The following is a 230686-nucleotide window of genomic DNA, read 5'->3' as shown; positions in this document are numbered from 1 at the left end:
GTAAAACTCTTTCATTATATCATCACATGTCTATTTAGTACAAAAGGAAATTGGCATATGTGTGAAATATCATGGCTTATAGGAACTCATCTATCAGTTCTGCGAGATCCCCGGTTTTCACGCCAGCAGCATTTCCCTCATCCGTGTCAATGTGCATATCTAATGCGTATTGAACTGAAACTCGAGCAACAACCTCCTCAAAAATCAACGGTCGCTCTCCATGTACTTTGACCTTTAGCAACTGCTTATCTTGAATACCCCACTTATCTGCGTCTGAAGTATGAAAGTGAATATGTCTAGCCGCGACAATAACACCTTTTTCTAGATCTACTTCACCCTCTGGACCTATAACAAGCAGGCCTGGCGTCTCGTCTATGTATCCGGATTCACGTACAGGCGGATTTATTCCCAAGGAAAAAGCATCCGTACGCGATATTTCAATTTGTGTGTTTGAGCGTGATGGCCCAAGAATTCGTACTTTCTCGAACTTTCCTTTGGGTCCTACAATCGTGACAGTTTCTTGGGCAGCAAATTGCCCTGGTTGTGAAAGATCTTTAAAATGCGTCAATTCAAATCCCTGACCGAATAAAATCTCAATATGAGCTGGTGATAAATGTATATGTCTAGCTGAAACCCCTACTGGGACTGTTTTCATAGGTATCCATCCTTTAACTTTGTTTAATGTCAGTATTGCCGCTCAGCAAAAAGGGCATACGGAGTTTCTCCATATGCCCTCTGCGAGGTGTCCCTATTATATGAATTCAGTCAGCATTTTGTTGAAATCTGCTTCTGAAATCTGAAGATCTTGTTTCGAAAGCCCATCTTTTGCAAAGCTTGGAATGGAGTCTTCGTAACTCTTTTTATCTTTGTTTTGATAGATAATACCAGTCAGCATGGAGTTCGTTTCCATGATTTTTGTCATAGCCATCACGCGGTTCGTATAATCATAATCAGGAATTTCATCCAGATCCACGATGTTCTCTTTAAACCAATCATACGTATTCACTTTATTAAAAGTTACACAAGGGCTAAATACGTTAATCAGGGAGAAACCTTTATGGTTCAAACCAGCTTCAATAACAGCTGTTAACTGTTTCAGGTTACTCGAGAATGATTGTGCTACGAAAGTCGCACCTGCAGCCATTGCTACTTCTAAAGGAGAGATAGCAGACTCAATTGTACCTTGTGGGGTACTTTTCGTTTTGAAGCCTTCCGCACTACGTGGAGAAGCTTGACCTTTCGTCAAACCGTAGATTTGGTTATCCATAACGATGTACGTTACGTCAATGTTACGACGAATCGCATGTACAGTATGTCCCATACCGATTGCGAATCCATCACCGTCACCACCGGATGCGATAACCGTCAAGTCGCGGTTAGCCATTTTCACACCTTGTGCGATTGGCAATGATCTGCCGTGAATACCATGGAAACCATAGGCATTGATGTAACCAGAAATACGACCGGAACATCCGATACCGGATACGATTGCTAGACCTTCAGGCTCTAAACCAACATTAGCTGCTGCACGCTGAATTGCCGCTTGTACGGAGAAATCTCCGCAACCTGGACACCAGTTTGGCTTTACATTGTTACGAAAGTCTTTTAATGTTGCCATGCTAAAGTCAACTCCTTACATTTTTGTTCGATTTCTGCTGGCAAGAATGGATTGCCGTTGTATTTAAGCATATTTTTAATTTTATCTGCATGACCAACATGCAATTTAATTTGATCTGCTAATTGTCCAGTTGCATTGTTTTCAACTACGATAACGGTTTTCGCTTTTTCAACGAGTGGTTTCAGCTGCTCAGTCGGGAACGGATGAATAAGACGCACTGTAGCGTGATTTGTCGTAATTCCTTCCTTCTCAACACGAGATCTCGCTTCATCGATTGTTCCGCCTGTGGAGCCCATACCGATAATCAAAATGTCTGGATTCTCATGTGGAGCATCGAATTTAACTGCATTCGTTACTTGAATGTGTTTGAGCTTCTCAAGACGCTTATCCATCATCCGTTGACGATTTTCAGTACTCTCCGAAGGACGACCGGACTGGTCATGCTCAACACCAGTAACATGATGAATTCCATTCTTCACACCTGGGAGGACACGCGGTGAAACACCGTTTTCTGTGAACTCGTAACGTTTGAACAATTGGTTATCTGTTTGCTCAGGAGCTTCTGTAACCAGAGCTCCGCGGTCAATGACGATACGGTTGTAATCCAGCACCTCAGCGGATTGTTTACCAAGGGAGAGCTGCAAATCCGTCATCAAAATGACTGGAACTTGATATTTCTCAGCAAGGTTGAACGCTTCGATCGTGTCATAGAAGCACTCTTCAATCGTGCTAGGGGACAGAACGATTTTAGGGATTTCACCATGTGTTCCGTATACCATTGCGTTCAAGTCAGATTGCTCTTGTTTCGTTGGAAGACCCGTACTTGGACCACCACGTTGAGTATCTACGATAACAACTGGTGTTTCTGTCATACCAGCCAGACCAATGGCTTCCATCATCAAGGAAAGACCAGGACCTGCGGAAGCCGTCAGTGCACGAGCACCAGCGTAGTTAGCGCCGATTGCCATAGTACAAGCAGCGATTTCATCTTCTGTTTGGATAACTGTTCCACCGAATTTAGGAAGTGCTTTGATCAGGTATTCCATAATTTCGGAAGCTGGTGTAATTGGATATGCCGGCATGAAGCGGCAACCTGCTGCTACAGCTCCAAGAGCGATCGCATCATTACCGATCATGAACAATTTTTGTTTACCATCAGCTGGCTCTAATTGGAAGTCAGAGATAGGTCCGCCGGCCAATTCCAGAACGGATTCTGCGCCTTTACGAACTGCCTCAATATTCTTCTCAACAACTGCTGCGCCTTTACGGCCAAATTCTTCTTCTACAGCTTTATTAAACACGTCAAGCGGCAAACCGAGCAGTGCCCAAGAAGCGCCTGATGCGGCCATGTTCTTAAATAGGGATGTTCCTAGTTCTTCTGCAATAGCAGTAATTGGAACTGGAAACAGACGTGCTTTAATTCCTTCTGGTAAAACAGGGTTAAATTTGGCATCTGCAACGATAACACCGTTGTCACGAAGCTCGTGAGCGTTGAAATCAATACTTTCTTGGTCAAAAGCAACCAGAATGTCCAAATCGTCTGAGATTGCGCGAATCGGTTTGGTGCTGATGCGAATCTTGTTATTTGTATGCCCCCCCTTAATCCGTGAAGAGAAATGACGGTACCCATACAAATAGTAACCGAGACGGTTCAATGCAGTAGAGAAAATGCGGTCTGTACTTTCGACCCCTTCACCCTGCTGACCTCCGATTTTCCAAGATAACTGACTAATCACCGTACGTCCACTCCTTTTGATTGTAGCTGCATGAAGACATTGAGAAGCTAATGTGTAGTAATTTAAAATAAGGCTATAAAAAAAATCTTTCACTTGTCAACCAAATTCTATGCCTTTATGGATCAAATTGCAAGGGGTTCAAACAAATCTAAAACATAGAGTTTTTAGATTGAATTCATATCAATATTAGATTGATTATCAGTTTTCATTTCGGCAGATTAGCGAGCATGAAATTGCGCCAATTTCCAAACAAATATGCTTCTACTTGCGATTCCTTATAGTTTTTACATAAAGCCTCAATTATATTTTCGTATTGTCCGACATGTCTTAACCCTTTGATCCATTGTTCAATCCCGTCAAAATCCGATCCAAAGCCAATTTGTTGCTCCCCCCCCAATGCACAAACATGATCAATATGCTTCAGCAGCGCAGAAATCGGAACAGCCAAATTAGTGCTATCTACAAAGTAAGGAACAAACGTAATCCCCATCATTCCTTGACATTTAATGATAGCTTTAATTTGATCATCTGATAAATTTCTTGGATGAGGACATACTTTTTGTGCGTTCGAATGGGATGCAATGAAGGATTTATTATACACTTCAACCATTTCCCAAAATGCCGTTACTGATAAGTGTGATACATCAACTATTATACCCATAGTTTCTAATTCTTTTAACATCAACTTGCCTTTTCGTGTAAATCCACTTTTCCGTGGCTCCATGACTCCATCTGCAGCCCAATTTGCATAGTTCCAGGTTAAACCTATACTCCTCACACCAAGGTGGTAAAGAATTCTTAAATGTGTCATATTCCCTGCTAAAGCATCTACGCCTTCAAGAGTCAGAATAGCTCCAATCTGTTCACCAGCTTCTACCGCTCGCCAATCTTCTGCGCTTTGAATAAATCGCATTCCGGGATGGCGAACTATTTTTCTATGAAACAAATCGACCATTTGTAAGATGTGATCAAAAGTAGGCTGGTGAATGGTATCAGATAAGTAGATAGCGAAACACTGAACCTTAACTCCTGCTTTCTTAAGTCTTGGATAACTAACGTCCAGTTCCTGTTCTTCTTTGCCGAAATCAAGCTTGGGGTTCACATACAGTTTCGTAAGCGCGTCACAATGGCCATCCATTATCTTCATAAGCCAGCCTCCTCTACCATTGTCCAAAAAAACAAAAACCTCTAATCAGAGGTTTCTCAAGAAAATTGTAAAAAACCTGTCTACAAAGTAAACAGGCATCGCATTATGTATGGTACCGTTTATTACCGTGGCTCTACAATCAGTTTAATGGCCGTCCGATCTTCCCCGTCAATCACGATATCTGTGAAGGCTGGTACACAGATTAGGTCAACTCCACTGGGCGCCACAAATCCTCTTGCGATAGCTACTGCTTTGATGGCTTGGTTTAAGGCGCCTGCACCTATTGCTTGGAGCTCAGCCGCTCCACGCTCACGCAAAACACCTGCCAATGCACCTGCTACGGAGTTTGGATTGGATTTTGCTGAAACTTTTAATACATCCATGAATAGTACCTCCTCGGGAATGATGGATAGATTCCATTAACCATCATATTCTCGAGGTTTAACAATCATGCCATTTAGCTAAAGTTGAATATTCGAAATTTTCAGAATTAAATGCTAATCCATGAAAACCTGATCTTCGTCGTAACGAATAAGGTTAATTCCTTTAGCCAAACCAGTTTGATCGTTTAATTCAATGACAACCGCATGGAAATGCCATTTTCCTTCATCTGTCACGAATCGAACGGGGAGCTGCGTTTTGAACTTCTGAAGCACGGCATTTCGTTCCACACCAAGAATACCATCGCGCGGTCCTACCATCCCGACATCGGTTACATAAGCCGTTCCTTGCGGCAAAACACGGTTATCATTTGTTTGTACATGGGTATGTGTGCCAACAACGGCAGATACCTTTCCGTCTAAATGCCAGCCCATTGCAATTTTCTCCGAGGTTGCTTCAGCATGGAAATCAACGAATACAAATTTATGTTTTCTCTTATCTGCTTCAAGAATTTCGTCTACTTTACGAAATGGACAATCAATTGGCGGTAAAAATGTGCGTCCTTGTAAATTAATAATTAGTAGCTCTTGATCCTTGACCTTTATAACCGTATGTCCTCTACCCGGTGTCCCAGGTGGAAAGTTAGCCGGTCGAACCATCTTTTCGTCACGATCAATAAAATCAAAAATTTCTTTCTGATCCCACGTATGATTCCCCATTGTTAGGGCCTGAATGCCCATCTCATAGATTTCTTTAGCAATGGCTGCAGTAATTCCTTTCCCTGCTGCAGCATTCTCTCCGTTAGCAATAAAGACAGCGTGAGGATGTGCTTGTTTTAATCTAGGCATAATATTCTTTAATGCTTTTCTTCCAACTGATCCAACAATATCTCCAATAAATACAATTTTCATAACAATATTATAGCTCCTTTATTAACCTTTGGATGCTTAGGCGATCAGTGGCGGAATCAACGACCACCTGAAAATAAGGAAAAGTGGCTTTATCAGCCACTTTTCACATTCTCTTATTTAGCGTATTCAACAGCTCTTGTTTCACGAATGACCGTAACCTTAATATGTCCTGGATAATCGAGTTCACCCTCGATTTTTTTGGTAATATCACGGGCTAGACGGAACGCTTCGGTATCATCCACTTTCTCAGGTTGAACCATAACGCGTACTTCGCGACCTGCTTGAATGGCGTATGATTTCTCAACACCCTCAAATGATTCCGAAATTTCTTCAAGCTTCTCCAGACGTTTTATATACGTTTCGAGCGTCTCTCTGCGTGCTCCAGGTCTAGCCGCGGATAATGCATCTGCAGCTCCTACCAACATCGCAATAACAGAGGTTGCTTCCACATCGCCATGATGTGAAGCTATACTATTAATAACGACTGGATGCTCCTTGTACTTCTTACCAATCTCAACACCGATTTCCACGTGAGATCCTTCAACCTCGTGGTCAAGCGCCTTACCGATGTCATGAAGCAGCCCGGCACGTTTCGCCAAAGTTACGTCTACCCCGAGCTCCCCGGCCATCAGACCAGCCAGATAAGCTACTTCCATGGAATGTTTCAACACGTTTTGGCCGTAACTTGTTCTGAATTTCAGGCGCCCCAAAATCTTGATCAAGTCAGGATGCAATCCGTGAACTCCAACCTCAAACGTTGCTTGCTCCCCATATTCGCGGATACGTTCATCCACTTCTTTACGGGATTTCTCGACCATCTCTTCGATGCGTGCTGGGTGAATACGTCCATCCGCAACAAGCTTCTCTAGAGCTGTACGAGCAATTTCGCGTCGTATTGGATCAAATCCTGATAAAATAACTGCTTCTGGCGTATCATCAATTATGAGGTCAATCCCCGTCAGTGTTTCCAATGCGCGAATATTACGTCCTTCACGACCGATGATGCGGCCTTTCATTTCTTCATTTGGCAATGAGACAACAGAAACGGTTGTTTCAGCAACATGATCTGCTGCACAACGTTGAATGGCAAGTGTGATGATCTCACGTGCTTTCTTATCGCCTTCTTCTTTAGCTTGGTGCTCGATTTCTTTAATAAGTTGTGCGGTTTCGTGACGAACTTCCTGCTCAACATTTGTAAGAATGATGCTCTTCGCTTCTTCCATAGTAAGACCAGAAATTCGCTCTAACTCCGAAACTTGGCTTTTATAAAGCTGATCAATTTGTGTTTGTGTATCCTCGATCCGCTTCTCTTTGTTGGCAACTTGCTCTTCTTTACGCTCGAGAGATTCTAATTTTTTATCCAGCGATTCCTCTTTTTGTAACAATCGTCTTTCTTGTCGTTGAATTTCATTTCGACGTTCACGAATGTCTTTTTCAGCTTCGGACCTCAGTTTATGCACTTCGTCCTTTGCTTCCAGAACCGTTTCTTTTTTCAGTGCTTCTGCTTCCTTTTTGGCAGATTCTCTAATCTGCTCAGCGGCTGTTTCAGCACTGGAAATTTTCGCTTCTGCAAGAGATTTACGGATAAAATAACCAATCCCTAAGCATGCAGCTCCAACAATGAGAATGATCGCGATCCAGATGAAAGTCATCATCTTGTTCACCTCCTCGTTGGTTTCTCCAAGGTGTTAGCCTGGGATTCCGTTCGGTTTTTTAATCCGATTTTTAATTGTTTGACTAGTCATACATACCCTAAGTAGAAAAAGAGTATGGCTTTTAAATGAATGCGCACAGTGCGTTAGAGGCACTATAGTGCTAATAATCCATAATCAACAGAGTAAAAATTGGCGGTTTCTACATCTGTCCTCTCAAAATCAAAGAAATAAGTATGATTTTGAATACATTATGAAAATATACACTGTTATTTTATCTTTTGTCAAAGAAGCTTGTCAAGCGATAGTCCAAGAGAAGATCGTTATTGTATTTTAAAAGCTCGCCAAATACTTAATGTCATTAATCAATTAAACAATATAGTTAATGACATTAATAATCGAATGAATCATCAGAGATTTCAAATTCCTCTTCACTTGATTCACTGCTTAATTGCCCCAGAACCTTGCTAACGACCACCCCTGTATACCCTCTCCGCATTAGAAAAGCTGCCGTCTTTCTTTTACGTTCAAACGTTTTGCCTGATGTTTGCTTCCATTTCGTTTGAGCTAACTTCATTGCCCCAGTATACTCATCTTCGGGATTGATTGTCTCCATCGCATTTTTTACCAATTCTTTATCGATACCTTTTTGTTGGAGTTCTTGGCGTACAAGATTACGACCTTTGCGCTGAGAAATGATACGATTGTCCGTCCACATCTTGGCAAATTCTTCATCATTGAGATACTTTTGCTGGGCTAACCTTTCGCAAACCCATTCAATAATAGGAAGTTCATAGCCTTGTTCTTTGAGCTTACGTTTTAGTTCACTAGTAGAATGAGTTCGGCGGCCAATGATTCGTACAGCCTTTATATAAGCACTATTCTGTTCTTCATCTAGCGTAATACTTTCTATTTCTTGAGGATTCACGTACTCCCCTTTGATTAAGCGATGCTTAATTAAAATGTCTTCATGAACAGAGAATGCGTACTCTTCATTGAGAAATATATTATAACGATGCTTCCCGCGTTTCTGTTTCTCTACCAGAGTGATGATAGACATCTCTTGCTTTTCATTATTCAAATCTCACCAGCTCCTCAATAACAAAAGCACCTTAACTCAAGGTTTAAGGTGCTCTCATATATGAATTATTTAAACCTTATTCGAAAGCTGTTTCTAATTCATCGTCATCTTCGTCAACGTTAAGTCCGACTGCTTTAATTAAATTGCTGTTCTCACGAATTCTTAATTCAATCGTTTCTGAAATCGCTTTGTTATCTTTCAAAAACTGCTTCGCATTCTCACGACCTTGACCTAGTCGCTCACCTTCATACGAATACCAAGCCCCGCTTTTATTAACGATATCCATCTCTGTACCGATATCAATAATACTGCCTTCGCGTGAAATTCCTTCGCCGTACATGATATCCACTTCCGCTTGTTTGAACGGAGGAGCTACTTTATTCTTAACGACTTTAATTCTCGTACGGTTACCAACCATATCATTACCTTGTTTGATTGTCTCCACACGACGAACATCTAGTCGAACGGATGAGTAGAACTTAAGCGCACGGCCACCAGGAGTTGTCTCTGGGTTTCCGAACATTACGCCGACTTTCTCACGTAATTGGTTAATGAAAATCGCAATAACTTTGGACTTGTTGATTGCACCAGACAGCTTACGAAGTGCTTGCGACATTAAACGAGCTTGCAGACCTACGTGGGAATCCCCCATCTCGCCTTCAATCTCTGCTTTAGGCACTAATGCAGCTACAGAGTCGATAACAATTATATCTACAGCACCGCTTCGCACGAGCGCTTCTGCGATCTCTAATGCTTGCTCACCTGTATCAGGCTGGGAAAGTAACAGCTCATCGATATTAATGCCGAGCTTGCTTGCATAAGAAGGATCCAATGCGTGCTCCGCATCGATAAAAGCAGCTTGCCCACCAATCTTTTGTACTTCTGCGATAGCATGTAAAGCTACCGTTGTTTTACCGGAAGACTCAGGTCCGTATACTTCAATTATTCTTCCACGGGGAAACCCGCCTATGCCTAGCGCAATATCAAGTGCAAGCGCTCCCGTTGAAATGGTTTCAACTTGCATATGTGTAGATTCTCCAAGCTTCATGATGGAGCCTTTTCCGAACTGTTTCTCAATTTGACGCAATGCATTATCTAGTGCGGCGCGACGATCTGACAAAACAACCACTTCCTTCTATCATTATAGGTATATGATAACTTGTTTTAGGGTGTTTGCCAAGTATTTTTTCGAACATACATTCGACTTTTTAGCGAGCAAACAAAAAACCGCAACAAAGTTATCGCTTTGCTACGGTTCTTCCGTTAACACTTACTCTATTATAAGCGAACTCTAGCTATCTTTCAACCGTTTCCATAAATGATAGAGAGCACTTTTGGCTGCTCTGTGTTTGATCGACTCCCGATTTCCGGAAAGCTGTAAAGTAATAACTTTTGTTGCCATATTCTTTTGAGCAAAACCTATATAAACAAGTCCTACCGGCTTGCCCTCAGACGAGCTTGGACCGGCTACGCCCGTGACCGAAATGCCAAAGTCACTTCCGGTCGTAGTTATCAAGTTTTCGGCTAAAAGAGTCGCTGTCTCGCTGCTAACAGCACCTGGGGAGCCCTCACCTTCCAGCACTTCCATAGGAACACCAAGAAGCTTATGCTTCAGTGCATTAGAATAACAGATGATACCCCCTAGAAATGACTTAGAACTCCCCGGTATGGCGGTAATCATGTCACTTAACAAGCCGCCCGTACAACTTTCAGCCACAGTAAGTGTCAGCTGTTTCTCTCCGAGCAACTGAAGCATAATCGTTTCGATTGGAACGTCTTGATCCGCATAGATATGCTCTCCTAATCGATTTCTAATCTCTTGTTCAGTCGTAAGTAGTTTCCGTTCTCCTTCTGCGATTGTGTGTGCACGAGTCGTTAAGCGAATCGTCACTTCACCTTCTTTGGCATAAGGAGCTATTGTTGGGTCTGTTTGAGCTTGAATAAGATCAAGTAATTGATGCTCTAAATTAGATTCACCTATACCAGCAAATTTAAGCATTTTGGAATAAAGCGGGATTTCATCAGCCATCACAGCACACAGCCAAGGAACCGCATATTGGGAGAACATTGGCTTCATTTCTTTAGGAGGACCTGGCAGAAGAATGAAATGAGTCCCTTCAAATGTAAATGCAACACCAACAGCAAGACCTGTTTCGTTATGTAGAGGATCACTTCCTTCAATCATCAGTGCCTGGCGTCTGTTGCTTTCCACCATATGGATCCCGCGTGTTTGGAACATTTCCGTAATAGCATTCATGGAAGTCTCATGTAAAATCAACTCACGGCCTACAAACGCAGCAAGCACGTCCTTCGTCAAATCATCTTGTGTAGGTCCAAGTCCCCCAGTACAAATGACAACGTCAGCCCTTGAAGCAGCTAATTTGAAGGTGTCTAGCAATCTTTGTTCATTATCACCAACAACAGTTTGGAAATAGATGTCTATACCAAGCGCAGCGCATTCCCTCGAAAGAAATTGAGCATTCGTATTTACAATTTGGCCAAGTAAGAGTTCAGTTCCAATAGCGACAATTTCAGCTTTCATTCCGAGTCTCCTCCTTAAATAGAAAAAACCAATAGGTTGCCCTATTGTGTCTTTTCTGAAAAATCTATGACATGCTTATTCTTTACAAAATACTCTACACCCGAGTACACAGTAATAATTGCTGCTATCCAACTAGCTATTACATCAAAGGGGAAATGCAGAAACGTAAAAGGAAAATTATTGATAAGTAACGCAATGATGGCTGTAATCTGAGCTGCCGTCTTCGCCTTTCCCCATTTGCTAGCCGCCATCACTGTACCTTCTAATAGAGCAATTTGGCGAAGTCCTGTGACTGCCCACTCCCTACTGATGATAACTATGACAATCCAAGCATCTACTTTATTCATTTCAACTAAAGAAACGAGCACAGCAGTAACAAGCAGCTTATCCGCTAATGGATCAAGCAGCTTGCCCAAGTTGGTTACAAGATTTCGTTTTCTGGCAATATAACCATCTAAACTGTCTGTACTCGCAGCAATAATGAAAATTAAAGCAGCAATAATTTGATTGTACGTAATGCTAAATTCCTCGATCCGTATATGAGGAAATTTCACCTTAATCAATAGAAAAAACATGATGATAGGTACTAATAAAATCCTCGCCACGGTGATGCGGTTGGCTAGGTTCATGCAATTACCTCCCCAGATAAGTCAAACTCATAAGAGTGGGTAATGCGAACTTTCGCAAGTTCACCAATATTCAACTTCGCATTCGAAACGAATACTTCTCCATCAATTTCGGGAGCATCAAATTGTGAACGACCAATATATACATCACTTCTGCCATCATATCTCTCGATAAGTACGTCAATTTCCTGCCCAATCCGACGACCGCCACGTAAGTTCGAAATTTCACGTTGAATTTCCATAATCGCATTTGCGCGGTATTCTTTTACATCATCAGGAACTTGATCCGGCAGACGCGCTGCTGGTGTATCATCTTCCTTGGAGTAAGCAAAAACACCAAGACGATCAAATTGGATGTCGCGAACAAATTGCTTCAAGTTTTCGAAGTCTTGTTCGGTTTCACCTGGAAAACCAACAATGAGTGATGTGCGCAGGGCAACATCCGGAATTGATTCGCGAATTTTACGAACCAGTTCACGTGTATCCTTCTGACGACCAGGTCTACGCATCCGCTTAAGGATGGAATCTTCGCTGTGCTGAAGAGGCATATCGATGTACTTACATACCTTAGGATTCGATGCCATGACAGCTATCAATTCATCACTAAAGAAACCAGGGTATGCATAGTGAAGTCGTACCCACTCAATGCCTTCCACTTCGCTTACTTTATTCAGCAATGTAGGCAGCATAAAGCTATCGTAAAGATCCGTTCCATAATTCGTAGAATCTTGAGCGATTAGACTAATTTCTTTTACACCTTGTGAAGCAAGGTTAGCGACTTCTGCAACTATGGATTCCATACTTCTACTCTTGAAGCTGCCTCGCATAATAGGAATACTGCAGAAAGTACAGGCATTATCACAACCTTCTGCAATTTTCACGTAAGCTGTATACCGAGGTGTAGTCATAAGTCTAGGCAGATCCGCATCATAATTAAATACCGGATTCCCTACTAGGACCGGTCTCTTTCCTCGAAGCGCCTCATCAACAATATGATTGATTTTATCGAAATCTCCGGTACCCACGATTCCATCAATCTCAGGCATTTCGTCCATCAACTGCTTCTTATAGCGTTGTGTTAGACAACCTGAGACGATGAGCGCCTTGAGATTCGCTGTTTGTTTCAATTCAGCCATATCCAAGATTGTATTCACGGATTCTTCTTTTGCTGCATCAATGAACCCGCAAGTGTTCACGATAATGACTGTGGCATCTTCCTTGTTCTCAACAAGTTGAAAGCCACGACCATGTATTAATCCTGCCATAATCTCGGAATCGACCAAATTCTTTTCGCAACCGAGAGTAACTACTTTAACCTTTTCTGTCATGAAAGAAACAACCTCCAATAGTCCTAAAAAACACTCCTTACCAGTATAATACAAGCCCTATAGGGTGTCAAAATGTAAAAACCCCCTATATATAGGGGGCTTCTCTCAAAAGAACATCGTATGTATGCCTATTTTAAGTTTACAAATTGTAAATCAAGAGGGATATCCGCCTTACGCAGCAAAGCAATAACTGCTTGTAAATCATCTCGGCTCTTTCCGGTTACCCGAATTTGATCCCCTTGAATTTGTGTCTTAACCTTGAGTTTGGAATCACGAATTAAAATGTTGATTTTTTTCGAATTCTCTTGATCTACGCCTTGTTTCATGCTAATTTTCTGTCTTACAGTTGAACCTGAAGCCGGTTCTACCTTACTGTAGTCGAGATTCTTGATCGAAATACCGCGCTTCGTCATTTTGGCGTGCATAATATCAAGGACATTCTGTAGCTTAAACTCATCATCCGAAGTCACAACCAGCTGGTCCTTATCCAATTTGATGCTGCTTTTGCTACCTTTAAAATCAAAGCGGGTAAGTATCTCTTTTTCCGCCTGCTGAATGGCGTTGTTTAGTTCCTGCATATCCACCTTGGATACAATATCAAACGAGCATTCTGAACTCATCTTAGACAAAACATCCTTTCCATCAAATTACAATAGCATTATAGCAAGAAGCCGTGAAAAAAGAAACATCCCACAGCCCCTCGGCCTAAGGATGTCTTATCAATTCATTCATTGCCCGGGAAAGCGCAGAAACCGTCAAAATGCTAGTTTTTTTGCAAATTGAGCTGTACCCGCTTAGGGTTTGGTGTATCACCAACAGGAACTACCGTACCATTCACGGTAAGCTCTAATGCGCTGGCTGCTCCTACATTTAAATAGGCAGAACTGGTTAAATCGAAGGCATCGGTATCACCTGTTTTGTAAAGTTTTTGTCTGAGCATATCTTTGCCGCCGTCTTCTGTAAGAGCATCGACACGAATCCAACAAGGACCTGTTATTTTCATCTGAATATTCAGATTGGAAGTACCGGTTATCGTGTAGTTATCTACACCTTTCTCGTTACTGCTAAACTTAACTTGAACCGCAGCTGGCGTTGGCGTAGGTGCTGGCGTCGGAGTCGGGGTCGAAAGAGGCGACACATTACCTTCACTGGATGCATTCGTTGTTGTACTCGGATTAGTGCCAGTAGCTGGACTCGTAGAATCTGTTATTCTCGGAGATTGGGTTTGAGCTGGCTTTTTATCCGCTGGCGTTCCCTTATAGTTCTTATATGTGTAATAATACACAATTCCGAAAATGAGCAGGATGAAACAGACAAACATCACACTAGAAGCCCAACGGCTCAATTTTTCCGTATTGCGGACGCTTGTTCTGTTTTTGCGAATCGTTTCTACAACCGGCTTCTCTGCAGCTGGGGAGGGATTTGTCGTTTGGTACATATTCAGAACTTCAGATGGATCAAGTCCAACCGCTTCTGCGTAGCTTTTAATGAAAGCTCGTACGTAGAAGCTTCCAGGCAGTACCTTGTAGTTCCCTTCCTCAATCGCTTCTAGGTAGCGTTTACGAATTTTCGTAACCTCTTGAAGATCATCAAGCGATATCTTTTTTTCCAGACGTGTTTTACGTAATATATTTCCTAGATCAGACATATGGTCACCTCCCCGCGGGATTCTTCATTATATAATGACGGTTCATATATTAAAAAGGTTCGGACGTATAAGTAAATGAATCGTAATTGATTTCTTCATCTGGGCTGTTACGAAGCTCAATAATATAATCAAAGTGATTATATGTGTATTCAGACTCTCGAATAAATATATCCGGATGCTCTATAACCTTGGTAGAAGGCATTCCCATAATATCCTGCAGAAGGCTGTAATGCTTCTCATTTGAACGTATGGTGGAGACGATTCCATCAATAATATATACATTATTGGGTGTCATTTCATCTTCAGACAGCTGACTGCGCACGGTTTGTCTGAGTAATGTCGAGGAGACGAATGTCCAACGCTTATTCGCGCATACACTACCTGCAATAATTGACTCGGTTTTACCAACACGGGGCATGCCACGAAGACCAACAACCTGGTTTCCTTCTCGTTTGAAAATTTCCCCAAGGAAATCAACTAGTAAACCCAACTCATCACGAGTAAAACGGAATGTTTTACGATCATCGGAGTCGCGCTCAATATAACGACCATGACGAACAGCCAAAATATCAACCAGTTTGGGTGGTCGTAGTGCGGTAATAGTAATATTATCTACTTTTCTTAACATTTTACCCATTAAGTCAATTTTTTCTTCATCATTTGTTTGAAGCAGCATACCTCGTGTACGATCTTCTACCCCGTTAATAGTCACGATATTAATATCCAGCATCCCCATTAAGGAAGCAATATCTCCTAATAAACCAGGACGGTTTTTGTGAATCTTGTACTCCATGTACCACTCTTTAACGTCCAATCTTTCCACCTCATCGCAATATCTGTGACGAACAAATGTCACCTATAAATCAATTTCTACAAATTTCGCCAATATCCTTCTTCAATCTCACAAAAACAAACAATATTATTTGACTTTTAGTTCTGTCAACTCTTTTTCATTGTAATTGAAACCGCCTTTTTTCCATGAATGATTCGTCATTGCTTCAAGACGATTGTCAAGAATTTGCGCCCAGTTAAGCTCAGCAGATAAAGCGCTTGAAATATCTATAACAGATACGCCAATCGACTTCGCTTTCTTCAATTGTGCCTCATTGACCGGCGAATAAAAAATGATCCAGCTAGCCAGATGCTGCTTCGTCTGGAACGATAACTGCTGAAACCACTGGTCATTATTATCGAGTAAAATAATATGATCCGCTTCCTCGGAAGGTGCCCATGCAGAAGGAATCGGACGATCACTTCGAGTCACCCATTCCACGGTAACATTTTGGGCTAAAAGATCTTGGATCCACTTATTTTTCAAGCTCTCAACCTGATTAGAATCGATATGGAGGAATGAAGCTTGATCAATCACAGTGCTTGCGCTCCCATTCATGTCTAGCTGACTTTGTAATAAGGTCCATTTCCCCATTGTGAGTCCTTGCCCAATCAATCCATTAGCAGAAGAAAACAGCTCATTCCCGATGACATATATGTAATCATACGTGTTTGCTTTCAATTTAGTGATGACACTATCATCCAATGTATTCAAATCTTTGATCCAGTCATAGGCGATAAAATTTGCACCTCTCCACTTCTGAAGTGCATTCCCTATCGACTGCTTGGCTGGCTCAGATAAGCTAGCGCTTGATAACATTAGTACAGACAATTTCTTATCCATCAAGTCCTGCTTAATCGAAGGAATCCCTCGGTTTCCACAACCTGTTACAATAAAAGATAAGAGCAATAAAATAAATACAAAACGTTTAATAGCCATGAAGTTTAGATTCCTTTCTTCCTTTTAAAGCGTGCAAAAGCCTCCGAAAGAGGAGGCTTTCACATAGTACCTTATTGAATTGTAAAACGGTTATTAACCTTTGTCTACTAATTTTACCATGAGGCGGGCAAGTGTACGTTTATCTTGTTCATCCCCTGCATCCCACAGCTCTTTAAGCACTCGCTCTTGCTCATTTTCCGGATCGACTTTATTTGCTAGAAATTCACCGATTTGAAAAGCGAGTTTAGAGATCGTTTCTTCACTCATCCCTGCATGTCCAGCCTGACTCACACGTTCAGCCAGAAACTCTTTCCACTTATCAAATACTTTAAGTACAGTAGCCATTGTAAGAAGCCTCCTTTGAGTTATGAGAAATGGTCATTACATACGTAATATTCGCTTCTCAGCCAAGAATTATGCGCAAGGTTTCTTACTCTGTACTTAGGTTAACCATCCACCGTTCGGACTTATGATTTGACCCGTAATATAACTGGATTCCGGCAGCGCAAGAAAATACACAAGCGAAGCAACTTCGTCAGGCAAAGCAAACCGACCAACCGGAATTTCATTGGCAATCGCTTCCTGATCATCTGATTGGAAACCAGCCATCATTTCTGTATGTACTGCACCAGGCGCTACTGCATTCACTGTCACACCAGAAGGGGCAAGCTCCTTCGCTAATGCCTTGGTGAAGGCATTCAACCCACCTTTGGCTGTTGAATAAACAACCTCACAGGAGGCACCTGAGATACCCCATATGGAGGATACATTAATGATACGGCCATACTTTTTCTTAATCATCGCGGTCATGAAGGTTTGTGTACAAAGGAAAGCTCCTTTGAGATTGATATCCATAACCAAATCCCACTCGTCTTCGCTTAAGTCAGAAAGCAACCCATAGTGAGAAATTCCAGCATTGTTCACAATAATATCGGGAATCATTTCTTTTTGTTCAATCTTTTCTTTCATTTTATTGATTTGCTCACGAGATTTTACATCCGCGGATACGGTCAGCACCTTGGCGCCATGCTTTATACAAGATCTAGCGACTTCATTGGCAGCTTCGTGGGACTCGCGGTAGTGAATGACAACATTCATCCCTACCGCGGCAAAACGCTCAGCAATTGCTGCGCCAATCCCCCTGCTAGCTCCCGTGATGAGAACCGTTTGTTCACTGAATGGCTTAGGCAAGGTCACGACAGCTCACGACTTTGCACAATCGATACGGCAAGTTTGCTCCAATCAAAATGCTCGCGGAACCGACGGTTAACATCCTCAAGTGAAATCTGTTCGTAAACAGGCAGTATATCGAACAAATCGATATCTTTGAAGCGGTATTTAGTAAATTCATTTGCGATGGATTCCGGTGAGTTCATCATCCTTAGGAAATTGCCAATTTTCTTCTTGCGACTTCGTTCAAAGGTTACCTCATCGAGACCGGAAGCCTTAAGCTTCTCAACCTCCTCGCGAATGCGAGCTACAAGTTGATCAGGATCTTTGGTATCTCCGCCAAGAATAGAGAAAGCATATCCCTCACTACAGTTATATTCATGACCAAAATTATCTGAAATCAACTGCTCGTCATATAGTGTTTGATAAATATCAGAGCTTGAACTGAATAAAATATCCAGCATTAATTTTGTCGTCAATTCTCTAACTAACAATGCTTTACCGCTTACGGCAGGTGCAGATTCCTTAAATCCCATTAAGCATTTAGGCATGGACACTGGAAGCAGTGTCACTCTGCGGGCTTCCTTCACATCTAGTGGCTCTTCTGGAAAAAATCTTTTGATATTTCCTTGTGGAGGAAAGGTTTTGGCGGCTTGATTTGTTTTGACTAACGAAATGACCTCTTGCGGATCGACTCCGCCTACCACAAACAAGCTCATATTACTCGGGTGATAGAACGTGTGATAGCACTCGTATAATGTTTCCTTTGAGATTTCAGCAATTGATGCCACAGTACCAGCAATATCAATATGGATTGGATGCTTAGCATATAAGGATTCAATTAACCCATAATAACTTCTCCAGTCCGCATTATCTTCGTACATCTTGATCTCTTGACCAATAATCCCCTTTTCCTTTTCTACATTTTCATTTGTAAAATAAGGATTTTGCACAAAATTAATTAATGTCGTTAAATTTGTCAAATAGTGATCTGTGGATGAGAATAAGTACGCCGTCCGATCAAAGCTTGTAAAAGCGTTGGCCGATGCGCCGTTTGAAGCGAAAGTAGCAAAAATATCACCTTCTGGCTCCTCGAACATTTTGTGCTCTAGGAAATGAGCAATTCCATCCGGAACTTTAATCGGCTCTTTCCCTTCAACTTGGAAAAAGTTATCAATCGAACCGAATTGGGTTGTGAACGTGGCATATGTCTTCTGGAAACCTTCTTTGGGTAGAACAAACACATGTAGCCCATTATCAAGCTGCTCGTGATATATGGTTTCACCCAGATGTGGATAAGGAATAACCTGCATTGTCTACTCTCCCTTCTGATCCCGTAAAAAGTAAATCGTGTCCAGTTGAACTCGCTTAGCTGCTTCTGCAATGGCCGGAATATCTACCTGTTCCACAGATTCAATTAAACTCGAAACCGTACGTTCTTTTCCAGATAAAATAGTATTAAAGTCAAATGAGATTAATTCAAATGCGGAATCTTGAATTTCGCGCAGCTGATTTGCAATCATGGCTCGTGTTTGACTTAGTTCAATATCATTGATCTCACCTTGCTCCATAGCTGTGAGCTGTTTACGAATAATAGCAACCGCTTTCTCATAGTTTGCCATTTCAATGCCTGATTGAATCGTCAAGATGCCCTTGTGTCCATCAAACCGAGAAGAAGCATAATAGGCAAGACTGGCTTTCTCACGAACATTAATAAACAATTTGGAGTGCGGATAACCGCCCAGAACTCCGTTATACATAAGGGCTACAGGATACTTCTCATCTCGATATGAAATATTTGTGCGCAGTCCCATATTCAGCTTACCTTGATTAACATCCAATCGTTCAACGATCGTATTCACATCTCCTGAAGTCCCCCGCGGAGCAGATGTTACGTATCCGACATTCTCATTACGTTCGATGGAGAACGCCTGCTTAACAATGGCTTCTACTTCAGAAAGCGTCGTATTCCCAACTACATAAATGTCAATGGGAGCAGTTTGAAGCCACAGTTTATATTGTTCGTAAAGTTGCCCGGGTTTGATATGGTCGAGGTCATCAATTTTACCCAATGGGTGAAGCCGATATGGATCATCGCTACACATTTCTTCGATGCAACGTTCAGCTGCGTAACGAATTTTATCGTTTATCACAGATTCTATCCGCTTCTGGAGAGTCTCCTTCTCAGCATCGACATATTTATCGCGGAAATGCCCATCCTCAAGCGCTGGCCGTGTCAATGTTTCCCCTACAAATTCGAGCCCTTGCTTTAATAAAGATTGTGCAGACTTCACGAAACGGTCATTAATGATATCCATGCGAAACTGCACAATCTGATAATCGCCCCGTTTGTAAATGTCAAAACCGAAGCCAGCACCATATAAATCATCTAAATACTCCCGAAATTGCTGTGTTTCTGGCCGTAATTCTGTTCCTCTGCGCAGGACAAAAGGTGTTAACGCAGTATTCGTGACCGTCTCTTCCTCTAAGGGACGGCCTATGTATACGGAAATGGCAAACGTTTTAAACCGATCTGTCGGCAGAACATGTAAACGAATGTGATTCCATGTGCTGCGCTCAAATTGTATATGCTTCAAAGGTCGGTCTCCCTTCTATGTGCGTGATATAAAACCATTATATTCCTATACGAAGAGGAGAAGCAACCAAAGTTGGTTCCTTCTCCTTGTCTATTTCTAAATTATTTACAAAAAATATGCTTCCCAATATTTTTGACCTGCGGTCTGCTCCAAATCCATTTGGAGGTTGCCGTTGCGGGGTTGAAATAATAAATACATCCCCCTGTAGGATCCAATCCGCCCAGAGCTTCCTTAACTGCCTTTTTTGTCGATTCGCTTGGTGTTAGCCAAATTTGGCCATCGGCTACGGCTGTGAAAGCGCCAGGCTGAAAGATAACACCAGAAACCGTGTTAGGAAAACTAGGGGACTTCACACGATTCAAAATAACGGCTGCTACGGCTACTTGCCCTATATAAGGCTCTCCGCGCGCCTCCCCATTCACGGCATTGGCCATCAAATTAATATCCTGCTCTGACAAGCCAAGGTTGTTAGAAGGCAACATATTAGCTGGCTTTTGGTTTGAAGCTGCATTTTCTGAGTCACCTTCAGTTTTCCCTTCTGAAGCTGTCGGTGGTGCGGTAGGTTTCCAATCCTTTGTTGCTTCCCAAAGCTTAAGCTTGGTTTTGGCCCCTACAATGCCATCTACTTTCATCCCAAACTCACCTTGGAATCGTTTCACTGCAGTTAATGTTTTATACCCATAATCACCGTCTATACTGCCGTTATAAAAACCTATGAACTTCAGTCGGCCTTGCAGCTCTCTTACATCTGCTCCTGTAGCTCCATAACGCACTTCATTTTTACTGAACGTTTCCTCTGTAGGTGGATTGAACTTTCCTTTCAACTGAAAAGCGACAACCAGAACGAAAACAATACAAAATGTCAGTACAATTAATCGTTTATTCATTCCCCTTCTCAACCTCACTTTTCAAATTACAGCCTTTTCTTGCTTATTATGAGAAAGGGAGTCTATGTTTATGCAAACAAAAACACTCTCCACGGCGGAGAGTGTTTCTCAATCTTCTAATTAAGCTAAGAACTGATACGATTATGATGATATTGTTCAATCGACATCAGCACTTCTCGAGGCTTGCTACCTTCGTAGGGGCCGACGACCCCTTTCGCTTCCATTGCGTCAACAAGCCTTGCAGCACGTGTATAACCGACTCTCATGCGTCTTTGCAGGAGCGAAACGGAGGCTTGCTTGGCTTCCAGCACAATTTGAACAGCCTGGTCATACAGCTCGTCCTCAAATTCGTTCTGCTGCTCCGGCATTTCTTCCACATGCGGGACCATTTCTTCTTGGTAATTGGCCTGCTCTTGGGTTCGAACAAAGCCTACCACATGTTCTACCTCTTGGTCAGATAAAAAGGCCCCTTGCACACGAACCGGCTTGGATGCACCTACTGGCAAATAAAGCATATCGCCTCGGCCTAATAGCTTCTCGGCACCAACCATATCCAAAATAGTCCGTGAGTCCACTTGAGACGAAACACCGAACGCGATACGCGATGGGATATTCGCTTTAATAACCCCCGTAATAACGTCAACGGATGGCCGTTGTGTAGCGATAATCAAGTGAATTCCTGCTGCACGGGCCATTTGAGCAAGGCGGGTTATAGAATCTTCTACATCGTTTGCTGCGACCATCATTAAATCGGCTAACTCGTCTACGATAACAACGTAGTAAGGAAGAGGAGCAGCTGCGCCACTTTCCGTGAGCATCGCATTGTAGCCTTCGATATTTCTCGTTCCGCTCTTCGAGAACAATTCATAACGTTTTTCCATCTCAACGACGACCTTCTTTAGTGCGAGCGATGCTCTTCGAGGATCAGTCACAACAGGCGCCAGAAGATGCGGAATCCCGTTGTATACATTCAATTCGACCATCTTCGGATCGATCATCAGGAACTTCACTTCGTTAGGCTTTGCTTTATACAAAATACTCGTAATAATCCCATTAATACAAACAGATTTACCTGACCCCGTTGCGCCGGCTACAAGTAAATGCGGCATTTTAGCCAAATTCCCAACAATCGGTTGTCCGGAGATATCACGCCCTAGCACAACAGATAGTCGTGAGCTGGATTCCTGAAATGCTGAAGTTTCCATGACTTCACGCATGGTAACAATCGAAACTTCCAGATTCGGCACCTCAATGCCGATCGCAGATTTACCGGGAATCGGTGCTTCCATCCGAATATCCTTGGCGGCGAGCGCCAACGCGATATCATCCGTTAAGGAAACGATTCTGCTGACCTTCACGCCAACGTCGGGCTGAATCTCGTAACGTGTAACCGCTGGGCCTCTGACGACCTCCAGCACTTTAGCACGTACACCAAAGCTCTCCAAGGTAGCTTCAAGCTTCCTAGCATTCGCTTTATAGTCGGCCATCTCACTACCTTTGCCGACAGCGGGCTTCGCCAGTAAATCAAGCGAAGGCATCTCATATGGCCGAGTTTGAACGATCGGCACATTTTCCTGAAACTCTAGTGAAACGGGCTCATCCTCAGTATCAATTGCCCCTGCCCCAGGCTTAGAGACCGGAGTTGTCGAGGCACCAGAAGGATGAATGACAGCCTGTTGCGCTTCTTGAAACACCTGTTCTTGAAAGTCACGTATAATCGGCGTGACCGGTTGATCCTCAGATGGTAATCCGGTTTCATCACGCTTGTCACTTGGTTTATAGACGACTTGCTCGGGAGCATCTGAATTTTCAAAGAATTCATCATCAATTGAATCACTCTCACCAGCTGCAGACTTTTTCCGATTTTCCTTTATAGGACGAAGCAGCTCCATAAAAAGGGGTGTTTTCTTCACCCGCTTCACAGGCTGGAAAACCTCTTCATCAAATTCATCATCTACAGGAACATAGGAGGTTTTCTTTACTTTTCTTGCACTAGCGCCTGCAGCAGCCGTTTGTGGTTGACGTGTTTCGCGATCCTGCAACCACTCTTTCATTCTATCTTTAAAATTTTGGCCAACGTTGCTGAATCTGCCTCGAATGATATTCCCTATATCTACATAAGAAATGCCTGTTGCCAGTATAAAGCCCATAACAAAAAAGGCATATTGAATTAATCTTGCTCCCAAATAATCGAACAAAAAATACAAGACGCTATACAACATAGCGCCAATCATGCCACCACCAATACCATGTTCGAGTGCCGCTCTACCTGCATCCGTTGGATATAGACCTTCCAACATCGCACTCCATGTCGAGGAGACAATTTTACCTGACGTGAAACCGCCATCTGGATATAATTGAGCGAACAAATCAATATGATTCTTAATCAGAAGTCCAAGAACGAACAGCAAAATGCCTGCTTTCTTGGCTGTTACCAACTGAGGCCATGCTCTCTTGATCATTGCATACAAGGCCACATATATGAAAATCAGCGGTATTAGCGAATACCACGTTCCCACAAAAAATCGAAAAAGGTAAATCAGCGAATTCCCGACATGCCCTTGATGAGCAAGTGCAATGACGGAGAAAATCAAGATGAGAATACCATATAACTCGAATAACAAGCTTGTTTTTAAAGCCTTGCCTTTTTTCTTGCGTTTCGCCACGCTTGTCACCCCCAAGTCCACATTATACCATATTTGGCTTGAGTGATGATACAGGAACAACGCTTTATATAGGTAAAGTAGCCTCAACTACAGGACTATAAGAAATTATAGTTCCAGGGGCATATCGATCGTTCAAATAATCCTGAGGATTGCAGCTATACAGCCTAACTATTCGTGCCTGAAAGCCACCAATCGGTTCGATTTGCATCTTAACCCCACCCTGATCTATCTCTAAAAATTTCGGTTCATAAGTCTCCATTCCTTGAAAAATCACATCCATGGGTAAAACGGAGTAATGTATCATTGTACAATGCCTCCGTTAGCAGTTGCTTTCTTAGCATCTATTCGTAGATTGAGCTCTCGGATCGCATCACCGATGCCCCCCACTTGATTAATCAAGCCATATTTAACGGCATCTCCACCAATAACCGTGGTCCCAATATCCCTTGTCAACTCCCCGGTCTTAAACATTAACTCCCTAAACTTCTCTTCCGTTACGTTCGAATGCTTCGTTACAAACCGCACAACACGTTCCTGCATTTTATCCAAATATTCAAATGTTTGCGGCACTCCGATAATTAAGCCATTTAATCGGATTGGATGAATTGTCATGGTAGCCGATTCGGCAATAATCGAATAGTCCGCTGATACTGCGATAGGAACACCTATGCTGTGCCCGCCACCTAGTACTAAAGCAATCGTTGGTTTCGATAGTGTTGCGACCATCTCCGCGATGGCTAGTCCTGCTTCAACATCTCCTCCTACCGTATTTAAAATAATCATAACGCCTTCGATCTTAGGATTCTGCTCAGCAGCTACTAATTGTGGAATTAGGTGCTCATATTTGGTCGTTTTATTTTGCGGAGGGAGAACGATATGTCCTTCCACTTGTCCAATAATCGTGAGGCAGAAAATATTAGATTCACCTGAAAGCGTATTGGTTTGACCTAACTGTTGAATGTTTTCGAGGGCTTCGTTTTTCTTACCTTCCTCTGTCCCCGGTTCTTGCTGTTTCGGTTCTGTTGGTGCTGCCACTGACAATCCCCCTTAGAGTTTTGCTTCAGCAAAACTGGCTTATTAAGCATGACCTGATTTTGCTATTAGTAAAACAGGTTTATGCTTTTCATAATCTCCCATAGTATGAATAATCTTGCGCACTTTCATGCATCATTCTAATACCTTTGAACAACATAAAAAAAGCTCCCTCCAGTGATGGAGGAAGCTTTGCTATTTGCATAGGTTCAAGTGACTGTTCGAGCCTAGACTTCCATGATAATCGGAAGGATCATCGGTCTTCTTCTGGTTTGTTCATATAAAAAGCGTCCGAGAACATCTTTCACATTTGTTTTTAAAGATGCCCACTCATTTACATTTTCATTCATTAGTTTCGTTAATGTATTTGTTACGATACGATTGGCTTCTTCCAAGAGACCCTCAGATTCACGTACATACACGAATCCGCGAGAAATAATATCCGGTCCGGATAAGATTTTGCCATCTTGTTTGCTGAGTGTAACTACGACCACGAGGATTCCGTCCTGAGACAGTAACTTACGGTCACGCAACACAATGTTGCCTACATCTCCTACGCCCAGTCCATCAATTAGAATGTTGCCGCTTTGAACTTTAGATCCTTTGCGAGCAACGCCATTTTGAATTTCTACCGTGTCACCGATATCGCACATAAATATATCTTCTTTAGGAATGCCGACAGACTCGGCAAGAATGCCATGTTGACGCAGCATGCGGTATTCACCATGAATCGGAATAAAGTATTTAGGTTTCATAAGATTGAGCATTAACTTCAATTCTTCTTGACTCCCGTGACCTGATACGTGTACACCAGTAACAGAACCTGGACCATAAATCACATTAGCGCCAATACGGAACAGCTCATCTACGGTACGGCCTACATCGCGCTCATTCCCTGGAATTGGCGTAGCGGCAATAATGACCGTATCACCAGGTAAAATATCAACTTTACGGTGGGTAGAACGTGCCATTCTTGTAAGAGCTGACATCGGCTCGCCTTGGCTTCCTGTGGAAAGAATGACAACACGATCAGCGGCAAGCTTGTTAACTTCCTCCGGCTCAATCAACATACCATCCGGAATGTGCAGGTATCCTAACTCACTGGCAATCGAAACCACATTAACCATGCTTCTTCCGATCACTGTGACTTTACGATTTGTTGCCGCAGCTGCATCAAACACCTGTTGAACACGGTGAATATTAGATGCAAATGTCGCAATAACAACTCTCTGCTTAGCTTTACGGAATACTTCTTCAATTTCAACCCCAACACTGCGCTCCGAGCCTGTGTAACCAGGACGTTCTGCGTTCGTACTGTCAGAAAGCAAGGCAAGAACGCCTTTCTTCCCAATCTCTGCCATACGATGTAAGTCCGCATATTGATCATTAACAGGGGTTTGATCGAATTTAAAATCACCTGTATGAACAACAACGCCTTCAGGTGTATCCAAAGCGACACCCACTGAATCTGGAATACTATGATTGGTTTTGAAGAATGATGCTGTAAGAACTCCTAAGGAAAGCACAGATTCCGAATTAATAAGGATCCGGTTCGTAGTACCGAGCAAATTCGCTTCCTTCAGCTTCGCTTCGATTAGTCCCATTGTAAGCTTAGTCGCATAAAGCGGAACATTTAGATGCTTAAGCACATAAGGTAAGCCTCCGATGTGATCTTCGTGGCCGTGAGTAATGATAATGCCGCGTACTTTATCCCGATTCTCCGTTAAGTACCCGATATCTGGAATGACAATATCGATTCCCAGCATGTCCTGCTCTGGAAATTTCAAACCACTATCAATGACAATGATATCGTTCGCATACTGAACACAATACATATTTTTTCCGATTTCGCCCACGCCGCCAAGAGCGAAGATCAAAAGTTTATCAATATTTTTTTTGGACAAGAATATACCTCCTTCTAAGATTGGACGACGAATTTTAAATGAAAAACCGAACTAGTCACTTGCAACCATTATACATGAAAAAAAACAGCAAATACAAGTTAATACCGATTACATTAGTTTCCCCCAAAAAAGAAAACCGATGCCGGAAGCACCGATTCATTAGGCGTTATCATACAAAAAGTGATTGGATGAATTGTCCTTCTTGCTCGGATACGCGAACCAACGGAAGTCTTACGCCTCCTGTTTGAATGCCTTTCAGTGCGAGAGCATGCTTTATTGGAGCAGGACTCGGTACACGGAAAATGCCAGTAAAAACAGGATGAAGCTTACGATGAAGTTCTGCCGCTTGCTGAATGTTACCTTCTAAATAATACTTTATCATAGATTGCATTTCTTTTCCAATCACATGACTTGCAACACTAATAATTCCCTGACATCCTATCGCAAGAGCAGGCAACGCACTGCTGTCATCCCCGCTGTATACAAGGAAATCAGAAGCTGCACCATTTAGTATACGTGTCAATTGATCCGTGTTTGCGCAATCTTTGGTAGCTACGATATTAGAAATTTGGGATAGACGAATCGTTGTCTCCGCATCCACATTCACACCCGTGCGTCCAGGTACATTATATAGCATAATCGCCACCTGAACAGACTCAGCGATTGCTTTAAAATGCTGGTACAATCCTTCTTGTGAGGGACGGTTATAATAAGGAGCTACGATCAGTAAAGCATCGACCCCAAGTTTCTCAACCTTTTGGGAAAAATGAATGGTGTGCGCGGTATCATTACTTCCTGTACCTGCAATGATCTTACAGCGCCCTCGGGCATAACGGACGGATAATTCGATAAGCTTCAGTTTCTCATCATCTGTTAACGTTGGCGCCTCTCCGGTCGTCCCACAAATAACGAGGCTATCCGACTGCTGCTCTTCGATCAAATAGTTAATTAGTGGTTCTACTTGGTCCCAATTGACTTGCAATTGCTCGTCAAACGGGGTGACCATAGCTGTAATTACTCTTCCAAAATCCACCATTTACACCTCCTGAGTCACATATTTTCACTTATTTAAATTGAATTTATGATGTAATGCTTTAACGGATTTTATCATATCCTCACCTTGAACAAGCACCCAAATCGTTGTATTCGAGTCGGCTGATTGAAGAATTCGTATGTCTTCAACAGTTAATGCTTCAACAATATGTGCCATAATACCTGGTACGCCGTTCATACCGCCGCCGATAACAGAAACTTTTGCACATCCACTCAAAGCCTTTGGCTCATAGCCTTGACTTCTAAGCAGTTTAACTGCACGCTCTGCTTCATGATCAAACACCGTATAAACAACAGCCGAGGGATTGACATTAATAAAATCAACGCTAATCTGATGCTGCGCCATCGTTTTGAAAACACGAAGCTGAAGATCGAATTGCCCTTCAACTGCAGCGACCTGAATTTGAGTAATATTCGTAAAATGTGCAATTCCCGTAACGAATCGATCCTTCACTTGGCTCATTTCATTAGGAATGCTGTCTGTAGCTGTGACTAATGTTCCTTCTTCCTTCGAAAACGTCGATCGCACACGTATAGGAATATTAGCATGCATGGCTACTTCTACAGCACGAGGATGAATCACCTTAGCACCATTATGTGCCATATTGCAGATTTCAGCGAAGCTTACACGAACAAGTGGTTTCGCATCCTCAACGATCCTTGGATCTGCTGTCATAATGCCATTTACATCGGTAAAAATATCCACAATTTCAGCCTTAAGTGCTGCACCAAGAGCAGTAGCAGATGTATCACTACCTCCGCGTCCCAGTGTTGTCAGCTCATCTTGACTCGTTTTACCTTGAAATCCAGTAACAATGACAACTATATCCTGTTCCAACAATTCAAGGATACGGTTAGGCTGCATAGCTACAATCTTGGCGTTGCCATGCTCGTTATTCGTAAGAATACCAGCTTGCCCACCCGTCAAAACCGTAGAACGAATACCTGATGCTTGTAAAATACTACACAAATGTACCGCAGAAATTAACTCTCCGCAACCCATCAGCATATCGAGTTCCCGTGTTTGCAGCCCCTCCCCGTTCCTTCGAACGAGGTCAAGGAGCGTGTCAGTGGCATAGGGTTCTCCTTTTCTTCCCATCGCGGATACAACAACAACTAATTTATAATGATTAATTAGTGCATCTTGAATATGACCAATAACGTGTTCTCTGGCTTGTGCAGTGGAAAGCGAAGTACCTCCAAATTTTTGTACAAGGATTCGCATGAGTTTCCCCCATATTCACTGCTTGATGATATCGCAGTAAAGCGATTATTGTTCTATAGCAATATATTCAGCAATTTGCACAGCATTCCAAGCAGCGCCCTTCAGAAGGTTGTCAGAAACAATCCACATATTTAGTGCTTTTGGATTGCTCAGATCGCGACGCACACGGCCAACGAAAGTTTCCAGTTTACCAGCTGCATCTGTGGCAAGTGGATACTGCTGCTCTGCAGGATTGTCGACAAGAACAATACCAGGGGCATTAGCAAGCAACGTCTTCACTTCTTCTACGTCGAAATCTTCTTTTAATTCAACATAGACCGATTCGGAATGACCATAAACAACCGGGATACGAACGCAAGTAGCTGTAACTTCAATGGACTCATCGCCCATAATTTTTTTCGTTTCAAGAATCATTTTCATTTCTTCATTGGTAAAACCGTTATCGAGGAACTTATCGATTTGCGGAATCGCATTGAAGGCAATTTGGTGCTTCACTGGTAAAGAACCTACTGGCAAAATGTCCGGATTCGCGTCATTTCCTTCAAGTACTTCTTTCGATTGTCTTAGCATTTCATTAATCGCTTTGGCACCAGCCCCAGAAACAGCTTGATACGTAGAAACGATGATACGGGAAATCCCATAACGATCATATAAAGGCTTCAATGTAGCAACCATTTGGATCGTGGAACAATTTGGATTTGCAATAATCCCCTTATGCTCATTAATTTTCTCGACGTTAACCTCTGGAACCACAAGCGGTGTTTCAGGATCCATACGGTACGCACTCGTATTATCGATACAGATCGTACCCGCCTTAACCGCGTGAGGAGCTAATGCCTTCGTCACATCGCCACCGGCACTAAATAAAGCAATATCAACATCTTGAAAGCTTTCCGCTGTCGCTTCTTGCACGGTTACGTCTTGACCCTTGAAAGGAAGCTTTACGCCGGCTGAACGAGCGGAAGAAAGCAATTTCAATTCCTTGATGGGGAAATTCCGTTCTTCTAATAGACGGATTATTTGTTCTCCTACTGCGCCTGTAGCGCCTACAACTGCAACGTTAAAAAGTTTCTGGTTGGACATGTGCTGGACTCTCCCCTTCAAGATTTGTATATGAATTAGTATTGAAATCTCTCGATAATCATGGGCTGCAGTTGCTTTCCTTCAAGAGCAGCTTCACAAGCTTCCATAATCAAGTCCATCCGGGCTACCAACGAATTTGGCTTCGCTCCAGGTGCATCTTGACCATAAGGCACAAAATAAATATTTTTGGTAATAAGAAGCTTAGCGATATTCATCGCGTTTAAACCCAGTCCATCATTCGTTGAGATCGCTAAAACTAGCGGCCGTAAGTTTCTCATTTGCGCTTTAGCAGCCATAAGTACGGGACTTTCTGTCATTGCATTTGCTAGCTTACTAGTCGTGTTACCTGTACACGGTGCAATAACCATCACATCAAGCAGTTTGGATGGACCTAGTGGTTCTGCAGCTACGATTGTAGAAATAATATCGTTCCCTGTTATATCCTTTAACTGTTGCTGCCAATCAGCAGATTTGCCAAAACGTGTATCAGTTGTCATGATTGTATTTGACACAATCGGAATAACGCGTGCACCTGCATCTACAAATCTCTTAATCTGAGGCATGACTTCTTCCAATGTACAGTGAGAACCGGTTAATGCATAACCGACTGTTTTCCCTTGCCAATTCATTCCACATCGCTCCTGTCTTTGAAGTCTTCCTCGATCAGCTGACTCAGTGTGTTAGCCATGATGCGGCCAGCTGTTTTGGGGGCGACGATGCCAGGTAAACCGGGCGCTAGCATCGCTTTAATGCCTCTCTTCTCGGCAAATCGGAAGTCCGTTCCGCCGGGTTTAGAAGCCAAATCGATGATGAGCGCGCGATGTGGGATATTGGTAATAACTTGCGCTGTGACTATCATAGTCGGAATTGTGTTAAAAAGCAAGTCAATATTCCCCACTTCCGGGTACAGATCTTTCGTATAAAAAGACTGAAAACCCATCTCCCACGCCCTTGCAAAATGCTCCGGTTTCCTCACGCCAACCTTCACTGTAGCTCCTAATCCCTGCAGTGTTTTGGCCATTGTAAAACCCGTACGGCCAAAACCTAAAACCATACAAACGGAACCATGGATCGTAATATCCGTATTCTGGATCGCCATCATCAGCGCTCCCTCGGCTGTTGGAATGGAATTATAAATCGCAACATCGTCACGATCGAATAACTCCACGACTTCTATCCCATGTGCAGTACAAAGCTTCTTGAGATAACTCTTGGCCATTCCTGTGTACACCTTGGCATGCTTCGGCAGCGAAGCGATATGTTCGTCCGTCAGCCTTATTTCTTCGCTTGAGAATATTGATTCCACTTGTCCCGAATCATCCGAACCAACAGCTGGTAAAATAAGTACATCAATGGTTTGAAGCAGCACGGGATCAAGTTTAGCATTTGTAACACCGCTAAATTGCCTCCCTAGATTGTCAAAGCCAATTAATGTCACCGTTGCATCAAGCTCGGTAAATTTTTGAATTACTTCAAGCTGCCGGGCGTCCCCGCCCATGAAAGCAACCGAAATCCCAGTAAGCATTCTTGCTTACACCCCTTTCTCGGTCCGTTTCGATACGTTATAGTATGCGTTCGCCTAAGGATGGGTGCTATTCATTGAATAGTTCCTAAGAAACAAAAAAGAACCCCTTCCAATAGAAGGGATTCTGTCATCAACGCATACGTATATAGTAGTTCTACTTACCGTCCTGTATGGCCGAAACCGCCGGATCCTCGCTCTGTCTCCGTTAATTCCATAACTTCGGTTAACTTGATCTGTGGCACAAGTTGGAATACCATCTGCGCAATCCGCTCATTCCGCTGAATCGTGAATGGCTCTTGCCCATGGTTAATCAGCATCACTTTCACCTCACCGCGGTAATCAGCATCGATCGTTCCCGGTGAGTTAAGCGTTGTGATGCCATGCTTGTAGGCAAGCCCGCTCCTCGGTCGGATCTGCGCTTCAAGCTCAGGTGGCATGCATAGCGCGAAGCCAGTCGGGATGAGCTGTCGCTCACCCGGCCCCAGCACAACCGGCTCGCTAACTGCGGCATGAAGATCGAATCCACTGGCAGCAACGGACATTTTTTGAGGCAGAAGAATATCTTCCTGTCCAGATACACGTTTAATTTGGACATCAAAATTAGAGAGAGACAAGCTGATCCCTCCTGAAGCCGTTAATCACATCATCCGAATTGCCCACCATACTCAATGCAAAAGGCGTCGAGAATAACGTCTTGGTCAACTCTCGGATGTGTTCCATCTGAACGCTATCAATACGTTCAATCATTTCGTCTAAACTGTAATGCTTACCGGTCATCAGCTCATTTTTCCCAAATCGGTTCATACGGCTGCTGGTACTCTCTAGGCTAAGGATTAAGCTGCCTTTCAGTTGTTCCTTCCCCTTCTTGAGTTCGGAATCCAACATTCCATTCACAGCTATATCATGCAGCAGCTCCATCGTTACTTTGAGCACTTCTTCCGTCTGTTTTGGGGCAGTCCCCGTATAAATAGTAAATATACCGCTATCGATATGCGAAGAGTGATACGAATAAACGGAATAAGCAAGCCCTCGTTTCTCGCGGATCTCCTGGAACAATCTGGAACTCATGCCTCCGCCAATCGCATTATTAAGCAGTACCATGGGGTACAGATTCTCTTCTTGAAGAGAAAGACCTGGTAACGATAAACAGATGTGATTTTGTTCTGTTTTCTTCGCATGGAAAATAAGCTCTCCAACGAAGTCTGGTGCATCATAACTGGTTTCCACGCCTGTTTGAGCGAATTCGCCGAAATGCTTCTCAATGAGTTCGCGCACACTGTCGTCAATATTGCCAGCAATGCTAAGTACCGTATTTTCAGTATTATAGTGCTGCTTCATGTAGTTACGAAGATCATTGGATTTCATTTTCGATAAATTATCTTCTGTTCCGAGTATCGTATAACCTAACGGATGTGAGCCATAAGAGGCTTTCGCCAACAAATCATGAACCAAGTCGTCCGGTGTATCTTCATACATAGAAATTTCTTCATAAATGACTTTCTTTTCTTTCTCCAACTCTCCCTCATCAAAAGTAGAATGGAAAAACATGTCCGAAAGCACGTCCATGGCAAGTGGCAGATGGTCATCGAGCACTTTTGCGTAATAGCATGTGTACTCTTTGGAGGTAAATGCATTGACATTCCCACCAATACCATCAAATATTTCTGCGATATCTTTGGCCGAATGGCGCTCCGTTCCCTTAAACAACATGTGTTCAATAAAGTGCGAAATGCCGTTATTTTCTTGTGACTCATTACGTGAGCCAGTCTTCACCCAAATCCCGAACGTTACTGATCGAAACGTAGGAATTTGTTCCATGACGACTCTCAAGCCATTATGTAAGCGATATTTGATCACCAAGGTTCCTCCTCGAAATGTAGCACCTAAAGTCCTATTTCCAAATTATACTTACTCAGTCTAACAAAAATGTGCCAATGACTCAACTTTGCTGCTTGTTATCGATTAATTCGCAATTTGACTCGCTTCTGCAACGCGTTTAGATGATAAAAGCTCGGATACTCTGCCAAGTGACAATCCTTTATTTTTAATGATCCGGATCATTCCTTGAAGCGCTTCACTGGACGAGGTAGTTGGGTGCATCAGAATAAGTGATCCTGGCTCCACATTAGTAGAAAGACGTTGTAGGATGCGCTCAGATCCCGGGTTTTTCCAATCAATTGTATCAAAGGTCCAAAGCACGGTTTTCAGATTGAACTCGGAGGCTACTTGAATGGTTTCTTGGTTAAAATAACCCGATGGCGGCGCAAACAAAGTGTTTTTCACACCTAATTGCTGCTTCAATAGATCTTCAGTTTTGGAAATTTCCTCTACGGCTTTACTGCGGCTAATATTTCTCATATCCCTATGTGAATAAGCATGATTAGCTACTTCATGACCTTCGCTCTGGATCTTTTTAGCGATCTCCACGTTTTTCTTCAGCCACGAGCCATCAAGAAAAAAAGTAGCGTGTACGTTTTCTTTGCGTAGTGTCTCTAACATACTGGGTAAATACTCATTCCCCCAAGCAACGTTTATCATTAAAGACACCATCGGCTTCTTTGGATTACCTTTATATATAGGATTCGGACCGAGATCATCCAACTGTATACTTGGCTGTACTTCTTTCATAATATAATTAATTTTCCCAGGCGTTATGTGATGCTCTGCAAGCTTGAGTGTCTCTTCAATATCCACTTCCAACCCGTTGTAGCCAGGAATCGCCTTCCATACAGGGTCTATTTTCGCATTGATCGGAGCAATTTTACGTTTTTCAGCCTCTTTGGTGATCGTATCCAATAAATTATTTTGTGATGACTTATTTTGAAGGGTTGAGTTTTGAGTCGTAGACGCAAAAACAGGAAGTGCTTCTTCGTCCTGCCAATTTTTCCCTAATACTTTAAGATTCTGATTACTTTTTACCGCATTGATATATGTTCCAATATTAGGGATTGCATCCAATGCAAGCAGAACCATAGCAAAAAAACTTCCAAGAAGAAGCCATTTTTTGTAGCGCATATACTGGTCCCCCTTATCCTTATTTCCTGATTTTATGCAGGAAAGGACAAGAGTAGAACGAGGCATGTCCTTATTTGACTGAAAAGCAAAAAAGAGACAGATTGATCTGACTCTTTATCCAAAACTATGAAAAAAGGACTTCACAAGTCACGCGGCTTAGGATTGAGCCGGGACTTGCGAAGTTAACGTTGCTTTGCGAGAAAGATTAACTCTTCCTTGTTGGTCGATCTCAGTTACTTTGACAGTGATTTGATCGCCGATATTCACTACATCTTCGACTTTTGCTACGCGCTCTGTGGAGATTTGAGAAATATGAACCAAACCTTCTTTACCTGGTAAAATTTCTACGAACGCTCCAAATTTCTCAACGCGTTTTACTGTGCCCAGGTAAGTTTCACCTACAATAACTTCGCGAACGATACCTTCGATAATGGAACGCGCTTTTTCGTTCATCTCTTGATTAGAAGAAGCGATGAATACACGGCCATCTTGTTCGATATCAATTTTCACGCCGGTTTCTTCAATAATTTTATTGATGATTTTGCCGCCTGCACCAATAACATCGCGGATTTTGTCTGGGTTGATGTTCATTGTCAGAATCTTAGGAGCATATTTGGAAAGAGACTTTTTAGGCTCAGAAATACGAGAAACCATTTTACCTAAAATGTGCAAACGTCCTTCTTTCGCTTGCTGCAGAGATTGCTGCAGAATACTGCGATCGATACCATCGATTTTGATGTCCATCTGAAGTGCAGTAATACCTTCGGCTGTGCCCGCAACTTTAAAGTCCATGTCGCCGAGATGATCTTCCATACCTTGAATATCGGAAAGAATGGAGAAGTGATCTCCGTCTTTGATCAGTCCCATGGCAATACCCGCAACCGGAGCTTTGATCGGAACACCAGCATCCATCAGTGCTAACGTGCTTGCACAAATACTCGCTTGGGATGTCGAACCGTTCGATTCCAAAACTTCAGATACGAGACGAATCGTGTAAGGGAATTCTACTTCATTAGGAATGATTGGCTCTAGAGCTCTCTCTCCTAATGCACCATGCCCGATTTCACGACGACCCGGAGGACGCAGCGGTCTTGCTTCCCCAACAGAAAACGGCGGGAAATTGTAATGATGCATAAAGCGCTTAGTTTCAGTAAGATCCAAGCCATCCAATATTTGAACATCGCCTAAAGCGCCTAAAGTACAAATACTCAATGCTTGTGTTTGTCCACGTGTAAACAAACCTGAACCATGGGTACGTGGCAGTAGATCAATATCGCAATCAATTGGGCGAATTTCTTCTGGTTTACGTCCATCTGGTCTCACCTTATCATGAGTGATCAAGCGACGTACTTCCTCTTTGACGATATCATAAAGCGTTTCTTTCACATCACCTAGAAGGCCCGGTGTTTCTGCATACAAGGCTGTAAAATGTTCTACAGCTTCGGCATTCACGACATCAATCGCTTCTTGTCTAGCATGCTTCTCAGGAATTTTAATCGCATCAACTAATCTTGATTGCGCGAATTCACGAACAGCACTGTTAACCTCAGCATCAACTGTATGAAGTTTAACTTCCATTTTCGGTTTACCCGCTTGTGCAACTAGCTCCTCGATCACCGCAACAATCCTACGAATTTCATCGTGTCCGAACATGATTGCTTCCAGCACAACATCCTCTGAAACTTCATTGGCGCCTGCTTCTACCATCATAATCGCGTCTTTGGTTCCAGCGACAGTCAAATGAATATCACTTTTCTCTGCTGTCTCACCGGTCGGATTAATGACGAATTGACCATCAACTCGTCCAACAATTACACCACCAACAGGTCCGTTGAAAGGAACATCTGAAATAGCCAGTGCTGCAGAAGTACCAATCATTGCAGCGATTTCTGGCGGACATTCTTGGTCCACACTCATAACGATAGAAACGATTTGCACGTCATTACGGAAGCCTTCTGGGAAAAGTGGGCGAATCGGACGATCCGTTAGACGGCTCGCAAGAATCGCTTTCTCACTAGGACGTCCTTCACGTTTAATAAAACCACCTGGGATTTTACCTACGGAATACAGTCTCTCTTCATAATTAACAGTTAACGGAAAGAAATCCAAATCTTTCGGTCCGCTGGATGCCGTTACTGTACTAAGCACAACCGTATCGCCGTAACGCACGGTCACAGCTGCATTGGCTTGTTTGGCTAGTCTGCCCGTTTCAAGAATGAACGGTTTACCGCCAAGTTCCATTTGTACCCTTTTCTCCATAAAATCCTCCTAAGGAATTTTTTTGCAATCAAATATGTGTTTGACAAACTTGCACAGAAAGGAAGGTTCAAGAACATTTATATTATGCTCCGTATGTATTTAAAATTTGCCTGACGTTGGAGTCATCCTCTAATTCTGCGTAATGTCTAGTATTTCCTTCTTTTTCCGTTTTAAAAATACAAGAAAAAGCAACCTTTTTGCTACTCTTTGCGCAAGCTTTATCAAGCCCAGCAAAGGAGCAACAGGTTGCTTCTCATTGTCGGTTTTATCGACGCAAACCAAGCTTTTCAATCAAAGCACTGTAACGGCTCACATCTTTGTTCTTCACGTATGCTAGCAGCTTACGGCGTTGTCCAACCATTTTAAGCAAACCACGACGGGAATGATGATCTTTCTTGTGAGTCCGCAGATGATTTGTCAGGTTAACAATGTTTTCTGTAAGAATTGCTACTTGTACCTCTGGAGAACCAGTGTCGGTATCATGTACTTTGTGAGTTTGAATCAGTTGCGTTTTACGCTCTTGAGTTAATGCCATACTCGTTCACCTCCTAAATTCGTTAGTATCCCCGATAGCCTAGAAAACGCCGGTGATAGCGTGTGTCCAAGCTATGGTTCATGCCAGAAGGAATTGTTCCTGTTGGCAACGTTATTCAGTATATCATAATCACACAGTAGAAGTAAATGCTTGTTTCAACTGTGACGTTACAATTTCTGTTTAGCCGTTTCGGCATCAAGCCTTATTTGAGCAATAAGTTCATCTATGGATGCAAATTTACGCTCTGGTCGAAGGAACGCTATGAGTTCAACATTCATATGCTCGCCATAAATTTGATCTGAGAAATCAAATAAATGAGCTTCGAATGAGGGTTTCAGCTCTCCATTAGAGAAGGTTGGCTTTACGCCAATATTCATAACCCCTCTATAGGTTTCTCCTTTAACTAAAGCTTTAATCGCATAAACACCATTTGTAGGGATAACGTAACTCTCATCCAATTGAAGATTAGCAGTTGGAAAACCAATTGTTCTTCCACGCTTCTCTCCATCTACAACGATGCCGCTTATGCTGTAGGGACGCCCAAGTAGTCTGGTAACTGTGTCTATATCCCCTTGCTGCAATGATTCACGAATGAGTGTACTGCTTACTTTTTCGCCATCCATATGAAAGGGTCTCACCACTTCTACAGAAAATTTCCCATGACTCAAATTACAAAGAGAATCCGGGGTACCTTTACCTTGATAGCCAAATGTAAAATCAAAACCGCATATGACACTGTGCACGCCAAGACGATCTAATACTCGATCCACGAAATGTTCCGGGGATAAACGCATCAAGGAGGCATCGAAAGTAACAATGTAGGTATGATTCACACCAAGAGATGCGAACATCTCCATTTTCTTTCTCATCGGTGTTAAAAGCTCAATGTATTTATCCTGACCCATTACCGCTCTAGGATGCGGGTGAAAGGTCATGATAGCCGTTGGCAACCCCATCTTCTTAGCCGTACGTATGGCTCGTCCTATGACTTCCTGGTGTCCCAAATGTACACCATCAAAATCACCAATCGCCACCACTTGCTCTCCTACAAAGAGGGTCGAAGCATCCAAATCGATGGGATATGATATTGGTATTATGCGCATATAAGTTCATTTCACCTACCCATTTCAACCTGTCCCATTTTGTTATGATTAAAGGAAAACTTTGGCCGGAACCAGGATTTGGCTAGTGCTTCTCCATTCAAATAGACCAAGAAATCGTTTATCCGGCGAATAAGCACGGAATATGGTTTGTGAAGCATTGGCGTAAGCCGTTCGATTCGCAGCCAGAGCTATTTTCTTCCCTTGCAGTGCATCTACGGCTTCTTGAGTTGTAAGTTCAACAGAAGGAATATGCGAAATGGCTTGATCCATAGGAATCATATGCGATTGCAATAATCCATGAGCCTTCATATGTTCAATCTGCTCAAATGTCAAACACTGCTCCTGCCGAATACTTCCTGTCGAGGTCCGAACCAGACTCTTCATTACCGCGGGATAACCGAGTGCCTTACCGATATCCACACATAGAGTTCTTATATAGGTTCCTTTTGAGCAAGAAACACGAAATTTAATTTCCGGATGCTTTTGTTGTAAGTCCATATGAAGGATGTTCAGTTGATGAATTGTCACTTTTCGTGATTTTCGCTCTACTTCCTTCCCTTCTCGGGCTAATTCATAGAGGCGTTTTCCATCAATCTTTACCGCCGAGTACATTGGTGGAATCTGTTCAATCTCTCCGATAAAAGTATGAAGAATCTCACGAACCTTCACTTCTTCCAGAATGACATGTGATACTTCCTCCAACACGTTACCGGTCATATCCTCTGTATCGGTTAAAAGACCGATTCGAAGTTCAGCTTCATATTCCTTTGGCAGCTCTTGAATGTATTCAACCATCCGGGTTGCTCTACCTATACATAAAGGCAGAACACCTGTTACTTGGGGGTCTAGCGTCCCAGTGTGACCAATACGTTTGATCCCAAGTATACCTCTTACTTTGGCTACAACATCGTGAGAAGTGAAGCCTTTTGGCTTCCAAACAGGCAAAATGCCTTCTAGCGTCATATCAGCTCGTTCCCTACTTCCTGAACCATTCTGGCTACTGCTTCTTCAAGCGTACCCTGGATCGTGCAGCCTGATGCACGAACATGACCGCCGCCGCCAAGTGATTGCGCTATCGCTGCAACGTCAACAACTCCTGAGGAGCGGAGACTTACTTTAATCACACCGATTGCTTTCTCTTTAAATAGCATACCCACTTCGACACCTTCCACATTACGCGGATAGTTTACTAGCCCATCAAGATCGTCGCTAGAGGCACCTGTTAACTCTAAATCTGCCAGAGAAACAGCAAGCCAGGCAAGTTTACGTTCATGAGCAAATGATAGTGTCGATAGTGCTTTCTGAAGAAGGACAATTTGTGAATAGGTGACTCGTTCTAGCACTTGCTCTGCAATCTCAGAGCCCTTAACACCAATTGCTAATAGGGTAGCTCCAATCTGCATAACTTCCGGTGAAGTATTCGAATACCGAAAACCACCTGTGTCTGTAAGCAATCCAGTATAAATGCAATCACCGAACTCCAAATTTGGAAGCAACTTCATATGTATGGCTAAATCATATAAAATTTGAACCGTTGCAGCAGCATCATGTTTGATTAGATGACAGGAACCGAATCTATCGTTCGTCGGATGATGGTCAACATTGAGCATCTGTACTTGGTCATCAAAAAGAGTGCTGATCCTACCCATTCTGGAGAAATCAGCACAATCTACACTTATTATGGTTTGGTAAAGCCGCTTCGGTACTTCTTTACTAAAATCATGAACTTGATCACTTCCCCATAAATAGGAAAATTTAGAGGGCATAGCGCCCTCATTGATCATTGTAAAGCATTTCCCAAGCTGGTTTAGTATCCAACCAGTTGCATACGTAGAACTGGCGGCATCCCCATCCGGTTGGATGTGAGAGACCACCAAGAAATCATCATGCTGCTCGATAAACTTAGCTGCTGCTTCCAGCTGCTGGCTATATTCGGTGGCATGGTTCATTCCGCTGCTCATACGCTTGGATTTCCTTCCTGATTAAGCTTGTGCAACAAGTTATCGATATGACTTCCATAGTCGATAGAAGCATCGAACTTGAATTGCAGTTCCGGGATTTTACGTAAACGAATTCGTTTGCCTAATTCAGAACGAATATATCCCGTTCCTACAGAAAGAGCCTTCAGAGTCGCCTCTTTCTGTTCTTCGGTTCCCATGACGCTAAGATATACGCGAGCCAAGGATAAATCATTCGTTACTTCTACACCCGTAACGGTTAAGAAACCAATACGTGGATCTTTCAATTCGGACTGTACGATCTGGCTTAATTCTTTCTTGATTTGCTCGCCAACTCGACCTACACGAACCCTAGCCATTTGTCATCACCTCTCAACGGACTCCATGATGAAGGCTTCAATAATGTCGCCCTCTTTAATATCATGATAACGCTCCAGAGATATACCACATTCATAACCTTGTGCCACTTCTTTTTGATCATCCTTGAATCGTTTCAAGGAATCAATTTTACCTTCGTGCACGACAATACCGCTACGAATCAACCGAGTTTGTGCATTACGAGCAATCTTGCCTGATGTAACCATACATCCAGCAATTGTACCTGAACCCGTCACTTTGAATACATTACGCACTTCTGCTTGACCAAGTACCACTTCTTTAAAGATAGGATCCAGCATGCCTTTCATCGCTTGCTCGATTTCTTCAATTACATTGTAGATAATGTTATGCAGACGGATATCAACTTTTTCTTGGTCAGCAGTTGCTTTCGCCGCAGATTCAGGACGTACATTGAAACCGATAATAATCGCATTGGATGCGGATGCCAGAATAATATCGGATTCCGTAACTGCTCCAACACCATTATGAAGAATTTTAACACGTACGCCTTCTACTTCGATCTTCTCAAGGGAGCTTTTCAGTGCTTCAACAGAGCCTTGAACGTCACCTTTAATGATCACATTCAGATCTTTGATTTCGCCGTCTTTAATGTGCTTAAAGAGGTCATCAAGCGTCACGCGTGAATTAGCCGTCATCTCGGATTGGCGAAGCGCAACGGCGCGACGTTCTGCAATGTCTCTTGCCTTACGCTCATCTTCATAAGCTAGGAATGGATCCCCCGCTTGTGGAACTTCTGTAAGACCCGTGATTTCAACTGGTGTTGAAGGACCCGCTTCTTTCAGGCGCTTACCTTTATCATTCACCATCGCTCTTACGCGACCGAAGCACACGCCAGCTACAAAGCTATCTCCGACTTTCAATGTACCATGTTGAATTAGAATTCTGGCAACTGGACCTCTACCTTTATCCAACTCAGCCTCAATAACAGTCGCTCTCGCACGTTTATTTGGGTTAGCTTTGTATTCTTGAACTTCCGCAACAAGCAGGATCATCTCTAGGAGATTTTCAAGTCCGATACGTTGTTTTGCGGAAATTTCGCAGAAAATAGTATCGCCGCCCCACTCCTCCGGAACCAACTCATAAGCTGTAAGTGCTTGTTTGATTTGATCTGGATTTGCGCCTTCTTTATCAATCTTATTCACAGCTACAATGATAGGAACGCCGGCCGCCTTAGCATGATTAATAGCTTCAACGGTTTGTGGCATTACGCCGTCATCTGCAGCAACAACGATAATCGTAATATCCGTTACTTGAGCACCGCGGGCACGCATGGTTGTAAATGCTTCGTGACCAGGAGTATCCAAGAACGTGATTTTTTTATGGTTAACTTCAACCTGATAAGCACCGATGTGCTGCGTGATACCGCCAGCTTCACCTTCGGTTACACTTGTTTTACGAATGGCATCGAGCAAAGTGGTTTTACCATGATCGACGTGGCCCATAATCGTAACAACAGGCGGACGCTCTAACAGATCTGCCTCATCATCGATTTCTTCAAAAGTCTCGAAATTATCTTCTTCGACTTTAATTTTAATTTCAACTTCAACGCCAAATTCGGATGCAATCAATTGAATGGCTTCCAAATCAAGCTCTTGGTTGATGGTTGCCATTGTACCAAGGAACAATAACTTCTTGATAACCTCAGAAGCATCTTTGTGAAGTAATTTCGCAGTCTCACCAACGGTCATACTGCCACGAACGATGATTTTCTTAGGCGTGTTATCAATTTTTTCTTTTTTCACGGTATCTTGTTGGTATCTACCTCTATTGTTACCGCGTTGGTTACCTCTGTTTTGTCCACCAGGTCCGCGGTTTCCGCCAGAACGGTTATCATCAAAACGTTTAGGTGTTGGCTTGGATTTCTTAGTTGTAATTACACCTGCTTTAGCTGCTGCATCATCCAACTCAGCTGCTGTTGCTCCAACGTGGAACTGCGGCTTTGCTTCTTGAATAACAGGTCTTCCGCTTTGATTATTGTTGCGGTTATCAAACGGTTTGGACTGACGGTTTGGACCTGTGCTCCGGTTCGGACCTGCACTTTGCGGACGGCCGCTATTTGCACTTTGCCCACCGCCGGCTCCTGATCCTCCAGAACCCTGACTAGGACGGGACCCCGCATAATTACTATTGCTGCGTGGAGCTCCTCCTTGGCCTTGACTGGAACCTTGACCGACAGGACGTTGGCTGTTGTAGCCACCCGTAGAGCCGCTAGGCCGCCCTTCATTAGAACGGAATGGAGGTCTGTCGCCAGTACGTTGGCCTTGACCTTGACTGGAACCCTGACCACTCGGACGTTGACCACCTGGATTGGAACCTTGATAGCCAGTACGTTGTCCGCCTGTACTTGCCCCTTGGCCACTAGGGCGTTGCCCGCCTTGACCTTGATAACCCGTACGTTGTCCACCCTGGCCCTGACTGTTTGGACGTTGTCCGCCTTGCGTTGATCCTTGGCCACTTGGGCGTTGAGCACGCCCAGGCTGGGCAGGACGACTAGCCATAGTAGGCGTAGACTGTCCTTGTTGTGGTGTTACTGCACCGTTTGTAGTACTGCTGGTTGTCTGTTCTGAAGCAACTGGCTTAGGAGCCGTAGTTGCTGCACCTTTATTCTCTTGTGCTGGAGCCTGCGTTGCAGGATTCTGATTCGTCGTAGATGAACTCACATTTCCTCCGTCCGTAGCTGCTCGTTTGGCAGCCGCATTGGCTTTAATATCACGAAAAAACTTTTCGACACTACTCACCGCGTCATTTTCCATTACACTCATATGATTGTTAACGGGGATGTTTAAACGTTTGAGAATAGTAATAATTTCTTTACTGCTCATATTGAGCGCCTTCGCGTATTCGTACACGCGAGTCTTATCTTTATTATCTTGTTTATTGGTCAATATGTTTCACCTCCGCAGGATTTACTTGACTCTTCTGCAGCATCTGCGCGAAGCCTCCGTCCAATACACCTATGGTGACACGCATTTCTTTCCCAATGCTGCGGCCCAATTCATACTTCGTACCTATTTCCATAAGTTTAACCCCGTAAAATAGGCATTTATCTTGAAACTTCTTACGCGTATTAGCCGAAGCATCCTCCGCCATAATGACAAGTTTAGCCTCTCCTGAGCGAATCGCTTTAAATACACCTTCATCGCCGGTAACAAGCTTCCCCGCCCGCATCGCTAATCCCAATTGAGATAAAAATTTAGGATTCATCTTCAGATTCCTCCTCTTTTGAAGAGAGGAACTCGTCTTCAACGCGAATGAAATCTTGCTCCAATTGGTCATATATATCGGCGCCTACGGCATGCTTCAGCGCTCTATCCAAGGCTTTGCTTTTTTTGGCCAATTTAAAACAAGAAACTTTACCGCATAGGTAGGCACCGCGCCCAGACTTTTTCCCTTTAAGATCAATAAGAATGTCATCTTCAGGCGTTTTGACGACGCGGATCAAGTCCCTCTTCGGCATCATTTCCTGGCAGGCCACGCATTTTCTCAGAGGGATTTTTCTCTGCTTCATTCCGATCACCCCTTGCTCCTAACAAAAAACTTAATCGATACTGATTGAATCTTGGTGCATTTCTTCGGAATAAGTTTTCACTCTGCCAAATTCTTGTTCTGCTTGCGATTCACTCTTGATGTCTATTTTCCAACCAGTCAACTTGGCAGCCAAACGAGCATTTTGCCCTTTGATTCCAATTGCCAATGAAAGTTGATAATCGGGTACAATGACTCGAGCCATCTTTTCATTTTCATGAATTTGCACTTCAAGAACTTTGGAAGGACTTAACGCATTAGCAACGTATTCTTCTACGCTTTCCATCCAACGTACGATGTCTATTTTCTCGCCGCGCAGCTCGCTGACAATCGTTTGAACGCGTAATCCTTTCGGACCCACACAGGAGCCAACTGGATCAACTTCAACGTTACGGGAGTGAACAGCGATCTTGGAACGGAAACCAGCTTCACGAGCAACAGAACGAATCTCGACAACACCATCAAATATTTCAGGCACTTCCAGTTCAAAAAGACGCTTTAACAGCCCTGGGTGTGTTCTTGATAAAATGATTTGCGGTCCTTTCGTCGTATTTTCCACTTTCGTGATATACGCTTTAATCCGATCGCCCTGTTTGAACTTATCTGTCGGCATGAGTTCTGTCAATGGCAGCACAGCCTCAACTTTTCCCAGGTCCACATAAATATTACGTTGATCTTGACGTTGAAGGATACCAGTAACGATATCTTCTTCTTTGTCGATAAAAGCGTTGTAAATTAACCCGCGTTCAGCCTCACGAATACGCTGAGTTACCACCTGTTTAGCAGTTTGAGCAGCAATACGCCCAAAATCACGAGGAGTCACTTCAATTTCAACAATATCATCCAGTTGATAATTCGGATTAATTTCACGAGAAGCATGCAGAGAAATTTCCAATCTTGGATCTAGTACTTCCTCAGTTACGGTTTTACGGGCATATACCTTAATGAGACCAGTATGGCGATTGATATCGACTCGCACGTTTTGTGCGGTGTTGAAATTACGTTTATAACTTGAAATCATCGCTGCTTCAATTGCATCGATAAGTAACTCCTTAGAGATACCCTTCTCACGTTCAATTTCCGACAGCGCTTCGATAAAATCCGTGTTCATTTGAACTGAGTCCCCCCTTTCAATAAGTAGCGGTCACTAAAATACGATAGCTAAACGAGCACTTGCCACTTTAGCGAACGGAATAATAATTTTCTTTTTACCTATTTCAATAACGAGTTCTTCCTCGTCAAAAGAAAGCAGTAAACCTTCGAATTCCTTGGAACCCTCAATCTGTTCATAGGTGGTAACAAATACATGACTATTCACAGCCTTGTGATAATCTTGTGTCTTCTTAAGAGGACGTTCCGCGCCTGGTGAAGAAACTTCCAAGAAATAGGCATCAGCGATAGGATCTTTTTCATCCAATTGAACACTTAAGTATTCGCTGATACGGCCGCAATCATCTATATCAATTCCGCCTTCTTTGTCTGCATAGACACGAAGGAACCAATTGCTGCCCTCTTTGACATATTCAATATCCACGAGTTCAAATCCATTTTGTTCAATGAAATCCTTCAGCATGTCCTCAATGACGGATTTGATTTGCGCTTGTGTAACCACAGATAAATGTACCTCCTAAATTGACTTTCCCTTGTCGTATAACGAAAAGTCCTATATCAAAATGTAAAGAGTGGGTTTCCCCACTCTTTAATCACAAGATGATATCCTCATTATTGCCAATAAAAATTATACCATAACCATTCTTTGCATTACAATAGCAAACTTGTTAATCATTTTCACTTGACAGCCTAAAGTTGTTCGGAGAAAAACTGGCTTCGGTAGCTTAGAATAAGGACAATTGATTCGATTCTGGAAGTCCGCGGAAACATCCCATGCTGCTTAACAGCTCAATGACTGTCTTCGAGGCTTTGGATCGATTCTGGAAATCTTCAATGGATAGGAAGTCACCTTCCTCTTTGGCAGCAGCAATATTTTTGGCTGCGCTCTCTCCGATACCTGACATTGCCGCAAAAGGTGGAATTAGTGATGTACCATCGATAATAAACCGCGTCGCATCCGAACGATAGATATCAATCGGCTTGAAACTAAAGCCTCTAGACGTCATTTCCAATGACATCTCTAGAATGGAAACCATCGCCTTCTCTTTTGGCAGCGCTTGAAAACCCTTCTCTTCAATTTCAATCAATCGTTTCAGAATGGCATCATACCCTTGGCACAACAGCTCGAGATCAAAGTCAGCCGCACGAACACTAAAGTAAGTTGCATAGTAAGCTATCGGATGATAAACCTTAAAGTAAGCTGTACGTACGGCTGAGATAACGTAAGCAGCAGCATGCGCTTTTGGAAACATATACTCAATCCGTTCGCAAGATTCAATATACCAAGCTGGCACATTACAGCGTTTCATCTCTTCTTTCCACTCATCAGTAAGCCCCTTACCTTTACGCACACTCTCAGTAATTTTGAAGGCTAGCCCTGCATCCATACCTGCCTTATAGATTAAGAAGAGCATGATATCATCCCGACAACCAATAACTGTCTTAATGTTACATATCCCTTTCTTAATTAGCTCCTGTGCGTTACCCAACCAAACGCCCGTTCCATGAGACAAACCCGAAATTTGCAATAAGTCGGCAAATGAGCTTGGTTGTGTTTCCTGCAGCATTTGACGAACGAATTTAGTTCCCATCTCAGGAACCCCATACGTAGCAACTGGAGAACGGATTTGATCTGGTCTTACCCCAATCGCTTCGGTCGAGTTGAAAATACTCATTGCTTTGGCATCATTCATTGGTATGGTCGTCGGATCAATCCCGGTCAAATCTTGCAGCATCCGCATCATCGTCGGGTCGTCGTGTCCCAGAATATCTAGTTTAAGCAGATTGGCGTCAAAAGCATGATAATCAAAATGAGTTGTTTTCCATTCCGAGTTCTTATCATCAGCTGGATATTGTACAGGTGTGATATCATCAACCTCTATATAATCAGGTACGACGACGATACCCCCAGGATGCTGCCCGGTGCTTCGCTTAACCCCAGTGCAGCCTGAAGCCAATCGGCTCAGTTCTGCGCCTCGCCATTTCTGGCCTTGTTCTTCCTCATACTTTTTAACAAAACCGAAGGCTGTTTTCTCAGCGACTGTACCAATAGTCCCCGCACGGAAAACATTTTTTTCACCAAAGATTTCTTTGGTGTAATTATGCGCAACCGGTTGATAATCTCCAGAGAAGTTTAAATCGATATCGGGAACCTTGTCCCCTTTAAAGCCTAAGAAAGTCTCAAAAGGAATGTCATGCCCATCACCTTTTAAATTACCGCCGCAATTTGGGCATTCTTTATTTGGAAGATCGAAACCACTCGGTACGCTTCCGTCGAGAAACCATTGGCTATGCTGGCAAGAATAGCAAATATAATGAGGCGGCAAAGGATTAACCTCGGAAATACCCAGCATCATCGCGACGACCGAGGAACCAACAGATCCCCTTGATCCTACGAGATAACCATCTGCATTAGACTTTTTCACAAGACGCTCGGAAATCAAATAGTTGGCAGAGAAACCAAATTTTATAATAGGAACGAGTTCTTTCTCTAATCGAGCCACGATAACTTCGGGCAGTTCATCACCATAAATGCTCTTCGCTGTATTGTAACAGGTGGTACGAATTTCTTCGTCCGCACCTTCAATGATCGGTGTAAATAGTTTGTCAGGGAAAAGCTCAATGACTTCAAAACGATCGGCTAGCTCATTCGTACTGCGAATAACAACCTCAATCGCTTTTTCTTCTCCAAGAAACTTAAATTCTTCTAACATCTCTTTTGTCGTGCGGAAATGAGCATCCGGCTTCTTCATCGCTTTGAGAGGACTGAACCCCGTAATACCGTTAATTGTAATGTCCCTGCATACTTTTTCTCTTGGATGGAGGTAATGCACGTTCCCCGTCGCAATTACCGGTTTGCCTGTTTTATACCCAATTTCACAAACTCGACGTACTGCATTCTCAAGATCTTCTACACTGCCAACAAGCCCCTTTTCTACCAGATGCATGTTATAGCTCACAGGTTGAATTTCGAGAATGTCATAAAACTCAGCGACTTGTTCCGCTTCTTCAATCGATTTATTAAGAACGGCTTCAAAGAATTCCCCTTTTTCACAGCCAGAGGTAATGAGAAGCCCCTCTCTTAACTCAACGAGAACACTTTTCGGAATAGTAGCAGTACGTTGTAAATAGGTTGTATGGGATAAGGAAATAAGCTTAAATAAATTTTTCTTACCTATAGCATTAAGCGCGTATACACAACAATGGAAAGGACGTTGATTCGACAAATCTTTACCTACGTAATCATTCAATTTAGCGAGACTCGTAATTTGTCGATCATTAGCCTCATTAATTAAATGAAATAAAACAAATCCTAGCGCAATAGAGTCGTCAATCGCTCGGTGATGGTTGTCTAAGCCAACTTTAAATTTATCGGACAAAGTGTTCAAACGATGATTTTTCATTGAGGGGAATAGAAATCTCGCAAGCTCTAATGTATCTAATACGGGGTTCGCAACTTCAGTTAGCCCCATACGCTTCAAATTCGTTTGAAGGAAACCCATGTCGAATCGCGCATTATGGGCTACAAGCACCGCGTCACCAATAAACTCGACAAACTTGGGAAGCTCATCCTCGATATCAGGTGCATCTTTTACCATATCATCGTTAATGTTCGTTAATTGTTGAATATTATAGGGGATCTTCTCATGCGGATTAATGAACGTGGCAAAACGATCGATTTCTTTGCCATCCTGCATTTTCACACCTGCAAGTTCAATAATTCGGTTATTGGTAACAGAAAGGCCGGTGGTTTCCACGTCGAATATCACATAAGTCGCTTGCTTTAGATCAATATCACTGCCATTCATCACGATTGGAACGGAGTCATTGACAACGTTAGCCTCTAATCCATAAATCACTTTGATCCCATGCTTCTTAGCTGCTTTTCCAGCATCCGGATAACATTGAATGTTACTGTGATCAGTAATCGCGATGGCTTTGTGTCCCCACTTGGCGGCCATTTTCACATATTGATCTACAGGTGTTAGTGCGTCCATGGTACTCATCGTTGTATGCAAATGAAACTCAACACGCTTCTCTAGGGCGTCGTCCATTCGATCCTTAGGAGCCATGACTTCATTCAAGTCGTTTGGGATCATCACAAGTTCCGGAATTTGCATGAAGCGATCATACTCTACCTTCCCTCGTGCTCTAATCCAGGTGCCATTCGCAAGAAGGCTCATAATCTTTACATCATCTTTTGTTTTTGCAAATACTTTCATCGCCAAAGAATCACTAAAATCCGTCAAGTTAAATGTAAATAACGTATTACCGTTACGCAATTCTTTGACATCGAGTCCAAACACAGTACCCTGAACGGTCACTTTCTTTTCTTCTTCTTGAATATCCTTAAGCGGTGTTGGTACCTCTTTAATATCATAACCCATAACTAGCTTCAGATCAGTGTCGGGCAATGAAGAGGCTTCTTCTTCCATGTCAATCGACATCATAATCTCTTGGGTGATGGTCTTCTCACCTTGTTCCCGCTGCTTCGCAAATTTCTCGTACTCGGCTTCGATTTCATTAGAATCACTCATGGCATACTTAACGGATAGCTCTGTTTGAAAAAAATTATGGAAAAAGTTCCGAATAAACATATCAATATTTTTCTTCTTGGCAAGCTCAAGTCCAATCTGGTCTAGCATGATGAGGGTTAACGAATGGCCTTGTACATCATATTTTGCTTTTGTCATCCAACCATTAATTGATGCAACCTCACGCTGTAACCACTCTAAGAACAAGCTCCAGTATTCATCCACTAAATCAGCTGGTTCCGCTTGCTCAAATTTCCAAATAAACCGAATCTTCGCAATTTGAGCGAACTTTTCTTGAATCATTTTACAAAAAGAGCGGTAAGTGTTCTGAGGCACCATTTCATTTTTCACCAAATAAAAGGTCCAGTCGCGATTCTTACGACTAATTTCAACTTGATCGATATAGCCTTCCGCAAAAAATGATCGCACAATATCGGCTGGAATCTCGGCTTGCTGCATCAAAAGCTCAAAGCGATTCCGTTTATCAGCCAAATTACTCATGAACAGCCTCCCCATAAAAATACGAAGGGCAATGGAATTGTTGCTTCCATTTGCCCTTTTGATTGTAATTAATAGCTTCGGCCAAAAACGACCGTATGTTTAGCAGCATCGCCGCAAACCAGACATGTTGATTTCGTTTCTGAAGGAGTGAAAGGTATGTTCCGGCTTGTTGCACCCGTTTCTTGCTTCACTTGCTCTTCACAAGCGTTAGAGCCACACCAACCGGCCAAAGCAAATCCACGTTTCGTCTCCAGGAATGTTTTGAATTCATCAATGGAATCCACCGCAATGTAATGTTCATCACGGAACTGCTTCGCTTTATCATACATCTGCTGATGAATCTCAGCAAGTAAATTTTGAACTTCTTTGACAAAGTCTGCTTGCTGGACAGTTTTCTTCTCACCGTTTACACGAGAAACAAGGACGACTTGTCCATTCTCCATGTCACGAGGTCCTAATTCTACACGAATAGGTACGCCGCGCATTTCATATTCATTAAATTTCCAACCAGGGCTTTGGTCTGCACGGTCATCCACTTTAACGCGAACGCCTGCTTTCTTAAGTTCTGCGTACAGTTCATCAACTCGTCCAATAACCTGTTCTCTCGTTTTTGGAGGACCAATTGGAATCATGATGACCTGCGTAGGAGCAACTTTAGGTGGCAAAACCAACCCACGGTCATCGCCATGAACCATGATGAGTGCACCGATGAGCCGAGTACTTACTCCCCATGAAGTTGTGTGGGCAAATTGATGTTGATTTTCACGGTCCAAGAACTTAATATCGAAAGCTACTGCAAAATTCGTGCCTAGGTAGTGAGAAGTACCAGCTTGTACAGCTTTACCATCTTTCATCATGGCCTCGATGGAAAAAGTATCGATAGCACCCGCAAATTTCTCGGAAGGTGTCTTCTGTCCAATGATTACAGGAATCGCAAGGAAATCTTCAGCAAATTGACGGTAAACTTCTAGCATTTGCATGGTTTCACGACGTGCATCCTGCTCATCCTCATGAGCCGTATGTCCTTCCTGCCACAGGAACTCCGTTGTACGAAGGAATGGTAATGTACGCTTTTCCCAGCGAACCACGTTCGCCCATTGGTTAATCAATAGAGGCAAATCTCGATACGAGTTGATCCACTCGGAGTACATGTGACCAATCATCGTTTCCGAAGTTGGACGAATAGCTAGACGTTCTTCAAGCTTCTCGCCGCCTGCTTCTGTGACCCATGGCAGCTCCGGGTTAAAGCCTTCTACGTGTTCTTTTTCCTTCTGGAAAAAGCTCTCTGGAATAAACAAAGGGAAATAAGCATTTCGGTGACCGGTTTCTTTAAATTTACTATCCAGCTCGCGTTGAATGTTCTCCCATATTTCGTACCCATCCGGTTTGAACACAATACAACCGCGTACTGGCGAATAACTCATCAAATCGGCTTTCTTAATCACATCTATATACCAACGGGAGAAGTCCTCACCCTGTGGTGTAATCTCTTTAACAAACTGTTTATCGTTTGACATAAACCCTCCTACATAATAAGGACTATCCTTTAATCAATCGTAAAATATCGTTGTAAGTAACTGCTACCATTAGCAGCATTAACAGTGCAAACCCAACAAAATGAACCATACTCTCTCGATTGGGATCAATTGGCTTCCCGCGGAGTGCCTCCAGTCCCATGAATAGAAGACGACTTCCATCTAATGCTGGAATAGGCAGGAGATTGAATATCCCTAGATACAAGCTTAATGTCGCAGCCCAAGAGATTAAGTAAGTCAACCCCATTTTGGCAAATTCCGCAGATACTTGAGCTGTCCGTACAGGTCCGCCTAGATCATCAAGCTTAAACTGAAGCATGACAAGTTTCTTTAAGCCAGTCACAATGCCAATCGTTGTACCAACGACTTGTTCATAGGTGCCAGTCAACACTTCGCTAAAGGTTGCACTTCTTCGATCACCAGAAATGACAACGCCCAGCTTTCCGGAACCTGCTTCCATCTCCGGCGTTACCTGAAAGGTTATTGGATTCCCAGAGCGATCCACGACCCATGTCATAGTCTTTCCTGCGGATGATTGAATAGACGTGACTAGCTTCTCGCGGTCGGCGCCAATCGGTTGATTATCAATCGATATGATGATATCACCTTTTTGTAAACCAGCCTTTTCACCAGCTTTACCTGCAAGGACAGAATCTAACTTTACGTTCGTAAAGACGCCCGACATGATAACAACGATTAGAAACAAGACAATCGCCAGTAAAAAGTTCATCACAGGCCCCATCACAATTGCAATAGCTCGCTGCCCAACGGTTTTCGAGCCAAACTGACGATCATAGGGCGCGATTTGTGTTTCTGTCCCTTTGGTTACCATCATAGCTTGTGGATCAATGGGATAGGTAACCTTTTCTCCATCAACATCCAGTGATACTTGAAGAGCTCTTTCCAAATCAATTTGTTCCACAATACCAATGATAACATTCGAGCGTCGATCTAATTGATCGAGAAAAAGGGATGTCACTTGATTTTGTTTATTTAATTTAATCGCAACGGTTTGTCCGGGGTTCACTTGAACGATTTCCGGATCTTCGCCAGCCATTCGAACGAATCCACCAATTGGCAGAATACGGAGTGTATAGCGAGTCTCCCCTTTTTTATATGAGAAAATCTTGGGTCCAAAGCCGATTGCAAATTCTCTAACTAAGATGCCTGCGCGTTTCGCAAAGTAAAAATGACCCCATTCATGAATCGTGACAAGAACGAAAAACAACAAAATAACCTTCAATCCAACTTCTATGGCTGACAAGTCATATTTCCTCCTTCGAGTTTTCTTCAGAAAACTTACCTATGTATGCAAAACCATAACGTTTTCGTTAGAAAATCTGCCTTCTAAGCATCCACTTATGGACAGCATGTTCTTAGATTACCATTATTGAACCGCTGAATACAAGCTATGCCCTTTTAGCACAGTATACGAGCTGGAAGTTTAAATTAGACTTTTCCTAATGAAGCCCTAAATCGTTGATTAAAAAAAGAGCTGAGCCAACCTCGCTGACCTAAGCTCTACCAGTAACATTAAAATTTAATAGATGCTGCAAAGGCTCTCGCCCAAATATCCTGATCATGAATGACATCGATATTAGGGTTTGCAAGAGATTCGTGTTTCTGCAAAACAGCCTCTATGACTTGTTCAATTTGTAAGAACGTAATTTCACCTTTAAGGAAGCGTGCTACAGCGATTTCGTTGGCTGCATTATAAACAGTCGGTGAAGTCCCCCCCTGTTCGCCGCTCTCAAAAGCCATCCGCAAACAAGGATACCGCTTGTAATCCATCTCACGGAAATGAAGCTTACCGATTGAAGCCAAATCTAGCCGCTTGGTCGGCGTTGGATATCGGTCTGGGTACGTTAACGCATACTGGATAGGGACACGCATATCCGGATTACCAAGCTGAGCAATGATGCTATTGTCGACAAATTCAACATAAGAATGAATAACACTTTCTGGATGAAGGAGCACATCTATTTGATCATAAGAAAGATTGAATAACCAGTGGGCCTCCATGACCTCAAGGCCTTTATTGACCATCGTCGCTGAATCGATTGTGATCTTAGCTCCCATCGACCAATTCGGATGCTTTAGGGCTTGTTCAACCGTTACTCCCTCTAATTCTGCGCGTGACTTATCACGAAAGGAACCTCCAGAAGCAGTAAGCGTAATTTTCGCAATTTGTGAACGGTTCTCACCATTCAAACATTGAAAAATAGCCGAATGCTCACTATCTATAGGCAGCAAAGCTACACCTTTTCGGCGTACTGCATCGGTTACGATGTGTCCCGCACTGACTAACGTTTCCTTATTTGCAAGACCGATGTGTTTGCCAGCTTCAATCGCAGCCATTGTAGGCTTCAACCCCTGAGATCCTACCAAAGCTGTTACAACTAAATCAGCATCCGTTGAAGCAGCTACTTCCATGAGTCCTTCCTCACCATATAAGACCTTGGTATCTGAGGAAATATTCTTCGAAACTTCTTCCGCCAGCTCCTTGGTAGCGACAGATACGATTTTCGGGGAAAACATTTTAACTTGCTCGATCATTAGTTGACTATTATATCCGCCAGATAAAGCTTCTACCTGAAATTTCTCTGGGGCATGCGCAACAATGTCTAGGGTTTGGGTACCGATAGAACCAGTAGACCCCAAAATAGCAATTCGTTTCATCATTTTCCACCTCGCCTACGACAATTAGTGGGAAAGAATTCCGAGCAGATGAATAAAAGGAAACACGATTAACCAGCTATCCATCCGATCGAGTACACCACCGTGACCGGGTAGTAAAGTTCCCGTATCTTTAATCCCTTTTACTCGCTTATACGCGGACTGTATCAAATCTCCGACTTGTCCAACAACAGCGATGACAAGACCAAGCAGCAATGCTTTGCCAAGTCCAAGCAATTCCGGAGCATACCATGCGAATCCAAGTGCGACAATCATCGCAATAACAACGCCGCCAATAGCTCCTTCAATCGATTTCTTAGGACTAATTTGAGGCCAAAGAGGATGTTCCCCCAGCTTCGAACCGACGAAATAAGCCCCTGAGTCGGAGGCCCAAATACATACAAACACGAGAATAGTCCAAAACAAACCATGATCTGCTAAACGTGCAGCAATCATGTAATAGAATCCAAAACCAATGTAAACGACACCAAGTAAAATAACAGAAACTTGATCAATCGTAATCTTATTTTTGGAAGCAACTGTAATGAATAACAGTACAAACATAGCAAGCCAGATCACGGCAGTTGAAGAAATAGGTATAGATAATCCAAAAATTTCCCATGGTATGGTTATGTACAATAAGGCAATTAGACCGACAGCGCCAGTTAATTTATACTTCGTGTAGCCATTCATTCTCATATATTCACGATATCCAATAATCGAGAGTAATACGATTAATCCAGCATACGCATAAGAGCCCAAAACTAATAACGTAATGAAAACAAGCCCAGCAATGACTCCCGTGACGATCCTTTGTTTCAAGTTGAATCCTCCTAGATGAACAACTTCAAATCGGTTAGCAATCCGTTCAATTACCGAAAGAGAAGATACAGCAGTTTTTCTTAGATACCTCCGTATCTTCTCCCGCGGCGCTGATATTCGGCAATTGCTTGCAAAAATAATGATTCTGTGAATTCTGGCCAGTAAGCCTCCGTAAACCAAAGCTCCGAATACGCCAATTGCCAAAGAAGAAAGTTACTGAGTCTTAGCTCGCCACTTGTGCGAATTAACAAATCGGGATCAGGTAAATCAGAAGTCAGCATATAGGAAGAGAATCGAGTTTCATCCAAATCCTCTATTAGCAGCCTGCCGCTTTGAACATCACGGATCATATCTTGCACACCAGCAATCATTTCTTTACGCCCACCGTAGTTTAAAGCAAAGTTCAGAATGAGTCCTGTGTTATCCTTTGTCCTTTCGATAGCTCCTTCAATCGCTTTGAGCGTATAGTCAGGCAGGCCTTCTTTCCAACCAGTCATCCGGATACGGACATTATTCTCGATCAGTTCTTCAATTTCTAAAGGAAAAAACTCTTGGGGAAGTTTCATCAAAAATTCCACTTCTTCCTTCGGTCTTTTCCAATTTTCAGTTGAAAAAGCATACATCGTCAAAACTTTGACACCAATGTCATTAGCAGCCATTGTAATTTTTTTGACGTTTTTCATACCAGAATGATGTCCAGCTACACGAGGTAAACCTCTTTGCTTTGCCCAACGGCCATTTCCGTCCATAATAATTGCGACATGTGCAGGCACCTTATCTAATTCGATTTCTGGTACAGCTGTAGAAGCAGGTTTATCGTTCATTCCTAACCATTTCTTAAATAGCTTGAGCACAATTGTTCCTCCCAACTAGGGAAAGATGAAAAACCCCCAGCGAATACCCGGGGGCATATCTATCTTATACTTCCATGATTTCTTTTTCTTTAGCAGCCAAAACTTTCTCAACTTCAGCCACAAATTTATCTGTAAACTTCTGGATATCTTCTTGATGTTTACGGGATTCGTCTTCTGAAATACCCGCTTTTTCTAACTTTTTGATCTCATCGTTAGCATCACGACGGATATTACGAATAGCAATTTTTGCTTCTTCGCCAAATTTCTTCGTCATTTTAACGAGATCACCACGGCGTTCTTCTGTTAATGCCGGAATGACAATTCTTATAACCAAGCCATCGTTTGATGGTGTCAGCCCTAAGTCAGACTTCATAATCGCTTTCTCAATCGCAGTCATGGAGCTTTTGTCCCATGGCTGAATGAGTAATGTACGTGAGTCAGGTGTTGTTAAATTCGCAAGTTGATTCACAGGTGTCATCGCTCCGTAGTATTCCACTTGGATGCGATCTAATAGAGATGGCGTAGCACGGCCTGCACGAAGAGAAGTTAAGTCTCTTCTAAGGGCTCCAATTGCTTTGTCCATCCGATCTTCTGCATTTTTTTTCACTGATTGTGGCATGGTTTAGACACTCCCTTTAACTGTAGTCCCAATTTTCTCGCCAAGGACAACTCGTTTGATATTCCCTTTTTCTGTAATTGAAAACACCACCAATGGGATGTTGTTATCCATACAAAGGGAAGAAGCGGTGGAGTCCATGACACCTAGATTATTACTGATGACTTCCATATAGGTTAACGTCTCGAATTTCTTAGCTGTTGAATCTTTGAATGGATCTGCTGAATAGACGCCATCCACTTTATTTTTGGCCATTAAAATAACTTCAGCTTCAATTTCAGCTGCTCTTAAAGCTGCCGTCGTATCCGTTGAGAAGTAAGGATTCCCAGTGCCTGCCGCGAAAATAACAACTCTACCTTTTTCAAGGTGGCGCATTGCTCTTCTACGGATATAAGGTTCAGCCACTTGCTGCATCGTGATAGAAGATTGAACTCTCGTTGGCACATCGATGTTCTCCAGTGCATCCTGTAAAGCAAGAGAATTCATGACAGTCGCGAGCATTCCCATGTAATCTGCTGTCGCACGATCCATGCCTTTCTCGCTACCTGCAATCCCGCGCCAAATGTTTCCGCCACCCACTACGATGGCTACTTCCACGTTTAATTCCACAACGTCTTTTACCTGTTGGGCTATGGAGGTAATGACTTCCGAATCAATGCCGTAGCCTTGTTGTCCTGCCAAAGCTTCGCCGCTCAATTTTAGCACTACTCTTTTATAAAAAGGTTGACCCAACTTGTAAAACCTCCGTTTCAATGCGTAAACAAAAATCTCTTATTGGCTAAAAAAGAAGGAACACCAAGTGTTCCATCTTTTTTAAATGCCTATTATTGTTTAACTTGGGACATAACTTCTTCCGCAAAGTTTTCTTGTTTTTTCTCAAGACCTTCACCCAAGCCAAAACGTACGAAACGACGAATCGAGATGTTCTCGCCGATTGCTGCAATTTTTTCATTCAACAATTGGTCGATTGTTTTGTCTGGGTCTTTAACGAATTGTTGTTCCATCAAGCAGAACTCTTCGTAGTATTTACCAATGCGGCCTTCAACCATTTTATCAATGATTTTCTCTGGCTTGCCTTCATTCAGAGCTTGGTTACGAAGAATTTCTTTTTCTTTCTCCAAAGCTTCTGTTGGCACTTCTTCACGACGTACATAAGTCGGGTTAGCCGCTGCGATGTGCATTGCGATGTCTCTGCAGAAAGTTCTGAATTGCTCTGTTTTACCAACGAAGTCAGTTTCACAGTTGATCTCAACAAGTACGCCTACTTTACCGCCAGCGTGAATATAAGATTCAACTGCACCTTCTGTTGCAATACGGCCTGCTTTGTTAGCTGCAGCAGAAAGACCTTTTTCACGAAGCAATTCGCCTGCTTTGGTGATATCACCATTTGCTTCTTCAAGTGCTTTCTTGCAATCTAACATCCCTGCGCCTGTTTTTTCACGTAATTCTTTCACTTGTGCTGCTGTAACTGCCATAGAAAGAAACCTCCCGTTTGTTGTTTTTATATGTAACACCCATTGATTCTTTAAAAAAAGGGTGGTGACAGGCTGTTACACCTTCCAACCACCCTTTTCACATTCCTATAGATTAAGCTGTTGTTTGTTCGCCTTGGTGTGCTTCGATAACTGCATCAGCAATTTTAGCTGTTAACAATTTAACTGCACGGATCGCATCATCGTTTCCTGGAATCACGTAATCAATTTCATCCGGATCACAGTTTGTATCAACGATACCAACGATTGGGATACCCAATTTGCGAGCTTCTGCAACAGCAATACGCTCTTTGCGTGGGTCGATAATGAAAAGTGCGCTAGGCAAACCTTTCATGTTCTTGATTCCGCCCAAGAATTTCTCAAGACGATCTTTCTCTTTACGGAGAATGATAACTTCTTTCTTAGGAAGAACTTCGAATGTACCGTCCTCTTCCCATCTTTCAAGTGTTTTCAAACGGTCAATACGCTTTTGAATGGTTTGGAAGTTAGTTAATGTACCACCCAACCAACGTTGGTTGATGAAGTACATGCCGCAACGTTCTGCTTCTTCAGCTACGGAATCTTGCGCTTGTTTTTTCGTTCCTACGAAAAGAATCGTACCATTATCTTCAGAAACGGATTTAACAAAGTTGTAAGCTTCCTCAACTTTTTTAACCGTTTTTTGTAGATCGATAATGTAAATACCGTTTCTTTCTGTAAAGATGTATTTGTCCATTTTCGGGTTCCAACGACGTGTTTGGTGACCGAAATGTACGCCAGCTTCTAAAAGCTGTTTCATGGAGATAACTGCCATCCCCAATCCCTCCTCTAAAATGGTTTATTTGGTATCCGCCGCCTGTCGCATCTTTGCATAAAACCTACCGAAGTAAGCACCATTATGCAAATTGACGGGCGTGAGTTTTTAACACCGTGAATAAATATACCATAACTCAAATCCCTATGCAACCTTTTGTCATGATAGTCATTTTACCCTACAAATGGGATGTATATGTAAAGAAAAAAACAAAAACAGACCTAAAAATAAAGATCTATTTAGAGGTCTATCTATTGAACTGTCATTAAATTGGTAACGACTTTCTGTACATCCATAGCGCCATCGAATACATGGAAGCCAATTTGAATTCTGGTGTTACCGCCTTGTTTTTCTAGTTCAGTAACGAAAGCTTTACGATCTGTAATAATACCTGACTTTACAAGAAGTTCGCTAACAGCCGTTGCGTCAAGATTAGGCTGCACATAAATAATTATTTTATGACTGCCTTCAGGTGTGTTAGCTTTAAACTGATCCTGTGGTTTAGCCGCTGCTAACTTGTCCGTTTCTTCTTTAAGTCTTTTTTGTACAGCTGCATCCAACTCGGTTTGCGTATATACTTTCATATTCTTATCGAATACTTGATAATATTTCGATGTTTCATCCTTCAACTTCTGAGGATCCATTTCATCCATCGCAATGCTGGATTGACTCGGTGCACTACCACGAACAGACATGATTTGCAGCAGCAAAGCCCCTACAATAATACCTGTCCCTATTCCATATATGTATGACCGATTTTTAAACACGGGCCCGCTCCTCCTGTCTCGAAAGCTGCAGGATCAGACTGACCTCGCCTTTATTCATACCGAGTTTCTTAGCTATGGCTTCAACGCCTTTTCCTTGGTCATGCAAAGAAAATAGCTCTGTATATCTGCTCTTCATGCTCAATCCCGCAAAAATTGGCTCTTGTACTACCGATTCATTAACAGACGATACCGCATCGTTAGAAGAGACGAATTGTGCCGAATTTTCGAGATTAGATGCAGAAGTCATTTCGAGGATTTCAGCTTGCTGATTATCAGATCTTTGATTCATTTGTTGATTTACATGCACTTTCGTTAATTCTTGCGACAGGTCTTGCTTTTGCTTCTCTAATGTTTCCAGCCTGCCTGCCAGCTTCGCTAGCTCTACTTCGTAATCTTGTTTTGTTTTCGAAAATAGATTGAGCAGCGACTGATTTTGTTCATCCATCTCAGCTGCGAAGTGCTCGATCGTTTCCTCGATCTCTTGAACTACATTTATTTTAGTGGATGACGCTGCTTGATCCTTAGGGAGGAATCGCGCATATACAATTAAGACTAGACCGAGAAGTACGACATACAACCACGGCTGCATAGTCATTGGGTTCACCTTTTTCTTTAATTGAGATACTAGTTATAAGGATAAATCGATATGATGCCCTTTATAAGGATGATCAGGTTGATGATTAGGTTCAGAGGAAGCAGAGACTGACTTGTGTTTATTCTTGCTATTATCCTTGGTCGTCTGTTGCTTCTGCCCGTCATGATCTTTAAGATCCGCACGTACGCTCTCTTCAAGTTTGCTGCTACGGTGACGATCCTTCTCCGTAGATTGAGCCGCTTGATTCTCTAGGATCGTTTCGTCCTGACGCGGTTTTTGCATAAGCTGATTTTGCCGAATGCCCGCTTCATCGTTTTTGTGTACGGCGAATTGTAAATCGATGGCTTTAAAACTCATCGCTTACCCTCTCCTTTACTCACACATAAGCGCTCATAGAAATATCACCATCACTTAAATGGAACGTCATACGGTTTGTTGGATCTTTTATATATTTGGTATACCGGCCAATAACAATCTTCGTGCCCCCATAAATGGTGGATAAGATTTCTACTTTCGCTTTATCGGAGTCTTCTAACGATTTCTCTATTTCGAGAATACGTTCCTTGATCGTATTTTGCTCTTCTATCGCTTGTTTTTTCGTATGATTTAACTTGACTCGCATTGCTACTTTATCCGGTCCTAGTTGACCCGCTGCGGCTAATTGGTCTAACAGAGTAAGCGCTTTCTCCGTTTTATCCATATTTTCTATGTATACCTTCAGTTGGTTACGGAGATTGAGCATCTCATTACGGAGCTCTGGCAGAACGCCAACTTCTACAACTGTAGTCGTCGACATTGAATTCCCAATTGTCCTCGCAGTTACTCGCTCGCCTGCTTGTATTGTGCCCCCAACAATGAGTCCTTTGGAGCCAATACAGTTTACTGCCTTGCCTGCTCTGATTGTTGAATGCATGATACTTTGAGAGACCTTTAATTCTCCCGCAACTTCAACAGTTGCATCCTGAATGAAGGAACTTTTCACATTCTTACCAGCTTTAACATAGGCTTTATTTTGGCCCACAATACCTGCACTAATATCAATAGAACCTTCCGCTTCAAGCTCTGCGGCTTCAACACCGCCAGTGACACGAATATCTCCCGCAGCACGAATTTTAAAGCCAGGTAGTACATTCCCACGAACAACAACCGTACCGACAAAATCAATATTCCCAATATTATAATCAACATTTCCATTCACTTCATATACGGGAAACACATTAATCTTATCTCGATCCGTCCTTACAACCATACCGTCAATTAATGAATAAAGTCCCATTTGCTCGGCGTCCGTAATCACATTCTTACCTAATTTAAATCTAGCCTCTTTGCCCGCCTTGGTAAAAAGGGTTTCGCCTGTTACCGCTCGTCCTGGTGAGCCTTCTGTGGCCAGAAATCGCTGTCCAATTGGCTGCCCTTTTCTAACATTATGGAGAGAAACAACTTCTTTATAGTTTACCCTGCCGTCATCCAGTTCAAGTGGTTTTTTATCTTCTTCATCAAAATCAAAAATAAATTTAATATAGCCGTTCTGACCTTCTTCTGGCTTTGTACCCGAAGCAATCATAACTTTTTGATGATAAAAGGGCTGCGGATTTGCTGCAATTTGAGCAAGTAAAGGTCGGTTTAAACCGTGAACAATACGATTCGTTTGAATGATGTCTTCCAGTTGACCTGCGGTTACTTTAAAGTTGTCGTCAACATTGTTAATTAACAAGTAAGCTGATAATTTGTCATCTGATATGGAAATACTGATATAATAATCCAAAGGCATGTTCCTCTCAATCATGGACATACCACCTTTCATTTCTAACTAATTTAGGTTATGTATCTTGAAAAAGTTGATTTTTAAAACGTCCAAGTACCCCTTTTAATCGAAGAATGGCTTTGGAATGTAATTGTGAAATACGTGAGGGAGATAAGCACATCACCTCAGCAATTTCGCTTAAAGAGAGCTCTTCGAAATAAAATAACGATACAACTGTTCTCTCTTTCTCCGTTAACCGTTCGATTGCCTTTGCCAATGACTCCTTTAGAAAAAACTCATTAACTTGATACTCCGGGTTTCTGGCCTTCTCGTCAACAAGTAAAGAAAGACGCGTTTCAGATTCTTCCTCTCGAATAGGATCATCGATTGAACAAACGGTTGTAATCGAAATATCCTGAAGTATCTGCTGAAAATCTTGCTCACTAACTTGTAAATAGCTACTAATCTCGGCATCCGTAACGGAGCGTAGATACTGTTGTTCGAGCTTCTGGTAGGCGTCCTCAACCTTTTTGGCCTTTTCTCTCACAGAGCGAGGCACCCAATCTCCTTGCCTAAGTCCATCAATGATAGACCCACGGATTCTCCATGAAGCATACGTTTCGAATTGTAGGCCGCGTGCATAATCAAATTTTTCGACAGCATCAATAAGGCCCATCACACCGAAGCTTGATAGATCCTCTTTCGAAACACTTTTTGGAAGACCAATGGCAAGTCGTCCGGAAACATAATCTACTAAAGGCAAATAGCACTCAATAAGCTCTTGCTTAGCGGGTACCCAGCCATGCTCCTTCCACTGTTTCCATAACTCGATATTGGCTAGTTGTGATTGCTTCTGTTCGATCATGTATTATGTTTCACCATCCTTAGTCTTCAGACATTCGCCTTAAGGCACCCGCCAGTTGTTCAGGGTCCAAATTATTCTTGGTGACTAGCTTAGGTGGATTCAGTGGTGAAAATTGCATTTCAATAGATGGTGAAGAGTTTTTACTGCCCATATTAGCCTTCATTAACTCACGCGTTTCCTCATCTTCATCTGGTGTCGTAAAATCCAGAGATTGACCAACAGTCGATTCCGAAGTGAGATTCACGTGAGATGAACTACCCGCTGCATGTTCAGCTCCAATCATTATACCCAACACCCATCTAAAGCCAAATGTCAGAACGAATAAAATAAGAAAGCTGTATACACTCTTAAGACAGGTGGACAGAACTACATTATTGCCAATCGATAAGGCAAATGTTAATAAGCCAGCCACTGATGCTACGAAGACATTAATTCGAATGGTTCCAATCATCATTAAATTTCCTTCACTCCTAATTGGACACTTCGAATAACCAGAACCCCGGTCTCCGTATGAAATTCTATTGTTCGACCGTAATTAGCTCCGGTATCCTCAGCTCGAATCGGAATTCCATATTTATTCAACATTTCTTTACAAGATTCTACATTTCTTGGACCAATTCTCATCGTATCATTATTTCCAGCAAATGCAAACATTTGAGCACCGCCAGACAGTTTAGCTTCTAACTTGTTTACAGTAGCTCCGAGTTTTTCCATTCTTGAGATTAACTCAGGAATAGCCGTATCCGCATATTTAGCAATGTTCAGCGATCCCTCACGAGCAATCTCTGATGATGGCAGCATAACATGAGCCATCCCCGCCACTTTAACGCGGCTATCATACAAGGTGACACCCACGCACGAACCCAGTCCTGTCGTCTTCAATACACCCGTTAGGTGAGCAACATTCAGGTCAGCCATTCCTACTTTAATCAAATTATCCTGCGTCATGAAGACTCTACTCCTAATGCCGAAAATATTTTGCCAAACGATTCCGGATCAGGAATTAGGAAGAAATGTCCTTGTACTTCATTATCCCCCTCTAAAAACTTGGTATCAATGAGAAGTGCTTGATCACCCATTTGACCAAATTGCAATAATCCATAGCTTAAAATGGCACCAGCCATATCAATCGCTAACGCTGGGACAGTAGGCTGCATGTTTAAATTCGTGAAATCAGCCAGAGAGGATAAATAAGAACCGGCAAGAATATTGCCTATTTCATTCAAAGCAGATAATTCTAGCTCTGAATACTCTTCTTGATATTCAATATTCAATCCAATCAGATCTCTCAGCATATTTTTGGCGGCATCTAAGTTTAGGATAAAAAACATATTTCCAGGAGCGTCTCCATCCACTCGTAAGAAGATCGCTAGAACAACTGTCTCCACGCCGCCAACACTTTCGCAAATTTCTTCGAAAGGAAGCATTCGTACCTTGGGAACGAGCATATCAATCGGCTTATCTAGCAAAGTAGAAAGGGCAGTTGCTGCATGACCCGCACCTATGTTACCCACTTCTTTGAGAACATCCATTTGAAATTCTGCTAATTGACTAAATACTTCCACAAGCTATTCCTCTAAACTTTCTAACTGTTGAATTTCATTGCGATCCAAGACTTGCTCCAAATTAAGCAGGACAAGCAATCTTTGTTCGCCAACGCGTGCAATCCCATCGAGATACTTCGCTTTGATACCGCCCACAATTTCCGGTGGGTTATCAATATTGTCTGTATCCAAGTCGATAACATCATTCGCTGAATCTACAATTAATCCAACTTCAAAGTCCCCAGCAGACACGATGATAATACGCGTAGTATCTGTAGTGGCTTGCTCTTCAAGTCCGAATCTAGAACGAAGATCAATAATAGGAATAACTACACCGCGAAGATTGATAACACCCTTAATAAATTTTGGTGCTTTCGGTACACGCGTCATTGGCTGCATTCTTTCGATCGTTCTAACTTTTTCAACTTCCACGCCGTACTCTTCCGTTCCAAGTGCGAAGACGATTACCTTTTTTTCTTCTCCCATTGTGAAATCCTCCTTAGAATTATGTGGTTATTTAATTAATGCATTTGGATCTATGATCAAAGCGACTTGTCCATCCCCTAAAATCGTTGCGCCTGAAACTGCAAATAAACCGGATAAATACTTCCCTAATGTTTTGAGAACAATTTCTTGCTGACCGATAAATTCGTCTACCATCAAGGCAACTTGTTTATCCCCTTTACGCACAACAACAATTTCGGTTTCTTCTTCAAGGTCCTCATTGAAATCAGGAACATTGAACAACGTGCTGAGTGATACAAGAGGGATAATGGAATTGCGGTAATCCACCATTTTGTTACCATGAATGCTGCGAATCTGATTCCTCTGGATAGCTGATGTTTCAACAATCGATGATAACGGTATCGCATATTTCTCACTACCAAGACGCACAAGCATAGCAGATATAATAGACAGGGTCAGTGGAAGTTGAACTGAGAATTTACTTCCCAGACCAGGCTTAGAATCAACTTGAACATGTCCACCCAGCATTTGAATCTTCGTCTTCACAACGTCAAGTCCAACACCGCGTCCTGAAATATCTGAAATTTTCTCTGCAGTACTAAACCCAGATGCGAAAAGTAAGTTGTATACTTCCAAATCCGTTAACTTCGCTGCTTGCTCTGCTGTTACAAGACCATTCTTAAGTGCGGTCTTCAATACCTTTTCTCTATAAATCCCTCTACCGTCTTCTTCAATTTCTATGAAGACATGATTTCCGCTATGGAAAGCGCGAAGCTGAATGGTACCTTGCTCACTTTTACCTGCAGCCAACCGATCGCTGATCGACTCAATTCCGTGATCCACAGCATTACGAAGTAAATGTACTAGCGGGTCGCCGATTTCATCAATAACGGTACGATCTAATTCTGTCTCTGCACCTGTGATGACCAAATCTACTTTTTTATCAAGAGATTTAGCCAAATCTCTAATCATCCGCGGGAAGCGATTGAAAACAGAATCCACGGGCACCATGCGAAGCTTCAAGACAATATTTTGTAAATCACTGCTGACCCTAGACATATGTTCAACGGTTTCTGTTAGATCATTGCGTTTAACCTCACTAGCTAGTTGTTCTAAGCGAACACGATCTATTAAAAGTTCACTGAACAGATTCATAAGCGCGTCTAAGCGTTCAATATCGACACGAATCGTACGACTTGCCACTGGAGCCCCACCTGCAGCTGGTTTAACTGAAGCAGCAACAGGCTCCGCTTTCGCTACTTCAACTGCAACCGGTACCGTTACTGCAGCAAAAGCAGCGACTATTTCTTGTCTAGCAATTTCAACTTCATTTCTAGGACGGGATAATTCGGCAAGTGATTCTGTATCAACTGTAATAATCACTGCAGAATGAATTTCGGAAACATTTAGGATCTCTTTTTCAAGCGTGGCTTGATCAACCTTAGAAATAAAATATAGGGAGAAGGAACGATCAAATTTTTCTTGCTCGATTTCTTGAACAGTTGGCGTCGCTTTCACGATTTCACCCATTCTCTCCAATGCATCGAATACCATGTAGGCGCGAGCGGCTTTCAATACACAGTTCTCATTCACGCTTACTTCAACATAGAAAACAAGGAAGCCCGAATCAATCGATTGTTGAAGAATGGAAAATTGAAACTCATCAACTTCAATACCTTTTGCTGGTTCTTTCACATCCGTCACTACCGGAGCATGTGCAGTTTTATAGTCACCTGTCACAATGGAACGTAGAGCAATAACAATCGGTGTTACATCTGCTTTCCCAGTACCGCCTTGAATAATATCTTCGACCATGGATTCCAACGAATCGAGACTTTTGAAAATACAGTCAAATATGAATGGATTCATTTCAACTTTACTGTTACGTACTAAGTCAAGCACATTTTCCATCTCATGTGTTAGGGCAGCGATATCCTCAAAGCCCATTGTTGCGGACATCCCTTTCAAAGTATGAGCAGAACGGAAAATGTTATGAACAATACTAATATCCTGAGGGCTGCTTTCTAAACTTAGTAAGTTCTCATTCAAAGATTGTAAATGCTCTTTCGATTCATCGATAAACATGGATAAATATTGACTAAGTTCCAAAACCACACACCTCCATTAGAATCATTATGCAACCTGCTTGCTATGGTTCATTAATTTAGTACACATTGAGCTAGCCGAACAGCGATATCCTGCTGAGGCAGCACGTGCATCGCAGCTTGAATCTCTACAGCAGCCCTAGGCATACCATATACGACACAAGTTTCTTCAGACTCGGCAATGGTTGTCGCTACGCCGGATTGCTTCAAGGAAAGCATACCTTTGGCTCCATCGCTACCCATACCTGTCATCAGGACGATGTGCCGCTTCAACTCACTCATACCAAGCAAGGACTCAAACATGACATCCACCGAGGGGCGGTGGCCAGAACGAGGATCTTCTTTGGTCAATCGAATTTTGTACGTTTTGTGATCTTTGTAGACAATCATATGCCATCCTCCCGGCGCTACATAAGCAGTTGCCGTTTGGAGCACATCTCCCTCCGCTGCTTCAACGACTTGGATCTGAGAGATATCATTCAGACGCTGAGCTAATGATTTAGTGAAATTAGGCGGCATATGTTGAACAATTAAGATAGGAGCAGGAAAACCTGCGGGGATATTAGAGATCACCTGATGTAAGGCACGAGGTCCTCCAGTTGAGGTCCCTATGGCTACTAGATGATCGAAATGCGTAGAACCAGGAATTGCAGCTAGCTTAGTATCCGGTGGTTTCATCATACCCACTTTACTTTTGGTTAGTGTTGTCTGATTAACCCACGTAGACAAAGGCTGCTGCTGAAAAGGCAGAAAAGGCCTCAGCTTCGTTCGAACTGCCATATGCAGCTTTTCGTGAAGCAGCTGTTTTACTTTATATAAGTCCAAGGATATCGAGCCTGATGGCTTTCGAATAAAGTCGACAGCGCCCCATTCGAGCGCTTTAATCGTTTCAGACGCCCCTTCCTGGGTTAAGGAACTTAGCATAATGACAGGCGTAGGTTGCTCTGCCATAATGCGCTGAAGAGCATCCAAACCATTCATCACTGGCATTTCTATATCCATCGTGACGGCATCGGGACTTAAGAGCTTTACTTGTTCAATGGCTTCTTGACCATTTTTTGCAGTTCCTATGACTTTGTACTGAGGATTTTCAGAAATCAGATCGCTTATTATTTTTCGCATAAAGACGGAGTCGTCTACGACAAGAATGTTAAAAGGTGCCATGCTGTTTCCCTCCCTTCATGTGCTTATTCGACATGATTTGCAAAATTCCTATTTCAAAAGACTCATCATTTTATTTAGAAATCCCTTAACACCGGAAGTTGGTATATCGATGACGCGATAACCTTTGATATAATTGTCTACTAATATTTGAAGACTTCTTGCAGCGGCCGAATTAGGAAAAGCAACTGTAAAAGGGATTTGCTTTTTTACTGCTTTAGAAACAGAAACATCATCGTCAACAAAACCGAGAGTAGGTATTTGGATATCTAGAAATTGTTTAGCTACTAAAGAGATTTTATCTGCTGTATGCTTACCTTCCTTCAAATCCGTTACTCGATTAATAACTAATTTAAAAGAAACGTCATGTCCCATGGAGTTAACCATTTTGATTATGGCATAAGCGTCAGTTATGGAAGTAGGTTCAGGTGTTGTAACAACAAACGTCTCTTCAGCGGCAAGTATGAATTTCAAGGTTTCTTTGGACAATCCCGCACCTGTGTCAAAAATGATGAAATCAACGTACCCATTGAGCTGCATGACTTGTTCGGCAAAGTAATCAAGTTCTTCATCTGTTAAGCGAAGTAAGTCGTTAAATCCCGATCCGCCCGCAATAAAATCCAAATTATTATAACCTTTCTGGATAATTTCCCAGATCGTTTTTTCCTTTTTCAACAAGTGATACAAATTGTATTTGGAGGAAACACCCATAAGAACATCAATGTTGGCAAGCCCAATATCAGCATCAAAGACAAGAACCTTATAACCTTGGGACTGAAGCGTTAAAGCAAAGTTCAGTGTAAAATTAGATTTTCCTACGCCGCCCTTTCCGCTAGTCACGGTAATAATCCTGGTTGCTTTTGTACCTTTGTCATTCTGAATCTGTACCAGGTTCCGCAACCCTTCTGCTTGATCCTTCATGCTCTAGGTTCCTCCAATAACAAATCGATGATTTGCCACTCATTCATTTCCGTAATATCATCTGGTACACTTTGACCATTCGTAACATACGAAAGCTGCAGAGAGAACTCGTAAACAACATTAACAATCGCACCGTAGGAATCCGTTTCATCCATTTTGGTGAATATTACTTTGTCCAGCTTGAACTTATTAAAATTGTTCGTTATGGCTCTCATGTCTCGATATTTCGTTGTTAAGCTAAGAACCAAAATGGTCTCGCTATTACCTTGAGTCTTAAGCAAAGAGTTAAGTTCCGAGACATACATTTCATTTCGGAAATTACGACCAGCCGTATCCATGAAAATAACGTCACATTCTGCCAAATTATGAAACGCTTTTGCTAAATCTTGCGGGGAGAACACAACTTCAAGCGGAACATTTAAAATAGTTGCATATGTTTTTAATTGCTCAATTGCTGCGATCCGGTAGGTGTCAGAGGTAATAAAACCAACTTTTCGTTGATATTTCAACACTTGCTCAGCAGCCAGCTTCGCAATAGTTGTCGTTTTTCCAACTCCAGTTGGTCCTACGAAATGAACGACACGAGTACTCGGTGAAATTTGTTTACTCTTATCAGACTGAAATATCTGTCCAAGCTTGGATCTCACAACTTGAAGTGCTGTCTCATCCGTCACAGGTTCATCTGCCAGCTGAAAATCGGTTATAACTTCCTCAATAATTTGACGAACTAGCTTAGGATCAACTTCTTGGTCATATAATCGTTGTTCAATTTTCTGTAAGGGTTCAGGCAGCTTTGACTCATCAGATGCTTGAGTAAGCTTTCTCATCATTTCCTTCATTTGTTTGAGCTCCTCCATGAGGTGCTCATCTTTTTGAATGGATCTATTTGGTGCATTCACGGATACAGGTGTATAGGACTGTTGTGGTTTATAACTCGGTTGTGCCTCTACGCTTGCGGTAACGGTAATTGGTTCCTTCGCAGCTGAAACTGCGGCAAACACATCCGGGACTTCTGGAAAATCCGACAAATGTGTTTGAGGTCTTGCAGGTGGCTGACTTATCACAGACTGTACTCTCTGTTGTTGAGGCTGAGGTGCCAACCGTTGGACTGCTGAGCTTGAATTCGAGTTAGCTGTATCAATTGCAGCAATAACTTCAATCTTTTTCCTACCGAATAAGCCAAGAAACCCGCCTGTACGAATTTCTTTGGTATTCAGGATTACCGCGTCCTTGCCTAAATCCGTACGAATTTTTTGCAATGCGTCAGGCATGGAATCGACAACATATCTTTTCACTCTCATAAATTGACTACCCCCATGCTCTGAATTTCTACGCTAGGCTCTAATTCGCTATAAGATAATACATGTATATCTTGCAGAGTTCTTTCAAGCAGTTGTCTTAAATACATCCGAATCGTAGGTGATGTTAAAATAACAGGTTGTTGTCCAGATTGAATCAATTTGGAAACTTGTTCACTTACGCGATGATAAATAATTTGTGAAGATGATGGGTCAAGTGCCAAGTAACTTCCTTGATCGGATTGCTGCACAGAATCGGCAATTTTCTTCTCCACAGAAGGACCTACCGTAATGACTTTCAATGAATCACCTAAGGAAGTAAACTGCTGAGTAATTTGTCTGGACAATGATTGTCTCACATACTCAGTCAAGATTTCAGGATCCTTTGTATAAGAGCCATAATCGGCAAGAGTTTCTAAAATCGTTACCAAGTCACGTACGGAAATTTTCTCGCGCAGTAACTTAGACAATACCTTCTGAATGTCCCCAATCGACAACACGGAAGGTATAAGATCATCCACAAGCGCCGGATAAGATTCGCGGACATTTTCAATGAGTGCTTTCGTTTCTTGGCGACCAAGAAGTTCGTGGGTATGTTTCTTAATAATCTCAGTTAAATGTGTTGCCACGACAGATGGAGGATCAACGACTGTATAGCCAGATAGCTCTGCTCTTTCTTTGGTCACTTCATCAATCCAGATAGCAGGCAATCCAAACGCAGGTTCAGTTGTTTCAATGCCTGCAATCGAATCATCATCAATACCAGGGCTCATGGCTAAATAGTGATTAAGAAGTAGTTCTCCTCGTGCAACCGTATTGCCTTTAATTTTGATGATATACTCATTTGGACGTAGTTGAATATTATCGCGGATACGAATGACAGGCACGACAACCCCAAGTTCAAGAGCACATTGTCGACGAATCAAAATAATACGATCGAGTAAATCTCCGCCTTGTTGGGTATCGGCTAAAGGTATTAAACCATAACCAAACTCGAATTCAATAGGATCCACTTGTAACAACGAAATAACACTTTCTGGACTGCGTACTTCTTCGATTTGCTGCTCCTCCACCAGTTGTTCTTCTTTAATAGCTTCCCGCTCCAAATTCTTTTGCATTTTGTACGCTGCGAAAACTAACAATCCGGCAATCGGAAAAGTAGTGAACCAATGAATTGGAGTGAAAATGCCAAGCATCACAAGGGTACCAGCAACAATATATAGAAGCTTTGGCTGTGCTGTTAACTGTTTGGTGATATCGTGGCCTAAATTACCTTCCGATGATGCGCGTGTTACGATAATGCCGGCAGCTGTTGAAATTAAAAGAGCTGGGATTTGACTGACGAGTCCATCACCGACTGTTAATATTGAGTATTTTGCTAATGCCTCACTGAAGGAATCCCCCTTCAACGTCATCCCAATAATGAAGCCACCAATTAAATTGATAATGAGAATGACGATACCTGCAATGGCATCCCCTTTTACGAATTTACTCGCACCATCCATGGCACCATAGAAATCAGCTTCACGTTCAATCTTCTGTCTGCGTTCTCGAGCTTGCACTTCGTTAATTAATCCTGCATTTAAATCAGCATCAATACTCATTTGTTTACCCGGCATCGCATCGAGTGTAAATCTCGCTGCGACCTCGGCAACACGCTCAGAACCTTTGGTAATTACAATGAATTGTACTAAGACCAAGATGAGAAAGACAACGAACCCTACAATAATAGCCTCTTTAGAGGTACCACCTGCCACAAAAGACCCAAAAGTTCTAACGACGTTTCCTGCTTCTCCATGCGACAAAATGTTCCGAGTTGTAGAAACGTTTAACGCTAACCGGAACAAAGTCGTAATTAGCAGCAAAGAAGGAAAGATCGAAAACTGAAGAGCTTCTTTTGTATTCATCGCTACCAAAATAATCATTAAAGCAATGGATATATTAATAATTAATAAAAAATCTAGTAAAGGGATTGGAACCGGTACAATCATCATTAATACAATACCGATAATGCCAACCAGAACTAATAAATCCTTGATTTTCATCAGATTGTACCTCCCTTCTCATTAATTCGTCTTGCCCTTAACTTTATATACATACGCCAATACTTCTGCGACAGCCTGGAACAGCTCAGCGGGAATCGATTCACCAATCTCCACCTGTGCAAAGATCGCTCGAGCAAGCGGTTTGTTTTCCATCGTCATGACACCGTTTTTCTTGGCCACTTCTTTTATTTTCAAAGCAACATAATCGGCACCTTTAGCAATGACCGTCGGGGCCTGCATATTGTTTGAATCATATTTCAAAGCAACAGCAAAGTGGGTTGGATTTGTAATAATAACGTCTGCTTTTGGAACTTCTTGCATCATGCGCTGCATCGCCATCTGACGCTGCTTCGCGCGGATCTTCCCTTTGATAAGAGGGTCTCCTTCACTCTTCTTGTACTCGTCTTTAATGTCCTGTTTGGACATTTTAAGACTTTTTTCGTACTCATACTTTTGATAAATGTAGTCAATAATGGCAAGCACAATTAAAATGGCACCGATTTTGATTCCTAGTGAGAGCGTAACCGAAGCAATGAATGAAAATGTACTCTCCAGCGGAGCATGGCCTAGACCAAGCAGTTTAGCCTTTTCCCCCATCAATGTCGTGTAAACAACATAACCGATAATTAACATCTTCATTGTTGACTTCAGAAAATCCATAACCGTCCGTAATGAAAAAATTCGTTTAAACCCAGCGATCGGATTAATCTTTTCAAACTTCATCATCAAGGGGTCGCCAATGAACATAAAGCCAATTTGTGCATAGTTGCCAATGAAAGCTATTAACACAACTAAGATGAAAATAGGAGCTAATATGATCAAACCTTGAGTAATTAAATTTAAGAACAAGACTTGAACGTTCCCAGCCGTAATATCCATGGTGAGCTGATTCTCATATACGTTGCGGAAGATGTTTACCAACTTCTCTTTCATATAACCGCCAAACATGAGGAACGACAAGAATGAAAAGAGTAAGATGAGCGCCGCAGGTAAGTCCATACTTTTAGCAACTTGACCCTTTTTACGAGCATCTTGCCTTTTCTTCGCCGTAGCAGGTTCCGTCTTTTCACCAGCAAACCATTGTAAATCGAGCTGTAAGCGAAATGAGTGGGACACGGCTTTCCTCCTACTTAGGGAGCTGGTTGCTGTGTACCGCTAATGAGTTGGAGCAACTTCTCCATGTAATCAAAAATTGTTGCAAATAAATTTTGAAATTGTGAAATCAATTCCGGGAATAGTAAAACTAACAAGAAAAAGCCCAGAATCATTTTTAAAGGTGCGCCAACAACAAAAATATTGAATTGCGGAGCTACCCTCGTTAAGAGCCCTAACCCTAAATCTGTCAAAAAAAGGGCTGCTATAATAGGAGCAGCGAGTTGGAATGAGAGATAAAACATTTTGGACAGTGAGTGAAACAAGAAATCCGAAATTTGACCGTTGTAGATGCGTGTAAACAGTTGATTGTCTAGCGGTACCCACCGGTAACTATCCATAATGGCTCTGATCAAATAATGATGACCATCAAAAGATAAGAAGAGCAGCACAGCGATCATATACTTGAGGTTTCCTAACATTGGGGTAGATACCCCGGTCAAAGGATCAATCACACTCGCCATACTGAAACCGATTTGCATGTCCATGAAAGAACCGGCTGTCTGGATAACCGTAAAAAAGATATAGGCGAGAAAACCAAGCAAAACACCAACTAGCATTTCACGAATGATCAACAGGACGTATTCACCATCCATGGGAATGGGTTTCCCCTGCCCCATGCTCGCGAAGATAAGAAATGAGATAAATAGAGAAAGACCGATTTTGAACATCATTGGAACATTTCTTGAAGATAAAATCGGTACCACGACAAAGAACGATGTAATTCGACAAAAGATAAGCAAAAAAATAGGGATAACTTGAAAAAACATGGTCATATCGCTCACAACCTATCCAACGAATTTGTAAAGGTTGTTGAGTAAGTTAAAAGTAAAGTCAACCAAAGTATTCATAATCCAAGGTCCAAAGATTAAGATGGACAGCAGAACTGCAACAATTTTGGGAACAAAAGCTAAGGTTTGTTCTTGAATTTGTGTTGTTGCTTGAAAAATACTTATGATAAGACCAACTAAAAGCCCAATAATAAGCATGGGTGCGCTTGCTTTAAGCACGGTATAGACCGCTTCACCAGCAATTCGTATTACAAATTCCGAGCCCATTTAGGAAACCTCCGATATCTTGATCCTCAACCGTAGCTTAACCGTAGCTTAGGAGTAATGATCTCACCACAAGATACCAACCATCTACTAGAATGAAAAGTAGAATCTTAAAGGGTAATGAGATCATAACAGGCGGTAACATCATCATCCCCATTGCCATCAAGGTACTAGAAACAACCATATCAATGACTAGGAATGGAATGAATATCATGAACCCCATCTGAAAAGCTGATTTCAGTTCACTAATCGCATATGCCGGAACTAATGTAGTAATCGGAATATCTTCTACGCCCGTAGGTGCTTTAGCTTTGGTATAGTCCAAGAACAACTTTAAATCCTTTTGTCGCGTATGCTTGAACATAAACTTCTTCATGGGTAGGGATGCTTTCTGAAAAGCCTGGGTCTGATTAATTTCACCCTTCAAATAAGGCTGCAGTGCTGTCTGATTAACCTCGCTCAAAGTTGGAGACATAATAAAAAAGGTTAAAAACAGAGCTAGTCCGATTAGAACCTGATTAGGTGGCATCTGCTGAGTTCCAAGTGATGTACGAACGAAACCAAGTACAATGACAATACGCGTGAAACTAGTCATTAGAATGAGAAAAGATGGTGCAAGACTTAATACAGTTAATAATAGCAATAAAGTTACTGTGTTGGATGATCCGCCGGCAGTGCCTCCGGTCCCAATGTTCACATTTAATCCTGGAATCGGATTGTTGGGATCTGTCTCCGCAGCTGATGCTGTCAAAGAGATCAGGAACACTGAAATCAACACAAGCAAAAGCGTAAGAACTAATTTATTTCTTTTCATTCATCATTCAACCGATCTGTTTGTTTTTGATCAGAAAGCCATTCGTGGGCATTTCTATTACGGTTTGTCACTTTTTGCAGCTTATCGTGAAACACTTGTTGAAATGAAGAAGTAATTTCTACTTCCTCCTCGATGTCTTTCTTTCTAACCGACAGCTTACTGATCCAATTACTTAGTGTTCCGAAACCCACTCGGTCATCCTGAGAAGAACTAAGTAATTCCGAAATGAATGCTACTTCATCGGCGTCATTGATTTTATCCAGCAACTGGATGTTTTCACCGACGCCAACCACGAAGAGCGAATGACCAATTTCAACAATTTGAATCGATTTGTTTTGACCAAGGGGAACCCCACCTAAAGACCGAATCGAGTTCCCGAACATAGTTCCCTTATTTTTCTTAGCGATATACTTTATAAGTACAAAAAATAGGAGAATAATTAATACAAGAAAGAAAATGACCTTCACAATCATTCCAAAAGAGTCAAATGAATCGGTAGTCGGAAATTCAGATGTTGGAATACCTTGTCCTGGCTCTGTTTCGGCAAAACTTACGGACTTAGAGTACATCATAGCGACTACACAAAGTAAAACAGTAAAAAGTCTTTTCGATTGGAGTCTTCTCATAGTGACATCCCTTTCGGTTTATGTAAGACTCAACCGAGCATGGACGGCTTAACCTAGAGTCTTTTTAATCGCTTCAATAACACGGTCTGCTTGGAATGGCTTCACGATAAAGTCCTTAGCGCCCGCTTGAATAGCATCGATAACCATAGCTTGCTGCCCCATCGCTGAACACATAATAACTTTAGCATTTGGTTCAATTTTCTTGATTTCTTTCAATGCTTGAATGCCATCCATTTCAGGCATCGTAATATCCATTGTAATGAGGTCAGGTTTCAATTCTTTGTATTTTTCGATGGCTTGAGCTCCATCATTCGCTTCTCCACAAACCTCGTAACCATTTTTAGATAAAATATCACGAATCATCATTCTCATAAATGCAGCATCATCAACAATAAGAATACGGTTAGCCATGAATAAAGTCCCCCTAAAATTAAATTATTGTAACTTTTGAATTCGTTCCCATTGGTTCACAATGTCTGTAACACGAACCCCAAAGTTTTCATCGATGACAACGACTTCGCCTTTGGCAATTAGCTTATTATTTACCAAAATGTCTACAGGCTCACCTGCGAGCTTATCCAACTCGATAATCGATCCCTGGGACAGTTCCAAGATGTCTTTAATCACCTTTTGTGTTCTGCCTAATTCTACAGTCACCTTAAGAGGTATATCCAGTAGCAAATTAAGATTCGTTTCATCCGTATGTACCATTGAATCTGATTGTAAATGTCCAAATTGAACGGGTTGAACATTTACATTGCGATTCGGCATTCCACCATAAGCTGCCGGAGGCTGCTGATACATGGGTTGCTGTGGTGTATACATCGGTTGCTGTGGTGGATACATGGGCTGTCCCATTGGAGGCTGCTGATACATGGGTTGTTCATAAACGGGCTGCTGCTGTTGGTACACCGGCTGCTCATACATTGGCTGCGCAGCTGCAGGTGGCGGTGTATGGACTTCCTGCTTAGGTACTGATGACGGTGCAGGTGCTTGTACAGCAGGTGCAGCCTCCATCGAAGAATCAGAATCACCACCCATGAGGATCGATACCATTTCTTTGGCGAAAGGAACAGGTAATAATTGCATGATGTTAGAATCAATAAGATCGCCAATGATCAGTCGGAACGATATCTTTATAAATACGTCCTCGTCGGGTAGTTTTCCTTCTCCTTTCGACAAATTTAATATGTCGATTCCTGGAGGAGAGATATTGACAAATCGATTAAAGATGGTAGACATCGACGTTGCCGAAGAACCCATCATCTGATTCATTGCTTCTTGCACGGCGCTTATGTGAATTTCACTGAGATTTTCATCTCCGCCAGTACCGTCTCCACCCATCATTAAGTCAGCAATGACTTGGGCATCACGTGTTTTAATGACAAGTAAATTAATGCCATCAAAGCCGTCAACATAATTCACATGAACAGCTACATGAGGTTTTGGAAACTCCTCTTCCAATTCATCTCTACCGATAATAGAAACCTTTGGCGTCGTAATTTCTACTTTCTTTCCAAGCAATGTCGAAAGAGCTGTGGCTGCACTACCGAAAGTGATGTTACCAATTTCACCAAGTGCATCCTGCTCTAACGAAGATAAATAATCTTCAACTTGAGGAGGCCCATGAAAAGAAGAGGCTGAACTATCGTCCGATGACTGTCTCAACAAAGCATCGATCTCTTCCTGGGACAAATAATCTCTGTTATTCGTCATAATCTTCTTCTCCTTCATTTACGATTTCTGTAATTTGTACAGCCATCTTCCCTTTTAAGGTACCAGGGCTTCCGAGATATTTCAGCTTCTCGCCCACTTTGACTTGAAGCGAATCTTCGACGGATTTATGCAGCGGGATTACATCGCCAGCGCTTAAGCCAAGGAAATCACGTATTGAAATTTCGGACGAACCCAATTCTGCAATGAGAGGCAACTTGGTTTTTTCCAAGCGCGATTGAAGTGCTTCCACTTCTTCAGGTGCTCTCGTCTTTTTCTGTGAAACAAACCAATGATGTACAGAAAGTCGAGGCATAATCGGCTCGATAACCACGTGCGGGATACATAAGTTGATCATCCCTGTTGTATCACCGATTTTGGTGCTCAAGGATATCAGGGCAATGGTTTCATTGGGTGAAACGATCTGCATAAACTGCGGATTCGTTTCAAGAGCCTCTAATCGAGGTTGAATATCTATGACAGTCTTCCATGCCTCTTGTAAACTATCGAATGCTCTGCTAAAAATTCGTTCCATCACAATCGTTTCTATCTCAGTTAAAGCATTAATTTTAGTTGGAGTAGTACCTGCACCGCCTAACAAACGGTCCAACATAGCAAACGCGACATTGGGATGAACCTCAAGCACCATTCGACCCTCTAAAGGCTCCGCTTCAAAGATGTTCAAAATGGTCATTTTCGGGATCGAACGAATAAATTCGTCGTAGGGTAATTGTTCAACCTGGACAACACTGATTTGTACAAACGTACGAAGCTGAGCAGAAAAATACGTTGTTAAAAATCGCGCAAAGTTTTCATGAATCCGGGTTAAGCTTCGAATATGGTCCTTAGAGAAACGTACTGCTCTCTTAAAGTCATAAGCCCTTACCTTTTTCTGCGTTTCCTCTTTTTTAAGTTCATCCGCATCCATTTCGCCAGAGGACAAAGCAGCTAGCAAGGCATCGATCTCATTTTGCGATAGAACATCAACCATTCGAGTCACCTCCTTTAAGCAAAATCAAAAGCGAGTTATTGAAGTACTTTATCGGTTATCCAAATTTGTTTAATTTTACCTTCATGTAGCAATGGGTTTAGTTTGTTCATTAATGTTGATGTCAAACTATCCGAGCCTTTGCTGCCTTCAATTTGTTCCTTAGATAAATCTCCGAGAGCTTGTACAATTGTGCCTTTAACCGCAGAATCCAGCAAACTATCAAACTCCGTCTTAGCCTTCGAGTTTTCTAATTCAAAAGCGAAGCTAATTTTAATAAAATTTTGACCACCAGATAAATTCGTCAAAATATCTTTAATAATTGCTGTGTTTGCCTTTACAGCTTCAGCAGATGGCGCTTTAGTTGGTTTCACACTTGCAACGGCCTCTTGGGCTTGTACCGCAGGATCTTTGGATTGATTATTTTTCTCCATAAAGTTCCACAAAACAAATGCAGCCGTCAAAATCAGTGTAATCGCAATTAAAATGGAGACACTGAGTATAAAAATTTTGTTCTTAAACACTTACGAACCCTCCGCATCCCTGGACTTTATTGTCGCTCGAACTGAGCCAATCTCCTGCATGTAGGTCCGCACTAAGCTTACCACAACCTCTGCCTTTTCGAGAACGGTGATTTTCTTTCCCGTTGTCAATGTAATCATTGTGTCTGGAGTTTCTTCAATAAGTTCGATCAAAATAGCATTCAGGATAATGCCTTTACCGTTTAACCGAGTGAGAGAAATCATGCTTCTCCTCCTGTATCAGGATAAGGGGAGACTAGCTCCCCTCTTTCACATTAAGTAAAGATTAATGTTTAAGATTAACTACTTCTTGAAGTACTTCATCGGAAGTTGTGATAATCCGAGAATTCGCTTGGAAACCACGTTGTGCGATAATCATTTCCGTGAATTCGCCAGTTAAGTCAACATTGGACATCTCCAGTTGACCCGAAATAAGTGTACCAGTACCTGTTGTAGGGTCACCAGCTGCGCCAACTGCAATCGTACCATCAGGATTGGCATTAGCTGTCATACGATACAAATTGCCGCCAATTTTCTCAAGACCAGAAGGATTGACCACTTTAACAACACCCACTTTTTGACCTGTTGTTACAGTTGCTCCTGTGCTGTTAACACCGATGATATCACCATTTTGTGCGATAGAGAATGAAACGATGTCATCTGGAATGACGATTGGACCTGCACCATCAGCCCCCATAACATGTAGCCCTTCTGCATTTACAAGGTTTCTGGATGGATCTACGGTGAAGTTACCTGCCCTTGTCAAGTAAGGCGCGTCAACTTGCTCCGTAGTCCCAACGGCAAAGAATCCATCGCCATTAACGCGCAAATCAGTCGGGACGTTTGTAGTCATCGCACTACCTTGCGTATGAACAGTGTCGATCGCCGCTATACTTACACCTAAGCCAACTTGTTGAGCATTTACACCACCGCGGTTCGCGTCAGGAGCACTAACTCCTGCAACGGTTTGACTGAGAATGTCTTTAAACATAACACGGCCGCCTTTGAATCCGATGGTATTTACGTTTGCGATATTATTACCGATAACATCTAATTTCGTTTGAAAACCACGCATACCTGAAACACCTGAGTATAAGGATCTTAGCATTTAATAGGCCTCCTAATCGGATTTAAAATATAATGAGCTGCTTCATTCGTTCCACAGCCCTAGGCTTCCTGCACGGTCGAGCCTGATAGTTAAGAGATAATAATAGCACTATCTATTTGTGTGAAAACATGTTCACTCATGGAGTTTCCATCAAGCGCCGTCACAACAATTCGGTTAGGAACATTTACAATTAATGCATTGCCACCAAGAATCATAAGAGCATCCTTAGCTCCTTTAGCGGCTACCTTATCAATAGCATTGCTAAGTTTATTCAATTGCTCAGGCTTTAATTGAATGCCTCTCTCCTTGAGTCTAACCTCTGCATGATGACTGAAACGAACAAACTGCTCCTGAAATAGTTTTTGAAATGTAGGGTTATCGGATGTGGATACCGGTTGCTGAACAGGAGTTCGTCTCGTAGACGCCGGAGAAACCGCATTAGGATAAAGCTGCCCTATGGATATTCTCTCCGTCATTTTTTTTCTCCAACATTCTCAATTTTCTTGAGCTTGTCTAGAGAAACTTCCACTCCCTTCACATTAGCAAACTGATTCCCATCTTTAAACGAGATGGAATCAACAACACCAGATTTCTCAACAGATGCGCCAGTTGAGTCAATTTCCGTCCATGTGATGGATTTACCAATCAAACCAGATACAAAACCAAGAGATTGACGCATCAGCTTCATTTCTCCAGCCATATTGGTCAACTGCTCCACCGATGTGAACTGGGCCATTTGCGCGATAAACTCTTTATCCTGTAGAGGTTGTGTTGGATCTTGATTTTGAAGTTGTGTAATCAAGATTTTAAGGAAATCATCCTTACCTAATGTATTGTTGTCTTTATCTTTGCTTTTCGTATTTTTCCCCGTATTGATCAAATCCGTGACATTACCTACGATTGGGCTTGTAGCCACACTTTCACCTCCACCTGCTTCACATAAGTTGCCTATTAGGCTATAACATCGAAGGAGTTACCATTAACTGCTGTTCGGATTTGTGCAACATTTTCAATCTCTTGATTGAAATCAATTGAATCAACTCCGTAGTTGCCTGAACGATTTTTATTTTGACGCTGTGATTGACTAAATGTTTGCTGTTGACGTTGTTCTTGGAACATACTGGATTGCATGTTTTGATTTTGAGTAACCTCAAGCTTCTCCACTTGTAAACCTTGTGTTTGAAGAGCTTGTCTCAACTGCGGAAGCTGATTTTCCAGCATTTGCTTTCCTGCTAAGGAATCAGCTGCAAATTGAGCAATCAGTTGCCCATCCTGCATCGATATTCTTACATCAATATGTCCGAGATTTTTGGGGAACAATGAAAGTTTGGCTTCAGAAAAACCACCGGCCATGGTAATTTTCATGTTCTTCAACACATGCTCTGTCATCTCTTCTGAAAAATTCGCAGCATTGATTGTTGTAGTAGCTGCTTTATCAACAGCAGTAGTAGCCAGTTGTGCTTTCTGAAGGTCACCGATTGTAACGACAGTATTAGCTGAAGTACCAGTTTCTGTTGGTAAATCTTGAAGTGCTACCAAAGCTTCCTCAGAGGTTTTCTCTGAATCAACAACAGGAGCCTGAAGTACATTCTTGATAGCTAGAAGCTCAAGTTTGGACTTTGTTGGTTGTACGATTGTAAATTGTTCTCCATCCATCTTCTGTTCAGCAGTAAGCTTATTCGTACGCTTGTGATGATTAGATCTGTCGACAGGAGTAATTTCGGTCTTACTTCCCTCAACCAAAGTTTCGGAAGGACTCGATACTGATGCAGGTCCCTTCAGAGTCGCCATAATATCCGGAAGCAATGGTTGGATCGTATTTTGTAAATCCTGGTTTAAAAACTTCACAATCGGATTATCAGGCTGTTGCTTGGATAAAGAAGCTAGCGTTAACAACGTATTCTGAGTTTGTAAGTTTAAAGTATCTGCTGATTGAAGATTCAAAGCATTCGGCACTGTGAATGCCACGTTGGATTGAGCATCACCAAGAGTATGTATTAATTGCTGAGCATCATCAAACCATTTCTTTACTTTTGGGTCTTGCAATAATTGATCGGCTAGTGCAGGATTACTGTTCATTGCCTCCAAAAGCATTTCTGGGAGAGGTTGATCTTCAGTTCCTTGTTTGACTTCCTGCATAGCAGTTCCTTGTAGGGGCAATACCAAACTTTGAAGCATTTGTAGCAGCATGTTCAGCGAGAGCGTTGGATCTGAAGCATTCTCATCTCCGGAAGTAGTCTCTTGTACAATTTGACCGTCCAATACTTGATTAAAAGTATCTTTGGAAGCCATTTCAGTCGCAGCCATTTTACCTGTTGCTGTTGAAGCAGCATTGTTTGCTTTTGGAACTGTTGGCATTTGTACATCCATTTTTTTCACCTCCCTTCGTGAAATCAATGTCATCTACTGAACAAGTTTGGCTGTAATTGAAGCTGCGATTTCCTTATTCGCGTCCGATAAAGAAGACATCACCTTGGATCGAGAAGCATTATCCATCCCACTGAGTATGGCTAACACTTTTTCAGGGTTAGATTTATTCATTTCCAGCAGAACATTGGATGCACTTTTAGGAGTCATGTTGGCAAATGTTTGCCCTAGATCTGTTTTACTAACTGATGTGATGGCCTTTGGTGAGTTAGCGCCATTCGTTGCTAATCTTTCTTGCAATGCGGCAATTTCTTTGTCGCGAATAGGAACAATATCTTTAATCCCTATTGAAGCTTCTGCTGCTTTAGTGGCATCCATCTTTTCAAGAATCGCGCCACGACTATCTGTTTTCATCATAGAAAATACGAGCACCATTTCTTTAGGTGTTAACGCTTCAATGATAGGAGCAGCTTTACTTGGGTTCATTTTTGCATACATATTCGCAAGTTGTGAAATTTGATTATTATATTCTTCCTCGGTTTGCGTCTTATTCTTCAGCTTCTCTTCGAGTTCAGTCAGCTTCGTATGAGCATCTTTCAAGGAAAGATCCTTTTGCTCGGATGTCGAATCCGCTTTTTGCAAAGCCGATTGAAGCTCTGTAACTCTCGCGTTCAACCTCGTAATCTCATCATCCTTGTATTTGATACTTTGTTCAGAAGTCTGTGTCTTACCAGAACTGATCGCAACGCTTTTTTCCTTGGGAGCAGGAACAATCGTCCCGATGACCGGTGTATTATGCAGCGCTTTCTGAATGCTGCTCTTGACATCATAGTCAAAGATGGACAGCAGCACGAAGAGCAGAACTGCCGTAAACACAAAGGGGATGACAAACCATATCAAAAACCGCTCCAGTGCACTATAAGATGCACCCTCTATGCTTGTATCGGCCATCTCCTTTTCCCTCCTTTACCTTCCTCAATACGTTAGCCGTTTGAAACGGTTTGTCGCCATTTCATCAAGAGCTTCTTGCTCTTTTTTCGCGACAAAAGATTGAAATTGGTTGTAAGCCTTCTCTCTTGCTTTCGTCCAAGCCTTCTCTTCAATCATTCTTTCCGAGAGATGTTCCTGCTTTTTGAGCACGACACGTTGTGCTTGCTGCACATCCCGATGCTTACGAGCAATCTGCTGGTCAACATGATTCATATAGCTCTGCATCATCAACATCCTGGAAATGGGTACCGAGCCGCTAGATACATCGGCCATTTCGTTATGAAGGTTTTCTTTTTGCTCAAACAATCCATGCAAACTCGTTTCTTCGTTCCGTAGTTGCCCCATTGCCTCAGACAGTATCCACTCCGCCTGTGTTTTTTCATTGTTTTTCAAATTGACAATTTGCTGGAAAGAATAGCGAAAATTCATTCAGGACCCTCATCCCTTATAAAATTCATGAATCAAACGTTCTTGAGCTTCTTCATAGGTTAACTTTTCAATCGTTTTTTGCTTCGTGAAATCCCATATGGCCTCAATATTATCCAAGGCAATATCAATATTTGGATTAGAACCCTTTTGGTACGCCCCAATATTGATCAGATCTTCCGAATCCTTATATATGGAAAGAAGTCGCTTTAATTGATCAGCAGCTTCCATATGTTCAGTAGGAACAATTTCTTTCATGACTCGACTTATACTGGATAATACGTCGATAGCTGGGTAATGACCTTTGTTCGCAATGTTGCGGTTCAGGACAATATGTCCGTCCAAAATACCTCGCACCGCATCAGCGATTGGCTCATTCATGTCATCACCATCTACGAGCACTGTATAGAATGCGGTAATGGACCCTTTGGGACCAGTACCTGAGCGCTCTAATAGCCGCGGAAGCATTGCAAAAACTGAAGGTGTATACCCCCTTGTAGCGGGCGGTTCTCCAACAGCAAGTCCAACTTCACGCTGTGCCATAGCAAACCGAGTGACTGAATCCATCATCATCATGACATTTAGACCGCGATCTCGAAAATACTCAGCAATACTTGTAGCAATCATTGCACCTTTGATTCGAATCAATGCAGGCTGATCTGACGTTGCAACGATCACAACAGATCTAGCTAGTCCCTCAGGACCTAAATCTCTTTCGATGAAGTCTAGAACCTCTCTACCCCGCTCACCAATAAGAGCAATTACGTTGACATCAGCTGAAGTATTACGGGCAATCATCCCCAAAAGGGTACTTTTACCTACACCTGAACCAGCGAAAATACCGACACGCTGACCTTTACCGATTGTCAATAATCCGTCGATGCAACGAACACCAACCGAGATTGGGTTCAGAACTCGAGGACGAGATAGTGGGTTTCCTGGCGCATTATTCGTTGAATATTGTGCCATTCTAGAAGGCAGAAATGACCCATCCAAGGGTTGCCCCAAGCCGTCTAATACCTTACCCAGAAGTTCATGTCCTACCTGGACTGTAAGCGGCTTTCCGGTACCAACGACATCGCATCCAGGACCTATTGAATCCAAATCACCTAGTGGCATCAGAACGACTTTATTACTGCGAAATCCAACGACTTCTGCTTTTAACGGCTTGTTCGACTTGTGTGGATATATGTAGCATAGATCGCCAATACTTACATCAGGACCTTCCGATTCAACGGTCAACCCAATCACTTGGGTCACTTTTCCATTTACACGAATCGGATCGATCGTATGCAGATGCTCTTTGTATTTATCAGCTTTTGGATGCGTGCTGCTCATGATCCGATTCCCTCGCTTTGAGTGGCCAATTGCTGTAATGCTGACTTAATTTCCTTAAGCTGAGTATCAATTCTGGCATCAATGCTTCCAAATGAGGAGCGAATCACACATCCGCGATCTTGTACTGTTGAATCTGGGATAATTTGCAGTTCTGCTTGTGAATCAATTGAAGTTAGCAATTCTTCACGTGCATCTTGTATGTATGCGAACTGTGACGGTGATACACAAAGTGCGATAATTCCTTTTTCTCTTCTGCGTGAAAGTACCGTACGAATCAAATCAATGACCCACTCCGGATGTAAAGTTAACTGTCGCCCAATCACTTTTTCAGCAATAGACGTACTTAGCTCTATTAAAAATGGTTCGGATTCTTGAATGATTTGTTGCTTCAGTTTGTAGGATTGCTCTAAAATCACTTGAGCCTCGGACAACATCTCTCCGTACTCTTGTCTAAGCACTTCTTCTGCTTGAGCAATCCCCTGCTTGTATCCTTCCTCATAACCGGACTGTCTCGATAAGGCGATGTGCTCTTCATCTTCAGTACGTCGAGTTTCCCACCAGCTGTTGATTTCTGCTTGCGTTTGTTCTCGGAGCTCAGCACAATCTTGCAAAGCTTGATGAATTTGTTCATTCGCAAAAGCCTCAGCGTCTTGAAGGATCTGCTCCTTCATACTAGTTGCTTCTGATAGTTCCTGTTGCTGCTCAGGGGTCAATTGAACACTGTCATTTGCCAACATACCTGCACGCAATAATTGTAGCGGTGAGATCGTTTCAACTAATTTCTTATCATCTAACGGAAAATAAGCAAATGATTTAATGACATTAGACAATAATATCATCTCCTCCACCACGTGCGATGATGATTTCACCAGATTCTTCTAAGCGGCGAATCGTAGCAACAATTCTTGTTTGGGCTTCTTCAACATCTCGCAAACGTACAGGACCCATGAATTCCATTTCTTCTTTGAAGGTTTCTGCCATACGCTTGGACATGTTTTTGAACAATACATCACGAACTTCTTCGCTTGCAACTTTAAGCGCAAGCTGCAAATCAGCATTTTCAATATCACGAATAATCCGCTGTATTGAACGATTGTCGATATTGACAATGTCCTCGAAGACGAACATCCGTTTCTTGATTTCTTCTGCAAGTTCCGGATCCTGAATTTCAAGTGAATCAAGTATGGTACGTTCTGTACCCCGATCGACACCATTCAGAATTTGTACGATTGAAGCAATACCGCCAGCATTTGTGTAATCCTGAGTTACCGTAGAAGAAAGCTTTTGTTCAAGCACACGTTCTACCTGGCTAATAACTTCAGGTGATGTGCTATCCATGAGTGCGATACGCTTGGCAACATCAGCTTGTTTCTCTTGCGGCAATGAAGACAGAATTATGGAAGCTTGATCCGCTTGCAAGTAAGATAATACCAGCGCGATCGTCTGCGAATTCTCATTTTGTATAAAGTTGAGAATTTGGGCAGGATCTGCTTTTCTAGCAAAATCGAAAGGTCTCACTTGTAGAGTTGCCGTCAAACGATTGATGATATCGAGTGCTTTCTGTGAACCCAACGCCTTTTCCAAAATATCTTTAGCGTAAGCAATACCACCTTGAGAGATGAACTCTTGTGCTAAGCAGATTTGATGAAATTCAGATAGAATGGATTCTTTTTCAAAGGAATCTACTTTTCTAACATTTGCAATTTCAAGCGTTAACTGCTCAATTTCTTCTTCTCGCAAGTGTTTAAATATTTGAGCGGACACCTCAGGGCCTAAACTGATCAAAAGTATGGCTGCCTTTTGTCGTCCGGTTAACCCTTGCAGAGCAGCTTTGGCCATACAAGTGCACCTCTATTCGTCTACTAACCAAGTACGAAGCAAATTGACAAAGTCTTCTGGCCGCTTTTTCGCAAGTGTTTCCAGCTGCTTACGCACTTGATTGTCATTAGTTACATTTTCAATATCAATTGTTGGAAGCTGTGCTTTTTTCGCCGCAATATTCATTTCTTGTTCTACTTGCTGCGCAGCTTTTTTGCGTCTTCTGATTGCAAATCCAGCAATGGCTCCAATAGCAAGCGCCGCCAATGCCAAACCTGCATAGGTCAAGTATGTAGTTGTTTTGGATGCTAGTGTATCAGTAGGTCTTGCAAAAGAGTGTGCAAACACGGTAACTTTTTTCTGCAATTCTTCGTCTGTATAAGTGACTTTGTTATCTGCCAGTGCTGTCCTTACAATATTGACTAAGGCACTTTGCACTGCAGCTTTGGTCTCAGGCGTTAAAGAATTGGGATCATCTTTAACCGGAGGTTCAATCCCTACATTAATACTTAAATCTTTCACAACATATGGCGTAGCGATAATATCGTTCGTAATTCGGTTCACTTCATAGTTAACTGTCTTATTATTTTTTTCTGAGTTTGACTTCCCTGAATTGGATGATCCCGGATAGCCTGGAACATCCGTCGTTCCAGTACCTGGCACACCACCTGCAGCAGCTCCGTTGTTCTGATACGACTCACTTGCTTCCTGCAAGGAAATTTCCAAACCTTTTTGATCCACTTGATTAGGTGCACTGACAAGCTGTTCTTTGCTTTTCTTCTGATCAAAGTTCATTGTTGAGAAAACACTAACATTCACCTTGTCGCGGCCAAACATGGTGCCGAGCATATTATTGATGTTTTTTTGCAAATCACTCCGGAATTGATTATTAATTTCGGATTGACTCGTAACTAGACTCGCAGATGACGGTCCACCGGCTTTAGAAGATACTAGACTTTGTCCATATTGATCTGAGATGGTGATATTCTCCAAAGGGAGATTCTTAACACTATGAGAAACTAAGTTATAAATCGTATCAATTTTTGCTTGATCCATCGTGTAACCTTGCTTCATTTGAAGAACAACAGATGCCGTTGCCTTCTCTTGCTGCTGTTGTAAAAACGGACCTTCTTCAGGAAGTGAAATCAATACTTTGGAACTTCCAATCGCTTGATTAGAATTAATCAACTGTTGTAGTTCACCTTGAATTGCGTTCAAGTATTTCACTTTAAATTCGTTATCTGTGATACCAAATGAACTGCTGTTGCTAAAAGCGCCGAAGCCTAAGGAACCGTTCTTATTTAAACCTTGTGATTCAACCCCAAGCTTTACATTCGCGACTTCACTTGTAGGCACTTCGATACTTTTACCATCAGCGCTAAGCTTATAAGGAATCTTAGCTGTATCCAGATAACCTTTAATTGCAGAAGCGTCGCTTGGCTGTAGTTCTGTAAATGCCAAGGAATACTCCGTCTTTGATAGATTAACACTTATAATTGCCGCAGTAAGAATCAGTAGCAAAACCGTTGCTATAAAAGTGATTTTCGTTGTTCTACTATATTGATTCCAATATTGCTTCACCTTTTCCCAGTACTGGAGCAGGTTCTCGTTCACTCTGTCACCTCATCGAACCAAAGTTTAGCAGCATTTAACTGAATCACAGCTGCATTCTCATCATCTCTTGGTAAGTCTCAAGGACTTTGTTTCTGACTTGTACAGTCAGTTCAAGACCTAACGATGCTTTCTCGGAGGCAATCGTCAGTTGATGTACATCGGAAAGCTCACCTTTGATGAAACTCTGATTTAACTGGTCAACTTGATGTTGTTGCGTATTTAAGTTTGTCATTGCCTCATTAAGGAAAGAACCAAAACGTTTACCAAGATCAGCAGCCCCTTCACCGGAGTTATCCTTTGGTTGAACTGAACTCATAATATTTAGTGGACTGTAACTTATTTTGTCAATCATGATGCAACCTCCTGTAGTGGTTATCTACCGATCTCTAAAGCCTTTGTTATCATAGATTTACTAGCATTAAGAGCGGTAACATTAGCTTCATAAGATCTTGTGGCTGAGATCATATCGACCATTTCTTTGAGCACATCGACATTCGGCATAGAAACAAATCCGTTTACATCCGCATCGGGATGCGTCGGGTTATATACTTGCTTCAGTGGGGATGTGTCCTCAAAAATTTTATTCACCCTCACACCCTCACCAGTACCATCAGCCATTGCCGATTTAAGCGACTGTGCGAAGTTTGGTTGAGATTTTGTTTCGAAAGCAACTAGCTTTCTTGTATAGGGAACCCATTTCCCGTCCACAAACTTAGCCCGTGTTGTATCCGCATTCGCTATGTTAGAAGAGACGACATCCATTCTTAATCGCTGAGCAGTCAATGCTGATGAACTGATGTCAAATCCATTTGTAAGTCTCATTGGTTATTATTTCCCTCCTATTACTGTGCGCATTTTTTTGAACTCACTGTTCATTTGCTGAATCATTGCATTGTATTTAAGTTGGTTTTTGGCCATTAAAGACATTTCATAGTCCATATCGACGTTGTTCATGTTCGTGTTAATCGCTGTCGATTCGTCGGTTTTTATTTCCGTATTTGGTAGATTTGTAGATTTCCCTATTAAGAAATGCCTAGGGTCTGTCCGATAACCTTCTATAGAGGGCGTTGATGGATTCATCTGACCTTGCAAAAGTTCTTCAAACAGTACATCTGAACGTTTAAAGAAGGGTGTATCTATATTGGCGACATTGTTCGCTACTACCTTTTGTCTAAGAGTCGTTGCGTCGAGCGAACGCTCCATTAAGTTCCAACTTGGTTTGTCCAACAAAGACATACACGGTACCCCCTTTCTATAGAGTATTCGACAGTACTTCAACAAAGTAATGAATGATTCCTTCTTATTTCGACATTATTTTCAGAAAATAATTTAAAATAGTCCTTATTGTAGAAATATGTAAAAAAACCTTTTTTCACAATTCTTATCATCTAAGAAATTACCTTAACTTACAATAAGAAAAAAGCCCTATCTTTTTACAAGATAGGGCTTTTCTATATATTTCTACAACTTCGTTTTTAATTGCTCGATGCTTTGCATTAATTGCTCATTTAGAATACGGATATAAGTGCCTTTCATACCAAGCGAACGCGTCTCAATAACTCCGGCACTTTCCAGTTTGCGAAGTGCGTTAACGATTACAGATCGAGTAATTCCAACTCGATCAGCAATTTTGCTCGCTACTAAAAGCCCTTCTTTCCCATCTAATTCCTCAAAAATGTGTTCCACAGCTTCCATTTCACTGAAAGATAAGGAACCAATTGCAACTTGAACGACTGCTTTACTTCTTGCTTCTTCTTCGATTTCTTCCGCACGTTCTCTTAATATCTCCATCGCGATAACCGTTGACCCGTACTCCGCCAGAATCAAGTCATCATCAATAAATATACCTTCATTGCGACTTAATATTAAGGTCCCAAGACGATCTCCCCCTCCAATAATTGGGACTAAAGTCGTATGTGTATATGGGAACATATCTTTCATTTGCTCCGTGTAATAGAAATAAGGACTGTCCGGTTCTGCCGTCGACGAAGTTTCCTCGATTTTCAATAGTAGGTTATTGGATTCAATCGGAAATCTGCGTTCAAGTAAAATCGCCTGATTCATTTCAGGTGAGATTGGATCATTCGTTGTGGCATAGCCTAGGATTTTGCCTTTGCGGCTTACAACGTAGATATTGGCAATAACAATATCCCGCAGCACTTCAGCCATATCCATGAAGCTAACCGCATTGCCTGCTTCTTTTTGCAGCAATCGATTCAGCCTTCTTGTTTTGTTTAGTAAACTCATATAACTTCCTCCTACTTACGTTACCATGCCATCGTTCATTATAAGATATATTGACTTAAATCTCGATTTTGCACAATATCACTAAGCTTCTCGCGAACATATTCCGGATTAATAACAATTGACTCTAATGTAATTTCAGGTGCTTCGAAGGATAAATCCTCCAGCAATTTTTCTAAAATTGTATGTAAACGTCGAGCTCCGATATTCTCCGTATTCTGATTCACTTCAACCGCGATTCGCGCAATTTCATGAATAGCTTCGTCCGCAAACTCAACCGTTATACCTTCCGTTTGCAACAAAGCTGTATATTGCTTCGTTAATGCATTTTTGGGTTCTTTCAATATTGAAACAAAGTCTTCTAAAGTTAAATCACTGAGCTCAACACGTATCGGAAAGCGTCCTTGAAGCTCTGGTATTAAATCAGAAGGCTTAGCGATGTGGAAAGCTCCTGCACCGATAAACAAAACATAGTCAGTCTTCACAGATCCATACTTCGTTACGATCGTTGAACCCTCAACAATCGGTAGTATGTCGCGTTGAACGCCTTCTCGAGAGATATCTGGACCACTTCCGCCGCGGCTGTTACTCGCAATTTTATCGATTTCATCAATAAAAATAATCCCTGATTGTTCAGCGCGATTAATGGATTCCTGAATGACTTCATCCATATCAATCAATCTTTGCGCTTCCTCCTGAGCCAGTACTTTCCTAGCTTCCTTAACAGGCAATTTACGTTTCTTCATTTTTTTCGGTAAAAGATTGCCGAACATTTCTTGCATGTTCATGCCTGCTTGTTCATTGCCTTGACCCGCCAGCATATCCATCATGGAAGGTGAAGAATCTTCAACCTCAATTTCCACAACCTCGTTCTCTAATTTACCACTAGTCAATTGTTCAGCGATTTGAGCCCTTTTAGCCGAAAGAGTTGGGTCTGGAGGACTCTCCTCTTGTTCCGATTGGCTTTGACCCCCAAAAAGCATTTCAAGAGGATTACGCTGCGTTTTGGAACGTATCGGACTCGGTGCAAGCAATGTGACTAGGCGCTCATTCGCCAACTTCTCAGCACGGTCCTTTACCTTCTCCATTCGCTCGGCCTTAACCATGCGTACGGAAGTTTCAATCAAATCTCGTACCATCGACTCTACGTCGCGACCGACGTAACCAACTTCAGTGAATTTGGTTGCCTCAACCTTAATAAATGGTGCACCAACCAACTTAGCTAGTCTGCGTGCAATTTCCGTTTTACCAACACCGGTAGGCCCGATCATGAGAATGTTTTTCGGAACAATTTCATCCCGCATTGCTTCATCCACGAGATTTCTCCGATAACGATTGCGCAAAGCAATAGCAACTGATTTCTTCGCTTTCTTCTGACCTACTATGTATCTATCCAATTCCTGGACAATTTGTTTAGGTGTAAGGGAGCTGTTTGCCATTTATGGAACCCTCCTAAAAGTTTTCCGAAGGAAAACTTGCATCGTAAGTGTAAGATGCAACTATTCAATCTCTTCGACGATAATGTTATGATTCGTGAACACACATATTTCGGCTGCAGTTGTTAGGGCCGCATGGGCGATTTCCTTAGCGCTAAGTGATGAAGCATGACGATGCAATGCTCTTCCTGCAGCTAATGCAAAGCTGCCGCCAGATCCTATAGCCAAAATGCCATCATCAGGCTCAATCACTTCACCATTACCTGAAAGCAGCAATAAACCGGTAGTATCCATAACAATCATCATGGCCTCTAGCCGCCGCAGAACTCGATCTTGACGCCAATCCTTGGTTAGCTCTACCGCAGCACGTTGCAAGTTACCGTGATGCTCCTCCAGCTTGCCTTCGAATTTCTCAAACAGTGTAATCGCATCGGCAACAGAACCGGCAAATCCAGCGATGACTTTCCCTCTATGTAAGCGCCGTACTTTTTTGGCACTGCTTTTCATAATCATGCTGTTGCCAAATGTCACTTGCCCATCTCCGGCAATAGCTCCTTTACCTTGATGACGAATGGCAAAAATGGTTGTGGCATGAAACGTAGCTTGATTGGGATCCATCTCTTTTCACCTCTCAAATGGAATCATACACCATGAAAATAAGTCTTCTCGTTGGTTTCAGTCTCATAAAAGAGATAAACCCCTAGCGAGGTCAAATCGAGAAAAGACCGCATCTAGAGGTACATGTATGAGAAAACGAATGAAAAATGCTTCAAAACATAATTATAGTAACACAGTGAATAGTCTAATTACAACCTATTCAGCATATGTTTTCGAAAAATTCTGAATACTTTCCAAAGCCCGATTTGCCAGCTGCTCATATTTTTCTTTTTTATTACGAATTCGTTCAGGCAGCTGTGGGAGCAATCCAAAATTAGCATTCATCGGCTGAAAATGTTTGAAGTCAGCTGTCGTGATGTAATGCGCCATGCTGCCTAATGTTGTTTCCTCCGGTAGAACCAGACAAGACTGTCCTTTAGCTAAACGCCCTGCATTAATACCAGCTATCAAACCGGAAGCAGCAGATTCCACATATCCTTCAACGCCCGTCATTTGACCTGCAAAAAACAAGTTCTCACGACGTTTATATTGATAAGTTGGTTCGAGCAGCTTAGGAGAATTAATAAATGTGTTACGATGCATAACACCATAGCGCACGAATTCCGCTTGCTCTAATCCTGGGATCAGTGACAATACCCTTTTCTGTTCGCCCCATTTCAAATGGGTTTGGAAACCAACCAAGTTATATAATGTTCCCGCTGCATTATCTTGTCGAAGCTGAACAACGGCATGCGGCATCTTGCCTGTATGCGGATTGATTAAACCAACTGGTTTCATAGGTCCGAACAGTACAGTTTGCTTACCGCGCTTTGCCATGACTTCTAAAGGCATACAACCTTCGAAATAAATTTCTTTTTCGAATTCCTTTAGTTCAGCAACCTCAGCAGTGATCAAGGCTTCATAGAAAACATTAAACTCCTCTTCCGTCATGGGACAGTTAAGGTAGGCCGCTTCTCCTTTATCGTAACGGGAAGCCAAATAAACCTTATTCATATCAATGGAATCTTTTTCCACAATTGGTGCTGCAGCATCATAGAAGTACAAGTATTCTTCACCCATTAGCTCTTTGAGATCTGCAGAAAGGGCTGGTGAAGTCAAAGGACCTGAAGATACAACTGTTATACCTTCAGGCAAGGTTTGTACTTCCTCATTGCGAACTTCTATTAACGGATGGTTACGAAGTTTCGATGTAACGGCTTGAGAGAAACCATCACGATCAACAGCTAGAGCCCCCCCAGCCGGAACAGCATGCTGGTCGGCACAAGAGATAATCAGAGAATCCATTCGTCTCATCTCTTCCTTCAATACACCTACCGCGTTAGTAAGGCCATTCGAACGAAGTGAATTACTACAGACAAGCTCAGCGAATTGATCTGTAATATGTGCAGGGGTTTTACGGACATTACGCATCTCATATAAAGTAACAGGCACGCCTTGACGAGCAATCTGCCAGGCTGCTTCACTTCCAGCCAATCCTGCACCGATGACTGTTACCCTTGGATATTCTGGCAAAATCGGACACCTCTAATCTTTCATCTCATCTGGATTATCGTCACTAACTTCTTCTTTATGATCACATTGTGTACATTGAATTTTCACGCCGCTCTTACTTCTCTTCTCGATCATCATAGAACCACATACCGGACACGGCTTGTTGACTGGTTTATCCCAGGAGACAAAGTCACAGGTTGGATATTGATCACAACCGAAGAATACTCGCCCCTTCTTGCTTCTGCGCTCTACAATTTTTCCCGTATGACACGTCGGGCATGTCACACCAATATCTTTGATGATCGGTTTGGTATTGCGGCAATCCGGGAATCCAGAACACGCCAGAAACTTACCAAAACGCCCCATTTTATACACAAGATGTTTACCGCACTTCTCACAAATCTCATCGGACACTTCATCCTGGATTTCAATTTCCTTCATTTCCTCTTCAGCGAATTCCAGCCGCTTTTCAAAAGAAGTGTAAAACGTATCCAGAACTCTGACCCAATCCTCTTTCCCCTCTTCAACGAAATCCAGCTCTTCTTCCATATGGGCAGTGAACTCGATATCGAGAATTTCAGGAAAAAACTCATGCATCAATTGAATTACAAGCTCCCCGAGCTCAGTCGGCACGAACTTCTTCTCTTCAATCGCAACGTAGCCACGTTTCTGAATCGTCTCCAGTGTCGGTGCATACGTACTTGGACGACCAATGCCCATTTCCTCTAGCGCTCGCACCAAACGCGCTTCTGTGTACCTTGGAGGAGGTTGAGTAAAGTGTTGCTTTGGATCGACACTTTGCTTCTGTAAAGCATCACCCTTGGTCAGAGGAGGAAGCAATTTGTCCTCTTCTGTCGTTCCATCATCATTACTTTCGACATATACTTTCATAAATCCGGCAAACTTCATCTTGGAGCCATTCGCTCTAAATACCGTATCCCCAGCCGTCAAATCAATGGTCATCGTATCCAATATGGCTGAAGACATCTGACTAGCAACGAAACGATCCCAAACCAGCTTGTACAGTCGATATTGATCTTTACTAAGAAACTCCTTCATCTGATCAGGCTCTCGAAGTACAGAGGTAGGTCGAATACCTTCATGCGCGTCCTGTGCGTTAACATTTTTCTTCGTATACACGCGTGGCGTCTCCGGATAGAAGGCAGGTCCGTATTTACTTACGATAAAATCTTTGGCTTCTTCTTGGGCAACAGGTGAAATACGGGTTGAATCGGTACGCATATAGGTAATTAAACCAACTGTACCTTCTTTTCCTAAGTCTATTCCTTCATATAATTGCTGTGCCACTGACATAGTCTTTGACGCACGAAAATTAAGCTTTCTCGCAGCTTCCTGCTGCATGGAGCTTGTTATGAAAGGAGGAGAAGGATTACGCCCACGCTCTTTCTCTTTCACTTCTTTCACTGTAAACGCTCCACTGCCCATTGCGGTCAAAATTTGATCAACATCCTCCTGCGAATGCAGTTCCTTTTTCTCGCCGTTAATGCTGTGATATTTCGCTTCGAACACCGTCTTTCCGGCATCCAAAACAACCGTAATGGACCAATATTCTTCGGGCTCGAATGCTTTTATCTCATTTTCACGATCTTGTATCAGCCTAACAGCAACCGATTGTACGCGACCTGCAGATAACCCTTTTTTTACTTTTTTCCAAAGTAAAGGACTGATTTTATAACCAACAAGTCGGTCCAATATCCGCCTAGCTTGCTGTGCGTTTACGAGATCTTGATTAATGCGACGAGGAGTTTTGAATGCATCCTTAACCGCTTCTTTCGTAATTTCGTTAAATACTACACGGCAAAGTTCCTCAGAACCAACGTCCAAATAATGTGCTAAATGCCAGGCAATCGCTTCACCTTCACGATCCGGATCCGCTGCCAGATATATTTTTTTAACTTTTTTACTCGCATCTTTTAACTCTTTAAGAATAGAACCTTTACCACGGATTGTTATGTATTTAGGCTCAAAGTTACGATCCACTTCTACGCCAATTTGGCTTTTCGGAAGGTCGCGAATATGACCCATTGAGGCTTTTACGATAAATTTACTGCCCAAATATTTGCCGATGGTTTTGGCTTTTGCTGGTGACTCAACAATGACTAAAGAATCCGCCATGGATCGTCCTTCCTCCCCTCTTGGTTTCAAGGTAAAGTCTATTGGCGAGAAGAAAAACTTCGTGTATAGCCTAAGCTAGGATGTAAGTAGAACCTGGAAGCTGTTTAATCGCCTTTTTCAATAGTAAAGATAACAGAACTGCATGCAAATGTCCAAACGTAAATTGACCGTCCTCTAACAAGGTATCAATCGAGACTGGATCATTCGACAACTTCCGAACGATTTCGCCTTCTTCATCTGTAAACAAAAATGTCGGTAAAGGCTTCTTTATTGCACTCTGATCTTCTGAACTTATCATATGGTTATAGTCGTCTAAGATCTCCTCAACACGGGTAACTAATTTAGCGCCATCCTTAAGAAGCTTGTGAACACCACTACTTTGACGAGAATCAATAGGACCGGGAACGGCGAAGACATCTCGAGATTCATCAAGAGCAAATTCAACTGTAATTAGCGAACCACTATCCTCAGCTGCTTCAACAACCGTAACTCCCAACGACAATCCAGCTATGATTCGATTCCGCTGCGGAAACATACCAGGCCTCATTCCTGTGCCAATGGGATATTCAGAAATTATGACACCCTCTTGCTCAATGTTACGGTATAATAAAGCATTTTCACGCGGATATATCTGATTAATCGCACATCCAAGAACAGCAACTGTCTTAGATTTACCCTGCAATGCACCAATATGGGCCTTGTTGTCAATCCCTCTGGCCAGTCCACTCACAATACCGAATCCTGCTCTTGAAAGAGCAGCCGCCCATTCCTCTGCAATCTTCTTTCCATAAAGCGTCGGAGTTCGTGTGCCTACCATGCCAAGGAGTCGCTGATTCAGAAAAGACATGTTTCCTTTCACATACAACACCCAAGGAGGCTGCGCGATTTCTTTAAGTATCGGAGGGTATTCAGCGTCCAAAAGCGTAAGAATTTGAATGGATTGCTTCATATATACTTGAAGCTTTTGCTCGATGAAAGCCGGAGTAAACCGCATGGCAATTTGTTCAGCTATGGAAGTTCGGATACCTTTAGAGGCAATTTCTGCTGCAGACAGCTCAAATAGCACGTCAGGCTCAGGGAAGCGTCCTAGTAGCTGAAGAATCGTTTTCCAACCAACACCTTCGAGCTCGTGGAGACCAAATAAAATCAAGCGATTATCCATAAGTATATACACTCCCTACTCGATTGACAAATGTATGCACAACTAGAAAAACAAAAAACCTCCCAAATCCCTGATTCAGGGATATGGAAGGTTGCTTACCTTCGTTAGAAGAGAACTATTTTTTTGTGATAACTTTATCCAGCATACCTTTTTCTTCAAGCACGCTTACAAGTGTAGAACCCATCTCTGATGGCGTAGCTGCCACTCGGATTCCGCATCTTTCCATCGTTGCAACTTTCTCAGCAGCTGTTCCTTTACCACCAGAAATAATTGCGCCAGCATGGCCCATACGTTTTCCTGGAGGCGCTGTTTTACCACCGATAAAGCCTACAACCGGCTTCGTCATATTAGCAGCAACCCATTCTGCCGCTTCTTCTTCTGCTGTACCGCCAATCTCACCGATCATGATAACAGCATAAGTATCCGGATCATCATTAAAGCGTTTGAGGATATCGATGAACTCGGAGCCTTTAACAGGGTCTCCACCGATACCAACTGCGGAGGATTGTCCAATACCGCGAGTTGTCAATTGGTGAACCGCTTCGTAAGTTAATGTCCCGGAACGGGATACAACACCTACGTGACCTGGCGTATGAATATAACCCGGCATAATACCGATTTTGCACTCGCCTGGTGTGATAACGCCCGGACAGTTAGGTCCGATAAGAACAGTTTTTTTGCCTTCCAGGTAACGTTTCACGTTAACCATGTCAAGAACAGGAATGCCTTCAGTAATACAGATAACCAGATCAAGTTCAGCTTCAATAGCTTCAATGATCGACTCTGCTGCGAAAGCAGGTGGAACATAGATAACGGATGCCGTAGCACCAGTTGCATTCTTAGCTTCGATAACTGTGTTAAAAACAGGAAGCTGAACAAGTTCACCGTTTTCCAGTGTGATATCTACTTTTGTTCCGCCTTTACCTGGGGTTACGCCACCAACCATTTGTGTGCCGTATTCCAGACCGCCTTTGGTATGAAACAAACCCGTAGCGCCGGTAATCCCTTGAGTAATGACTTTTGTATGTTTATTGACCAAAATACTCATGATCTTTTGTTCACATCCCCTATATTATTTAAAACCGCTCGGGTTTAATTATTTCACTAATGCAACGATTTTTTGTGCGCCATCTGCCATGGAATCAGCAGCAACAATGTTCAAGCCGGATTCGTTTAGAATCTTTTTACCAAGTTCCACGTTTGTTCCTTCAAGACGAACAACTAGCGGACGGGAAAGTCCAAGCTCTCTAGCCGCTGCTACAACACCATCAGCAATAACATCACAACGCATGATGCCGCCGAAAATGTTAACGAAGATCCCTTTAACTTGCTCATCTGACAAGATGATTTTGAAAGCTTCGGTAACTTTCTCTTTTGTAGCACCGCCCCCTACGTCTAGGAAGTTAGCCGGGTCTCCGCCGTAGTGCTTGATAATGTCCATAGTGGCCATCGCAAGTCCTGCGCCGTTAACCATACAGCCGATGTTACCATCAAGAGCAATGTAGCTCAGGTCAAACTTAGAAGCTTGAATTTCTTTTGCATCTTCCTCTTCAAGGTCACGAAGCTCAACAATGTCTTTGTGACGGAAAAGCGCGTTAGAATCAAAGTTCAATTTTGCATCAAGAGCCATAACGTCGCCAGAGCCAGTAACAACCAGTGGGTTGATTTCTGCAATGGATGCGTCTTTCTCTACGAATGCTTTATAAAGAGCAAGCATGAATTTAACTGCTTTGTTAACGAGCTCGTTAGGAATGTTGATGGAGTAAGCAAGTCTACGTGCTTGGAAAGCTTGAAGACCGATCGCAGGATCCACAACTTCCTTGAAAATTTTCTCTGGAGAATGCTCAGCAACCTCTTCAATCTCCGTACCGCCTTCTTCAGATGCCATCAAAACGACGCTACCTGTAGCACGGTCAACAACAACACCAACATAATATTCTTTTTTAATGTCACAACCTTCTTCGATCAAAAGGCGTTTAACTTCTTTACCTTCTGGACCCGTTTGGTGAGTGACAAGAACTTTACCAAGAATTTCGCTAGCATATGTACGAACTTCATCAAGGCTTTTGGCTACCTTAACGCCGCCAGCTTTACCGCGACCTCCGGCATGAATTTGCGCCTTTACAACGACGACGGACGTTCCGAGTTCTTTCGCTGCTTCAACAGCTTCATCAACGGTAAAAGCAACTTTCCCGTTAGGAACGTTGACTCCGTACTGTCTCAGGACTTCTTTGCCTTGGTACTCATGGATATTCATTTCCTAAAATCCTCCTATCAGTGTGGACTTTCTATGCGTGCTATACAGGGGAAAAGTGTAATTTCCTATTTGCGTTGTGCACGAAATAAATCTTTCTGCCGGAATTAGTATCACACTTCTTCACAAGCCCTAACCATTGTATCACTAATTTTCGACATTTTCCTTATTTTTTTCATTAATTCATTCAAATTTTCCTTTCACACTGAAAAAATTTAGCTATCACCTTTTATATAATAAAAAAAGACGTATTTTCCAAGAACGGAAAAATACGTCTTGCTTCAAGTATGTTAGTAAAGTGGCGTTGTCGGTGTATTCATTCGCGGTTCACGCTCCGCTTGTTTAATGAATCGCAGCTCATTACCCGTGAAGTTACACACAAGACATTGAATGGTTGGCTCTGGTTCTGGTATCGCGTTAGGATCCTTGAATTCAGTTATACTTCCGGAAAGAGCATCCTTCAGAAACGACTGTGCATAACTTGTGATCACACTGAATTTAATACGATTAGATCGACAATTGGGACAAAAATACGGTTTCTCCTGCATATCATCACCTCTAGTTCCAGTATGTGCATGTTGGCTATATTTAAAACGTTCTTGGATTATTTATGGATTGCGTAATTTTACCATTTTCTGATACAATAAGGGAAAATAAGCGGATCAATAAGGAAGCACCTTTTATCCTAAATTACGACAGTTTGAGACAGCTGCGTAAACATGGAGAGGAAGGTGTTTTTGCATGTATGGCAAAGTATTGAGCGCATGCTTGCAGGGTATAGAAGGACAAACAATCGAAGTAGAAGTCGATATTGCTAGTGGTTTACCTCAAATTAATTTGGTCGGGCTCCCCGACTCTGCTGTTCGGGAATCTGTCGAAAGAGTGCGTTCCTCGATCAAAAATTGTGGATTTACATTCCCAATGGACCGAATAACCGTTAATCTCGCACCTGCAGATTTGCGCAAAGAAGGTTCTTCTTTCGATTTAGCCATTGCTATCGGAATTCTCATTACAACTGGACAAGTGCTGATGGACAGCTTTCAGCACACCTTGTTTCTGGGCGAATTAGCTTTGGATGGTTCTCTTCGACCCATACCTGGCGTCCTTTCCATGGCACATGCTGCCAAAAAAATAGGAGTAAAGCGTGTATGCTTGCCTCTCACGAATGCCGCTGAAGCTGCACTGATTGAAGGCATTGAGGTATGTGCGATAACAAATCTCTCTGATTTTAAACGCTGGAATAAGCAATCTTATCACGAATTTATATTTAATGAGATTAATAATAAAGGTAGCAAACTTTCGACAATTTCCAAGAAAGAACGCAGCTTTGTCGATGATTATTCCGATGTCAATGGACAACATCAAGTGAAGCGTGCCATGATGATTGCTGCGGCCGGGATGCATAATATTATCTTGATTGGTCCCCCGGGAACTGGGAAAACAATGCTTGTAAAGCGCATGCCCTCGATTCTACCTCCTATGTCGGACAAAGAAGCTTTGGAAGTCACAAAGATTTACAGCGCCTCAGGCAAGCTTATTGATCGCTCATCCCTTATGCGTACACGATCATTTAGAGCTCCGCATCATACGATTTCCCCTGCAGGACTTGTCGGAGGCGGTACAATTCCAAAGCCAGGTGAGGTTAGTTTATCTCATAGAGGCATTCTTTTTCTGGATGAGTTACCAGAATTTACAAGAAACGCCCTCGAAGTTCTTAGACAACCGCTTGAGGATCGCTATGTTACGATTGCAAGAGCAAGAGCCGTTTACACATTCCCATCTCAATTTATATTGGCTGCCGCGATGAATCCTTGTCCCTGTGGTTTTTATGGAGCTGAAACAGAAGCAAATGCTTGCATCTGCAGTCCCGCCAAAATCGTTCAATACCGTTCTAAAATATCAGGCCCCTTGCTCGATCGCATCGATCTTCATGTCGAAGTACCTAAACCAAGCTATTCACAATTAAAAGAGCGAGCCAATCACTTATCATCCAAAGAAATGTTAGAGCATGTTATGCGCGCACATCATAGGCAGCAACAGCGTTATGCAGGGACCGGCATCCAGCATAATAATGAATTGAGCGGAACACGCATGCGACAAATTTGCCGTTTAACAGCAGAAGGTGATCAGCTGCTTAGTGCTTCTTTTGAAGCTTTGGGACTCAGCGCAAGGGCTCACGACCGCATCCTGCGGTTAGCTCTAACGATTGCTGATCTGGAGGATTGTGACAGCATCTTGCCTCAGCATTTGGCAGAGGCAATCCAATACCGTAATTTGGATAAAAAGCAGAGGATTGAAGAGATTGAATGCTGAAGCTGTAAATAAAAAGAGCCTTTTGATCCGTAGTCTGATCGACTCTCGCGCTCAAAAGGCTCCTTTTATGTGTTCAATGTGTGGTACTGCTCCATCCATTGATACTTCTACCGTAATCACATCGAAGCGAATGGATTGCTCATATTTTTGATACCGATGTAAATAAAATTGTGCCGTTTCTCTGACTTTCACCTGTTTACGAATGTCGACGGATTCTTTGGCTGTACCAAAACGACCAGAAGGTCGTCTTGTTCTGACCTCAACAAAAATTAACGTATTTGCTTGCTCTGCAATGATATCAAGTTCTCCCGTTCGGCAGCGCCAATTCCTTGCCACAATTCGGTGCTCATTCTCGCTAAGAAAAGTCTCAGCCAAATCCTCGCCTAGTTTCCCCAACTGCTTCCGATCATCTTTGCGAAATCCAGTCATCATCCATTCCTCGACAATCTCATTCGGTTATCTGAACGGTAGATAAAACTAAGCACCTCAGCTACCAATTGATATAATTCCGGAGGAATTTCTTGATCTAAATCCAGCTTAGACAATACCTCGACCAAGGAAGAATCCTCTTGAATGGGGATTCCGTTATCCTTAGCTTTTTGCAAAATGGCTTCTGCCATGTGCCCTTTGCCTTTGGCAATTAAGGTTGGAGCTTTCTGCACTTCAGGTGAGTAACGAAGCGCCACCGCCTTCTTGATTGGCGTCGGTTTTGACTCCTTGGATGAATTTTGCTTGGTCATGCGCGGAAATCCACCCCCTTGTAGGCTTTCGGCTGATAAAGTACTCTAAGATCTACTCTTCCGTCAGAAGCCCCTTGCTTGAATGTCTCATTCTCCTTCATCACAGGTGGCTCTGGATAAGGTGAGCATTTCAAAGAAATAAATTGATACCCAGCTTTATGCATAGCTGCCGTTATCTCTTCTTTGGACTCCTCCATTAACGGAGCTAAGGCTGGATGATCATTGTGGATATTTAAAGAAACAATTTTATTGACGACATGCACGTCGAGCAAGGTATTGCCCATCACTTTCATTTGCAGGTCGAACAGTAAACGACAATTGCTCGCATCCACCTCCCCGCGCTTACCTTTGCGGGATTGAATATGTATAGCGGCAGATTGCTGTCCTGTACCATCCATGAAGGGGACAAACAATGTCATGTGTGCAAACATGGAATTCTTGTCGCCAGTCAACATGAGCTGTTGCCCCGTAATTTGCGCAATCGCTTGCTGCGCCGCCTCTTTGAGCGGCGCTGGAGTGTCATCCGAGGCTGTCAGCTGAAGCAGCAGACTCTTCAGTGTATCAGCAGCAGGCTTGACGGAGTCGTCTTGCTGGGCGGTTGAAACGATCAGATTCGGCATCTGATCGTCGGTTTTGGTACGTTGGCGTAATAGCGGATCCATGCGCTCATCTAGCTTTCCAGCTAGATGAGCTTCATGCTCCACGCCAACGGCTTTGAGCATCCGGCTGATCCAGTTTGGCTCTGGATCAGCCTCGGGCTCACTGAGCGCAGCGCTTTGCGCCTGCGCATCCGCTGCACCAGCCGCCTTCTGCTTCGCAGGCGGCTGTGCAGGTGCGGGCGAACCCGCCACGGGCGGTTCGCCTTCACTAGAAGGCGCAGCCGCGGAAAGCCCCGTGCCCACAGCAGCTGTAGCAGGCGGAGCCACATCGGCAGCTGGCGCAGGCACGCTGCTATTAATCGAAGACGGCGGCCCTGCGGGAGCCGCCTTACCAGCACCACCGCCAGCCTGCGGAGCAGCTGGCGTAACAACAACATCCGCGGCCGTCGCCTCCGGCGGCCGCGCGGGCCACGCAGCTGCGGCGGAAGCCCGCAGCTCCTTAAGCAGCGATACCACCTGCTTAGCGGTATCCGCGGCCGGGTGTGCTGGCTCTTGCTCAAGATAAGCAGTAGCTTGCTGCTCCAGCTGCTCCAGCACCCGCCCAACTGAAGGTCCCGAAGTGACCTGCCTCAAAGCCCCCACAATCTCCTGTGTGAGCGGCAGTCCTTTCTTATAAGCAAGTATAGCTGCTTGTGTCCATTCTTCCTTATTCACACCCTCAGGCATATTACGCATCAAAGCCTCGAATAACTTCACATTCTCTTTTGATACCGGAACGCCTTCTTGCTGCATCTGCTGCACCATATGACGATTCCCGGCTGTATCTTTCACTGCAAAAGCTTTGAACAGTTCACTCAGCGAGTCATCCGCAATTTGAGTATCCGAAGAAGTAAGTGGCTTCAACATGATTTGACCGCCGCTTGATTCAGGCTGAACTTGCAGCATCGTCACGTCCCCTTGTTTGAGAGGAGTTTCCAGCTTGGCCCGAACTTGCACACCGCCAATATTCAACAGAGCTTCTTGATCATTGAGCAATTGAAGAACGACACCTTTAACAATTTGTCCTACTTTTAATTCAAGCACCTTACTTTCAGATGCCGATAAATCCCCGACCAAACTACGAATTAATCCGCTAATATTCATGCCGTTCACCTCAAATCTTCCTAACGCTTATGTATATTATCGGCGTCTTATTGCCTTTTCTTTATAAGAATAAGTTAGATGAAGTCCAGTTCCAGCTGTTCAGACTGCCGCTCGGTCTCTTTCTCTTCCAATTGCGCCATCACTTTACGTATAAATAATTTGCGATGAAGCGGTGTAGGACCATAACGTAATAGCATCTCTCTATGGTGTTTCGTTGCGTACCCTTTATGTATAGCAAGTCCATATTCGGGAAATTGCTCATCCCATTCCACACACATACGATCTCTTGTAACCTTAGCAATAATCGATGCGGCTGCAATAGATTGACTAAGAGCATCTCCATGTATTAACGACGTTTGTTTAACGTCCACGTTAACGTTCTCCGCATCAACAAGCAGATAATCAGGTACTATACTCAACTGCTCTACTGCCTGCTTCATTGCAAGTCTGGCCGCTTGTTTAATATTGATCTCTTCAATCATGTCTACATCCACAATTCCTATTCCAACAGCTATCGCTTCGTTCATAATCTGGTCATAGAAAACATCTCGCTTCTTTTCAGAAAGCTTTTTAGAATCGTCCACCCCATCCAGCACATACCCAATCGGTAGTATAACGGCAGCTGCGACTACATCACCGAATAAACAGCCTCTACCTACCTCATCAATACCAGCTACAAGGGTAAAACCTTGCTCCCATATCAATTTTTCATGCTCTAGCATTGGCTTTCGCCCCTTCCCATCTCTTGATTATAATGGATTGCCGCTTCGTCAAGCCACACCCATTTTTTTCAACGTTCATTATTAAAAGAAATAAGCCACCTTCGAACCTGCTTCACAGCAGAGTCCAAAAGTGACTTCATCTTATTCAGATAACTTTTACGCCGTAGGCTTTTTAGTTCAAAAGGGCTTTTCCAGGGAAATACGCCCCATCTTACCTGCCCTAAGCTCACGTATAATAATCAAAGACGCTTTGTCCAAATCCACTTTACCACCACTCACAATGGCTCCGCGTTTACGACCAATAGCCTCCATGACCTTAACCATTTCATTTACGTCATCTAAGTCTTCAGGAAGCTCTTGAATCGCAAAACGCTCCTGAATACCGGCCCCATAATTCTGAACCATGTATTTAACGACAAATAGTGCAATCTCATCTAAATGCAGCAGTTCTTCTTTAATTGCACCCGTTGCTGCCAATCTCATACCAACCAGTTGGTCTTCAAACTTCGGCCACAAAATACCAGGCGTGTCCAGTAAGTCCATCTCGGTTCCAACTTTAATCCATTGCTGCCCCTTAGTGACACCAGGCTTATCTCCGGTAGCTGCTATTTTCTTACCAGCTAACTGATTAATAAGAGTCGATTTCCCAACGTTTGGTATACCCACAATAAGCGCTCTTACTGCGCGGGGATTGATCCCTTTGCGAAGCTGGCTTTCAATTTTGTGTGCCCATAGCTGCTTAACTCTTGGCAAAATTTCTTTTACATGAGTTCCGTTCGCTGCGTCTATCGGCAAGGCCGGAAGACCTTTGTCAGCAAAATATCGTACCCATTCCGCCGTTACTTGCGGATCTGCCAAATCGTTCTTGTTCAACAGAACCAAGCGCGGTTTATCTTTCAAAATCTCATCAACCATCGGGTTCCGGCTGGAGAGCGGTATGCGGGCATCCAAGAGCTCAATAACGACATCAATCAGCTTCAGCTTTTCTTCAATCTGTCTTCGAGCCTTGGTCATGTGACCGGGAAACCATTGAATGGTCATTCTTCTTCACCTCAAAAATGTATAAACCTAATTTTGCTCATCGGCCAAAAAATAACTTCTGCACGACCAACGATTTTGTTGTAAGGAACGAAACCAACACTCTTAGTTCGGCTATCCTTTGAATTCGGACGGTTATCTCCCATTGCGAAAATCTCACCATCAGGCACTCTCGTTTCCGGAAAGTCCGACAACGTATTATAAGCATGTCCTTCTTTATTCGCTTGTTCAATCGCTTCCTGGATGAAAGGCTGATCAATTTGTTGACCATTTATGAAAACCTTATCACCAGCTACCTTTACTGTCTCCCCTGGAAGACCAATTACGCGCTTAATGTAATCCTTACCTTCCGGCGCATGGAAAACGATGACTTCTCCTCGTTTCGGCGAGCGAATGTCATAAACAATTTTATTGACAATAAGTCGTTCACCTGTCATAAAATTCGGACGCATGGAATCTCCATCCACAATGAACGGAGAGAACAGGAACCAACGAATGATAATCACGAGCACTCCCGCGATAACTAATGCTTTGATCCATTCCCATGTTTCGTTTTTTGCCTTTTTAACGGAAGTCGTTTCAGCTGTTGTAACCGGCTCTACGTAAGGCTTTTCTTGATTTTTCTGTTCCATCACTGATTGCCTCTTTTCCAGTTTTGGTTTATGTATATTATGCACCATAAAAACGAAAAGGAGACTTGCCTGAACAAGCCCCCCGTTTTCTTATCGAATTTCTTTAATTCTTGCTGCTTTACCACGAAGACCACGCAGATAATAAAGTTTCGCACGACGAACTTTACCACGGCGAGCCACTTCAATCTTGTCAATCTTCGGAGAATGGAATGGGAAAGTTCTTTCCACACCCACACCGTAAGAAATTTTACGAACTGTAAACGTTTCGCTAATTCCACCGCCGTGGCGTTTAATAACAACACCTTCAAACAGCTGAATACGCTCACGTGTACCCTCGATAACTTTTACGTGTACTTTAAGTGTGTCTCCTGGACGGAAATTAGGAATATCCGTACGGAGTTGCTCTTTCGTAATCTCTTGAATAAGATTCATAGTTGACTCCCTCCTTCCACACAGGTGTTCATTCCGCTTATCTACGATGTATAGCTTAGCTGTTATGCGTAGAGGACCACCAGACTCGAACAGTTAAAAAATTCACAACAGAATATATATTATCATAGACAGGAACGAAATTCAATAGAGAAGTTTTTGGGGACTTACTCCTCCTGCTTCCGCCCTTTCCATTCAACCACCCATGCTTTTTCCTCTTTGGATAGTTCTCTTCCTTCAAGCAAATCAGGACGGCGTTCCAGCGTCCGGAACAGAGACTCCTTGCGGCGCCATCGCTTCACATTTTCATGATGCCCTGATAATAACATCTCAGGCACGTCCCAGTCCCTAAACTTAGCAGGCCTCGTGTAGTGAGGATACTCCAGCAAGCCTGTGGAGAACGAATCTGTCACTGCTGACATCTCATTGCCAAGCACACCTGGCAGCAGCCTCACTACGCTGTCTATAACGACCATGGCAGGTAACTCGCCGCCTGTTAATACATAATCACCTATGGACAGCTCATCCGTCACTAGATACTGCCTAATGCGCTCATCATATCCTTCATAATGACCACAAATAAACACGAGATGCTGTTCGTTAGACAGCTCCTCCGCTTTCTTCTGAGTGAACGGCGTCCCTTGTGGACACATGAGTATCACTCGCGGTTTCACAGGATCTTGTCCAGCTTCTTGATGTATTGGCAGATCCTCAACAGCAGCAAATATCGGCTCTGGCTTTAGAACCATACCTCCACCGCCTCCGTAAGGATAATCATCTACTGTATTATGCTTATTATTAGAATAATCTCGAAAATTAACTGTGTTGAGAGCAACAATCCCCTTGTCACGTGCTTTTCCTAAAATGCTGGACGAAAACACGCCCTCGAACATTTCCGGGAACAGGGTCAATACATCGATTCTCATTCCAGTAATCCTTCCATTAGATGAATATGAATCGTTTTGAGGGTAATGTCCACATCGAGTATCACATCATCAATGACGGGAAGAAGCAACTGTTTTCCTTTCGGCAAGGAAACGACCCATACGTCATTAGCTCCGGGTGTCAACACCTCAGAAACAAGCCCTAACTCCTGGCCTTCTTCCGTAACCACCTTACAGCCAATGATCTCGTGATAATAGTATTCTCCCTCTTCAAGAGGCTGTTGATCCTTAGCTTCAATCTTGAGAAGTGAGCCTTTGAATTTCTCAACATCATTAATGTTAGAGAACTGGTCAAACTGCAAGATAAACATATTTTTATGTAAGCGGGAGGTTTGCACCGTCACCGGCGTTTGCTTATTTTGAGAATCTACAATAATCAATGCGTTCCCTTTATCAAAACGCTCAGGAAAATCAGTTTCCGGAACCACTTTTAGCTCTCCACGAATACCGTGGCTATTCACTATTCGACCAACTGTCACAAGTTTTTCGCTCATATGCGCTTGCCCAACCTCCACATTAATTTAACTTCAAACCATACAAGAAAAAGGTTAGGAACTAAATCCTAACCTAATTTCTTATGAAACGATTTCAACGGCTACCCGCTTCGTTTCTTTCACTGCTGCCGACGTGACAACTGTGCGGAGCGACTTCGCAATCTTGCCCTGCTTGCCAATCACTTTACCGACATCGTCGGGATGGACAGAAAGCCTGTACTCGATCTTGTCATCTTTCTCCACCACAGCGACACGCACTTCTTCCGGATGATCGACAAGAGCCTTAGCAATAACGGTGATAAGATCCTTCATGAACCCACCCTCCGAAAGATAACAGATTACTTCTGTAATTTCAGCTCGTGAAACTTAGTCATCAGACCTGCTTTTGAGAACAGGCTGCGAACTGTATCGGACGGTTGAGCGCCAGTTTGAAGCCATTTCAGCGCTTTCTCCTCATCAAGAGTTACAGCTGCTGGTTCAGCAATTGGGTTATAAGTACCGATTTCTTCGATAAAACGACCATCACGCGGGGAACGGGAATCCGAAACAACCACACGGTAAAAAGGAGCTTTATGAGCGCCTACACGTTTAAGACGAATACGTACTGCCATGAAAAATCACCTCCTACTTAGAATAAAATGCTTATTTAAAAGGGGAATTTAAATCCCTTGCCTAGCTTCTTCATCCCTTTGGCACCTTTAGGTCCCATCATACCGGAAAACTGCTTCATCATTTTGCGCATATCGTCGAACTGTTTGATGAAACGGTTTACCTCTTGCACCGAGTTGCCGCTGCCTAGCGCAATCCGTTTACGACGGTTCGCATTAAGAAGTTCAGGCTTGCGTTTTTCTTCGGTTGTCATAGACTTCACAATAGCTTCAACACGTGCCATTTGTTTGTCGTCAACCTTCATATCTTTCATACCTTTGATCTTATTGGCTCCCGGCAGCATCTCAAGAATTTGATCCAATGGACCCATCTTCTTTACTTGCTCCATCTGATCAAGGAAATCCTCGAAAGTGAATTCAGCGTTGCGCATTTTGCGCTCCATCTCTTTCGCCTTGTCCATGTCGATACCGGCTTGCGCCTTCTCGATCAAAGTGAGCATATCGCCCATTCCGAGAATTCTTGAGGCCATACGATCAGGAAAGAATGGTTCTAAGGCATCCATCTTCTCGCCGCTAGCTACGAACTTTATCGGGCATCCTGTAACGGCTTTAACAGATAACGCTGCGCCACCGCGGGTATCGCCATCAAGCTTAGTCAGCACAACACCCGTTAGTTCAAGCTGTTGATGAAAGCTTTCTGCGACATTGACCGCATCCTGCCCGGTCATCGCATCGACAACGAGTAAAATCTCATCGGGTTCTACGGCAGATCGGACATTTTTCAGCTCGTCCATCAGGTTTTCGTCAATGTGTAAACGACCTGCGGTATCAATAATGACATAATCATTACCGTTATCTTTGGCATGCTGAAGTCCTGCTTTAGCAATGTCAACAGGATTCACTTGATCCCCAAGTGCGAATACCGGAACATTTAGCTGTTCTCCAAGAACCTGTAGCTGCTTGATCGCAGCAGGACGATAAATGTCACAAGCCACAAGAAGCGGTCTATGGTTTTGTTTAAGCAGCATCTTCGCCAGCTTGCCTGAAGTCGTTGTCTTACCTGCCCCTTGCAAACCTGCCATCATAATGACGGTTGGCGGTCGGTTCGAACGAGCTAACTTACTTTGCGTACCGCCCATAAGTGATGTTAGCTCTTTGTTAACGATATCGATAACAATCATACCTGGTGTGAAGGATTTCAGTACTTCTTGTCCGATTGCTTGTTCCTTCACCTTAGCAATAAAGTCTTTGACAACTTTAAAGTTAACGTCCGCTTCGAGCAGAGCCAATCGTACCTCGCGAAGCGCTTCGCCTACATCTTCTTCCGTCAGCTTACCTTTGCTTCTCAGCTTTCCGAAAACGTTCTGTAATCGGTTTGCCAATCCTTCAAATGCCATGCGCTTCACCTCCTGCTTCTGGACTTCTATTTCAATCGATCCCTATTATTGTATCAAAAAGCTCCGTCGTTTTCCTCTTTAGCTCAGGTTCGCAAACATCAAACATCTGAACCAGCTCTGCACGAAGCTTCATACGTTGTTCGTGCTTATGTAACAGATGCAGCTTACCTTCATAATCCTGTAGCGTCAGCTCTGCACGTTTGATATGTTCATATACCGCCTGGCGGCTAATTTCAAAATTCTCAGCGATTTCTCCGAGCGAGTAATCATCATGAAAATACAATTGAAGGAACGTTCTCTGTTTATCGGTCAACAGCGGTTCATAGAAATCAAATAGCAGATTAATGCGATTCGTTTTCTCAAGCATTTGATCGATAGACATTTCATCCACCTCCGTAAAGGTTGCGCACTTGACAGCAGCACAACAGAACCTATCATACTGAATTCCAAGATGATTGTCAAGCATTATACCTTGTCAGCTAAACATATAAAAAATCCCCTCAAACCGTCAAACGGTTAAGGAGAATTTCTCACGCACTAGAGAAGTAAAAAATTATTTTTCAAGATCCTCTTTTTGCTCGCTGATCCATTTACCAAATAGGGCATGTACAAATTGCTCAGAATCAAAAGGCTGTAAATCATCCATTTTTTCTCCAAGGCCAACAAACTTCACAGGTATCGACAACTCCTGACGGATTGCCACAACGATTCCGCCTTTTGCAGTACCATCGAGTTTAGAAAGCACCAATCCCGTCAGACCCGTTTTGTCACCGAAAAGCTTTGCTTGGCTGAGTGCATTTTGTCCTGTAGTCGCATCTAATACAAGAATAACCTCATGAGGAGCGTCTGGAATTTCACGTTGGATTACGCGATAAATCTTGTTCAGTTCCTCCATCAGATTCACTTTGTTTTGCAAGCGTCCCGCCGTATCGCATAACAAAATGTCAACACCGCGCGTCTTTGCAGCTTGTACGGCATCAAACATAACCGCGGCAGGATCAGCCCCCGACTGCTGTTTAATCACATCTACACCAACACGTTCGCCCCAAGTTTCCAATTGTTCAATTGCTCCTGCACGGAATGTATCACCAGCAGCCATCAGCACCTTTTTACCTTGGGATTTGAACATATGAGCCATTTTACCGATGGTTGTGGTTTTCCCTACACCATTCACACCGACAAATAAGAGAACAGATAATCCATTTGGATTTAGATTTAGTCCTGCATCGGCGTCACCCTTCAAAAGCTCAATCAGCTTTTCCGATAGGATGGGTTGAAGCTCTGCAGGATCTTCAATTTTACGTTTCTTCACTTCGGCACGAAGCTGATCAATAAGCTTGAGTACTGTATTCACGCCCACATCAGCGCCAATCAGAATTTCTTCAAGCTCCTCGTAAAAGTCTTCGTCAATTTTCTTTCGGCGGCTAAACAAATCATCGACACGATCCACGAAAGCATCTCTTGTTTTGGTTAGTCCTTCTTTAAACTTATTTGTTACCGCTTCGGCCTTACTGGAAATACTCTCTTTTAATCGTTTGAAAAAGCTCATGGTTCCTCCTAAGAACTTAACTTGTACCCCAATTATGGTGCGGACATGGCGGCTTCCTCATCCTCCAAGCGAACGGAAACTAGCTTGGAAACACCGCCCTCTTGCATCGTTACTCCGTAGAGCACATCTGCTTCTTCCATAGTCCCTTTGCGGTGTGTAACAACGATGAATTGCGTCATTTCAGAGAACTCACGCAAATATTCGGCAAACCGAGATACGTTCGCTTCGTCCAAAGCAGCTTCTACTTCATCCAGTACGCAAAATGGTACCGGTTTAACACGAATAATCGAGAATAGCAGCGCAATTGCAGTAAGCGCGCGCTCTCCACCAGACAGAAGCTGAAGGTTTTGCAGCTTTTTGCCTGGAGGTTGTGCAACGATCTCGATACCTGTATCCAGCATATTATCTGGCTCAGATAGAATCAAATCCGCTCGGCCACCGCCAAACAATTTGGAAAATACGACGCCGAAGTGCGAACGTATCGCATCAAAGGTGGTCTTAAAACGTTTGGACATTTCTTGATCCATTTCACGAATGACCTGATACAGCGTCGTCTTGGCTTCGATCAAGTCATTTTTCTGTGAGCTCAAGAATTCATAGCGCTCAGAGACCCGCGCATATTCTTCAATAGCCCCAAGATTGACATCACCGAGCGAAGCGATCTCGCGCTTAAGCTCACGCACTTTACTCTGTGTACCCTGAATATCTTCTGGAACCGGGTAGCGCTCTTTAGCTAGCTCATAGCTAAGTTCGTATTCTTCACCTAACTTCTTAAGCAGGTTTTCCAGTTCTACATCCAAACGAGTCACACGAACCTCAGTTTGATGTAAACTCTCCTCTACCTGTTTTAATTGTGAGCGCTGTGCCCGTGTTTCATTCTCTTCTTGCTCTAGCTTATGTAACCACTCGGTTCGCTCAGCACGTTTGAAATCAATGCTTTCAGTACATTGCTGCTTTTTGAGCTTGAGATCATTAAGTAACTCGACTTGCAGTACAGTCTCCTGCTCAAGTGCAATCATATCTTGTTCCAACTGCTGGAGCAGCCCGCGATTCATGTCCATCTCTCGTTCAGCTTCACCAAGATCCTGCTGCAATCGGCGCTGCTGATCTTGGAGTGACTGCTTCTCTTGAGAAATAGAGGCAACCTTGACCTTCAAATCAGTCAGTTGACTTTGCAGCTCCTCCTTCTCCGACTCACTCGCTTTACGTGAGCTCTCGGCATCACGAATCGCTTTTTGTAGAGAAGCTTCTTCTTGCCCCAGCTCGGCCAGCGCGGCTTCGGACTCGACTTTTTTCCGTCCAAGATCAGCCTGCTCCTCGAGCAAAGAACCTCGATCTTGACTATCCAAGGAAAGCTGTTCTTCGACCGTACGGCTCTCAGACTCAAGCGGATTCAATTCCGCGCGAATTTGCTGCTCGGTGATACGCTGTTGCTCACCTAACTGACGAAGCTGTTCGATGGTCATCATATCATCTGTAATCTCACGCTTCATTACACTCGACTGGTTGCGCAAACCGCTAAGCTGTTGCTCAGAATTTTTTATCTCCTGATCCAGCTCTTCGATTTGGCGTTGACGGCCTAATAGATTCGTGGATTTCTTCTGTAAACTACCGCCCGTCATAGAACCGCCGGGATTAACGACGTCGCCTTCCAGCGTCACAACTCGGTAGCGATATTGCGCTTTGGCAGCAATATGATTCGCATCTTCTAAACTTTGTGCCACAACCACATTCCCAAGCAGGCTTGAGAAAATGTTCTGATAAGTCGTATCGAACGAAACGAGATCAACTGCGATACCGATGAAGCCTTTAGCTGACTTCAAAGAACTGATCTCACTGTCAGAAATCGATCGTCCGCGAATAACGTTCATCGGGAGGAATGTAGCTCGTCCCATTTGGCGGCGCTTCAAGAAGGCGATGGCTTCACGACCGTCTGCTTCCGTCTCGACAACGATATTTTGCAAGGCACCGCCGAGTGCAGTCTCTATCGCAAATTCAACATCAGCAGGCACCTTTACAAGCTCGGCAATAGCGCCGCGAATACCTCGTAAATCCTTACGGGTCTTCGCTTTAAGCACTTCTTTAACACCCTGCATGAAGCCATCGTAATCGTTGGCCATTTCTTTCATTGTATCGCGGCGGGACGTCAAAGCATCAAGTTTCTGCTCCCATTTGCGAACCATCCCTTGTGCTTCATCCAGTAATCCTTGCTTGCTCTTCAAGCTTTGAGTTAACTGAACATACCTTTGACGTACATCTTCAATCTCACTTACGGTTTCTTCCAGTTTAGTTGTCAATTCTTGCTTACGCAGCGAAATCTTCTCACGCTGCTCCGCCCATTTTTGACGCTCTTCATCAAGTCTTTCCAATCGACGTCCGATGCTTTCCGTCTGCTGCTCAGCATAACGAATTTCGTTACGCGCCTGAGCCATTCGGTTTAGCGTCTCTAACAGCTCGCCCTTTAATTGATCCTCAGGCAAAGAACTGATACCCCCATTAACCCCAAGCAACCGCTGCTCTTCAGCAGTCAGCTTCGCTTGAAACTCAAATAACTGGGCGCCAATTAGGATAATTTTCTCCCGCTGCTGGCTCAACTCAACTTCTTTATCTATTTTACGCTGCTCTTGCATTGCGATTGTACTGCTTAGCTGCTGATGATTAGCTGAGTAATTCTTTTTCCGCTCTTTGAGCACTTCGCCATGCCCTTCACACTTCTCGAATTCTTCGCTCAGCCCCAGTAAACTTTCCTGTAGCTTTTCCAGCTCCTCCTCTAACCTGCGCGTTTCCCAACGATGCTTCTCCAAGTGAGCGTCATGCTGATTTACGATCGTAGAAAGCTCTGTTTGCTCCTTCACTAGCTTCTCTAGCTTTTGCGTCGCTTCATTCCATGAAATATAAATTTGATCTATCTGATGAACATACATAGCGATCTCACTGCTTTTGAGCGTCTCACGAAGCTCTTTATAGCGGATCGCCTTTGCAGACTGTTCGCGAAGCGGTTCGATTTGATCCTCTAGCTCAGTAACCAAATCGTGGATCCGAAGCAAATTTTGCTCGGTATCACTCAATTTTTTCTCAGCTTCACGTTTACGCGATTTATATTTAACAATCCCCGAAGCCTCTTCAAAGATCCCTCGACGATCTTCCGATTTCGTACTTAAAATTTCTTCAATACGTCCTTGTCCAATAATGGAATACGCTTCTTTCCCTATCCCCGTATCCATGAACAATTCGGTTATATCTTTCAAGCGGCAGGGCTGTTTATTAATTAAATACTCACTTTCCCCACTACGATGCACTCTGCGTGTCACCGTCACTTCATTAAAGTCAAGAGGAAGGGATTGCGAAGTATTATCCAGCGTAAGCGATACTTCCCCATAATTGACCGCTCGACGCGCATCACTGCCTGCAAAAATAACATCTTCCATTTTACCGCCGCGCAAGGACTTCGCACTTTGCTCACCTAGCACCCAGCGGATACCGTCCGAAATGTTACTTTTTCCGCTGCCGTTAGGACCTACAACCGCCGTAATACCGCGCACAAATTCCAGCTCCGTTCGGTCTGCGAAAGACTTAAACCCGGATAATTCAATCCGTTTCAAAAACATGGTCTCACCTCAGAAATTATTGTAACATATCCCATATGAAAATAAGAGAAAAAAACAAAAAAGGCAGCCGCAGCCGCCTCTTTTTGCTGTATGAATTACCGCTGAACGGCCACATTCAATTTCAACAACGCCTGAGCAGCAGCCTGCTGCTCAGCTTCTTTCTTAGAACGTCCTGCTCCGGTTCCTAGAAGGTCGGCATCCATGTGCACTTCAGCAACAAACTCACGCTCATGAGCAGGTCCCCTCTCATTCACAATGCGGTATTCCAAAGACCCCATATTGTGATGTTGAGTATACTCTTGCAGTTGAGTCTTGTAATCAATAACGAGCAACTTACCTTCATTAGAGATATTAGCGAATACATGCTTTTTGAGAAAGGCTTTAACGACATCTATTCCTTGGTCTAAGTATAAAGCTCCAACGAAGGATTCGAACACGTCGGCAAGGAGAGCCGGGCGCGAACGCCCGCCAGTCAACTCTTCCCCTTTACCGAGTAATACAAAAGCCCCGAAATCCAAATCTTCAGCAAACGTTACGAGTGACGGCTCACAAACGATGGACGCTCTGAGCTTCGTCAATTCACCTTCCGTACGCCCCGGATAAGAGTCATATAAAAATTCCGAAACCGTTAACTCAAGAACGGCATCTCCTAGAAACTCAAGACGCTCGTTATCTTTATGTCCAGCAATACGGTGTTCATTAACATAAGAAGAATGGGTAAAAGCTTGCTTAAGCAGCTCTGTTTTCCGAAAAGAAATTCCGATGCGCTGCTGCAGTTCTTTAATATCACGGTTCATTGCCTTGACTCACCACCCAGAGAGAATGATATTCCGTTATCTTTCTTCGTAGGAAGGCAAATTATGCTTCAAACCTTTTCAAGATAATCGTTGCATTGTGTCCACCAAAGCCAAACGAGTTCGACATCGCAATGTCCACCTTTGCTTCACGAGCCGTGTTCGGCACATAGTCCAAATCACACTCAGGGTCTTGATTTACCAAATTGATCGTCGGTGCAATCAGGCTATTTGCAATGGTTAACCCACAGATAACTGCTTCCACACCGCCAGCAGCGCCAAGTAAGTGGCCTGTCATCGATTTCGTGGAGCTAACAGCAACCTTATAGGCGTGTTCGCCTAGCGCTTTTTTGATGGCTGTCGTCTCAGATCTGTCTCCGATTGACGTAGAAGTTCCGTGAGCATTAATGTAAGAAATCGACTCTGGAGAAATGCCCGCATCTTTAATGGCTTTGACCATACAACGCGCTGCTCCATCAGGATCTGGATCTGTCATGTGATAGGCGTCACCGCTCATCCCATAACCAATCACTTCTGCATAAATGCGCGCTCCACGCTTCTGCGCATGCTCGAGTGACTCCAGAATCATAACGCCTGCTCCTTCGCCCATTACAAAACCATCACGGTCGGAGTCAAACGGACGGCTAGCCAAGTGTGGCTCTTCATTACGAGTAGACATCGCCCGCATTGAACAGAAGCCAGCTACACCAATAGGTGTAATCGTTGCTTCAGCACCGCCGCAAATCATCACGTCGGCATCGCCTCGTTGAATCATTTTGAACGAATCTCCGATGGAGTGTGTGCCTGTCGCACAGGCAGTAACTGCGGTGGAGTTCGGACCTTTAGCTCCTGTAACCATAGAAACATGACCAGACGCCATATTCGCGATCATCATCGGGATAAAGAAAGGAGAAACGCGTTTCGGACCTTTTTCCAAAAGAATTCGGTGTTGTTCTTCCCAAGTGCTCAGACCACCGATTCCAGAACCCACCGAAACGCCTACGCGCTCAGGATCTGTATCTTCTTGGACGTTTAAATCCGCATCTTTCAACGCATTAAGCGCAGCAGCAACAGCGAATTGAACGAAACGGTCCATCCGACGAGATTCTTTACGATCGACATAATCCTCGATTTTAAAATCCTTGATCTCAGCAGCAATACGTGTTGGGTATTCGCTTACATCAAAATTCTCGATTAAACTGATTCCGGATTGACCGGAAGTCAAGTTGCCCCAAAACGTTTCTAAATCTTGACCAAGGGCAGTAACTACGCCCATACCTGTAATTACAACTCTGTTCATTTGTACCACCTTCTATGTAGTAAAGCATCATTTTTTTTATTGTTTGAGAATGGAGAGAAGTCCCGTCTTGATTAGAAACGGGACTCGATAGACTATTACGTATGAGATTTTATGTAATTCGTAACTTCTCCTACAGTCGTAATCTTCTCAGCATCTTCATCGGAAATTTCTAAATCGAACTCATCTTCTAATTCCATTACTAATTCAACTACATCGAGAGAATCAGCACCTAGATCTTCTTTGAAAGATGCTTCGAGGGTGACTTCAGCTTCATCAACCCCTAGACGATCGACTACAATTCGTTTAACACGATCCAATACGTCGGACATCCGGTTCACCTCCTCTTTGGTATTATACGAGAATCTTTGACAGATTGCCAGTAGGCAATTTTGAGATTCTCATTCTGGAAAAACTTACATGTACATGCCGCCATCCACATGGAGTGTTTGGCCTGTCATGTAGGAAGCATCTTCGGACGCCAGAAAGCGAACAACCTTCGCAATTTCCTCAGGTTGACCCAGGCGTTCCAGTGGAATTTGCTTCAACATATGCTCTCGCATCTCGGCCGACAACTTGTCGGTCATATCGGTTTCGATAAAACCTGGCGCCACCGCATTCACGGTAATGCCTCGAGAAGAAAGTTCCTTAGCCGTCGCTTTGGTCAACCCAATAACGCCTGCTTTTGCTGCTACATAGTTGGCCTGACCCGGATTACCAAGCACGCCCACCACAGAAGATATATTAATAATTCGACCGAAACGCTGTTTCATCATTGGGCGAGTGACTGCTTTGACACAATTAAACACACCTTTAAGATTCGTAGCGATGACTTGATCGAACTCTTCTTCCTTCATTCGCATGATTAAATTGTCTCTTGTTATGCCAGCATTATTCACAAGAATATCAATTTTACCAAAAATTTCGATCGTCTGCTTAACTAAATCATCGGCTGCTTGATAACTGCTTACGTCAGCACGCAGTTTAACGGCCTTGCGTCCCATTGCTTCAATCGCCTTAACAACTTCGCTGGCAGCGGCTTCACTTCCTGCATAGTTCACTGCAACATCAGCGCCATGCTCAGCCAAATGCAGAGCAATCGCTCGTCCAATACCTCGAGATGCACCAGTTACCAGCGCCACTTTACCCGTTAGCATGTTCGTGTACCTCCTGCATATACTTCTCCAAAGCTTCCAAGCTGCCGATAGACACGGTTTTCACTGTTTTGTCTACCTTCTTGATTAGACCAGCGAGAACTGTACCCGAGCCAAGCTCAATGAACGTATCGACGCCTTGTCCGATCAGGTAAGTAATTGTATCCTCCCATAGTACAGGGGAGTACACCTGCTCGGCAAGCAGTCTGCGAATATCGCTCGGCTGCGTGACAGGACGAGCCGTTACGTTAGCTACAACGGGCACGGCTGCATCACTCATCTCGATCGACGCGAGCACCTCTGCGAGGCGCTGCGAGGCCGGCTTCATGAGTGAAGAGTGAAAGGGCCCGCTCACTTCGAGCGGTATGGCACGCTTCGCTCCGGCTTCTTTGCAGCGTTCGACAACCGCTGCAACGCCTTCTTTACTGCCCGAGACGACGATCTGTCCCGGGCAGTTCACATTGGCGAGCTCCACAACGGAGCCGCCGCTTGTGATGGCCGTGCATAGCTCCGCAAGCGCTCCGCGCTCGGCTCCCAGCACGGCCGCCATAGCACCCAGGCCGCCAGGGACAGCCTGTTCCATGAACTCGCCGCGGGCCCGCACAGTGCGGACCGCGTCCTCGAACGCAAGCACGCCTGCTGCGACGAGCGCGCTGTATTCGCCCAGACTATGTCCGGCGACATAGTCTGGTGTAATGCCTGCTGCCTTGAATGCCTCCAGACAAGCGATGCTTGTTGTCAGCAGCGCAGGCTGCGTGTGATACGTGATCTTCAATTGGTCCTCTGGACCTTGGAAGATCAGATCAGATAATGAAAAGCCCAGCGCTTCATTTGAACGGTCAAAATACGCTTTAGCAGCAGGATGATTCGTGTATAAATCATGGCCCATACCCACAGACTGCGAGCCTTGACCAGGAAAAACAAAAGCTATTTTACCCATACGAGAAAAGGATCCCCTTCCGCGATATCATTTGAGATTTTTTGCGTAAATTTAGTTTTAATTGCACAGCCTACCAAACCATAGCAGTTGCGCCCCAAGTTAAGCCGCCACCAAAGCCAACTAATACTAGACGGTCGCCTTCTTTTACTCGGCCTTGTTCGGCAGCTTCTGCGAGAGCTACCGGAATGGAAGCGGCTGACATGTTACCGTATTTGTCTAGATTGATCATGCATTTGTCAACCGATAATTCCAGGCGATTTAAGGATGATTGAATGATTCTCATATTTGCTTGGTGCGGTACTAGCAAGTCGATATCTGTTTTTTCCCAGCCCGCTTTGCGCAGCGCTTCATCAGCGGCATTACCCATGATCCGAACGGCGAATTTGAAAACTTCTGCTCCGGCCATGTAAATATAGTGCAAACGCTGGTCGATGGTTGCTTGCGATGCAGGATTACGTGATCCGCCACCTTCAATTTTGAGAAGGGGCCCACCTGTCCCGTCGGCACCCAGCTCAAATGATTTGAAACCTCTATGTTCAGGTACTTCACCAATAACAACAGCTCCGGCACCATCACCAAAAAGGATACATGTGTTACGGTCTGTATAATCCGTTATTTTGGATAAACTATCCGCGCCGATGACGAGGGCATATTTATAAGTTCCTGTAGCAATGAAATTAGATGCATTAGCTAGTCCATAAACGAAACCCGAGCAAGCTGCCGATAAATCAAATGCAGCTGCTTTCATAGCTCCTAGCTTTTCTTGAAGCACACATGCCGTTGATGGGAATGTCATATCCGGTGTGACCGTTGCGACAATGATCAAATCGAGTTGGTCCGCCGTAATTCCGGCGTTGGACAGAGCAATCATGGAAGCCTCGTAACATAAATCGGAGGTAACTTGTCCTTCAGCCACAATTCTTCTTTCACGAATGCCCGTTCTGGACACGATCCATTCATCATTTGTTTCAACCATCGTTTCCAATTCTTGATTCGTTAAAATACGTTCTGGTACATACTTACCTGTTCCGAGTACCCCAACTGGTATTAGGTTCATGTTGTTATATCTCTCTTCCCATGGCTAATTTCGGCAGATATCGTGCCAACCAAATCATTTTGCAAGGCAATTCTGGCTTGACGAACTGCATTCTTAATGGCTATTGCATCAGAGGAGCCATGGCTTTTCAGGACTAAACCATTAATACCCAAAAATGGCGCAGCCCCATGCTCATTATAATCCAACTTTTTGCGGAATTGGGTAAGCCCTGGTTTCAAGACGGCAGCTGCAAGTTTGGTAAATATAGTTTTGGTAAACTCTTGTTTAAGTGCTGAGAAAATGGTTGACGCCGCGCCCTCCAATGATTTCAGCATAATGTTTCCAGCGAAACCATCACACACGATAACATCACATTTGGCACGAAGCACTTGGGAGGATTCGACATTCCCTACAAAATGTATTGGGGCTTGTTCCATTAAAGGATATGCTGTTTTCGTTAATTCATTCCCTTTGGTCGCTTCCGTTCCAACGTTCAGCAGACCTACACGAGGCTTGGATAGACCATGCACTTTGGAGCGGTAAATACTGCCCATAATGGCATATTGAATCAGCTGCTCAGCCGTGGCATCCATATTAGCTCCCAAATCCAGTGCAAGCACACCGTTACCATCCATAGTTGGAATCATCGGTGCAAGGGCAGGACGTTCAATCCCGGGAATTCTTCCTACGACAAGCAATCCTGTCGTCATCAAAGCACCTGTATTTCCTGCGGAAATCATGGCTTCCGCTTCTTTCTCACGCACTAGTCTTCCGGCCACGACCATGGAAGCGTCTTTTTTGCGTCTTACAGCTTTTACAGGTTCGTCATCCGCTTCAATGACTTCTTCCGTGTGTCGGATACTAAGATTTGCCGGCCTCTCTGTGAGGTGGGCTTCAATCGCAGCGCTGTTGCCGACCAGAATGATATGTACGTCTTTCCACTCTTTGGCCGCTGAGAGTGCACCTTCTACTACGATCTTAGGGGCATTATCGCCGCCCATTGCATCAATCGCGATCCGCATGCAGCTTGCCCTCCCTATCTTGATGTTGCTCTTTCTTCGAATGAAAGATCACGAAATTGCCTCGGAAAACAGCCTCATCGCCAACATATGAAGACACCTCAACTCTTGCTTTCCCTTTGGAAACGGAACGCACATAGGCTTTGGCGATACATTTCTCTCCTAGCTTTACAGAACGTATAAAGCGGATATCTGCTGATGCAGTCAAGGCTATTGGATCGTCGATGACGGCAACCGCCAGGGAGTTCGCTTGTGAGAATATATGATGTCCTCTTGCAATCTTGGTTCTTGAGAAAACATGATCTTCTTTAATTTCAAAAATCGAGATACCGCTTTGATCCAGCTGTAAATCGATCACTTCTCCAATAACTTCATCAATGGACAGCGATCGTACTTGATCGTACGTTTTGACCGCCATATGCTTCATCCGTTCCCGCAGCTCAGGAATTCCGAGTTCCAATCGGTCTAATCGGACGGTTTGGATGCTAACTTGAAATGTTCGCATCAGTTCCTCGTCGGTCATAAAAGGATTGGCTTCAATCGCTTTGAGCAATTGCTGCTGCCTTTGTCGTTTAGGAAGGCGTTCGATGGCGAGCACCACCTTATCTCGTGAGATCTCATCTTATTACCAGATACTAAACTGTAGTATATTAAATTTAGAACCAAAAAGAAAGCAAAAAAAATAGCACCTCACACTAGGATGAAGTACTATGTCCAATCTTATGCTTTTACGATCTCTCTACCTTTGTAAGTTCCGCAAGACTTGCACACACGGTGTGCTAGCTTCAGTTCTCCACATTGTTCACATTTCACCATGCCTGGAACTTCCAATTTAAAGTGAGTACGGCGCTTGTCGCGACGAGTTTTGGACGTTCTTCTTTGAGGTACTGCCATATTCAAAACACCTCCTTATACGAATTTCGGGCGTTGCCTTATTCTTTGTTAAAAAAGTCCGCGAGACCTGCAAGCCTAGGATCAATGTTCTCCTGTTTACAGCCGCAATCACGTAGATTGCGATTCTCTCCGCACACGGGACAGAGACCTTTGCACGCTTCGTCACAAAGTGGTATGTATGGTAAACCGACCACTACATTTTCTACAACGTAAGGCTCCAAATCGACTTTATCTCCAACTACCAAATGAATATCCTCGTCTAGTTCCGGATCTTCTTCTTCTGGTTTTTGCATGAAGACTTCCTCGAAAGGAAGCTCGATTGTTTGATTAGTGTGCGATAAGCATCGTGAACAACTTAACTCCAAGTCTAGCGTTAACGTACCGTTAACTTTTGCTACTCCCTCTTCATACACAGCATGAAGATCGACATGTACAGGACCATGACCAAGGATATCTTGACGCCCTTCAAAAGGAGCCGTCAAATTCAACTCTTCAGTCATATGAACCGGCTGCCCCTTAAGAGCTAGCTCTCTAAAACGAATTTGCATGTTTTTTCACCCCAAACAAACAAAGATTATTATATCCAGTTTGATTACCTTTTGTCAATTATAAATCTATTTAATTTTAATCCTGCAAGCTTATTTCGGAGGCAATGCTGCTAGAAATTTGAGTGCATCTTCCATAGTACCGATTTCAACAATTTTCATCTTCGTTTTAATTTGATTGGCTCTTTTGACAGCGACCGAGTAATTTTCAATTTTAGTGCCGTCTTTTAACGTCACATCTTTGGGCGCAAAGAAATACTCTGCCTTTTCGTGATCCGCGGCAATGATCTTATGCTGAATACCGCCTATTGGACCTACGGTGCCATCGGTATCAATGGTGCCTGTTCCTGCGATACGGTAACCCTTGGTAATATCCTCGGGAACGAGCTGATTATATATCTCTAAGGAGAACATTAATCCAGCTGAGGGGCCGCCAATTTCACCAGCCTTAATGGATACCTGTTGATCCTCTTGGTTCGCTTTAACAGCCTGCATCTCGGCCGGAACAACACCGATGCCTGCCCGTGGCTCACCTTTCTCCCCATCCTGTTGAGGGAGCGCCCCCAGCGTCAGTATAGCTTGCTGTTCGACGTTTTTCCTCGAATACGTGATCGTAATCGATTCCCCAGCTTTTTTACCCTTAAGCGTGTCCAATAAATCCTGTGCAACCTTTACTTCTTTATCTCCAGCTTTCAAAAGTACATCTCCGGGTTTGAGAACCTTCTCTCCCGATAAGCCTGGTAGCGTCTGGAGTACCATAACTCCCTCATGGTTGATATGAAAAGGGATTTTAGCTTGTGTATAGGCCGCTTGTATAGCGCTCGCCTGTGAAGTCAACATGACGTATTCTTGGCGCTGAGAATATTCTTGCTCGGACTCGCCCTTGCGCAAAACACTCGTTTTGGGCTGAATCTCCTCATAAGGATGAACGAGACCAATTAAATAATTGATCATATTAGCATCGGCAACGCGTACCGTTGTCAACATCAGTGTCCCTTTTTCCGTATCCGAACCTCTGGGAATCGACACCATCGGTTTAATTTCTTCAGCCGTTCCCGGCATGAAAATAAAAAAAGGAAGTCGTACAAAAAACAACAAATAAATAATGCTAACTCCGACGATTGCCGATATTAAATATCGCCTAGTCGCAGATCTTCTCGGATATCGATAGGAATCATTTGACCACGTACGAATCGAGGTCTCTTCTTCGTTCTCCATGCAGGTTCCCCCTCCTGATGCCATAAACTAGTTATAACTCTCGTCCATCGGCCAAGCAAAGCTTGGTCTAAACCCGCATCCTCTTGCGTACAAATGAAGCATGTTTAAAGGATGAGGTGATACTATGCAGCCTATGAAAGCAAGATCCAACTCCAAACTTACAACACTGGTACTGGGGTCTTTGGCTGCCCTTGTAGTCGTGTCTATCATTCTATTCCCTGATAAGGCATTTCAGTCTTCGCTTGAGGGACTTACGATTTGGTGGAAGATCGTATTTCCGGCGCTGATGCCTTTTCTCATTATGACCGAGCTGTTAGTCGGTTTTGGTGTTATTCAAGGGACAGGCGTTCTTTTAGAACCGTTGATGAGGGTTGTATTCCGTCTTCCGGGTGTAAGCGGGTGGGCGCTAGCATCAGGTCTTATTATAGGATTTCCTACCGGAGCCAAAATTACTGCTACCCTGAGTGAAAAAAACCTCATCTCTCGAACAGAAACAGAACGATTAACGGCACTGTCCCATTTGTGCAGCCCCTTATTTCTGATTATGGTCATAGGCGTCGGGTTTCTGCACAGCGCAAAGCTCGGCATCGTGCTTGCAGTGGTCCATTATGTAACGGCAATCTTAACAGGAATTTTGATGAGATTTTCCAAGGAACCACAGCAACCCTTGGCTGCCTCTTCCGAACTCAACTCCTCAAATGTAAAGCCAAAAAAAAATCCATCCATTTCCATTTGGAAACTCGCCCTATCTACGATGCGACAAGCTTATTTACATGATGGACGCGCCTTCGGCAAGCTCCTCGGAGATTCAGTAACCTCTTCCGTGCAAACCTTGATGCTGATCGGTGGGTATATGATGATCTTTTCCGTACTGATTAATGTCATTAACATTACTCATCTCACGGATGCACTTCAACCTGTTACTCATTTCTTACTCCGTTTTATGAATACCCACACTGATACCACCCCTCAGTGGATCATTGGTATTCTGGAGGTTCATCTAGGTGCTTATGCTTGGAGCCAAGCTCAAGGTCTCTCCCTACTTCCGCAAATGGCGCTCATTAGCGCATTTCTCGCTTGGGGTGGCTTGTCTGCCCACGCGCAAGTAGCTGGCTTTCATCAAAAAACAGGCGCACGCTATAGGTTTTTCTTTCAGTCCCGTGCCTTGCATGCTGTGCTTGCATTGGTATTTACCATTCTTCTTTGGGAACCTATGCAGTTACTTTTAATGGATACAGAACCGAGCTTTCTCTGGTTGGACAAAGCAACAAGCGAATACTCTGAAGCTTCTTTTCCACTGAACGGCGGATCCGCATGGAGTTTATGGGGACCCATGCTGGCCCAATTTCTTCTTTTACTTATTATAATGCTAACCATCTCAACACTCATAAGAGCTTTCCGAAAGAAAGTTCATTAGTCAATTTTATTAACCTTAGGAAATTTCTTTTTGAGTGCTTCTTCAACCTCGGCAGGAACTAAATCTACAACTGGACCATGAAACCGAGCAATTTCTTTCACGATACTGGAGCTCAAGTAGGAAAACTTGGGCTTTGAGGTCATGAAGAAAGTCTCCACATCCGAGTTTAGCTTATGATTCGTAGAAGCCATCTGCAGCTCATATTCAAAATCAGAAACAGCCCGTAGTCCGCGAACGATCAGGCGCACATTGCGGGCTTTCATGTAATTCACCATCAAATCACGAAAACCATCCACTTCTACATTAGGCAGATCCTTCGTAACTTTGCGGATGAGCTCCATTCGTTCTTCCAATGAGAACAAAGGGTTTTTGGAAGTGTTATTGAGAACTGCTACAATCAGCTTATCAAACACTTTTGCCGCTCTATGTATAATGTCAAGATGGCCATATGTAACCGGGTCGAAACTGCCCGGATAAACGGCTACTGTAATTCCGTGTTCCTGCTTCATCTGTCATCTCCTTTTAAAGATTTTGCCATTATTCCATGGATCGCTTGTAGATCGTAACTGCGGTATCTCCGTAATCTGCTCTTCGTTGTTGCTTGAAACCGCCGATGGCATCTTGCAGAATATCCTTAGCATCGTGCTCCACAACTATCGTGGCATTGGATTCTACGATCGCTTGCTCTTCCATTGCACTTATCAGCTCCGTTATAAATTTCATTTTATACGGAGGGTCCAGGAAAACCAGCTCAAATTGCTGTTCCCGCTTTGCTAACGCTTTCAGTGCCCGAGTGGCATCTGTTCGGTAAACCTCAGCCTGGTCCTTGAGTCCGGCTGTTTGTAAATTGTGCTGGATCGTGTCGATGCTATTCTTCTCGATATCAATGAAGACAGCCTTATCCATCCCGCGGCTCAGCGCTTCAATCCCTAATCCGCCTGTGCCTGCGAAAAGATCGAGTACCTGTCCTCCGTCAAAATAAGGACCGATCATACTGAAGATCGCTTCTTTCACTTTATCCGTTGTCGGTCGCGTGCTGATACCAGGTACAGCTTTTAACGACCTGCCTTTGGCAGTGCCTGAAATCACTCTCATCTTGCGTTTCCCCTTCTAGCTGGCTCATTCTTTTGCTATCGTACCACAAGCTCTAATCGGACACAAAAATTTTATACCTACAATGTATAAATTTCCCGTAAAACGGTCATCCTTGAACTATCGACATCAGAGAATGTCGTAGACAACCGCGGAGAAGACTTACGTTTCCCCATAAGCTCTTCGTCCGGTTTCTCCTCTCCCATGAGGCGGCTGCGCAAGCAGTCGCCGTTATTATTTTTATATTATAGTTAAAGAAAACCCTTATTAAATAAGGGTTTATTTGTGTATAACAGGTTAGATTTATCATATAATACAGATCCATATTACTAGCGCCGGGGACGATTCGGGGACGAAAATTTAAGGAATAATTCAGATAAAAGTAAACCAAAATGAAATTTCAACGGAATAAATTAGTGGTTACGCTGTAATAACACAAATCCGCTAATACTTGAAGTCTTTCTATTAATTACCACTTTAAAACCAATGTCTGCGTCTAATAAGCAGTTTAAGGCATTGATAAGCAATCTGTTGGGAGCTAATGTAAAGGTACATGGTTGAGCACTTCCGATAACACGAGAGGCAATAATCCTACGTGCAGAACCTGGACGAAGCGGATCTCTTGTCCAACTGATCAGTATTAAATCAGGCTGACGAACAGCTTTTGTTCGAGCCATTGCAATCACCTCTTTTCTGTTAAATTCTCTATATTAAATGCAAAACAGAAATATATTGTTCTAACAAAAACCTAGAAAAAATGAATAATGAACTAAAAAATACGTACAGGGAGAGGAGTCGCATGCTCCCCAAAGTTCAACCTCTCATCTTAGGAATAACCTCGTCGATCCATGTTTCACCAGTACCGAAGTCTGCACATTGTGTAGCGTGTTAAGCTATTAGCGCAAAGAAAAAAGACCCCTTTGGGAGCCCTTTCAACGGTGAATTTTATAAGGTTCTTTATGCTAAATCCTTATTGGCTATACCTCACTCAAGGTTTTATCTTAGGCGGTTCTGGCCGACTATGACCATACAGCCGCACATAGATCTGCTCAATTTCCTCGCCAGTCAGATCGCCACGCTTCAGCAACTCCTCCGCAATGGCGTGAACGAAGTCGGCGCGTTCCCGTACTAGCTTCTTCACTTGGAGCATCTGGTCCCTCAGCAGCTCGTTGATCTTTGGCCGGAGCGCCTTGAGTCCATCAGCCCGAGAGCCTAACGCAAGCCAACTGAAGAGTTCATCGCCCATACCGACCATACCAAGGTAGGCCCCGGCCATCTCTGTAGCCTGCTGCAGATCGGAGGTGACACCGTTTAATTTCTTCCCCAGGAACTCCTCTTCCACCGCTCGGGCTGCCAGACAGACTTGGATCTCCGCCAAGATCTCGCTGTCGCTTCGGTTATACCGCTCATGCATCGGCTTTGTGGCAGCGAGACCAAGCGCGCCGCCCCTACGGATGATAGTCACCTTCCAGATCCGGTCATGGGGCTTCAGCAGGTACTGCGCTACCGCATGGCCGGCCTCATGGTAGGCGATGTTCCTTTTCTCGTCCGCTCTCATGGAGCGGAGCGGCTGTTTGAGGCCCCACTCATAGGTCTCCATGGCGGCCCGAAAGTCCTCGTAACTGGCAACCTGTGCGCCCCGCTGGTGGGCGATCACAACCGACTCGTTGACGATGTGTTTGATCTGCGCTGGGCTGTAGCCCACCGTATCGAGCGCCGCCCGCTCTGGAGTTAGCGTAGACTCAAGCTTCACCTTCTGGAGGTAATATTGGAAGACGTCCACCCGTCCATCATAGTCGGGGGCATCGACCCAGAGCTGCCGGTCGAAGCGGCCGGGTCGGAGCAGCGCGGAGTCGAGTACGTCAGGCAGGTTTGTCGCTGCGACCGTCAGCACTGGCGGACGCTCTGCTTTCTTGCGCCGCAGCCCGAGCGAGCGAAGCAGCTTAGCAAACCGGGAGTTGTCGATGTTCGGCGGATCCATCTGCAAGAGCAGCTCGTTGAGCAGGCCAGAGCCGCCGCCCATACCGAACATCCCTCCTCCTCCACTCCCTGCCTGCCGACTCATACCGATGGCGTCGATCTCATCGATGAAGATGATGCAGGCACCGTATACATTCGCTAACTTCCGGGCCTTCTTGTAGAGGCCCATCACCTTCAGGTTCCCTACGCCGAAGAACATGTTTTGAAAGCTGGGGGCCGAGGCGTAAGCAAAGGGCACCTGCGCTTCGTTGGCGATCACCTGAGCCAGGTAAGACTTGCCGGTGCCTGGGGGCCCACAGAGCAGCAACCCCCGGATCGCCTCGCCACCCATCTCCTTGAACTCCTTGACACCTTTGAGCAGGGTGACGATTCGCTTGGCATTCTCAACGATCTCGGGGTTACCCCGGTAATCGTCCCAGGTGGAGCCAGTCTCTCCAGGCAGAATCCAATACGTACGTCCCCGGGCTAGGAACCAAAAGAGGGCAACGAACTGAATGATCATGAACATTATGGCGAAGAGCAGCTGCATCACAACACCTACAATACCTAATGCGATCTCCCAGTATGTCGGCCCTCCTACCCACAACAGCACGCCGGTGAAGACGAGGGCTGCGAGCCAGAGGATAAATGTACGCCACTTTATCCACTGATATCTCCTCATGACCTCACTTCCTTTACATACGGTTTCGATTACTCTATGAAAACCCTAGGTCCTCCATGAAGGAAGGCCAAAAACTTATTTATTGGAATTTTCTTTTAATGTCCCATAAATATTTGAGAATTACAGCGATACCGCCCACGAAATAAAAAATCACAAGAATCCACCCCGTAGGATCAATTGGAATCATGGATATAACGATCTTCAATGGCAGGACATAGTATAGGACATCCTTTAAATAACCTAATACAAAAGTTGGATCAAAAGAACCTTTCCAAAATGATTGGAAAAAAGCGATAAGAAAATCAATGCTCATTAATCCAAATATGGCCCACATTGTGTAGATCATCCAATCTGCAAGTGTAAATGTCATTTATCATCACCACCTTGCCACATATTATGCTAGGAATACTAACATGTGATGATGCGCTAGTCGCCGTTACTATTTATTCGTAAATATTTACTTGAACAACGAAAAAAAGCCGCTACTATGCAGCTTTTTAGTTTCGAAGAAAATATTCCTATTCACAGGCCACGCCATCATTATCCTATCTAATTTACTACTATATCAGGATCCCCTCTATGAAGAGGAGCCTTACCTGCTGCCTCACAGCAGAACAATTCGGATAGCTTGTATACTAGGAATATATTCTATCACACTTTTTCCATGCTTCACGAGTACGGAAAAATAGATTAAATGATATCATTAGGATTACATCATCCACATCTTATCCATTAGAAATATCGTATTAAAAAATGAGAGTAAGCCTGCTTCCAACAAAATTGGATTTTAAAGATAAAGGAGCACATTCACTGAATGGCTCCTTTTCTTCTCCTTTAGCTCGCTATGAAATGACTTCGTACCTGCTAAATCCAGCCCATTTAAAACTCCTATTCCCTGACCCTTGGCATTGTGTTATAATCATTAACGGAACATACGTTTCCATTTATATACAAACTCACGATAACAGTCAGAGAAGAAGGTATTCTATGCAAGATCACACTATTTTTGAACGTTTACGAATCAAGTATGCCGACGAAGATCGGGCTAAACTTATTATGCTGCAGTTAAGAACTTTAATGGAACAAAAGAAAAAGAAGAAGTGGTACCAGAAGTGGAAAACACCAACCAAAACGAAACCTGCTAGCTGGAATGAATAACAATCCGGAAACAGCACCAACCAAATCAAAGTAGACTAATCGGCCAAGCAAATAAAATGAAGCCTCCCGATTACTACTTATCAGGGAAAGCCTCTTCGCTTATTTACTTCCCTCTTTTTTTCGAATAATACAACACACCTAGGTAGTGAGCACCTGTAAATAACGTGAGAATTCCAAAAAACAGCAGGAAACCGCCTTGGCGATCACGGAAGAACAATTGTAGAACAAAAAGCGCTAGTGATATTTCGCTCCATAGAAGTGTTCTTTTTTTGAGCGGGCTCAAATCCGCGGTGGATTTACTAATTTTGCGAAGATTCATGAATGTAAGACCAGCGAGAACGATTACTCCAATAACGATCACGATAATGTAACCTGAATTGCCCGACATGTGATTCCCCCTATTTCTAATGTATCAACTTTATCTGTATATAATAGTAAGACTTTATATCTAAGATACATGGAATATGACTAGATGTCTATTTGAAAAAGGAGTTTGACTTCTCCTGTGGAATCTGTTTTTGGAAGATAAAACGAAATCAATCATAAGGAGCTAGTCCGATGTCTACGATTTTATTTAAACCATTAGAAGAATCTGATATTTCCTATTTAATGGATATTTACAACCATTTCGTCTTGCATACGACCGTTTCTTTTCACACGGAGCCCGTAGGGCTTTTGGAATTTACGGAGAGTGTTATCCATCCAAACCCGCGTTACCAAACTTACGTGATCACATTGGATGGGAACCTGCAAGGGTACGTTCAAGTTATGCCGCACAAAAAAAAACAAGCCTATGATACCACAGGGGAAGTGACGATATATTTGCATCCGGAATGCGTAGGCAAAGGAATTGGCTCGGCAGCCATTCATTATATTGAAGCGGTCGCGAAAGAGCGTGGCTTCCACTCGCTGATCTCAACGATTTGCGCGGATAACAAACTTAGTATTCATACGTTTACGAAAAATGGGTATACGCAGTGCGCACATTTCCGTGAGGTTGGCTTCAAATGGGGCAAATTCCTCGATATTGTTACCTATCAGAAAATCATTTAATAAGGTTTACGGCGTAAGTAACTCCAGCTCAAACCTCCATCCGTCGTTCGCCACAAGTCTCTAGTATCCAAAAGCCAGCCACTACTCGATGTAGGAAAACTTAATTGTAAATTTGGATCTAGCGGCTGGAATGTGTTAGGAAACTCATGTTGGCTCCACGTCTTGCCTGCATCCATTGTCCGGAGCAATCGCCATGTTTGTTCACGACTTTGCGGATTCGCATGCAACAGAATGAACCCTTTTTGTGCATCAGCAAAAGAAATAGCCTGCGGCGCAAGGAGGCTCGGCAGCTTGCCTGCTTCGTGCCACGTCTCTCCATCCGTCATGTGATAAAGAATCGTTATGTCCTTGTCCTTTTTACTGGGGCCAATGAACCAACCCTCGGTGGATGAGAGGAACGTAAACACGCCCTCCTCTTTCAAAGGCATTGGGATACGGCTTGATGCCGACCAAGTTAATCCCCCATCCTGCGTTCGAAGCAGTATCATGTCTTTGTCATTTTTGGCAGCAACCAACCCTTTTTGCCGATCAAAGAATCGGAAAAAAGGTGTTTCTCTCCTCGCCTCTAGTCCTGGTAAGTCCTGCGCAATGACCTCCCAAGTTTGACCACCGTCTGAGGTTAGTCGAAGTTCCGATTTTTGACCATAAGACTCATTAGTGAACAACCAACCTGTTTGAGAATCAAGAAAAGAAATCGCGTTTGGTTCAGTTGTGTAAGCCAATCTGCTCAGAGCCTGCCAGGTCACCCCGCCGTCGCTAGTTTGCACAAATGGTAGATCTCCGATGCCGGAAGCGAGGCCATATCCATGTAGCTCATCCACGAACGAGAGTGCTTTGGTTGGGGTGAGGCGCATGGGTGTTACTTGCGCATTAACACGGATATTCTCACCCGAAACAATTGAAAAACCGGAGTCACGCGTTTCTTGTGACGAAGACCTTTCGTTAGGAGACGGAGTCGAGGATTTTCCATAAAAACAGCCTGCACATAGCAGAAAAATCGCCAAAACAACTAATTTTTTGTTGCTTATCAGGACTGTCATGACCTCACTCCTCTCACTTTTGCAATTCTGCTTTGGGTATATGTAATGACGGTCCATGATCAAGAATAGTTCATGTCCACCCCTTGCGGTTGATTCCTTTATTTTCACTGGATAGGATGTCCCTTCTTTACAAAAGCTAGAGCATATTCATATTGCTCGGAGGGGATTGCCATGACCAAATGGGTTTGGTCCGTCACTATCGTATTCCTGTTAGCAGCAGGCTGCGGTGTGTCTAATAACAAGCCTTATCACGATCAGCGCTCAGAACAAAATTCTCATGTTTATGACCAAGACCTAAAAACAGAGTCCATTTTGGACAAAAGTCGGCTTCATATTGAGCCTCTGTCAAGTCCGAAAAGAATGGTCACTCCAACACCTACAGGAACGCCCACGACAATGAATCAACATGAAACAACACCAACTGATTTAACGCCAAGTCCGTCGCCCAAAACGAATACCAAGAAAGCACATCCTGAAGGTTCCAAGAAGCCTTCCGTCCCTGTTCAAATAAATCAGGGCCAAGTCAGGATTTCTCAGAAAAAGCTTACGCTATCTCAACTGGCTATGAAATACCCGGATACTTTCAAGCTGCGAGGCTCTGCTCAGGAGAAGAAAGTGGCGCTAACCTTCGATGACGGACCTGATACTAGATTTACACCAAAAGTTCTTGATGCCCTCAAGGCTAACCAAGTGAAGGCAACCTTTTTCGTACTTGGTGCTAAGGCCAGCACTCATCCCGATATCGTTAGGCGTATTGTCAGAGAAGGTCATGTCATTGGCAATCATTCCTACAGTCATGCGAATCTACCGAAGCTGACGGTGGACAAATTTCAAAGTCAGATCATGAGCACGGAAAATGTACTGCAAGGCTTGATTGGCTACGCTCCTAAGCTAATCCGTCCGCCGTACGGTGCGATTAATGAGGAGCAGGTCAGATGGATCGCTGATCACCATTATTTGATTGTGAACTGGAATGTCGATTCACTCGACTGGAGATCGCTGAATTCGGATCAGGTGCTGCATAATATTATGCAGCAAACGAAGCCCGGCTCCATTATCCTCCAGCATTCCGGAGGTGCAGACAGTCAGGATTTGTCAGGAACGGTACAGGCCATTGGACCCCTGATCAGTAATCTCAAAGCAGCTGGTTACACGTTTGTAACTGTGCCTGAGCTGCTTCATGTTGCAAAAAGCAAATAAGCCGGAGCACATCTGTATGTGCGCACCCGGCTTATTCTTTTACATGCTTATTCTTGCAGCGCCGAGAGTCTCGACTTGATGTCTCGGATGTGCTGAAGCTGTGAGCGAGCGTTCTCGGGGCTCCACTCCCCTTCGCTCATGAGCTTCGCCAGTGTTAACTCCAACTGGCGTCTCTCGTTAGCTCGCGCTAACAGCTCTGGTGAGCTTTCGCTCGTCTTACTCGCCTCCGTATACTCGTCGTAAGTACCTGTGAATGGGATTGGGCTGCGCGCAGCGCTCAGCCACAAGAGCTTCGTCGCCAGCTTGCGAATGAAGAAGCGGTCATGCGAGACAATGACCATGGCGCCGGGATAGTGAAGCAGCGCCTGCTCAATCCTCTCCCGCGAATCGATATCCAAGTAATTCGTAGGCTCATCCAGCACCAACAAATTCGCACCGCTGAAGTAAAGCTTGAGGAAGGCAAGCCTGCAGCGCTCGCCCATGCTAAGATCTCCGATTCGCTTGCGCACCTCTTCACCTGAGAAGAGGAAGCAGCCCAGGATCGTGCGGGCCTGGGTCTGCGTCATGCCAGGCAGCGCCAGCAGGCTGTCTAGCAGGGTCACGCTGTCGTCGAGATGCTCGAGCTCCTGTGAGAAATAACCGATCGACGCCTGCGGGTGCTGCCGCACCATGCCGGCAGCGGGCTGAAGTTCGCCGACGAGCAGCTTCATCAGCGTAGTTTTGCCTGAGCCGTTGGGGCCGAGCACGGCCAAACGATCGCCGCGGTCTACGCTGAGGCTCAGTTCAGCGAACAGCTCGCGGTCGCCGTAGCGGAACGCGGCCTGCTCCAGACGCACCAACGAGCGGGAAGCGAAGTCGCTCGCCCCCAGCTTCACCTTCAGGTGCGGCCCCTCCCGCGGCTTCTCCACGCGGTCCGCTTCCAGGCGCTCCAGCTCCTTCATCTTCGCGTTCATCCGCGAGACATGCGTGCCGGCTCGCGCCTGGAAGTACCCCCGCTGTATCGGCACCTCAGCCTTTCGGGCGTTTTTCTCGCCCTGATGGAACCACTGCCGATACGTGCGAATGCTCTCCTCCAGCTGCTCGCGCAGGTGCTGCTGCTTGCGGTAGAGCTGCTCCTGCGTGCGCAGCTCGAGCTCTTTTTGGCGGGTATACTCCGTGTATCCGCCTCGGTATCTTCGGCTGCCTCGCGGCGTCAGCTCGACTAGGCAGGTCGCCACACCATCCATGAAATGGCGATCGTGGGAGACGAAAACTACGGTGCCCGGATAAGCTTGAAGCCACGCTTCGAGCCATTCGAGCGACGCCGCGTCGAGGTGGTTGGTCGGCTCGTCGAGCAGCAGCAGCTGCGGCTCGCGCACCATCAGACGAGCCAACTGAGCTCGCGTCTTCTGCCCGCCGCTCAGCTGTCCGAGCGGCAGATCCCACAGCTCGCGGCCGAGCCCGAGCTGCAGCAGCTTGCGCTCCACTTGGGTTTCCCAGTGGTAGCCGTCCAGCCCCATGTATTGCTCTGCCGCCTCCTGATAATCGGCTAGCAGGCTTTCCATGCAAGGAGAAGCCGCATCCTGCATACGCGTCTCCAGCTCCTTCAAACAACGCTTCGCGGCACAATGCTCTGGGCAACCATCCTCGACGTAGGCATGTGTGGACATCGCCTCATCCGATTCCGTCTGCTGCCCCATCCAGCCCCACTGCTCGAGCGGCAGCCTGCGTTCTACTCTACCTTTATCCAACTCCAGCGTGCCCGCCAAAAGGCGAAGCAGCGTTGTCTTTCCTATGCCGTTTCGGCCATAAATCGCGATCCGCTCCCCTGCATTCACCTCCAACTCCACATTTTCAAAAAGTGGCTTCCCTGCAAATTCCTTCATCACATTCATCGCTTTTATAAGTAAAGTCATAGACACGTTTCCTCCTTTGAAAATCAAATACAAAAAACCGCAAGCAATCGCCTACGGTCAGGAAGAACAAGTCATGAATTGGGTATGCAAAGAACAGCACCCTCCTGAAGGAGTCAGCCCCTTTAGACATACGTATCCCACTCGCTCTACCTGCACAATCGTAGAGTCTGCCCTTCAACGAAACATTTCGTTTTAGCAGAAAAGTTAGGCTACATACTTCATCGCTCTAAAGGTACCTCCGAATTCTTCAAGATTCTTTCATTGTAACATAACCCCTCTAACTCTCAAGGGGAAGAATCACTATAACTATAATATCCAATGTGTTCAAATAGCATCACACGTTTTTTTCTGAATTAAGTCCTTGCAGCCTACCCTTTTTTATACTACAATTCAATTCGTAATAATTACTTTTTAATTCAATGATAAAGGAGTCCTCCTTTTGAGCAAAGTTCCCGTTATCGTACTGAGTGGATTTTTAGGCAGCGGCAAAACAACACTGCTCATCCGAATGCTTCAAGAAGCAGCCTTCTTTAACCTCAACCCTGCCGTTCTTATGAATGAGCTAGGAAAACAAGATGTTGATGGACATCTCCTCCAAGCAGCCTCACCTGATGTGAACATGGCCAAACTACTTGATGGCTGCATCTGCTGCAGTAAGAAAAGTGATATCAGTGATTCAGTTAAACAACTGCTGATTCGCAAGCCCGATGTGATTCTCATTGAATTAACCGGCGTTGCGAACCCAGAGGAAATCGTCGATGCGCTGACCGAACCCGCGCTGCTTCCTCATGTGAAACTACACAAAGTAATCACCATACTTGATGCCGAGAACGTGCTTGAATATAACAGCATTTTCGCCTCGGACCGTGAGCTTGTCCATACACTGCGCAGACAAATAGAGGTTGCTGATCTACTTCTTTTGAACAAAGTTGACTTAGTCTCTGACAAACAATTAAAGTCCATTGAAAAAACAATTCGCAAATCCAATGAACGCTCCTTGCTGCTGCCAACTACACATAGCCATTTTGATTTGGAACTTATTTTCGGCGCTCTTGGACCGCAAGAATCGCAATCCATTGTTTCATCGACCTTTAATAAAAACTTGCGATTTCAAGCTATCAAAGCCGTCCAGCCACCAAGAGAGTCATCCAAACATACCGCATCCTTCTCACGTATTCACACTATTACAATTCCCATCGATGATAACCTCTACTTGACACAACGCACTGTGGAACGTTATTTAGCAAAATGGGGATCCAAGCTGCTTCGCGGAAAAGGTTATTTGATTATTGGCGCTAAACGCGAGCTCTTTCTTATGCAATTCGCAGGCAAACGTACGAATTGGCAGCCAACCGCTTTCCAAGGGACGCCTTATCTCGTCCTCATAGGCTTGGACCTTGATGCTACTGCACTTGAAGAGGACTGGCAAAAACGACTAGCCGAAACCCAAGTATAACAACAACCCGCATCAAAAAAAGCAGTTCCGCTGAGTTCACCTCAAGCAGACTGCTTTTGTTTTTTCATGCTAGAATTGATTGAATCTGAACATTCCTTTCCTTACTCCAATCCACAAATGCATTCCCCACCTTAACGAGCGGGCTCCCAATGTCATGAGGGTTAATATATAGAAATGATCTCCTGCTCGAATTCGCCGAACGTCCCTTCTCGCATTTGTCCAATGATTTCATGGAATGGCATAATGAATCGTTTGAAATTAAGAATGTTGCTGTAGTTTTCAAAATAATCTATTTTTTTAACATTTTACATAAAAAAATCGCTGAACATGAAGTTCCACGATTTTTAATGACCCACCGGAGAGACGGATGTGCCTGATTTACAATCTGAGCAGTAACCAAATATCTCAAACCGATGACTCTGAATTTCAAAACTTTCCGGCAAATCCTTCACAAGCTTCATCGGACAGAACTCAAAGGTTACTGTCTTTTCACAACTAACGCAAATCATATGATGATGATGATGCGACAAACAACTTGCCTTGAACTTCAATCCATCGGCCAAATGAAACTGCTCCAGAACCCCCATCTCGCTTAACAATCGAAGATTACGGTAGACCGTATCAAAGCTCACACCGGGATATTTAAGTTTCATGTATTCATAAACGTCTTTCGGCGACAAATAACTTCCCGATTCAGCGAATAACTTTGCCATACTTCTGCGCTGCTCTGTAATTCTCCAGCCTTGCTGAGCCATGGCTCTTAGCATCACGTCAAACGTATCTGTATGATTGCCCACTTACATTACCCCTCTGTCATGAATTGTTCTACTAACATAGTGCAGCAAATTGACCTCTTGCGTCAAGTAGATGACCGTTTTTGTACGTAACAAACATTATCCTATTCCCCTTTCATTCATCATAGGTTAAACTAGTAATAATTATGATTAAGGAGTCTAAACCAATGCCAACTACTATGTTTCGAGCGAGCATGCATGCCATCGCGGCCATCTGCTTCCTCTTAATTATGCTCATCCTGTTAAATAAAGGTATGCCTTCGATATCCTTACTTACAACAGAACACATGCAAGCTTTCAAAACCATGTTCATCAGCATTTTATTAGAAGCTATTCCCTTCATTTTATTAGGTGTATTGCTCTCTTCCTTGCTCCAAACGTTTGTATCAGAGCAAACCATTCGCCGTTTCATTCCGAGGAACCCTTTTCTTGGTATCTTGTTTGCTTGCGTTTTAGGCATCCTATTTCCGATGTGCGAATGTGGTATGATTCCTGTTGTTCGAAGACTCATTCTCAAAGGGATGCCCGTCTATATCGCAGTAGTTTTCATCGTAACCGGACCAATCATTAATCCCATCGTATTCGCAGCTACTTTCATGGCATTCCGTAATCATCCAGCTATCGCATACACCCGCATGGGGCTTGCTTTTGCTGTTGCTATTGTAATCGGACTGATCCTCTACCGTTTTATCAAAAGTAATCCGCTGCGTATCAGCCGCGCCAACTTTTCCAATCAAGAAGCGTTGGAAGGTCATCAGCATCAAGGCGGTGGCATCTCCAGCAAGTTGAATACATTTTTCGTTCATGCTTCTGATGAGTTTTTTGAAATGGGTAAATATCTCGTTTTTGGCTCTCTGCTCACCGCATTAATCCAAGTTTTTATGCAGCGTGAAAGCTTACTTGCCATTGGTCAGGGTCCAATCAGTTCTCATTTGTTTATGATGGGCTTCGCCTATATCCTCTCCCTATGCTCCACTTCAGACGCTTTTGTCGCTTCATCTTTTCAAACGTCATTTACGTCCGGCTCGCTGCTTACATTCCTTGTGTTCGGCCCAATGCTTGATTTCAAAAGTACACTGATGCTGCTTTCCGTATTCAAATCCAAATTCGTACTCGTTCTCTCGGCGTTGATTGCCGTCACCGTATTATCCTGTTCACTGCTTTTCGAACGCTTTTTCTAACTTTTGCAATCATACAAAACAGGAGGAACTTACATGAGTGAAATTCGGTTATTGAGCTTTCATTATTTCTTTCGCACACTTATTTTACTTGGTTTTTCCAGCTATATCGTGATTCTTACCAAGACAGATGCCCTTCAATACTACATAGCCCCGCGCATGATGATTTATGTCAAAATTGCCTCTGTTGTCCTGTACATAATCGCCTGCTTTCAAGGCTACATGGCACTGCGTGCTTATTGGGGCAAACCAGTAGCCTGTGAATGCGAGCAACCTGTTTCTCGCTCATCCGTACGCAATACGGTTGCTTATGGACTGCTCCTTCTACCACTGTTAATCGGCTTTATGATGCCTAATACAGCCCTAGGCAGTTCGATGGCAGCAGCCAAAGGGATGAATCTTTCCGCTGCCAAATCAAGTATAGCCAAACAAACTACAGACCTTATCACTGAAAATGGTGCCCAAACAAGCGTGGATGCTCCCAAGCAGACAACTGCTGCTGTTCCGAGCCCCATTACCGTTCCACCTGTTGACTCTAGCGCCGCTATCAGCTCTGCTCCAAAATCCGATGCAGAACTTCAAAAATTATTCCATGCCGATAACGAATGGGATGAAGACTTCTCCAAAATCGGTATGATTCTTTACAAAAAAGACACCATCGTCGTAAAACCAGAAATATACATGGAAATCCTTTCATCCATCGACCTATTCAAAAACAATTTCATTGGCAAAAAAATTGAGCTCTCCGGCTTCGTCTACCGCGAAGATAACATGCAAAAAAATCAATTCGTCGTTGGTCGTTTTGCTGTAAGCTGTTGTTCTGCCGATGCTACCCCTTACGGAGTCATGATTGACTTCCCAACGGCTCAGACCTATCCCAAAGACATGTGGGTCAAAGTCACAGGCACCATCCAAAACGGCAGCTACAATGGAAACGACATCTTCACCATCAAAGCAACCCAGATCGATAAAATCGCTGCTCCCGAATCACCGTATATTTATCCAAATTTTGAACCGCTCAAACAACTTGATTAATAAGTCAATTTCACGATAGCCGAACCAACAACCGCAAGGAACTCATGATCCTTGGCGGTTGTTTTGTCTTTATCCTGAGTTCATATTTTTCCATCAAATAGATAATAAAACAACTATTACTTCAACTGTGACTCGCATATGGACACTATCCCCAAGACTCATTAAGGTTTGATCGTTACATATCCACAACTTCACTCCACACCTTTGTTTCCCAGCAATTCATGATTTCATGCTTTGATCCCCGATGGCGTCGCCCCAAAAACTCCCATTCCCCCTCTTACTCTATTACTTTTTTGAAATAACTTATCATGACTCATAGTTAATGTTTAAAGCTCCTGGGAATCACCTAAGTATTTAATTAATACAAATCAATCCACCTTAATAAGTATCAGTTAATAATTGATATAAGAACAAATATTCGGTATAATAAATAAGAACAAGTGTTCTTTTGGAAATTCCTGTGAGGTGTCATAATGGAAAAAAACTATCATTTACCGAGCACTCTTGAGCAGTTTCAACAGCAATTTCCCACTGAAGAGACTTGTATAAATTAATTGTTTTCGACGAAATGGCCCTTTGGATTTTCATGCCCACAATGCGGGCACTCACATGCCTATATAACCCGTACGAGGAGGCTTCCTCTCTATGAGTGTCTTCAATGTCAACACCAAACATCCCTCACTGCCGGGACTATAATGGCAGGCAGTCGCACCTCTTTACATAAATGGCTCACCGCTATTTTTCTGATATGTCGCACGGAGCAGGGTACGAATGCCGTTACGCTCTCCAAGATTATTAGCGTCACCTACAAGACAGCCTGGCTCATCCTTCACAAAATTCGTCACGCCATAAGTGCAGCTGACCAAAGCACTCTGCTTTCTGGTATTGTCCAAGTAAACTCAGCTGTCTATGGAAAACCCTACAATCCTTACTACCGCAACCATCCACAGGAGCACTACCTTCTAGCAGGCTCCTCCCTCAACTTTCTGGGCGAACCAGCCTATATCAAACTCAAACTAGTCTCCAAAATGCATATAAAAAACAAGCTTTTTCAACGATCTACAACAATGGACTTTACCCAACAACATATCGAATCGCAGACAAGCAGCATCGAATTCAATACTGGGCGCTTTAGTCCAAAGCGCTTTCGTTCTCTCCTTGCACTCGCAGTACAAGCCGGCAAATCAATCAACAACACATTCTATGGCATTGGACAAAAGTATCTACAAAGTTACCTTGATGAGTTTTGCTTTAAGGTAAACCTTACTTTACGCGAAGCATCCATCTTTCAGCATTTGACCCACTTATGTACGGCACCTCATGCCAAACTCAATTTTTTCAATCCCCAAAATACGTCCATCTGTGCCTAATACCAAGAATATAGCCATGTAATATAACTACTTATATTACTCATCACCGAGCAACCTGAGTCAAAGGGATAGTGGTCATAGTGCTGCGTTAAACGATAGTTAAAGATGAGTAAACAGGTGGCCTAAATCATACTTTTTTCCTTCAAACCTGAACCAATGGAATAGGATAGCGGCCAAAGTGCTTCGTTAGCGGTATATTCAGTGAGCTATTCCTGCAAAAAAAAGAGTCCGCAGCATGCTTGCTGGGGGACTCCTTTTGAATTGAATTGCTTATTTTACCGCCGTATCTGATAAGGATTCCAGTTTGAGCAATTCTATCCGAACAGCGTCTTTGGAGAAGTTTTCCCCGATAAATACAGCAACGTCGGGCACTTCACCTTTGGGAGTAATTTTGACGAAATCCATTTCTCTGTAGGCGTACTGAAATAAGAAACGGCTTGACGTATCGGAAAAACTGAGAATCCCTTTAGCACGGTATACCTCTTGCGGTAGCTTACTGACAAATTGTTCGAATGCGTTGCTGTCTACTGCTCGCTCAAAAAAGTGTGTATACGCCATCACATGACTGTGAGAATGATGGTGGTGATTGCCCTGCTCATGGTCATGGTCGTGATTCAGATCATCGTGAGATTCATGATGATCATGATCCTTAGTGAAATGAACTGCGTGGTGGGCGCTATTATGAGCTGCATTTGCAAGCTTTTCTAGCCCCTTCTCTTCTTCCAGCACTTCTATGAGCCTTATATCGATTTGGCTGAAGACTGTGTAGTGTACAGAGGCATATTGATTCCATTCACGTACGAGAGTATCCACTTCCTGAAGCGCCACTTCCTGCAACAAGTCTGTCTTATTCAGCAGAAGTAAGTTGGCACAACGGATTTGTTCCTGCATAAGCCGGTATGTCTTGCCTCGGCTTGTCCGGCTCAGCTCCAGCAGCTGTGGTGCATCAACGACGGTTATGACAGCTTTCAACTCCACTGGGAGTATAAGTGAAGCATCTGTTACTTCATCAATGATTTCCATCGGATTTGCGATACCCGTCGATTCAATGAAAATCAGGTCTGGTTGTTCCTCGGTTACAAGTTCTTTGAGGGCCGTCGCTAGATCACCTCGACTCGAACAACAAATACATCCACCAAGCAGCTCGGACATTGGCACTTCTCCCGCAACCAACTGCCCGTCCAGATTAACTTCACCAATCTCGTTCATTATGACTGCGGGTTTACGTCCCGCTTCGGTAAAATGATCAATCGCCTTTGTTAATAAGGTCGTTTTGCCGCTTCCAAGGAACCCGGATAATATATACACGGTAACTCGTTTGTTAACCATACTCATTTCTACCTCCGCCAAGCATTTTGATAGCTTATGCTTCTATCCTGCTCATGATTGATTCCACTTCTATTATTCGTAATTATTACCTTTAAATCAAGAGAGTACAACACTTCCGTAGACTTGAGCATGTTGTTTCCTTAATTATGTTTATGTTAATTATGTTTATGTTAATTATGTTTATGTTAATTCTGTTGACTCTTGCTTAACTTCGAATTTAGTCAAAAGGATCGGCCATTTCCCAACAAGCTGGACGAGAAAAGGAAATAGCTTGGTCCACAACAGGCTGTTTACGGGATTGGTTGGCTTGAGCGGAAGCTCTAGGCGATCGTAGAGGATAGTGGCAGCTTCTTCTACTAGCGCCAGCGCCAGGTCCGTGGGAGCTGCTGAGTATACTGCTTCCAAACGCGGGAGGTAGTGCTGGCTAATGGATTCTGATAATTGATGATCGGACAAGTTGTCTGAAGCCATCACTTCCCCCATTCCTAAGCTGACAAGACGAGCAATGTCTGCAACGAAGGCGTGAGGAATGCAGTAAATTTCCAGCGCTAAAGCTGCTACATAAATCTCTCTTAATAACTCGTCTTCTTTATCTTCCGATAATACGGGGTCTTTTAAATAAACGGTAACGGCCGGTTTGATTGTATCCCAGCTATTTTCTATGCTTTTCATAGTAAACTGCATCATTGCTGCAGCTAGTTCTATAGGTGTAATTTGTTTTTTGTCTGCCTCTTGCATTGCGGCTTACCTCACTTCTCTCTCGTTACTTTTAAAATGAATGGTTAATTCTATAATTTCCGATCGGCTGCCTAGACGAATTGGCGGTCCCCACGTACCAAAGCCGGAGGAAACGATAGCGTGAAGGTTACCTTTTCGCAAGTAGCCCCAGTCTAGTTCAAAGAGCCTTCTTGTTATGAGGTGGTTCGGGGCCATTTGGCCTCTGTGTGTATGTCCTGACAGCATCACATCCGCGCCAGCGTCAGCTGCTTTATCTAGGTGGTAGGGTTGATGGTCCATGACAATAATAGGTTGTCCGGGATCTATTCCCTCCAGCAATGTAACCAATGCTTTACGTCCTTCGGCCGTTCGCTCGGCTGCCTTGTCTTTTCTGCCTACGATGTACATCCGTTCCTTGATATGAACAGTTTCATCCATGAGCACGTGAATACCGATCTGCCTCATTTGTTCCACGAAGACCGGAATATGTCCGCCAATGTATTCATGATTACCAAGTACGGCATAAATCCCAAGCGGAGCTTGGAGTTGTCGCATTGTTTTACCCATATCATAACGGATAAACGGCTTAATATCATCGTCAATTACATCCCCAGGCAAGAGGATCAAATCTGGCTTTAAGCCATTGACCTTCTCTACAAGCTTACGCAGATGGCGGTTCCCGACAATTGAGCCTAGATGGATGTCGGAGGCAACGACGATGCGAAGCTGCTTCCAGTCTAACGCTTTTTTAGGAATAGTAATCTCATACTTGCGTATGACAGGGTTCCTTGCATTGTAAGAGCCGCGAATCATCAAGATGAGTATAGTCCCTATATTGATCCATCCGAGAATCGGAATGTACGTATCGGAAGATACGGATGCCAGATGGAGCACTCCTATAGCCAAATCTGTCAACGGCAGTAATAGGATACCAAATTGCATGACGGCAAACCAGTAGGAGCCGATAATTTTCAATAGTCGGGATAAGCTGGCAGATAACACCCGTGAGCCAACCCATGCTAATAGATACGACAAAGCGACGATCCAGAAGCCAATCCAGTATAATGCAGGGTGAAACCAAGTACCTAGTTGGTCCGATAGAAAGACTTGACCGTGCCAACCAATGTAGCCATTCACACCAAACACAATAGCGAAAATGAGTGCGATGCTTATTACCGTGCGTGTTTTCATGTCGTTAACTCTCCCATTCTGTTCTTCCAATACTTTACAGCAGCAGGCTTAACGGCTCTATACATAACTCATCGTCGTTGCGCACATTACCTACTCGACTAGACACGGGGTACGCAAACATTTGGTCCCCCGGATACGGTTGCAATAGCGGGCGCAACGTGTCGGTGTTGGTTATGCTGCGATTCAACCAAACCCCCTCCGCCTCCCTCGGTAAAATGACCGGCATACGCTCATGAATATCCGCCATCAGTTCGTTCGCTTCCGTGGTAACGACGGTGCAGGTGGATATCCGCGTGCCATCCGGAGATGTCCATGTATCGTATAGCCCGGCCATGCTAAAGACGTCTTTGGTGCGCAGCATAACACGCATTGGTTGCTTATGTTTTCCTGTCCCTTTCCAGTCGTAGAAGGAATCCGCTGGAATCAGGCAGCGTTTACGCTCAAACGGCTTGCGGAAGGCAGGCTTGTCCGCAAGCGTTTCAGCCCGTGCATTGAGCATCTGATAGCCTAGCTTCTCATCCTTCGCCCATTCTGGAATGAGCCCCCAGCGCAGCTCGCCAAGCTTATTCTTTTCCCCGTCATGGACGATGGCCATTACTTGCTGTCCCGGTGCCACATTATATTTGGGGCTATATCTCGCAGGATATTTGTAATAAATATCATAACGAAGCATCAGCTCCTCTAACGTCACAGTGATCGTATAGCGTCCGCACATCGGTGCACATCCTTTGCATGGTTTTTTCCGCAAGAAAACTAAATCTATCCGAATTACTACAGCACTCTCCCTCCATTATGAGAAAAAGAAATACTCACGTCAATTCGCGTAGCCCGATGAAGATTGCTTCATCGGGCTGCTGGTCGGCTAAGTCTTCTTTTCTGTCTCAAGATTCTCTCGTTCTACGCTTTCTGTTCATCAGCCTTCCCAGCGTTATACACGCTTGCAACCAGATGATCAATGTATCGGGCCGTTCGTACGCTTATTTCGGCACGCATGTAGTCTTTAGCAATGATAAGCGCATCTTCATGCCCACGGCAAGCATAACGATAGTGAATCTCGCGGTCATTCTTTTCCTCTTCAAATAATTGAATGCGCCTCTGCATCATCTTCGTTTTGGTTTCACTTAAATCGGCTTGTATTTGGGCAGCAAGCGCATGCGCAACACGGGCATAAAGCAGTCTAAGCGTTTCGGAGGATCTTTCGATTTCACTGGCTTTTTTCTTAATCATCCCGTGCATGAGAGGCAACAGGACATAGTCTCGCATGACCCCAATGTCTTCCGCTGTGGGACGACTTGCCGGAGCAGGTCTATCGCTGCGCTGGTTTTGCAAGGCCTCTCGGTGCTGGGGCAGCATCATTCTGCTGGATTCCCACAGGCCGTTCTTTTCCAGTTTTTTGCTCATTTATAGTGCCCCCCGATTTTGAGCGCTCTGTTCTGCGCTTGACCGGCGGTCGTGACCGAGGAAGCACGAACAATCGCCGCGTTGCCGAATCGATCCTTAATGCTGTCCGTCACTTTCTCAAGCGCTCGCGCCTTGATCTGATCCTCGAAGAGCGTCAGCTGATAGGTATCATCATCCACTAACTGACTCAACATGACACCGGCGCGGCGCACCGGCATGGTATCCCAGAACTTGTATAATAGCTTTTTCACAGCTTGAAAAACCGTACTTGTATGATTCGTAGGGTCGGGCATCCTCATTTGACGCGAAAAGCCTGTCGGTGCGTCGAAAGGGCTGCACATACAGCTTACGGTAACAATTGAAGCCATATAGCCTTTGCGCCTGCAGTCGCGGCACACCTCTTCCGTAAGCTCGAGTAGGATGGTATCTACTTCAGAGGATTCCGCATAGTCCCTCGGCAAAGTCATCATATGCCCTACAGACTTCGGAGGCGTATCGAAAGTCCCCGGCGTAACCGGACTATCATCCAGCCCGTTCGCTGTTCGCCACATCACTTCAGCGTGAATATCTGACTGCTTGCCGAAGCGTGCGCGGAATTTATTCTTGAGCAGCGGCAGCGGTGTTCTCGCCACATCGCCGATCGAATACATACCTAGTCGGGCAAAATGCGCGGTCATCCGCGAACCGACACCAAACATCTTACTTACAGGTTGTTCCCACAAGTATTTCTCGACGTCTGATGGGAGCAGCGTGAAGATGCCACTTTCATTCTTTTTGGCCCAAATATCTGTCGCGATCTTCGCTAGTATTTTATTAGAGCTAATCCCAATTCGAACTTTTACCCCCGTTTGACTGAACACCTTTCGTTGAATGGTTTTCGCAATCGTTATAGGGTCTCCGAATATCGCTAAACTCGCCGTAACATCAAGAAACTGCTCATCAATACTAAAAATTTCAACGAGATCGGTAAACTCTTCGTAAATCTTGGTAATCAGCAGCGAAACATCAATGTAATGCTGCATGTGCGGGCGCATCACGATCAACTCAGGGCACTTCTTAAGCGCTTCACCCAACCGTTCGGCTGTGGATACGCCGTATTTCTTGGCCACGGGGCAGGCTGCTAGAATGATACCCGATCTTAGCGCAGGGTCTCCTGCAACAGCGACCGGTTTATCCTCCAAGCCCGGATGAGCAGCCTTCTCCACGCTTGCATAGAAGCTCTGACAGTCCGCTAGGAAGATCGTTCGTTCCTTTCCTTGGCTCACCGTAATCCCCCCCGCATATTCATAAGCGTGGTCATAAGCTCAGCCTTGACCAAGCTGCGAAGCATCGTGAAATGATGGATGTAGCCTCGAACTTTATACTCTACGTTAATACCTAATGCATTCATTTCAGTATGGATGACTTTAATATCTCGTTGCTTCATCTTGCTCTTAATACTTTGTAATTGGGGATAAATTGCGGTCTCAACCTCTCTGAGATAAAAAAGAATATGATTGTACACGATCTTATCCTTATAAACCTTGAGCTCCTCCATATCCCTTGCCAGCATATCGAGCAAAATGGGCAGCAGCGTGTATTCTTTGATAATTTGAACATCCTCTTCTGTCTCAATTCTTGAACTAACACTCATATTCCCACCACCATATGCGAACATATATTCGTGTTACTTATTATATACCGAACACGTATTCGTTATGCAAGTGAATTTTTTTGGAAACAAAAAAATGGGCTCCTTTCATGAAGGAACTCGATGGGGTAGTCGTATTTCTGAAGGTCCGGTTGAATGATAGATGCCTAGCATTCAAAAAAAACGCCACCTAACAGGGCATCTCCGGCCCTATAAGTGGCGCTTTCTGTTTACCTTATCGAAACATGGACCATAGTTTGATCAAGTGAAAGGTGTTGGAAGGATCAATCTTTTGTGCAAGAATAAACTCCAGGATTTGGGTGGTTTGGCTCCCACTCAGCTTCTCACCGAAAATGCCAGCGGCAAGCCCTATTAAGCGCGCAACCTTCGTATGATTTTGTAAATCAGCCTTCGTAACGCCCTGCAGCAGCATTTTAATGCGTTCTTTGATCTCTGGATTTTTCATCTTGAACTTTACGCGCTCTACCAACGCAGGATCGATGCCATATTGTTGATAACTCATGTTCGTACCTCCGATAACACGTCATGCATCTATCATATGACTGAACGTACGCAAACTTGACTCGAGCCCCTGTATAAAACAAGAAACAGCTACCGCTGTCGGTAACTGTCTCCTGTCCATTTTGCTATGACTACATATAAATCGCGATCATGATGACGCATAGGCTATTTAGCGCAACAAGCAGCGGCATGCCAATGACGAATGAGGTATGTTTCGTCTTATGACGCCATACCCGCATACCGAGCCAACCGCCAATCCCGCCACCGAGAGCAGCCAGTATAAAGAGCCGTTTCTCAGGCACTCTGCGGCCGCCTTTTTTGGCTTGTCCCTTGTCATGTCCCATTTCTATGAACGTAGCGATATTCATCAGCAGTAAATAAACCAGAAAATAAGTCAAATTCGGCACACCTCGTTTCCAAGGATAAACGGCTACCCCGTCTTTAAGGACGAGCGCGTTTGTAAATTCTACTATCAATCTTAAAAGCGAACGGGCATGTGGTCAATATGTATCAAAGCATCGTAGATAGCTGCCTACTAGTCTAGCACTTCGCTATCAAAAATATGGGAACGCTGCAAGTAGGCTCTCAGCGGTATGAATGCGGCGCCCGTCCAAAAGGAGGAATCGCCGACGAGCTCAGCCACGTCATCGCGCGCCTGCTCCATGACTTCGAAGTCCGCCATCATGTCTGCGATTCGGAACTCAGGAAGCCCGCTCTGCTTCGTGCCGAAAAAGTCCCCCGGCCCGCGCAGTTCTAGATCGCGCCGGGCAATCTCGAAGCCGTCGGTCGTGTCTGTCATCGCCTTCATGCGCTCCTTGCCGACCTCGGTCTTGGGGTCGGCGATGAGCACGCAGAAGGACTGGTGCTCGCCGCGGCCAACCCGCCCACGCAGCTGATGAAGCTGCGATAGGCCGAAGCGGTCGGCGTCGTAGATCACCATCAGCGTGGCGTTCGGCACGTCCACGCCAACTTCGATCACCGTGGTTGACACGAGCGCCTCCACGGTCCCTTCCTTGAATGCGCGCATGATCGCTTCCTTCTCCTGCGCGCTCATTCGCCCGTGCAGCAGGCCGATTCGCATTTGCGGAAAATGCTGCTGCAGCTGAATGTGGACGTCGATGGCATTCTGCACGTCCAGCTTGTCCGACTCTTCGATGAGCGGACAAATGACATACGCCTGCCGACCAGCCGCGACCTCGCGCTGGATGAAGCCGAGCACACGCTCCAGCATGGAATGCTGGACCGCGTACGTCTTGATCGGCTTGCGCCCCTTCGGCAGCTCACGCAGCGTCGAAACGTCCATGTCGCCGAAGGCTGTAATCGCCAGCGTGCGCGGGATCGGCGTCGCCGTCATCGTAAGCACGTCAGGGTTCATGCCCTTGCGCCGCAGAATGCTGCGCTGGTTCACCCCGAAGCGGTGCTGCTCGTCTGTCACCACCAGGCCCAGCTGGCGGAAGTAGACGTCCTCTTGGATGAGAGCATGCGTGCCGACAAGCACGTCGATCATTCCCATCTGCAAGGAGGCGAGTAAATCCCGCCGCTGGCGGTCGGTTGAGCTGCCTGTCAGCAGCGCAACCTGCAGCCCGTAGGGCTCGAACAAGCTGTCGAGCGAGCGCTTGTGCTGCTCGGCCAGAATCTCCGTCGGCACCATCAACGCGCCTTGGTAGCCGGCCTTTACTGTCGCATACAGACCTATGGCCGCGACGATCGTCTTTCCTGCACCGACATCTCCTTGCAGCAGTCGGTTCATACTGTACGGCTCCTGCATATCGTGCAGGAGCTCGCCCACGACCTTCTTCTGCGACTCCGTCAGCTGGAAGGGGAGTGCGCGCACGAAGGCGCGGACAGCAGGCAAATCCACCTGCTGCTTCAGCCCGTCTGCGCGGCTGCGCGTCACGGCGCGGTAAGCCTGGAGCTTGAGCTGGAAAAGGAACAGCTCCTCATACACCATGCGCCTGCGCGCCTGCGCGCCTTCCTCCACACCGCTCGGCGTGTGGATGACAGCCAGCGCCTTGCTGCGCGGCATAAACCCATATCTGCCGGTAAGACCAGCCGGCAGCACTTCACTGATCATGGCGCTGTACTGCGTCAGCGCCTGCTGAATGACCTTACGCATCCACTTTTGCGTAATGGAGCCTGCAACCGAATAAACCGGCTGTATGGTGCCGGTATTCGAATCGCCTTGTCCGGGAAACTCGGAATCGGACACGCTCATTTGCCTACGTTTGCCATCCCATTTGCCGGTCAGTATAATCTCCTGCTGCGGCCGCAAGCGGTCCTTCAAGAAGTGGCGGTTAAACCACACCGCCGTCAGCAGGAATTCATCGACCATCACCTTGCAGGATAGCCGAGACTTGCCGCTGTAGCGCTGCAGCACCGGCTCACCGATGATGTATCCCTTCACCGTGACGCGGTCGCCGTCCTTCACGCTAGCTAGATCACGTACCGTGTAATCTTCATAACGGAACGGCACATATTCCAGTAAATCCATAACCGTAAAAATGCCCATGGAGTTCAGCTCAAGTGCCTTCTGAGCGCCAACTCCATGGACTTCGCGTACTTCGAATTGATTCAAATCCATACCCTTATACCGTATTAACGAACGCTGCGATCGTCCCTGGTCCGGCGTGTGCGCCAATCACAGGCCCGAGTGTGATATAGTCCACATGCTGCACAACAAATTGCTGCACGATGGCCTCACGCAACAGCTCCGCGCCTTCCAAATTGTTTGCATGAGCAATATGTAAACTGCGGATACTGCGGCCCGATACATCCGCAGCCAACAGCTCTAGAATTCGCGCAATCGCTTTTTTGTGACCGCGAACCTTATCGATGGCAACTACTTCACCCTCTCGATCCAAAGAAAGAATGGGCTTAATGTTCAGTAGAGAACCGAAAAGAGCCGATGCTTTGCCGATTCTTCCGCCTTTTTGCAGAAATTCTAGCGTATCTACGAGGAAGTATATGTAAAAGTTCTCTCTCATCTTTCGTACTAACTCTAAAATCTCATCTACACTTTGCCCCGCCTTAGCTGCTTGCGCAGCAGCTACAGCAAGAGCGCCAATCCCATAAGAAGCCGAGCGGGAATCGAACACATGAACCTTGTCTGACAAGTCCTCCAGCATCGTGGAGGCCAGCAGGGCTGACTGGTACGTTCCGCTTAGCACTGAAGCCAAATGAATCGAGATAATCTCCGTATTCGGCTCTTCTAGCAGGCTCTGATATAAGTCCAGAAACTCCGCAGGAGACGGCTGTGAAGTTCTGGGGAAATGAGGTGACGAGGTCAACTTCGGATAAAACTCCTCGGACTGCAGCGTCACCGTATCTAAATATTCTTCATCTCCAAAATGTATCTTAAGGGGCACCATCTCGATATTAAGCTCTTGCCTAAGTGCCAAAGGTATGTCGGCCGTGCTGTCCGTTACGATACGAATGTTTGTCAACAGGGCTCACTCCATTTCCCGAATTTACTAGACTGCGATGCTAGCATTTACTCAACAGAGAACAGGTACGCATACAAAGGCTGTCCACCAGGATGAAGCTCGACTTCCATTTCGGGATAGATTGCCTGAATGAAAGCTTCCAGCTCCTCCGTCTCTTCCTCTTTGGCATCTGCTCCTGTGAGTATGGTGACGATTTCGCTGCTTTCTTCAATCATTTCCTCCAGCAGCTTCTTACAAGCGTCCATTAGACTCGGCTGCGAAGAAACAATACGACCATCTTGGATGCCAATAAAATGCCCCTGCTTGATGTCGATACCGTCCATGTTCGTATCACGCACAGCGTAAGTAACTTGGCCGGATTTCACACGTCGAAGTGATTCATTCATGGCTTCCGTATTTGCCTTGGCATCCGCCTTTTCTTGGAAAGCCAGAATGGCTGCAAGACCTTGCGGAATCGATTTGGATGGGATCACAATAAGCGTTTTATTGTCTACTAGCTCAACAGCTTGCTGCGCCGCCAAAATAATATTGGAATTGTTCGGCAGTACATATATCGTTTCCGCATCAATGCGGTTAACGGCATTCACAATATCCTCTGTGCTTGGATTCATCGTCTGACCACCGGACAAAACGACATCGACGCCCACACTGGAAAAAATATCCGTAATGCCATCACCCAGTGCGACCGCAACAAAGCCATAAGGTTTGCTCGGTGCAGATGCCTCTGTGGCAGCAATGGAAACAGGAGCTTCGTACCCTACGGTCATATCTTCCAATATATGTGAATGCTGATCGCGCATATTTTCAATTTTGATACGGCTCAGAGCACCGTAATTCATCGCTTGGTTCATAACTTCACCAGGGTATTCGGCGTGAATATGTACCTTCACCAGCTCGTCATCGGCTACAACAAGCAGAGAATCCCCCAACTTGCTCAGTTGATCCCGGAACGTGCCCTCATCAAAAATAAGTCCTTTGACCTTGCCTGGAGCAATAGTCAGCATAAATTCTGTGCAATATCCGAATTCAATATCTTCCGTAGCCAAATGTGCTTGTGCTGGAAGATGTGCATGCACTTCCTTTGCCAGATTCATGCCGGGAACGAGGGAAACCGCATCCAGTCTCGTATCCATCGTAGCATAGTCATCATCTACTTGAACCAGACCACCGTTTAACGCCGTTACAAAGCCTTCATAGACGCATACTAGTCCTTGACCGCCCGCATCTACCACACCGACCTGCTTAAGCACAGCAAGCTGCTCAGGCGTTCTGGCGAGGGCTTCCTTCGCTTTGCTCAAAACCTCCTGCATGAGATCGAGCAGATCGCCTCCGCGTCTATACTGTGTGGCATGCTTAGCTGCTTCTTTAGACACTGTCAAAATCGTGCCTTCTACCGGTTTCACAACAGCTTTGTAAGCTGTCTCTACACCTTGCTGCAGCGCTGCTGCAAATTGCTGTACATTTACATTCTCGAGATCATGCACATGCTTCGCGAATCCGCGAAACAGCTGTGACAGAATAACCCCCGAGTTGCCTCTGGCGCCCATCAGTAACCCTTTGGACAATGCATCAGCTGCTTTCCCAATATGAGAGGATGGCTTCTTTTTCAGTTCCTCACAACCTGCCGTGAGTGTTAAATTCATGTTGGTGCCGGTATCTCCGTCGGGTACAGGGAAAACGTTCAATCCATTAACCTTATCTACATTTCTGCGAAGGCTATCCGCACCCGCCAAGACCATGGCAGTGAAGTCATTTCCATTTATTGAAATAAAGCGCTTACTCAAAGTGATTCCCCTTCCTGGTTATACGGGCTCTTATTTGGCTACACGAACGCCCTGAACAAAGATGTTCACATCGTCCACGTGAAGCCCTACAACTTCATTTAAAATATATTTGACTTTCGTTTGGACATTACCTGCGACTACGGATATTTTGGTTCCATAGCTGACAATAATATAAAGATCAATTTCGAGTCGCTCATTCTCTCGACGAACTTCGACACCGCGGCTTAAATTGTCCCGGCCTAGCAATTCAGCTATACCGTCTTTCAGTTGCTTTCTGGATGCCATGCCAACAAGTCCATAACAATCTAACGCAGCGGATCCCGCCAGAGTTGAAATCACTTCATTGGTAATATACACTTTTCCATACTCGGTTGTGAGTTCAATTGGCATTATCTAACAACTCCTTCAAGTTTCGCTTTAGCAAGACTAACTTTGTAAGCATTCCCGTTCCTGCTTTGCTTTAGCAAAATCGACTTCTTATCGTCATTTACTATGTACTTGGAATGTGGGCTAATCTTCATTGTACTATAACATACTGAATAAATAAACGACAAAAATGAAGGTAATTCGTTGACTAGGCTCCTTTTGCTATGCTATTATATCTAAGTGTGTTTTTGCTGGTTATAACATGAATCGCAAGAAGCAAAGTCTAAATTTGAGGAAAGCTGTCATGTCAAGCTTAGGCTTGCCACCCAGGCTGCTTTGTATACTGCCGAAGGAGGTGTCAAACATGTCCCGCAAATGTTTCATTACAGGTAAAAGTCCAGGTTCAGGAAATCACGTGTCCCACGCTAACAATAAAAACAAGCGTACTTGGGGAGTTAACGTTCAAAAGGTTCGCATCCTCGTTGATGGTAAACCAAAACGGGTTTACGTAAGTACTCGTGCGTTGAAATCCGGTAAAGTGGCTCGCGTTTAATTTTCGAACACTTACATTTTATTATTAGAAAGACAAAAAGCACCTTACCGGTGCTTTTTTTGCATTTCTGGGGGAAATGGAATAAATATGTGTTTGCCTAGTTTTTACTAAAGGTATTAAGTACGGCTTTCACGAATCCACCCAAAAATCTTGGTAGTTTGATTGTGTAGAACTTCATTCTCTACCCCTCCTTATAGTTTTCGTCAGAAAACTGACTTCGTAAGCATTCGCTTCGAGTTTTCGTCAGAAAACTGACTTCGTGAGCATTAGGCTTAGAGTTTTCGGAGAAAACTTCGTCGTAAGCTTCACTAGTTGTATAACTGTCGTTAGCATTGTTACAACAGTATATGCCCCGACCGTAAAAAAGTACCTTCTAATTTACTTTCTCCCATAAATTCGCTTCCAGAAAGCAAAAAAAGTTACAAGAGCGCTTCACTCTTGTAACTATATGTATGCGGCTAGGTTGTAGTTATGCCCATCTGGGTGTAAAGCGCAACACTTAAGCTGAATATAAAATATAAGAGCACGGCAGCAATGATGAACCAAACGCGATATCCAACTTGCTCAAACCGGCGGAAGAATCGTATCCCGACATACAAGGCGCCAAGTGAGAATATGTACTTCGAAATATCGTGTATATTGGAAAAGCATGTCAACAGCACTCCACAAAGAACACTATACATAAATAACCAGAGAAATCTCATCGTCCTCGCCCCCTCTACCCGCGAATTCGCTTGATAGCCTCAGCACGATCAGACTGCCCGAATACGGCATTCCCGGCAACCAACACATCGGCTCCAGCTTCCGCCACCTGGCGAGCCGTCACCTCGTTAATACCGCCGTCCACTTCAATATGAAGCCCGCTGAGCCCCTTGGCGTTCGCTTGCTCACGCAAGGCGCGAATTTTGTTCAGCATACCAGGAATGAACGCTTGCCCGCCGAAGCCAGGATTGACCGTCATAATGAGCACGAGATCCAGCTGCTCGTCCAGCACATGTTCAATCAAAGAAATCGGGGTTGCAGGATTAAGCACAACCCCTGCTTTGACACCGCTTTGCTTAATCAGATGAAGCGTTCGATGCAGATGGGTACAAGCTTCCACATGAACGGAAATCAGATCCGCGCCCGCTTTGACGAAATCAGGGATATAGCGGTCAGGCTGCTCAATCATTAAATGGACGTCAAGCGGCAGCTTAGTCATCGGACGTATCGCTTCAACAACAAGTGGACCAATCGTGATATTCGGCACAAAATGGCCATCCATGACATCCACATGAATCCAGTCTGCTCCGCCAAGCTCAGCTTCCTTAATCTCTTCACCAAGTTTAGCGAAGTTGGCTGATAAAATAGAAGGTGCTACGTATACCATCCGCCTTAATACCTCCTCTTCCGATCCTTGATTTCAGCTAAAAACAGCAAGTAATGATCGTAACGGGAAGCTGCGATCGTTCCCTCGGCTACCGCATCACGAACCTTGCAATCTGGCTCATGCAGATGCAAACAACCTCTAAACCTGCAGCCCTCCGCTACCGCGGCGAACTCCTTGAAACAGCTGCCAAGCCCATCCGCTTCAACTTCCATGAAATCTAATTGGCTGAATCCTGGCGTATCTGCTACAAGGCCTCCATTTGTTAAAGGAAGCAGCTCAACATGGCGTGTTGTATGCTTTCCTCTACCCAATCTCTGAGAGATCGCATTCGTCTCCAAATTAAGACCTCTAATCATTTCATTTAACAAGGAAGACTTGCCTACACCAGACTGGCCAGCGAACACGCTGACTGCTCCGTCCAAATGATGCAGAATCGCTTCCACACCCTCCTGCAGCCTTGAGCTCGTCTTCACTATTGTGTAGCCGATCTCCTCATACAGCTTTGTAATCCGCACCAACTCAGAAACCGTCATTTCTTTGGATGCAGATGCATCGTCATCCTCTGTCAGCAAATCACTTTTGGTGAAACATAACAAAACATCAATGCCCGTATTTTCAATATGGACAAGAAATTTATCTAATAATTGTAAATTCAAGACAGGTTCTGTAACCGAAAATACGAGGACAACCACGTTCACATTGGCAATCGGAGGGCGAATAAGCTCCGAAGTGCGAGGAAGGATTTCGGTAACCGTTCCTTCCCCATTCTCAGTCTCCTCGAACATAACACGATCCCCGACAAGGGGGGTTATATTCCTGTTCTTGAACACGCCTCTTCCTCGGCAAGTAATCGTATTTGCCTCACGGAGGTCCGCCCCTTCAGGCAGCACATAGTAGTAACCGCTCAAAGCTTTAACTATATATCCTTGCGGCATTAATTTGTGCCTCCAGTAGGTGGTTTAGAGACAGCACCGCCTGTTTGACCTTGCCCATTCCCAGTGCCGCCAACCGGAATAGCCGGTCCGCTGTTTTGTTGTTTGGGCGAAGAAGCAGGCGATGTTGCAGGACTCGGCGATGTCGTCTTCCCACTTTTTTGATCCAAATAATCTTGATACGTGCGAGTAATGGAGTTGACTAAGTTATCGCCTTCTTTAATCAAAATGACCGCTTTCTTATCCGGAGAAACTATGACTTTAACATCCAAATTTTGAGGCTTCGACACTTTTTCCGTTTTGTATTCGAAGTTCTCATACTGTGCGTCACTTACGACAATTTTGAACTCGGAATCCTTGCCCTCGGTCGTCGGTTTCACAGCAATGCTAACCGTTAATTGTCCGGCATCTTCCGGCAACCCGTCGCTAATAATCAAAGAAATCTCAGAACCAACGGATACATCTTGGTTTTTATCAAAAGGAAACTGCTTAACGACCCTGCCTTTAGCTATCTTATAGCTTTTCTCACGCGTGATGCCGTTCACAGGAAGCTTAAGATTCAGCTTTGTGATCTGAGCCTTGGCATCTGCTTCGGTCATTCCGACGAGATCCGGCATTTTGAACGTTTCTTTCGCTTTGCTGACCGTAAATGCGATGGCCGCTTTATCAAGTTCGAACTCTTCGCCAGCCAGAGGGGACTGCTTTAGAATCGTATCTGGCGGATCATCGGTCGTCACTTGTGTAATCGTAATCTGCTCGTCCTTGATCCCAAGAGCTTGCAGCTTTAGCTTAACATCCTTGAGCTGTTGCCCAGCATAATTGTCCATCTTGATTTTAGGCGCACCCTTACTGACGTACAGCGTCACTTTAGTGCCTACATTCATTCTCATTCCGCTAGGATTTTGACGAATGACAGTGTCCTTAGCCACTTTGCTATCCGTGTCATATTCAACGGTCGAACCGAGTTTAACTGCGGTTAATTCGGCCTGCGCCTGAATCAAAGGTTTGTTAACCACGTTTGGAACCTCGACCGTTTCAATCGCGAACATCCCTTTCACATAACCAACCATGTACCACATAGCACCGAGTATCATTAGCAAAATAACGATCCATACTAGCGGCTTAATCCACCCCTTCCCCTTTGAAGGGACAGGGTCTTCACGCCAGGAAGACTTCTCCGGCTCATCATCATCATCATCATCGAACTTTCCGAGCTGATCGGCGCGAATCGCCGGCATCACTAAGGTACGCTCTTCGTCCATCCCATCTGCATCCCAGAAAACAACCTTGGCTTCATTCCTACGATCCGGATTCAAACAGGTATCGAGATCTGCCATCATTAGCTTTGCAGACTGGTAGCGTTCTTCGGGTTTTTTACGCATGGCTTTCAAGATAATATTTTCCACGCTTTGCGGAATGAGGGGATTCGCTTTACGAGGATCTTCCACATCTTCCTGCAAATGCTTCAAAGCAACGGAAATCGGACTTTCACCAAGGAAAGGCAGTCGGGCCGTCAGCATTTGATACATCACGATACCCAGGGAGTACAAGTCGGATTTCTCTCCTGTATTCGTACCTTTGGCATGTTCCGGAGAGAAATAGTGCACGGAACCGACAACGGATCCGGTCTGTGTAATGGTGGAAGAAGTAGCGGCACGAGCAATGCCGAAATCGGTTACTTTGACGCGGCCGTTTTTACCGATCAAAATATTATGCGGTTTGATATCCCGGTGAATGATTTCATTGTGATGGGCGTGGTCGAGTGCATCCGCAATTTGGCTCGCGTAATGAACGGCATCTTCGACCTGAAGCGGCGCTTTCTCCTTGATTAAATCATTCAAAGTTGTGCCTTCGATGTATTCCATAACAATGTAATGTACGTCTTCTTCTTGTCCCACGTCATAAATACTGACGACATTAGGATGAGAAAGTGAAGCGGCTGCTTGAGCTTCTCTGCGGAAACGACGAATGAACTCTTCATCATGCACATACTGCTGACGCAATACTTTCACAGCCACTTTACGATTTAATAATAGATCATGCCCTTTATAGACTAAAGCCATGCCGCCTCCGCCAATGCGATCTAAGATTTCATAGCGGCCTCCAAGCTTTCTACCGATCAATTCCCATCACCCCTTTTTTCGTCCGAATCATTATCGTGCGCAATTAAAACGACAGTTACATTATCGTCTCCACCTTCATCAAGTGCGCTTTGAATCAACTGTTTCGCTGCATCATCAATATGCTCATGTGATTTGACAATTCGTAAAATGTCACCGGAATCTACTAACCCGCTCAGACCATCGGTGCAGATCAGAATGATATCTCCCGGACGCCACGCGAACTCATAGAGATCCACCTCAACACCGGGCTCTGTGCCGAGTGCACGCGTAATCCAATTACGTCTAGGGTGATGATCGGCCTCTTCGAGGGTGATCTGCCCGTTCTTCACAAGCTCATAAACCAAAGAATGATCTTCCGTTAGCTGAGTGATCGATTCACCTGTAATTTTGTAAGCGCGGCTGTCGCCGATATGTCCGATAATAAGAAGCTCTTGCGATGCAATAATGGCAACAACCGTCGTACCCATACCATGGTAATTTTCCTGCCCTGAGGCGAATTCATAAATTTTCTCATTCGCCTTCTCAATCGCTTCCTTTAGCACTTGCTTACAAGCTTCCACAGACATTCCCCAATGGATCAATTGCAGCTGATCTTTAATCATATCGATTGCCATTTGGCTGGCGATATCACCAGCCTGATGTCCCCCCATACCATCAGCAACAATAGCCAGAGAAAGGCCATTCAGCTCATGCTGTATGGCGGCGCGGTCCTCATTCACTAAACGGACTTTGCCGATATCAGTACGGCTTACCATCTTCATCCGGATTTCACCTCATTACTTGCTCTCCATATGCTTCGCGCGCAGTTGTCCGCAAGCAGCAGCAATGTCACTGCCTTGTTCACGGCGTATGGTGGCATTAATTTTGCCCTTCTCAAGAATACGTTGGAAGGTGAAAATATCATCCCTAGGCGTACGTTTGAAATCCCGCTCTGCCACGAAATTCACAGGAATCAGGTTTACGTGGCTAAGAGGCATATCCTTCAGCACTTGCGCCAATTCTTCTGCATGTTCAGGCTGGTCATTCACTTCCCCCATGAGGGCATATTCAAACGTAATTCGTCTGCCGGTTTTGGCAATATAATACTTACAAGCTTCAATCAAGTCAACGAAAGGAAATCTGCGGTTGACCGGCATCAGCTTAGAACGGAGCTTATCGTTCGGCGCATGAATTGAAATCGCCAAATTCACTTGTAAATTTTCATCAGCGAACTTATAAATGTTCGGTACAATCCCACTCGTCGATACCGTAATATGACGCTGTCCGATGTTCAAACCCTTTGGATGAATCATTACGCGCAGGAAATTCATCGTCGCTTCATAATTTTCAAAAGGCTCGCCGATGCCCATAATGACGATTGAAGAAATTCGCTCTTCCGTGTCATCCAGCAATTTCTGGGCTTTAACAACTTGGGCCACAATCTCACCCGGTCTCAAATCCCGCTTAAGACCGCCCAACGTCGATGCACAGAACGTACAACCTACCCGGCAGCCTACCTGCGTGGTTACGCAAATACTATTGCCATAGTTGTGCTTCATAACAACCGTTTCAATGGCATTCTTATCTTCCAACTCAAATAAGAACTTGACGGTACCGTCCTGCGACTGATACTTCGCAATCTCTGTCAGTGTAACAAACTCAAACTGATCCTTCAGTTTGTCGCGCAGCGACTTCGGCAAGTTCGACATCTCATCGAAGCTGAATACCCGCTTAATATAAAGCCAGTCAAAAATTTGCCCAGCACGAAACGAGGACTCGCCGTTCTCTTTCACCCAACTCTGCCACTCATCCCAATTTAAATCATACACAAATGGTTTCACATTTTCATTTGCTTTACTAGTCACATTTATCACAACCTGTTGTTTTTTGGTCTATTTTTTTGCTAATCCTATGTATTTTATCACAAAGCGGGGACGAACACACATCCCCGTTGGGTAGTAGGCTGTTGGTACAGTAAATTCAAAAGCTTATAACTTAAAGATTACCTGTAAAAAAGTGCAGGAAACTGGGCTTTAAAAGCCCCATTTAAGGTAATAACCTGCAAAAAATGCAGGTTATTAGCTTGAAAACAGCTAAATTTGACTAGTTAGGCTCTTTTCCATGAACGACATGCGGTTCGGTTCATACCCGTAACTAGCGTGTTTTATTAAAGCACGGATTGCCTCCGTGTACATATGGATTTGTCCAAACCACCGGCAGGCCGACCCGCTAAGTATGCTTGCGCAGCCGTGCGATGAAGAAGCCATCGGAGTGGTACTGCTGCGGCAAGATTTGCACCATGCCTGTTGCAGCGGCAGCAGAGTCAATGCTCGCGAAAACATCGGCTGGCAGCGGCTCGAGCTCGAATTCGCTATGCTCGGCGAGGAAGCGCTCGACCATGCCCGCATTCTCCGAGTGCTCGATCGTGCACGTGCTGTAGATCAGCAAGCCGCCAGGCTTAAGCAGTGAGTGTACTCTGCTCAGAATAACATGCTGCAGCTCGCTAATCGCATCAATTTCAGACTCCTGCTTCGCCCATTTGAGGTCAGGCTTGCGGCGAATGACCCCTAGGCCCGAGCAGGGCGCATCCAGCAGGATGCGGTCAAACGACTCCGCCGCAAAATGTTCGTCCAGATTCGCAGCATCCATCACCAGCGTCTGGATGGACGAGAGTCCCAGACGCTCCGCTTGATCTGCGATCAGCTTCTGCTTGTGCTCGTGCAGATCACAAGCCCAGATCTTGCCCACATCGTCCATCTTCTCGGCGATGTGCGCGGTCTTGCCGCCAGGGGCGGCGCAGCAGTCCAGCACGGTCATGCCTGGACGCGGATCCAGAGCTTCGGCGACGAGCATAGAGCTCTCGTCTTGAATCGAGTAGTCCCCCTGCTGGAAGCCGGGGGCTAATGCCATGTTCCCGGCCCCCTGCACAAGGATGCCGGCCGGGGCCAGCCCTGACGCTTCCGCGTTGAGGCCGCTGCCCTGGAGCTGCTCCAGCAGCTCCAGGCGACTGTGTCGCCTCGCGTTCGCGCGGATACTGACGTGCGGCGGCTCATTGTTCGCCGCACAGATCAGTTCCGTCAGCTCTGGGCCCAGCTGACGAATCCACCTGCGCACGAGCCATTCCGGATGGGAGTGGCTCAGCGCGATACGCTTCACGTCGCCGAGCGCAGCCGGCAGTGTAAGCTCGGCTTTGCTGCGGATGATCGCGCGCAGCACGCCGTTGACCATCCCCGAGATGCCTTGATGGCCTCGGCGCTTCGCGATATTGACCGCTTCGCTTACGACCGCATGGTCGGGGATGCGGTCCAAATAGTGCAGCTGATAGAAGCTCAGCCGCAGCAAGCATCTAACCCACGGCTCTAGCTTTGAGAGCCCTTTACTTACAAAGCGCTCCAAGAAGAAATCGATCGTATTTTTCCGTCCGATTGTGCCATAAACAAGCTCCGTCGCAAGTCCCGCATCGGCCCGTTCGAGCGCATGCTTTTGCAGAATCTGATTCAGCAGCAAATTGCTGTACGATTGATTCTCTTCAACCCGAATCAACACATCCAGCGCCGCATCTCGGGCAGAATGCTTAACAGCGCTGCTCTTCGCAGCGCCTGAGGATGATTTTGGAGCAGAGGGCTTACCAGCCCCCTGCGAATTTGTAGATCCGTGTTGCGTACGATTGGGTTTGTGCGTCGACAAATCGAATACCTCATTTTTGTTAAGTAGTAGCTGCGGTTAGTTAACGCTGCCGAATTGCGTACCCGCTGCGATTTGCACGCCTCGAATGAATTCTGACACGGGCATCGCCTTTTTGCCTGAAGGTTGAATCTCCGTCAGCCACAGCGTACCTTCCCCCGTCATCACTTCGATGCCATGCTCACTGCAGCCAAGAACAGTCCCAGGAGCAGGAGCGTCTCCGCTTTTTTCAGCGAAGCTACGGCTTCTAGGCTCCGAAGAACTCTTCGGATTCGCGCTGGCCCACACTTTCATAACTTCCCCATTCCAGAGCGTATAAGCGCCTGGGAAAGGGTTCAAACCACGCACTTGATTCCAAAGCTCAACGGCAGAACGCGACCAATCGATCAACTCGTCCTCCCTGCGGATATTCGGAGAATAGATCGCATCAGCCTCATTTTGTACAACAGCCTCGATACGTCCTGCCAGTAAATCCGGCAATGTACGCTTTAGTAGATCAGCACCTGCGATGCTTAATTTCTCGAACAAAGATCCAGTTGTATCGGAATCTTCAATCGGAAGCTCTACTTTGGCAATCATGTCACCCGTATCAAGACCTACGGCCATATACATAATCGTAACGCCTGTTACGGATTCACCACGAAGCACGGCATGGTGAATAGGTGCTCCGCCACGATACTTAGGCAGCAGTGATGCATGAATGTTAATACACCCATACCGAGGTAGATCCAAAACCGCTTTAGGCAAGATCTGACCGTAAGCGGCTGTCACAATCAAATCAGGCTTCAATTGTCGCAAAAGCTCTACAGAATCGGCTTGACGCAATTTCTCTGGCTGAAGCACAGGAATACCGTGCTTTTCCGCTTCCACCTTAACCGGTGGCGGCGTCAGGATGCGTTTACGTCCTTTCGGCCGATCCGGCTGTGTGACGACCGTCGTCACGTTATAGCCTTCCTCCAAGAGTAGACGCAAGGACGGTACTGCAAAATCTGGCGTGCCCATGAAAATGATGTTCACTCAGAATCTTCCTCTTCTTCGCTAGTATACGTTTTAGTTGCAAGATCCGTAAACAAAATACCATTCAAGTGATCAATTTCATGGAAAATGCAGCGAGCGAGCAGCTCTGTACCGGTTATTTCAATTGGATTCCCATTACGATCTTGGCCTTTGGCCGTTACATGGAGCGCCCGCGTCACATCGCCGCGAAGACCGGGTATACTCAAGCAGCCTTCCGGCCCTGTTTGTTCACCACTAGAAGCAACTACTTCCGGATTTACCATTTCAATCAATCCGCCGTGCTCTTCTCCACAATCCATGACGATGACACGTTTAAGAATACCGATTTGCGGAGCAGCCAGGCCAACGCCCTCAGCTTCATACATCGTGTCTGCCATATCATCGAGCAATTTATGCAGATTGGAATTAAATTTTGTAACTGTGATCGCTTTTTCACGCAGCACAGGATCTGGATCTTTAACAATAATACGAATAGCCATAACGTGCACCTACCTTTGAAGTCTTCTCTATTTGGGTTTATTACATCAAATATTGCGGGTCAACATCCACGCTGATCAGCAGTTTTTCCTTCGTTGAGCGCTCTTCAAACCACGCTACCGTTCGACCAACGATCTGAGCAGCCTGATCTTCCCCCCGATATTTTACCACGCATTGGAATCGATATCTATCCTTGATTCGGGAAATAGGCGATGCAACAGGTCCTAACACGTCCATATGAAAGGAATGATCCATGGATGCTGCGTTTGTAAACAGGTCAGCCTGTTTAGTTGAATACTCGAGGGCAATCTCTTTAAGCCTCGTTACAAAAGCTTCCGCTGAACGCACCAATAGCGGTACCTGCTCATGCGAAAAAGTGACCAAAATCAACCGCTGATAAGGCGGATAGCCTAAATTCGCGCGTATATCAAGCTCATGGTTCGCAAAAGCAATATAATCATGCTGACTAGCATACTGCACACTGTAATGTTCGGGTGTGTACGTCTGAACGAACACTTCCCCCTGCTTTTCGTGACGACCCGCCCGACCTGCAACCTGTGTTAGTAGCTGAAAGGTCCGCTCCGCTGAGCGGAAATCCGGGAGATTGAGCACGGTATCCGCCGCAATAACCCCAACTAAGGTCACATCTGGAAAATCAAGCCCTTTCGCCACCATCTGCGTGCCAAGCAGCACATCGGCCTGCTTCTCGCGAAACATCGTCAACCATTTCTCATGTGAGCCTTTTTCCGTCGTGGTATCGACATCCATGCGGATGACGCGAATACCAGGGAAAATCTTACTAAGCTCCTCTTCGACACGCTGTGTTCCCGTCCCAAAATGACGAATATGCTCCGATTGGCAGCTTGGACACTGCGTAACCTCACGTTCCGCATAGCCGCAATAATGGCAGCGCAGCATGCGCGAGCTTTGATGATAGGTAAGTGAAATGTCACAATGCGGGCATGTCGAGACGAATCCGCATGTGCGGCACATGACGAACGTAGCATACCCACGCCGATTCAGCAGTAAAACAATCTGTTCCTTCTTTTGTAACCGATCTTCGATCGCTTTATACAGCGACCTACTGAACATAGACCGATTTCCGTTCTTAAGTTCCTCACGCATATCGACAATGGCGACAGGCGGCATCGGTCTGCTAGCCACTCGTTCCCGCATCGTCAACAGCCGAAAAGGAGGCTTATCCCTATCACGACGTCGTCTCGTCTTCTCGATACTTTCGAGAGATGGAGTTGCCGAGCCGAGCACAACGACGGCGTTTTGCTGCTTTGCTCTTTGAACTGCGACATCACGGGTGTGATATTTAGGGCTTTCCTCCTGCTTGTAGGAGGACTCGTGTTCTTCATCAATGATAATAAGTCCAATTTTGGTAAATGGGGCAAAAATCGCCGAACGAGCGCCTATAACAACCTTCACTTGCTTGCGCATAATTTTACGCCATTCGTCGTACCGTTCGCCATTCGATAACCGACTGTGGAGGACGGCGACCAAATCGCCAAATCGTCCTTTAAACCGTTCAACCATTTGTGGCGTCAGCGAAATTTCGGGAACGAGCACAATCGCTTCTTTATCCATATCCAAGCATTGCTGAATCGATTGCAAATAAACTTCGGTTTTACCGCTTCCTGTAACCCCGTGCAGCAGAAATACCTCGTGCCGCTCCTCCGCAACGGCATCCCGGATTTCCGCGAAGACATTGCTCTGTTCTTCCGTTAAAGGAAGCGGCTTAGTCCGCGCAAAAGCACGACCCGCATAGGGGTCGCGCATCACTTCGACTTCACGCAGTTCAATCCACCCACGATCCGCCAGGCTTTTGACCGTGCTAGCACCCACTTCAACTGTCTCCATCAGCTCCGTTAGCCGAATGGCGAGTGGATGCTCAATCAAATAACGCAGCACGTCCTGCTGCTTGTTAGCTCTGGCAGGAAGCTCGGCCAAAGCCTCTTCCAATCCGTTTCCTTCAGCCGGAGGAAAAACGGTCAACGCCTTCTTGGTATTCATGCGGTCTTTGACCATCTGTACTTCCGTTAAGATGCCTGCGCTAAGCAGTTGTTTAATTAGGGAACCATCACTTGCAAAACGCTCCATCAAAGCGTTCATCGTGACCGATCCTTTGTACTTAACAAAGCTAACAATCTCTTGTAGATCAGACATGTCCAGCAGCGATTGCTCAGCGGACTCCTCCCCGACTTGTATAGCTCGCTCATATTTCGCTTTGAGAGCAGCGGGCAGCATCGCTTGGAGCGCCGTAACTTCATGGCACAAGTACATGCGGCTGACCCACCTGCCCAGCATCACGAGTTCTTCCGTCAGAGGAGGCACCAAATCCAGGACGTTCATAATTGGCTTAATGCGTTTAACATCCACCTGTGTATCCTGATGTAGTTCTACGACAAAGCCTTGCAGCACCCGAGGACCGAAAGGCACGCCAACACGACTGCCTACTTCAACCCACTTGCTTAAGGATGCGGGTACTTCATAGTCGAACGCCCGGTTTGTTTGTTTTGCAGGGACATCGACAATGACTTTTGCGTACATCAGGATTCCCCCGCTAAGGTATACATGCGATCCGCTGCCAGTGCAAGCAGCTTACGTGCCACTTCTTTCTTACTCTGTATAGGCAGGGCCTCTACGAGCCCGTTCCGATCATAAAAGCGCACCACATTCGTATCACCGCTAAAGCCTGCACCCTCCTGCGTCACATCATTGCCGACGATAAGATCGCAATTTTTGCGCTTCAGCTTGTCCATCGCTTGCTCATCTAATCGCTCAGTCTCCGCAGCAAATCCAATGACGAACTGATGCTTTTTAAGCATTCCGATTTCCTGTAAAATATCCGGATTTTTAATCAGCTCAAGCGTGAGCGAGTCCGACTTCTTTTTTATCTTTTGCTGAGCAACAACAGCAGGACGGTAATCTGTAACCGCAGCTGCCTTAATAACAAGATGACTTGCGTCCAAACGAGCTAAAACTGCCTCTCTCATGTCCAAAGCGGACTGAACGCGGACAAGCTCCACGCCATCAGGCGCTGTTAAAGAGGAGGGCCCCGATACTAGAGTCACCTTAGCTCCCATACGTACCGCTTCGTCGGCGATGGCGTATCCCATTTTGCCAGAAGAGTCATTCGTAATGTAGCGAACTGGATCAATGCGTTCTACTGTGCCTCCGGCAGTCACAAGAACACGTTGTCCTTCCAAGCGCTTAGCATCTCCCTTAAAATACTGCTCAATCGCAGCAAAAATCTCCTCAGGTTCAGCAAGCCGTCCTTTCCCGACATAACCGCAAGCCAGCTGCCCTTCTCCCGGTTCAATAAAACGCACCCCACGGCTTAAGAGCGTCTGCATATTATGCTGCACAGCCGGATTAGCGTACATATGCACGTTCATCGCAGGCGCAACCCAAATCGGTGCCATAGTTGCAAGCAGCGTGGTACTCAACATATCATCGCCAAGACCAAGCGCAAATTTGCCAATGGTATTCGCCGTTGCAGGCGCAATAACCACAAGGTCGGCGCTATCCGCCAAATTGATATGCGAAACAACAGAAGGGTCCTTCTCATCAAAGGTATCTACAAAAACATGATGACGAGAAAGTGTTTGGAACGTTAACGGCGCTACGAATTGAACAGCGGATTCAGTCATAATGACACGTACCGTCGCACCAGCCTGTGTCAATTTACTTGTCAGCGCAGCAGCCTTATAAGCGGCAATACCTCCGCATACGCCGAGCACAATCGTTTTACCATGCAGTACACTCATAGGTATCCCCTTTCTTAGCGCCATCTGAGAAAAAAATAACAACCACTAGGGTTGTTGGGTAAACCAGTTTATTTCTGATATTTCTCCGTCTCTGTCGACTCAATTTTCTCATAGCTGATATAGTTGCCGTAAAGTTCTTCTAAAGCAACACCAACATGTTTGTGGGCCTTTTGGTTTTTCAAATCTGATTTAGCGCCGTCACGCAGGGAGCGTGCTCTTTTGGAAGCAGCTACAACGAGCGAATACTTGCTATCCACGATATCAAGCAGTTTATCAATTGAAGGGTATAACATTCAATTCACCTCATCCATCCATTGTACGATTTTTGGATACATCCGATCTTTTTTGCAATGTTCAGCCGTAAGAATCGCTTGTATCTTGGAGCAAGCCGTATCTACATGATCATTTACAATCGCATAGTCATAGTGCTCCATCAAGCGAATTTCGTCCATAGCGACCGACATGCGGCTGCGAATAACTTCATCCGTTTCAGTACCACGCGTTACAATGCGATTCTCAAGCTCATCTAGGGAAGGCGGCAATAAGAAGATGAAAACACCTTCGGAAAACTTTTGTTTGACCTGCAGAGCCCCCTGCACTTCAATCTCCAAGATGACATCTTTGCCGGAGCGCAGCGTTTCTTCAACAAAACGTTTCGGAGTACCGTAGAAATTACCTACGTATTCAGCCCATTCCAACACTTCATCCGTCTCAATCAAATGCTGAAATTGCTCCCGCGTTTTGAAGAAATAGTTCACACCATCCACTTCCCCTTGTCTAGGAGAACGGGTTGTCGCCGATACGGAGTACACGATATCCGGTGAGCACTTGCGCAGCGCAGCACAAACGGTTCCCTTGCCAACACCGGATGGACCGGATAAAACAATTAAAATGCCTCTCTCACGCTCAAGGGTATTCGTATTACTCGTCATGATCATCGTCCTTGTTGGAAAGTCTATGCGCTACCGTCTCTGGTTGTACTGCTGATAATATCACATGATCGCTGTCAGTGATAATAACAGCACGGGTTCTTCTACCATATGTAGCGTCAATCAGCATGTGACGATCACGCGCTTCTTGAATGATCCTCTTGATCGGAGCCGATTCCGGACTTACGATCGAGATAATACGGTTCGCCGATACGATGTTGCCGAACCCGATATTAATTAATTTGATAGCCATTAGGACTTCCTCCTCGCAAAGCTCCATGCCGCTTCACTCGATATTCTGTATTTGTTCGCGCATCTTCTCAAGCTCTGCTTTCATCGTAATTACTCTAGCCGTAGGCTCCGAGTGATTTGACTTGGATCCGATCGTGTTCACCTCTCGATTCATTTCTTGAATCAAGAAGTCCAGTTTTCGTCCAACAGGCTCTTTCTCTGTTAGCAATTGGTCACATTGCCCAAAATGACTTTTCAGTCTAGTCAATTCCTCATCCACATTCGAACGATCTGCGAATATCGCAATTTCTGTTGCTAAGCGCTGCTCATCCACAGGCGTTTGATCCTGCAGAAGAGACTGAATTCTACTGGTCATCTTAGCAGCGTAATCTTGAACCACTTGAGGCGCTAAAGCTTCCAGTTCAACATGGATCCGCTTCAGTTCTGCCAAGCGTTCACGAATATCTTGCTCCAGAAATGCTCCTTCCCGCAGTCGCATATCGGATAACCTGGCAACGGCCTCCTGCAAGCAGGCGCACAATTCCTGTTCAATCTCTTCATCAGGTTCTTTCCGCGACTCCTTCATCTGAACGAGATCAGGAATTTTCAATAACTCTTTGAGCCCGACCTGCTCGGCATATCCATAGCGTTCCTTCAACTGCTCCGCAGCCTGCAAATAGGCATCTGCCAAAGCAAAGTCAACCGTTACGCTCTTAGAGGAAGCCGCTTCACGTTCCGCTGTGACGAAGACGTCAACGCGTCCCCTCTTCACTGCTTGCAGTACCGTTTTCTTCAAAGCATCTTCAAAAACCGCCCATTCCTTAGGCAATCGAATCGACACTTCACTATACCTATGATTGACCGATTTCACATCGATAAACACTTTGTATCCCGCAAAAGAACGATTCGCTTGTCCGAATCCGGTCATACTGCAAATCATCCTAATCACATCCATTACCCTATTTTAATTCATTTTGAAAGTGGGTACAAGTGGAAATCATGTCGATTTGACTTTTCCCAAACATACTTTGTCAGGTCTACGCACATCTCGTATGCCAAAAAGGGAGTCATGAGATAAATGCCATTAAAGTAAGGCATCGCCGCATCCAGCAGCTCTTTGGCAATCTCAACGCCCATTGCCCGCCCTTCTGGACCCTTGAGTCCATTCATGCGTGCTCTAATTGCGTCGGACAACCGAATACCAGGAACTTCATTATGAAGATATTCGGCGTTCCCTCCGCTGGCTAGCGGTGCAAGGCCTATGAAAATCGGTATATTTAGGTGCTTGGTTGATTCATAAATTTGTTCAATAAGTTTAGTGTCGTAAACCGGCTGCGTCATGATGTAATCAGCGCCAGCCTCGATTTTGCGTTCCAAACGCTGAATTGCTTTATCCAAATGCTTGACATTCGGGTTAAAAGCAGCGCCGACAACGAAGTTGGCCTTTTGCTTCAAGGGTTTACCAGAGAAGGCAATACCTTCGTTTAGCTGTTTAATCATACGTATAATCTCGAATGAGGTCAGATCGTAAACTGAGCTGGACCCGGGAAGATCGCCGAATTTGGCAGGATCGCCGGTCACAGCCAGCACATGGTCGATGCCGAGCGCGTGAAGACCCATCAGATGGGACTGCGTCCCAATCATGTTGCGGTCGCGGCACGCGATATGAACCAGTGGACGCGCGCTTAAGCGTTCCTGTACGAGGTAGCCGAGAGCTAGATTGCTCATGCGCGTCACCGCCAGTGAATTGTCGGCCATCGTAATGGCGTCGACATGTGCATCCTGCAGGGCCTTCGACCCCTGCATAAATTTCTCAATGTCGAGATCCCGTGGGGGATCCAGCTCGACAATGACGGTTTTGCGCTGCTTCACGATTTCCAGCAGCGAGGGTTTGACTGCCGGCGGCGCAGGCTTCGCCGGCGCGGGCTCAATCACGCGCACAGCTTGCGCGGAGGCCGTTCCCGGCGCAGCCGGGACGTAGCCTTGAAGCGCGTTAGCGACAGCGGCGATATGCTCCGGCGTGGTGCCGCAGCAGCCGCCGATGATGCGTGCGCCGAGATCGGCCAAGCGCATCGCGCTCTCGGCGAAGTACTGAGGCGTCGCCGCGTAAGTGTAGTGCCCGTCGACGTAGTCGGGCAGCCCCGCGTTAGGGAACGCGGAGAATGGTATGCCGGCGAGCGGAGCCAACTTCTCCAGCGAACGGAGAATCCCATTCGGGCCAACGCGGCAGTTAAAGCCGATGACGTCAGCTCCGTCGTCGCGTAACCGTTTGAACGCTTCTTGAAGCGGAACGCCGTCCTGTGTGCTTCCGGTTCCTTCGTTCGCAAACTGACAAATGACGGGCAATTCGCTCATGCTGCGAATGATCCGCAGCGCTAGCTGCAGTTCCTCCAAATCGTAGAAGGTCTCCAGCAATAGTCCGTCCACAGGCGAATCCAGAAGGATGCCGATCTGTTCTCGCAGTGCTTCCTCAACATCGACTGTGCGAACGTTTTTACGCTTACCTGCACGAATAGAACCAATTGCCCCAACGACATACGCATCGTTCCCGACAGCGTTCCTGGCTAGCTCTACTCCTGCGCGGTTAATTGCCTCTACGTCGCCTTCTAGTCCGTACTTCGATAGTTTTTCACGGTTGGCCGAGAATGTATTCGTCTCAATAAGACGAGCACCTGCCTCAAAATAGCGGCGGTGCACGTCAGCAACCGTTTCAGGCCGAAGCAAATTCAGTTCTTCATACGAAATGCCAACCGGAAATCCCATCTGATATAAATAAGTCCCCATAGCGCCGTCACCGGTCAAAATGTCCCGCTTCAGCGCCGCGCGAAGATCCAATTTCATGATAAAATCCCCATTTACTAAAAAAATGTAGTTATACTGTAACACAAATTAAGGGAGATATTAAGAAAAACGTTTATCAATAATTCTGATACGTTCCTTCAAACACTTCTTCCGCAGGTCCAGTCATATACACATGGTTGTCATCTTCATTCCACTCGATGAACAGATCTCCACCTTTAAGAGAAACAGTTGCTTGGCGGTCAGTCAAACCATTCAATACGGAAGATACGAGCGTTGCACAAGCGCCAGTTCCACAAGCAAGCGTCGGACCTGCGCCTCTTTCCCATACACGCATATCGGTGTGTGCACGATTTTTCACAGTTACGAATTCAACATTAATTTTTCGCGGGAACATCGGATGTACTTCAAGCTTCGGCCCCCATGTAGCAAGATCGAAATTCACAGCATCATCCACATAAATGACACAGTGTGGGTTGCCCATGGAAACAGCCGTAAAACGAAATTCTTTCCCGTCTACTTCGATCGGATGGTTAATGACTTTAGCCTCATCTACCGTCGTAGGGACCTCAAGGCCATTCAAGATCGGTTGACCCATATCCACACGAGCAGTCACAACTTTACCATCCTGCACATTTAGTTGTACCTTTTGGACGCCTGCGCCTACAGTTTCAACGGAAATCTCTGTTTTGTCGATCATTTTATGATCGTAGACATATTTAGAAACGCAGCGGATCGCATTGCCACACTGCTCGGCTTCGGTTCCGTCGGAGTTAATAATGCGCATCTTGAAATCAGCATTCTTAGAAGGAAGAATATAGACTAGGCCGTCAGCACCAATACCAAAAAAACGATTGCACAACTGGATAGCAAGCTGATCCACACCAAAAGGAAGTTCTTTCTCACTAGCAACTATAATAAAATCGTTGCCTAGACCATGCATTTTCGTGAAATTCATTGTTTACAGCACTCCAAGTAAGTGTTTTAGCCATTATCATAGCGTAAAAATGCTCAAATGCATAGCCCTTTACCCGTTTCTTGACGATTATCTCCCTTTTACGCCATTTCATGAGTATCATCCCCCCCATTTACAGGCAAAAAGCCGCCTCTTGGCAGCTTTTACGCATTTCATATTCATCTAAAACTCGGCTTCGAAGAATTATAAGAAACAGAGCCTTGACCCTTGTTACGTTTAGGCGACAACACACTGCCCAGCCCCATTAAGAAGGTCGGAATGCCTGCAGCTATCAGGACCAGAATCCAATCCTTCCAACCGAGGGGAACGGTTTTGAAGATCGGTTGAAGAGCTTCCACATACATAACGGCCAGCATCAACACGAGCGAGGATAACACAGCGAAAACAAGGTAACGATTTTGCAAAGGATTTCGGTGAAAAATAGAGCGTGAGCTGCGGCAATCGAACACATGAATGAGCTGAGCCATAACCAGTGTGGCGAATGCGACGCTTTGCGCTTTCAGTAAGGTATTGGCATCGGTAGGATTGACTCGTAATACGAGCCAAAAAGCCCCCAATGTGCAAACGCCGATAAGAATCCCCCGGGAAATGATTTTCCAACCTAAACGTCTTGCGAAAATATTTTCCTTCGCCGAGCGCGGCTTGTGCTGCATCAAGTCCTTCTCCGCTTGATCCACACCTAACGCCATTGCAGGAAGGCCATCAGTAACCAGATTCACCCACAAAATTTGAATAGGTACAAGCGGCAAGGGAAGACCTGCCATCATCGCAATGAACATCGTCATAATCTCGCCCACATTGGAGGCAAGCAGATACCGGATGAATTTACGAATATTTTCATAAATACCTCGTCCCTCTTCAATCGCTGCAACAATGGTTGAGAAGTTATCGTCGCTGAGAATTAAAGAAGAAGCTTCCTTCGACACATCCGTCCCTGTGATCCCCATCGCAATACCAATATCAGCAGCTTTAATGGCTGGCGCGTCGTTCACCCCATCCCCCGTCATGGCGACGACATGTCCTTTGCGCTGCAAAGCTTTGACAATTCGCAGCTTATGTTCAGGGGATACCCTTGCATAAACGTAGGTATCATTGACTTTTGCATCCAGCTCATCGTCCGACAGTCCCGTAATCTGCTGCCCACTCATGCTGACCCCGTTTGATGGAATCATGCCAAGCTGCTTCGCAATAGCCTCGGCTGTCGTCTGATGGTCGCCTGTAATCATGACGGTTTTGATGCCTGCTTTACGGCACTTCGAGATGGCTTCACGCACTTCTTTGCGTGGCGGATCGATCATGCCAGTTAATCCGACAAAGATCAAACCATTTTCCACATCTTCATAATCATCATAGCGGTCACTGCTCTTAAGCTCTTTGTAAGCAATCCCTAGGACCCGTAAGGCGGATTTAGCCATACCTTCATTGGCAGAAATCACTTTCTGCTTAAGGGTAGGTGTGAAAGGAATCACCTTTCCATCCCATAGAATATAGCTGCAGTGCTGAAGTAGAACGTCAGGGGCTCCCTTCGTACAAGCCATACGCCCATTCTCCGAAGTTACAAGTACGGACATCCGTTTACGCTCAGAATCAAAAGGAAACTCGGCAATTCGTTTATATTTCTCGCTAAGCGATTCCTGGGTAATTCCACTCTTCGCACTGAGGACAACTAAAGCCCCTTCGGTCGGATCCCCTTTGATGTTCCAAACAGAAACGATGCCCTCTTTGCCATCCTTGCCCTTCTTCCGTTTCAACTCCTGCTTCTCTTCATACAAAGTCGCGTTATTACAAAGCACGGACACCTGCAGCAGTCTACTTAGGGACGGGTTTTTGAGAATGTCGGCGTTTTGACCGCCTAGTTGAATATTTCCAACCGGTGCATAACCGTCTCCCGTCACTTCCAAAACGTCACCGCCCACCCATAGGTGAGTAACTGTCATTTTGTTCTGAGTCAGAGTTCCTGTTTTATCGGAGCAGATGACAGAGGCGCATCCTAGAGTCTCCACTGAGGGCAGCTTTCTAACAATGGCTTTGCGCTTAATCATTCGCTGTACGCCGAGTGCGAGCGCAATGGTTACGATGGCCGGAAGTCCTTCAGGAATAGCCGCAACAGCTAAACTGACACCTGCAAGGAACATGGCATAAGGCGGTTGTCCATGCATAATACCTGCGACAACAACGAGAATCGTTAGCGCAATGGCTACAATGATCAAAATCTTCCCAAGCTGCTCCAAGCGATGCTGCAATGGCGTTTCCATGGATTCTGTGTTTTGGATTAGGTCGGCGATTTTCCCCATCTCGGTGCTCATCCCGATACGAACAACAACGGCTTTAGCCGTTCCACGCGATACCATCGTACCCATGAAGCCTAAATTACGCTGATCCCCTAGCGGTACTTCATCGTTCGGGATGACCGATGTTTGTTTACTAACAGCAACAGATTCCCCTGTAAGGGCTGACTCCTCGATATATATGCCATTCGTCTCCAGAAACCGCACATCTGCAGGTACCCGGTCGCCGCTCTCGAGTAAAATAATATCACCTGGGACCAAATCACGAGCCGGTATTTGATGAACTGCGCCTTCTCTCCATACGTTCGCGTTTGGAGCAGACAGTTCTTTAAGTGCACGTAAGGAGCGCTCTGCACGAAATTCCTGTGTAAAGCCAAGAATGCCATTCATCACAATAATGACGACAATCGTAATTGCGTCTAAATATTCGCCCAACAAGCCGGAAATCAGGGTCGCCCCCAATAAGACCAGCACCATGAAATCTTTAAATTGGTTTAAAAGCAGCGTAATCGGAGAGACACGTTGCCCTTCTGACAGCTCGTTTCGACCTACTTCAGCCTGCCGTTTCCAAGCTTCTTCCCAGGGCAATCCTTGCTGCGCGCTTACCTGCTGTGACTGCAGGACTTCCTCCGATGTCAACTGGTACCACTTATTCTGACTCATCTGCCCTTCTCCCTCCCACTTCCCACTTAATCTCGCCTTTAACTCATACGTAAATGTATTCAGACAAGCCGGAAAATATCCCTGAAATCATCTTTCCTGCCGACTAACGCTTAAGTTTTTGTGAAAAGTATGGCATCATAGAGGTTAGCAAAGTTTTCAACCTAGAATGGAGTTGTATGTATCATGGCTTTAGACGGACTAGTCCTTCATGCAATTGTTCACGAATTGCAGGCATGTGTAGGAGGCCGAATTAATAAAATTCATCAGCCCAGCGAAAATGACGTTATCCTGCACATTAGAGCACAAGGGCAAAATGTTAAGCTTCTTCTTTCAGCGAATCCAACCTATCCTAGGGTTCAAATCACCGAGCAGTCGCAGGTAAATCCAATGGATGCCCCAATGTTCTGCATGCTGCTTCGTAAGCACTGTGAGAGCGGCGTTATTGAAGCTGTGGAACAAATTGCCATGGAACGAGTGATCCGCATGCAAATTCGTCATCGTGATGAATTAGGAGATATGAGCACCAAACACATTATTGTGGAAATTATGGGTAGACACAGCAATATCATTCTTCTGGATCCGGAAAATGAAACGATTCTGGACGGTATTCACCACGTAACGCCAGCCATCAGTTCCTATCGGATTGTCATGCCGGGAAGCAAATATGTTACACCTCCCGAGCAGGATAAACAAAATCCACTTGAGGTCGATGCCTTCGCGTTCTTTCATGCTATTGACCAGGTGTCTGGTGAAGAGTCCAAAGATAAACCTGAACAAAGGCTTGTCGCAGCATTTAGTGGGTTAAGTCCTTTGATTGCCAAAGAAATTGTATTCCGCAGCCGCCAAGACGGGAACACCGAGCAAGAGGTAAACCCTGCAGCATTGTGGAAAGCTTTTGACGGTGTCATGACGGCTGTACGCCATCATAGCTACGAACCATTCATTGTAGAGCAAGAGGGCACAGGCAAATTATTCTTTGCCATGACGCATTTATCGCATATTGCCGGTCAGTCAACAACGTATTCAACGCCCAGTGCCTGTTTGGAGCAATTTTATGGCGATAAGGCTGAAAGAGATACCGTTAAACAGCGTGTGGCTGATTTGCTCCGTTTTTTGCATAATGAATCGAATAAAAATGTTAAAAAACTGGAAAAACTGCAGGAAACCGTCGATGACTCGAAAGATGCCGACAAATTTCGGATTTTCGGTGAGCTGTTGACCGCCTCCCTCCACAAGTTTAAAAGAGGGGATCAAGAAGTCGAGACCGTAAACTACTATGATGAGCATCAAGCAATGATCAAAATTAAGCTGGACCCGCTGCTGGGTCCTTCCGAAAATGCTCAGCGGTATTTTAAAAAATACACAAAAATGAAAAATAGTACGGCGATTGTAGAGGAACAAATCGAACAAACCCATCAAGAGATTACGTACTTGAACTCCCTGCTGCAGCAGCTTAGCGTCGCTTCATTAACCGATATCGAAGAGATCCGCGACGAGCTAATGGAGCAAGGTTATGTACGTGACCGCAACAAAAAGCAGCGCAAAAAGAAGAAAAAAGACAAGCCCGCATTGGCCTGCTACCTATCCAGTGAAGGTGTCCCAATCTATGTTGGTAAAAATAATACGCAGAACGAATATTTAACGAACCGACTTGCTGCTTCGATGGATACTTGGCTGCATACGAAGGATATTCCCGGCTCTCACGTCGTTATTCGGAGCGACAGCTTTTCAGAGTCCACCCTACTGGAGGCTGCGCAATTGGCTGCATATTTCAGTCAAGCGAAACACTCCAGCCAAGTCCCTGTTGACTATACAACCATTAAACATGTCCACAAACCGAATGGCTCCAAGCCCGGATTCGTGATCTATGTCAATCAAAAAACGTTGTTCGTTACGCCGGATGAGAACATGATCAAACAGATGAATGTAACGATAAAATAACAGAGGAAAATAAAGAACCTAGCGTCGTAATTAAACGCCAGGTTCTTTGCTGTGTAGTGGGTACTCCCCCAAGTTCAATCGCTTGTCACTATTTCAGTTCCAGCTGTTGAATCAAAGATAATAGATATGATTTCACTTGTTCCTGTAAATCCGGACGCTGTAAGGCCATCTCGATGGTCGCTTCAATGTACCCCATCTTGTCGCCAACGTCGTAACGTTTAGCTTGCATCAGATAAGCGGCCATTTGCTGCTGTCTATTGAGCACACGTAAAGCGTCGGTCAATTGAATTTCGCCGCCGCGGCCAGGCTCTTGTCTCTCCAAGATACCGAAAATTTCCGGCATGATGATATATCGACCGATAACCGCTAAATTCGAAGGCGCCTGATCACGGTCTGGTTTCTCAACCAGATCTTCAATCAACCGGTAGCTATCACAGTTATTTGCCGGAGATACGATTCCATACTTACTTACATCCTCCCATGGCACTTCTTGGACAGCAATAACAGACGTTTCTGTTTGCTCGTAAATATCCATCATTTGCTTAAGTCCAGGCGGCGACGATTGGAGAATATCATCCCCAAGTAGAACTGCAAATGGCTCATCTCCGATAAATTTGCGAGCGCACAGGATAGCATGACCGAGTCCTAAGGGCTGCTTCTGCCGAATGTAATGAACATCTGCCAGATTGGAAACGGATTGCACCATTTTAAGCAGCTTTGTGTTTCCTTTTTCCTCCAACATCATTTCAAGCTCAACCGATTTGTCAAAATGATCCTCAATCGCACGCTTGTTGCGTCCGGTAACAATAATAATATCTTCAATGCCAGATTCTATCGCTTCTTCCACAATATATTGAATGGCGGGCTTATCAACGATAGGCAGCATTTCTTTGGGCTGCGCTTTGGTAGCTGGCAGGAATCGAGTGCCTAAACCAGCTGCCGGGATAATCGCTTTACGAATCTTTTTCATGAACGCTGCTCCTTCCCAGTTGTAGGCTTTGTAAGACATCGATCCCTATTCGCTTCGAACCGATTGGTGCGTGGAATACTACACCGCCCCGTTCACCATGGAAATCGGAACCAGCTGTTATGAGAAGTCCTGTGCGCTGTGCAAGGAGGAGGTATTTCGCCTCATCTTCCGGTGTGTGATCAGAGTGATAGACTTCGATACCGTCCAAGCCTTGTTGGGTAATTGTGTCTACGAGTGCATCGTCATGGTAAATACCTGGATGTGCAAGGACGGCCTTCCCTCCTGCATCATGGATCCACTCAATCGCTGTAGCAGGCTCAATTCTTGGTGGGTTGGCATAGGCGGCAGCTCCAGATCCTAAATATCGGTCAAACGCCTCGCTGATCGACGATACATAGCCTTTTTTCAGCAGTACAGCAGCAATGTGAGGCCTCCCGACCGTATCGCCTTTGCGCTTGATATTCTCTACTTCCCGCAGCACCTCCGCCATCGTAACGTCCAGACCCAGCTGCTGCAAACGATCAACAATCATGTTATTGCGGGTATCTCTCGTTTCACGCAAAGACGCCAGTCTCTGAAGAAATTGCGTATCATCAATTTGTATATAGTACCCAAGTACGTGAATATCCTGCCCACAGGCAACGGTTGAAATCTCGACCCCTGGTACGACCTCAATACCGAGCTTCAGGCCCGCTGTAAGCGCCTCCGCTACCCCTGAGACTGTATCATGATCGGTTATCGCTATAGCCCCTAGACCAGCCTCGAAGGCCATCTGAACGTTAGCTGCAGGGCGCTGGGTCCCATCCGAAGCTGTCGTATGTGTATGTAAATCCGCTTCCATTCTTGCTGACATTTTCTTTCCCCTTCCTTCATTGTAGGACATCTATGAACAGTTCTGAAGCGAATTGTATGTTTAAAGAAAGCGGCTCAAATCTTCTTGCCGCAAGAAGGTCATGAAGCTTACTGCCGATATGGGCAGCAGCGTAGAGTTCAAGTAGATGGCATAGAAGCTGCGTTCGAAGGTAATGTTTTCAATCGTCTTCACTTTAAACAGACCTAGCGTCACTTCATGCTTCACGGACGACTGGGAAAGAATTGAAATCCCAAGACCCGCTTCAACAGCCGATTTAATAGCCCCTGTGCTGCCTAGCTCCATCACAATCTTCATCGATGAACAATCCATGTTGCAGCGGGCGAATTCCTCTTCCATCACCCTTCTGGTCCCAGAGCCTTGCTCACGAAGAACGAACGGATATTTCAACAGCTCTTCCAGTGTTATGACGTCCATGTCCGCTAACGGATGATCGGCTGGGACAATGAGTTTAAGCTCATCGCTAAGAATAGCTTCAGTATGGACATCCGGATGATGAATTGGCGCTTCTACAAGCCCGAAATTGAGCTGATGACCAAGAACCTCGTCCAGTATCTGAGTCGTATTCATCACTTTCATCGAGACAGAGATGTTGGGGTAGTCCTTGCTGAATGGTCCCAGAAGACGCGGTAAAATGTATTCCCCCATCGTCAAGCTAGCGCCCAACTGCAGCCGACCTTCAATCATCTTAGTGAATTTAGACATGGCAACGTCCGTTTCGCGGATAAGCTCAATGCTGTTCTTAGCGAACGGTAACAGGGCTCGTCCGGCTTCGGATAGCTCAATCTTTTTGGTGCTGCGATGAAATAGCTTCACACCGAAATAATCTTCCAGCGATTGAACTTGCATGGTCACAGCAGGCTGTGTCATATGTAGGGCCCCAGCTGCATGAGAGAAACTGCCTTTCTCCGCCACTGTATAGAAAATATGCAGTTGATGAAAATTAAGTGCCATGTAAACCCGCCTCTCTTTGTATCCATTATATGAAATTGAACGCAGACAGTCCATTGAGACGCAAAAAAGAGTATGCCGCAACCGACACACTCTTTACATGAAACTTATCCGTTTATCGACGCTTACGGCTGTTCTTGATCAGCGTCATGCGGCGTGAGTGTCTAAGCCAAGAATAATAAGATTTCAAATCACGAAGCTCCATCGTTTCGGACATTCTTCCGAGGAACGTAACAATGATCATTTTGTGCAGCGGGTTGCCCACCAGATCAGTCTCATGTTCCAAATGGGAAAATTCGGCAACAACGACAAGGTCATCATCAATGAGGTATACGTCTTCTTCATTGCGATAATAAGGGACCATGCTATCATTTTTAAGCTTTTCCCACAGAAAAGCGCAAATTTCCTCGAGTGAATTGTTTTCGCTTGAAACACGATCACTCCATCTCAGCTTCGCATGATTCGTGATCACGATATCCGCCACTTTCTTGTCACCTAGCTGTACGAAGAATGGTTCATAAGTACTCCATCTCCCCATCACCTTGTCTTTCATGATCACATCCCCTTTCCTACTAAAATGAGACCGTGTACCTATTCCTTACCTCTATGTAAGTTATATTTTACTTGATTATAACGTTTTTTCCCATGGAAGAATATATAAAATTATTAATAAATATTTGTGAAATCATGAAAAAATGCTTATTTTCTAAAAATTCAAAAAATAAAAAAAGCTTCTTACGAAGCTTTTGTTTTGCACTGCAGCCTCAAAGGGTGTAAAATCTAGTTTTGTCCGGCACATCACTACTGTATTCAGTTTTGATTTCGTTACGGTAAGACTTCTCAACCTTTTTGACGTACGGGAGCTTCAAAAGGCTTCGTGTGGTCTCGTCCAATTTGCTGGCATGTATATAAAGAACGGCATAATTCATTTTCTTTGAAATGTAATGGAGAGAACCGAACCGATCCAAGTTTCTGGCGGCTTTGATATCGTTTACCCAAATGATTAATCCGCTGCGCTCGATCATCATGATTGCTACCTCTTTTCAATAATCCTAGTATGGAGTGATACCGCTACATGAAGCCTTCTAACACCATCGTCCGCGTATACCGCGGAAACATAACGGAAAGTGTTCACCGCGTCCACCTCGCGGTCGTTAATGCCAAAGGGGCGCTGCTGCAACAAGCAGGCGACCCACAGCTCCTTACCTTCGCCCGTTCGACCGCGAAGCTCATTCAAGCGCTGCCGGTTATTGAATCCGGCGCGGCGGATCGTTTCGGCCTCAGTGAAGCCGAAATCGCCCTATGCTGTGCTTCCCACAACGGGGAAGCTGAGCATGTGAGCACGGCCCAGAGCATCCTGGGCAAGCTCGGTTTCCATCTTGCGCACCTGCAGTGCGGTGCGCATGAACCGTACCACGCGCCGACCGCACAGGCGATGCGCGAGCGAGGTGAAGCCCCGACCACCTTGCACAACAATTGCTCGGGCAAACATTCGGGCATGCTAGCCCTATGCGCACACCTCGGAGCATCACCGGAAACCTACATGAGCAACCAACATCCTGTTCAGCAGCTTATGCTGGATGCTGTATGCGCTATGTCCGGTATACATAAATCACAGATGCAGCTCGGGATTGATGGTTGTGGGGTACCCGTATTCGGCATGCCGATTAACCATTTGGCTCTTGCATTCGCCAGATTAGGCAGCCCTGACGGATTACCTCAAGCACGTGCAAACGCTTGCCAGAGAATTGTCGCCGCGGTGCGAAAATATCCTCAATTCCTCGCGGGAAGCGACCGCTTCGATACGCGATTAATCGAGGTAACTAATGGCCGAATCATCGGCAAGATGGGAGCTGAAGGGATTTTCGCACTAACAATTCCTGAACAGGGCTTAGGCTTTGTCCTAAAAATCGAGGACGGCAATCAACGAGCCATGTATCCAGCAGTCGTTGAAGCTTTGAAGCAGCTAAGACTGCTTTCAGAATACGAAGTAAGCGCACTTGCATCCTTTCATACCCCTACCGTTCATAACTGGCAGGGAACCGAGGTCGGAATCATCCGCCCCGATTTCCAGCTTTAACATTTACCCGCAATTTCCGCTGCAGCTTCCACCGGAACTGCAGCCTTTACCAGTTGGCAGCGGATTATTGCTTGGGACTTTAATCGAATCGGAAACAGCATGAGCGATCGTTGTGGATACGGTAAACAGTAAGTCGTCCAAACGGTCCTCTGCTTCTTTAAACTTACGAACCGCTTCAACAGCATGCAGCTTATCCTGAATCTCATTCACTGCAGCTAACGCTTCATGATAGCTTGGATGGTAATGCCCGAAGCGTTCGCACTCTTCAAAAGCATCTTTCTTTCTAGCGAAAACAGCTTTAAGATTCTTAACTTCTACACTGTTATCCACAGCGTTCTTCCAATATAAATAATCTGCCACTTCTGCAGAGGAATTAATCATATCACCCATGTCATAGGCCTGCATAAGAATGGCTGACATATCTATTGTTTCTGCTTCCATTGTCTGTAACATTACTACAATCAACATCCTTCCCCTCAAAGAGTATATAACATCTCTACTATACCACAGTTCTCCAAGAGTTTCTTCCTTTTCTCTTTACTACGAAATCCTCTGTCCATTTCCTACCTTTATCATCAAAACCTACATTTAAACACCTTCGTCGTTTATACCAGGCAATATAAGCTTCATTTCCTCCCAATCCTCACTTGACAAAGAAATCTCCTCGTATTCTTCCAGCCCTTCCAGTATCCAGCCCGACCGTTCTTCGCGGAGGATTCTGGGGATAATAAAACGGCTCCGTCCTTCCTTGCGAAGCTGCAAACAGCTTTTCCATTCGATCGCTTTGCGAATCATTTCCTTACGAGTAGAGCCGTGATACGCTCGGAATTCTTGAAGCCAACTTAAAGGTATATCCTTCATTTCCGGATACAAATCATCCCGCTCAGGCAGTTGGGCATCCATTTCATAGAGCTGTATGGTATCCCGAGAATAACACAGGCCACCTGTCTGATTCCCAGAAGAACTTAATGATTTGGAAACTGCCGAATTTTCGACTTTTCGGCGGCTTTTCGGATTGAAACCCATATTCTCTAAACACTTTGTTAGCACGGTAAGATGTTCTCGCAATACTATAAAATCTGAGCCGCCTATGCGGCACTTAAGAAATGGAAGGCATTTCTCGTTTCTCAGCAGGGCATCCGCAATATCATTGGATCTACAGCGAAGCAGCGTTACTTCTTCAAAATGCAGCTTCCCCGCCTGCTCACCCCAATGCTGTAAGGTAACCGTTATATGCTCGGGAACTTCATAATAGGCATTCTCTTTCAAAATCCGAGTGATCTCTTCACTGCTTTCCCCCTGTTCCCAGGCACGGAAAATACTTTCTTTGGTCAAGCGATAGGTACGAACAAAATCCGTCGATTTGAGATCGGCGAAAGCCGCGATATCCCATTCCGTACGAAGAGAAACATCAGGGGGGAGCAGTATCTCAAAATCCGGCTGCACATAAAGGGAAGGAAGGTGCTGATGTGTCTCCTTTATGCTGAGATCACCATCCTTATCGTGAAAGGTTTCCTGTATTGGTGTTATCAGCCATCGGAACCAAAGAACACCTTTCTGATCAGTACCTAACTCTACAAAACGGAAAACAGACAAAGGAGCTATCCAAGTTGATATGAATGCCTGCTGAAGCGATGATTCTTCGCTGAACTGACCTCTGTGGGAGCAGCAAGCCCAGATTCCTTTTAAAATAGCGTCAACCTCACACCACTGCCTGCATTCAGCTCTCTCCATCAATGAAATGCCATGCTCAAGCCAAACCGGAGCAGGAAGCAATAACTGGCGCCAAATCCTGTAAAGCTGCCCCTGCTGCTTATCGTAGGAGCCCTGCAGCCATGTCATGCAGACTTCCTTGTTGAAGAGGTAATGGTCTCCTTGACTAGTCAAAAAATCCATACGAATAGCCATTTCAAGCATCAGAGCTGATTGGTCATCGTAAATGTCTCTAAAAGCGTAAGTAATCCCAGCGGACCGCAGTATTTCTTTCGGCAAGGACAGCTGCTGTGTAAGCTTTGACAATTGCTTTTTATGTAAAGTTCCTTTGTTTGTTAGCGGTAAAGAAGGCTGCTGATAACAAGCCACCAGAAAGTGAAACATCTGCTGTGCCAAGCCTCTAGGATTAGCCGGAGCGGATTCTTGATCAGTGGCAATTAAATGTCCTGCGCTTTCAGGTTCTATTTGTTCCAGCTCGCTATTACCTTCAATTGTTCGAAGCTCTACAGACGGAAATAACAACAGCTGCCATGCAGCAAAAGAATCCTCAGGCAGGACGAAAAGCTGCTCTCCCCACGCTTTGCGAAAAGCGGCAATAATGCCTAATCTTCTTAGTCCTACTAGGCCAATGGCGACTTGTGCACCAGCCATACGCAGAATCGCTTGCTTTTCCAGCGTTTCTATTGTGAACGGTTCACAACCGAATGTCGAGACAATTAGACGCAGTGTACGCTTTTCATCCGCAGACAAATGCGAATCCAACTCGGCGAGATACCTGTGATCAGTCAATAAAACAGGTAATGCAACACCTTGTGTTATGAATGAAGAGCACCACTTTTGTTCAGTAATGAGCTCCATTAGTGCTTGGGGCATTTTCCTATACACATGTTCATACCTCATTCTGTACTCCTTCTTGAACCTTTGCTTCATGGCTCCAACTCGTTATGCGATATTGATAGCCCTGCTCAACCAGAAACAATTGACGCTTCATAGCAAAATCCTGCTCCTTCGTATCCTCGCTGATAAGTGAATAAAATACTGCTGCGTTGGCACCGCTGCTTTTTGGACGAAGGATCCGCCCAAGCCGTTGAGCCTCTTCTTGTCGCGATCCATAACTACCCGACACCTGAATAGCTACAGCGGCATCCGGCAGGTCCACCGCAAAATTAGCAACTTTGGACACGATGAGCAGCGGCACTTGGCCCTTCTTAAATTGGTCATACAGCTCGTCCCGGAGGTCATACGCCATTCCACCGCTGATCATAGGCGCACCAGTATGAGCTGCGATTTGCTCCAACTGATTAATATATTGACCGATAATTAAGGTCTGTTCATTCGCATGAACCTGCAGCAAATGGTCAATAACGTCTAGTTTGGCTGCATTTTCACCGGCAATCCTGAACTGCTGTCTGGCACTAGAGGCTCCATAACGATCGCGATCTAAGGCAGAAAGAGATACACGCACTTCCTGGCAGGCAACCTTGGCAATCCAGCCCATGGACTCAAGCTCTTTCCAAGCCATATCATATTTCTTCGGCCCGACAAGGGAAAAGACATCTTCCTCTCGGCCGTCTTCCCTTATTAAGGTAGCGGTTAATCCGAGTCTGCGGGTCGCTTGAATCTCGGCTGTAGCCCGAAAAACAGGGGCTGGTAAAAGATGAACCTCATCGTAAATAATCAGTCCCCAATCTCTCTCGCTAAACAGTCTCATATGTGAGAATTCGTCTTCCTTCTTACCTCGGTGGGTCAATATCTGATAAGTTGCAATGGTGATCGGCCGTACTTCCTTCGAGGTGCCGTTATATTCCCCAACCTGATCATCTGCAAGACCCGTTTTGCTCAAAATCTCCCGCTTCCACTGCTTTACTGAAGTGACATTAGTCGTAAGAATCAATGTTGCGCAGTTACACCTCGCCATAGCAGCAATGCCGACCACGGTTTTTCCTGCTCCGCAAGGGAGCACCAAGACGCCGCTTCCTCCTACTCCGATACGGTGAAAGGCATCTACGGCATGCTTTTGATAATCACGCAGTTGGAAAGGGGCTTCCGCCGTATCTTCATCATGCAGCTGAATCGGAAGAAATTCCCCCCTTCGATAGGCGGCCAAATCTTCAACCGGGTACCCCAGCTTGATAAGTTCCTGCTTCAAAAAACCTCGAGAAACCGGTGAAATGGCAATAGCCCGCTCTCCGCGGGTATCCTCTAAATACCTTTTCAGCGAATCGTTTGTGCAAATTTCTTTCAGTACAACGGTATCGTCGCTGACTAAATAGAGCTCATTTCCGACGTTTTCCATGCGCAATGTGCCATATCTCTGCACATATTTACGTATGCCGCTTAGTACGGCAGGCGGAACACCAAATTTAGCATATCGCTGTAAACAAGCCGACATTTGTTCAATTGGCATTCCGGCCGCCGCTGCATTCCAAAGCGATAATGGCGTTATCCGGTAAGTATGGAGATGATCAGGGCTTTTGACCAGATCCGCAAAACGGGATATGATTCCCCTTACGGATTCAAATTCCGGGTGATGCGTCTCCAATAATACCGACAAATCACTCTGTACGATTAGAGGGCGGGAAGGATCCCATGTCATCGCGTGCCACCTCCTTTTTGTCTAGTATGAAAGGAAAGCACTTGATTTAAACATTCCCGTCATGCTAACGTCTTACGTACGTAGAAAGTTTTCCTTACGGAAAACTCTTAGGAGGTGCTTCATGCGCAAATGGATGATCGCTCTTATTTTGCTGTTCAGTCTTGCTGTTTTGATGACAGCGTGTGGGAGCAGCCCTGCAGCTGTGGCTGGAAGAGAGCGTGTTAAAGTAGAGCGTATCGTGGACGGAGACACGCTCGAGGTCACAATGAAGGGCAAGAAAGAAAAAGTCCGATTAATTGGTGTAGACACACCAGAGACGAAGAAACCTAATACACCCATCATGTTTTATGGGAAAGAAGCAAGTGATTTTACGAAAAAACGATTGGAGAACAAAACAGTCGAGCTCGAATTTGATGTAGAAAAAATGGATCGCTATGATCGCCTGCTTGCTTATGTATGGATCGGAGAAGAATTATTTAACAGTACCTTGGTTAAAGAGGGGTATGCACGGATCGCTACATTTCCTCCGAATGTCAAGTACGTCGATACTTTTAAGCAAGATCAAGAAACAGCCCGCAGTAAAAAGAAAGGCTTATGGAAGGATTACGAAAAGGCTTTTGATACAAAAAAATAACCAAAGGAACTATACGGCAGAAACACAAAATGGGCAGCTAGCGATTTAACCGCTAGACTACCCGAATTTAAAGCAATAGAAACTACTCTACACGGATTGCTTTTTCCTGAGCAAGCAAACACAGCTCTGCAGCCTTGAACGTATGTGCCTGCGTCATTGCGTGCTCTGTGCGATTCAGACAATCCAAGATCAACTGACCAAAGAAAGGAAAGCCTACTTGTCCATGAAGGCTGTAGTGCTTTTCTCCTTGCTGGTTGACCAGGTATAACTGATCTCCCTGCGGATCGCGCGCGATGTCAATATACTTGCGCAGCTCGATATATCCTTCTGTTCCAAGAATAAGCGTCCTTCCGTCTCCCCAAGTACCCAGACCACTCGGTGTGAGCCAATCCACGCGGAAATAGTTCGTTGCCCCATTGTCACCGACAAGTGTAGCGTCACCAAAATCCTCTAGCTCCGGATAATCCTTCGCATGATAATTTGCCACTTTACTGCTTACGACGGTAGCGTCCTTGCATCCCGAATAAAACAGAAACTGTTCAATTTGATGACTACCGATATCACATAAAATGCCACCATATTTATCCTTCTTGAAAAACCAATCTGGACGATTCGATGCACCCAGTCGGTGCGGCCCTAAACCAATGACTTGAACAACACGGCCGATTGCACCTTCTTCAATGAGCTGCCCAGCAAATACGGCACTTTCTACATGGAGACGCTCACTGTAATAAACGGCAAATTTACGTCCTGTTTCTTCCACCTTAGCCTTGGCAGCCGCAAGCTGATCTAGCGTAGTGAAAGGAGCTTTATCTGTAAAATAATCTTTGCCATGCACCATCGCTCGGATACCTAATGCTCCGCGTTCAGAAGGAACAGCAGCTGAAGCGATTAGCTTTACTTCGGCATCGTCAAATATCTCCTGCTCAGACGCTGCCACTTTTACGTGAGGGTACTTCTTAACAAAATCCTCTACCTTAGCTGCGTCCTGGTCATAGACCCATTTCAGCTCTGCTCCTGCCTCCTGCAGCCCATTACACATGCCATAGATATGACCGTGATCCAAGGCTATCGCCGCGAAGACGAACTCCCCTTTTTGAACAACGATGTTTGGCTTCCCTTTTGGTGCGTAATTCATTCCATCGCTTTTTTGCATGTCCCAATTCCTCCACTATCCTACCCATGTACGCATAAGCGCAGGTTATTAACTGATTTTAAACCACAAGTGTTTTGAAGCCAGCCTCTTTGTTGACTGTAGAATTTTTGATTTTGTCCTGCAAGTGCTGTTCGAATAGCTCTTCGTCAATCGGCAAATCTACCCAGTTGTCCGTCCATGTCGATAACAGCATAGCATTCGAAAGCATCAAACCTTTGATACCTTCTTCCCCTGGAGCGACCAGTGGCGTGCCATGCAGAATCGCATCCACCCAATTTTGCGTGATACCCTTGTGGCCCGTTTCTTGCCCGTCAATAGGAATCTCGCACTTCCAGCATTCTGGTTGACCAAATCCACCTTTGAAGGTTTCATTGAATTCTCTCTCCGATACGCGCAAACGCCAGAATGTCAGCTTGCCATCTTCGATCACTATTTTACCGCGGTCACCTGACAGCTCAAACCGATTCGTTCCCGGCGCTTCACCTGTAGTTGTGACGAATAAGCCCGTAGCACCATTCTCATACTCTACGAATGCGGTTACATCGTCCTCAACTTCGATATTACGATGCTTTCCGAAATAACAAAAGGCACGAACACGTTTAGGCATCATATCGATCGTCCACTGCCATAAATCAAGCTGATGCGGATCCTGGTTAATAAGTACGCCGCCGCCTTCACCTGCCCATGTTGCACGCCAGCCGCCTGAATCATAGTAACTTTGGGATCTATACCAATTCGTAATAATCCAGTTCGTTCTGCGAATTTCACCAAGCTCTCCGGAAGAAACCAGATCCTTTAACTTCTTATATAATGGATTTGTACGTTGATTGTACATCATACTGAATACTTTACCTGAAGCTTGTGCAGCCTCGTTCATTTCACGAACTTGTTTTGTGTAAACGCCTGCTGGCTTTTCACACAGCACATGAAGTCCCGCATTAAATGCACGTGTTGCTACATCCGGGTGATCATAATGAGGAGTCGCAATCAAAACACCGTCAATTGTCCCCGAAGTAAGAAATGTATCGAGATTGTCGAATAGTTGGATGCCTTCACCCAAGTTTTCTTTGGCCCATTCTAAGCGGTCAGCTCTGAACTCACATACAGCTGTAAGCTGAGCACCCTTAACTTCGTTGTTTACCAAGTACTTGGCATGTCCAGTTCCCATATTGCCCAGACCTATAATACCAATCCTTACTTTTTCCATATGTACATCACCTTTTTCTTGTCAGATTAACAATTTTTTGAGCACGATATCAATGTAGCATATTTAGAAGCCTGCATCTTGTCGCAGATTGACCACCTTATTGCGAACTTTGACAGTTGCAGGATAAGCATAAGGTTATAAGCAGTAAGGATGACATATTTCAATTTGACAAAAAACAACCTTCTCCAAAAATGGAAAAAGGTTGCTTTGATATCTACATGTATGACCACAGTTTATTTACTGCCGATTAATGTTCTGTTTGAAGAAATTTTACTTAGCGCTTGACCAGCCTCATCCTCAAAGCTTCCCCTCACAGCTAGGTCACCTATAGCCACAATTCCGACAAGCTCGCCATTTTCAACGACTGGCAACCGACGAATTTGATCCTTGGCCATTATTTTGGCTGCTTCTTCAACTGAAGTATTCGGGTTTATTGTTGCAATATCTTTCGTAATCACTTCATCTACAGCCGTAGAGCCAGAATGCTTTTCTGCGTAGCCGCGTACAACTAGGTCGCGATCTGTTACAACACCAATGAGTTTTTTTCCCTCCACAACGGCAACGAATCCGATATCATGCTGTTTCATTTTAACTGCGATCTCGTAAATATTATCCTGCAGAGTAACGGTGACGCAATCTTTACTCATGATGTCTCTCACTGTTTTACCTGCCATAAGCACAATCCCTCCTCGGAGTTATCTTACATACATAGCATACTCTAAAGGAAGGACGCCATTCATGCCATATAATCCAAAGCCATTCCCAACAGTAAGTTTGCTGCATTTAACATGGATTTCTCATCGATATCAAACTTCGGATGGTGGTGCGGATGTATGATGCCAGCTTCGATATTACCTGCCCCTACGAACATATAACAGCCTGGTCGGTGTTGCAGATAATAGGAGAAGTCCTCTCCGGCCATAATAAGTGGAGACTCCTGTACCGCTTCAGCACCAAACAATTCAATCCCAACTTTAAAGAACCGTTGAGCTTCTTTCTCATCGTTTATAACCGTAGGGTAGCCTAACTTGTAATCAAGCTCGTAGGAAGCTTGGTACATTTCACAGGTGGCATGTACGATCCGTTCGATGCGTTGCTTCACATCTTGTCTAAGTTCAGCATTGAATGTCCGAACTGTGCCACTCAGCAAGCTCGTTTCGGCTATGACGTTGAAGCTGGAGCCCCCATGGAAAGAACCAATGCTAACCACACAAGGCTCTATCGGGTCTACTTGCCGGCTCACGATGGATTGAAGATTTACAACTAATTGAGAAGCAACATAAATGCTGTCGATGGTTTGATGAGGCAACCCACCATGTCCACCTTTTCCTTGAATTTGTATTGTAAATTCATCCGGTGCCGCCATAAGGGGACCTGCCTTGGTGTAAATATGGCCTACAGGGAACGGTGTCCATAGATGAACGCCGAACACGGCATCAACACCATCCAGAGCTCCGTCTTTGATCATGGAGTCTGCACCACCGGGCGTAATTTCTTCTGCATGCTGGAATAGGAAAACAAGATTTCCTTTGAGCCTCGCACGAAGCGTACTTGCGACCTTGGCAATACCCAGCAGTGTTGATGTGTGTGCATCGTGGCCGCAAGCGTGCATAACTCCCTTCATAAGCGAAGAATACGCACAGTTTTTCTCATCTTGAATAGGTAGGGCATCCATATCAGCACGGAGTGCAACTGTAGGACCTTCGCCACTGCCGCGGAGCAGTCCGACAACCCCATTGCCCCCTACATTTTTACGAACTTCAATATCCCAACTCTGCAGGTGATTCGCCACAAATTCAGCCGTCCGATATTCATGAAACGAGAGTTCCGGGTTTTGGTGTAAGTAGCGTCTCCAGGCAACCATCTCTTCATAAATTGCTTGTAAGCCTGCTTGAAAATCGTTCATAAGGAATATCCTCCGCCCATCCTTGTTTCTTAGCTTTTCACTCTAGTCTTGTCTTTGAACCTATTCTACCAAATAAAAGCCCATGTTTCATCAGAAAAGTGCCATCAAATATTAGAAATTAGACGATGTAATCGACTTGCAGAACTTTTGGAAACATACTATCATGAATAAAGAATGCATACGTACAATATGGAGGCGTTAAAAGTGATTATTGAAGCAACTGGCTTAAAAGGCTTAAAAAGCGATCTGGCTCATCTAGATGAAGTAACGACTAAACTTGGTTTCGTGCGTTGGCAGTGGGAATACACTCGTGCTACATATGATTTTAAAATGGAAGATAAAGCAAGTAAAGCAGTGTACTTCTTACGGGTAAATGCTCGTGTAGAATCCGGTAAGCTAGAGTCTCCTTATGCAATCTTGTTTCTAGAAGATGCTTACATAGGGAAAGAAACGTTCCCGCATGGCTTGGATTACAATTCACCTGTGCCTGAGTCTGTTCTTAAAATCTCCAATCAAAAATTAGCTCAGCTGCAACAATTATTGGCAGACTAGGCGAGGATTCAGCATGAATCCCCCTCGAAGAGGAACGCCGGATTTTCTGCTGCTATTTTTAACTTTTGTACTTGTTTGCTTTGGTCTTGCTATGGTTTTCAGTGCAAGTTCTATGACAAGTGCTTTTTATGAGAAATATAACAATGATCCATGGTTTTTTACAAAAAAGCAGCTGATGGCCGTAGTATTAGGTACGATTGGCATGCTTTTCTGCATGAACATCCACTACTCCAAGCTGAAGAAGTTGGTTATCCCTGCTTTCTTTGTTATCGTTGTGCTGCTCATTTTGGTTATTTTCACTTCAAAGGCGAATGGTGCAGCCAGTTGGTTCAACATCGGTAGATACGGTATCCAACCAACAGAATTTGCCAAACTGATTGTCATCTTGTATTTGGCCTCTCTGATTAGCAACAAAGATGAAAAGTTCCGCAATTTCAAAAAGGGACTGCTCCCTGCACTACTTGTAGTCGGCTTTGTCTGCTCTCTTATCATGTTACAGCCAGACTTTGGCTCCTGTACGATTTTGCTTGCTTGTGCAGTTATCGTCATCATGGTCGGCGGCTCCAATTTGAAGCATATTTTCTTTATTGGGACAGGCTTTGTCTCCATTGCTGCGATAGGGATTGCCCTTTACCTGCTCAAAGGAAACACCGATAACAACTACCGGATAAACCGTCTGACCTCTTTTCTAGATCCTTTCTCTGATCCTCAAGGCAATGGACTTCAAGTTGTTCAATCTTTGTACGCTTTTGGTCATGGCGGATTGACCGGCGCAGGATTTGGACAAGGTATTCAGAAGCTCCATTATTTGCCTGAAGCTCATACTGACTTCATTTTTGCGATCATTGGGGAAGAACTCGGATTCATTGGCAGCGCCTTATTCATTCTTATTTTTATAATCTTCATATGGCGAGGCATTCTCATTGCAGTTCGCAGTCCTGATATGTTCGGCATGCTAACTGGCGTTGGTATTATGGTTATGTTTGCTTTTCAAGCCTTTATTAATATCGGCGGAGTAACAAACACCATTCCTCTTACAGGCGTAACCTTGCCCTTTATTTCAGCAGGCGGCTCCTCCATGATGGTCTCTCTCATCAGTATGGGAATTCTGCTCAGCATCTCTCGCGAACAAACACGTAAAGAAGTGGCACCATCCAAAAAAAGACCCTAATCGACGTCGAAATCGATTGGGTCTTTTTTATTTTATTTTACACGATGAGGGTCGTCTGCTTCATCTTCTTTAAACGCGACGCCTTCCACCTTGACATTAACTTCCACCACGGACAAGCCTGTCATATTCTCAACAGCCTCTCGCACGTTTTCTTGGAGATCCCTGCATACATCCTGAATACGGGAACCGTAATTGACGATTACGCGTAGATCGATGGCTGCTTCCACTTGTCCTACTTCAACAGAGACGCCACGTTGCACATTCTTGCCACTCAGTCGCTTAGCTAAGCCTTCCGAGATGCCACCTGACATGCCTGCTATGCCTGCTGTTTCCAGAGCTGCAAGACCTGCAATAGTCGATACTACATCATCAGAAATACGAATTAAACCTGTTTGATTGTCTTCGGACATACGGATCACTCCCTAAACTTGGTATAAATCTATTGTAATAAGTTCAATAGATGAAAGCAAGACAGCTTCATTCTACAAATCGAATTTACTTTAGATGCTAAAGTGGGTATATTAAAAGAAGTCAAAAAGTACCAATATATATATATGAGTCGGAGGGTTCACATTGAAAGGAAAATTGTTCTATGTGGGTTTAATTCTCACATTCGTCACGAGTGCAGTTGCCCACTACATGCATTTTAACCAAACATTGCAATTCGCCATCGCTGCTATCGCTATTATATTCGTAGCTGGCTTTCTAGGCAAAGCGACAGAGAGTGTCGCTCATTACGCAGGCGAACGGGTTGGCGGATTTCTGAATGCAACATTCGGGAACGCGGCAGAGCTGATCATTGCAATCTTCTTGGTTAAAGACGGTTTATTCGATGTCGTAAAAGCCAGCTTAACTGGTTCCATCATCGGAAATCTGCTTCTTGTTCTGGGGCTGAGTCTTTTCACGGGCGGATTAAAGTTCAAAGAACAGTCGTTTAATATAAAACTCGCCTCACATAACTCCTCCTTGATGATTCTAGGAGTCATCGCGTTGTTCATACCAGCCGTATTTGCCGGCGGATTAACTACGAAGGAAACATCATCGATGAGCATGATTGTAGCCGTTCTACTCATTGTGGCCTACTTACTATGGCTCTTATTTTCAATGATTACTCATAAAGAAGTGCTATCCGACGAAGCTATTGAGCACGGTGAAGCTGCTTGGTCCAAATCAACCTCCATTATCTTTCTCGTCTTAGCTACAGCCATGGTGGCCTTTACAAGCGAGTGGTTGGTCGGAACACTAGAGGAAGTAACGCACAAGTTTGGATTATCCGAGTTGTTCGTAGGTGCCTTCCTAATTGCGATCATTGGTAACGCTGCTGAACATAGTGCTGCTGTGATGATGGCCTTGAAAAATAAAATGGGCGCCGCCGTAGAAATAGCAATCGGAAGCTCGTTACAAATCGCTCTATTCGTTGCACCTATCCTTGTCATTGCAAGCTTCTTCATGGATGGGACGCCTATGAACATCGTATTCTCCACCTACGAACTTGCAGCCATTGCTGTTGCTGTCTTCATCACCAAATCAATCTCACAGGACGGATCAACAAACTGGTATGAGGGCATTCTTCTTCTCGTAGTCTACATCATCCTAGGTGTCGTATTCTTCTTAGTCTAAAAGAAGCAAACACAAAAAAAGTAACCCGTTTGAAGGGTTACTTTTTATTATTTAGCGCTTCATATAGCTGTGCAAGGTTACGTTCAAGCTTGTTGAGAATTTGTTTACCAGGCATCTCGGAAATAAGTCCCGCCCGAATGGCAAAATCAATTTCCCTAGAGAGTCCGTACATTTGCGTATCTAAAACTTCTTCATACAGCGGGCATTGACGAGTTGTCAAATTCCCCATTTGTACTTCGATTAGCTTTTCGATTTTATCTGCATCTTCTTGAAGAAGATTAAGCGCTTTTTGATTCAAGTCCAGCAATAGTTCAGATGAAGACATTCCCACTTCCCCCTATACGCAAAGTCATCCGTCCTTATATGATCTATATTAAGCGAAATTGCATCAATATACAAGAGAAGGTACCCTCAGAGATTCTGAGAGTACCTTCTTTAAGAATGATTCTAATCCTCTACTACGTTAACACCTAGATCGTGCTTAGCGAACACGTCGGCCATTGCGATTTTCGCTTCTTCCTTATCTGGACCATGAACATGCAGATCATATTTGCTGGAGCTAAGAAGCGTAGTAAACAATCCTAGGATACTTTTCACATCGATATACTTATTATCATATTGAAGAACGATTGACGATCTGAATTTATTAGCTGTTTGTGAAATTTCAACAATTGCGGCATTATTAGCACTTGGCATATTCCATTCCTCCATTTATTCGCATATGAATTGTCGCCTTGCTTCCTATATGATAACTTGGAAAGGTGACATAGCGCAACTAGAAAATTTCCTGCATTCTCCAAAAACGGCTTTACTTCGTCTTAGCTGCGAGTACTTTCTTTACGCCGTTTCCAATGAGAATCAAAACGACGAGAATGGCCAACAATAAGAGGAGTCTTCCCTTATATTTGTGAAAATGAAATAAATCATGGGCAATCATCGATTCCAAAAATACGATCGGCAGTTTCCCGAGCAAGGTTCCCCATAGAAAATGAGTAAAACGCATCCTTGTCAGCCCCGCAGCAAAGTTTATCGCTGAAGAAGGTAAAATCGGTATCAATCTCCCTAATAGTACATACAAGAATCCACGTTTCTCCATCTGCTGGCTAAACTGAACAGCCAACGGAAATCTCTCAAGTTTTTTCTCTACCCAAGCATGTCCATAATAACGAGCAAAATAAAAAGATGCGATTGCTCCTAAGCAAGACATCACGTAATTCACGAGAAATCCAACTTTTATTCCAAAAATAGCAACACTTGTCCCTGCTACAAGAACAAACGGAATAAATGGAAAAAACGTTTGAATGAAAATCAAAGCCATTCCAATGATTTTACCAGGCCAACCAATTTCTCTTAAATTTTCAGATAGCTGTCGCATGTTGCTATGAGTGAGTTTAACGCCTATAGGGTTAAAGAAGAAAAAGTAAATCAAGCCAACGAGCAAAATGATAATAAATAGAACTAGCAGTATGCGCTTTCTGTTAAATACTAACAAATTTCGACCATCCTCCTCTTAGACCAAACCATTGTAACATTTTACAGCAGGTTCAGGAAGAGAAATGTAGGTATATATATGCCTACCTTAGACAGTTTACCCTCTCGCTGCAAAATTTATGAGAAAACAAAAAGCACTCGTCCATAGACAAGTACTTTTTTCGTTCTAACCAATCTGAATTTGGTTACGGCCGTTATTTTTAGCTTGATAAAGAGCCATATCGGCACGATAGAACAGTGATTCCACACTTATCTTATCTTCTTCCCAATTCCAATCGGAAACGCCACAGGAAACGGTTACTTGAGGATTCGTCTCCTCAAGGACACGTAGACGGATGCGTTCTGCGATACGAATCGTCTGATCCTTTGCGACTTGCGGTAAGTAAACCGCAAGCTCTTCCCCGCCCCATCTTGCTGCAATATCACTATCCCTTATGCTGGTCTTGATAATTTGGCTAACCTGGATCAATATTTTATCGCCAATTTGATGACCATGCGTATCATTAATCCGCTTGAAATTGTCAATATCAACAACGATAAGCGAGCCGCAGAAGTCCTTCTTTTGTAACAAATTAGCCTGTTCATCTAAATAATGACGTACATAAAGTCCCGTCAGATTGTCTGTAATGACCATGCGTTTCACTTCAGCATGCAGCGAAGCGTTCGTCATGGCTAGACCTATATGCCCAGAGAGAACCTGCAGCAATTTATAATTATCATAGGAGAAAAAATTAGGCTTGCTATGTACCACTAGAATAACGCCTTCAACTCGTCCATTCACTAGAATCGGTGAACCAATTAGCGACCGCGCGTTGGTCAACTGCATCAGCCTCGATTTCACCTTGTCATTGATCAAATAGTCCGAGATGATAATCGGTTCTTTGGAGTTGTAGACGAGGCCTGAAAAGCCTTGATTCAAGGTAATGGTCTCATGAAACATAGCAGGCAAATTAGTAGCTTGTACGATTAATTTCTCACTTTCTTTATCCTTTTGTAAAATACAGCTGTAATCCGCACCGAATATGCTTAAAATTTCGCTCGATGCTGAGTTGAAAATTTCGTTTAATCGCAAACTCTGATTTAGCTGCTTGGTGATTTCATTAATAAGGCGAAGCTCGTTAATCATTAGATTGGACTGCTCATACAACTTTGCGTTCTCAAAGGCCGAGCCGGCTGTATCGGCAAGCAATGAAATGAATTGCAAATCCGAAGCGTGAATCAAATCATGCTCAGATTTCATGTACAATACACCGTATACACCCTGCTTGCCGGATAACGGAGCCGCTATCTTGCCTGTGCTTGGCCCATTGCTGCCGGACGTAGGTTCAAAAATAACATGCCCTTCCATAAAAGCACGCGTACAAATGTCATTCTCTGTATTCTGGAAATTCAAAGGCTTCACAGACAGATTCGTTGAATCGTTGTCTTGTGAGAGCAATAAATCTACTTGTATTTTGGGGTAAACGCTATGCATACATTCAATAACTTCGGTCAACACTGAATCGACATCAATTTTGGCATGCAGCTTTTTGGAAGCCTCGAATAAGATATCATGCTTCTTAAAGTCAAGTTCCCTTTGTTGGTTTTGCATGGACAAATGATTATATTTGCGACGATCCTCCACGCTATGCACACAGCTTTGGAATGAAATAGCAAGGACATATAGCATTTGGACAAATTCGTCAGGTTGTGTAGGTGACTGGGAGAATAGTCCCAAATATGAAATTGGTTTTCCTTGCGGATCTATAACTGGAATCGAAGCAGCCAGAACGGTCTTTAGCTCTTTTGCGCTCATTTCATCGCCTGTCATCATATGCAATTTTGGATTCCTTGCACATCGAGCTAGAGGATTATCATTTCGCTCTGCGTAGCTCCAGGATGCTCCTACCTGCAGAAAAGCATCCATAACAGGAAAGTCATGGGAGCAGGAATTCACAACACTAAGATCAGTATTAACGCATAGCAATGCGGTTTGAGGGGGCAGCATCGCTTGGCCGAATTGGTGAATCCAGTACTCAAACGCATCCTGCAATGCTTCATAACAATTGGATTCCCAATAGGAAAAGTTGCTAGAAAGAACAAGTCCTTGCCGAAGAAACTCTTCGAAGTGTTCTGCACAACTATGTTGTTTCATACTACGAAGTGATTCACTCATAGGCTCTCCTTCACCAACATACTATAGTCCTATTGATCCAGGCTAAATCTTACCTCATATATCATACTATTTTTCTGTGCTTATTGCACGATTTTTTAGAATCCTATCTAAGGATTGAGACTTGACACTTGCCCCTATTTTTAATAAAATTAGAAGTCGAGTAACAACATGATTTCGGTGAATGCCATTTGTGATCACCCTCACTGCTTTTGCTCCTGCCAAGACAGCGGCTGAACTACTCTTGTCAGGGAATCACAATATGATTCGTAAGCAAAACCAGGCACTTGTCTTCACCCTGACATCTAGATGCTATCTACTAAACTATTTGTTAAAGAAGGAGTTTTTCCTAAATGTCACGTTATACAGGACCTAAATTTAAATTAAGCCGTCGTGTTGGTATTTCTTTGAGTGGTAACGGTAAAGACATGAAACGCCCATTCCCTCCAGGTCAACATGGCCCAGGTCAACGCAAAAAAATGAGCGGTTATGGCGTTCAATTAAATGAAAAACAAAAGCTTCGCCACATGTACGGTTTGAACGAGAAGCAATTCCGCAACTTATTTGATAAAGCTTCCAAACTTAAAGGTATCTCTGGTGAGAACTTCATGATCTTGCTTGAAAGCCGTTTGGACAACCTGGTTTACCGTCTTGGTCTTTCCAACTCCCGTGCAGGCGCACGTCAATTAGTTGCTCACGGTCACGTAACTGTGAACGGCAAAAAAGTAGATATCGCTTCTTACATCGTATCTACTGGCGACGTTATCGCTCTTCGTGAAAGAAGCAAAGGTCTTTCCGCTGTGAAAGAAGCTCTTGCTAACCGTAACTACCTGCCAACTTACCTTGAGTTCAACGACGCAAGCGTAGAAGGTAAGTACATCCGTTTGCCAGAACGTTCCGAGCTTCCACAAGAAATTGACGAGAAACAAATCGTCGAGTTCTACAGCCGTTAATAAAAGCAAACCCCTTAGGGATTTCTCTAAGGGGTTTATTTTTTATCCACATCAGAATGTATAAGTTCGAGGCCCTCGTCTTCGAAAGACCTCGATGCTAGTTTATCTCATTATGCAAACTGTGCAAGATAGTAATTCTTTTTCCCGCGGCGAATGATGAGGTATGACTCCCCAAGCTTGCCCAAATCTTTGACAATGGCATCGAGCCCAGTCACTTTTACGCCGTTAACAGTAACGGCTCCGCTTTCAATATCTTGGCGTGCTTGACGTTTGGATGGAGCCGCTCCAACAGCAATGAGTAAATCCACCAATGCAATGTCATCTTGTTCTAATGTAGTTGATGGAACGTCCTTGAAAGCTTCTTCAATCTCCTTACGAGAAAGTTCCTGTATGTTACCATTAAATAAAGCTGTTGTTATGTTCAGTGCGCTTTCCAGCGCTTCTCTTCCATGCACAAGCTTCGTCACTTCGCTTGCTAATAATTTCTGCGCCTCTCTTTTCTCAGGCTGTGCCTGCACTTCTTCTTCGAGACGTTCGATTTCCTCGCGGCTAATGAATGTGAAATATTTCAGGAAACGGATGACGTCGTTGTCGGCTGTGCCTAACCAGAATTGGTAGAACTGATAAGGAGACGTCTTGCTTGCATCCAGCCAAATGGCTCCGCCTTCTGTCTTCCCGAACTTTTGTCCGTCACTCTTTGTCACAAGCGGCAATGTCACCCCGTAAGCACGTTTATCTGTTGTCTTGCCGATGAGCTCAAGACCCGCCGTAATGTTGCCCCATTGGTCGCTTCCGCCAATTTGTAAGGAGCAATTTTTCGTTTCATTCAGCTTTAAGAAATCGTAGGATTGCAGAATCATATAGCTGAACTCAGTGAAGGAAATCCCTTTCGTAATCCGTGAATCAACGGAATCCTTCGCTAGCATATAATTCACTGTAAAATTTTTACCAACATCACGAAGAAATTCGATTACATTCAGAGAACCGAGCCAATCATAATTGTTGACTAGCTCAGCGCTATTTTCAATTTCTGCTGAGAAATCGAGGAAACGGGACAGCTGCCATTTAATGCTCTGGGACCATGCTTCTACCGTCTCAGGTCCATTCAACGTTCTTTCATTGGCTTTCCCACTTGGATCACCAATTAGACCCGTACCACCGCCAACGAGTGCCAGAGGAATGTGACCAGCCAGCTGAAACCGTCTCAAAGTTAGAATGGGGAGCAGACTACCGATATGCAAGCTGTCCGCTGTCGGGTCAAAGCCGCAATACAGCACGACTCGTTCTTCGCTAAGCTTTTTGTCCAAGCCATCGCGGTCCGTTATTTGATGAAGCAGTCCACGAAACTCCAAATCCTTCAAAATACTCATGTTCATCCATCTCCTTTGTCCTAAAAAATACAAAAAAGCCTTCTTATCCACAAGGGACGAGAAGACTTGACTCGCGGTACCACCCTAATTAAAACAGCAGTTACGTACATCTATAACAAGATGTTAGGTGTACGGCTAACTATTTCCACTCAAGAACCTTTAACGGGGTTTAGTCGGCAAACACTACTAGTGCAGCTCAATGTTGCTGCAGGTTCCCATTCACTGCTCAAGACCGTAATTCACTAACCTGCAGGTACCGGTTCGCACCCTCCACCGGCTCTCTGAAAGCATCCACAAGCTACCTACTGCTGATCCATCTACGCATTTGATAAAAGTTATATCACAGATTCCTGGGTATTGTCAAACCAGTTTGGCTTCCTTTCTTCTGTTAGAATTACCGCATGAGGGGCACTTATGGTATACTATTAGCGTTCATGTAAGGAGGATATTGGAACTTATGCGCAATTTTTTTGCTAAATGGAATCGCCCTTGGGTGAGAACAACATTCAAAGTAACATGGATTACCTTAAAATGGACCCTCATTTGTGCCTTTCTGGCAGGAATTTTGGGTGGATCAGCCGCATTTGGATATGTAAGCGCGCTGGTTAAAAAAGATCCTGTTCGCAGCGAAGAATCCATTCGCCAGCAAATGCAGGAAAATGCCGTGACAGGCTTTGCTTACTTCAATGACGACACAGTCATTGGTCAATTGCGTACAGAAGAAGATAGACGTCTCGTCCAACTGGATGACATTCCACAAGTTCTGTTAGACGCTGTTCTATCTATTGAAGACAAGGACTTTAACAACCATCATGGGATCGATTTCCGCGGACTATATCGCGCGGTAACTCAGAAACTGCTGAATGAAGAAGTTCAAACCGGCGGCAGTACGATTACGCAACAGCTTGCCAGACGGGTATTTCTAACCCTAGACCGCGACGACGGCCGTAAAGCAAGAGAACTGCTGCTTGCACTGCGGATGGAACGACTAATGTCTAAGGATGAAATTTTGCTCGCCTATTTGAACAAAATCCCTTACGGAAATGGGGCTACAGGCTATAACCTGTATGGCATTAAAGCCGCAGCCAAGGGCCTGTTCAATATTGATGATCTGGACAAATTGAACGTTGCCCAAGCCGCTTACCTAGCTGGGCTGCCACAATCCCCTTCGCAGTATTCCGCATTCACGAGTAAGCCTGACTTTGATGAAGAAGGTTTCAAAAAGGCGGTTACGCGTGAACAATTAGTACTCAAACGGATGCTGGAAGAAAAGAAGATTACGAACGAACAGTACCAAGAAGCTCTTAAATTTGATCTCAAAGCGTCAATGCCCCCTGCTGCTCAGAAGGCATATACCACCTATCCTTATCTGATGATTGAAACAGAAAAGGAAGCAGCCGAAATTTTGCTGAAAATCCAGAAGCCTGATCTTGATCCTAAGATAAATCAGGCTGCTTATAATGAAGCATTAAAAGGTATACATACTCAGCTCTTACGCGGCGGTTATCAAATCTATACGACCATCGATAAGACGATCTATGATTCCATGCATGAAATTTCGAGTAACGAGAAAAACTTCGCTCCTACAGATGAGAAAAAAGGCGGCATTGAGCAGGTCGGCGCTATTATGATTGATTCCAAATCGGGCGCCATTAAAGGTATGATAGAAGGACGTAATTTCTTCGATGAGCAGCTCAATCACGCCACCCAAGCGTTCAGACAGCCTGGATCAACGATGAAGCCCATTGCAGCCTATATACCAGCCTTAGAAAAAGGAGCCATTCAACCGGCCAGTGTTGTGGATGATATTCCAATTATCCTAAAAGACGGTGTCAAAGGCTTCCATCTTCCAGAAAACTGGGATCACAAATTTCACGGCTTAATGACAGCAAGAAGAGCATTGAACCAGTCTTACAATATCCCTGCAATCGACCTATTTTTGAATAAAGTCGGGATCAATGATGCTTGGGATTTTGCTAAAAAGCTCGGTATCACGTCCATTCAAAAAGAAGATTATTATGCACAGACGGGTGTAATCGGCGGACTAAGCCGCGGTACTTCTGTGAAAGAATTGACAGGTGCTTATGCATCCATTCCGAATAAAGGCGTATTCAACGAGACATTCATGATTCGTGAAATTAAAGACTCAAATGGAATAACGATTTATACACATGCTCAGAAGCCAACTCCTGTCTACTCCCCACAAAGCGCGTATCTAATTACGGATATGATGAAAACGGTGATTAGCCAAGGTACAGCTACTGACTTAATGAAAAAATATAAATCATACGGCAAAATCGAGATTTCAGGTAAAACAGGCTCTACACAGGACGATGCCGATGCTTGGTTCATGGGCTTTACCCCGGATATCACCGTTGGTGTGTGGATCGGTTATGATCAACCGATTAATAAGTTGTCATCCAAAACACTTCAAACTTATCACGCTAAAGATATATGGGCACTCATTATGAACAGAACCATCGAGCAAAAGCCGGAGCTGTTCCCTACCAAAACTTTCGCCAAGCCGGACGGTATCGTCTCGGCAACCGTATCTAGCTTATCTGGCAAGCTGCCAAGCGAATTAACAACGAACTCTGATCTTCAAGTGACCGATCTTTTCAATAAGAAGTTTGTGCCCACTGAAGTAGACAACGTTATGGTACGGATGAAAATCAGTTCATTCAAGGGATTAAATTACATGGCACAAGACCATACGCCAGCAGATTTCACCCAAGAAAAAACCGTGATCAAACGGCAAAAATCGATCAGCCAACTGCTTAAAGAAGTGGAAGAAGCGATGAGCAAACTCCCTGAGAAGAGCAGAAAACCGATCGAAAATTACAAGCCAGCAGATTATGACGACGATGCACCATCCGAAATCGACCCTCGGGTTGACGATGGCAAAGAGCCAGCGGCACCTACGAACGTTATAACTACAAAGTCAGGAGATACGGCGACTATCGCCTTTCAGCCAAGTACGAATCCTGATCTTGTTGGGTATCGCCTTTATCGTTCCGATAACCGCGGCAAGTTCCAGCTCATAGGCGGCAAGGTTGTCTTAGCAGGTGCAGAGCCGAAGTTCGTCGATAACATCCCCGGAGCAAGCTTGATGGGGTACTTTGTGACAGCAGTCGATGTTGCCGGGAAAGAATCCCTGCCGAGCCGTTCCTCCTATACAGACGGAAGCTCACTAGATTCATTATTCGTACCTCCTGTTGATGGCAATCAAATTCCAGGCTCACCAAATCCTCCGACCGGAATTGGTGAGCCCCCGGGAACGGGAAACAATGGCACCACCCCAGCGAAAGATTTACCTGCTGCACCAACGAGCCTTAAAGCCAAAGCTGATGGCGCAGGAATAATGTTAACCTGGAGAGCGAATGCATCCAAGGATAAAGTAAAAATGTATAATGTTTATTTTAGCGATAAGGAAAAAGGACCCTTTACGAAGCTAGGTTCAGTGAATGATGCGACCGAATTTCATTATTACGCTGCTGCTTACAACGGTTATTACAAAGTAACTGCTGTCAATAATGCGGGCGAATCAAAGCCCTCCACTTCAATCGCCTATAACAACTAAATCATTATGGAAAAGAAAAAGGCCCGGGTAACCGGGTCTTTTTTATATCAAAAGCCCTAAATGCGCAGCAAAAAAGCCTCCTTCACACTAAGAAATCTTGTGTAAGGAAGGCTTTAGTCTAAATTCACCTATTAGTCTTCAATCGTCGATAAGTCGCCTGTTGGCAAATTGAGCTCCCAAGCTTTAAGAACACGGCGCATAATTTTACCACTACGTGTCTTAGGCAGCTTGTCTTTGAATTCAATTTCACGAGGAGCTGCATGGGCAGAAAGCCCTTCTTTAACGAATTTGGAAATGTCCGCTTTTAACTCATCGGATGGTGAGAAGCCTTCACGCAAGGCGATAAATGCTTTAATGATCTCTCCACGCATCGGGTCGGGTTTACCAATAACCCCAGCTTCAGCAACCGCTGGATGTTCAACAAGCTTACTCTCTACCTCGAATGGACCTACTCGCTCACCTGCCGTGTTAATCACATCATCCACACGTCCTTGGAACCAGAAGTAACCCTCTTCATCCTGATAAGCCGAATCTCCGGATACATACCAGCCCGTTAATCGGAAATATTCTTCATATTTGGAAGGATTGTTCCAGATTTTGCGCATCATCGAAGGCCATGGTGTTTTGATAGCAAGGTTGCCCATTCGATTAGGCGGCAAGATATTTCCGGCATCATCAATAATTGCCGCTTCAACACCCGGAATTGGACGACCCATGGAACCAGGCTTAATTGTCATCGAGGGATAGTTACAAATGAGTTGTCCACCTGTTTCTGTCATCCACCAAGTATCATGAATTCGCTGGTTATATACTTTTAGTCCCCAACGAACAACTTCCGGATTTAGCGGCTCTCCTACGCTCAGCACATGGCGAAGCGACGACAGATCGAAACCAGCGACTACATCATCACCAGCACCCATCAGCATACGGAAGGCGGTTGGAGCACTGTACCAAACGGTTACTTTATATTTTTGAAGTGTATTGTACCAATCCTTAGGACTAAAACGTCCGCCACGAATCACATTCGTCGCTCCGTTTAACCATGGAGCAAAGATGCCGTAGGAGGTTCCCGTTACCCAACCTGGATCCGCTGTACACCAGTAAATATCATCCTCTTGAAGATCCAATACAATTTTACCTGTATAATAATGTTGAATCATCGCGTTTTGAACGTGAAAGACACCCTTTGGCTTACCCGTTGATCCAGACGTATAGTGGATAATTAATCCATCCTCACGATCCAACCACTCGATATCTAACTCTGTTGAAGCATTTTCCATCTCTTTATAGAAATCAACTTGCCCCTCGGCAAGCTCCACATCTTCCCCAACGAGAATGATATGCTTCAAATGAGGAAGTTCGTTGTAAGGAACACGCGATAGTAAGCTTGGCGTTGTAACAATCGCTACAGCCTCGCTATCTTCTAAACGGTCTCTCACCGCTGTCTCCATAAAAGCCTCAAACAATGGACCTACAACAGCACCTACTTTTAGCGTTCCGAGTAAAGCAAAATACAGCTCTGGTGTACGCGGCATGAAAATAAATACGCGCTCTCCTTTGCTAACACCAAGTCCTCGCAGCACATTACCGAACTGATTTGATTTCGCTTTCATTTGGCCAAAAGTAATCGCTTCTTCTCGCGCATTATCGCTATAGTAGAGTGCGATTTTGTCCTTTTTGGTGGATTCTGCATGGCGGTCAATCGCTTCATAAGCCATGTTAACTTTACCAGTTTCATGCCAAGAGAAGCTCTTCTCGATGTCTTTCCAGTCAAATGTTGCATGCGTTTGTTCATAATTTTTCATGTTAGGATTAGGGGATACAGCTTCAATGAGTTCCACTTTCATTTGATCCATGTTCGTAAAACCCTCCTCACGTGATAAACCGTTTTCATTTTACTGAAGTATTTGAGCAAAATGTGATCGATTTTTGACATATTCTATTATATCATACCGGGAATTTTTCGCATACGTTAAAGTTCAGCTTTTATTTCCAAACAAAATTTGGTATAAGAATACTATGACCTAACGGAAAAGGAAACTTTCATCATGCTGTTTTTTAAAAGGAGAGCTAAGGTTATGCAGCATACCAAAATATACCACTTACATAGCTTGCACGCAGCTCCCGATCAGCCCCAAATTATCATTGAAGGACCCGTTTCAGCAGAAAGCTTGCAGGACCTCATTATGCATGCTAAATTAGATGCTTTCCGCAGACCTAAGGAGCAGCTAGAGGCATTAATCGAAATTGCACAATTACCTGAAGGTCGAATCATCCTAGCAAGAGACGGCTCCACCATTGTTGGTTATGTCACCTTCCATTATCCCGATGAAATTGAGCGTTGGTCACAGGGCCATATGCAGGATTTAATTGAATTAGGCGCCATTGAAGTTGCTGACGACTACCGTTCGATCGGATTGGGTAAAAAGATGATTCGCCTTGCTTTCGAAGGCGAACAGATGGAGAATCTCATCTGTTTCACCACCGAATATTATTGGCATTGGGATTTGGAAACAAGCAAACTAACCGTCTGGGAATACCGTCAAATGATGGAGAAGTTAATGAAAAGCGTCGATATGATCTGGTTTGCTACCGATGATCCTGAAATATGTTCACATCCAGCCAACTGTCTCATGGTACGAATTGGCAAGTATGTTCCAATTTCGTCCATCGAGCAGTTCGACCGCATTCGTTTTCAGCAGCGTTTCATGTATTAGGTTTGAATAATCGAGGGATTTCTAGGGCTTCAAGCGAATTTGTTAGCCAATTCGGGGGAATTTGGGATATGAACAAGAAAGCATCAAGTCCTGTCTTTATCTATGACGATGAAGAAATTCAATATAAATTTAATGAAAGCCACCCGTTCAATCAAGATCGTCTGGTGATGACGGTCGATTTGCTGCGCAAGGCTGGCGCGCTCCCTGACAGCGCGCTTCGAACTCCTCGCTCCGCCACCGATACGGAGCTGCTGCGGGTGCATTCACCGGCTTATATCGAAGCCGTGAAAGCGCTTAGCTGTTCCGCGCCGGAGGAGCGTTGGATCCGTGAAGCGGCACGCTTCGGACTCGACACCGACGACACGCCCTACTTCGCCGGGATGCATGACATCACGGCGAAGGTCGTAGGCGGATCCATCACCGCTACGGAGCTGGTGATGTCAGGTAAGGCACCGCACGCCCTTCACCTCGGCGGCGGGCTGCATCACGCGCTGCAGAGCAAGGGCGCGGGCTTCTGCGTCTACAACGACGCATCAGCGGCGATTGCTTACGCCAAAGAGACGTACGGTGCGAAGGTGCTGTACGTCGACACGGACGTGCATCATGGGGATGGCGTGCAGTGGGCCTTCTACGCCGATCCGCAGGTATGCACGTTGTCCATTCACGAGACGGGGAAATATTTATTCCCCGGCACAGGCGCCGTGAACGAACGCGGCGAAGGCGATGCGTTCGGCATGAGTATTAACATCCCGATGGAGCCTTACACCGAGGATGAGTCGTGGCTGGAGTGCTTCGGCGAGGTGCTTACCGAGACGATCGCCCGCTTCCGGCCGGACGTCATTATCTCGCAGCATGGGTGCGACGCCCATGCTTTCGACCCGCTCGCGCATGTGCATTGCTCCATGCGCGTGTACAAGGCTATGCCCGAGCTGATCCACTCCCTTGCGCACCAATGGTGCGAAGGGCGGTGGGTTGCGCTCGGGGGCGGCGGGTACGACATCTGGCGTGTCGTACCGCGGGCTTGGAGCCTGCTCTGGCTCGTGATGAGCGAGCAGGCGATCTTAGCGCAGCTGGAGGCGCAGCCTCAGCTGACGCTGCCCCAGGCGTGGCTGGACGCCTGGCAGAGCAAAAGCCCGGTCCAGCTGGTAGATACATGGCTGGACCCTGTAGAGACTTGGGCGCCGATTCCAAGGCGCCAAGTGATTACCGAGAAGAACAGGCAAACAAAGGAACTCGCGATGATATACTTGAAGTAGCGACTGTTTCCTAATTAAGAAAAAGCTCAGAACCCGCTATATCGGGGAAATTCTGAGCTTTATTATTTATCCACATTACAGTTGCTTCACGATATCCTCAACCATTTTATACGAATTCTCAGAAGCCTGGACAGTAAACTCTGCAAAGTTCACATGAGCGGATCCATCCGCTTTATCGGACATTGAACGCAAGACCACATATGGAATGGCATTCATGGAGCAAACTTGTGCAACTGAAGCCCCCTCCATTTCAACACAAACGCCGCCAAGCTCTTCATAAAGGCCGGCAACGAGTTCCCGGCTAGCGATAAACTGGTCACCAGAGAGTACTCTCCCCTTTTTAACCTTACCAGCAAACAGCTTTTCACCTGAAGCAACAGCCAGCTCAATAAGCTTGGCATCGGCTTTGAACACGGATTTCGCTTCGTAAGGGATGATGCCGCGAGGAAAACCAAGAGCCGTAACATCCATGTCATGCTGCATACATTCACTCGAAATCACAAGATCACCGATATTCAGCTCAGGATCCAACGCTCCTGCTACTCCAGTAAAAATAATCGCTTCAATACCGAAACTGCTAATTAATAGTTGTGTTGTCACAGCCGCATTAACTTTCCCTACACCTGTCCGGCACACCACAACTTGCTTGCCAAAATACGTACCTTCACGAAAGATAATGCCGGCTTTGATCGTTTCACGCACATCGGTCATACGCGAAACCAACAGCTCAATTTCTTCATTCATCGCACCGATAAGGGCAATTTTATTCCATGTCATTTCATTATCCTCTTTTCCTTATGTACATAGGAAAACCTCTACCGAGATCATCCCAAAGGAATGACCTCGTTTAGAGGTTTGTTTTGATTAAGATTGTGTAACGGAGTTACGGTAAATAATTTCATGCGGCAGAATAACTTGCATGTTATCCGTTGACTCTTTGTTCATCAACTTCGTTAGAAGACGCATCGACACTGCGCCGATATCATACATCGGTTGAGCAACTGTCGTTAATGTCGGTCTAACCATTGAGGCCATACGAATATTGTCCACACTAATCACTGCGATATCTTGCGGTACTTTGAGTCCATTATCTTGAATCGTATGAATGGCGCCAATCGCCATCTCGTCTGTAGCCGAGAAAATCGCCGTCGGTCTAGGTGAAAGCTCCAAGAAATATTTCACAGCGTCAACACTAGACTCATAACGATAGTTCCCAATGCGAACATATTCATCACGTAGTGGAATACCAGCTGTATCTAATGCTTTTTTGTAGCCTTGGTACCTTGCGAATCCATTAGCAGGATCCTGCAAAGTTCCAGATATCATCGCGATGTCACGATGACCGGCTGCGATTAACACATTAACAGCATCGAAAGCCGCTTTCTCATGATCGATATCAACGGATGCCATCGTTTGGTTCTCGTCCATTGTCCCGCATAGAACGACTGGAACGGAAGATGTACGGAAAGCCTGGATATGATCCTCTGTTACTACGCCACCCATGAAGAGCAGCCCATCGACTTGCTTCTCAAGCAAGGTGTTAATAACACGTATTTCTTTTTCCTTCTTCTTGTCAGCATTACTCAAAATAATATTGTAATGGTACATATTCGCAATATCTTCAATCCCACGTGCCACTTCAGCAAAGATCGAATTAGAAATATCGGGAATGACGACACCCACAGTTGTCGTCTTCTTACTTGCCAAACCTCTTGCTACCGCATTTGGGCGATAACCGAGCCGTTCAATGGCTTCAAAAACCTTCTTGCGTGTTTGAGGCTTCACGTTAGGATTGTTGTTTACAACCCTAGAAACGGTTGCCATCGAAACTCCTGCTTCTCTAGCTACATCATAAATGGTTACGGTCACGGTTACTCTCTCCATTTTCAAAAGTATTCTGCGAGCCTAGTATATTACCGTTATGATACGACAAATTAATCCATCTTGCAATGAAAAATGAAAATACTTTGAAAATTTTTTCATTTTATTTTCAAAACTTAGTCAAAATATGTACAAAAGCCAATCCGCAAGGGATTGGCCGCATGCTGCTTATGTCGAGATTGCGCTCTGTGTGATTTGAGACAACCGTTTGCGAATTTCTTCGGTCCATGGTTCGTCACCCAGTGATTGTGCTAGCAATAAGATGTCCAAAAGCTCATTGATTCGTTCTTCAACGATCTTCTCCATGGAATCATTCATATGCTCTTTCTCCGTTACTTTCAACAGCAGAAAAGCAATTTCGGAAAGTTCATGGAAAAAGAGCTGCTGTTTCTCAGGCTTACTCCCCAGCCTGCCGATTAAACCGGTAAGCTCGGGTTTGACATGAGGAACTACCTCACTTCGACCACACGCTTCACATGAATAAATAGGTACATTCTCAATATCGACTTTGTTCTGATAAATAACCGTACGCAGACGAAGGTTCATCGTGCGTCCGCACTTACAATACTTTTGCATTCTAACACTCCTTCACTGGCAGGGGGCATGTACATGAGTTGCTTGTACTATGATATTCTACGATCGTAATCGATTTCCTGCCGAGTGATGAGTAGTAGTTTTTGCCACCTATGGAAGCAGAATGTTACTTTTCCTGTTGATTGTTATATTGAATAAGCTCATCCACAAACCGCTTGGAGAATGCGGGTAGATCTGGTGGACGACGCCCAGAAATGATATTGCGATCGACAACCACTTCTTCATCTAACCATGTTGCTCCCGCATTTTCGAGATCGTCCCGAATGCCCGGTGTCGACGTCATTGTATACCCATTTACAATTTTCGCTGAGATCAGCACCCAACCTGCATGGCATATTTGAGCAATCGGCTTAACCGCGGCGTGAAATTCCTGGGTTAGACGAATTACGTCAGGATAACGGCGAAGTTTATCAGGCGCCCAACCTCCTGGAACGTAAAGACCGATGTAATCGGATGACTTTACTTCATCGAAGGCATATTCAGTCGTAATTGGCACGCCATATTTACCGTGATACACGGTTTTAGCTTTAGGACCTACAATATCCACAACGACCCCGGATTCACGCAAGCGTAAAACGGGATACCACATTTCCAAGTCTTCAAACTCTTCATCCACAAAAGCCAATACTTTCGTTCCTGTCAATTCCAAGCTAATTTCCTCCTACGATAGACTCGGTTTGTTCAGTTTGAGCAAGTAAAGCTATGATTTCATCGCTTGTTTTGCAATCTAGAATTTCAATGACTAACTGTTTGCATTTCTTTGCTTCACTGCTTAATAAACGGTGTTTCACTTGCAAAAGTGTTTGTACGGAAATGCTTAATTCTTCAATTCCCAGACCTAACCATATCGGTAATGCTCGAATATCACCCGCCATTTCACCACAAACGCCTACGGGAATTCCAACACGTTTGGCCGAGTCGATCACATGCTTGAGAAGCCTAATGACTGCCGGATGATAAGGGTTATATAAGTGCGCGATGTTCTCATTCATCCTGTCCACAGCTAAAACATATTGAACAAGATCGTTCGTTCCAATGCTCATAAAATTCACTTCACTTGCGAGAATATCCGCAATGAGTGCCGCAGCCGGAACTTCAATCGTTAGTCCTACTTCAATATTAGCATTATAGGGTATGCCTTGTGCACTCAACTCCGTCTTCGCCTTCTCAAGCAGAGCTTTGGCTTGACGCACCTCATCCAATGAAGTGACCATAGGATACATGATTTTTACGTTACCGTAATGACTCGCCCTTAGAATCGCTTTAAGCTGTGTCATAAATAGGTCTTTACGGTCCAAAGAGATCCGAATAGCCCGATACCCCAGAAATGGATTATCTTCTTTCGCAAGCGGCAAATAATCCAGCTTTTTATCTCCGCCGATATCCAATGTTCGGATGACAATAGGACGACCTTTGAGCTGCTTGGCTGCGTGACGATACACTTCAAACTGCTCGTCTTCACCAGGCAGCGAATCACGGTCCATGTATAAATACTCCGTACGGAATAAGCCCACCCCGGAAGCACCGTTGCGCAGCACCTGATCAATCTCCAGCACCGAATTGATGTTGGCATGCAGATTCACATAGCTATTATCCAGTGTTACAGGAGCAACGTCAGCTATTTCTTGCAAACTCTCTTTGAATTCAAGCCAATTCTTTTTGCGTGCTTGATAACGCTCTATCGTTGTCTTGTCTGGATTGATGTACAATGTACCCTCTTGCCCATCAATAATCAGGAAATCACCGTTCTGAATGGGTCTAAGGAGTTTTCCTTCCAAGCCCAACACATAGGGCACAGACATCGCTCTTGCCATTATCGAGACGTGCGAATGCGTACCACCGAGAATCGTCAGCAGACCCAGAACCTTAGTTGGATCCAAATGAGCCAATTGAGATGGCGTAAGCTCCTTGGCGACTAATATGTACGGATGATCGATGGGCGGTACCGTTGAGCTTGTATCTCCGAGCAAATGCTTTAGCAGTCTGTTGCCGACATCCTTAATATCAAGTGCCCGTTCCTTCATGTACTCGTCGTCAATCATATTGAACATGCTGACAAATTTATCGATGACTTCTTTTACAGCCACTTCAGCCGCTTTGTACTGCAGCTCAATGATCCCTTGAATTTCATTCATAAAAATAGGATCTTCCAAAATCGCCAAATGGGCATCAAAAATATAGGCTTGATCTTGTCCAACAACTTCCTTAATCTCCTGCTTGATTAGCTCAAGCTCATCTTTAGAAGATCGAATGCCGTCATATAAACGTTCAAATTCATAAGCCAAGTCTGTTACGTCAATCATTTTCTCAGGAAAATCCCACTCCCAGGTAGGAATGACAAAAGCCTGACCCATCGCAATTCCTGAAGACGCGCCTATCCCTCTGATCATCCGTTCGTCCCCCCCGTAGATTTAGTAGGCTTTAAGACAACGGACATCACAGAACCTTGTCCCTTTTTGACAGGTTTGAATGGAGCAAAGCTCCAAGACTTAACAAGATCCGGATTCGTAATAATCATCGGTGTCGCCATGGATGAAGCAAATTTTTTGACTTTATTAATATTAAATTTAACGAGTAATTGCCCTGGTTCCACGCGATCGCCTTCTTTCACCACCGCATTAAAACATTTACCCGGCAAACTAGACGTATCGATACCAATGTGCAGTAGGACTTCCAAACCTTCATCGGTTAAGATACCAAGTGCATGCATGGTCGGATAAATGTGCATAATGGTCCCTGCCACGGGAGAAACCAGTTCCCCTTTTTCAGGGATAAAAGCAACACCATTACCCACCAAACGCGAAGCAAAGATGCGATCGGGTACTTCCTCAATTGGAATCATACGACCCTGCATGGGCGAAGTAAACAGCACAACATGAATGTCTTTGCGCAGTACTTTCATAATCTCTTCACGAATCAGCTCTGAGAATGTTCCGAACACGACCTGAACATTGCCTCCTCCAAGACGGATGACGCCTGCTGCTCCTAAGTGTCGTAATGCCGTGATGTCCATCGAACGATCATTGACAAGCGTAAGTCGCAATCTGGTGATGCAGGCTTCAATCTTCTTAATATTGTCTTTCCCACCGAGTGCTTGCAAGATTAGGGGAGACCGATATGGAATATCGCCCGCCCACTCTTCAAGTGAAGAGCCTTCTTCCCTACCTGGTGTAGGAATCTGGAACCGCCGAATAGCCCAGCGAAACAAGAAATAATATAAAAACCCATAAACCAAACCAATGGGGATCAATAATAATCCGTTATGCGACAAGTGCAAATTAATAACGTAATCAATGGCACCGGCCGAATAAGAAAAACCATGATGAATATTTAACACATAAGCCAGCCACATGGCCACTCCAGACAAAATGGCATGAATGACGAATAAATAAGGTGCAACAAAGAGAAAGGCAAATTCAATAGGCTCAGTGACACCTGTTAAAAAAGAAGCAAGAGCTGCCGTCAGAAAAGTCGCCTTAATCTTCGGCTTCAAATCCTCTCGTGCTTCCCCGATAATCGCAAAAGCGATCGCAGGCAGGGCAAACATCATGATAGGATACAATCCGGCCATATACGTACCTGCCGTAGGATCCCCAGCGAAAAACCTAGGTAAATCACCGTAAACTATATGGTCCGTTGGCGTTTGATATGCACCTACTTGGAACCAGAAAAAGTTATTTAAAATATGATGCAAACCCGATGGAACGAGCAACCGATGAGCGATTCCATAAACAAACGCACCTATGCCGCCTAGACCAAGCAGCCAGCTTGATAACTTGCCCATCCCCATTTCTAAATAGGGACCAATAGCAATCATGATATAAGACACGACTAGCGTGGACAGCCCCATGATAAGCGGTACTATGCGAGGACCACCGAAAAATTGTATGTATTCCGGGAGCTTTATCTCCTTACATCGATGATAAATAATTGCAGCCAGTAAGCCGATTAAAATTCCGCCTGATACACCCAGTTGAAATTGGGAGCCTAAAGCATGTTCTATGAGTCTCGTGAACATAAAATAGCCCAGCATGGCTGATAGACCAGCAATACCAGCACTCTCTGTAAGGCCTAGCGCCACACCAACAGCGAAAATAATTGGTATATAGTCGAAGACCGTATTCCCTGCCAGCAGCAGCATTTCCCCGAAGTTGGATGCGTGAATAGCATCCCAAGGTAGATCCCCCAGACGAAGCAGCACAGCAGCAATAGGAAGCGCAATGGTAGGCAGCATTAATGAGCGGCCAAGCTGTTGTAAGTTCCCCATCCAGTTCAAACGTAGGCTACCTCCTTAGAGTTTTCGAAGAAAACTTACATTGTAAGCATAAGCCTCTCTTATCAAATCGTATAGCTTGTTTGCCAGTTTGTCAAAACAAAATAAGCAGGTCGAATATCGACCTGCCAATGACGTCTGCCAATCGTTCCCTCGATTAGTACGAGGAATTATTTCCGAATTGCTGCCCCATGCCTGAATTATTAAATCCCTGGTTATAAGTAGATTGGATGCTTTGCTGTTGGATTCCTTGATGTTGCATCCCTTGTTGTTGCATGCCTTGTTGTTGAATTCCTTGCTGCGCTCCATAGGCAGACTGGAAGGATTGCTGAGAAGGTGATGAGGAATCACTGTGTTTATAAGCATCATGCCCTGGTTGATTCCCGCGATAGTTTGCCGTATGGAAAGAATTCGGTGAAACATTAGATTGTCCATATGGCTGATTCGTTTGTACCGAACTGCTGAATTGACTAGACATAGATGGCTGTTGGGCGGCTGAATTTCCATATGGCTGCGACTGGTTAGAACCGAATTGGTTGTTCATCCCCTTATAGGAAGAATAACCGCTTTGGAAGTTTGATTGTTGCTGCTGAGAAGGTTGATTTCCGCGATAATTCGCAGTGTGAAAAGACTCGGTGGAAGCAGCTTGATTGAACCCTTTACCCGACTGCCAAGCGTTTGGTTGATTATAGAAAGACTGCACTAATCCAACAGGTTGGTACTTTTGGTAACCCTGATTTTGCGCATTGATACCTTGATATTGCGCATTAGCACCCTGATAGCCTTGTGAAGTCTGAGCACCTTGGGAAGCATTTCCAAAAGATGACGCTCCATAGCTGTTGTTATTGCTGTACATGTGTAAATCCTCCTTAACATTCATATTATTGGGCGCCTTTTTTGGAGCCTTTTTTATTCTCTCCGCTTGTTCGTTTTTTATTTATGGAAGCCAATGGGTGTTCTATGAAACAAGATAGCATACATTCTATACACATAAATTGTCTATGGATAATCGGATATGCCATAATCCTCTTGTACTTCAATCTCTTTCTAGGAGGAGTTACTAATATGGGATACGATGTGATTATTATTGGAGCAGGTCCGGCTGGGGCGAGTGCAGCCTTATTTACAGCCAAAGCAGGTAAAAAGACGCTTGTTATCGACAGTGATCAAAGCGTGACCAAACGAGCGTGGGTTGAGAATCATTATGGTGTAGATGGGATAACGGGTCCTGATTTAGTCGAAATCGGAAAGAAACAAGCAGCTAAATTCGGTACTGAATTGGTACAAGGCAAAGCAACACAATTGAATAAATCCGACGAAGGCTTCCAAGTGACAACTGATACAGGCACCTATGAAGGTAAACATGTTATTCTCGCAACAGGACTATCTGTAGAACTTGCTGAAGTTTCAGGCATCAAGACCAAACCTGGTACCGAACCTCGCATCAAAACCGTTGTAGATACAGACGCACAAGGCATACTAGCCTTAAAGGTGTTTGGGCGGCAGGAACTGTAGCTGGTGTGAGTATGCATACAATAGTCACTTCCGGAGATGGCGCCAAAGTTGCAATTAATGTAGTAAGTGAATTAAATGGTTCCCGCTACGTAGATCATGATGTATTAAAAGCATAGTCTCTTACATAAACAAAACCGCTTATCTCTTACCTAATGGTAGAAGATACGCGGTTTTTAGTTTTGCCTAATCAGCGAAAAAATTAGTTGTTTCTAGGATTTAGAATCGCATCTTCCACTTTAATACAGCGATCCATAATGACTTCTAACCCAGCTTCTTTGGCAATTCGGCCTGCTTCCTCATTTACAATATCTAGCTGGAGCCAGAAGACCTTGGCCTTAATTTTAGCAGCTTCTTCGGCGATGGGAACAACTTGATCCGCACGACGAAATACATTAACGATGTCCACTGGCTCAGGAATGTCGGATAAAGACGCATAGGACTTCTCGCCCAAAATCTCCGTGGCGTTCGGATTGACAGGAATGATACGGTATCCTCTGCTCTGCATAGCCGCGGCAACCATATAAGAGGTACGATCGGGTTTATCGGACAAACCCACTACAGCAATATTACCGACATTGGCTAGGATGTCCTTAAGGTGCTCTCTAGACGGATTTTCAAAAGTCATGTGTTTACCTCCTATTTTTTTAAGTAAGTGAGGCCTTGTTTCCCCATCGCGGACCAACTGTCGATAAACTGAGCTTTGTTCACCTGCACTTGCTTTGTCCCGCTTAAAGGGTCATTCAAGTATACATTATTCTCATCATATCCTACCAATAATACCGCATGTTCGGCAAATGTTGTCTTAAGAAGCCCCTGAGGTGTATCCCAAGTCACCCATTTATAAGGGATGTTAAAATCAATCGTTGTCCAAACGATAACCGGAATGTTATGGGCAATCTGTTGTTCATACATCTCGAAAGACTCGCCCGTGATATCAATTGCCTGAGGGATATATGTCTTCAGCAGTGGGAAAAGACCAGAATGATAAATGCCGAAGCCTCTTTGTTTTCGGGTAACATCACCAACGAAGCCTGTGTTAGGATTTCCCCAAAAAGCAATTGAACCGTCCGCATTTAGGGTGACAGGTGTGTCATCCTTGTGCATTTCGGCAGCAAGTTCTATTTTATTTTTCGTGATACCCTGATAATGCAGAAGCATCGTTAAACTAGTGATCTCACACCCTGCAGGCAGTTCGGGCAATTGGGCAAAGATAGGCGCATCAATCATTGCTGATTTTTTCATCTGGATATCCGGCCGCGGAGAAGGAACATCTGTTGCTTTCACTGGTGCCGTTGGCTTAGCGACGAAAACCGTAGAGCTAGATGCGAATAAGGCCGGTTCTTTACCGGTCGCTTTGGCATACAGCAATACAGCGAATACACTGCTTACAAACACAAGTCCTGCAATGAGGAATAAACCAAACGTCACCTTTAATCCCTGCCAAATAATCATCATGCTGGCTCACCCGTTCGTTGTTTTGAGGATCTATTACTCACTCACAAGTTCAACCTGAGCACCGATGGAACGCAAATGGTCAAAGTACTGCGGGTAAGATTTGGCTACATGATGGGCATCATGAATAATCAAACCCTTCTCGGAACGAAGACCAACAACCGTTAAAGCCATAATGACACGATGATCGAAATGCGCATTAATTTCAACACCGCCTGTGACACCTTGCGGTTTACCGTGTACAATAATTTCACTTTGACGTTCTTCGACATCAGCGCCGGCTTTACGCAGTTCGTTCAAATAATCAGTGATTCGGTCGCACTCTTTATAACGAAGATTTTCAACATTATAGAAGCGAGAAGTGCCTTCTGCAAATACCGCTGCAGCAACCATCGCAAGCACAGCATCTGTGAAGTGATCGCCGTCGAACTCACCAGCGATCAACTTCTGGTTGCCTCGCACATGCACAACACCATTATCATGTGTCAAATTAACACCCATTGCACGCAAGACATCCACGCAAGCCTTCTCACCTTGCTTGCTGTTCTCATCAAGTCGAAGAACGCGTACATCCGAATTCGTTACAGCAGCGGCTGCCAGAATCGCTGCAGAGCCCGGGTAATCCCCTTGAATCACATATTCTTTGGCCTGATAGGATTGTCTACCTGGAATACGGTAGTGCATTAGGTCGTCGCTGACGTGAACAATAATACCCGCCTGTTCTAATACTTCCAATGTTTGACCCACAATGATTTTAGATTTCAAATCGTGAAGCACTTCAATTTCGCTATCCTCTTCGAGAAGAGGTGTCATAAATAAGAGAGAACTCAAGAACTGTGAGCTGACATTACCGGAAACGGTAAGTTTGCCACCGCGCGGTTGCCCCCCTTTAATCGTTATCGGCAGACGGCCATTAGAATGTTGTACTTCCACGCCCATTTGCTGCAAAGTATTAATTAAATCATCATGCGGACGCTTGCCAAGTGATTCCGGATACGTGTTTACGAATGTTAAATTGGGACAAAAAGCAGCTGTAGACATTAAAAAGCGAAGTACAGCACCGGCATTTCCTACATTCAGCTCCGAAACATGCTTGGGATGCTTACCAAAACCTGTAATAACGATTTTTTCATCATCTTCTTCAATTATTGCGCCCAAATCGCGGACACAACGTCTCATCGCGTCGCTATCTTCACTATGAGCTGGGTAATAGATCGTGCTTGTCCCATCCGCAAGTGCACCGATCAGCAAGTAGCGGGTTGTATAATTTTTGGATGACAGTGCGTTGATTTCCCCTTGTAGGTGGGCGGTCGGTTTCACGATGGCTTTCATATAGTTGATATCTCCTTCGTAAGTGTTTATATGTAATATCCGATGAAGGTTAATAGAATTCCACCGGTATAACTAAGCATTGTGTACATCATCCAAGCTTGCCATTGTCCAGCGCGGAGCAGCTTAACACTCTCGAGATTCAATGTCGAAAAAGTGGTGAAAGCCCCCATAAAGCCCGTGCCTATCAACAACTTCCAATTATCAAAAGCATGATATTTCATCAGAAGTCCAAGCAAAAAACACCCCGAAAGATTTATTGTCAGTGTACCATACGGAATAGAACTTGGGAATCTTCTTGCGATGTAATTCCCGAGCTTAAAACGACTTATTGCACCGAAAAACCCCCCAAAACTTACCAGGCAAATCGACCATAACCAAGTGATCATGAAGGATGAATACCCCCTCGAATAGACTCACCTATTCGGACGCCAATCCAAGTAAAGCCAAGCCCGCCCCATAAACTGCCTAAGACATAGAGAGCTGCAAGGATAAGATGACCCTGGTTTAACATGTTCACAGTTTCATAGCTAAACGTAGAGAAAGTAGTAAAAGACCCTATAAACCCCGTAGTTATGGGTAATTGTAGTCTAGTAGGTATGTTTAGCTTGTAAGCAAACATAATAAATCCAAGTAATAGGCAGCCGGCTAAATTACAAAATAAAGTACCCCAAGGAAAAACGGCAGCTGTATTAGGATTCCACAAGATAGAAAGCCCAAATCGGGCAAGTGCGCCTAATATTCCGGCTATACCAATGTAAATCATGGTTACGCAACTCCTATTAATAACCGTTTGTTTGACATCTTCACTTTTTGTTTCTATCATTACTTGTAAAGGGGCTTCTTCCCAACATTTCAAGCATGGAGGTCCTACAATGGATACGATATTACCATCCGAAATTAAGCAAAGACTAAGCCGCGGCGAAAAGCTAACGATTATCGACGTTCGCGAAGATGAAGAAGTGGCTGCCGGTATGCTACCAGGAGCTATCCATATCCCTTTAGCTCTATTGCCAGATCGCCTCAGCGAAATCCCGCAAGCTGAGGAAGTTATCCTTGTGTGCCGCAGCGGTAACCGCAGTAGTCGGGCACTTGGCTATTTGGAAGCTCAAGGCTACAAAGGTCTTAAAAACATGACAGGCGGCATGCTGGAATGGGAGGACTAAGCTCTCAGCTTGTCCCCTCCCCCCTAAAGCTCAGCTTGTTGGATAATCAATGCTACAATTTGGTCTGTAGTTAGTTCAGTCGTATCAATCACCGTATGTGCGAAATCATAAGATGACTTTCGTTCTTCAAGCAGTAGGTGAACACGCTCTTCCAAATTCCCCTGCAGTAGGGGACGGCTGGTATCGCTGCTCACTCTCTGTATAATCATCTCTGGTGAAGCTTTCAGTGCCACGACAAAGCCATTTTGAAGCATACAGGCTCGGTTACACTCAGCCAGCACGGCACCCCCGCCTGTAGCCACGACTTGCCCCTTACGAATTAATATATGTTCAAGCACCTTGCTCTCCAAAGCGCGAAAGTGCGATTCACCGTGAATACGAAACAAGTCAGAGATGCTTGTCTGCTGCTCTTCTTCAAGGGCGGCATCCGAATCTTGGAAGGTCCAGCCCAGACGTTCAGCCAACTTCTGCCCAACGGTTGATTTGCCTGTCCCCATAAAACCTACAAGTACAATGTTGCTTGCTGTCACGAAAATCCCCTTTTCTCATATGATGTTATACAAACTTTCCCAACATCATACCATAGCCGTATAGACATGAATACAATCCACCAAAAAATCATATAGTAGTGTGAATAAATTCCAGCTTGAACAGTTATGATTTATGAGAGACCCTATACCGACAAGGAGAGATGTAACTTTGAACCCAACTATTGCCTACACAAACCGCACACAAGGCAAACTGGAGCAAATCTTACACCCAAGTTATACGCTTTGCAAAGAGGATGTTGTTTGGATTCTGGAGTTTATTAAGAAAAAAGTGGCTGAAGAAGACCCGCGTATGCAGGATCTTGCTCAACCACGTTTATTAAGAAATTTCCGCTATTTTGCCGAAGTCTCCTTGATGCTCATTCACAGACGAAACGGCTTTGATCAAGAGGCCGATCGTTTGAAAATGTGGCTTCGCGAAGCGGCATATGGTTTACAGGAAGAGATGTGATGCCTCCCTCTTAGTTTTCCATCCAATTAAAATGGAAGGAACCTTCTTTATCCACACGTTGGAAGGTATGAGCTCCAAAATAATCTCGCTGCGCTTGCAGCAGGTTAGCCGGTAATCTTTCGGTACGGTAACTATCGTAGTAAGCGAGTGCCGATGCGAATGAGGGAACAGCAATACCCCGAGAAACCGCTTCTGCAATAACTTGTCTCCATGATTGTTGATAATTATCAACTACACCTGTGAAGTAAGAATCAAGCAGCAGGTTTTTGAGTTCAGGATCGCGGTCATACGCGTCCATAATATTTTGAAGGAATCTAGCACGAATGATACAGCCGCCACGGAAGATCATAGCGATGCTGCCATATTTCAGATTCCAGTTATATTCTTCGGAAGCTGCTCTCATTTGAGCAAAGCCTTGCGCATAAGAACAAATTTTACTTGCATAAAGCGCTTGGCGAACAGCCTCAATGAACGCTTGGCGATCACCTGTAAAGGCTGGAGCATCAGGTCCTTTGAGCACTTTGCTAGCCGCTACGCGTTCTTCCTTCATCGCAGAAATGAAACGGGCGAATACGGATTCCGTAATGATGGAAAGCGGTACGCCAAGGTCCAGAGCACTTTGACTGGTCCATTTTCCTGTCCCTTTTTGACCAGCGGAATCCAGAATAACGTCAACCATCGGTTTGCCGGTTTCAGGGTCATATTTCGTGAAAATATCACGTGTAATTTCGATCAAGTAGCTATCGAGCTCGCCATTGTTCCACTCTGTGAAGATTTCATGAAGCTCTTCTGTGCTTACATTCAGAACATCCTTCAGCAGTTGGTAAGCTTCACAAATAAGCTGCATGTCGCCATACTCAATGCCGTTATGCACCATTTTCACGTAGTGCCCAGCGCCATCAGGTCCGATATAGGTGCAGCAAGCATCGTCGCCAACTTTGGCCGAAATCGCCGTAAGAATTGGCTCAACGAGTTTATAAGCGTCTTCTTGTCCGCCTGGCATAATCGCCGGGCCTTTCAGTGCGCCTTCTTCTCCGCCAGATACACCCGTCCCAACGAAACGAATGCCATGAGCTTCTAGTTCTTTGTTACGGCGCTGCGTATCTGGGAAGAACGCGTTGCCCCCATCAATCAAGATATCGCCTTTATCCAAATGAGGCAGCAGTTGGTTGATCGTATCGTCCGTAGGACCGCCTGCTTTAACCATAATCAAAATTTTACGTGGAACTTCAAGCGATTGCACAAATTCTTCAACACTGTATGTACCTACTAATTGTTTGCCTGTGGCTTCTTGTAGAAGCTCTTTTGTTTTTTCGGCAGAACGGTTAAATACGGATACAGTGAATCCTCTGCTCTCGATGTTTAAAGCCAAGTTTTTACCCATTACAGCAAGTCCGACTACACCAATCTGTTGTTTAGACACGTCTCTCATACACCCTTCCGATAAATAAATATTTAAATTGTCATCGCGCCAAAACCGCCATCCACTCTTAAAACAGAACCTGTAACGAAGCTAGAAGCTTGTTCAGAAGCAAGAAACACAGCAGCACCCTGGAGCTCAGATGCTTCACCGAATCGATTCATTGGCGTATGACGCATAATGGACTCGACACGTTCCGGCGACAAAATCTTACGATTCTGCTCGGCTGGAAAAAACCCCGGAATAATCGCGTTGACACGCACACGGCTCGTAGCGAATTCACGGGCTAGGTTCTGCGTGATGTTATTGACAGCTGCTTTGGAAGCTGAGTAAGTGAATACCCGAGAAAGCGGTGGATCTGACGAAACGGATGAAATATTAATAATGCTTCCTCCCTCGCCTCGATCAACCATATATTTCCCAAATACTTGGCAGGCTAACACGACGCTTTTTAAATTAACCTCCATAATAGAATCCCATTCTTCCATGGAAATGTCAAAGAAAGGCGTGGCGCTATTTTTACCTGGGCAATTCATAAGAATATCCGCACCGCCAGACCAAGCGATCACTTCTTTGAGAACAAGCTCCAAATCTTCACGTCTTGTTGCATCGGCTTGAAACGTATTTGCTTTCCCTCCGATGGCTTCGATGCTCTGACGAACCTGGTCACTTTTCTCTTGATTGCGACCGACGATGGCTACTTTCGCCCCATGTCCGGCCAGGGCAAGAGCCATAGAGCCTCCAAGTGTACTGTTGCCGCCTATAATCACTGCTGTTTTACCTGTAAGATCGAATAAATTCACTGTCTTCATCCCCTCTAACATTTGCTTGGCAAACTTCATTGAAAGAGCTAAAGCTTATTATGATTGAGGGCTCCGTAGGTGCTGTCCTTGAAAGGCGGTAATCGCATCGAATTGATCTTTTAGCTGATGATATACGCTTGTATAAATAGCTGTCAATTGTTGATAGATACGATAATCGCTTTCATTTACCTCGTGAGCCATTCCTACCTGAATCCAATTGTGTGCATGGGATAAGTCTTCAATCTCCCCCATGGCGAGCAGACCAAGCAAAGCTGCCCCGATCCCTGAGCTCTCAATCGAGTCGGGTACGGTCACGGATGTGCCGAGCATATCCGTCATCATCTGGCGCCAAAACGTGGATCTGGCAAAACCACCAGATGCACGAATCACTGTAGCAGGTCCCATGATCCGCTCCAAAGAAGCAGCAACGGCTTGAATGGAAAACATGACGCCTTCGAGCGCTGCACGAATCATGTGCTTCTTCTGATGGCTAAGTGAAAGCCCAAAGTAAACGCCGCGCGCGTTCGCGTTCCAGTATGGCGCGCGTTCCCCTGAGAGCAGCGGCAGGAACAGCAGGCCCTCAGAACCAGCCCCCACTTGTGACGCTAACTCCGTCAAATAATCATAGGGATCAATCCCTTGGCGGCGCGCTTCTTCTGCCTCCGCAGTAGCGACCTGATCTCTCACCCAACGGAAAACAATGCCGCCGTTGTTGATAGGTCCACCGACGACCCAGAAGTTTTCTGTGAGCGCATAGCAGAACAGCCTGCCTTCAGGGTCGGTTTGCGGCTTGGTGACGACGCTGCGTACGGCACCGCTGGTGCCAATTGTGACGGCGACGACACCCGGCTCGAAAGCGCCAACGCCGAGATTCGCGAGGACGCCGTCGGACGCGCCGATGATGAACGGCGTGTCCTTGGACAAGCCCATCGCGGAGGCATACTCGGCACTAAGTCCTTCTATGCGATGCGTAGTCGGCACTAGTTCAGAGAGCTGTTCCCGATTCACACCAGCCTGACCAAGTGCATCTTCATCCCAATCGAGATTCTCAAGATTGAATAGCCCTGTTGCACTCGCTAGTGAATGGTCAATAAGGTAACGACCAAACAGCTTCACGAAAACATACTCCTTGATGCCAATGAACTTATATGTTTCCTTCATAAGCCCCGGCTCGTTATCACGGAACCACATCAGCTTGAGCAGCGGAGACATCGGGTGAATCGGTGTGCCTGTCCGCGAATAAATCTGCTGACCTAGACCGCTGCGCTTTAGCTCTTCCGCATAACTCGCACTGCGATTGTCTGCCCAAGTAATACAAGCGGTCAGAGGCTTAGTTTGCTCATCAACGGCAATTAGGCTGTGCATAGCAGAGCTAAAGGAGACGCAGAGCACTTGGTCAGGTATAATTTCGAGCTTGCGAACAACAGCCCCAATCCCCTGCACAACGGCATCGAAAATTTGATCCGGATCTTGCTCGGCTCGATCAACAGTCGGTTTTAAAAGGGGGTATTCGATAGAGTGTGATGCCAGAACCCGCCCATCCCGAGAGATCACGAGCGTCTTGGTGCTTGTTGTACCGATATCCGCCGCAACGATGTAAGGCTTAGAAGCTGATCGTTCTGTCATTTGCTAATATTCCCCTCTGCATCAAATAAAAGCTCATAGGGCTCCGACAGTATTTCAATATCCGGATGCAGACGCGCTGCATCTAACAGATTCACGGAAATCTCAATTTCGCCGAGATGAAGTGTATCTTGAATCCGAACTAACTTGCAGGTCGTGTAATCTAAAATGTTACATGTTTTAACGGCAGCCTTGATGGCGTAGAAATCATTCTCCAACGTTGTTGCGATCTTGGTTGGTGCACAAACGGTTGAAGTTAATCCATTCGCATACGTGAACTCCAAATTCGTTTTATCCACCAGTCTTTGTGTTGTAAAATCAGCCGTGCCTACACCATTTGCGTTTCCCTTTGTTTCAGGGGTTAAATCCAAAACAACCATCTTCGCGACATCTGGACCTCCGTGCGCATAAGGCGTCGGGTAACGCCCCGTTACGTTGGGATCCATGCCGTCTCCGCTAATATTTTTGCCAATGTAATCAATGACTAGCACATCGATCTCGTCGAACAAAATTTTCGGCAGCCGCGATTTCGCTTCAATCAAGAGTTGTTCCTCGCGCACTTCAATCTCAGCTGCAGGCAGCACTTCCACTTGGCACGTCTCGTCATAAGCATTTTCTACGAGCGCTACACCAAACACGATTGGCAGCTTCTTGATCATCAAATTGGCCATTGCCGGCACATTCTCAGCCATATACTTAAAACCAAGCTGGTGACAAGCTTCAGCGCCTTTTTGCTTACCGAGCCCGATCGCGATCATTTTCATGATTCCGCTCTCAATACGCCCACGAAACGCCGTATGAGGCTTCACACGGTTAATGACGACTATGGCATCTGCTTCGGAAGCAATGCGATCGACATAAACGGGCAAGCCGTTAGGCAGCTGGTCAATCTGTACGACTTCCATCGAAGAGCGAATCGGTGCACCCATTGAGGCTTCCGTAATGCCGAAATGCTGCAAAACCTCCGTCTGTCCCTCGGCTGTCGCGCCTCCGTGGCTCCCCATGCAAGGTACGATGAACGGGAATGCACCTCTGTCCTTAATAGCATCAATGGTCGTCTTGGTAAAGCCTGCGATATTAGCGATCCCTCTGCTTCCTACGGCAACAGCAACCTGCTGTCCAGGATGAATGCTTTCCATAACGCCGCTGTTGGCAAGCTTACTCGCTAACTCCAACTCTGGATTTTCCAAAATGGTACGGTCAAACTTCTGGCGAATCTTGACCATTTGTGGAATTGGAATATCCTTTAACAACTCTCTCAGAATGCTCATCGAATAATCCCTCTTTCCTTAAGATGACAGTGAACGCACGGATTCCCGCACGATCAGCTCTGTTTTCAAGAGCAATTGCTCCGTTTCGTGCTGCTTATTTTCTATATTTCCAAGAAGACGTAAAGCACCTTCTTTACTGATTTGTTCGATCGGTCTGCGTACAGTTGTTAAGGCCGGGGTTACGAAAGCAGCGAATACCGTATCATCGAAGCCTACAACCGAAATGTCGTTAGGTACATGCATCCCGGCTTCTGAAACGGCTTTCATTGCTCCAAGTGCCATCTCATCATTACAGCAAAAAACGGCTGTCGGTCTTTCATCCAGCGCAAGAAATTTCTGCATGGCTCTATGGCCGCTTTCAAGATCGTACAGGCCTGGCATACGATAAACTGACGGTATGGTGATTTGAAATTGTTTCATCGCTCTCTCGAATCCGTCTTTCCGATTCTGAGCGGATTTGAATCCTTGACGACCCTCAATCAGAGCAATGCGTGTGTGTCCTTGTTCAATTAAATAAGAGCCTGCTAGGAATGCTCCCTGCTCCTCGTCCGAAAGGACATTCAGCACGCCTGTTGTGGTCACAGGTCGATTCAGTACAACAAGCGGAATACCTTTATTGGCAATGTGATCAATGATGGCCTGATCTTCATCGCTCTGGCTGACAATGATAATCCCGTCGAAGCTCTTCCGAGTAATCGAGTGAAAGCCAGTATAGTCATCAATCCCTTTGACGATTAATTGATATCGATCCTGAATGACCGAGTTGACACCACGAATCGCTTCATAGAAGAAGCCTGCAGAAGTCCCATTACTCAATGTGGTAAAGAAGAGACCCAAGTTATACGAACGATCTAACACCAAGCTTTTGGCACTAAAATTGGGCGAATAATCCATCTGCTCGGCGATGATTCGGATACGCTCCTTCGTTTCCTCCTGTATGAGCGGACTATTGTTGAGCGCTCTGGAAACAGTCGTATGAGATACACCTGCTAGCTTGGCAATATCCTTAATGGTAACGCTCATACCTTCACCTCTATCAGAAGCATAACACATATATGCACACGTTAACAATAGTTTCTTGCGATACAAAAAACCTCCCCTTTCAGGGGATTACTGATGCATGAATCTATGCAAAAAACGCGGGTCCGGTCTTTAATAAACGCAAAAGAGAGTCCGTATATAGATACAGGCTCTCTTCTTATTTAAATCCACTATTCATTTTCACATCTCCAATAAGAGCATTTCTTGTCGCATTTCAATCAGCTTCGTCTTACTCTCCATGATCGCTTTGACATCGCCTGCAGCCATCGCATCATGTAAGGTTGCCAATTCGTAATCGAGCTCCATGCGTAAAATAGGAATTCGCTCATCGGTACGCTTGGATCGTAGCGCTTGCATGACTTCTTCTACTGTCACGGCAGGCTCCTTCTGATACAGCACTTTATGTTCGATGCCGCTAATTTCGACCATACGAATAATTTCCCCGAACATAATATTCTCAATGAGAATTTGCCGATCCTTAAATCTTTTTACTACGGCGTGACCGCGTGTGTCACCAATCAGTTTCTCCATCATTTCAGCGAGCTTCTCATCCTTGAAGGAATAATTGCCTACGATTTTATACTTTTCACCGATTCGTTCAAATTTCAACTTAATGAGCTTGCGTCCTGTACGAATGGAAATGATGAATTGCAGCTCGCTTTCGTTCCAATACAGAGAATAACCTTCCTGAATGAGCGCTTTAATGAAGTTCCGGATTAGCCGGCGATCAAATCGTAACTCTAGGTTGCAATATTCCACTTCATGACTCTTACTCACGGCAATCCCCTCCATAATTTGTGCTTTTTGTTTTATTTAAATATTCAGACAACTTATCTTCTTATCCTTATCTTATTATGAATTCTATGTTTTAGCAACTTGGATTATTGACATTTTTTTAAGGAAAAACGTACAAAAAAAGCTGACGCCTGTTTCAAACCGGCTTCAGCCCTAAATGGAAAGGAAATAGCACCTGCCTATGCAGATCTCACTATTTTAATGCCATCCCCAGAAAAATCCATCGCGCTCCCAAGCCGCTTTGCCGCCATGCAATTTCTTAAATATTTTCTTCACATCTTTGGAAATCGCTTGATTCCCATTTTCATTTACATAGATGAAGG

At 44.6% G+C, this 230686-nt stretch carries 229 protein-coding genes, 2 pseudogenes and 1 other annotated feature (1 of these 232 cut by a window edge); of the genes and pseudogenes, 24 read left to right on the top strand and 207 right to left on the bottom strand.

The features are described 5' to 3' along the window. Positions 1-76: 76 nt before the first annotated feature. The 100 genes from pduL to BLT91_RS03275 all read right to left on the bottom strand — a co-directional run bounded on the left by pduL (position 77) and on the right by BLT91_RS03275 (position 101241). Positions 77-655: a phosphate propanoyltransferase gene (pduL, locus tag BLT91_RS03770; protein ID WP_090816721.1), complete on the bottom strand. Its 579-nt coding sequence runs from the start codon at positions 653-655 to the stop codon at positions 77-79. Between the two features lie 96 nt (positions 656-751). Beyond that, positions 752-1618: a 2-oxoacid:ferredoxin oxidoreductase subunit beta gene (locus BLT91_RS03765; protein ID WP_090816718.1), complete on the bottom strand. Its 867-nt coding sequence runs from the start codon at positions 1616-1618 to the stop codon at positions 752-754. Next, positions 1606-3354 (bottom strand): 2-oxoacid:acceptor oxidoreductase subunit alpha, encoded by a 1749-nt coding sequence (locus tag BLT91_RS03760; RefSeq protein WP_090816715.1) that lies wholly within the window; start codon positions 3352-3354, stop codon positions 1606-1608. Before BLT91_RS03760 ends, BLT91_RS03765 begins: the two co-directional genes overlap by 13 nt. Positions 3355-3559: 205 nt before the next feature. Then, positions 3560-4501 (bottom strand): dipeptidase, encoded by a 942-nt coding sequence (locus tag BLT91_RS03755; RefSeq protein WP_090816713.1) that lies wholly within the window; start codon positions 4499-4501, stop codon positions 3560-3562. A 122-nt stretch (positions 4502-4623) separates the two neighbouring features. Further along, positions 4624-4884: a stage V sporulation protein S gene (locus tag BLT91_RS03750; RefSeq protein WP_028558349.1), complete on the bottom strand. Its 261-nt coding sequence runs from the start codon at positions 4882-4884 to the stop codon at positions 4624-4626. A gap of 114 nt (positions 4885-4998) precedes the next feature. Beyond that, positions 4999-5793 carry a TIGR00282 family metallophosphoesterase gene (locus BLT91_RS03745; protein ID WP_090816710.1) on the bottom strand — a complete coding sequence of 265 codons (795 nt, stop codon included), beginning with the start codon at positions 5791-5793 and terminating at the stop codon, positions 4999-5001. A 113-nt stretch (positions 5794-5906) separates the two neighbouring features. Then, positions 5907-7448, bottom strand: coding sequence for a ribonuclease Y (gene rny, locus BLT91_RS03740; protein ID WP_090816707.1), 1542 nt, complete (start codon positions 7446-7448; stop codon positions 5907-5909). A 388-nt stretch (positions 7449-7836) separates the two neighbouring features. Beyond that, positions 7837-8526: a regulatory protein RecX gene (locus BLT91_RS03735; protein WP_090816704.1), complete on the bottom strand. Its 690-nt coding sequence runs from the start codon at positions 8524-8526 to the stop codon at positions 7837-7839. A 76-nt stretch (positions 8527-8602) separates the two neighbouring features. Beyond that, a complete protein-coding gene (gene recA / locus BLT91_RS03730; protein ID WP_090816701.1) occupies positions 8603-9646 on the bottom strand; it encodes a recombinase RecA in 1044 nt (347 codons plus the stop codon). A gap of 171 nt (positions 9647-9817) precedes the next feature. Continuing rightward, on the bottom strand, positions 9818-11068 hold the full coding sequence (locus BLT91_RS03725; RefSeq protein ID WP_090816697.1) for a competence/damage-inducible protein A: 1251 nt from the start codon (positions 11066-11068) through the stop codon (positions 9818-9820). A gap of 41 nt (positions 11069-11109) precedes the next feature. After that, a complete protein-coding gene (pgsA, locus tag BLT91_RS03720; RefSeq protein ID WP_090816694.1) occupies positions 11110-11697 on the bottom strand; it encodes a CDP-diacylglycerol--glycerol-3-phosphate 3-phosphatidyltransferase in 588 nt (195 codons plus the stop codon). Then, positions 11694-13022 carry a 30S ribosomal protein S12 methylthiotransferase RimO gene (gene rimO, locus BLT91_RS03715; RefSeq protein ID WP_090816692.1) on the bottom strand — a complete coding sequence of 443 codons (1329 nt, stop codon included), beginning with the start codon at positions 13020-13022 and terminating at the stop codon, positions 11694-11696. Before rimO ends, pgsA begins: the two co-directional genes overlap by 4 nt. A gap of 128 nt (positions 13023-13150) precedes the next feature. Further along, positions 13151-13642, bottom strand: a complete 492-nt coding sequence (locus BLT91_RS03710) for a YajQ family cyclic di-GMP-binding protein (RefSeq protein WP_090816689.1) — start codon at positions 13640-13642, stop codon at positions 13151-13153. A 143-nt stretch (positions 13643-13785) separates the two neighbouring features. Then, positions 13786-14670 carry a helix-turn-helix domain-containing protein gene (locus BLT91_RS03705; protein WP_090816686.1) on the bottom strand — a complete coding sequence of 295 codons (885 nt, stop codon included), beginning with the start codon at positions 14668-14670 and terminating at the stop codon, positions 13786-13788. Between the two features lie 49 nt (positions 14671-14719). Further along, entirely contained in the window at positions 14720-15484 is a 765-nt protein-coding gene (locus BLT91_RS03700) for a DUF3388 domain-containing protein (protein ID WP_029195272.1), read from the bottom strand. 105 nt (positions 15485-15589) lie between these two features. Further along, the gene (locus tag BLT91_RS03695; protein ID WP_090816683.1) at positions 15590-16441 is read right to left on the bottom strand and encodes a hypothetical protein; all 852 of its coding nucleotides are present in this window, start codon (positions 16439-16441) and stop codon (positions 15590-15592) included. A gap of 93 nt (positions 16442-16534) precedes the next feature. Then, on the bottom strand, positions 16535-16786 hold the full coding sequence (locus BLT91_RS03690; protein WP_090816680.1) for a DUF3243 domain-containing protein: 252 nt from the start codon (positions 16784-16786) through the stop codon (positions 16535-16537). 96 nt (positions 16787-16882) lie between these two features. Then, entirely contained in the window at positions 16883-17638 is a 756-nt protein-coding gene (locus BLT91_RS03685) for an elongation factor P 5-aminopentanone reductase (protein ID WP_090816677.1), read from the bottom strand. Beyond that, positions 17635-18924, bottom strand: a complete 1290-nt coding sequence (locus tag BLT91_RS03680; RefSeq protein ID WP_090816674.1) for an EF-P 5-aminopentanol modification-associated protein YfmH — start codon at positions 18922-18924, stop codon at positions 17635-17637. The genes BLT91_RS03685 and BLT91_RS03680 overlap by 4 nt, the downstream gene beginning before the upstream one ends. 3 nt (positions 18925-18927) lie before the next feature. Further along, positions 18928-20208, bottom strand: coding sequence for an EF-P 5-aminopentanol modification-associated protein YfmF (locus BLT91_RS03675; RefSeq protein WP_090816671.1), 1281 nt, complete (start codon positions 20206-20208; stop codon positions 18928-18930). A gap of 101 nt (positions 20209-20309) precedes the next feature. After that, entirely contained in the window at positions 20310-21095 is a 786-nt protein-coding gene (gene sleB, locus BLT91_RS03670) for a spore cortex-lytic enzyme (protein WP_090816668.1), read from the bottom strand. A gap of 125 nt (positions 21096-21220) precedes the next feature. Further along, positions 21221-23761 carry a DNA translocase FtsK gene (locus tag BLT91_RS03665; RefSeq protein ID WP_090816665.1) on the bottom strand — a complete coding sequence of 847 codons (2541 nt, stop codon included), beginning with the start codon at positions 23759-23761 and terminating at the stop codon, positions 21221-21223. Positions 23762-23825: 64 nt separating this feature from the next. After that, on the bottom strand, positions 23826-24065 hold the full coding sequence (locus tag BLT91_RS03660) for a YlzJ-like family protein (protein WP_090816662.1): 240 nt from the start codon (positions 24063-24065) through the stop codon (positions 23826-23828). After that, entirely contained in the window at positions 24062-24796 is a 735-nt protein-coding gene (locus tag BLT91_RS03655) for a ClpP family protease (protein WP_254776763.1), read from the bottom strand. Before BLT91_RS03655 ends, BLT91_RS03660 begins: the two co-directional genes overlap by 4 nt. Before the next feature lie 224 nt (positions 24797-25020). After that, positions 25021-26697, bottom strand: coding sequence for a ribonuclease J (locus tag BLT91_RS03650; RefSeq protein WP_090816656.1), 1677 nt, complete (start codon positions 26695-26697; stop codon positions 25021-25023). Between the two features lie 169 nt (positions 26698-26866). After that, positions 26867-27730, bottom strand: coding sequence for a 4-hydroxy-tetrahydrodipicolinate synthase (dapA, locus tag BLT91_RS03645; protein ID WP_090817265.1), 864 nt, complete (start codon positions 27728-27730; stop codon positions 26867-26869). Between the two features lie 27 nt (positions 27731-27757). Next, a complete protein-coding gene (gene dapG, locus BLT91_RS03640; protein WP_090816652.1) occupies positions 27758-28975 on the bottom strand; it encodes an aspartate kinase in 1218 nt (405 codons plus the stop codon). 45 nt (positions 28976-29020) lie between these two features. Continuing rightward, the gene (locus BLT91_RS03635) at positions 29021-30058 is read right to left on the bottom strand and encodes an aspartate-semialdehyde dehydrogenase (RefSeq protein WP_090816649.1); all 1038 of its coding nucleotides are present in this window, start codon (positions 30056-30058) and stop codon (positions 29021-29023) included. Between the two features lie 35 nt (positions 30059-30093). Next, positions 30094-30687: a dipicolinate synthase subunit B gene (locus tag BLT91_RS03630; RefSeq protein WP_090816646.1), complete on the bottom strand. Its 594-nt coding sequence runs from the start codon at positions 30685-30687 to the stop codon at positions 30094-30096. Continuing rightward, positions 30684-31583, bottom strand: coding sequence for a dipicolinate synthase subunit DpsA (dpsA, locus tag BLT91_RS03625; protein ID WP_090816643.1), 900 nt, complete (start codon positions 31581-31583; stop codon positions 30684-30686). Before dpsA ends, BLT91_RS03630 begins: the two co-directional genes overlap by 4 nt. Positions 31584-31741: 158 nt before the next feature. Beyond that, entirely contained in the window at positions 31742-32197 is a 456-nt protein-coding gene (gene dut / locus BLT91_RS03620) for a dUTP diphosphatase (RefSeq protein WP_090816640.1), read from the bottom strand. Further along, entirely contained in the window at positions 32184-33440 is a 1257-nt protein-coding gene (locus BLT91_RS03615; protein ID WP_090816637.1) for a M16 family metallopeptidase, read from the bottom strand. Before BLT91_RS03615 ends, dut begins: the two co-directional genes overlap by 14 nt. A gap of 105 nt (positions 33441-33545) precedes the next feature. Then, positions 33546-34598 (bottom strand): polysaccharide deacetylase family protein, encoded by a 1053-nt coding sequence (locus BLT91_RS03610; RefSeq protein WP_175532066.1) that lies wholly within the window; start codon positions 34596-34598, stop codon positions 33546-33548. Between the two features lie 156 nt (positions 34599-34754). After that, positions 34755-36857 carry a polyribonucleotide nucleotidyltransferase gene (locus BLT91_RS03605; RefSeq protein ID WP_090816634.1) on the bottom strand — a complete coding sequence of 701 codons (2103 nt, stop codon included), beginning with the start codon at positions 36855-36857 and terminating at the stop codon, positions 34755-34757. Between the two features lie 265 nt (positions 36858-37122). After that, complete coding sequence (gene rpsO / locus BLT91_RS03600; RefSeq protein WP_029195252.1) at positions 37123-37392, bottom strand: 30S ribosomal protein S15; 270 nt, start codon at positions 37390-37392, stop codon at positions 37123-37125. A gap of 167 nt (positions 37393-37559) precedes the next feature. Then, a complete protein-coding gene (locus tag BLT91_RS03595; protein WP_090816631.1) occupies positions 37560-38495 on the bottom strand; it encodes a bifunctional riboflavin kinase/FAD synthetase in 936 nt (311 codons plus the stop codon). Positions 38496-38543: 48 nt separating this feature from the next. Continuing rightward, on the bottom strand, positions 38544-39458 hold the full coding sequence (gene truB / locus BLT91_RS03590; protein WP_090816628.1) for a tRNA pseudouridine(55) synthase TruB: 915 nt from the start codon (positions 39456-39458) through the stop codon (positions 38544-38546). Further along, positions 39455-40456 carry a DHH family phosphoesterase gene (locus BLT91_RS03585; RefSeq protein ID WP_254776762.1) on the bottom strand — a complete coding sequence of 334 codons (1002 nt, stop codon included), beginning with the start codon at positions 40454-40456 and terminating at the stop codon, positions 39455-39457. The genes truB and BLT91_RS03585 overlap by 4 nt, the downstream gene beginning before the upstream one ends. Further along, a complete protein-coding gene (gene rbfA / locus BLT91_RS03580; protein WP_090816625.1) occupies positions 40453-40812 on the bottom strand; it encodes a 30S ribosome-binding factor RbfA in 360 nt (119 codons plus the stop codon). Before rbfA ends, BLT91_RS03585 begins: the two co-directional genes overlap by 4 nt. 6 nt (positions 40813-40818) lie before the next feature. Beyond that, on the bottom strand, positions 40819-43737 hold the full coding sequence (infB, locus tag BLT91_RS03575; RefSeq protein ID WP_090816622.1) for a translation initiation factor IF-2: 2919 nt from the start codon (positions 43735-43737) through the stop codon (positions 40819-40821). Further along, a complete protein-coding gene (locus tag BLT91_RS03570) occupies positions 43727-44056 on the bottom strand; it encodes a L7Ae/L30e/S12e/Gadd45 family ribosomal protein (RefSeq protein ID WP_090816618.1) in 330 nt (109 codons plus the stop codon). The genes infB and BLT91_RS03570 overlap by 11 nt, the downstream gene beginning before the upstream one ends. Continuing rightward, positions 44046-44360 (bottom strand): RNase P modulator RnpM, encoded by a 315-nt coding sequence (locus tag BLT91_RS03565; protein WP_065853834.1) that lies wholly within the window; start codon positions 44358-44360, stop codon positions 44046-44048. Before BLT91_RS03565 ends, BLT91_RS03570 begins: the two co-directional genes overlap by 11 nt. Before the next feature lie 30 nt (positions 44361-44390). Then, positions 44391-45488 carry a transcription termination factor NusA gene (gene nusA, locus BLT91_RS03560; protein ID WP_090816615.1) on the bottom strand — a complete coding sequence of 366 codons (1098 nt, stop codon included), beginning with the start codon at positions 45486-45488 and terminating at the stop codon, positions 44391-44393. 36 nt (positions 45489-45524) lie between these two features. Next, positions 45525-45989, bottom strand: a complete 465-nt coding sequence (rimP, locus tag BLT91_RS03555; protein WP_302847448.1) for a ribosome maturation factor RimP — start codon at positions 45987-45989, stop codon at positions 45525-45527. A 223-nt stretch (positions 45990-46212) separates the two neighbouring features. Continuing rightward, on the bottom strand, positions 46213-50523 hold the full coding sequence (locus tag BLT91_RS03550) for a PolC-type DNA polymerase III (RefSeq protein WP_090816613.1): 4311 nt from the start codon (positions 50521-50523) through the stop codon (positions 46213-46215). Positions 50524-50591: 68 nt separating this feature from the next. After that, a complete protein-coding gene (gene proS, locus BLT91_RS03545; RefSeq protein WP_090816610.1) occupies positions 50592-52040 on the bottom strand; it encodes a proline--tRNA ligase in 1449 nt (482 codons plus the stop codon). A gap of 22 nt (positions 52041-52062) precedes the next feature. Then, entirely contained in the window at positions 52063-53322 is a 1260-nt protein-coding gene (gene rseP, locus BLT91_RS03540; RefSeq protein ID WP_090816607.1) for an RIP metalloprotease RseP, read from the bottom strand. Positions 53323-53591: 269 nt separating this feature from the next. Beyond that, a complete protein-coding gene (locus tag BLT91_RS03535; RefSeq protein ID WP_175532086.1) occupies positions 53592-54737 on the bottom strand; it encodes a 1-deoxy-D-xylulose-5-phosphate reductoisomerase in 1146 nt (381 codons plus the stop codon). A 24-nt stretch (positions 54738-54761) separates the two neighbouring features. Then, positions 54762-55556, bottom strand: a complete 795-nt coding sequence (locus BLT91_RS03530) for a phosphatidate cytidylyltransferase (protein WP_090816603.1) — start codon at positions 55554-55556, stop codon at positions 54762-54764. A gap of 80 nt (positions 55557-55636) precedes the next feature. Then, a complete protein-coding gene (locus BLT91_RS03525; protein ID WP_090817253.1) occupies positions 55637-56380 on the bottom strand; it encodes an isoprenyl transferase in 744 nt (247 codons plus the stop codon). A 94-nt stretch (positions 56381-56474) separates the two neighbouring features. After that, positions 56475-57029, bottom strand: a complete 555-nt coding sequence (gene frr, locus BLT91_RS03520) for a ribosome recycling factor (protein WP_090816601.1) — start codon at positions 57027-57029, stop codon at positions 56475-56477. Between the two features lie 3 nt (positions 57030-57032). Beyond that, the gene (pyrH, locus tag BLT91_RS03515; protein WP_090816598.1) at positions 57033-57758 is read right to left on the bottom strand and encodes a UMP kinase; all 726 of its coding nucleotides are present in this window, start codon (positions 57756-57758) and stop codon (positions 57033-57035) included. 92 nt (positions 57759-57850) lie between these two features. Continuing rightward, entirely contained in the window at positions 57851-58501 is a 651-nt protein-coding gene (gene tsf / locus BLT91_RS03510) for a translation elongation factor Ts (protein ID WP_090816595.1), read from the bottom strand. A 112-nt stretch (positions 58502-58613) separates the two neighbouring features. After that, positions 58614-59312 (bottom strand): 30S ribosomal protein S2, encoded by a 699-nt coding sequence (gene rpsB / locus BLT91_RS03505; RefSeq protein WP_029195233.1) that lies wholly within the window; start codon positions 59310-59312, stop codon positions 58614-58616. A 251-nt stretch (positions 59313-59563) separates the two neighbouring features. After that, a complete protein-coding gene (locus tag BLT91_RS03500) occupies positions 59564-60079 on the bottom strand; it encodes a hypothetical protein (protein WP_090816592.1) in 516 nt (171 codons plus the stop codon). After that, positions 60072-60668, bottom strand: coding sequence for a hypothetical protein (locus BLT91_RS03495; RefSeq protein WP_090816589.1), 597 nt, complete (start codon positions 60666-60668; stop codon positions 60072-60074). Before BLT91_RS03495 ends, BLT91_RS03500 begins: the two co-directional genes overlap by 8 nt. A 39-nt stretch (positions 60669-60707) precedes the next feature. Next, positions 60708-61031: a hypothetical protein gene (locus BLT91_RS03490; protein ID WP_090816586.1), complete on the bottom strand. Its 324-nt coding sequence runs from the start codon at positions 61029-61031 to the stop codon at positions 60708-60710. Positions 61032-61050: 19 nt separating this feature from the next. Continuing rightward, entirely contained in the window at positions 61051-62460 is a 1410-nt protein-coding gene (locus BLT91_RS03485; RefSeq protein ID WP_090816584.1) for a DUF342 domain-containing protein, read from the bottom strand. A 34-nt stretch (positions 62461-62494) separates the two neighbouring features. Further along, positions 62495-63283 carry a FliA/WhiG family RNA polymerase sigma factor gene (locus BLT91_RS03480; protein WP_090816582.1) on the bottom strand — a complete coding sequence of 263 codons (789 nt, stop codon included), beginning with the start codon at positions 63281-63283 and terminating at the stop codon, positions 62495-62497. Between the two features lie 19 nt (positions 63284-63302). Then, on the bottom strand, positions 63303-63737 hold the full coding sequence (locus BLT91_RS03475) for a hypothetical protein (RefSeq protein WP_090816580.1): 435 nt from the start codon (positions 63735-63737) through the stop codon (positions 63303-63305). Continuing rightward, a complete protein-coding gene (locus BLT91_RS03470) occupies positions 63737-64231 on the bottom strand; it encodes a chemotaxis protein CheD (protein ID WP_090816579.1) in 495 nt (164 codons plus the stop codon). The genes BLT91_RS03475 and BLT91_RS03470 overlap by 1 nt, the downstream gene beginning before the upstream one ends. Next, positions 64228-64848 carry a chemotaxis protein CheC gene (locus tag BLT91_RS03465; protein ID WP_090816577.1) on the bottom strand — a complete coding sequence of 207 codons (621 nt, stop codon included), beginning with the start codon at positions 64846-64848 and terminating at the stop codon, positions 64228-64230. Before BLT91_RS03465 ends, BLT91_RS03470 begins: the two co-directional genes overlap by 4 nt. 3 nt (positions 64849-64851) lie before the next feature. Further along, positions 64852-65313 carry a chemotaxis protein CheW gene (locus tag BLT91_RS03460; protein ID WP_090816574.1) on the bottom strand — a complete coding sequence of 154 codons (462 nt, stop codon included), beginning with the start codon at positions 65311-65313 and terminating at the stop codon, positions 64852-64854. Between the two features lie 27 nt (positions 65314-65340). Beyond that, positions 65341-67401, bottom strand: coding sequence for a chemotaxis protein CheA (locus BLT91_RS03455; RefSeq protein ID WP_090816572.1), 2061 nt, complete (start codon positions 67399-67401; stop codon positions 65341-65343). A 50-nt stretch (positions 67402-67451) separates the two neighbouring features. Continuing rightward, a complete protein-coding gene (locus tag BLT91_RS03450; RefSeq protein ID WP_090816570.1) occupies positions 67452-68561 on the bottom strand; it encodes a protein-glutamate methylesterase/protein-glutamine glutaminase in 1110 nt (369 codons plus the stop codon). A 48-nt stretch (positions 68562-68609) separates the two neighbouring features. After that, positions 68610-69479, bottom strand: coding sequence for a MinD/ParA family protein (locus tag BLT91_RS03445; protein WP_090816566.1), 870 nt, complete (start codon positions 69477-69479; stop codon positions 68610-68612). Then, entirely contained in the window at positions 69476-70780 is a 1305-nt protein-coding gene (gene flhF / locus BLT91_RS03440) for a flagellar biosynthesis GTPase FlhF (protein WP_090816564.1), read from the bottom strand. Before flhF ends, BLT91_RS03445 begins: the two co-directional genes overlap by 4 nt. Next, positions 70777-72822, bottom strand: coding sequence for a flagellar biosynthesis protein FlhA (gene flhA / locus BLT91_RS03435; RefSeq protein ID WP_090816562.1), 2046 nt, complete (start codon positions 72820-72822; stop codon positions 70777-70779). The genes flhF and flhA overlap by 4 nt, the downstream gene beginning before the upstream one ends. A gap of 21 nt (positions 72823-72843) precedes the next feature. Beyond that, positions 72844-73938 carry a flagellar biosynthesis protein FlhB gene (gene flhB / locus BLT91_RS03430; protein WP_090816560.1) on the bottom strand — a complete coding sequence of 365 codons (1095 nt, stop codon included), beginning with the start codon at positions 73936-73938 and terminating at the stop codon, positions 72844-72846. A 14-nt stretch (positions 73939-73952) separates the two neighbouring features. Beyond that, positions 73953-74750: a flagellar biosynthetic protein FliR gene (fliR, locus tag BLT91_RS03425; RefSeq protein ID WP_090816559.1), complete on the bottom strand. Its 798-nt coding sequence runs from the start codon at positions 74748-74750 to the stop codon at positions 73953-73955. Between the two features lie 12 nt (positions 74751-74762). After that, positions 74763-75032 (bottom strand): flagellar biosynthesis protein FliQ, encoded by a 270-nt coding sequence (gene fliQ, locus BLT91_RS03420; protein ID WP_090816556.1) that lies wholly within the window; start codon positions 75030-75032, stop codon positions 74763-74765. A 37-nt stretch (positions 75033-75069) separates the two neighbouring features. Beyond that, complete coding sequence (fliP, locus tag BLT91_RS03415) at positions 75070-75843, bottom strand: flagellar type III secretion system pore protein FliP (RefSeq protein ID WP_090816554.1); 774 nt, start codon at positions 75841-75843, stop codon at positions 75070-75072. Next, entirely contained in the window at positions 75840-76415 is a 576-nt protein-coding gene (locus tag BLT91_RS03410; RefSeq protein WP_175532065.1) for a flagellar biosynthetic protein FliO, read from the bottom strand. The genes fliP and BLT91_RS03410 overlap by 4 nt, the downstream gene beginning before the upstream one ends. A 102-nt stretch (positions 76416-76517) precedes the next feature. Continuing rightward, entirely contained in the window at positions 76518-76880 is a 363-nt protein-coding gene (locus BLT91_RS03405) for a response regulator (RefSeq protein ID WP_028558282.1), read from the bottom strand. Positions 76881-76904: 24 nt separating this feature from the next. Then, positions 76905-78185, bottom strand: a complete 1281-nt coding sequence (gene fliY / locus BLT91_RS03400; RefSeq protein WP_090816550.1) for a flagellar motor switch phosphatase FliY — start codon at positions 78183-78185, stop codon at positions 76905-76907. Continuing rightward, positions 78175-79173 carry a flagellar motor switch protein FliM gene (gene fliM, locus BLT91_RS03395; RefSeq protein WP_090816548.1) on the bottom strand — a complete coding sequence of 333 codons (999 nt, stop codon included), beginning with the start codon at positions 79171-79173 and terminating at the stop codon, positions 78175-78177. Before fliM ends, fliY begins: the two co-directional genes overlap by 11 nt. A gap of 35 nt (positions 79174-79208) precedes the next feature. Further along, positions 79209-79694 (bottom strand): flagellar basal body-associated FliL family protein, encoded by a 486-nt coding sequence (locus tag BLT91_RS03390; protein WP_090816546.1) that lies wholly within the window; start codon positions 79692-79694, stop codon positions 79209-79211. Then, positions 79695-79916 carry a flagellar FlbD family protein gene (locus BLT91_RS03385; RefSeq protein ID WP_090816544.1) on the bottom strand — a complete coding sequence of 74 codons (222 nt, stop codon included), beginning with the start codon at positions 79914-79916 and terminating at the stop codon, positions 79695-79697. A 61-nt stretch (positions 79917-79977) separates the two neighbouring features. Further along, complete coding sequence (gene flgG, locus BLT91_RS03380) at positions 79978-80799, bottom strand: flagellar basal body rod protein FlgG (RefSeq protein WP_090816543.1); 822 nt, start codon at positions 80797-80799, stop codon at positions 79978-79980. Positions 80800-80888: 89 nt separating this feature from the next. Beyond that, a complete protein-coding gene (locus BLT91_RS03375) occupies positions 80889-81275 on the bottom strand; it encodes a TIGR02530 family flagellar biosynthesis protein (protein ID WP_090816541.1) in 387 nt (128 codons plus the stop codon). Further along, positions 81272-81679 (bottom strand): flagellar hook capping FlgD N-terminal domain-containing protein, encoded by a 408-nt coding sequence (locus tag BLT91_RS03370; RefSeq protein WP_254776788.1) that lies wholly within the window; start codon positions 81677-81679, stop codon positions 81272-81274. Before BLT91_RS03370 ends, BLT91_RS03375 begins: the two co-directional genes overlap by 4 nt. A gap of 71 nt (positions 81680-81750) precedes the next feature. Further along, positions 81751-83169, bottom strand: coding sequence for a flagellar hook-length control protein FliK (locus BLT91_RS03365; RefSeq protein WP_175532064.1), 1419 nt, complete (start codon positions 83167-83169; stop codon positions 81751-81753). 33 nt (positions 83170-83202) lie between these two features. Next, positions 83203-84117 carry a MotE family protein gene (locus tag BLT91_RS03360; protein ID WP_090816537.1) on the bottom strand — a complete coding sequence of 305 codons (915 nt, stop codon included), beginning with the start codon at positions 84115-84117 and terminating at the stop codon, positions 83203-83205. A gap of 24 nt (positions 84118-84141) precedes the next feature. Continuing rightward, positions 84142-84585 carry a flagellar export protein FliJ gene (gene fliJ / locus BLT91_RS03355; protein ID WP_090816535.1) on the bottom strand — a complete coding sequence of 148 codons (444 nt, stop codon included), beginning with the start codon at positions 84583-84585 and terminating at the stop codon, positions 84142-84144. Positions 84586-84594: 9 nt separating this feature from the next. Then, positions 84595-85920: a flagellar protein export ATPase FliI gene (fliI, locus tag BLT91_RS03350; protein ID WP_090816533.1), complete on the bottom strand. Its 1326-nt coding sequence runs from the start codon at positions 85918-85920 to the stop codon at positions 84595-84597. Continuing rightward, entirely contained in the window at positions 85917-86750 is an 834-nt protein-coding gene (locus BLT91_RS03345; RefSeq protein WP_090816530.1) for a FliH/SctL family protein, read from the bottom strand. Before BLT91_RS03345 ends, fliI begins: the two co-directional genes overlap by 4 nt. Continuing rightward, positions 86743-87759, bottom strand: a complete 1017-nt coding sequence (gene fliG, locus BLT91_RS03340) for a flagellar motor switch protein FliG (protein ID WP_090816528.1) — start codon at positions 87757-87759, stop codon at positions 86743-86745. The genes BLT91_RS03345 and fliG overlap by 8 nt, the downstream gene beginning before the upstream one ends. A gap of 12 nt (positions 87760-87771) precedes the next feature. Then, entirely contained in the window at positions 87772-89352 is a 1581-nt protein-coding gene (gene fliF, locus BLT91_RS03335; protein WP_090816526.1) for a flagellar basal-body MS-ring/collar protein FliF, read from the bottom strand. Positions 89353-89395: 43 nt separating this feature from the next. After that, complete coding sequence (gene fliE, locus BLT91_RS03330; protein WP_090816523.1) at positions 89396-89704, bottom strand: flagellar hook-basal body complex protein FliE; 309 nt, start codon at positions 89702-89704, stop codon at positions 89396-89398. A gap of 20 nt (positions 89705-89724) precedes the next feature. Then, positions 89725-90174: a flagellar basal body rod protein FlgC gene (gene flgC / locus BLT91_RS03325; RefSeq protein WP_090816521.1), complete on the bottom strand. Its 450-nt coding sequence runs from the start codon at positions 90172-90174 to the stop codon at positions 89725-89727. A gap of 6 nt (positions 90175-90180) precedes the next feature. Continuing rightward, complete coding sequence (gene flgB / locus BLT91_RS03320; protein ID WP_090816519.1) at positions 90181-90588, bottom strand: flagellar basal body rod protein FlgB; 408 nt, start codon at positions 90586-90588, stop codon at positions 90181-90183. 225 nt (positions 90589-90813) lie between these two features. Continuing rightward, on the bottom strand, positions 90814-91599 hold the full coding sequence (gene codY / locus BLT91_RS03315) for a GTP-sensing pleiotropic transcriptional regulator CodY (RefSeq protein WP_090816517.1): 786 nt from the start codon (positions 91597-91599) through the stop codon (positions 90814-90816). A gap of 38 nt (positions 91600-91637) precedes the next feature. Next, a complete protein-coding gene (hslU, locus tag BLT91_RS03310) occupies positions 91638-93035 on the bottom strand; it encodes an ATP-dependent protease ATPase subunit HslU (protein ID WP_090816515.1) in 1398 nt (465 codons plus the stop codon). A gap of 60 nt (positions 93036-93095) precedes the next feature. Then, positions 93096-93650: an ATP-dependent protease subunit HslV gene (gene hslV / locus BLT91_RS03305; RefSeq protein WP_090816513.1), complete on the bottom strand. Its 555-nt coding sequence runs from the start codon at positions 93648-93650 to the stop codon at positions 93096-93098. 195 nt (positions 93651-93845) lie between these two features. Further along, positions 93846-95162 carry an FADH(2)-oxidizing methylenetetrahydrofolate--tRNA-(uracil(54)-C(5))-methyltransferase TrmFO gene (gene trmFO, locus BLT91_RS03300; RefSeq protein WP_090816511.1) on the bottom strand — a complete coding sequence of 439 codons (1317 nt, stop codon included), beginning with the start codon at positions 95160-95162 and terminating at the stop codon, positions 93846-93848. 12 nt (positions 95163-95174) lie between these two features. Then, positions 95175-97277, bottom strand: coding sequence for a type I DNA topoisomerase (gene topA, locus BLT91_RS03295; RefSeq protein ID WP_090816509.1), 2103 nt, complete (start codon positions 97275-97277; stop codon positions 95175-95177). Positions 97278-97347: 70 nt separating this feature from the next. Continuing rightward, positions 97348-98439 carry a DNA-processing protein DprA gene (dprA, locus tag BLT91_RS03290; RefSeq protein ID WP_090816507.1) on the bottom strand — a complete coding sequence of 364 codons (1092 nt, stop codon included), beginning with the start codon at positions 98437-98439 and terminating at the stop codon, positions 97348-97350. A 115-nt stretch (positions 98440-98554) separates the two neighbouring features. Then, positions 98555-99487, bottom strand: a complete 933-nt coding sequence (sucD, locus tag BLT91_RS03285) for a succinate--CoA ligase subunit alpha (protein ID WP_029195344.1) — start codon at positions 99485-99487, stop codon at positions 98555-98557. Between the two features lie 48 nt (positions 99488-99535). Continuing rightward, positions 99536-100696 (bottom strand): ADP-forming succinate--CoA ligase subunit beta, encoded by a 1161-nt coding sequence (gene sucC, locus BLT91_RS03280; RefSeq protein ID WP_029195343.1) that lies wholly within the window; start codon positions 100694-100696, stop codon positions 99536-99538. Positions 100697-100983: 287 nt separating this feature from the next. Further along, on the bottom strand, positions 100984-101241 hold the full coding sequence (locus tag BLT91_RS03275; protein ID WP_090816505.1) for a hypothetical protein: 258 nt from the start codon (positions 101239-101241) through the stop codon (positions 100984-100986). Between the two features lie 193 nt (positions 101242-101434). On the opposite strand from BLT91_RS03275, the gene BLT91_RS03270 reads away from it, so the two are divergent. Next, a complete protein-coding gene (locus tag BLT91_RS03270; protein WP_090816504.1) occupies positions 101435-103006 on the top strand; it encodes a YifB family Mg chelatase-like AAA ATPase in 1572 nt (523 codons plus the stop codon). A 51-nt stretch (positions 103007-103057) separates the two neighbouring features. Here BLT91_RS03270 and BLT91_RS03265 read toward each other — a convergent pair whose 3' ends face one another. The 26 genes from BLT91_RS03265 to BLT91_RS03140 form a co-directional block, all read right to left on the bottom strand. Continuing rightward, positions 103058-103438 (bottom strand): YraN family protein, encoded by a 381-nt coding sequence (locus BLT91_RS03265; RefSeq protein WP_368086764.1) that lies wholly within the window; start codon positions 103436-103438, stop codon positions 103058-103060. Continuing rightward, positions 103435-103746, bottom strand: coding sequence for an EscU/YscU/HrcU family type III secretion system export apparatus switch protein (locus BLT91_RS03260; protein ID WP_090816500.1), 312 nt, complete (start codon positions 103744-103746; stop codon positions 103435-103437). The genes BLT91_RS03265 and BLT91_RS03260 overlap by 4 nt, the downstream gene beginning before the upstream one ends. Then, the gene (locus BLT91_RS03255; protein ID WP_090816498.1) at positions 103743-105497 is read right to left on the bottom strand and encodes a hypothetical protein; all 1755 of its coding nucleotides are present in this window, start codon (positions 105495-105497) and stop codon (positions 103743-103745) included. The genes BLT91_RS03260 and BLT91_RS03255 overlap by 4 nt, the downstream gene beginning before the upstream one ends. A 65-nt stretch (positions 105498-105562) precedes the next feature. Continuing rightward, the gene (locus BLT91_RS03250) at positions 105563-106210 is read right to left on the bottom strand and encodes a ribonuclease HII (protein WP_090816496.1); all 648 of its coding nucleotides are present in this window, start codon (positions 106208-106210) and stop codon (positions 105563-105565) included. 177 nt (positions 106211-106387) lie between these two features. Then, complete coding sequence (gene ylqF / locus BLT91_RS03245) at positions 106388-107251, bottom strand: ribosome biogenesis GTPase YlqF (protein ID WP_090816494.1); 864 nt, start codon at positions 107249-107251, stop codon at positions 106388-106390. A gap of 11 nt (positions 107252-107262) precedes the next feature. After that, positions 107263-107880, bottom strand: coding sequence for a signal peptidase I (gene lepB / locus BLT91_RS03240; protein WP_090816492.1), 618 nt, complete (start codon positions 107878-107880; stop codon positions 107263-107265). A 90-nt stretch (positions 107881-107970) separates the two neighbouring features. Continuing rightward, positions 107971-108312: a 50S ribosomal protein L19 gene (rplS, locus tag BLT91_RS03235; RefSeq protein ID WP_028558249.1), complete on the bottom strand. Its 342-nt coding sequence runs from the start codon at positions 108310-108312 to the stop codon at positions 107971-107973. A gap of 164 nt (positions 108313-108476) precedes the next feature. Next, on the bottom strand, positions 108477-109235 hold the full coding sequence (trmD, locus tag BLT91_RS03230; protein ID WP_090816490.1) for a tRNA (guanosine(37)-N1)-methyltransferase TrmD: 759 nt from the start codon (positions 109233-109235) through the stop codon (positions 108477-108479). Continuing rightward, the gene (rimM, locus tag BLT91_RS03225; RefSeq protein ID WP_090816487.1) at positions 109232-109747 is read right to left on the bottom strand and encodes a ribosome maturation factor RimM; all 516 of its coding nucleotides are present in this window, start codon (positions 109745-109747) and stop codon (positions 109232-109234) included. The genes trmD and rimM overlap by 4 nt, the downstream gene beginning before the upstream one ends. Positions 109748-109828: 81 nt before the next feature. Beyond that, complete coding sequence (locus tag BLT91_RS03220) at positions 109829-110059, bottom strand: KH domain-containing protein (RefSeq protein ID WP_047672782.1); 231 nt, start codon at positions 110057-110059, stop codon at positions 109829-109831. A 26-nt stretch (positions 110060-110085) separates the two neighbouring features. Then, positions 110086-110358: a 30S ribosomal protein S16 gene (rpsP, locus tag BLT91_RS03215; protein WP_029195333.1), complete on the bottom strand. Its 273-nt coding sequence runs from the start codon at positions 110356-110358 to the stop codon at positions 110086-110088. A 35-nt stretch (positions 110359-110393) separates the two neighbouring features. Next, a complete protein-coding gene (gene ffh, locus BLT91_RS03210; protein ID WP_090816485.1) occupies positions 110394-111752 on the bottom strand; it encodes a signal recognition particle protein in 1359 nt (452 codons plus the stop codon). Positions 111753-111783: 31 nt separating this feature from the next. Continuing rightward, the gene (locus tag BLT91_RS03205; RefSeq protein WP_090816483.1) at positions 111784-112134 is read right to left on the bottom strand and encodes a putative DNA-binding protein; all 351 of its coding nucleotides are present in this window, start codon (positions 112132-112134) and stop codon (positions 111784-111786) included. A 171-nt stretch (positions 112135-112305) separates the two neighbouring features. Continuing rightward, complete coding sequence (gene ftsY / locus BLT91_RS03200; protein ID WP_090816481.1) at positions 112306-113301, bottom strand: signal recognition particle-docking protein FtsY; 996 nt, start codon at positions 113299-113301, stop codon at positions 112306-112308. A gap of 32 nt (positions 113302-113333) precedes the next feature. Beyond that, a complete protein-coding gene (smc, locus tag BLT91_RS03195) occupies positions 113334-116909 on the bottom strand; it encodes a chromosome segregation protein SMC (RefSeq protein WP_090816479.1) in 3576 nt (1191 codons plus the stop codon). A gap of 95 nt (positions 116910-117004) precedes the next feature. Next, complete coding sequence (gene rnc, locus BLT91_RS03190; protein ID WP_090816477.1) at positions 117005-117706, bottom strand: ribonuclease III; 702 nt, start codon at positions 117704-117706, stop codon at positions 117005-117007. A gap of 61 nt (positions 117707-117767) precedes the next feature. Beyond that, a complete protein-coding gene (gene fabF / locus BLT91_RS03185; RefSeq protein ID WP_090816475.1) occupies positions 117768-119003 on the bottom strand; it encodes a beta-ketoacyl-ACP synthase II in 1236 nt (411 codons plus the stop codon). A 95-nt stretch (positions 119004-119098) separates the two neighbouring features. Next, a complete protein-coding gene (gene acpP / locus BLT91_RS03180; protein WP_028558238.1) occupies positions 119099-119332 on the bottom strand; it encodes an acyl carrier protein in 234 nt (77 codons plus the stop codon). A gap of 84 nt (positions 119333-119416) precedes the next feature. Further along, positions 119417-120157, bottom strand: a complete 741-nt coding sequence (fabG, locus tag BLT91_RS03175; protein WP_090816473.1) for a 3-oxoacyl-[acyl-carrier-protein] reductase — start codon at positions 120155-120157, stop codon at positions 119417-119419. Next, the gene (gene fabD, locus BLT91_RS03170; protein WP_090816471.1) at positions 120144-121094 is read right to left on the bottom strand and encodes an ACP S-malonyltransferase; all 951 of its coding nucleotides are present in this window, start codon (positions 121092-121094) and stop codon (positions 120144-120146) included. The genes fabG and fabD overlap by 14 nt, the downstream gene beginning before the upstream one ends. Before the next feature lie 70 nt (positions 121095-121164). Further along, positions 121165-122151, bottom strand: coding sequence for a beta-ketoacyl-ACP synthase III (locus BLT91_RS03165; RefSeq protein ID WP_090816469.1), 987 nt, complete (start codon positions 122149-122151; stop codon positions 121165-121167). Next, positions 122148-123152, bottom strand: a complete 1005-nt coding sequence (gene plsX, locus BLT91_RS03160; protein WP_090816467.1) for a phosphate acyltransferase PlsX — start codon at positions 123150-123152, stop codon at positions 122148-122150. Before plsX ends, BLT91_RS03165 begins: the two co-directional genes overlap by 4 nt. Then, positions 123136-123750, bottom strand: coding sequence for a transcription factor FapR (fapR, locus tag BLT91_RS03155; protein WP_175532063.1), 615 nt, complete (start codon positions 123748-123750; stop codon positions 123136-123138). Before fapR ends, plsX begins: the two co-directional genes overlap by 17 nt. 119 nt (positions 123751-123869) lie before the next feature. Further along, on the bottom strand, positions 123870-124043 hold the full coding sequence (gene rpmF, locus BLT91_RS03150; RefSeq protein ID WP_029195321.1) for a 50S ribosomal protein L32: 174 nt from the start codon (positions 124041-124043) through the stop codon (positions 123870-123872). Between the two features lie 38 nt (positions 124044-124081). Next, positions 124082-124591 (bottom strand): YceD family protein, encoded by a 510-nt coding sequence (locus tag BLT91_RS03145; RefSeq protein WP_090816463.1) that lies wholly within the window; start codon positions 124589-124591, stop codon positions 124082-124084. Between the two features lie 90 nt (positions 124592-124681). Beyond that, positions 124682-125806: a SepM family pheromone-processing serine protease gene (locus tag BLT91_RS03140; protein WP_090816461.1), complete on the bottom strand. Its 1125-nt coding sequence runs from the start codon at positions 125804-125806 to the stop codon at positions 124682-124684. Positions 125807-125930: 124 nt separating this feature from the next. On the opposite strand from BLT91_RS03140, the gene BLT91_RS03135 reads away from it, so the two are divergent. Further along, on the top strand, positions 125931-127223 hold the full coding sequence (locus BLT91_RS03135; protein WP_090816457.1) for a nucleoside recognition domain-containing protein: 1293 nt from the start codon (positions 125931-125933) through the stop codon (positions 127221-127223). Here BLT91_RS03135 and coaD read toward each other — a convergent pair. From coaD to BLT91_RS03110, 6 genes are all read right to left on the bottom strand, one after another. Further along, positions 127220-127732, bottom strand: coding sequence for a pantetheine-phosphate adenylyltransferase (gene coaD / locus BLT91_RS03130; RefSeq protein WP_090816455.1), 513 nt, complete (start codon positions 127730-127732; stop codon positions 127220-127222). The genes BLT91_RS03135 and coaD overlap by 4 nt on opposite strands. A 28-nt stretch (positions 127733-127760) precedes the next feature. After that, positions 127761-128318, bottom strand: a complete 558-nt coding sequence (rsmD, locus tag BLT91_RS03125) for a 16S rRNA (guanine(966)-N(2))-methyltransferase RsmD (protein WP_090816453.1) — start codon at positions 128316-128318, stop codon at positions 127761-127763. Between the two features lie 77 nt (positions 128319-128395). Next, positions 128396-128521 carry a hypothetical protein gene (locus tag BLT91_RS33415; RefSeq protein WP_302847447.1) on the bottom strand — a complete coding sequence of 42 codons (126 nt, stop codon included), beginning with the start codon at positions 128519-128521 and terminating at the stop codon, positions 128396-128398. Positions 128522-128728: 207 nt separating this feature from the next. Then, entirely contained in the window at positions 128729-128992 is a 264-nt protein-coding gene (locus BLT91_RS03120) for a hypothetical protein (RefSeq protein WP_090816452.1), read from the bottom strand. 311 nt (positions 128993-129303) lie between these two features. Further along, positions 129304-130956, bottom strand: coding sequence for an AAA family ATPase (locus tag BLT91_RS03115; RefSeq protein ID WP_090816450.1), 1653 nt, complete (start codon positions 130954-130956; stop codon positions 129304-129306). A gap of 79 nt (positions 130957-131035) precedes the next feature. Further along, positions 131036-131326, bottom strand: coding sequence for a hypothetical protein (locus BLT91_RS03110; protein WP_090816448.1), 291 nt, complete (start codon positions 131324-131326; stop codon positions 131036-131038). A gap of 617 nt (positions 131327-131943) precedes the next feature. Here BLT91_RS03110 and BLT91_RS31225 point away from each other — a divergent pair. Next, positions 131944-132114: a hypothetical protein gene (locus BLT91_RS31225; RefSeq protein WP_175532062.1), complete on the top strand. Its 171-nt coding sequence runs from the start codon at positions 131944-131946 to the stop codon at positions 132112-132114. A 103-nt stretch (positions 132115-132217) separates the two neighbouring features. On the opposite strand, the gene BLT91_RS03105 is transcribed toward BLT91_RS31225, so the two are convergent. After that, positions 132218-132502: a hypothetical protein gene (locus BLT91_RS03105; RefSeq protein ID WP_090816446.1), complete on the bottom strand. Its 285-nt coding sequence runs from the start codon at positions 132500-132502 to the stop codon at positions 132218-132220. 170 nt (positions 132503-132672) lie between these two features. On the opposite strand from BLT91_RS03105, the gene BLT91_RS03100 reads away from it, so the two are divergent. After that, a complete protein-coding gene (locus BLT91_RS03100) occupies positions 132673-133167 on the top strand; it encodes a GNAT family N-acetyltransferase (RefSeq protein ID WP_090816444.1) in 495 nt (164 codons plus the stop codon). Here BLT91_RS03100 and BLT91_RS03095 read toward each other — a convergent pair. Further along, positions 133164-134207 carry a WD40/YVTN/BNR-like repeat-containing protein gene (locus tag BLT91_RS03095; RefSeq protein ID WP_090816442.1) on the bottom strand — a complete coding sequence of 348 codons (1044 nt, stop codon included), beginning with the start codon at positions 134205-134207 and terminating at the stop codon, positions 133164-133166. The genes BLT91_RS03100 and BLT91_RS03095 overlap by 4 nt on opposite strands. 171 nt (positions 134208-134378) lie before the next feature. Between BLT91_RS03095 and BLT91_RS03090 the strand changes: the two genes are divergently transcribed. After that, complete coding sequence (locus BLT91_RS03090; RefSeq protein ID WP_090816440.1) at positions 134379-135407, top strand: polysaccharide deacetylase family protein; 1029 nt, start codon at positions 134379-134381, stop codon at positions 135405-135407. Positions 135408-135454: 47 nt separating this feature from the next. Here BLT91_RS03090 and abc-f read toward each other — a convergent pair whose 3' ends face one another. After that, complete coding sequence (abc-f, locus tag BLT91_RS03085; RefSeq protein WP_090816438.1) at positions 135455-137302, bottom strand: ribosomal protection-like ABC-F family protein; 1848 nt, start codon at positions 137300-137302, stop codon at positions 135455-135457. 439 nt (positions 137303-137741) lie between these two features. On the opposite strand from abc-f, the gene BLT91_RS03080 reads away from it, so the two are divergent. Then, a complete protein-coding gene (locus BLT91_RS03080) occupies positions 137742-138758 on the top strand; it encodes a CobW family GTP-binding protein (RefSeq protein ID WP_254776761.1) in 1017 nt (338 codons plus the stop codon). Between the two features lie 344 nt (positions 138759-139102). Here BLT91_RS03080 and BLT91_RS03075 read toward each other — a convergent pair whose 3' ends face one another. Continuing rightward, positions 139103-139525 carry a Fur family transcriptional regulator gene (locus tag BLT91_RS03075; protein ID WP_090817247.1) on the bottom strand — a complete coding sequence of 141 codons (423 nt, stop codon included), beginning with the start codon at positions 139523-139525 and terminating at the stop codon, positions 139103-139105. Between the two features lie 194 nt (positions 139526-139719). On the opposite strand from BLT91_RS03075, the gene BLT91_RS03070 reads away from it, so the two are divergent. The 4 genes and pseudogenes from BLT91_RS03070 to BLT91_RS03060 all read left to right on the top strand — a co-directional run bounded on the left by BLT91_RS03070 (position 139720) and on the right by BLT91_RS03060 (position 143135). Continuing rightward, positions 139720-140733, top strand: a complete 1014-nt coding sequence (locus BLT91_RS03070) for a permease (protein ID WP_141224920.1) — start codon at positions 139720-139722, stop codon at positions 140731-140733. 33 nt (positions 140734-140766) lie between these two features. Then, the gene (locus BLT91_RS03065; RefSeq protein WP_090816435.1) at positions 140767-141765 is read left to right on the top strand and encodes a TIGR03943 family putative permease subunit; all 999 of its coding nucleotides are present in this window, start codon (positions 140767-140769) and stop codon (positions 141763-141765) included. Positions 141766-142319: 554 nt separating this feature from the next. After that, positions 142320-142424 (top strand): annotated as a pseudogene (locus tag BLT91_RS33775) (transposase); the annotation flags it as partial. A gap of 36 nt (positions 142425-142460) precedes the next feature. Next, positions 142461-143135, top strand: a complete 675-nt coding sequence (locus BLT91_RS03060) for a hypothetical protein (protein ID WP_090816433.1) — start codon at positions 142461-142463, stop codon at positions 143133-143135. A 270-nt stretch (positions 143136-143405) separates the two neighbouring features. Here BLT91_RS03060 and BLT91_RS03055 read toward each other — a convergent pair whose 3' ends face one another. From BLT91_RS03055 to BLT91_RS02995, 13 genes are all read right to left on the bottom strand, one after another. Further along, positions 143406-144464, bottom strand: coding sequence for a CobW family GTP-binding protein (locus BLT91_RS03055; protein WP_090816431.1), 1059 nt, complete (start codon positions 144462-144464; stop codon positions 143406-143408). Between the two features lie 180 nt (positions 144465-144644). Continuing rightward, complete coding sequence (locus BLT91_RS03050; protein WP_090816429.1) at positions 144645-145202, bottom strand: hypothetical protein; 558 nt, start codon at positions 145200-145202, stop codon at positions 144645-144647. Between the two features lie 6 nt (positions 145203-145208). Then, a complete protein-coding gene (locus BLT91_RS03045) occupies positions 145209-146372 on the bottom strand; it encodes a metallophosphoesterase (protein WP_090816427.1) in 1164 nt (387 codons plus the stop codon). Positions 146373-146406: 34 nt separating this feature from the next. After that, positions 146407-147087, bottom strand: coding sequence for an SOS response-associated peptidase (locus BLT91_RS03040; RefSeq protein ID WP_090816425.1), 681 nt, complete (start codon positions 147085-147087; stop codon positions 146407-146409). A gap of 182 nt (positions 147088-147269) precedes the next feature. After that, complete coding sequence (locus BLT91_RS03035) at positions 147270-147773, bottom strand: YhjD family protein (protein ID WP_090816423.1); 504 nt, start codon at positions 147771-147773, stop codon at positions 147270-147272. Then, on the bottom strand, positions 147770-149038 hold the full coding sequence (locus BLT91_RS03030) for a DNA polymerase IV (RefSeq protein WP_090816421.1): 1269 nt from the start codon (positions 149036-149038) through the stop codon (positions 147770-147772). Before BLT91_RS03030 ends, BLT91_RS03035 begins: the two co-directional genes overlap by 4 nt. Continuing rightward, positions 149035-149406: a YhjD family protein gene (locus BLT91_RS03025; RefSeq protein ID WP_090816419.1), complete on the bottom strand. Its 372-nt coding sequence runs from the start codon at positions 149404-149406 to the stop codon at positions 149035-149037. The genes BLT91_RS03030 and BLT91_RS03025 overlap by 4 nt, the downstream gene beginning before the upstream one ends. A gap of 232 nt (positions 149407-149638) precedes the next feature. Beyond that, positions 149639-149926, bottom strand: a complete 288-nt coding sequence (locus tag BLT91_RS03020) for a stage VI sporulation protein F (protein WP_090816417.1) — start codon at positions 149924-149926, stop codon at positions 149639-149641. 130 nt (positions 149927-150056) lie between these two features. Beyond that, a complete protein-coding gene (locus BLT91_RS03015) occupies positions 150057-150401 on the bottom strand; it encodes a DUF1294 domain-containing protein (RefSeq protein ID WP_368086761.1) in 345 nt (114 codons plus the stop codon). Between the two features lie 59 nt (positions 150402-150460). Next, a complete protein-coding gene (gene recG / locus BLT91_RS03010) occupies positions 150461-152506 on the bottom strand; it encodes an ATP-dependent DNA helicase RecG (protein ID WP_090816413.1) in 2046 nt (681 codons plus the stop codon). A 4-nt stretch (positions 152507-152510) separates the two neighbouring features. Next, positions 152511-153368 carry a DegV family protein gene (locus BLT91_RS03005; RefSeq protein ID WP_090816411.1) on the bottom strand — a complete coding sequence of 286 codons (858 nt, stop codon included), beginning with the start codon at positions 153366-153368 and terminating at the stop codon, positions 152511-152513. A 47-nt stretch (positions 153369-153415) separates the two neighbouring features. Beyond that, a complete protein-coding gene (locus tag BLT91_RS03000; protein ID WP_090816409.1) occupies positions 153416-155152 on the bottom strand; it encodes a DAK2 domain-containing protein in 1737 nt (578 codons plus the stop codon). A gap of 30 nt (positions 155153-155182) precedes the next feature. After that, positions 155183-155542 (bottom strand): Asp23/Gls24 family envelope stress response protein, encoded by a 360-nt coding sequence (locus tag BLT91_RS02995; RefSeq protein ID WP_090816407.1) that lies wholly within the window; start codon positions 155540-155542, stop codon positions 155183-155185. 340 nt (positions 155543-155882) lie between these two features. Here BLT91_RS02995 and rpmB point away from each other — a divergent pair, with 340 nt between their 5' ends. Beyond that, positions 155883-156071 carry a 50S ribosomal protein L28 gene (rpmB, locus tag BLT91_RS02990; protein ID WP_090816405.1) on the top strand — a complete coding sequence of 63 codons (189 nt, stop codon included), beginning with the start codon at positions 155883-155885 and terminating at the stop codon, positions 156069-156071. Between the two features lie 97 nt (positions 156072-156168). Here the strand turns inward: rpmB and spoVM are convergent, their stop codons facing one another. The 19 genes from spoVM to BLT91_RS02895 all read right to left on the bottom strand — a co-directional run bounded on the left by spoVM (position 156169) and on the right by BLT91_RS02895 (position 177314). Next, entirely contained in the window at positions 156169-156249 is an 81-nt protein-coding gene (gene spoVM, locus BLT91_RS02985; RefSeq protein WP_036634233.1) for a stage V sporulation protein SpoVM, read from the bottom strand. A gap of 280 nt (positions 156250-156529) precedes the next feature. Further along, the gene (locus tag BLT91_RS02980; RefSeq protein WP_090816401.1) at positions 156530-156775 is read right to left on the bottom strand and encodes a hypothetical protein; all 246 of its coding nucleotides are present in this window, start codon (positions 156773-156775) and stop codon (positions 156530-156532) included. Between the two features lie 14 nt (positions 156776-156789). Next, positions 156790-157440 (bottom strand): ribulose-phosphate 3-epimerase, encoded by a 651-nt coding sequence (gene rpe, locus BLT91_RS02975; protein ID WP_090816398.1) that lies wholly within the window; start codon positions 157438-157440, stop codon positions 156790-156792. A gap of 5 nt (positions 157441-157445) precedes the next feature. Further along, on the bottom strand, positions 157446-158375 hold the full coding sequence (gene rsgA / locus BLT91_RS02970; protein WP_090816396.1) for a ribosome small subunit-dependent GTPase A: 930 nt from the start codon (positions 158373-158375) through the stop codon (positions 157446-157448). Then, a complete protein-coding gene (gene pknB, locus BLT91_RS02965; RefSeq protein ID WP_090816394.1) occupies positions 158375-160495 on the bottom strand; it encodes a Stk1 family PASTA domain-containing Ser/Thr kinase in 2121 nt (706 codons plus the stop codon). The genes rsgA and pknB overlap by 1 nt, the downstream gene beginning before the upstream one ends. Further along, the gene (locus tag BLT91_RS02960) at positions 160492-161256 is read right to left on the bottom strand and encodes a Stp1/IreP family PP2C-type Ser/Thr phosphatase (protein WP_090816392.1); all 765 of its coding nucleotides are present in this window, start codon (positions 161254-161256) and stop codon (positions 160492-160494) included. The genes pknB and BLT91_RS02960 overlap by 4 nt, the downstream gene beginning before the upstream one ends. 15 nt (positions 161257-161271) lie before the next feature. After that, positions 161272-162315 (bottom strand): dual-specificity RNA methyltransferase RlmN, encoded by a 1044-nt coding sequence (rlmN, locus tag BLT91_RS02955; RefSeq protein ID WP_175532084.1) that lies wholly within the window; start codon positions 162313-162315, stop codon positions 161272-161274. A 388-nt stretch (positions 162316-162703) separates the two neighbouring features. Beyond that, on the bottom strand, positions 162704-164161 hold the full coding sequence (gene rsmB / locus BLT91_RS02950) for a 16S rRNA (cytosine(967)-C(5))-methyltransferase RsmB (RefSeq protein WP_090816388.1): 1458 nt from the start codon (positions 164159-164161) through the stop codon (positions 162704-162706). A gap of 36 nt (positions 164162-164197) precedes the next feature. After that, positions 164198-165175: a methionyl-tRNA formyltransferase gene (gene fmt, locus BLT91_RS02945; RefSeq protein ID WP_175532061.1), complete on the bottom strand. Its 978-nt coding sequence runs from the start codon at positions 165173-165175 to the stop codon at positions 164198-164200. Next, positions 165172-165654, bottom strand: a complete 483-nt coding sequence (gene def / locus BLT91_RS02940; protein WP_090816386.1) for a peptide deformylase — start codon at positions 165652-165654, stop codon at positions 165172-165174. The genes fmt and def overlap by 4 nt, the downstream gene beginning before the upstream one ends. A 40-nt stretch (positions 165655-165694) precedes the next feature. Further along, positions 165695-168208, bottom strand: a complete 2514-nt coding sequence (gene priA, locus BLT91_RS02935) for a primosomal protein N' (protein ID WP_090816383.1) — start codon at positions 168206-168208, stop codon at positions 165695-165697. Beyond that, entirely contained in the window at positions 168208-169428 is a 1221-nt protein-coding gene (gene coaBC / locus BLT91_RS02930) for a bifunctional phosphopantothenoylcysteine decarboxylase/phosphopantothenate--cysteine ligase CoaBC (protein WP_090816381.1), read from the bottom strand. The genes priA and coaBC overlap by 1 nt, the downstream gene beginning before the upstream one ends. 68 nt (positions 169429-169496) lie before the next feature. Next, positions 169497-169721 (bottom strand): DNA-directed RNA polymerase subunit omega, encoded by a 225-nt coding sequence (gene rpoZ, locus BLT91_RS02925; RefSeq protein ID WP_090816379.1) that lies wholly within the window; start codon positions 169719-169721, stop codon positions 169497-169499. Then, entirely contained in the window at positions 169722-170360 is a 639-nt protein-coding gene (gene gmk / locus BLT91_RS02920; RefSeq protein ID WP_090816377.1) for a guanylate kinase, read from the bottom strand. Then, entirely contained in the window at positions 170350-170610 is a 261-nt protein-coding gene (gene remA / locus BLT91_RS02915; protein ID WP_009672664.1) for an extracellular matrix/biofilm regulator RemA, read from the bottom strand. Before remA ends, gmk begins: the two co-directional genes overlap by 11 nt. Positions 170611-170643: 33 nt before the next feature. Continuing rightward, on the bottom strand, positions 170644-171528 hold the full coding sequence (locus BLT91_RS02910; RefSeq protein WP_090816375.1) for a YicC/YloC family endoribonuclease: 885 nt from the start codon (positions 171526-171528) through the stop codon (positions 170644-170646). Between the two features lie 29 nt (positions 171529-171557). Continuing rightward, on the bottom strand, positions 171558-173429 hold the full coding sequence (locus BLT91_RS02905; protein ID WP_090816373.1) for a bifunctional homocysteine S-methyltransferase/methylenetetrahydrofolate reductase: 1872 nt from the start codon (positions 173427-173429) through the stop codon (positions 171558-171560). A 76-nt stretch (positions 173430-173505) separates the two neighbouring features. Then, positions 173506-174345 carry a diaminopimelate epimerase gene (gene dapF, locus BLT91_RS02900; protein ID WP_090816370.1) on the bottom strand — a complete coding sequence of 280 codons (840 nt, stop codon included), beginning with the start codon at positions 174343-174345 and terminating at the stop codon, positions 173506-173508. A gap of 176 nt (positions 174346-174521) precedes the next feature. Then, positions 174522-177314, bottom strand: a complete 2793-nt coding sequence (locus BLT91_RS02895; protein WP_090816368.1) for a calcium-translocating P-type ATPase, SERCA-type — start codon at positions 177312-177314, stop codon at positions 174522-174524. Positions 177315-177497: 183 nt separating this feature from the next. Here BLT91_RS02895 and BLT91_RS02890 point away from each other — a divergent pair, with 183 nt between their 5' ends. Next, positions 177498-179255 carry an Rqc2 family fibronectin-binding protein gene (locus BLT91_RS02890; protein ID WP_090816367.1) on the top strand — a complete coding sequence of 586 codons (1758 nt, stop codon included), beginning with the start codon at positions 177498-177500 and terminating at the stop codon, positions 179253-179255. An 88-nt stretch (positions 179256-179343) separates the two neighbouring features. On the opposite strand, the gene galU is transcribed toward BLT91_RS02890, so the two are convergent. The 5 genes from galU to BLT91_RS02865 form a co-directional block, all read right to left on the bottom strand. Further along, a complete protein-coding gene (galU, locus tag BLT91_RS02885; protein ID WP_090816365.1) occupies positions 179344-180225 on the bottom strand; it encodes a UTP--glucose-1-phosphate uridylyltransferase GalU in 882 nt (293 codons plus the stop codon). Continuing rightward, complete coding sequence (locus BLT91_RS02880; protein ID WP_254776760.1) at positions 180209-181078, bottom strand: PHP domain-containing protein; 870 nt, start codon at positions 181076-181078, stop codon at positions 180209-180211. Before BLT91_RS02880 ends, galU begins: the two co-directional genes overlap by 17 nt. Positions 181079-181138: 60 nt before the next feature. Further along, positions 181139-182050 (bottom strand): selenium metabolism-associated LysR family transcriptional regulator, encoded by a 912-nt coding sequence (locus BLT91_RS02875; RefSeq protein ID WP_090816363.1) that lies wholly within the window; start codon positions 182048-182050, stop codon positions 181139-181141. Positions 182051-182162: 112 nt separating this feature from the next. Beyond that, positions 182163-182600, bottom strand: a complete 438-nt coding sequence (locus BLT91_RS02870; RefSeq protein ID WP_090816361.1) for a hypothetical protein — start codon at positions 182598-182600, stop codon at positions 182163-182165. Between the two features lie 211 nt (positions 182601-182811). Then, positions 182812-183075 carry a YlbG family protein gene (locus BLT91_RS02865; protein ID WP_090816359.1) on the bottom strand — a complete coding sequence of 88 codons (264 nt, stop codon included), beginning with the start codon at positions 183073-183075 and terminating at the stop codon, positions 182812-182814. Positions 183076-183122: 47 nt separating this feature from the next. Here BLT91_RS02865 and BLT91_RS02860 point away from each other — a divergent pair, with 47 nt between their 5' ends. Continuing rightward, entirely contained in the window at positions 183123-184127 is a 1005-nt protein-coding gene (locus tag BLT91_RS02860) for an asparaginase (RefSeq protein ID WP_090816357.1), read from the top strand. 3 nt (positions 184128-184130) lie between these two features. Here BLT91_RS02860 and BLT91_RS02855 read toward each other — a convergent pair whose 3' ends face one another. The 3 genes from BLT91_RS02855 to BLT91_RS02845 all read right to left on the bottom strand — a co-directional run bounded on the left by BLT91_RS02855 (position 184131) and on the right by BLT91_RS02845 (position 188436). Next, on the bottom strand, positions 184131-184568 hold the full coding sequence (locus BLT91_RS02855) for a YlbF/YmcA family competence regulator (RefSeq protein ID WP_254776759.1): 438 nt from the start codon (positions 184566-184568) through the stop codon (positions 184131-184133). Positions 184569-184715: 147 nt separating this feature from the next. Beyond that, positions 184716-186740, bottom strand: a complete 2025-nt coding sequence (locus BLT91_RS02850; protein ID WP_217635171.1) for a helicase-associated domain-containing protein — start codon at positions 186738-186740, stop codon at positions 184716-184718. Continuing rightward, positions 186730-188436 (bottom strand): DNA repair helicase XPB, encoded by a 1707-nt coding sequence (locus tag BLT91_RS02845; protein ID WP_090816353.1) that lies wholly within the window; start codon positions 188434-188436, stop codon positions 186730-186732. Before BLT91_RS02845 ends, BLT91_RS02850 begins: the two co-directional genes overlap by 11 nt. Positions 188437-188557: 121 nt before the next feature. Between BLT91_RS02845 and BLT91_RS02840 the strand changes: the two genes are divergently transcribed. Then, the gene (locus BLT91_RS02840) at positions 188558-189070 is read left to right on the top strand and encodes a thermonuclease family protein (protein WP_090816351.1); all 513 of its coding nucleotides are present in this window, start codon (positions 188558-188560) and stop codon (positions 189068-189070) included. Between the two features lie 82 nt (positions 189071-189152). Here BLT91_RS02840 and BLT91_RS02835 read toward each other — a convergent pair whose 3' ends face one another. The 4 genes from BLT91_RS02835 to BLT91_RS02820 form a co-directional block, all read right to left on the bottom strand. After that, positions 189153-190226, bottom strand: a complete 1074-nt coding sequence (locus tag BLT91_RS02835) for a Gfo/Idh/MocA family protein (protein WP_090816350.1) — start codon at positions 190224-190226, stop codon at positions 189153-189155. A gap of 58 nt (positions 190227-190284) precedes the next feature. Continuing rightward, entirely contained in the window at positions 190285-191433 is a 1149-nt protein-coding gene (locus BLT91_RS02830) for a Gfo/Idh/MocA family protein (RefSeq protein WP_090816348.1), read from the bottom strand. A gap of 233 nt (positions 191434-191666) precedes the next feature. Beyond that, on the bottom strand, positions 191667-192107 hold the full coding sequence (locus BLT91_RS02825) for a CBS domain-containing protein (protein ID WP_090816346.1): 441 nt from the start codon (positions 192105-192107) through the stop codon (positions 191667-191669). Positions 192108-192169: 62 nt separating this feature from the next. After that, positions 192170-193339, bottom strand: a complete 1170-nt coding sequence (locus BLT91_RS02820; protein ID WP_090816344.1) for a M20 family metallopeptidase — start codon at positions 193337-193339, stop codon at positions 192170-192172. Positions 193340-193543: 204 nt separating this feature from the next. Between BLT91_RS02820 and BLT91_RS02815 the strand changes: the two genes are divergently transcribed. Next, positions 193544-193891 carry a YugN family protein gene (locus BLT91_RS02815; protein WP_090816342.1) on the top strand — a complete coding sequence of 116 codons (348 nt, stop codon included), beginning with the start codon at positions 193544-193546 and terminating at the stop codon, positions 193889-193891. A 13-nt stretch (positions 193892-193904) separates the two neighbouring features. Next, entirely contained in the window at positions 193905-195062 is a 1158-nt protein-coding gene (gene ftsW / locus BLT91_RS02810; protein WP_090816340.1) for a putative lipid II flippase FtsW, read from the top strand. Positions 195063-195094: 32 nt separating this feature from the next. On the opposite strand, the gene BLT91_RS02805 is transcribed toward ftsW, so the two are convergent. Further along, positions 195095-195472, bottom strand: a complete 378-nt coding sequence (locus tag BLT91_RS02805; protein ID WP_090816338.1) for an Asp23/Gls24 family envelope stress response protein — start codon at positions 195470-195472, stop codon at positions 195095-195097. A 163-nt stretch (positions 195473-195635) separates the two neighbouring features. On the opposite strand from BLT91_RS02805, the gene cax reads away from it, so the two are divergent. Further along, entirely contained in the window at positions 195636-196682 is a 1047-nt protein-coding gene (cax, locus tag BLT91_RS02800; RefSeq protein WP_090816337.1) for a calcium/proton exchanger, read from the top strand. A 37-nt stretch (positions 196683-196719) separates the two neighbouring features. Here the strand turns inward: cax and BLT91_RS02795 are convergent, their stop codons facing one another. From BLT91_RS02795 to BLT91_RS02780, 4 genes are all read right to left on the bottom strand, one after another. Then, complete coding sequence (locus BLT91_RS02795) at positions 196720-197007, bottom strand: Fpa/YlaN family protein (RefSeq protein WP_090816335.1); 288 nt, start codon at positions 197005-197007, stop codon at positions 196720-196722. A 122-nt stretch (positions 197008-197129) separates the two neighbouring features. Next, on the bottom strand, positions 197130-197378 hold the full coding sequence (locus BLT91_RS02790) for an HPr family phosphocarrier protein (protein WP_090816333.1): 249 nt from the start codon (positions 197376-197378) through the stop codon (positions 197130-197132). Between the two features lie 112 nt (positions 197379-197490). Beyond that, complete coding sequence (locus BLT91_RS02785; protein WP_090816331.1) at positions 197491-198174, bottom strand: TVP38/TMEM64 family protein; 684 nt, start codon at positions 198172-198174, stop codon at positions 197491-197493. Between the two features lie 165 nt (positions 198175-198339). After that, positions 198340-200307: a sensor domain-containing diguanylate cyclase gene (locus tag BLT91_RS02780; protein WP_254776758.1), complete on the bottom strand. Its 1968-nt coding sequence runs from the start codon at positions 200305-200307 to the stop codon at positions 198340-198342. Positions 200308-200678: 371 nt separating this feature from the next. On the opposite strand from BLT91_RS02780, the gene rpsD reads away from it, so the two are divergent. Then, positions 200679-201278: a 30S ribosomal protein S4 gene (rpsD, locus tag BLT91_RS02775; protein ID WP_079416295.1), complete on the top strand. Its 600-nt coding sequence runs from the start codon at positions 200679-200681 to the stop codon at positions 201276-201278. Positions 201279-201388: 110 nt separating this feature from the next. On the opposite strand, the gene tyrS is transcribed toward rpsD, so the two are convergent. Then, positions 201389-202648 carry a tyrosine--tRNA ligase gene (gene tyrS, locus BLT91_RS02770; RefSeq protein WP_090816328.1) on the bottom strand — a complete coding sequence of 420 codons (1260 nt, stop codon included), beginning with the start codon at positions 202646-202648 and terminating at the stop codon, positions 201389-201391. 49 nt (positions 202649-202697) lie between these two features. After that, positions 202698-202977, bottom strand: a binding site (T-box leader). 128 nt (positions 202978-203105) lie between these two features. Between tyrS and BLT91_RS02765 the strand changes: the two genes are divergently transcribed. Beyond that, entirely contained in the window at positions 203106-206228 is a 3123-nt protein-coding gene (locus BLT91_RS02765; protein WP_090816326.1) for a transglycosylase domain-containing protein, read from the top strand. A 131-nt stretch (positions 206229-206359) separates the two neighbouring features. Here the strand turns inward: BLT91_RS02765 and acsA are convergent, their stop codons facing one another. Next, on the bottom strand, positions 206360-208084 hold the full coding sequence (acsA, locus tag BLT91_RS02760) for an acetate--CoA ligase (RefSeq protein ID WP_090816324.1): 1725 nt from the start codon (positions 208082-208084) through the stop codon (positions 206360-206362). 222 nt (positions 208085-208306) lie between these two features. On the opposite strand from acsA, the gene BLT91_RS02755 reads away from it, so the two are divergent. Then, positions 208307-208945 (top strand): GNAT family N-acetyltransferase, encoded by a 639-nt coding sequence (locus BLT91_RS02755; protein ID WP_090816322.1) that lies wholly within the window; start codon positions 208307-208309, stop codon positions 208943-208945. Between the two features lie 68 nt (positions 208946-209013). Then, entirely contained in the window at positions 209014-210201 is a 1188-nt protein-coding gene (locus BLT91_RS02750; protein ID WP_090816320.1) for an acetoin utilization protein AcuC, read from the top strand. 75 nt (positions 210202-210276) lie between these two features. On the opposite strand, the gene BLT91_RS02745 is transcribed toward BLT91_RS02750, so the two are convergent. From BLT91_RS02745 to BLT91_RS31220, 7 genes are all read right to left on the bottom strand, one after another. After that, positions 210277-210978, bottom strand: coding sequence for a 5'-methylthioadenosine/adenosylhomocysteine nucleosidase (locus BLT91_RS02745; protein ID WP_090816318.1), 702 nt, complete (start codon positions 210976-210978; stop codon positions 210277-210279). An 87-nt stretch (positions 210979-211065) separates the two neighbouring features. Then, positions 211066-212070, bottom strand: a complete 1005-nt coding sequence (gene ccpA, locus BLT91_RS02740; protein WP_090816316.1) for a catabolite control protein A — start codon at positions 212068-212070, stop codon at positions 211066-211068. Positions 212071-212250: 180 nt separating this feature from the next. Continuing rightward, a complete protein-coding gene (locus BLT91_RS02735) occupies positions 212251-212658 on the bottom strand; it encodes a hypothetical protein (RefSeq protein ID WP_090816314.1) in 408 nt (135 codons plus the stop codon). 124 nt (positions 212659-212782) lie between these two features. Beyond that, on the bottom strand, positions 212783-213325 hold the full coding sequence (locus tag BLT91_RS02730) for a type 1 glutamine amidotransferase domain-containing protein (protein ID WP_090816312.1): 543 nt from the start codon (positions 213323-213325) through the stop codon (positions 212783-212785). 1 nt (position 213326) lies between these two features. After that, entirely contained in the window at positions 213327-215066 is a 1740-nt protein-coding gene (gene ptsP, locus BLT91_RS02725) for a phosphoenolpyruvate--protein phosphotransferase (protein WP_090816310.1), read from the bottom strand. Beyond that, a complete protein-coding gene (locus BLT91_RS02720) occupies positions 215063-216952 on the bottom strand; it encodes a glucose PTS transporter subunit IIA (RefSeq protein WP_090816308.1) in 1890 nt (629 codons plus the stop codon). Before BLT91_RS02720 ends, ptsP begins: the two co-directional genes overlap by 4 nt. 154 nt (positions 216953-217106) lie before the next feature. Beyond that, entirely contained in the window at positions 217107-217805 is a 699-nt protein-coding gene (locus tag BLT91_RS31220) for a hypothetical protein (protein ID WP_175532059.1), read from the bottom strand. 209 nt (positions 217806-218014) lie between these two features. Between BLT91_RS31220 and BLT91_RS02710 the strand changes: the two are divergent. After that, positions 218015-218580, top strand: a pseudogene (locus BLT91_RS02710) (FAD-dependent oxidoreductase). An 83-nt stretch (positions 218581-218663) separates the two neighbouring features. Here BLT91_RS02710 and BLT91_RS02705 read toward each other — a convergent pair. The 5 genes from BLT91_RS02705 to crcB (BLT91_RS02685) are packed head-to-tail and all read right to left on the bottom strand — an operon-like array spanning position 218664 to position 222011. Next, on the bottom strand, positions 218664-219089 hold the full coding sequence (locus BLT91_RS02705; RefSeq protein WP_090816306.1) for a CoA-binding protein: 426 nt from the start codon (positions 219087-219089) through the stop codon (positions 218664-218666). Between the two features lie 11 nt (positions 219090-219100). After that, positions 219101-219919 (bottom strand): C39 family peptidase, encoded by an 819-nt coding sequence (locus BLT91_RS02700; protein WP_090816284.1) that lies wholly within the window; start codon positions 219917-219919, stop codon positions 219101-219103. Positions 219920-219952: 33 nt separating this feature from the next. Next, complete coding sequence (aroA, locus tag BLT91_RS02695) at positions 219953-221248, bottom strand: 3-phosphoshikimate 1-carboxyvinyltransferase (protein ID WP_090816282.1); 1296 nt, start codon at positions 221246-221248, stop codon at positions 219953-219955. Between the two features lie 26 nt (positions 221249-221274). Beyond that, complete coding sequence (crcB, locus tag BLT91_RS02690; RefSeq protein WP_090816280.1) at positions 221275-221634, bottom strand: fluoride efflux transporter CrcB; 360 nt, start codon at positions 221632-221634, stop codon at positions 221275-221277. Beyond that, complete coding sequence (gene crcB, locus BLT91_RS02685) at positions 221631-222011, bottom strand: fluoride efflux transporter CrcB (RefSeq protein WP_090816278.1); 381 nt, start codon at positions 222009-222011, stop codon at positions 221631-221633. Before crcB (BLT91_RS02685) ends, crcB (BLT91_RS02690) begins: the two co-directional genes overlap by 4 nt. Before the next feature lie 109 nt (positions 222012-222120). Between crcB (BLT91_RS02685) and BLT91_RS02680 the strand changes: the two genes are divergently transcribed. Beyond that, positions 222121-222411: a rhodanese-like domain-containing protein gene (locus BLT91_RS02680; RefSeq protein ID WP_090816276.1), complete on the top strand. Its 291-nt coding sequence runs from the start codon at positions 222121-222123 to the stop codon at positions 222409-222411. Positions 222412-222434: 23 nt separating this feature from the next. Here BLT91_RS02680 and BLT91_RS02675 read toward each other — a convergent pair whose 3' ends face one another. Then, entirely contained in the window at positions 222435-222941 is a 507-nt protein-coding gene (locus BLT91_RS02675; protein ID WP_090816274.1) for a shikimate kinase, read from the bottom strand. A 169-nt stretch (positions 222942-223110) separates the two neighbouring features. Between BLT91_RS02675 and BLT91_RS02670 the strand changes: the two genes are divergently transcribed. Next, positions 223111-223410: a hypothetical protein gene (locus tag BLT91_RS02670; protein WP_090816273.1), complete on the top strand. Its 300-nt coding sequence runs from the start codon at positions 223111-223113 to the stop codon at positions 223408-223410. Positions 223411-223420: 10 nt separating this feature from the next. Here BLT91_RS02670 and gndA read toward each other — a convergent pair whose 3' ends face one another. The 7 genes from gndA to BLT91_RS02635 form a co-directional block, all read right to left on the bottom strand. After that, positions 223421-224833 (bottom strand): NADP-dependent phosphogluconate dehydrogenase, encoded by a 1413-nt coding sequence (gene gndA, locus BLT91_RS02665; protein WP_090817231.1) that lies wholly within the window; start codon positions 224831-224833, stop codon positions 223421-223423. Positions 224834-224865: 32 nt separating this feature from the next. After that, complete coding sequence (locus BLT91_RS02660; RefSeq protein WP_254776757.1) at positions 224866-225672, bottom strand: SDR family oxidoreductase; 807 nt, start codon at positions 225670-225672, stop codon at positions 224866-224868. A gap of 18 nt (positions 225673-225690) precedes the next feature. Further along, positions 225691-227259, bottom strand: a complete 1569-nt coding sequence (gene gntK, locus BLT91_RS02655; protein ID WP_090816271.1) for a gluconokinase — start codon at positions 227257-227259, stop codon at positions 225691-225693. Then, entirely contained in the window at positions 227256-228527 is a 1272-nt protein-coding gene (locus BLT91_RS02650) for a nickel pincer cofactor-dependent isomerase, group 22 (protein ID WP_090816269.1), read from the bottom strand. The genes gntK and BLT91_RS02650 overlap by 4 nt, the downstream gene beginning before the upstream one ends. A gap of 18 nt (positions 228528-228545) precedes the next feature. Beyond that, the gene (locus BLT91_RS02645) at positions 228546-229550 is read right to left on the bottom strand and encodes a LacI family DNA-binding transcriptional regulator (protein ID WP_090816268.1); all 1005 of its coding nucleotides are present in this window, start codon (positions 229548-229550) and stop codon (positions 228546-228548) included. Between the two features lie 198 nt (positions 229551-229748). Next, positions 229749-230345 (bottom strand): hypothetical protein, encoded by a 597-nt coding sequence (locus BLT91_RS02640; protein ID WP_090816266.1) that lies wholly within the window; start codon positions 230343-230345, stop codon positions 229749-229751. Between the two features lie 216 nt (positions 230346-230561). Next, positions 230562-230686, bottom strand: the 3' portion of a protein-coding gene (locus BLT91_RS02635) for a DUF6953 family protein (RefSeq protein ID WP_090816264.1). The gene runs 112 nt beyond the window's last position; 125 of the gene's 237 nt are visible here — the last part of the coding sequence; the start codon falls outside the window, past its right edge; it ends in the stop codon at positions 230562-230564.

Origin of the sequence: Paenibacillus sp. yr247, from assembly GCF_900103825.1 — a bacterium.
Taxonomy (GTDB): domain Bacteria; phylum Bacillota; class Bacilli; order Paenibacillales; family NBRC-103111; genus Paenibacillus_E.
The sequence above is the reverse complement of the archived record's forward strand: the minus strand, read 5'-3'. Positions and strand labels throughout refer to the sequence as shown.

What these genes read in the sequence shown, in the direction of transcription:
- pduL (WP_090816721.1), bottom strand. Translation starts at nt 655, where the DNA reads ATGAAAACAGTCCCAGTAGGGGTTTCAGCTAGACATATACATTTATCA.
- BLT91_RS03765 (WP_090816718.1), bottom strand. Translation starts at nt 1,618, where the DNA reads ATGGCAACATTAAAAGACTTTCGTAACAATGTAAAGCCAAACTGGTGT.
- BLT91_RS03755 (WP_090816713.1), bottom strand. Translation starts at nt 4,501, where the DNA reads ATGAAGATAATGGATGGCCATTGTGACGCGCTTACGAAACTGTATGTG.
- BLT91_RS03750 (WP_028558349.1), bottom strand. Translation starts at nt 4,884, where the DNA reads ATGGATGTATTAAAAGTTTCAGCAAAATCCAATCCAAACTCCGTAGCA.
- BLT91_RS03745 (WP_090816710.1), bottom strand. Translation starts at nt 5,793, where the DNA reads ATGAAAATTGTATTTATTGGAGATATTGTTGGATCAGTTGGAAGAAAA.
- rny (WP_090816707.1), bottom strand. Translation starts at nt 7,448, where the DNA reads ATGATGACTTTCATCTGGATCGCGATCATTCTCATTGTTGGAGCTGCA.
- BLT91_RS03725 (WP_090816697.1), bottom strand. Translation starts at nt 11,068, where the DNA reads ATGAAAGCTGAAATTGTCGCTATTGGAACTGAACTCTTACTTGGCCAA.
- pgsA (WP_090816694.1), bottom strand. Translation starts at nt 11,697, where the DNA reads ATGAACCTAGCCAACCGCATCACCGTGGCGAGGATTTTATTAGTACCT.
- rimO (WP_090816692.1), bottom strand. Translation starts at nt 13,022, where the DNA reads ATGACAGAAAAGGTTAAAGTAGTTACTCTCGGTTGCGAAAAGAATTTG.
- BLT91_RS03710 (WP_090816689.1), bottom strand. Translation starts at nt 13,642, where the DNA reads ATGAGTTCAGAATGCTCGTTTGATATTGTATCCAAGGTGGATATGCAG.
- BLT91_RS03705 (WP_090816686.1), bottom strand. Translation starts at nt 14,670, where the DNA reads ATGTCTGATCTAGGAAATATATTACGTAAAACACGTCTGGAAAAAAAG.
- BLT91_RS03695 (WP_090816683.1), bottom strand. Translation starts at nt 16,441, where the DNA reads ATGGCTATTAAACGTTTTGTATTTATTTTATTGCTCTTATCTTTTATT.
- BLT91_RS03690 (WP_090816680.1), bottom strand. Translation starts at nt 16,786, where the DNA reads ATGGCTACTGTACTTAAAGTATTTGATAAGTGGAAAGAGTTTCTGGCT.
- BLT91_RS03680 (WP_090816674.1), bottom strand. Translation starts at nt 18,924, where the DNA reads ATGCAGGTTATTCCTTATCCACATCTGGGTGAAACCATATATCACGAG.
- sleB (WP_090816668.1), bottom strand. Translation starts at nt 21,095, where the DNA reads ATGAATAAACGATTAATTGTACTGACATTTTGTATTGTTTTCGTTCTG.
- BLT91_RS03660 (WP_090816662.1), bottom strand. Translation starts at nt 24,065, where the DNA reads ATGATACATTACTCCGTTTTACCCATGGATGTGATTTTTCAAGGAATG.
- dapG (WP_090816652.1), bottom strand. Translation starts at nt 28,975, where the DNA reads ATGCGAATCCTTGTACAAAAATTTGGAGGTACTTCGCTTTCCACTGCA.
- BLT91_RS03635 (WP_090816649.1), bottom strand. Translation starts at nt 30,058, where the DNA reads ATGTCCAACCAGAAACTTTTTAACGTTGCAGTTGTAGGCGCTACAGGC.
- BLT91_RS03630 (WP_090816646.1), bottom strand. Translation starts at nt 30,687, where the DNA reads ATGAATTGGCAAGGGAAAACAGTCGGTTATGCATTAACCGGTTCTCAC.
- dpsA (WP_090816643.1), bottom strand. Translation starts at nt 31,583, where the DNA reads ATGCTTACTGGGATTTCGGTTGCTTTCATGGGCGGGGACGCCCGGCAG.
- BLT91_RS03610 (WP_175532066.1), bottom strand. Translation starts at nt 34,598, where the DNA reads ATGCGCTACAAAAAATGGCTTCTTCTTGGAAGTTTTTTTGCTATGGTT.
- BLT91_RS03605 (WP_090816634.1), bottom strand. Translation starts at nt 36,857, where the DNA reads ATGGAGAAAAGGGTACAAATGGAACTTGGCGGTAAACCGTTCATTCTT.
- rpsO (WP_029195252.1), bottom strand. Translation starts at nt 37,392, where the DNA reads ATGGCATTAACTCAAGAGCGTAAAACGCAACTGATTCAAACTCACAAA.
- BLT91_RS03595 (WP_090816631.1), bottom strand. Translation starts at nt 38,495, where the DNA reads ATGCGCATAATACCAATATCATATCCCATCGATTTGGATGCTTCGACC.
- truB (WP_090816628.1), bottom strand. Translation starts at nt 39,458, where the DNA reads ATGACGCTAGAAGGCATTTTGCCTGTTTGGAAGCCAAAAGGCTTCACT.
- BLT91_RS03585 (WP_254776762.1), bottom strand. Translation starts at nt 40,456, where the DNA reads ATGAGCAGCGGAATGAACCATGCCACCGAATATAGCCAGCAGCTGGAA.
- rbfA (WP_090816625.1), bottom strand. Translation starts at nt 40,812, where the DNA reads ATGGCTAGGGTTCGTGTAGGTCGAGTTGGCGAGCAAATCAAGAAAGAA.
- BLT91_RS03570 (WP_090816618.1), bottom strand. Translation starts at nt 44,056, where the DNA reads ATGAATCCTAAATTTTTATCTCAATTGGGATTAGCGATGCGGGCGGGG.
- BLT91_RS03565 (WP_065853834.1), bottom strand. Translation starts at nt 44,360, where the DNA reads ATGAAGCAGAGAAAAATCCCTCTGAGAAAATGCGTGGCCTGCCAGGAA.
- nusA (WP_090816615.1), bottom strand. Translation starts at nt 45,488, where the DNA reads ATGAACACGGATTTTATCGAAGCGCTGTCGGAAATTGAACGTGAGAAG.
- BLT91_RS03550 (WP_090816613.1), bottom strand. Translation starts at nt 50,523, where the DNA reads ATGAGTAATTTGGCTGATAAACGGAATCGCTTTGAGCTTTTGATGCAG.
- proS (WP_090816610.1), bottom strand. Translation starts at nt 52,040, where the DNA reads ATGTCAAACGATAAACAGTTTGTTAAAGAGATTACACCACAGGGTGAG.
- BLT91_RS03535 (WP_175532086.1), bottom strand. Translation starts at nt 54,737, where the DNA reads ATGAAACGAATTGCTATTTTGGGGTCTACTGGTTCTATCGGTACCCAA.
- BLT91_RS03525 (WP_090817253.1), bottom strand. Translation starts at nt 56,380, where the DNA reads ATGAACGATAAACCTGCTTCTACAGCTGTACCAGAAATCGAATTAGAT.
- frr (WP_090816601.1), bottom strand. Translation starts at nt 57,029, where the DNA reads ATGCCACAATCAGTGAAAAAAAATGCAGAAGATCGGATGGACAAAGCA.
- tsf (WP_090816595.1), bottom strand. Translation starts at nt 58,501, where the DNA reads ATGGCAGTTACAGCAGCACAAGTGAAAGAATTACGTGAAAAAACAGGC.
- rpsB (WP_029195233.1), bottom strand. Translation starts at nt 59,312, where the DNA reads ATGGCAGTTATCTCCATGAAACAGCTTTTAGAAGCTGGCGTACATTTC.
- BLT91_RS03495 (WP_090816589.1), bottom strand. Translation starts at nt 60,668, where the DNA reads ATGCAGCCGTGGTTGTATGTCGTACTTCTCGGTCTAGTCTTAATTGTA.
- BLT91_RS03490 (WP_090816586.1), bottom strand. Translation starts at nt 61,031, where the DNA reads ATGAGTTTTAAAGCCATCGATTTACAATTCGCCGTACACAAAAACGAT.
- BLT91_RS03485 (WP_090816584.1), bottom strand. Translation starts at nt 62,460, where the DNA reads ATGATTGAGAGGAACATGCCTTTGGATTATTATATCAGTATTTCCATA.
- BLT91_RS03480 (WP_090816582.1), bottom strand. Translation starts at nt 63,283, where the DNA reads ATGATCGAACAGAAGCAATCACAACTAGCCAATATCGAGTTATGGAAA.
- BLT91_RS03475 (WP_090816580.1), bottom strand. Translation starts at nt 63,737, where the DNA reads ATGATGATTGGAACCATTCGAATTAATGTCTTCGTAGCATCAGTGGCT.
- BLT91_RS03470 (WP_090816579.1), bottom strand. Translation starts at nt 64,231, where the DNA reads ATGACGCAGGATAATTTGATTAAAGTAGGAATGGCTGACCTGAATGTT.
- BLT91_RS03460 (WP_090816574.1), bottom strand. Translation starts at nt 65,313, where the DNA reads ATGGGAGAAGAAAAAAAGGTAATCGTCTTCGCACTTGGAACGGAAGAG.
- BLT91_RS03450 (WP_090816570.1), bottom strand. Translation starts at nt 68,561, where the DNA reads ATGGCACCTTTTAACATTCTTGTCGTAGACGACTCCGTCTTTATGCGA.
- BLT91_RS03445 (WP_090816566.1), bottom strand. Translation starts at nt 69,479, where the DNA reads ATGAAGGATCAAGCAGAAGGGTTGCGGAACCTGGTACAGATTCAGAAT.
- flhF (WP_090816564.1), bottom strand. Translation starts at nt 70,780, where the DNA reads ATGAGAGTGAAAAGATATGTTGTCGATTCCATGCCTGACGCATTGCAA.
- flhA (WP_090816562.1), bottom strand. Translation starts at nt 72,822, where the DNA reads ATGAAAATCAAGGATTTATTAGTTCTGGTTGGCATTATCGGTATTGTA.
- fliR (WP_090816559.1), bottom strand. Translation starts at nt 74,750, where the DNA reads ATGACCATGTTTTTTCAAGTTATCCCTATTTTTTTGCTTATCTTTTGT.
- fliQ (WP_090816556.1), bottom strand. Translation starts at nt 75,032, where the DNA reads ATGGGCTCGGAATTTGTAATACGAATTGCTGGTGAAGCGGTCTATACC.
- fliP (WP_090816554.1), bottom strand. Translation starts at nt 75,843, where the DNA reads ATGAAAAGAAATAAATTAGTTCTTACGCTTTTGCTTGTGTTGATTTCA.
- BLT91_RS03410 (WP_175532065.1), bottom strand. Translation starts at nt 76,415, where the DNA reads ATGATGTACTCTAAGTCCGTAAGTTTTGCCGAAACAGAGCCAGGACAA.
- BLT91_RS03405 (WP_028558282.1), bottom strand. Translation starts at nt 76,880, where the DNA reads ATGGCTAACCGTATTCTTATTGTTGATGATGCTGCATTTATGAGAATG.
- fliY (WP_090816550.1), bottom strand. Translation starts at nt 78,185, where the DNA reads ATGACGAATAACAGAGATTATTTGTCCCAGGAAGAGATCGATGCTTTG.
- fliM (WP_090816548.1), bottom strand. Translation starts at nt 79,173, where the DNA reads ATGGTTGATGTTCTATCGCAAAATGAGATCGATGCCTTGCTAGCTGCT.
- BLT91_RS03385 (WP_090816544.1), bottom strand. Translation starts at nt 79,916, where the DNA reads ATGATTTCTCTCACTCGGTTAAACGGTAAAGGCATTATCCTGAATGCT.
- flgG (WP_090816543.1), bottom strand. Translation starts at nt 80,799, where the DNA reads ATGCTAAGATCCTTATACTCAGGTGTTTCAGGTATGCGTGGTTTTCAA.
- BLT91_RS03375 (WP_090816541.1), bottom strand. Translation starts at nt 81,275, where the DNA reads ATGACGGAGAGAATATCCATAGGGCAGCTTTATCCTAATGCGGTTTCT.
- BLT91_RS03365 (WP_175532064.1), bottom strand. Translation starts at nt 83,169, where the DNA reads ATGGATGTACAAATGCCAACAGTTCCAAAAGCAAACAATGCTGCTTCA.
- BLT91_RS03360 (WP_090816537.1), bottom strand. Translation starts at nt 84,117, where the DNA reads ATGGCCGATACAAGCATAGAGGGTGCATCTTATAGTGCACTGGAGCGG.
- fliJ (WP_090816535.1), bottom strand. Translation starts at nt 84,585, where the DNA reads ATGAATTTTCGCTATTCTTTCCAGCAAATTGTCAATTTGAAAAACAAT.
- fliI (WP_090816533.1), bottom strand. Translation starts at nt 85,920, where the DNA reads ATGAGCAGCACGCATCCAAAAGCTGATAAATACAAAGAGCATCTGCAT.
- fliG (WP_090816528.1), bottom strand. Translation starts at nt 87,759, where the DNA reads ATGGCCAAAGCTGCTCTGCAAGGGTTAACCGGACGACAAAAGGCAGCC.
- fliE (WP_090816523.1), bottom strand. Translation starts at nt 89,704, where the DNA reads ATGATTGACAAAATAAGTTACAGTCCACTAAATATTATGAGTTCAGTT.
- flgC (WP_090816521.1), bottom strand. Translation starts at nt 90,174, where the DNA reads ATGAGACTTACAAATGGATTTGACATCAGTTCATCAGCATTGACTGCT.
- flgB (WP_090816519.1), bottom strand. Translation starts at nt 90,588, where the DNA reads ATGTCTTTGTTGGACAAACCAAGTTGGAACTTAATGGAGCGTTCGCTC.
- codY (WP_090816517.1), bottom strand. Translation starts at nt 91,599, where the DNA reads ATGAGTTTACTAAACAAAACAAGAAGGCTGAATCGATTGCTGCAAAAA.
- hslU (WP_090816515.1), bottom strand. Translation starts at nt 93,035, where the DNA reads ATGGCAAACAGCTCCCTTACACCTAAACAAATTGTCCAGGAATTGGAT.
- hslV (WP_090816513.1), bottom strand. Translation starts at nt 93,650, where the DNA reads ATGGATCCCAATCAAGCTACGTTTCATGCCACAACCATTTTTGCCATT.
- topA (WP_090816509.1), bottom strand. Translation starts at nt 97,277, where the DNA reads ATGGCGGATTCTTTAGTCATTGTTGAGTCACCAGCAAAAGCCAAAACC.
- dprA (WP_090816507.1), bottom strand. Translation starts at nt 98,439, where the DNA reads ATGGATAATCGCTTGATTTTATTTGGTCTCCACGAGCTCGAAGGTGTT.
- sucD (WP_029195344.1), bottom strand. Translation starts at nt 99,487, where the DNA reads ATGAGTATTTTGGTCAATAAACATACAAAAGTCATTACTCAAGGGATT.
- sucC (WP_029195343.1), bottom strand. Translation starts at nt 100,696, where the DNA reads ATGAATATCCATGAGTACCAAGGCAAAGAAGTCCTGAGACAGTACGGA.
- BLT91_RS03275 (WP_090816505.1), bottom strand. Translation starts at nt 101,241, where the DNA reads ATGCAGGAGAAACCGTATTTTTGTCCCAATTGTCGATCTAATCGTATT.
- BLT91_RS03270 (WP_090816504.1), top strand. Translation starts at nt 101,435, where the DNA reads ATGTATGGCAAAGTATTGAGCGCATGCTTGCAGGGTATAGAAGGACAA.
- BLT91_RS03265 (WP_368086764.1), bottom strand. Translation starts at nt 103,438, where the DNA reads ATGATGACTGGATTTCGCAAAGATGATCGGAAGCAGTTGGGGAAACTA.
- BLT91_RS03260 (WP_090816500.1), bottom strand. Translation starts at nt 103,746, where the DNA reads ATGACCAAGCAAAATTCATCCAAGGAGTCAAAACCGACGCCAATCAAG.
- BLT91_RS03250 (WP_090816496.1), bottom strand. Translation starts at nt 106,210, where the DNA reads ATGCTAGAGCATGAAAAATTGATATGGGAGCAAGGTTTTACCCTTGTA.
- ylqF (WP_090816494.1), bottom strand. Translation starts at nt 107,251, where the DNA reads ATGACCATTCAATGGTTTCCCGGTCACATGACCAAGGCTCGAAGACAG.
- lepB (WP_090816492.1), bottom strand. Translation starts at nt 107,880, where the DNA reads ATGGAACAGAAAAATCAAGAAAAGCCTTACGTAGAGCCGGTTACAACA.
- rplS (WP_028558249.1), bottom strand. Translation starts at nt 108,312, where the DNA reads ATGAATCTTATTCAAGAGATTACGAAAGAGCAACTCCGTACGGATATT.
- trmD (WP_090816490.1), bottom strand. Translation starts at nt 109,235, where the DNA reads ATGAGAATCGATGTATTGACCCTGTTCCCGGAAATGTTCGAGGGCGTG.
- rimM (WP_090816487.1), bottom strand. Translation starts at nt 109,747, where the DNA reads ATGAGCGAAAAACTTGTGACAGTTGGTCGAATAGTGAATAGCCACGGT.
- BLT91_RS03220 (WP_047672782.1), bottom strand. Translation starts at nt 110,059, where the DNA reads ATGAAGGATCTTATCACCGTTATTGCTAAGGCTCTTGTCGATCATCCG.
- rpsP (WP_029195333.1), bottom strand. Translation starts at nt 110,358, where the DNA reads ATGGCAGTACGTATTCGTCTTAAACGTGTAGGCGCTCATAAAGCTCCT.
- ffh (WP_090816485.1), bottom strand. Translation starts at nt 111,752, where the DNA reads ATGGCATTTGAAGGATTGGCAAACCGATTACAGAACGTTTTCGGAAAG.
- BLT91_RS03205 (WP_090816483.1), bottom strand. Translation starts at nt 112,134, where the DNA reads ATGTCTATCGATCAAATGCTTGAGAAAACGAATCGCATTAATCTGCTA.
- ftsY (WP_090816481.1), bottom strand. Translation starts at nt 113,301, where the DNA reads ATGAGCTTTTTCAAACGATTAAAAGAGAGTATTTCCAGTAAGGCCGAA.
- smc (WP_090816479.1), bottom strand. Translation starts at nt 116,909, where the DNA reads ATGTTTTTGAAACGGATTGAATTATCCGGGTTTAAGTCTTTCGCAGAC.
- rnc (WP_090816477.1), bottom strand. Translation starts at nt 117,706, where the DNA reads ATGAACCGTGATATTAAAGAACTGCAGCAGCGCATCGGAATTTCTTTT.
- fabF (WP_090816475.1), bottom strand. Translation starts at nt 119,003, where the DNA reads ATGAACAGAGTTGTAATTACAGGTATGGGCGTAGTTACTGCCCTTGGT.
- acpP (WP_028558238.1), bottom strand. Translation starts at nt 119,332, where the DNA reads ATGTCCGACGTATTGGATCGTGTTAAACGAATTGTAGTCGATCGTCTA.
- fabG (WP_090816473.1), bottom strand. Translation starts at nt 120,157, where the DNA reads ATGCTAACGGGTAAAGTGGCGCTGGTAACTGGTGCATCTCGAGGTATT.
- fabD (WP_090816471.1), bottom strand. Translation starts at nt 121,094, where the DNA reads ATGGGTAAAATAGCTTTTGTTTTTCCTGGTCAAGGCTCGCAGTCTGTG.
- BLT91_RS03165 (WP_090816469.1), bottom strand. Translation starts at nt 122,151, where the DNA reads ATGAACCTAATACCAGTTGGGGTACTCGGAACAGGTAAGTATGTACCA.
- plsX (WP_090816467.1), bottom strand. Translation starts at nt 123,152, where the DNA reads ATGCGGATCGCGATTGATGCAATGGGCGGCGATAATGCCCCTAAGATC.
- rpmF (WP_029195321.1), bottom strand. Translation starts at nt 124,043, where the DNA reads ATGGCAGTACCTCAAAGAAGAACGTCCAAAACTCGTCGCGACAAGCGC.
- BLT91_RS03145 (WP_090816463.1), bottom strand. Translation starts at nt 124,591, where the DNA reads ATGCAAATTCGTTTTAGAGAGCTAGCTCTTAAGGGGCAGCCGGTTCAT.
- BLT91_RS03140 (WP_090816461.1), bottom strand. Translation starts at nt 125,806, where the DNA reads ATGGAGAACGAAGAAGAGACCTCGATTCGTACGTGGTCAAATGATTCC.
- BLT91_RS03135 (WP_090816457.1), top strand. Translation starts at nt 125,931, where the DNA reads ATGCAGCCTATGAAAGCAAGATCCAACTCCAAACTTACAACACTGGTA.
- coaD (WP_090816455.1), bottom strand. Translation starts at nt 127,732, where the DNA reads ATGAAGCAGGAACACGGAATTACAGTAGCCGTTTATCCGGGCAGTTTC.
- rsmD (WP_090816453.1), bottom strand. Translation starts at nt 128,318, where the DNA reads ATGAGAGTGATTTCAGGCACTGCCAAAGGCAGGTCGTTAAAAGCTGTA.
- BLT91_RS33415 (WP_302847447.1), bottom strand. Translation starts at nt 128,521, where the DNA reads ATGGGAGAGGAGAAACCGGACGAAGAGCTTATGGGGAAACGTAAGTCT.
- BLT91_RS03120 (WP_090816452.1), bottom strand. Translation starts at nt 128,992, where the DNA reads ATGGCTCGAACAAAAGCTGTTCGTCAGCCTGATTTAATACTGATCAGT.
- BLT91_RS03115 (WP_090816450.1), bottom strand. Translation starts at nt 130,956, where the DNA reads ATGAGGAGATATCAGTGGATAAAGTGGCGTACATTTATCCTCTGGCTC.
- BLT91_RS03110 (WP_090816448.1), bottom strand. Translation starts at nt 131,326, where the DNA reads ATGACATTTACACTTGCAGATTGGATGATCTACACAATGTGGGCCATA.
- BLT91_RS31225 (WP_175532062.1), top strand. Translation starts at nt 131,944, where the DNA reads ATGCAAGATCACACTATTTTTGAACGTTTACGAATCAAGTATGCCGAC.
- BLT91_RS03105 (WP_090816446.1), bottom strand. Translation starts at nt 132,502, where the DNA reads ATGTCGGGCAATTCAGGTTACATTATCGTGATCGTTATTGGAGTAATC.
- BLT91_RS03100 (WP_090816444.1), top strand. Translation starts at nt 132,673, where the DNA reads ATGTCTACGATTTTATTTAAACCATTAGAAGAATCTGATATTTCCTAT.
- BLT91_RS03095 (WP_090816442.1), bottom strand. Translation starts at nt 134,207, where the DNA reads ATGACAGTCCTGATAAGCAACAAAAAATTAGTTGTTTTGGCGATTTTT.
- BLT91_RS03090 (WP_090816440.1), top strand. Translation starts at nt 134,379, where the DNA reads ATGACCAAATGGGTTTGGTCCGTCACTATCGTATTCCTGTTAGCAGCA.
- abc-f (WP_090816438.1), bottom strand. Translation starts at nt 137,302, where the DNA reads ATGACTTTACTTATAAAAGCGATGAATGTGATGAAGGAATTTGCAGGG.
- BLT91_RS03075 (WP_090817247.1), bottom strand. Translation starts at nt 139,525, where the DNA reads ATGCTAAGAGCCATGGCTCAGCAAGGCTGGAGAATTACAGAGCAGCGC.
- BLT91_RS03070 (WP_141224920.1), top strand. Translation starts at nt 139,720, where the DNA reads ATGCCAACTACTATGTTTCGAGCGAGCATGCATGCCATCGCGGCCATC.
- BLT91_RS03065 (WP_090816435.1), top strand. Translation starts at nt 140,767, where the DNA reads ATGAGTGAAATTCGGTTATTGAGCTTTCATTATTTCTTTCGCACACTT.
- BLT91_RS03060 (WP_090816433.1), top strand. Translation starts at nt 142,461, where the DNA reads ATGGCAGGCAGTCGCACCTCTTTACATAAATGGCTCACCGCTATTTTT.
- BLT91_RS03055 (WP_090816431.1), bottom strand. Translation starts at nt 144,464, where the DNA reads ATGGTTAACAAACGAGTTACCGTGTATATATTATCCGGGTTCCTTGGA.
- BLT91_RS03050 (WP_090816429.1), bottom strand. Translation starts at nt 145,202, where the DNA reads ATGCAAGAGGCAGACAAAAAACAAATTACACCTATAGAACTAGCTGCA.
- BLT91_RS03045 (WP_090816427.1), bottom strand. Translation starts at nt 146,372, where the DNA reads ATGAAAACACGCACGGTAATAAGCATCGCACTCATTTTCGCTATTGTG.
- BLT91_RS03040 (WP_090816425.1), bottom strand. Translation starts at nt 147,087, where the DNA reads ATGTGCGGACGCTATACGATCACTGTGACGTTAGAGGAGCTGATGCTT.
- BLT91_RS03035 (WP_090816423.1), bottom strand. Translation starts at nt 147,773, where the DNA reads ATGAGCAAAAAACTGGAAAAGAACGGCCTGTGGGAATCCAGCAGAATG.
- BLT91_RS03025 (WP_090816419.1), bottom strand. Translation starts at nt 149,406, where the DNA reads ATGAGTGTTAGTTCAAGAATTGAGACAGAAGAGGATGTTCAAATTATC.
- BLT91_RS03020 (WP_090816417.1), bottom strand. Translation starts at nt 149,926, where the DNA reads ATGAGTTATCAACAATATGGCATCGATCCTGCGTTGGTAGAGCGCGTA.
- recG (WP_090816413.1), bottom strand. Translation starts at nt 152,506, where the DNA reads ATGGATTTGAATCAATTCGAAGTACGCGAAGTCCATGGAGTTGGCGCT.
- BLT91_RS02995 (WP_090816407.1), bottom strand. Translation starts at nt 155,542, where the DNA reads ATGCCAATTGAACTCACAACCGAGTATGGAAAAGTGTATATTACCAAT.
- rpmB (WP_090816405.1), top strand. Translation starts at nt 155,883, where the DNA reads ATGTCCCGCAAATGTTTCATTACAGGTAAAAGTCCAGGTTCAGGAAAT.
- spoVM (WP_036634233.1), bottom strand. Translation starts at nt 156,249, where the DNA reads ATGAAGTTCTACACAATCAAACTACCAAGATTTTTGGGTGGATTCGTG.
- BLT91_RS02980 (WP_090816401.1), bottom strand. Translation starts at nt 156,775, where the DNA reads ATGAGATTTCTCTGGTTATTTATGTATAGTGTTCTTTGTGGAGTGCTG.
- rpe (WP_090816398.1), bottom strand. Translation starts at nt 157,440, where the DNA reads ATGGTATACGTAGCACCTTCTATTTTATCAGCCAACTTCGCTAAACTT.
- rsgA (WP_090816396.1), bottom strand. Translation starts at nt 158,375, where the DNA reads ATGCCGCAAGGATATATAGTTAAAGCTTTGAGCGGTTACTACTATGTG.
- BLT91_RS02960 (WP_090816392.1), bottom strand. Translation starts at nt 161,256, where the DNA reads ATGAAGATGGTAAGCCGTACTGATATCGGCAAAGTCCGTTTAGTGAAT.
- def (WP_090816386.1), bottom strand. Translation starts at nt 165,654, where the DNA reads ATGGCTATTCGTATTATTGTTAAAGATCCAGATCCTGTGCTGCGTGAA.
- priA (WP_090816383.1), bottom strand. Translation starts at nt 168,208, where the DNA reads ATGTACGCAAAAGTCATTGTCGATGTCCCTGCAAAACAAACAAACCGG.
- coaBC (WP_090816381.1), bottom strand. Translation starts at nt 169,428, where the DNA reads ATGAGTGTACTGCATGGTAAAACGATTGTGCTCGGCGTATGCGGAGGT.
- rpoZ (WP_090816379.1), bottom strand. Translation starts at nt 169,721, where the DNA reads ATGTTATACCCTTCAATTGATAAACTGCTTGATATCGTGGATAGCAAG.
- gmk (WP_090816377.1), bottom strand. Translation starts at nt 170,360, where the DNA reads ATGACGAGTAATACGAATACCCTTGAGCGTGAGAGAGGCATTTTAATT.
- remA (WP_009672664.1), bottom strand. Translation starts at nt 170,610, where the DNA reads ATGGCTATCAAATTAATTAATATCGGGTTCGGCAACATCGTATCGGCG.
- BLT91_RS02910 (WP_090816375.1), bottom strand. Translation starts at nt 171,528, where the DNA reads ATGATTTGCAGTATGACCGGATTCGGACAAGCGAATCGTTCTTTTGCG.
- BLT91_RS02905 (WP_090816373.1), bottom strand. Translation starts at nt 173,429, where the DNA reads ATGAAATTGGATCTTCGCGCGGCGCTGAAGCGGGACATTTTGACCGGT.
- dapF (WP_090816370.1), bottom strand. Translation starts at nt 174,345, where the DNA reads ATGAATTTCACGAAAATGCATGGTCTAGGCAACGATTTTATTATAGTT.
- BLT91_RS02895 (WP_090816368.1), bottom strand. Translation starts at nt 177,314, where the DNA reads ATGAGTCAGAATAAGTGGTACCAGTTGACATCGGAGGAAGTCCTGCAG.
- BLT91_RS02890 (WP_090816367.1), top strand. Translation starts at nt 177,498, where the DNA reads ATGGCTTTAGACGGACTAGTCCTTCATGCAATTGTTCACGAATTGCAG.
- galU (WP_090816365.1), bottom strand. Translation starts at nt 180,225, where the DNA reads ATGAAAAAGATTCGTAAAGCGATTATCCCGGCAGCTGGTTTAGGCACT.
- BLT91_RS02880 (WP_254776760.1), bottom strand. Translation starts at nt 181,078, where the DNA reads ATGTCAGCAAGAATGGAAGCGGATTTACATACACATACGACAGCTTCG.
- BLT91_RS02875 (WP_090816363.1), bottom strand. Translation starts at nt 182,050, where the DNA reads ATGGCACTTAATTTTCATCAACTGCATATTTTCTATACAGTGGCGGAG.
- BLT91_RS02870 (WP_090816361.1), bottom strand. Translation starts at nt 182,600, where the DNA reads ATGAAAGACAAGGTGATGGGGAGATGGAGTACTTATGAACCATTCTTC.
- BLT91_RS02865 (WP_090816359.1), bottom strand. Translation starts at nt 183,075, where the DNA reads ATGATGATCGAGCGCAGCGGATTAATCATTTGGGTAAACGATATCAAA.
- BLT91_RS02860 (WP_090816357.1), top strand. Translation starts at nt 183,123, where the DNA reads ATGAAGCCTTCTAACACCATCGTCCGCGTATACCGCGGAAACATAACG.
- BLT91_RS02855 (WP_254776759.1), bottom strand. Translation starts at nt 184,568, where the DNA reads ATGGAAGCAGAAACAATAGATATGTCAGCCATTCTTATGCAGGCCTAT.
- BLT91_RS02850 (WP_217635171.1), bottom strand. Translation starts at nt 186,740, where the DNA reads ATGAGGTATGAACATGTGTATAGGAAAATGCCCCAAGCACTAATGGAG.
- BLT91_RS02845 (WP_090816353.1), bottom strand. Translation starts at nt 188,436, where the DNA reads ATGACATGGGATCCTTCCCGCCCTCTAATCGTACAGAGTGATTTGTCG.
- BLT91_RS02840 (WP_090816351.1), top strand. Translation starts at nt 188,558, where the DNA reads ATGCGCAAATGGATGATCGCTCTTATTTTGCTGTTCAGTCTTGCTGTT.
- BLT91_RS02835 (WP_090816350.1), bottom strand. Translation starts at nt 190,226, where the DNA reads ATGCAAAAAAGCGATGGAATGAATTACGCACCAAAAGGGAAGCCAAAC.
- BLT91_RS02830 (WP_090816348.1), bottom strand. Translation starts at nt 191,433, where the DNA reads ATGGAAAAAGTAAGGATTGGTATTATAGGTCTGGGCAATATGGGAACT.
- BLT91_RS02825 (WP_090816346.1), bottom strand. Translation starts at nt 192,107, where the DNA reads ATGGCAGGTAAAACAGTGAGAGACATCATGAGTAAAGATTGCGTCACC.
- BLT91_RS02820 (WP_090816344.1), bottom strand. Translation starts at nt 193,339, where the DNA reads ATGAACGATTTTCAAGCAGGCTTACAAGCAATTTATGAAGAGATGGTT.
- ftsW (WP_090816340.1), top strand. Translation starts at nt 193,905, where the DNA reads ATGAATCCCCCTCGAAGAGGAACGCCGGATTTTCTGCTGCTATTTTTA.
- BLT91_RS02805 (WP_090816338.1), bottom strand. Translation starts at nt 195,472, where the DNA reads ATGTCCGAAGACAATCAAACAGGTTTAATTCGTATTTCTGATGATGTA.
- BLT91_RS02795 (WP_090816335.1), bottom strand. Translation starts at nt 197,007, where the DNA reads ATGTCTTCATCTGAACTATTGCTGGACTTGAATCAAAAAGCGCTTAAT.
- BLT91_RS02790 (WP_090816333.1), bottom strand. Translation starts at nt 197,378, where the DNA reads ATGCCAAGTGCTAATAATGCCGCAATTGTTGAAATTTCACAAACAGCT.
- BLT91_RS02780 (WP_254776758.1), bottom strand. Translation starts at nt 200,307, where the DNA reads ATGAAACAACATAGTTGTGCAGAACACTTCGAAGAGTTTCTTCGGCAA.
- rpsD (WP_079416295.1), top strand. Translation starts at nt 200,679, where the DNA reads ATGTCACGTTATACAGGACCTAAATTTAAATTAAGCCGTCGTGTTGGT.
- tyrS (WP_090816328.1), bottom strand. Translation starts at nt 202,648, where the DNA reads ATGAGTATTTTGAAGGATTTGGAGTTTCGTGGACTGCTTCATCAAATA.
- BLT91_RS02765 (WP_090816326.1), top strand. Translation starts at nt 203,106, where the DNA reads ATGCGCAATTTTTTTGCTAAATGGAATCGCCCTTGGGTGAGAACAACA.
- acsA (WP_090816324.1), bottom strand. Translation starts at nt 208,084, where the DNA reads ATGGATCAAATGAAAGTGGAACTCATTGAAGCTGTATCCCCTAATCCT.
- BLT91_RS02755 (WP_090816322.1), top strand. Translation starts at nt 208,307, where the DNA reads ATGCAGCATACCAAAATATACCACTTACATAGCTTGCACGCAGCTCCC.
- BLT91_RS02750 (WP_090816320.1), top strand. Translation starts at nt 209,014, where the DNA reads ATGAACAAGAAAGCATCAAGTCCTGTCTTTATCTATGACGATGAAGAA.
- BLT91_RS02745 (WP_090816318.1), bottom strand. Translation starts at nt 210,978, where the DNA reads ATGACATGGAATAAAATTGCCCTTATCGGTGCGATGAATGAAGAAATT.
- BLT91_RS02735 (WP_090816314.1), bottom strand. Translation starts at nt 212,658, where the DNA reads ATGCAAAAGTATTGTAAGTGCGGACGCACGATGAACCTTCGTCTGCGT.
- ptsP (WP_090816310.1), bottom strand. Translation starts at nt 215,066, where the DNA reads ATGATCAGAGGGATAGGCGCGTCTTCAGGAATTGCGATGGGTCAGGCT.
- BLT91_RS31220 (WP_175532059.1), bottom strand. Translation starts at nt 217,805, where the DNA reads ATGTACAGCAATAACAACAGCTATGGAGCGTCATCTTTTGGAAATGCT.
- BLT91_RS02705 (WP_090816306.1), bottom strand. Translation starts at nt 219,089, where the DNA reads ATGACTTTTGAAAATCCGTCTAGAGAGCACCTTAAGGACATCCTAGCC.
- BLT91_RS02700 (WP_090816284.1), bottom strand. Translation starts at nt 219,919, where the DNA reads ATGATGATTATTTGGCAGGGATTAAAGGTGACGTTTGGTTTATTCCTC.
- aroA (WP_090816282.1), bottom strand. Translation starts at nt 221,248, where the DNA reads ATGAAAGCCATCGTGAAACCGACCGCCCACCTACAAGGGGAAATCAAC.
- crcB (WP_090816280.1), bottom strand. Translation starts at nt 221,634, where the DNA reads ATGATCACTTGGTTATGGTCGATTTGCCTGGTAAGTTTTGGGGGGTTT.
- crcB (WP_090816278.1), bottom strand. Translation starts at nt 222,011, where the DNA reads ATGATTTACATTGGTATAGCCGGAATATTAGGCGCACTTGCCCGATTT.
- BLT91_RS02680 (WP_090816276.1), top strand. Translation starts at nt 222,121, where the DNA reads ATGGATACGATATTACCATCCGAAATTAAGCAAAGACTAAGCCGCGGC.
- BLT91_RS02660 (WP_254776757.1), bottom strand. Translation starts at nt 225,672, where the DNA reads ATGAAGTTTGCCAAGCAAATGTTAGAGGGGATGAAGACAGTGAATTTA.
- gntK (WP_090816271.1), bottom strand. Translation starts at nt 227,259, where the DNA reads ATGACAGAACGATCAGCTTCTAAGCCTTACATCGTTGCGGCGGATATC.
- BLT91_RS02650 (WP_090816269.1), bottom strand. Translation starts at nt 228,527, where the DNA reads ATGAGCATTCTGAGAGAGTTGTTAAAGGATATTCCAATTCCACAAATG.
- BLT91_RS02645 (WP_090816268.1), bottom strand. Translation starts at nt 229,550, where the DNA reads ATGAGCGTTACCATTAAGGATATTGCCAAGCTAGCAGGTGTATCTCAT.